General features: G+C 72.3%; 190 protein-coding genes, 6 tRNA genes, 3 rRNA genes, 1 other RNA gene, 4 pseudogenes and 1 riboswitch (2 of these 205 only partly in view). Of the genes and pseudogenes, 118 read left to right on the plus strand and 86 right to left on the minus strand.

What is annotated here, in order from left to right:
* Both cofD and SCK26_RS22940 read right to left on the minus strand, forming a co-directional pair.
* Positions 1–652: the 5' portion of a 2-phospho-L-lactate transferase gene (gene cofD, locus SCK26_RS22935; protein ID WP_318203202.1), read on the minus strand. 308 nt of this gene lie to the left of the window's left edge; only the first 652 of its 960 coding nucleotides appear in the window; its start codon is at positions 650–652; its stop codon lies beyond the left edge, outside the window.
* Positions 653–686: 34 nt separating this feature from the next.
* A complete protein-coding gene (locus tag SCK26_RS22940; RefSeq protein WP_318203203.1) occupies positions 687–1,181 on the minus strand; it encodes a cysteine dioxygenase family protein in 495 nt (164 codons plus the stop codon).
* Positions 1,182–1,855: 674 nt separating this feature from the next.
* Between SCK26_RS22940 and SCK26_RS22945 the strand changes: the two genes are divergently transcribed.
* The 3 genes from SCK26_RS22945 (at position 1,856) to SCK26_RS22955 (ending at position 7,595) form a co-directional block, all read left to right on the plus strand.
* Positions 1,856–2,119 (plus strand): WhiB family transcriptional regulator, encoded by a 264-nt coding sequence (locus SCK26_RS22945; protein ID WP_003975777.1) that lies wholly within the window; start codon positions 1,856–1,858, stop codon positions 2,117–2,119.
* Between the two features lie 203 nt (positions 2,120–2,322).
* Positions 2,323–6,051, plus strand: a complete 3,729-nt coding sequence (locus SCK26_RS22950; protein WP_318203204.1) for a glycosyltransferase family 2 protein — start codon at positions 2,323–2,325, stop codon at positions 6,049–6,051.
* A complete protein-coding gene (locus SCK26_RS22955; protein ID WP_318203205.1) occupies positions 6,048–7,595 on the plus strand; it encodes a DUF5719 family protein in 1,548 nt (515 codons plus the stop codon). Before SCK26_RS22950 ends, SCK26_RS22955 begins: the two co-directional genes overlap by 4 nt.
* 50 nt (positions 7,596–7,645) lie before the next feature.
* On the opposite strand, the gene SCK26_RS22960 is transcribed toward SCK26_RS22955, so the two are convergent.
* The gene (locus tag SCK26_RS22960) at positions 7,646–8,032 is read right to left on the minus strand and encodes a metallopeptidase family protein (protein ID WP_318203206.1); all 387 of its coding nucleotides are present in this window, start codon (positions 8,030–8,032) and stop codon (positions 7,646–7,648) included.
* Positions 8,033–8,381: 349 nt separating this feature from the next.
* Here SCK26_RS22960 and SCK26_RS22965 point away from each other — a divergent pair, with 349 nt between their 5' ends.
* From SCK26_RS22965 to SCK26_RS22990, 6 genes are all read left to right on the plus strand, one after another.
* The gene (locus SCK26_RS22965; protein ID WP_318203207.1) at positions 8,382–8,807 is read left to right on the plus strand and encodes a DUF3499 domain-containing protein; all 426 of its coding nucleotides are present in this window, start codon (positions 8,382–8,384) and stop codon (positions 8,805–8,807) included.
* A gap of 102 nt (positions 8,808–8,909) precedes the next feature.
* Positions 8,910–10,274 carry a phosphomannomutase/phosphoglucomutase gene (locus SCK26_RS22970; RefSeq protein WP_318203208.1) on the plus strand — a complete coding sequence of 455 codons (1,365 nt, stop codon included), beginning with the start codon at positions 8,910–8,912 and terminating at the stop codon, positions 10,272–10,274.
* 71 nt (positions 10,275–10,345) lie between these two features.
* Entirely contained in the window at positions 10,346–10,516 is a 171-nt protein-coding gene (locus tag SCK26_RS22975; RefSeq protein WP_318203209.1) for a Trm112 family protein, read from the plus strand.
* A gap of 97 nt (positions 10,517–10,613) precedes the next feature.
* On the plus strand, positions 10,614–11,741 hold the full coding sequence (locus tag SCK26_RS22980) for an SIS domain-containing protein (RefSeq protein WP_318203210.1): 1,128 nt from the start codon (positions 10,614–10,616) through the stop codon (positions 11,739–11,741).
* 136 nt (positions 11,742–11,877) lie between these two features.
* On the plus strand, positions 11,878–13,029 hold the full coding sequence (manA, locus tag SCK26_RS22985) for a mannose-6-phosphate isomerase, class I (RefSeq protein ID WP_318203211.1): 1,152 nt from the start codon (positions 11,878–11,880) through the stop codon (positions 13,027–13,029).
* A 168-nt stretch (positions 13,030–13,197) separates the two neighbouring features.
* A complete protein-coding gene (locus SCK26_RS22990; protein WP_318203212.1) occupies positions 13,198–14,178 on the plus strand; it encodes a cation diffusion facilitator family transporter in 981 nt (326 codons plus the stop codon).
* Between the two features lie 21 nt (positions 14,179–14,199).
* Here the strand turns inward: SCK26_RS22990 and lepB are convergent, their stop codons facing one another.
* The gene (gene lepB, locus SCK26_RS22995) at positions 14,200–14,877 is read right to left on the minus strand and encodes a signal peptidase I (RefSeq protein ID WP_318203213.1); all 678 of its coding nucleotides are present in this window, start codon (positions 14,875–14,877) and stop codon (positions 14,200–14,202) included.
* A 145-nt stretch (positions 14,878–15,022) separates the two neighbouring features.
* Positions 15,023–15,752 (minus strand): annotated as a pseudogene (locus tag SCK26_RS23000) (PTS sugar transporter subunit IIA); the annotation flags it as partial.
* A 354-nt stretch (positions 15,753–16,106) separates the two neighbouring features.
* On the opposite strand from SCK26_RS23000, the gene ahcY reads away from it, so the two are divergent.
* Positions 16,107–17,564, plus strand: a complete 1,458-nt coding sequence (gene ahcY, locus SCK26_RS23005; protein WP_318203214.1) for an adenosylhomocysteinase — start codon at positions 16,107–16,109, stop codon at positions 17,562–17,564.
* A gap of 171 nt (positions 17,565–17,735) precedes the next feature.
* A complete protein-coding gene (locus SCK26_RS23010) occupies positions 17,736–18,350 on the plus strand; it encodes a hypothetical protein (protein WP_318203215.1) in 615 nt (204 codons plus the stop codon).
* A 44-nt stretch (positions 18,351–18,394) separates the two neighbouring features.
* Here SCK26_RS23010 and SCK26_RS23015 read toward each other — a convergent pair whose 3' ends face one another.
* Entirely contained in the window at positions 18,395–19,423 is a 1,029-nt protein-coding gene (locus SCK26_RS23015) for an RDD family protein (RefSeq protein WP_318203216.1), read from the minus strand.
* Positions 19,424–19,566: 143 nt separating this feature from the next.
* On the opposite strand from SCK26_RS23015, the gene SCK26_RS23020 reads away from it, so the two are divergent.
* The 4 genes from SCK26_RS23020 (at position 19,567) to rrf (ending at position 26,303) form a co-directional block, all read left to right on the plus strand.
* Complete coding sequence (locus tag SCK26_RS23020) at positions 19,567–20,574, plus strand: stage II sporulation protein M (RefSeq protein WP_318203217.1); 1,008 nt, start codon at positions 19,567–19,569, stop codon at positions 20,572–20,574.
* 573 nt (positions 20,575–21,147) lie between these two features.
* Positions 21,148–22,674: ribosomal RNA gene (locus SCK26_RS23025) — 16S ribosomal RNA — on the plus strand.
* 304 nt (positions 22,675–22,978) lie between these two features.
* Positions 22,979–26,100: ribosomal RNA gene (locus SCK26_RS23030) — 23S ribosomal RNA — on the plus strand.
* Positions 26,101–26,185: 85 nt separating this feature from the next.
* Positions 26,186–26,303 (plus strand): 5S ribosomal RNA (gene rrf, locus SCK26_RS23035).
* Together the 16S, 23S and 5S rRNA genes form the textbook arrangement of a ribosomal RNA operon.
* Before the next feature lie 93 nt (positions 26,304–26,396).
* Here the strand turns inward: rrf and SCK26_RS23040 are convergent.
* Genes SCK26_RS23040 through SCK26_RS23060 form a run of 5 tightly spaced genes read right to left on the minus strand, consistent with a single transcriptional unit; the run spans position 26,397 to position 32,016 of the window.
* On the minus strand, positions 26,397–27,707 hold the full coding sequence (locus SCK26_RS23040) for a DUF58 domain-containing protein (protein ID WP_318203218.1): 1,311 nt from the start codon (positions 27,705–27,707) through the stop codon (positions 26,397–26,399).
* Positions 27,707–28,699, minus strand: a complete 993-nt coding sequence (locus SCK26_RS23045; protein ID WP_318203219.1) for a MoxR family ATPase — start codon at positions 28,697–28,699, stop codon at positions 27,707–27,709. The genes SCK26_RS23040 and SCK26_RS23045 overlap by 1 nt, the downstream gene beginning before the upstream one ends.
* The gene (locus SCK26_RS23050; protein WP_318203220.1) at positions 28,696–29,892 is read right to left on the minus strand and encodes a DUF4350 domain-containing protein; all 1,197 of its coding nucleotides are present in this window, start codon (positions 29,890–29,892) and stop codon (positions 28,696–28,698) included. The genes SCK26_RS23045 and SCK26_RS23050 overlap by 4 nt, the downstream gene beginning before the upstream one ends.
* Complete coding sequence (locus SCK26_RS23055) at positions 29,889–30,605, minus strand: DUF4129 domain-containing protein (protein WP_318203221.1); 717 nt, start codon at positions 30,603–30,605, stop codon at positions 29,889–29,891. Before SCK26_RS23055 ends, SCK26_RS23050 begins: the two co-directional genes overlap by 4 nt.
* A gap of 4 nt (positions 30,606–30,609) precedes the next feature.
* Positions 30,610–32,016, minus strand: coding sequence for a glycerophosphoryl diester phosphodiesterase membrane domain-containing protein (locus SCK26_RS23060; RefSeq protein WP_318203222.1), 1,407 nt, complete (start codon positions 32,014–32,016; stop codon positions 30,610–30,612).
* Positions 32,017–32,156: 140 nt separating this feature from the next.
* Here SCK26_RS23060 and mtnA point away from each other — a divergent pair, with 140 nt between their 5' ends.
* Positions 32,157–33,302: an S-methyl-5-thioribose-1-phosphate isomerase gene (gene mtnA, locus SCK26_RS23065; protein WP_318203223.1), complete on the plus strand. Its 1,146-nt coding sequence runs from the start codon at positions 32,157–32,159 to the stop codon at positions 33,300–33,302.
* Positions 33,303–33,494: 192 nt separating this feature from the next.
* Here mtnA and SCK26_RS23070 read toward each other — a convergent pair whose 3' ends face one another.
* The 4 genes and pseudogenes from SCK26_RS23070 to SCK26_RS38015 form a co-directional block, all read right to left on the minus strand.
* On the minus strand, positions 33,495–33,824 hold the full coding sequence (locus SCK26_RS23070; RefSeq protein WP_318203224.1) for a tyrosine-type recombinase/integrase: 330 nt from the start codon (positions 33,822–33,824) through the stop codon (positions 33,495–33,497).
* Between the two features lie 15 nt (positions 33,825–33,839).
* A complete protein-coding gene (locus SCK26_RS23075) occupies positions 33,840–34,703 on the minus strand; it encodes a site-specific integrase (RefSeq protein WP_318203225.1) in 864 nt (287 codons plus the stop codon).
* Positions 34,703–34,915, minus strand: coding sequence for a helix-turn-helix domain-containing protein (locus SCK26_RS23080; protein WP_318206072.1), 213 nt, complete (start codon positions 34,913–34,915; stop codon positions 34,703–34,705). The genes SCK26_RS23075 and SCK26_RS23080 overlap by 1 nt, the downstream gene beginning before the upstream one ends.
* Positions 34,916–34,946: 31 nt before the next feature.
* Positions 34,947–35,111 (minus strand): annotated as a pseudogene (locus tag SCK26_RS38015) (replication initiator); the annotation flags it as partial.
* Here SCK26_RS38015 and SCK26_RS23090 point away from each other — a divergent pair.
* Complete coding sequence (locus SCK26_RS23090) at positions 35,048–35,803, plus strand: GntR family transcriptional regulator (protein ID WP_412080772.1); 756 nt, start codon at positions 35,048–35,050, stop codon at positions 35,801–35,803. The pseudogene SCK26_RS38015 and the gene SCK26_RS23090 overlap by 64 nt on opposite strands.
* Here the strand turns inward: SCK26_RS23090 and SCK26_RS23095 are convergent, their stop codons facing one another.
* Complete coding sequence (locus SCK26_RS23095; protein WP_318203226.1) at positions 35,804–36,421, minus strand: nuclease-related domain-containing protein; 618 nt, start codon at positions 36,419–36,421, stop codon at positions 35,804–35,806.
* Between the two features lie 670 nt (positions 36,422–37,091).
* Here SCK26_RS23095 and SCK26_RS23100 point away from each other — a divergent pair.
* Complete coding sequence (locus SCK26_RS23100) at positions 37,092–37,571, plus strand: hypothetical protein (RefSeq protein WP_318203227.1); 480 nt, start codon at positions 37,092–37,094, stop codon at positions 37,569–37,571.
* 745 nt (positions 37,572–38,316) lie between these two features.
* Here SCK26_RS23100 and SCK26_RS23105 read toward each other — a convergent pair.
* The gene (locus SCK26_RS23105) at positions 38,317–38,733 is read right to left on the minus strand and encodes a hypothetical protein (protein ID WP_318203228.1); all 417 of its coding nucleotides are present in this window, start codon (positions 38,731–38,733) and stop codon (positions 38,317–38,319) included.
* A 177-nt stretch (positions 38,734–38,910) separates the two neighbouring features.
* On the opposite strand from SCK26_RS23105, the gene mtrA reads away from it, so the two are divergent.
* The 6 genes from mtrA to SCK26_RS23135 all read left to right on the plus strand — a co-directional run bounded on the left by mtrA (position 38,911) and on the right by SCK26_RS23135 (position 46,541).
* Positions 38,911–39,600 carry a two-component system response regulator MtrA gene (mtrA, locus tag SCK26_RS23110; protein ID WP_187279108.1) on the plus strand — a complete coding sequence of 230 codons (690 nt, stop codon included), beginning with the start codon at positions 38,911–38,913 and terminating at the stop codon, positions 39,598–39,600.
* Position 39,601: 1 nt separating this feature from the next.
* On the plus strand, positions 39,602–41,701 hold the full coding sequence (mtrB, locus tag SCK26_RS23115; RefSeq protein ID WP_318203229.1) for an MtrAB system histidine kinase MtrB: 2,100 nt from the start codon (positions 39,602–39,604) through the stop codon (positions 41,699–41,701).
* Positions 41,691–43,523 carry an LpqB family beta-propeller domain-containing protein gene (locus SCK26_RS23120; protein ID WP_318203230.1) on the plus strand — a complete coding sequence of 611 codons (1,833 nt, stop codon included), beginning with the start codon at positions 41,691–41,693 and terminating at the stop codon, positions 43,521–43,523. The genes mtrB and SCK26_RS23120 overlap by 11 nt, the downstream gene beginning before the upstream one ends.
* A 90-nt stretch (positions 43,524–43,613) precedes the next feature.
* Entirely contained in the window at positions 43,614–44,585 is a 972-nt protein-coding gene (locus SCK26_RS23125; RefSeq protein ID WP_318203231.1) for a ComF family protein, read from the plus strand.
* 313 nt (positions 44,586–44,898) lie between these two features.
* Positions 44,899–45,591: a ribosome hibernation-promoting factor, HPF/YfiA family gene (gene hpf / locus SCK26_RS23130; RefSeq protein ID WP_412080862.1), complete on the plus strand. Its 693-nt coding sequence runs from the start codon at positions 44,899–44,901 to the stop codon at positions 45,589–45,591.
* 203 nt (positions 45,592–45,794) lie between these two features.
* Positions 45,795–46,541, plus strand: coding sequence for a response regulator transcription factor (locus SCK26_RS23135; RefSeq protein ID WP_318203233.1), 747 nt, complete (start codon positions 45,795–45,797; stop codon positions 46,539–46,541).
* A gap of 14 nt (positions 46,542–46,555) precedes the next feature.
* Here SCK26_RS23135 and SCK26_RS23140 read toward each other — a convergent pair whose 3' ends face one another.
* Together SCK26_RS23140 and SCK26_RS23145 are read right to left on the minus strand one after the other, a co-directional pair.
* On the minus strand, positions 46,556–47,734 hold the full coding sequence (locus SCK26_RS23140; protein WP_318203234.1) for a winged helix-turn-helix domain-containing protein: 1,179 nt from the start codon (positions 47,732–47,734) through the stop codon (positions 46,556–46,558).
* A gap of 87 nt (positions 47,735–47,821) precedes the next feature.
* Positions 47,822–48,391 carry a GNAT family N-acetyltransferase gene (locus tag SCK26_RS23145; protein WP_318203235.1) on the minus strand — a complete coding sequence of 190 codons (570 nt, stop codon included), beginning with the start codon at positions 48,389–48,391 and terminating at the stop codon, positions 47,822–47,824.
* Between the two features lie 252 nt (positions 48,392–48,643).
* Here SCK26_RS23145 and secA point away from each other — a divergent pair, with 252 nt between their 5' ends.
* Positions 48,644–51,451 carry a preprotein translocase subunit SecA gene (secA, locus tag SCK26_RS23150; protein ID WP_318203236.1) on the plus strand — a complete coding sequence of 936 codons (2,808 nt, stop codon included), beginning with the start codon at positions 48,644–48,646 and terminating at the stop codon, positions 51,449–51,451.
* Between the two features lie 102 nt (positions 51,452–51,553).
* Here secA and SCK26_RS23155 read toward each other — a convergent pair whose 3' ends face one another.
* Positions 51,554–52,033, minus strand: a complete 480-nt coding sequence (locus SCK26_RS23155) for an Rv3235 family protein (RefSeq protein ID WP_318203237.1) — start codon at positions 52,031–52,033, stop codon at positions 51,554–51,556.
* Positions 52,034–52,361: 328 nt separating this feature from the next.
* Here SCK26_RS23155 and SCK26_RS23160 point away from each other — a divergent pair, with 328 nt between their 5' ends.
* Both SCK26_RS23160 and SCK26_RS23165 read left to right on the plus strand, forming a co-directional pair.
* Positions 52,362–52,874: a DUF6912 family protein gene (locus SCK26_RS23160; RefSeq protein WP_318203238.1), complete on the plus strand. Its 513-nt coding sequence runs from the start codon at positions 52,362–52,364 to the stop codon at positions 52,872–52,874.
* 48 nt (positions 52,875–52,922) lie between these two features.
* Complete coding sequence (locus SCK26_RS23165; RefSeq protein ID WP_318203239.1) at positions 52,923–53,588, plus strand: HAD family hydrolase; 666 nt, start codon at positions 52,923–52,925, stop codon at positions 53,586–53,588.
* Between the two features lie 610 nt (positions 53,589–54,198).
* On the opposite strand, the gene SCK26_RS23170 is transcribed toward SCK26_RS23165, so the two are convergent.
* Positions 54,199–54,765 (minus strand): DJ-1/PfpI family protein, encoded by a 567-nt coding sequence (locus SCK26_RS23170; protein WP_318203240.1) that lies wholly within the window; start codon positions 54,763–54,765, stop codon positions 54,199–54,201.
* A 649-nt stretch (positions 54,766–55,414) separates the two neighbouring features.
* Here SCK26_RS23170 and SCK26_RS23175 point away from each other — a divergent pair.
* On the plus strand, positions 55,415–60,361 hold the full coding sequence (locus tag SCK26_RS23175; RefSeq protein WP_318203241.1) for an NAD-glutamate dehydrogenase: 4,947 nt from the start codon (positions 55,415–55,417) through the stop codon (positions 60,359–60,361).
* An 89-nt stretch (positions 60,362–60,450) separates the two neighbouring features.
* On the plus strand, positions 60,451–61,962 hold the full coding sequence (locus SCK26_RS23180; protein WP_318203242.1) for a hypothetical protein: 1,512 nt from the start codon (positions 60,451–60,453) through the stop codon (positions 61,960–61,962).
* Between the two features lie 70 nt (positions 61,963–62,032).
* On the opposite strand, the gene SCK26_RS23185 is transcribed toward SCK26_RS23180, so the two are convergent.
* From SCK26_RS23185 to SCK26_RS23200, 4 genes are all read right to left on the minus strand, one after another.
* Positions 62,033–63,679 (minus strand): glycosyltransferase family 2 protein, encoded by a 1,647-nt coding sequence (locus tag SCK26_RS23185; RefSeq protein ID WP_318203243.1) that lies wholly within the window; start codon positions 63,677–63,679, stop codon positions 62,033–62,035.
* A complete protein-coding gene (locus SCK26_RS23190) occupies positions 63,676–65,886 on the minus strand; it encodes a CDP-glycerol glycerophosphotransferase family protein (protein WP_318203244.1) in 2,211 nt (736 codons plus the stop codon). The genes SCK26_RS23185 and SCK26_RS23190 overlap by 4 nt, the downstream gene beginning before the upstream one ends.
* Before the next feature lie 83 nt (positions 65,887–65,969).
* A complete protein-coding gene (locus SCK26_RS23195; RefSeq protein ID WP_318203245.1) occupies positions 65,970–66,779 on the minus strand; it encodes an ABC transporter ATP-binding protein in 810 nt (269 codons plus the stop codon).
* Positions 66,772–67,686, minus strand: coding sequence for an ABC transporter permease (locus SCK26_RS23200; RefSeq protein WP_318203246.1), 915 nt, complete (start codon positions 67,684–67,686; stop codon positions 66,772–66,774). The genes SCK26_RS23195 and SCK26_RS23200 overlap by 8 nt, the downstream gene beginning before the upstream one ends.
* Before the next feature lie 203 nt (positions 67,687–67,889).
* On the opposite strand from SCK26_RS23200, the gene SCK26_RS23205 reads away from it, so the two are divergent.
* Positions 67,890–68,528 (plus strand): TetR/AcrR family transcriptional regulator, encoded by a 639-nt coding sequence (locus SCK26_RS23205; RefSeq protein WP_318203247.1) that lies wholly within the window; start codon positions 67,890–67,892, stop codon positions 68,526–68,528.
* A 6-nt stretch (positions 68,529–68,534) separates the two neighbouring features.
* Here SCK26_RS23205 and galE read toward each other — a convergent pair whose 3' ends face one another.
* Genes galE through SCK26_RS23220 form a run of 3 tightly spaced genes read right to left on the minus strand, consistent with a single transcriptional unit; the run spans position 68,535 to position 72,513 of the window.
* Entirely contained in the window at positions 68,535–69,515 is a 981-nt protein-coding gene (galE, locus tag SCK26_RS23210) for a UDP-glucose 4-epimerase GalE (protein ID WP_318203248.1), read from the minus strand.
* A 52-nt stretch (positions 69,516–69,567) separates the two neighbouring features.
* Positions 69,568–71,193 (minus strand): glycosyltransferase family 2 protein, encoded by a 1,626-nt coding sequence (locus SCK26_RS23215; protein WP_318203249.1) that lies wholly within the window; start codon positions 71,191–71,193, stop codon positions 69,568–69,570.
* 48 nt (positions 71,194–71,241) lie between these two features.
* Complete coding sequence (locus tag SCK26_RS23220; RefSeq protein WP_318203250.1) at positions 71,242–72,513, minus strand: glycosyltransferase family 87 protein; 1,272 nt, start codon at positions 72,511–72,513, stop codon at positions 71,242–71,244.
* 147 nt (positions 72,514–72,660) lie between these two features.
* On the opposite strand from SCK26_RS23220, the gene SCK26_RS23225 reads away from it, so the two are divergent.
* Positions 72,661–74,229 (plus strand): glycosyltransferase family 39 protein, encoded by a 1,569-nt coding sequence (locus tag SCK26_RS23225; protein ID WP_318203251.1) that lies wholly within the window; start codon positions 72,661–72,663, stop codon positions 74,227–74,229.
* Here the strand turns inward: SCK26_RS23225 and SCK26_RS23230 are convergent.
* Entirely contained in the window at positions 74,183–74,668 is a 486-nt protein-coding gene (locus SCK26_RS23230; protein ID WP_412080773.1) for a MarR family winged helix-turn-helix transcriptional regulator, read from the minus strand. The genes SCK26_RS23225 and SCK26_RS23230 overlap by 47 nt on opposite strands.
* Positions 74,669–74,742: 74 nt before the next feature.
* Here SCK26_RS23230 and SCK26_RS23235 point away from each other — a divergent pair, with 74 nt between their 5' ends.
* Complete coding sequence (locus tag SCK26_RS23235; protein WP_318203253.1) at positions 74,743–75,156, plus strand: organic hydroperoxide resistance protein; 414 nt, start codon at positions 74,743–74,745, stop codon at positions 75,154–75,156.
* Between the two features lie 6 nt (positions 75,157–75,162).
* Here SCK26_RS23235 and SCK26_RS23240 read toward each other — a convergent pair whose 3' ends face one another.
* From SCK26_RS23240 to SCK26_RS23270, 7 genes are all read right to left on the minus strand, one after another.
* Entirely contained in the window at positions 75,163–77,361 is a 2,199-nt protein-coding gene (locus SCK26_RS23240) for a CDP-glycerol glycerophosphotransferase family protein (RefSeq protein WP_318203254.1), read from the minus strand.
* Positions 77,362–77,367: 6 nt separating this feature from the next.
* Complete coding sequence (locus SCK26_RS23245) at positions 77,368–79,569, minus strand: CDP-glycerol glycerophosphotransferase family protein (RefSeq protein WP_318203255.1); 2,202 nt, start codon at positions 79,567–79,569, stop codon at positions 77,368–77,370.
* 125 nt (positions 79,570–79,694) lie between these two features.
* Positions 79,695–81,917 carry a CDP-glycerol glycerophosphotransferase family protein gene (locus SCK26_RS23250; RefSeq protein WP_318203256.1) on the minus strand — a complete coding sequence of 741 codons (2,223 nt, stop codon included), beginning with the start codon at positions 81,915–81,917 and terminating at the stop codon, positions 79,695–79,697.
* Positions 81,918–82,067: 150 nt separating this feature from the next.
* Positions 82,068–82,976, minus strand: coding sequence for a carbohydrate ABC transporter permease (locus SCK26_RS23255; protein WP_318203257.1), 909 nt, complete (start codon positions 82,974–82,976; stop codon positions 82,068–82,070).
* A complete protein-coding gene (locus SCK26_RS23260; RefSeq protein ID WP_412080774.1) occupies positions 82,973–84,316 on the minus strand; it encodes a carbohydrate ABC transporter permease in 1,344 nt (447 codons plus the stop codon). The genes SCK26_RS23255 and SCK26_RS23260 overlap by 4 nt, the downstream gene beginning before the upstream one ends.
* 7 nt (positions 84,317–84,323) lie before the next feature.
* The gene (locus tag SCK26_RS23265; protein WP_318203259.1) at positions 84,324–85,703 is read right to left on the minus strand and encodes an ABC transporter substrate-binding protein; all 1,380 of its coding nucleotides are present in this window, start codon (positions 85,701–85,703) and stop codon (positions 84,324–84,326) included.
* Between the two features lie 179 nt (positions 85,704–85,882).
* Complete coding sequence (locus SCK26_RS23270; RefSeq protein ID WP_318203260.1) at positions 85,883–89,578, minus strand: FtsK/SpoIIIE domain-containing protein; 3,696 nt, start codon at positions 89,576–89,578, stop codon at positions 85,883–85,885.
* A gap of 415 nt (positions 89,579–89,993) precedes the next feature.
* Between SCK26_RS23270 and SCK26_RS23275 the strand changes: the two genes are divergently transcribed.
* From SCK26_RS23275 to SCK26_RS23290, 4 genes are all read left to right on the plus strand, one after another.
* The gene (locus tag SCK26_RS23275) at positions 89,994–91,727 is read left to right on the plus strand and encodes a serine/threonine-protein kinase (protein WP_318203261.1); all 1,734 of its coding nucleotides are present in this window, start codon (positions 89,994–89,996) and stop codon (positions 91,725–91,727) included.
* A gap of 111 nt (positions 91,728–91,838) precedes the next feature.
* On the plus strand, positions 91,839–93,071 hold the full coding sequence (locus tag SCK26_RS23280; RefSeq protein WP_318203262.1) for a serine/threonine-protein kinase: 1,233 nt from the start codon (positions 91,839–91,841) through the stop codon (positions 93,069–93,071).
* 60 nt (positions 93,072–93,131) lie between these two features.
* On the plus strand, positions 93,132–94,238 hold the full coding sequence (prfB, locus tag SCK26_RS23285; RefSeq protein WP_318203263.1) for a peptide chain release factor 2: 1,107 nt from the start codon (positions 93,132–93,134) through the stop codon (positions 94,236–94,238).
* A 299-nt stretch (positions 94,239–94,537) separates the two neighbouring features.
* Positions 94,538–95,521, plus strand: a complete 984-nt coding sequence (locus tag SCK26_RS23290; protein ID WP_318203264.1) for a hypothetical protein — start codon at positions 94,538–94,540, stop codon at positions 95,519–95,521.
* Between the two features lie 101 nt (positions 95,522–95,622).
* Here SCK26_RS23290 and SCK26_RS23295 read toward each other — a convergent pair whose 3' ends face one another.
* Positions 95,623–95,823, minus strand: coding sequence for a hypothetical protein (locus SCK26_RS23295; RefSeq protein ID WP_318203265.1), 201 nt, complete (start codon positions 95,821–95,823; stop codon positions 95,623–95,625).
* A 263-nt stretch (positions 95,824–96,086) separates the two neighbouring features.
* Between SCK26_RS23295 and ftsE the strand changes: the two genes are divergently transcribed.
* The 5 genes from ftsE to ssrA all read left to right on the plus strand — a co-directional run bounded on the left by ftsE (position 96,087) and on the right by ssrA (position 100,093).
* Positions 96,087–96,776 (plus strand): cell division ATP-binding protein FtsE, encoded by a 690-nt coding sequence (gene ftsE / locus SCK26_RS23300; protein ID WP_030610589.1) that lies wholly within the window; start codon positions 96,087–96,089, stop codon positions 96,774–96,776.
* A gap of 36 nt (positions 96,777–96,812) precedes the next feature.
* Positions 96,813–97,730, plus strand: a complete 918-nt coding sequence (gene ftsX / locus SCK26_RS23305; RefSeq protein WP_318203266.1) for a permease-like cell division protein FtsX — start codon at positions 96,813–96,815, stop codon at positions 97,728–97,730.
* A 68-nt stretch (positions 97,731–97,798) separates the two neighbouring features.
* Positions 97,799–98,986 (plus strand): S41 family peptidase, encoded by a 1,188-nt coding sequence (locus SCK26_RS23310; protein ID WP_318203267.1) that lies wholly within the window; start codon positions 97,799–97,801, stop codon positions 98,984–98,986.
* An 81-nt stretch (positions 98,987–99,067) separates the two neighbouring features.
* Positions 99,068–99,610, plus strand: coding sequence for an SsrA-binding protein SmpB (smpB, locus tag SCK26_RS23315; protein WP_318206073.1), 543 nt, complete (start codon positions 99,068–99,070; stop codon positions 99,608–99,610).
* 113 nt (positions 99,611–99,723) lie between these two features.
* Positions 99,724–100,093, plus strand: a transfer-messenger RNA (tmRNA) gene (gene ssrA, locus SCK26_RS23320).
* 64 nt (positions 100,094–100,157) lie between these two features.
* Here the strand turns inward: ssrA and SCK26_RS23325 are convergent.
* Positions 100,158–101,375 carry an MFS transporter gene (locus SCK26_RS23325; protein ID WP_318203268.1) on the minus strand — a complete coding sequence of 406 codons (1,218 nt, stop codon included), beginning with the start codon at positions 101,373–101,375 and terminating at the stop codon, positions 100,158–100,160.
* An 84-nt stretch (positions 101,376–101,459) separates the two neighbouring features.
* Between SCK26_RS23325 and SCK26_RS23330 the strand changes: the two genes are divergently transcribed.
* Entirely contained in the window at positions 101,460–102,512 is a 1,053-nt protein-coding gene (locus SCK26_RS23330; RefSeq protein ID WP_318203269.1) for a LysR family transcriptional regulator, read from the plus strand.
* Here the strand turns inward: SCK26_RS23330 and SCK26_RS23335 are convergent.
* Positions 102,427–102,762 (minus strand): hypothetical protein, encoded by a 336-nt coding sequence (locus SCK26_RS23335; RefSeq protein WP_318203270.1) that lies wholly within the window; start codon positions 102,760–102,762, stop codon positions 102,427–102,429. The two genes, SCK26_RS23330 and SCK26_RS23335, sit on opposite strands and share 86 nt — an antisense overlap.
* A gap of 173 nt (positions 102,763–102,935) precedes the next feature.
* Between SCK26_RS23335 and SCK26_RS23340 the strand changes: the two genes are divergently transcribed.
* The 9 genes from SCK26_RS23340 to SCK26_RS23380 all read left to right on the plus strand — a co-directional run bounded on the left by SCK26_RS23340 (position 102,936) and on the right by SCK26_RS23380 (position 113,882).
* Complete coding sequence (locus SCK26_RS23340) at positions 102,936–103,727, plus strand: hypothetical protein (RefSeq protein WP_318203271.1); 792 nt, start codon at positions 102,936–102,938, stop codon at positions 103,725–103,727.
* Positions 103,728–103,961: 234 nt separating this feature from the next.
* The gene (locus SCK26_RS23345; protein ID WP_318203272.1) at positions 103,962–105,332 is read left to right on the plus strand and encodes a nitrate/nitrite transporter; all 1,371 of its coding nucleotides are present in this window, start codon (positions 103,962–103,964) and stop codon (positions 105,330–105,332) included.
* 86 nt (positions 105,333–105,418) lie between these two features.
* Complete coding sequence (locus SCK26_RS23350; protein ID WP_318203273.1) at positions 105,419–106,570, plus strand: uroporphyrinogen-III synthase; 1,152 nt, start codon at positions 105,419–105,421, stop codon at positions 106,568–106,570.
* A 248-nt stretch (positions 106,571–106,818) separates the two neighbouring features.
* A complete protein-coding gene (locus SCK26_RS23355; RefSeq protein ID WP_318203274.1) occupies positions 106,819–107,412 on the plus strand; it encodes a CGNR zinc finger domain-containing protein in 594 nt (197 codons plus the stop codon).
* A gap of 179 nt (positions 107,413–107,591) precedes the next feature.
* Positions 107,592–108,203 (plus strand): sigma-70 family RNA polymerase sigma factor, encoded by a 612-nt coding sequence (locus tag SCK26_RS23360; RefSeq protein ID WP_318203275.1) that lies wholly within the window; start codon positions 107,592–107,594, stop codon positions 108,201–108,203.
* A gap of 62 nt (positions 108,204–108,265) precedes the next feature.
* Complete coding sequence (locus SCK26_RS23365) at positions 108,266–109,033, plus strand: zf-HC2 domain-containing protein (RefSeq protein ID WP_318203276.1); 768 nt, start codon at positions 108,266–108,268, stop codon at positions 109,031–109,033.
* Positions 109,034–109,124: 91 nt separating this feature from the next.
* Positions 109,125–111,476 (plus strand): HelD family protein, encoded by a 2,352-nt coding sequence (locus SCK26_RS23370; RefSeq protein ID WP_318203277.1) that lies wholly within the window; start codon positions 109,125–109,127, stop codon positions 111,474–111,476.
* Positions 111,477–111,863: 387 nt separating this feature from the next.
* Positions 111,864–113,279, plus strand: coding sequence for an NAD-dependent malic enzyme (locus tag SCK26_RS23375; protein WP_318203278.1), 1,416 nt, complete (start codon positions 111,864–111,866; stop codon positions 113,277–113,279).
* A gap of 321 nt (positions 113,280–113,600) precedes the next feature.
* Positions 113,601–113,882, plus strand: coding sequence for an HU family DNA-binding protein (locus tag SCK26_RS23380; RefSeq protein ID WP_023550134.1), 282 nt, complete (start codon positions 113,601–113,603; stop codon positions 113,880–113,882).
* A 181-nt stretch (positions 113,883–114,063) separates the two neighbouring features.
* Here SCK26_RS23380 and murA read toward each other — a convergent pair whose 3' ends face one another.
* A complete protein-coding gene (gene murA, locus SCK26_RS23385) occupies positions 114,064–115,404 on the minus strand; it encodes a UDP-N-acetylglucosamine 1-carboxyvinyltransferase (RefSeq protein WP_318203279.1) in 1,341 nt (446 codons plus the stop codon).
* Between the two features lie 274 nt (positions 115,405–115,678).
* Here murA and SCK26_RS23390 point away from each other — a divergent pair, with 274 nt between their 5' ends.
* The 7 genes from SCK26_RS23390 to SCK26_RS23420 all read left to right on the plus strand — a co-directional run bounded on the left by SCK26_RS23390 (position 115,679) and on the right by SCK26_RS23420 (position 125,738).
* Positions 115,679–116,251: a YqgE/AlgH family protein gene (locus SCK26_RS23390; protein ID WP_030610520.1), complete on the plus strand. Its 573-nt coding sequence runs from the start codon at positions 115,679–115,681 to the stop codon at positions 116,249–116,251.
* Between the two features lie 29 nt (positions 116,252–116,280).
* On the plus strand, positions 116,281–116,571 hold the full coding sequence (locus tag SCK26_RS23395) for a DUF3039 domain-containing protein (RefSeq protein ID WP_093696521.1): 291 nt from the start codon (positions 116,281–116,283) through the stop codon (positions 116,569–116,571).
* Positions 116,572–116,763: 192 nt separating this feature from the next.
* Positions 116,764–118,401: a beta-N-acetylhexosaminidase gene (locus tag SCK26_RS23400; RefSeq protein ID WP_318203280.1), complete on the plus strand. Its 1,638-nt coding sequence runs from the start codon at positions 116,764–116,766 to the stop codon at positions 118,399–118,401.
* Between the two features lie 271 nt (positions 118,402–118,672).
* Entirely contained in the window at positions 118,673–119,566 is an 894-nt protein-coding gene (locus SCK26_RS23405) for an FAD binding domain-containing protein (protein ID WP_318203281.1), read from the plus strand.
* Positions 119,563–121,950 (plus strand): 2Fe-2S iron-sulfur cluster-binding protein, encoded by a 2,388-nt coding sequence (locus tag SCK26_RS23410; RefSeq protein ID WP_318203282.1) that lies wholly within the window; start codon positions 119,563–119,565, stop codon positions 121,948–121,950. The genes SCK26_RS23405 and SCK26_RS23410 overlap by 4 nt, the downstream gene beginning before the upstream one ends.
* Complete coding sequence (locus SCK26_RS23415; protein WP_318203283.1) at positions 121,947–124,256, plus strand: xanthine dehydrogenase family protein molybdopterin-binding subunit; 2,310 nt, start codon at positions 121,947–121,949, stop codon at positions 124,254–124,256. The genes SCK26_RS23410 and SCK26_RS23415 overlap by 4 nt, the downstream gene beginning before the upstream one ends.
* A gap of 324 nt (positions 124,257–124,580) precedes the next feature.
* Positions 124,581–125,738 (plus strand): SUKH-4 family immunity protein, encoded by a 1,158-nt coding sequence (locus SCK26_RS23420; RefSeq protein WP_318203284.1) that lies wholly within the window; start codon positions 124,581–124,583, stop codon positions 125,736–125,738.
* A gap of 182 nt (positions 125,739–125,920) precedes the next feature.
* Here SCK26_RS23420 and SCK26_RS23425 read toward each other — a convergent pair.
* Positions 125,921–125,992 (minus strand) — tRNA-Cys (locus tag SCK26_RS23425).
* Positions 125,993–126,010: 18 nt separating this feature from the next.
* Positions 126,011–126,108 (minus strand) — tRNA-OTHER (locus tag SCK26_RS23430).
* 176 nt (positions 126,109–126,284) lie between these two features.
* On the opposite strand from SCK26_RS23430, the gene SCK26_RS23435 reads away from it, so the two are divergent.
* From SCK26_RS23435 to SCK26_RS23450, 4 genes are all read left to right on the plus strand, one after another.
* Positions 126,285–127,727: an MFS transporter gene (locus tag SCK26_RS23435; RefSeq protein WP_318203285.1), complete on the plus strand. Its 1,443-nt coding sequence runs from the start codon at positions 126,285–126,287 to the stop codon at positions 127,725–127,727.
* A gap of 144 nt (positions 127,728–127,871) precedes the next feature.
* Positions 127,872–129,671: a DEAD/DEAH box helicase gene (locus tag SCK26_RS23440; RefSeq protein ID WP_318203286.1), complete on the plus strand. Its 1,800-nt coding sequence runs from the start codon at positions 127,872–127,874 to the stop codon at positions 129,669–129,671.
* 385 nt (positions 129,672–130,056) lie between these two features.
* The gene (locus SCK26_RS23445) at positions 130,057–130,698 is read left to right on the plus strand and encodes an IclR family transcriptional regulator (RefSeq protein WP_318203287.1); all 642 of its coding nucleotides are present in this window, start codon (positions 130,057–130,059) and stop codon (positions 130,696–130,698) included.
* A 151-nt stretch (positions 130,699–130,849) separates the two neighbouring features.
* On the plus strand, positions 130,850–131,641 hold the full coding sequence (locus SCK26_RS23450) for a S16 family serine protease (RefSeq protein WP_318203288.1): 792 nt from the start codon (positions 130,850–130,852) through the stop codon (positions 131,639–131,641).
* A 12-nt stretch (positions 131,642–131,653) separates the two neighbouring features.
* Here SCK26_RS23450 and SCK26_RS23455 read toward each other — a convergent pair whose 3' ends face one another.
* The gene (locus SCK26_RS23455; RefSeq protein WP_181794477.1) at positions 131,654–132,127 is read right to left on the minus strand and encodes an Lrp/AsnC family transcriptional regulator; all 474 of its coding nucleotides are present in this window, start codon (positions 132,125–132,127) and stop codon (positions 131,654–131,656) included.
* 122 nt (positions 132,128–132,249) lie between these two features.
* On the opposite strand from SCK26_RS23455, the gene hppD reads away from it, so the two are divergent.
* Positions 132,250–133,398, plus strand: a complete 1,149-nt coding sequence (hppD, locus tag SCK26_RS23460) for a 4-hydroxyphenylpyruvate dioxygenase (RefSeq protein ID WP_318203289.1) — start codon at positions 132,250–132,252, stop codon at positions 133,396–133,398.
* Between the two features lie 9 nt (positions 133,399–133,407).
* On the opposite strand, the gene SCK26_RS23465 is transcribed toward hppD, so the two are convergent.
* Complete coding sequence (locus tag SCK26_RS23465; RefSeq protein WP_318203290.1) at positions 133,408–134,874, minus strand: tetratricopeptide repeat protein; 1,467 nt, start codon at positions 134,872–134,874, stop codon at positions 133,408–133,410.
* Between the two features lie 92 nt (positions 134,875–134,966).
* Between SCK26_RS23465 and SCK26_RS23470 the strand changes: the two genes are divergently transcribed.
* On the plus strand, positions 134,967–136,373 hold the full coding sequence (locus SCK26_RS23470) for an FAD-binding oxidoreductase (RefSeq protein WP_318206074.1): 1,407 nt from the start codon (positions 134,967–134,969) through the stop codon (positions 136,371–136,373).
* 23 nt (positions 136,374–136,396) lie between these two features.
* Here SCK26_RS23470 and SCK26_RS23475 read toward each other — a convergent pair whose 3' ends face one another.
* Positions 136,397–136,810, minus strand: coding sequence for an SsgA family sporulation/cell division regulator (locus SCK26_RS23475; protein WP_318203291.1), 414 nt, complete (start codon positions 136,808–136,810; stop codon positions 136,397–136,399).
* Positions 136,811–137,043: 233 nt separating this feature from the next.
* Between SCK26_RS23475 and SCK26_RS23480 the strand changes: the two genes are divergently transcribed.
* Both SCK26_RS23480 and SCK26_RS23485 read left to right on the plus strand, forming a co-directional pair.
* On the plus strand, positions 137,044–138,864 hold the full coding sequence (locus tag SCK26_RS23480) for an RDD family protein (protein ID WP_318203292.1): 1,821 nt from the start codon (positions 137,044–137,046) through the stop codon (positions 138,862–138,864).
* A 74-nt stretch (positions 138,865–138,938) separates the two neighbouring features.
* Positions 138,939–139,622, plus strand: a complete 684-nt coding sequence (locus SCK26_RS23485) for an RDD family protein (RefSeq protein WP_318203293.1) — start codon at positions 138,939–138,941, stop codon at positions 139,620–139,622.
* Positions 139,623–139,637: 15 nt separating this feature from the next.
* Here SCK26_RS23485 and SCK26_RS23490 read toward each other — a convergent pair whose 3' ends face one another.
* Complete coding sequence (locus SCK26_RS23490; protein WP_318203294.1) at positions 139,638–139,874, minus strand: hypothetical protein; 237 nt, start codon at positions 139,872–139,874, stop codon at positions 139,638–139,640.
* A 368-nt stretch (positions 139,875–140,242) separates the two neighbouring features.
* Here SCK26_RS23490 and SCK26_RS23495 point away from each other — a divergent pair, with 368 nt between their 5' ends.
* A complete protein-coding gene (locus SCK26_RS23495; RefSeq protein WP_318203295.1) occupies positions 140,243–142,600 on the plus strand; it encodes an immune inhibitor A domain-containing protein in 2,358 nt (785 codons plus the stop codon).
* A gap of 120 nt (positions 142,601–142,720) precedes the next feature.
* The gene (locus SCK26_RS23500; RefSeq protein ID WP_318203296.1) at positions 142,721–143,041 is read left to right on the plus strand and encodes a hypothetical protein; all 321 of its coding nucleotides are present in this window, start codon (positions 142,721–142,723) and stop codon (positions 143,039–143,041) included.
* Positions 143,042–143,089: 48 nt separating this feature from the next.
* On the opposite strand, the gene SCK26_RS23505 is transcribed toward SCK26_RS23500, so the two are convergent.
* The gene (locus SCK26_RS23505; protein ID WP_318203297.1) at positions 143,090–143,683 is read right to left on the minus strand and encodes an isochorismatase family protein; all 594 of its coding nucleotides are present in this window, start codon (positions 143,681–143,683) and stop codon (positions 143,090–143,092) included.
* Positions 143,684–143,777: 94 nt separating this feature from the next.
* On the minus strand, positions 143,778–145,124 hold the full coding sequence (locus SCK26_RS23510) for a nicotinate phosphoribosyltransferase (RefSeq protein ID WP_318203298.1): 1,347 nt from the start codon (positions 145,122–145,124) through the stop codon (positions 143,778–143,780).
* Positions 145,125–145,181: 57 nt separating this feature from the next.
* Between SCK26_RS23510 and clpS the strand changes: the two genes are divergently transcribed.
* From clpS to SCK26_RS23550, 8 genes are all read left to right on the plus strand, one after another.
* Positions 145,182–145,499, plus strand: a complete 318-nt coding sequence (clpS, locus tag SCK26_RS23515) for an ATP-dependent Clp protease adapter ClpS (protein ID WP_318203299.1) — start codon at positions 145,182–145,184, stop codon at positions 145,497–145,499.
* A 9-nt stretch (positions 145,500–145,508) separates the two neighbouring features.
* Positions 145,509–146,114: a DUF2017 domain-containing protein gene (locus tag SCK26_RS23520; protein WP_318203300.1), complete on the plus strand. Its 606-nt coding sequence runs from the start codon at positions 145,509–145,511 to the stop codon at positions 146,112–146,114.
* A gap of 327 nt (positions 146,115–146,441) precedes the next feature.
* Positions 146,442–147,878: an amino acid permease gene (locus tag SCK26_RS23525; RefSeq protein ID WP_318203301.1), complete on the plus strand. Its 1,437-nt coding sequence runs from the start codon at positions 146,442–146,444 to the stop codon at positions 147,876–147,878.
* A gap of 148 nt (positions 147,879–148,026) precedes the next feature.
* A complete protein-coding gene (locus tag SCK26_RS23530; protein WP_318203302.1) occupies positions 148,027–148,449 on the plus strand; it encodes a M67 family metallopeptidase in 423 nt (140 codons plus the stop codon).
* A 79-nt stretch (positions 148,450–148,528) separates the two neighbouring features.
* The gene (locus tag SCK26_RS23535; RefSeq protein ID WP_318203303.1) at positions 148,529–148,624 is read left to right on the plus strand and encodes a putative leader peptide; all 96 of its coding nucleotides are present in this window, start codon (positions 148,529–148,531) and stop codon (positions 148,622–148,624) included.
* A 93-nt stretch (positions 148,625–148,717) separates the two neighbouring features.
* On the plus strand, positions 148,718–148,996 hold the full coding sequence (locus tag SCK26_RS23540) for a MoaD/ThiS family protein (RefSeq protein ID WP_318203304.1): 279 nt from the start codon (positions 148,718–148,720) through the stop codon (positions 148,994–148,996).
* A gap of 17 nt (positions 148,997–149,013) precedes the next feature.
* The gene (locus SCK26_RS23545) at positions 149,014–149,964 is read left to right on the plus strand and encodes a cysteine synthase (protein ID WP_318203305.1); all 951 of its coding nucleotides are present in this window, start codon (positions 149,014–149,016) and stop codon (positions 149,962–149,964) included.
* Between the two features lie 67 nt (positions 149,965–150,031).
* Complete coding sequence (locus SCK26_RS23550; protein WP_318203306.1) at positions 150,032–150,487, plus strand: hypothetical protein; 456 nt, start codon at positions 150,032–150,034, stop codon at positions 150,485–150,487.
* Here SCK26_RS23550 and SCK26_RS23555 read toward each other — a convergent pair.
* Positions 150,484–150,942, minus strand: a complete 459-nt coding sequence (locus SCK26_RS23555) for a type II toxin-antitoxin system PemK/MazF family toxin (RefSeq protein ID WP_318203307.1) — start codon at positions 150,940–150,942, stop codon at positions 150,484–150,486. The two genes, SCK26_RS23550 and SCK26_RS23555, sit on opposite strands and share 4 nt — an antisense overlap.
* 240 nt (positions 150,943–151,182) lie before the next feature.
* Here SCK26_RS23555 and SCK26_RS23560 point away from each other — a divergent pair, with 240 nt between their 5' ends.
* Entirely contained in the window at positions 151,183–151,935 is a 753-nt protein-coding gene (locus SCK26_RS23560; protein ID WP_318203308.1) for an MBL fold metallo-hydrolase, read from the plus strand.
* Positions 151,936–152,005: 70 nt separating this feature from the next.
* On the opposite strand, the gene SCK26_RS23565 is transcribed toward SCK26_RS23560, so the two are convergent.
* Complete coding sequence (locus tag SCK26_RS23565) at positions 152,006–153,268, minus strand: PTS transporter subunit EIIC (protein WP_318203309.1); 1,263 nt, start codon at positions 153,266–153,268, stop codon at positions 152,006–152,008.
* 177 nt (positions 153,269–153,445) lie between these two features.
* Complete coding sequence (locus tag SCK26_RS23570; protein WP_318203310.1) at positions 153,446–154,732, minus strand: PTS transporter subunit EIIC; 1,287 nt, start codon at positions 154,730–154,732, stop codon at positions 153,446–153,448.
* Positions 154,733–154,887: 155 nt separating this feature from the next.
* On the opposite strand from SCK26_RS23570, the gene SCK26_RS23575 reads away from it, so the two are divergent.
* The 3 genes from SCK26_RS23575 (at position 154,888) to SCK26_RS23585 (ending at position 156,461) form a co-directional block, all read left to right on the plus strand.
* Positions 154,888–155,121, plus strand: a complete 234-nt coding sequence (locus tag SCK26_RS23575; protein WP_030610403.1) for a glucose PTS transporter subunit EIIB — start codon at positions 154,888–154,890, stop codon at positions 155,119–155,121.
* A 78-nt stretch (positions 155,122–155,199) separates the two neighbouring features.
* Complete coding sequence (rph, locus tag SCK26_RS23580) at positions 155,200–155,934, plus strand: ribonuclease PH (RefSeq protein WP_318203311.1); 735 nt, start codon at positions 155,200–155,202, stop codon at positions 155,932–155,934.
* Positions 155,935–156,053: 119 nt separating this feature from the next.
* Positions 156,054–156,461, plus strand: coding sequence for a hypothetical protein (locus SCK26_RS23585; RefSeq protein ID WP_318203312.1), 408 nt, complete (start codon positions 156,054–156,056; stop codon positions 156,459–156,461).
* A gap of 70 nt (positions 156,462–156,531) precedes the next feature.
* On the opposite strand, the gene SCK26_RS23590 is transcribed toward SCK26_RS23585, so the two are convergent.
* From SCK26_RS23590 to SCK26_RS23600, 3 genes are read right to left on the minus strand one after another with little or no spacing between them, the layout of a single operon-like run.
* Entirely contained in the window at positions 156,532–157,494 is a 963-nt protein-coding gene (locus SCK26_RS23590; protein WP_318203313.1) for an ATP-binding cassette domain-containing protein, read from the minus strand.
* 1 nt (position 157,495) lies between these two features.
* Positions 157,496–158,260, minus strand: coding sequence for an ABC transporter permease (locus SCK26_RS23595; RefSeq protein ID WP_318206075.1), 765 nt, complete (start codon positions 158,258–158,260; stop codon positions 157,496–157,498).
* 55 nt (positions 158,261–158,315) lie between these two features.
* Positions 158,316–159,116, minus strand: a complete 801-nt coding sequence (locus SCK26_RS23600) for an ABC transporter permease (protein ID WP_318203314.1) — start codon at positions 159,114–159,116, stop codon at positions 158,316–158,318.
* Positions 159,117–160,425: 1,309 nt separating this feature from the next.
* Between SCK26_RS23600 and SCK26_RS23605 the strand changes: the two genes are divergently transcribed.
* Positions 160,426–163,239 carry a transglycosylase domain-containing protein gene (locus tag SCK26_RS23605; protein WP_412080863.1) on the plus strand — a complete coding sequence of 938 codons (2,814 nt, stop codon included), beginning with the start codon at positions 160,426–160,428 and terminating at the stop codon, positions 163,237–163,239.
* A 19-nt stretch (positions 163,240–163,258) separates the two neighbouring features.
* Here the strand turns inward: SCK26_RS23605 and sugE are convergent, their stop codons facing one another.
* The 3 genes from sugE to SCK26_RS23620 all read right to left on the minus strand — a co-directional run bounded on the left by sugE (position 163,259) and on the right by SCK26_RS23620 (position 164,447).
* Positions 163,259–163,579 (minus strand): quaternary ammonium compound efflux SMR transporter SugE, encoded by a 321-nt coding sequence (sugE, locus tag SCK26_RS23610; protein WP_030610391.1) that lies wholly within the window; start codon positions 163,577–163,579, stop codon positions 163,259–163,261.
* A gap of 35 nt (positions 163,580–163,614) precedes the next feature.
* Positions 163,615–163,685: riboswitch (guanidine-III (ykkC-III) riboswitch) on the minus strand.
* Positions 163,686–163,734: 49 nt separating this feature from the next.
* Positions 163,735–164,094: a GroES family chaperonin gene (locus tag SCK26_RS23615; protein ID WP_014672972.1), complete on the minus strand. Its 360-nt coding sequence runs from the start codon at positions 164,092–164,094 to the stop codon at positions 163,735–163,737.
* 23 nt (positions 164,095–164,117) lie between these two features.
* Positions 164,118–164,447 (minus strand): DUF3618 domain-containing protein, encoded by a 330-nt coding sequence (locus SCK26_RS23620; protein WP_318203316.1) that lies wholly within the window; start codon positions 164,445–164,447, stop codon positions 164,118–164,120.
* A 102-nt stretch (positions 164,448–164,549) separates the two neighbouring features.
* On the opposite strand from SCK26_RS23620, the gene bcp reads away from it, so the two are divergent.
* Positions 164,550–165,017, plus strand: coding sequence for a thioredoxin-dependent thiol peroxidase (gene bcp, locus SCK26_RS23625; RefSeq protein WP_318203317.1), 468 nt, complete (start codon positions 164,550–164,552; stop codon positions 165,015–165,017).
* Positions 165,018–165,063: 46 nt separating this feature from the next.
* Positions 165,064–165,150: transfer RNA gene (locus tag SCK26_RS23630), tRNA-Leu, on the plus strand.
* Between the two features lie 4 nt (positions 165,151–165,154).
* Here SCK26_RS23630 and rdgB read toward each other — a convergent pair.
* Entirely contained in the window at positions 165,155–165,757 is a 603-nt protein-coding gene (rdgB, locus tag SCK26_RS23635; protein WP_318203318.1) for an RdgB/HAM1 family non-canonical purine NTP pyrophosphatase, read from the minus strand.
* A 26-nt stretch (positions 165,758–165,783) separates the two neighbouring features.
* Entirely contained in the window at positions 165,784–167,148 is a 1,365-nt protein-coding gene (locus SCK26_RS23640) for an SGNH/GDSL hydrolase family protein (protein WP_318203319.1), read from the minus strand.
* Between the two features lie 193 nt (positions 167,149–167,341).
* On the opposite strand from SCK26_RS23640, the gene SCK26_RS23645 reads away from it, so the two are divergent.
* Positions 167,342–168,655: a DUF445 domain-containing protein gene (locus SCK26_RS23645; RefSeq protein ID WP_318203320.1), complete on the plus strand. Its 1,314-nt coding sequence runs from the start codon at positions 167,342–167,344 to the stop codon at positions 168,653–168,655.
* Positions 168,656–168,716: 61 nt separating this feature from the next.
* Complete coding sequence (locus tag SCK26_RS23650; protein ID WP_318203321.1) at positions 168,717–170,270, plus strand: MFS transporter; 1,554 nt, start codon at positions 168,717–168,719, stop codon at positions 170,268–170,270.
* 3 nt (positions 170,271–170,273) lie between these two features.
* Here the strand turns inward: SCK26_RS23650 and SCK26_RS23655 are convergent, their stop codons facing one another.
* Positions 170,274–170,786 carry a hypothetical protein gene (locus SCK26_RS23655; RefSeq protein WP_318203322.1) on the minus strand — a complete coding sequence of 171 codons (513 nt, stop codon included), beginning with the start codon at positions 170,784–170,786 and terminating at the stop codon, positions 170,274–170,276.
* Between the two features lie 153 nt (positions 170,787–170,939).
* On the opposite strand from SCK26_RS23655, the gene SCK26_RS23660 reads away from it, so the two are divergent.
* Positions 170,940–171,896: a GlxA family transcriptional regulator gene (locus tag SCK26_RS23660; protein WP_318203323.1), complete on the plus strand. Its 957-nt coding sequence runs from the start codon at positions 170,940–170,942 to the stop codon at positions 171,894–171,896.
* 66 nt (positions 171,897–171,962) lie between these two features.
* Here SCK26_RS23660 and SCK26_RS23665 read toward each other — a convergent pair whose 3' ends face one another.
* The gene (locus tag SCK26_RS23665) at positions 171,963–172,265 is read right to left on the minus strand and encodes a hypothetical protein (RefSeq protein WP_318203324.1); all 303 of its coding nucleotides are present in this window, start codon (positions 172,263–172,265) and stop codon (positions 171,963–171,965) included.
* Between the two features lie 195 nt (positions 172,266–172,460).
* Here SCK26_RS23665 and SCK26_RS23670 point away from each other — a divergent pair.
* From SCK26_RS23670 to SCK26_RS23700, 7 genes and pseudogenes are all read left to right on the plus strand, one after another.
* Positions 172,461–172,888 (plus strand): annotated as a pseudogene (locus tag SCK26_RS23670) (Hsp20/alpha crystallin family protein).
* 471 nt (positions 172,889–173,359) lie between these two features.
* Entirely contained in the window at positions 173,360–173,845 is a 486-nt protein-coding gene (locus tag SCK26_RS23675) for a DUF2267 domain-containing protein (RefSeq protein ID WP_318203325.1), read from the plus strand.
* Positions 173,846–174,074: 229 nt separating this feature from the next.
* Entirely contained in the window at positions 174,075–175,601 is a 1,527-nt protein-coding gene (locus SCK26_RS23680) for an ATP-binding protein (protein WP_318203326.1), read from the plus strand.
* Positions 175,601–176,629: a PD-(D/E)XK motif protein gene (locus SCK26_RS23685; RefSeq protein ID WP_318203327.1), complete on the plus strand. Its 1,029-nt coding sequence runs from the start codon at positions 175,601–175,603 to the stop codon at positions 176,627–176,629. Before SCK26_RS23680 ends, SCK26_RS23685 begins: the two co-directional genes overlap by 1 nt.
* 37 nt (positions 176,630–176,666) lie before the next feature.
* A complete protein-coding gene (locus tag SCK26_RS23690; RefSeq protein ID WP_318203328.1) occupies positions 176,667–179,645 on the plus strand; it encodes a Z1 domain-containing protein in 2,979 nt (992 codons plus the stop codon).
* Between the two features lie 124 nt (positions 179,646–179,769).
* The gene (locus tag SCK26_RS23695) at positions 179,770–180,807 is read left to right on the plus strand and encodes a DNA cytosine methyltransferase (protein WP_318203329.1); all 1,038 of its coding nucleotides are present in this window, start codon (positions 179,770–179,772) and stop codon (positions 180,805–180,807) included.
* A 64-nt stretch (positions 180,808–180,871) separates the two neighbouring features.
* Complete coding sequence (locus tag SCK26_RS23700; RefSeq protein ID WP_318203330.1) at positions 180,872–182,092, plus strand: DNA cytosine methyltransferase; 1,221 nt, start codon at positions 180,872–180,874, stop codon at positions 182,090–182,092.
* A 13-nt stretch (positions 182,093–182,105) separates the two neighbouring features.
* On the opposite strand, the gene SCK26_RS23705 is transcribed toward SCK26_RS23700, so the two are convergent.
* The 7 genes from SCK26_RS23705 to SCK26_RS23735 form a co-directional block, all read right to left on the minus strand.
* Entirely contained in the window at positions 182,106–183,062 is a 957-nt protein-coding gene (locus SCK26_RS23705) for a DUF6339 family protein (RefSeq protein ID WP_318203331.1), read from the minus strand.
* The gene (locus SCK26_RS23710; RefSeq protein WP_318203332.1) at positions 183,062–184,039 is read right to left on the minus strand and encodes a hypothetical protein; all 978 of its coding nucleotides are present in this window, start codon (positions 184,037–184,039) and stop codon (positions 183,062–183,064) included. The genes SCK26_RS23705 and SCK26_RS23710 overlap by 1 nt, the downstream gene beginning before the upstream one ends.
* Positions 184,036–186,150 carry a helix-turn-helix transcriptional regulator gene (locus SCK26_RS23715; RefSeq protein ID WP_318203333.1) on the minus strand — a complete coding sequence of 705 codons (2,115 nt, stop codon included), beginning with the start codon at positions 186,148–186,150 and terminating at the stop codon, positions 184,036–184,038. The genes SCK26_RS23710 and SCK26_RS23715 overlap by 4 nt, the downstream gene beginning before the upstream one ends.
* 154 nt (positions 186,151–186,304) lie before the next feature.
* Positions 186,305–186,781: a very short patch repair endonuclease gene (locus SCK26_RS23720; protein WP_318203334.1), complete on the minus strand. Its 477-nt coding sequence runs from the start codon at positions 186,779–186,781 to the stop codon at positions 186,305–186,307.
* Positions 186,782–186,796: 15 nt separating this feature from the next.
* The gene (locus SCK26_RS23725; RefSeq protein ID WP_318203335.1) at positions 186,797–187,810 is read right to left on the minus strand and encodes a hypothetical protein; all 1,014 of its coding nucleotides are present in this window, start codon (positions 187,808–187,810) and stop codon (positions 186,797–186,799) included.
* 352 nt (positions 187,811–188,162) lie between these two features.
* Positions 188,163–189,635 (minus strand): glycoside hydrolase, encoded by a 1,473-nt coding sequence (locus SCK26_RS23730; RefSeq protein ID WP_318203336.1) that lies wholly within the window; start codon positions 189,633–189,635, stop codon positions 188,163–188,165.
* A 327-nt stretch (positions 189,636–189,962) separates the two neighbouring features.
* A complete protein-coding gene (locus SCK26_RS23735; protein ID WP_318203337.1) occupies positions 189,963–191,351 on the minus strand; it encodes an MFS transporter in 1,389 nt (462 codons plus the stop codon).
* Positions 191,352–191,503: 152 nt separating this feature from the next.
* On the opposite strand from SCK26_RS23735, the gene SCK26_RS23740 reads away from it, so the two are divergent.
* From SCK26_RS23740 to SCK26_RS23755, 4 genes are all read left to right on the plus strand, one after another.
* Entirely contained in the window at positions 191,504–192,052 is a 549-nt protein-coding gene (locus SCK26_RS23740; RefSeq protein ID WP_318203338.1) for a helix-turn-helix domain-containing protein, read from the plus strand.
* Positions 192,053–192,084: 32 nt separating this feature from the next.
* On the plus strand, positions 192,085–192,408 hold the full coding sequence (locus SCK26_RS23745; RefSeq protein WP_318203339.1) for a DUF6412 domain-containing protein: 324 nt from the start codon (positions 192,085–192,087) through the stop codon (positions 192,406–192,408).
* 165 nt (positions 192,409–192,573) lie between these two features.
* On the plus strand, positions 192,574–193,284 hold the full coding sequence (locus tag SCK26_RS23750) for a YidC/Oxa1 family membrane protein insertase (protein WP_318203340.1): 711 nt from the start codon (positions 192,574–192,576) through the stop codon (positions 193,282–193,284).
* Positions 193,285–193,427: 143 nt separating this feature from the next.
* Positions 193,428–194,285 (plus strand): fumarylacetoacetate hydrolase family protein, encoded by an 858-nt coding sequence (locus tag SCK26_RS23755; RefSeq protein WP_318203341.1) that lies wholly within the window; start codon positions 193,428–193,430, stop codon positions 194,283–194,285.
* Positions 194,286–194,384: 99 nt separating this feature from the next.
* Here the strand turns inward: SCK26_RS23755 and SCK26_RS23760 are convergent, their stop codons facing one another.
* From SCK26_RS23760 to SCK26_RS23770, 3 genes are all read right to left on the minus strand, one after another.
* Positions 194,385–195,251, minus strand: coding sequence for an LLM class F420-dependent oxidoreductase (locus SCK26_RS23760; RefSeq protein ID WP_318203342.1), 867 nt, complete (start codon positions 195,249–195,251; stop codon positions 194,385–194,387).
* Positions 195,252–195,346: 95 nt separating this feature from the next.
* Positions 195,347–195,826 (minus strand): heme-degrading domain-containing protein, encoded by a 480-nt coding sequence (locus SCK26_RS23765; RefSeq protein ID WP_318203343.1) that lies wholly within the window; start codon positions 195,824–195,826, stop codon positions 195,347–195,349.
* Positions 195,826–196,899, minus strand: a complete 1,074-nt coding sequence (locus SCK26_RS23770; RefSeq protein WP_318203344.1) for a Gfo/Idh/MocA family oxidoreductase — start codon at positions 196,897–196,899, stop codon at positions 195,826–195,828. Before SCK26_RS23770 ends, SCK26_RS23765 begins: the two co-directional genes overlap by 1 nt.
* A gap of 48 nt (positions 196,900–196,947) precedes the next feature.
* On the opposite strand from SCK26_RS23770, the gene SCK26_RS23775 reads away from it, so the two are divergent.
* From SCK26_RS23775 to SCK26_RS23835, 13 genes are all read left to right on the plus strand, one after another.
* Positions 196,948–198,084, plus strand: coding sequence for an ROK family transcriptional regulator (locus tag SCK26_RS23775; RefSeq protein ID WP_318203345.1), 1,137 nt, complete (start codon positions 196,948–196,950; stop codon positions 198,082–198,084).
* Between the two features lie 291 nt (positions 198,085–198,375).
* Positions 198,376–199,257 (plus strand): hypothetical protein, encoded by an 882-nt coding sequence (locus SCK26_RS23780; protein ID WP_318203346.1) that lies wholly within the window; start codon positions 198,376–198,378, stop codon positions 199,255–199,257.
* 54 nt (positions 199,258–199,311) lie between these two features.
* Entirely contained in the window at positions 199,312–200,067 is a 756-nt protein-coding gene (locus SCK26_RS23785; protein ID WP_318203347.1) for a GntR family transcriptional regulator, read from the plus strand.
* A gap of 132 nt (positions 200,068–200,199) precedes the next feature.
* Complete coding sequence (locus SCK26_RS23790; RefSeq protein WP_318203348.1) at positions 200,200–201,324, plus strand: TIGR03364 family FAD-dependent oxidoreductase; 1,125 nt, start codon at positions 200,200–200,202, stop codon at positions 201,322–201,324.
* Between the two features lie 8 nt (positions 201,325–201,332).
* A complete protein-coding gene (locus SCK26_RS23795; RefSeq protein ID WP_318206076.1) occupies positions 201,333–202,058 on the plus strand; it encodes an HAD family hydrolase in 726 nt (241 codons plus the stop codon).
* Between the two features lies 1 nt (position 202,059).
* Positions 202,060–203,112: an ABC transporter ATP-binding protein gene (locus SCK26_RS23800; protein WP_318203349.1), complete on the plus strand. Its 1,053-nt coding sequence runs from the start codon at positions 202,060–202,062 to the stop codon at positions 203,110–203,112.
* A complete protein-coding gene (locus SCK26_RS23805) occupies positions 203,102–203,950 on the plus strand; it encodes a 2-aminoethylphosphonate ABC transporter permease subunit (RefSeq protein ID WP_318203350.1) in 849 nt (282 codons plus the stop codon). The genes SCK26_RS23800 and SCK26_RS23805 overlap by 11 nt, the downstream gene beginning before the upstream one ends.
* Positions 203,937–204,734: an ABC transporter permease gene (locus SCK26_RS23810; RefSeq protein WP_318203351.1), complete on the plus strand. Its 798-nt coding sequence runs from the start codon at positions 203,937–203,939 to the stop codon at positions 204,732–204,734. Before SCK26_RS23805 ends, SCK26_RS23810 begins: the two co-directional genes overlap by 14 nt.
* A gap of 46 nt (positions 204,735–204,780) precedes the next feature.
* On the plus strand, positions 204,781–205,833 hold the full coding sequence (locus SCK26_RS23815; RefSeq protein WP_318203352.1) for a 2-aminoethylphosphonate ABC transporter substrate-binding protein: 1,053 nt from the start codon (positions 204,781–204,783) through the stop codon (positions 205,831–205,833).
* A 74-nt stretch (positions 205,834–205,907) separates the two neighbouring features.
* Positions 205,908–207,437: an alkaline phosphatase family protein gene (locus SCK26_RS23820; protein ID WP_318203353.1), complete on the plus strand. Its 1,530-nt coding sequence runs from the start codon at positions 205,908–205,910 to the stop codon at positions 207,435–207,437.
* 76 nt (positions 207,438–207,513) lie between these two features.
* On the plus strand, positions 207,514–208,293 hold the full coding sequence (locus SCK26_RS23825) for an HAD-IIA family hydrolase (protein WP_318203354.1): 780 nt from the start codon (positions 207,514–207,516) through the stop codon (positions 208,291–208,293).
* 99 nt (positions 208,294–208,392) lie between these two features.
* Positions 208,393–208,950 carry a hypothetical protein gene (locus tag SCK26_RS23830; RefSeq protein WP_318203355.1) on the plus strand — a complete coding sequence of 186 codons (558 nt, stop codon included), beginning with the start codon at positions 208,393–208,395 and terminating at the stop codon, positions 208,948–208,950.
* A 6-nt stretch (positions 208,951–208,956) separates the two neighbouring features.
* Positions 208,957–209,616 (plus strand): class F sortase, encoded by a 660-nt coding sequence (locus SCK26_RS23835; protein WP_318203356.1) that lies wholly within the window; start codon positions 208,957–208,959, stop codon positions 209,614–209,616.
* A 4-nt stretch (positions 209,617–209,620) separates the two neighbouring features.
* Here SCK26_RS23835 and SCK26_RS23840 read toward each other — a convergent pair whose 3' ends face one another.
* Together SCK26_RS23840 and SCK26_RS23845 are read right to left on the minus strand one after the other, a co-directional pair.
* The gene (locus tag SCK26_RS23840; protein WP_318203357.1) at positions 209,621–210,310 is read right to left on the minus strand and encodes a FadR/GntR family transcriptional regulator; all 690 of its coding nucleotides are present in this window, start codon (positions 210,308–210,310) and stop codon (positions 209,621–209,623) included.
* A 77-nt stretch (positions 210,311–210,387) separates the two neighbouring features.
* Positions 210,388–210,461, minus strand: a tRNA-Lys gene (locus tag SCK26_RS23845).
* Between the two features lie 186 nt (positions 210,462–210,647).
* Between SCK26_RS23845 and SCK26_RS23850 the strand changes: the two genes are divergently transcribed.
* The 3 genes and pseudogenes from SCK26_RS23850 (at position 210,648) to SCK26_RS23860 (ending at position 213,866) form a co-directional block, all read left to right on the plus strand.
* A complete protein-coding gene (locus SCK26_RS23850; protein WP_318203358.1) occupies positions 210,648–211,919 on the plus strand; it encodes a peptidoglycan-binding protein in 1,272 nt (423 codons plus the stop codon).
* A 92-nt stretch (positions 211,920–212,011) separates the two neighbouring features.
* Positions 212,012–213,138: pseudogene (locus tag SCK26_RS23855) on the plus strand (SPFH domain-containing protein).
* Positions 213,139–213,260: 122 nt separating this feature from the next.
* Complete coding sequence (locus tag SCK26_RS23860; RefSeq protein ID WP_318203359.1) at positions 213,261–213,866, plus strand: lytic polysaccharide monooxygenase; 606 nt, start codon at positions 213,261–213,263, stop codon at positions 213,864–213,866.
* Between the two features lie 46 nt (positions 213,867–213,912).
* Here the strand turns inward: SCK26_RS23860 and SCK26_RS23865 are convergent.
* The 7 genes from SCK26_RS23865 to SCK26_RS23895 form a co-directional block, all read right to left on the minus strand.
* Positions 213,913–213,986, minus strand: a tRNA-Lys gene (locus SCK26_RS23865).
* Positions 213,987–214,081: 95 nt separating this feature from the next.
* Complete coding sequence (locus tag SCK26_RS23870) at positions 214,082–214,834, minus strand: IclR family transcriptional regulator (RefSeq protein ID WP_318203360.1); 753 nt, start codon at positions 214,832–214,834, stop codon at positions 214,082–214,084.
* A gap of 190 nt (positions 214,835–215,024) precedes the next feature.
* Positions 215,025–215,807, minus strand: a complete 783-nt coding sequence (gene ehuA / locus SCK26_RS23875) for an ectoine/hydroxyectoine ABC transporter ATP-binding protein EhuA (RefSeq protein WP_318203361.1) — start codon at positions 215,805–215,807, stop codon at positions 215,025–215,027.
* The gene (gene ehuD, locus SCK26_RS23880) at positions 215,797–216,447 is read right to left on the minus strand and encodes an ectoine/hydroxyectoine ABC transporter permease subunit EhuD (protein ID WP_318203362.1); all 651 of its coding nucleotides are present in this window, start codon (positions 216,445–216,447) and stop codon (positions 215,797–215,799) included. The genes ehuA and ehuD overlap by 11 nt, the downstream gene beginning before the upstream one ends.
* Positions 216,444–217,091 carry an ectoine/hydroxyectoine ABC transporter permease subunit EhuC gene (gene ehuC, locus SCK26_RS23885; protein ID WP_318203363.1) on the minus strand — a complete coding sequence of 216 codons (648 nt, stop codon included), beginning with the start codon at positions 217,089–217,091 and terminating at the stop codon, positions 216,444–216,446. Before ehuC ends, ehuD begins: the two co-directional genes overlap by 4 nt.
* The gene (gene ehuB, locus SCK26_RS23890; protein WP_318203364.1) at positions 217,088–218,005 is read right to left on the minus strand and encodes an ectoine/hydroxyectoine ABC transporter substrate-binding protein EhuB; all 918 of its coding nucleotides are present in this window, start codon (positions 218,003–218,005) and stop codon (positions 217,088–217,090) included. The genes ehuC and ehuB overlap by 4 nt, the downstream gene beginning before the upstream one ends.
* Before the next feature lie 213 nt (positions 218,006–218,218).
* Positions 218,219–219,172: a D-2-hydroxyacid dehydrogenase gene (locus SCK26_RS23895; RefSeq protein WP_318203365.1), complete on the minus strand. Its 954-nt coding sequence runs from the start codon at positions 219,170–219,172 to the stop codon at positions 218,219–218,221.
* Between the two features lie 202 nt (positions 219,173–219,374).
* On the opposite strand from SCK26_RS23895, the gene SCK26_RS23900 reads away from it, so the two are divergent.
* From SCK26_RS23900 to SCK26_RS23915, 4 genes are all read left to right on the plus strand, one after another.
* On the plus strand, positions 219,375–220,103 hold the full coding sequence (locus SCK26_RS23900; protein WP_318203366.1) for a decarboxylase: 729 nt from the start codon (positions 219,375–219,377) through the stop codon (positions 220,101–220,103).
* Positions 220,104–220,211: 108 nt separating this feature from the next.
* Complete coding sequence (locus SCK26_RS23905; RefSeq protein WP_318203367.1) at positions 220,212–220,580, plus strand: hypothetical protein; 369 nt, start codon at positions 220,212–220,214, stop codon at positions 220,578–220,580.
* A 122-nt stretch (positions 220,581–220,702) separates the two neighbouring features.
* The gene (locus SCK26_RS23910) at positions 220,703–221,284 is read left to right on the plus strand and encodes a bifunctional DNA primase/polymerase (protein WP_318203368.1); all 582 of its coding nucleotides are present in this window, start codon (positions 220,703–220,705) and stop codon (positions 221,282–221,284) included.
* Positions 221,275–221,348, plus strand: a tRNA-Lys gene (locus SCK26_RS23915). Before SCK26_RS23910 ends, SCK26_RS23915 begins: the two co-directional genes overlap by 10 nt.
* Before the next feature lie 76 nt (positions 221,349–221,424).
* Here SCK26_RS23915 and SCK26_RS23920 read toward each other — a convergent pair.
* On the minus strand, positions 221,425–222,666 hold the full coding sequence (locus SCK26_RS23920; RefSeq protein WP_318203369.1) for a M6 family metalloprotease domain-containing protein: 1,242 nt from the start codon (positions 222,664–222,666) through the stop codon (positions 221,425–221,427).
* A gap of 321 nt (positions 222,667–222,987) precedes the next feature.
* On the opposite strand from SCK26_RS23920, the gene SCK26_RS23925 reads away from it, so the two are divergent.
* A complete protein-coding gene (locus SCK26_RS23925; RefSeq protein WP_318203370.1) occupies positions 222,988–224,793 on the plus strand; it encodes a bifunctional diguanylate cyclase/phosphodiesterase in 1,806 nt (601 codons plus the stop codon).
* On the opposite strand, the gene SCK26_RS23930 is transcribed toward SCK26_RS23925, so the two are convergent.
* From SCK26_RS23930 to SCK26_RS23950, 5 genes are all read right to left on the minus strand, one after another.
* The gene (locus SCK26_RS23930) at positions 224,772–225,869 is read right to left on the minus strand and encodes an LLM class flavin-dependent oxidoreductase (protein ID WP_318203371.1); all 1,098 of its coding nucleotides are present in this window, start codon (positions 225,867–225,869) and stop codon (positions 224,772–224,774) included. The two genes, SCK26_RS23925 and SCK26_RS23930, sit on opposite strands and share 22 nt — an antisense overlap.
* 89 nt (positions 225,870–225,958) lie before the next feature.
* The gene (locus tag SCK26_RS23935) at positions 225,959–227,296 is read right to left on the minus strand and encodes an AAA domain-containing protein (RefSeq protein WP_318203372.1); all 1,338 of its coding nucleotides are present in this window, start codon (positions 227,294–227,296) and stop codon (positions 225,959–225,961) included.
* On the minus strand, positions 227,293–228,882 hold the full coding sequence (locus tag SCK26_RS23940; protein WP_318203373.1) for a hypothetical protein: 1,590 nt from the start codon (positions 228,880–228,882) through the stop codon (positions 227,293–227,295). Before SCK26_RS23940 ends, SCK26_RS23935 begins: the two co-directional genes overlap by 4 nt.
* On the minus strand, positions 228,873–230,123 hold the full coding sequence (locus SCK26_RS23945) for a hypothetical protein (protein ID WP_412080775.1): 1,251 nt from the start codon (positions 230,121–230,123) through the stop codon (positions 228,873–228,875). The genes SCK26_RS23940 and SCK26_RS23945 overlap by 10 nt, the downstream gene beginning before the upstream one ends.
* On the minus strand, positions 230,020–230,686 hold the 3' portion of the coding sequence (locus tag SCK26_RS23950) for a phosphatase PAP2 family protein (RefSeq protein ID WP_318203374.1). The gene runs 278 nt beyond the window's last position; the window shows 667 of its 945 coding nt (coding positions 279–945); the start codon falls outside the window, past its right edge; its stop codon occupies positions 230,020–230,022. The genes SCK26_RS23945 and SCK26_RS23950 overlap by 104 nt, the downstream gene beginning before the upstream one ends.

Here is a 230,686-nt window from a genome sequence, read left to right on the forward strand (position 1 = left end):
TGGCCTCGCGGATGCCGGGCACGGCGAGGATCGTGCCGATGGACACCACCGGGTTGGACGGCGGGAAGAGGATCACGTCCGCCTGGGCGATGGCCTCCAGGACGCCCGGGGCCGGCTTGGCCTGCTCGGCGCCGACCGGGACGACCGCCTGGGCCGGGACGGAGGCGCGCAGCTTCACCCAGTACTCCTGGAAGTGGACCGCCTTGCGCTCGCCGTCCAGCTCGACGGCCACATGCGTCTCCACGCGGTCGTCGGTCATCGGGATCAGCTTCACGCCCGGCTGCCAGCGGTCGCACAGCGCCTCGGTGACCGCGCTGAGCGGGTAACCGGCGCCGAGCATCTGCGTCCGCACGATGTGTGTGGCGAAGTCCCGGTCGCCGAGCCCGAACCACTCCGGCCCGACGCCGTAGGCCGCCAGTTCCTCCTTGACGCGGAAGCTCTCGTCGGTCCGCCCCCAGCCCTGTTCCTCGTTGATGCCGCCGCCCAGCGTGTACATCACCGTGTCCAGGTCCGGGCAGACCTTCAGACCGAAGAGATGGATGTCGTCGCCGGTGTTGCCGATGACCGTGATGTCCGCGTCCGGCGCGGCCCGCTTCAGACCACGCAGGAAACGGGCACCGCCGATGCCGCCTGCCAGAACCACAATGCGCATGGGAGCAAGTCTTGCAGGCGGATACGACAACGCGTCAGGCGGTCACCGTGCGCGCCGCGCAGTTCGGGGAGGCGTGCATGGGCATCTCGGTCAGGCCCGGGTGGTACACGTGCAGACTGACCGCCGGCTCCAGCGCGTCGTTGACGACCTCGTGGACGTAGCCCGGCGCGAACACCCTCTGGCCACCCGCCGCAAGCGCGCGCGTGCCGCGCACGGTGTGCTCCGTGAGCGTGCCCTCCAGAACGGTGAGCACCCCCGAGGAGCGGCCGTGGTCGTGCCGTCCGCTGCCCTGTCCGGGCAGCCAGGACAGCAGCCAGACCTCGTAGCCGGGACCGGTGCGCAGCCGGTGGTACCAGCGGGTGGTGGCGTCGAAGCGGACCAGGTGCGCCCACTGGTCCCGGTCGGCGGCGATCGAGCGGGCGAGTCCGGCGAACTCGGCGACGGTGGCCGGGTGTTCGCGTGGCGGCTGGAGCAGGTGCGGGACTTCGAGGATGTCGCCGGCGATCTGGAGGTCGTTGTCGCTGTTCATGGGGGTGCGGTGGTCCTCGGCGGAAGAAGGGGGGCCGGAGCTGGGGTGACGCGTCGGTCCGCCCGGGTCGCGGGCGGGCGGGATGTCCCGGATGAGGGGATCGGAAGAGGCGGAACGCGGCCGAGCCGGGATGGACTCGGAAACAGCCGGAGCGGGCTTGGCTCAACAGCTGGGACAGCAGCAACAGCTACAGCGCGCGCGGGCGGCACCGAGGGACCCGCGGGTGCGGGTCGAGGTGGGTGCCAAGTTCGCGAGCATGCCCACTAGGACATCGGTTCACACGCGCAGTGTCAACTGGACGCCCGTTATGTGGGACATGTTTCACCTCATCCGGTTTATTTCGCAGGCGAAAGGTTTGCTCATCGGGGTCGCGGGACACATGGGGCACATCCGAGCGCTCGAGCCTCGCGGAACGGCATCGAACACGGAGGCGTCCTTCTCCGTACAGAGGACCTGTGCGGAGAAGGACGCCTCCGTGGGTCCGGCTGCGTGTCAAGGTTTATGGCGATTTGAACACTTTCCGCATGGCCTTGGTTCCGCAGAGTGAATAACGGGCCCAATAGCAGATCTCGGCTTGACTCGCCCGGAGCAGCACACTTGTAATTTCACTCGTGTCGTTCAGCCGAAATCGGTAACGGCTACGCACGGGGACGCGAGACAGACGAGGGGCGCATATGACCGAGCTGGTGCAGCAACTGCTGGTCGACGACGCGGACGAGGAACTCGGCTGGCAGGAGCGCGCACTCTGCGCCCAGACCGACCCCGAGTCCTTCTTCCCGGAGAAGGGCGGCTCCACCAGAGAGGCCAAGAAGGTCTGCCTCGCCTGCGAGGTCCGCTCCGAATGCCTCGAATACGCCCTCGCCAACGACGAGCGCTTCGGCATCTGGGGCGGCCTGTCCGAACGTGAGCGCCGCCGGCTGAAGAAGGCCGCCGTGTGACCGTACGCGCGACCCCCGAGGGACCGGACGCGCGAGCGCGAAGGGCACGAACGGCCTGTCGCACGTGGGTTGTCCACAGGCGGCGGGCCGCCGTCGTGCCCAGCCGATAGTGTGGGCGCTCGTCCGAGACGCCCCGCTGTCCCTCGGCCCACGAGAGAACACGGGCGTCCACCGCAGTCCATCGAACCGGGGCCCGTACCTCGATGTCCGTGCACAGCCATGCGGCAGCCCAACACCGCGCCGCCCCCACCGGGTCCGACCCGTCCCGCCCGGCGGAGTTCGACCCGTCCCGCCCGGCGCAGCCCGACCCGTCCCGCCCGGCGCAGCCCGACCCGTCCCGCCCACCCGAGTTCCCGCGCCATGTGGTGACCGCGGTCCTCGTCGCCCACGACGGCGCCCGCTGGCTGCCCGACGCGCTCGCCGGGCTGCTCGGCCAGGAGCGTCCCGTCCAGTGCGCGGTGGCCGCCGACACCGGCAGCGCGGACGACTCCGCCCGGCTGCTCACCGACGCCCTCGGCGAGGCCGGCGTGCTGCACCTGGCCCGCCGCACCGGCTTCGGACAGGCCGTGGAGGAGGCGAGCCGCACCGCGCCCGTCCTCACCCCCGAGGACCTCCCGTACCTCAAGCGCCCCAGCGGCTGGGACCCCGTCACCCGCACCTGGCGCGACGACGCGTACGACCTGCCGGAACTGCCGCACGGCGAACCCGTCCAGTGGCTGTGGCTGCTGCACGACGACTGCGCCCCCGAACCCGACGCCCTGGCCCAGCTGCTGCGGGTCGTCGACAACGAACTCGAACTCGGCCGGGACGACGTCGCGGTCGTCGGCCCCAAGCTGCGCGGCTGGTACGACCGCCGCCAACTGCTGGAGGTCGGCGTCTCCATCGCCAACTCCGGCCGCCGCTGGACCGGTCTGGACCGCCGCGAACAGGACCAGGGCCAGCACGACCACGTCCGCGACGTGCTGTCCGTGTCCACCGCCGGCATGCTCGTCCGCCGCGACGTCTTCGAACAGCTCGGCGGCTTCGACCGCCGGCTGCCCCTCATGCGCGACGACGTCGACCTGTGCTGGCGCGCCCACACCGCCGGCCACCGCGTCCTGATCGCCCCCGACGCCGTCGTCCGGCACGCCGAGGCCGCCTCCCGCGAGCGCCGCGCCGTCGACTGCGCCGGCCGCGCCACCGCCTCCCCGCACAAGGTCGACAAGGCCGGCGCCGTCTACACCCTGCTCGTCAACGCCCGTACGGCCGCGCTGCCCTGGGTGCTGTTCCGACTCGTCCTCGGCACCGTCCTGCGCACCCTCGCCTACCTCGTCGGCAAGGTCCCCGGCCAGGCCCTCGACGAGATCCGCGGCCTGCTGAGCACCCTGCTGCGTCCCGAGCGGATCATCGCCGCCCGGCGCCGCCGCGGCCCTTCCCGCATCGACAAGGGCGAACTGCGCCGGCTGTTCCCGCCGCCCGGTGCCACCGTCCGGGCCACCGTGGAGCAGCTCGCCGGCAACCTCACCGGCGGCTCCGACACCGACACCTCCTCGGCCGGCCGGCACGGCGCCGTGGAGTCCGGGCCCGGCGGCGACGACGCCGACTTCCTGGAGGTCGAGCAGTTCGCCCGGCTCAAGCGGATCGCCCGCCGGCCCGCCCCCGTCCTCTTCCTCGCCCTGCTGCTCGTCTCCCTCGCCGCCTGCCGCGCCCTGCTCGGCGGCGGCGCCCTCGCCGGCGGCGCCCTGCTGCCCGTCCCGGCCGGAGCGAGCGACCTGTGGTCGCGCTACCTGGACGCCTGGCACCCGACGGGCACCGGCGGCACTCCGGCCGCACCGCCCTACCTGGCCCTCGTCGCCACCCTCGGCTCACTCCTGTTCGGCTCCACCGGCCTCGCCGTCACCGTGCTGCTGGTCTGCTCGGTGCCGCTCGCCGGATGCACCGCCTACCTCGCCTCCCGGCCCCTGGTCCCCTCCCGGCTGCTGCGCGCCTGGGCCGCCGTCGCCTACGCCTTCCTGCCCGCCACCACCGGCGCCCTGGCCGGCGGCCGTGTCGGCACCGCCGTCCTCGCCGTGCTGCTGCCGCTCATCGCGCGCGCGGGCGTCGCCGCGAGCGGCCTGGCCGGCCGCGCCGGCACCCGCGGCAGCTGGCGCGCCACCTGGGCGTACGCGCTGCTGCTGACCATCGCCACCGCCTTCACGCCGATCGTCTGGCCGCTCGCGCTGCTGCTCGGCCTCGGCGTCCTGGTGCTGCGCCGCCGCGACCTGCTCGGCTACGGACCGCGCCTGCTCGCCCAGCTCGGCACCCCGCTGCTGGTCCTCGCCCCCTGGTCGCTGACCCTGCTCCCCACCGGCTTCTTCCACGAGGCCGGCCTGGCCTACGGCGCCTCGGCCGCCTCGGCGTCCGACCTGCTCGGCGCCGCCCCCGGCGGCCCCGGCACCATGAACGGCCTGCTGCTCATCGGCATCGTCCTCGCCGCGCTCGCCGCCCTGCTGCGCTCCGAACGGCAGCTCGGCATCCGTACCGCCTGGGCCGTCGCCCTGGCCGGCCTCGTCTTCGCGGTGCTGTCCAACCGGTCCGCCTGGGCCGGACCGGCCACCCTCGTCTACGGCATCGCCCTGCTGGCCGCCGCCGTCCTCGGCGCCGACGGCGCCCGCGCGCGCGTGGCCGAGCAGAGCTTCGGCTGGCGCCAGCCCGTCGCCGCCCTGATCGCCCTCGCCTCGGCCGCCGGCCCGCTGCTCGTCGCCGCGGGCTGGATGATCCGCGGCGCCGACGGCCCCCTGGAGCGCCGCGACCCGGCCCAGGTGCCCGCGTTCGTCGCCGAGGACTCCACCGGCGGCGACCAGGCCCGCACCCTGATCCTGGACAGCGCCTCTCCCGCGCGCGTGCGCTACAGCCTGGTCCGCGGCTCCGGCGCCCGCATGGGAGACGCCGAGTTCACCGCCGCCGACGGCGCGAACACCCGCCTGGACCAGACCGTCGCCCACCTGGTGGCCGGCTCCGGCGCCGACCAGGCCACCGAACTCGGCGGCTTCGCCGTGCGCTACGTCCTCGTCCACCAGGGCGCGCCGCGCGAGATCACCCGCGTCCTCGACGCCACTCCCGGCCTGACCCGGCTCAGCCAGCAGAACGGCGGCGCCCTGTGGCGCGTCGACCAGGAGGTCTCCCGCGCGGCCATCGTGCCCGCCGGCGGCTCCGGCAAGGCCCGGCCGGTCACCGCGGGCCCGGTGGAGATCCACACCACCGTGCCCGCCGGTCCCGACGGCCGTGTCCTGCGCCTGGCCGACGGCGCCGCCGACGGCTGGACGGCCACTCTCGACGGCAAGCCGCTCACCCGCACCACGGTCGACGGCTGGGCCCAGGGCTTCCGGCTCCCCGCACAGGGCGGCCGGCTCGACGTCACCTACGACACCCCGCTCGGCCACACCGCCTGGCTGTGGGCGCAGGGCCTGCTCGCCGTCGTCCTGGTCGTCCTCGCCCTGCCCGGCCGCCGCCGCGACGTCGACGACGACCTGCCCGAGGAGCAGCCGCCGCCCGCCCAGGCCACCGCCGGCGAGGGCCGCCGCGCCCGCCGCCTGCGCGCCCAGGCCGAGGAACCGCCCGCCGCCGACCAGCCCGGCACCCCGCCGCCCCCGGCCGCCGTACCCCCGCAGCAGCCGTACGAGGAGTACGACCCGGCGGCGTACGCGAACACCGGATACGCCGGCTACGGCACGGACCCGTACCCGGCCGCGACCGGCTACGACCAGCAGCCGTACCCGCAGCCCGACCCCTACCGGACGGCCCCCTACGACCCGTACGGCTACGGCGGCACCGAGGACCAGCCGTCCTACGACCCGACGGCCTACCGCCACCAGGGCTACGACCCGGCGTACGACCCCGCCCCGCAGGGCTACGACCCGTCCCAGCACCCCCACGGCACCGGCAGCCAGCGTCCCGACGGGAGCCAGCAGTGAACCGCACCACCCTGTCCCTGATCGCCGGCACGGCCGCGCTGGCCGCCGTCACCGCGTTCGCCGCGGTCGACTCGCCGTCCGCGTCCGGCGCCGCCGCGGCCGGGACCGCCGCCCGGCTGCCCGTGGAGCGCACCAGCCTGGTGTGCCCGGCGCCCAGCACCTCGGACCTCGCCGAGACGACGTACACCTCGTTCACGCCCGTCACCAAGGGCGCCGCGCGCGGCGGCGCGGCCCGGCTCCGGGCGGCCGGCGAGCAGTCGGCGGACGGCGGCTCAGGCAAGGACGGCAAGGACGGCAAGGGAGACAAGGGAGACACGGGGGAGAAGGGCGGCGGGAAGAAGGCCGGGCAGCCGGTGCTCACGCCGAAGGCGCCGGGCACGCCGGCCACCGGCGACACCTCCGGCGGCGACGCCCCCGCGCTCCTCGGCACCGCGGACGGCGCCTTCGCGCCCGGCTGGACCCTCCAGGAGACCACCGAGGTCGCCGCCGGCACCGGCCGCGGCCTCCTCGGCGTCACCTGCGCCGGCGCGGACACCGAGTTCTGGTTCCCGGGCGCGAGCACGGCCGCCGGCCGCACCGACTACGTCCACCTGACCAACCCCGACGACTCCGCCGCCGTGGTCGACATCGAGCTGTACGGCAAGGACGGCGCGATCAAGGCCCCGCTGGGCGAGAACCTCACCGTCGGCCCGGGAGCGAGCGACGCGGTCCTGCTGCCCACGCTCACCGGGGAACGGCAGACCGACCTGACCGTGCACGTCAGCGTGCGCAGCGGCCGGGTCGGCGCGGCCGTGCGGGCCCTGGACGACAAGGCGGGCGGCGACTGGCTGGCCCCGGCCGCCGACCCGGCCGCCGATCTGGTCCTACCCGGCATCCCGAAGGACGCCACCGACGTCCGCCTGATCGCCTTCACCCCGGGCGACGACGACGCCGACCTGAAGATCCGGCTGGCCTCGCCCGACGGCCTGATCACTCCGGCCGGGCACGAGAGCGCGCACGTCAAGTCCGGCATGACGGCGGCGGTCGACCTCGGCGACGTCACCCGCGGCGAGGCCGGCTCGCTGGTCCTCACCCCGACCGGCCAGGCGGAGGCGGTCCCGGTCGTCGCCGCGCTCCAGGTGGTGCGCGGAAAGGGCGACCAGCGGGAGACGGCGTTCATCCCGGCCACCGCCGCCGTCGGCACGCGCGCGACCTCGGCCGGCAACAGCGCGAAGGGCACGACCCTCGCCCTGGCGGCACCCGAGGGCACGGCCACGGTCAAGGTCACCGCCTCGGCGGGCAGCGAGGGCGGCACCCCCGCGGCCAAGACGTACACGATCAAGTCGGGCACCACGCAGAACGTGGACGCCCCGGTCCCGACGGGCCTGAAGGGCACCTACGCCCTCACCCTGGAACCCGTCTCCGGCGGCCCCCTCTACGCCTCCCGCACCCTCGGCGCCACCACCCGCTCCACCCCCGCCTTCACCATCCAGACCCTCCCGACCGACCACGGCCTGGTATCGGTCCCGGAGACGGAAGAGGACTTGTCGATCCTGCAGAAGTAGCGGGCCGGGGAGGCCGGGCGAGACCCACGGCAGACGCGTGCCGCGCCGTCCTAGTCCTCCCCGTACCGGGGGTCCACGGTCTCCGGAGTCAGCCCCAGCAGCTCCGCCACCTGCTCCACGACCACCTCGTGCACCAGCGCGGCCCGCTCGTCGCGGCCCTTGGTCCGGATCTCCACCGGCCGCCGGTACACGACCACCCGGGCCCGCCGCCCGTCCCGCGCCGGCACGACCCCGCCGAGCGGTACGGCCTCGTCCTCCCACACCGGGCCGTCGCCCCGCCCGTCCAGCCGGGGCACCTCCAGCACGAGGAAGTCGATGTCGGCCAGCTGCGGCCAGCGCCGCTCGAGACGGTCCACGGAGTCCTGCACCAGATCCGCGAACACCTCGGCCCGGCTGGCGGCCAACGGCACCTGCGGCGGCGCGACCGGCCCCCGCATGCCCCGTCCGTGACGATCACGGCGACGGGGCCCGGGGCCGCTGGCACGGGGCGGTACACGGTTGTCCATCACCGGTGAAGCGTAGTCCCCGCACCCTCCGGGCGTCCGGCTCCACACGGCAACCGGCCCCCGCCGCCCCTGTCACAGGATGACCATTCAGGCCAACGTCCGGCTCGTTTCCGTAACTTTCCAAGACCGCCGGACTCAAGGCAATTGACGGTGTTTGTGCCGACTCCTGACCGGACGTTCCTCCCGCGGACCTCCGCCGTGACCCCGTCCACGCAGGTCAACCGGGTCCCTCGAAGGGGTGTGTGGGGCGTTTCACAGCACGACACGGTGGAGTGACCTGGTGGAGAGTCGTCGCGGCCCGCTCAAGAGTGCGGTACCGTCCAACATCGTGAGCCCTGTACGTCGCTGTTCGCGCACCGCCTGCGGCCGACCCGCCGTCGCGACGCTGACGTACGTCTACGCCGACTCGACCGCGGTCCTCGGCCCGCTCGCCACCTACGCCGAACCCCACTGCTACGACCTGTGCGCCGAACACTCCGAGCGCCTCACCGCGCCGCGCGGCTGGGAGGTCGTACGACTCCTCGACGGCTCCGCGCCCGCGCGGCCCAGCGGTGACGACCTGGAAGCCCTCGCCAACGCCGTGCGCGAGGCGGCCCGCCCGCAGCAGCGCGCGGCCGAGGCGGGTGGCGGCGGAGCCCGCGCCGTGGACCCCATGGAGGTCGCCCGCCGCGGCCACCTGAGGGTCCTGCGTTCCCCGGACAACTGACCGGCCGGGCGCGTTCGGGGACCTCCGCCCGGTGTCCGCACGCCTCCCTCCGTCCCCCGACGGGTAGTTTTGTGCACTCACAAGACTTTCAGGAGGTTGGCCGTGACTGCTGATCTGTCACAGATCGTGAAGGCGTACGACGTGCGCGGAGTGGTCCCGGACCAGTGGGACGAGGCACTGGCCCAACTCCTCGGCGCCGCCTTCGCGGACGTGACAGCGGCGGCGGCCGTCGTCGTCGGCCACGACATGCGCCCCTCGTCCCCCGGCCTCTCCCGCGCCTTCGCGCGCGGCGCGGCGGACCGCGGCGCGGACGTCGTGGAGATCGGCTTGTGCTCCACCGACCAGCTGTACTACGCCTCGGGCGCGCTGAACCTCCCGGGCGCCATGTTCACGGCCTCCCACAACCCGGCGCAGTACAACGGCATCAAGATGTGCCGCGCGGGCGCCGCTCCCGTCGGCCAGGACACCGGCCTCGCCCAGATCCGCGAGCTGGTCGAGCACTGGCTCGCCGAAGGCGCCCCGAAGCCCGCCGGCCGGCCCGGAACCCTCTCCCGTCGAGAGACGCTCCAGGAGTACGCGGCGCACCTGCGCTCCCTGGTCGACCTCGCCTCCGTCCGCCCCCTGAAGGTCGTGGTCGACGCCGGCAACGGCATGGGCGGCCACACGGTCCCCACCGTCCTCGCCGGCCTGCCCGTGACCGTCGTCCCGATGTACTTCGAACTGGACGGCACCTTCCCGAACCACGAGGCCAACCCGCTCGACCCGGCCAACCTCGTGGACCTGCGAAAGCGGGTCCCGGCGGAGGGCGCCGACCTCGGCATCGCCTTCGACGGCGACGCCGACCGCTGCTTCGTCGTGGACGAGAACGGCGACCCCGTCTCCCCGTCCGCGATCACCGCGCTGGTCGCCGCCCGCGAACTGGCCCGCAACGGCGGCAAGGGCACCGTCATCCACAATCTGATCACCTCCCGCACGGTCCCGGAGGTCGTGCGGGAGAACGGCGGCACCCCGGCCCGCACCCGGGTCGGCCACTCCTTCATCAAGGCCGAGATGGCCCGTACCGGCGCCATCTTCGGCGGCGAGCACTCGGCGCACTACTACTTCAAGGACTTCTGGAACGCCGACACCGGCATGCTGGCCGCCCTGCACGTCCTCGCGGCCCTCGGCGGCCAGGACGGCCCGCTGTCCGCCCTGGTCGCGCAGTACGACCGCTACCGCGGCTCCGGCGAGATCAACTCCACCGTCGCCGACCAGTCCGCGCGCCTCGCCGCGATCCGCGCCGCGTACGAGGGCCGCGCCGACGTCACCCTCGACGACCTCGACGGCCTCACGGTCGCCGCCGCCGACTGGTGGTTCAACGTCCGCCCCTCCAACACCGAGCCGCTGCTCCGCCTGAACGCCGAGGCGAAGGACGAGGCGACGATGACCAAGATCCGCGACGAGGCCCTGGCGATCATCAGGGGCTGAGCGGTCCGCCCGACGGCGGTACGCTGACCGCGCATATCCACCGACACACACCCGCCCCGAAGGGACACCCCATGGCGCTCGAAGCCGGCCTCCTGGAGATCCTCGCCTGCCCGGCCTGCCACGCCCCCCTGAAGGAACAGGACGCCGAGCTGATCTGCACCGGACCGGACTGCGGCCTCGCCTACCCGGTCCGCGACGGCATCCCCGTCCTGCTGGTCGACGAGGCCCGCCGCCCCGCCTGACGAGGCACGTCACCGCCGGTCCGACCACCGGCCCCGCGTGACGGCGCCCGTCACCTCGTAGCACCCCAGGATCCCCGGCGACCGGAGGCTGCCGCCCATGCTGGACGAATCGCTGCTCGACACCCCGCAGGGCCTCGCCGAGGCCGATCACCGGGGTCTGCTGCGCGGCGCGGCGGAGGCCGGCGCCCGCGTCCGCACCGCCGCCCGGAACGCCGCCGAAGCCGGTATCGGCGGCCTGAAACCCGACGGCCGTCCCCGCGCGGTCCTCATCGCGGGCCCCGGTGCCGCCGCCACCCACACCGCCGACCTGCTCGGCACGCTGGCCGGCCCCGGCAGCCCCGTCGTCCGGCTCGCCCCGGCCGGCGTCGCCCCGGCCGCGGGCGCCCTGCGCTGGGAGCTGCCGGGCTGGGCCGGCTCCGTGGACCTGCTGCTGATCGCCACTCCGGACGGCACCGAACCGAGCCTGTCCCTCCTCGCCGAACAGGCCTACCGCCGCGGCTGCTCGGTCGTCGGCGTCGCCCCGCCCCAGACCCCGCTCGCCGAGGCGATCGCCGGGGCGCACGGCCTGTTCCTGCCGATGGAGACGGCCCCGTACGACCGGGAGGAACCGCTCGCCGCGTCCTCGCCCGGAGTGCTCTGGGCGCTGCTGACCCCGCTGCTGGCGCTCCTGGACCGGGTCGGCCTGATCGACGCCCCGCCCGAGGCCCTGGAGAAGGTCGCCGACCGCCTGGACCACATCGCCGAGCGCTGCGGACCCGCCATCGCCACCTACAGCAACCCGGCCAAGACGCTCGCCGCCGAGCTGGCCGACGCGCTGCCCGTGGTGTGGACGGAGGGCACCTCGGCCGGTCCGGCGGGCCGCCGGTTCGCCGCCGCACTCGCCGAACTCGCCGGCCGCCCGGCCCTGGTCGCCGAACTGCCCGAGGCGCTCGCCGCGCACAGTGCCCTGCTGGCCGGCCCGCTCGCCGCCAGCGCCGACCCGGACGACTTCTTCCGCGACCGCGTGGCGGAGCCGCCCGCGCTGCACGCGCGCGTGGTGCTGCTGCGCGACCGCCCGATCGGCGGCCTCACCGCCGCCCCCGCCGCCCGTGACGTGGCCCTCGACCACGACACGCCGATCAGCGAACTCGAACCGGAGGAGGGCGGCGAACTGGAGACCCTCGCGGAACTGATCGCCGTCACGGATTTCGCCGCCGTTTACCTGGCGCTCGCTTCGGGGGCCTGATCTGGCATCCGGCCCACCGCCCACGCCCACCGACCGCCCGCACACGTCCGCCGGCGGCGCGGGCAGACCCGGCGGCGCCCGGCGCGGGAGCGACGGCGCCGTCCGGGCAGCGCACGTACGGAGACAGAGAAGACACATGGACCGCCTCGACAACACCATCCGCCCCTACGCCTGGGGTTCTGCCACCGCCATCCCGCAGCTGCTGGGCGTCGAACCGACCGGCGAACCCCAGGCGGAGATGTGGATGGGCGCGCACCCCGGCGCCCCGTCGCGCACCCCGCGCGGCACCCTCGCCGAGGTCGTCGAGGCCGACCCGGAGCGGGAACTCGGCGCCGGCGCGGTCGCCAGGTTCGGCCCCCGGCTGCCGTTCCTGCTCAAGATCCTCGCCGCCGGCGCGCCGCTGTCCCTCCAGGTGCACCCGGACCTGGAACAGGCCAGGGAGGGGTACGCGGAGGAGGAGCGGCGTGGTGTCCCGGTCGACGCTCCGCACCGCAACTACAAGGACGCCAACCACAAGCCCGAGCTGATCTGCGCCCTCACCGAGTTCGACGGCCTGTGCGGCTTCCGCGCCCCCGTCGAGGCCGCCGGTCTGCTCGACGGGCTCGGCGTCGACTCCCTCAAGCCGTACGTCGACCTGCTGCACGCCCATCCCGAGGACGCGGCCCTGCGCGAGGTCCTCACCGCGGTCCTCACCGCCGACCCGCGGGAGACGGCCCGGACGGTCGCCGAGGCCACCGCCGCCTGCGTCCGCCTCGGCGACGCCTACGCCCCCTACGCCGACATCGCCCACCACTACCCCGGCGACCCCGGCGTGATCGCGGCCATGCTCCTCAACCACATCCGGCTGCAGCCGGGCGAGGCCCTGTACCTCGGCGCCGGCGTCCCGCACGCCTACCTCGGCGGCCTCGGAGTGGAGATCATGGCCAACTCCGACAACGTCCTGCGCTGCGGTCTGACCCCCAAGCACGTCGACGTCCCCGAGCTGCTGCGGATCGTCCGCTTCGAGCCGAGCGACCCGGGTGTGCTGCGCCCCGAGGCGTCCCCGGACGGCGAGGAGGTCTACGAGACGCCGATCGACGAGTTCCGGCTCTCGCGCTACGTCCTGCCCGAGGCCGGCACCGCCCACGACCTCACCCGCGACACCCCGCAGATCCTGCTCTGCACGGCCGGCACCGTCCGGGCCGGCGAGTACGAGCTGCGTCCCGGCCGGTCGGTCTTCGTCCCGGCCGGAGAGAAGGCGGAGGTCTCGGGCGCGGGCACGGTCTTCCGCGCCACGGTGATCGTATGACCGGAGTGGTGGGTAGACGGTCGATCATCTGACCGGGGCTGTGGATACCTGACACGGCGGTGCCCGGCCGGGCTGTAAGAATGGCCCACCGGCAAAGGCCGGGCAAAGCCGGGCATCCGTCCGGACGGACCCACGAGGCCGACAGAGGCGAAGGGACAACGCGAACACATGAGCGCGTCAGGCGGTACGAAGGCGATCGTGGCGGCACTCGGCGCCAATCTCGCGATCGCGGCATCGAAGTTCGTGGCGTTCGCGTTCAGCGGCTCCTCCTCCATGCTCGCCGAGGGTGTCCACTCGCTCGCCGACTCCGGCAACCAGTTCCTGCTGCTCGTCGGCGGCAAGAAGGCACAGCGCCAGGCCACCCCGCAGCACCCCTTCGGCTACGGCCGCGAGCGGTTCATCTACGCCTTCCTGGTCTCGATCGTCCTCTTCTCCATCGGCGGCATGTTCGCCGTCTACGAGGGTTACGAGAAGATCCGCCACCCGCACGACCTGGAGAACTGGTACTGGCCGGTCGGCGTCCTGGTCTTCGCGATCCTCGCCGAGGGCTTCTCCTTCCGCACGGCCATCAAGGAGTCCAACGAATCGCGCGGCAAGCTCTCCTGGAAGGAGTTCATCCGCCGCGCCAAGGCACCCGAGCTGCCCGTCGTCCTCCTGGAGGACTTCGGTGCGCTCATCGGTCTGGTCCTCGCCCTCGGCGGCGTCGGTCTCTCCCTGCTCACCGGCGACGGCGTCTGGGACGGCGTCGGCACCCTCTGCATCGGCATCCTGCTCGTCCTGATCGCCCTGGTCCTCGCCGCCGAGACCAAGTCGCTGCTGCTCGGCGAGGCCGCGGGCGCCGAGGACGTCAGGAAGATCGAGGGCGCGATCGTCGACGGCGACACGGTCACCCGCATCATCCACATGCGCACGCTGCACCTCGGTCCCGAAGAGCTGCTGGTCGCCGCCAAGATCGCGGTCCGGCACGACGACACGGCCACCGAGATCGCCACCGCCATAGACGCCGCCGAGGCCCGCATCCGCGCCGCCGTCCCCATCGCCCGCGTCATCTACCTCGAACCGGACATCTACAGCGAGGCCGAGGCCGCCAAGGGCCCGGACCCGGAAGCCACCCCGGGTGGCCCGAACCCGCGTCCCGCCGGCCACTGACACCCGGTACGGCGGCCGGCCTCAGCGTTGCCGCACCGGCCAGGCCACCGACGGCACCGCCGCCGCCCGCCGCCGCACCACCAGGAAGCCGATCCCCAGCCCGCCGCCGACGAGCACCAGCGCCCCGCCGGCCAGCAGGCCCGTCCCCAGCAGCGCCGGGCCCCTGCGGCCATCCGTCACCCGTCCCCGCACGGCGTCCACGGGAACGGTCCCGTCGTGGTCCGAGGCGAAGAAACGGGAATCCCGCGCGTTGGAGCGGTGGTCGCCCAGGAGGAAGAGCCGGCCCTCGGGCACCTTCACGTCGTACGGCCGGTTCACACCGTCGGCGTCGCCCTCCTCCACATACGGTTCGGTGACCGGCCTGCCGTTCACGGTGATCCGCACCTCGGTGCCGGCGGTCGTGCAGCACGCCACGCGGTCGCCGCCCACACCGATCACCCGTTGCATGACGACACCACTGCTCCCGTAGCGCCCGGGCATCGAGAGCATCACGACGTCACCGCGCCGCACCTCGCTCCCGTCCACCCGCTCCCAGACGATCCGGTCACCCCGGTGGTACGTCGGCTCCATGCTCGAACTCGACAGGGTGCCCGTGCCGTACGCGCCGCGCCCGTACAGCCAGGCACCGCCGGCCAGCACCACGCCCAGCAGCCCCACCACGAGCGCCGCGATCCCCAGTCCCCGCCCTCTGCCCGCCATCTCCCGCCCTCCCCACGCGGCCCGTCCGCGGCGCGGAGCATAGCGGCCTTCCGCGAACGGCCTGTACGTCGGCCCGAGCGGGACGGCCCGGCTCCGGACAGGGCGGCCGGAGCCGGCGCCGCCGGCCGCTCCCGGCGGCGCCGGCTCAGCCCACCTCCGCCGGCATTTCCAGCACCCCCCGCTCGTCCGGTGCCGCGAGCAGTCGCTCCCGGCACGCGCCGTCCATCGGCTTGCGGGACAGCGAAGCCCGCGACGGCCTCCGGTACGGCGATCATGAAGATCAGCCGGGCCTTCGTACCGTCCGGCGACCCCCACTCCACCCCCTCCGCCGACCGCGCGAACCCGACGACCGGCGCCGTCACCGCGTCCGTCTTGGCATGCGGGATCGCGATCTCCTCACCGAGCCCGGTGGTCCCCTGCTCCTCGCGCCGCAGCGCGGCCGCCACCAGCTCCGCCACATCGGCCACCCGGCCACTGCGCGCCGGCAGCTCGGCCATCTCCCGGATCGCGGCCTCCTTCTCCGCCGCCCCGAGCGCCTCCCGCACCGTCCGCCCGCTCAGATACCCGGACAGCACCTCGGGCCCGCCGCCCGCCTCCGCCGCCGTCCCGTGCGGCGCGCCCGCACGGACACCCGCCCGCCCCACGGCGGTGTCCGCCACCGTGACCTCCAAGGCGACCGGGCCACCGGCCCCGGCGGTCTCCGTACGCCTCCGGCGCCCGCTCGCATCCACCAGGGCCACCGTCGCCAGCGCCGTCACCACCGTGTCGGCCGCCACGGCCACGAAGAACACCGGCACCCCGCTCACCGCGCCCAGCACCGCCACGACCGGCCCACCGTGCGGCGCCGCGTCCTCCACACCGACCGCGCCCCGAAGGCGCGTACATCCCGGTTCGCGCCGGTCTGTCGGCCCCGGCTCCACGGTTTCCACACACCCGCCCATGCCTCCATGCGCCTGCGGAACCGCACCCGGCCGACCTCGGGAAGACGCGACGAATCCGAACGCGGACTGGGGACGACCCGGTCGTCCGGTGTAGCTTGGGACGGAGCCAGACGTCGCTGCTGATGGCGGTCGGGCGGCCCGCACGGGCCGGCCGAGGGAGAGAGGGCCTCCGACGGACTGCGCTGCGCGCACGCGGGCATGCCTGTGCCCTTTCTCGGGCACTCCTGTGTCCGCCGCCGCGCAGACCAGCCGTACCCACCTCGCCCCAACCCCGAGGAGCAGCTCGTAATGACGACTGTCGACAACCGACAGGACTTCAAGGTCGCCGATCTTTCGCTGGCCGAGTTCGGCCGTAAGGAGATCAGCCTCGCCGAGCATGAGATGCCCGGTCTGATGGCGATCCGCAGGGAGTATGCCGAGGCGCAGCCGCTGGCCGGTGCGCGGATCACGGGTTCGCTGCACATGACGGTGCAGACGGCCGTGCTGATCGAGACCCTGGTCGCTCTGGGCGCGCGGGTGCGCTGGGCGTCCTGCAACATCTTCTCCACCCAGGACCACGCGGCGGCCGCGATCGCGGTGGGGCCCGAGGGCACGCCGGACGATCCGCGGGGTGTGCCGGTGTTCGCCTGGAAGGGCGAGACGCTGGAGGAGTACTGGTGGTGCACGGAGCAGGCGCTGACCTGGCCGGACAGCCCCACGGGTGGTCCGAACATGATTCTGGACGACGGTGGTGACGCCACGCTGCTGGTGCACAAGGGTGTGGAGTACGAGAAGGCCGGTGAGGTTCCCGCGCTGGAGAGTGCGGAGTCCGACGAGCACCGGGTGATCCTTCAGCTGCTGCACCGCACGATCTCGGGCGGTTCGCAGAAGTGGACGCAGCTGGCGTCGGAGATCCGCGGGGTGACCGAGGAGACCACGACGGGTGTGCACCGCCTGTACGAGATGCAGCGTGAGGGTTCGCTGCTCTTCCCGGCGATCAACGTCAACGACGCCGTGACGAAGTCGAAGTTCGACAACAAGTACGGCTGCCGTCACTCGCTGGTCGACGGTATCAACCGTGCCACCGATGTGCTGATCGGCGGCAAGACGGCCGTGGTGTGCGGTTACGGTGATGTGGGCAAGGGCTGTGCGGAGTCGCTGCGCGGGCAGGGTGCGCGGGTGATCGTGACCGAGATCGACCCGATCTGCGCGTTGCAGGCGGCGATGGACGGTTACCAGGTGACGACGCTGGAGGAGGTCGTGGAGACGGCCGACATCTTCATCACCACGACCGGGAACAAGGACATCATCATGGCCTCGGACATGGCCAGGATGAAGCACCAGGCGATCGTGGGGAACATCGGCCACTTCGACAACGAGATCGACATGGCGGGTCTGGCCCGGGTGCCCGGCATCGTCAAGGACGAGGTCAAGCCGCAGGTCCACACCTGGACCTTCCCGGACGGCAAGAAGATCATCGTGCTGTCCGAGGGCCGTCTGCTGAACCTGGGCAACGCCACCGGTCATCCGTCGTTCGTGATGTCCAACTCCTTCGCGGACCAGACCCTGGCCCAGATCGAGCTGTTCACCAAGCCCGACGCGTACCCGATCGGCGTGTACACGCTGCCCAAGCACCTCGACGAGAAGGTCGCCCGCCTCCACCTCGACGCCCTCGGCGTCAAGCTGACCACGCTGCGCCCGGAGCAGGCGGCGTACATCGGTGTGGACGTCGACGGCCCGTACAAGCCGGACCACTACCGCTACTGAGCCGTAGATCCCCTGGTCCCGACCGCCGGGGGAGTGCGCCGGCGCACCGGCGCACCCCCCCGGCAGCAGGTACTCCGAGGCAGGCCCCCGCACCCCCGTGCCGGGGGCCTGCCCCTTTGGCCCCGGCCCATGACCTCCGGCCGGACCCGCCCGTCAAGACCCAGGACCCCCATGCCCCGCGGCCGTTATTCGCTCCACGATCCGCACGATCACACCCCCCTCGCAGAAGAGCACTTCCAATGCGCCCCCGGCCCCTCCGGCTGGCGCTATGTATCCCGGCTGACCGGTCCCGCCGGCGAGCACCGCGGCTCGGTCGACCTCGCGCTGGACGACCTCGGCCGTCCCCTCCGCCTCGAACTGCACGCCGGTGACTGGCAGGTGCGCGGTGCGGCCCTCGACGGCGTCACCTGGGTCCGCACCGACCCCACCGGCCTCCATGCCACCGAAGGCAATGTGCGGGCCCACGCCTTCACCGGCACCTCCCCCGCGTTCCTCGTCGCCATCGCCCGGCTCCTGCGCCTCACCCCCCCGTCCGCCGCGACCCGCGTACGCCTCGTGGCCTTCACCGACCCCGTGCTCGCCCCCCGCACCGTGGACCAGTCCTGGGCCCTGGTGAACAGCGAAGCACACGCCACTGACAACGGCCCCCTGACCGTGGACGAATACCAGGTCACAGCCCTGGACACCGGCGAACAGCACACCGTCCACCTCGCCGGCGACGTCGTCCTGGCCGCGCCCGGCATCGAGCTGGAAGACCTTCAGTCACCGCCGTCGCGCTTCGACTGACACACCCGCCGCGGGCCCGGCGGGCACCACGGGCCGCGGCCCGCCTATACGGGCGGCACGAACCCGGTGCCCGGCCGGCCGGCCGGCGGCTCGTCGCGGCGCGGCGCCGGAGGGGCATCCGGCGCGGGCGAGAAGGACCCGGACCGATACGAGCCGTCGGGCCGCACCGACCCCTGGACCTGCTCCGGGCCCTCGTACGGTGAGAGCCGAGCCTGCCGGTCCTCCTGCGAGAGCGGAGGTCGATGAGCGGTCGGCGCTCCCGGCTGTCCCGCCGGCGACGCGAACCCGCCGGCGACCGGACCACCGCCACCGGCCGCCGGGCCACGGCCGGCGAACACCCGCCGGGCCTCACGGGACTGCCGCTCGTGCAGCACGGCCGCGAGGAAGGCGGCCGGAGGCAGATCCGGCGGCACCGGAGCACCCGTACGCCCCGCCAGGTCGGCCGCCAGCCGCTGCGCCATGTCCGCCGACACCCGCGGATCGAGCTGCGGCATCCGGGTCAGGTACTGCCGGACGGCAAGCCACAGCCCGTCCGGCACCGCCGACAGGTCCAGCCCGGCGAACCGCCCCGCGAGCCACGGAGGCGGCGGCGGCACGAACCCGGCCCGCCCGGCGGGTATCCGCTCGCGTACGACCAGCGTCCCCGCGAACACATCGCCGAGCCGCCGTCCCCGCGCCGACACCAGCGAGGCGATGCAGGCCACCACGCCGAGTGTCATCAGGATCTCGACCACCCCGATCGCGCCCCGCACCAAAGCGTGCCGGAACCGGATCGGACCGCCGTCGTCCCGGACCACCCGCAGCCCGAACGCCAGCTTCCCCAGCGAACGCCCATGGCTGAGCGTCTCGACGGCTATCGGCCCGCCGACCAGCACCAGCAGGAACGACGCGATCGACAGCGCCACCTGCGCGGCCTCGTCCAGTGACGCCGTCGACGCCACCAGCACCACCACCACGACGACATACGCGACCATCGCCACCGCCAGGTCGAGCAAGACGGCGAGCGCCCTGCTCGGCAGCTTCGCGGGCCGCAGTTCGAGCGCCACCGCCTCGCCGGTCACCAGCTCACTCACGCCCGCCGTCCTTCCCTGGTCCGCCCCCTGATCCGCAAGTCTGCCAAGCTGAGGGCGGATCGCGCCGCAGTACGACAAGCTGACAGGAAGCATGAGCATCCACGACGAGCCGTGGACGACCAGCCGAGGAGCAGGCAGACCCGATGGACCTGGACGTCTTCGTCTCCGTACACCGAGCCGAATGGGACCGGCTCGACGAGCTGCTGCGCCGCCGGCGCCGGCTCACCGGCGTCGAGGCGGACGAACTCGTCGCCCTCTACCAGCGCACCGCCACGCACCTCTCCCTCATCCAGTCCAGCGCTCCCGACCCGCAGCTGACCGGCCGGCTGAGCCGGCTCGTGGCACGCGCGCGCAGCGCCGTCGCCGGCACCCGCCGGGCCTCGTGGCGGGACGTCACGCACTTCCTGGGCCGCGGCTTCCCGGCCGCCGTCTACCGGGCCCGCCACTGGTGGGTGCCCACGGCGCTCGTGTCTACCGCCGTCGCGGTCCTCCTCGGCTGGTGGATCGGCGCCCATCCCGAGGTGCAGTCGTCCATCGCGGCCCCCGGCCGGCTGCGCGACCTGACCCGCCCGGGCGGCGAGTACGAGACCTACTACTCCAGCCATCCCGCGACCGCCTTCGCCGCCCAGGTGTGGACGAACAACGCCCAAGCCGCGGCGATGTGCCTGGTCCTGGGCGTCTTCCTGGGTCTGCCCGTCCTCTGGATCCTCTTCCAGAACATGCTGAACCTGGGCGTGGGCTTCGGCCTCATGTCCTCGGCGGGCCGCCTGGACACCTTCCTCGGCCTGGTCCTTCCGCACGGTCTGCTCGAACTGACCGCCGTCTTCGTCGCCGCGGGCACGGGGCTGCGCCTGGGCTGGACGCTGATCGATCCCGGCCCGCGCACTCGGCGGGCGGCGCTCGCGGAGGAGGGACGGGCGGCCATCGGCATGGCGATCGGCCTCGCGCTGATCCTGTTCGTCTCCGGTGCCATCGAAGGCTTCGTCACCCCCTCCGGCCTGCCCACCTGGGCCCGCATCGGCATCGGAGTCGCGGCCGAGCTGGCATTCCTCGCGTACGTCTATGTCCTCGGCGCTCGCGCGACACGCGCCGGTGAGACGGGCGATCTCGGGACGACGGAGCGCAGCGCCTCCGTGCCCACGGCCGCCTGAACCCGCCGGATGTGCATCCACCGCCTCTGAGCTGCTAGTCTCCTCTTCGCCCCGCAAGAGCCGTTGACACGGAGGGAGTGGGGAGGTAGATTCAATGAGTTGTCTGGAACTGGACATGTGGCCAGACAGTTGCTAGAATCTACTTGATGCCTCAGAGAGTCGTGAGTGGCACTCAAGAGAACATCCTCCGATTACTCAGAAATGAGCGGCCGGTCAGACCGGCCAAGAACTTCTGATAAAGTCGGAAACGCCGGAAAGGGAAACGCGAGAGCGGGAACCTGGAAAGCGCCGAGGAAATCGGATCGAGAAAAGATCTGATAGAGTCGGAAACGCAAGACCGAAGGGAAGCGCCCGGAGGAAAGCCCGAGAGGGTGAGTACAAAGGAAGCGACCGTTCCTTGAGAACTCAACAGCGTGCCAAAAGTCAACGCCAGATATGTTGATACCCCGTCTCCGGTCATCATGACCGGGACGAGGTTCCTTTGAAAAAACACAGCGAGGACGCTGTGTGCGAGAGGACTATTCCTCCTCTCGCACCGCTCTCGTGATGTGTCATCCCGATTACGGGAAAACATTCACGGAGAGTTTGATCCTGGCTCAGGACGAACGCTGGCGGCGTGCTTAACACATGCAAGTCGAACGATGAACCTCCTTCGGGAGGGGATTAGTGGCGAACGGGTGAGTAACACGTGGGCAATCTGCCCTGCACTCTGGGACAAGCCCTGGAAACGGGGTCTAATACCGGATATGAGCTTCCATCGCATGGTGGAGGCTGTAAAGCTCCGGCGGTGCAGGATGAGCCCGCGGCCTATCAGCTTGTTGGTGAGGTAACGGCTCACCAAGGCGACGACGGGTAGCCGGCCTGAGAGGGCGACCGGCCACACTGGGACTGAGACACGGCCCAGACTCCTACGGGAGGCAGCAGTGGGGAATATTGCACAATGGGCGAAAGCCTGATGCAGCGACGCCGCGTGAGGGATGACGGCCTTCGGGTTGTAAACCTCTTTCAGCAGGGAAGAAGCGAAAGTGACGGTACCTGCAGAAGAAGCGCCGGCTAACTACGTGCCAGCAGCCGCGGTAATACGTAGGGCGCAAGCGTTGTCCGGAATTATTGGGCGTAAAGAGCTCGTAGGCGGCTTGTCACGTCGGTTGTGAAAGCCCGGGGCTTAACCCCGGGTCTGCAGTCGATACGGGCAGGCTAGAGTTCGGTAGGGGAGATCGGAATTCCTGGTGTAGCGGTGAAATGCGCAGATATCAGGAGGAACACCGGTGGCGAAGGCGGATCTCTGGGCCGATACTGACGCTGAGGAGCGAAAGCGTGGGGAGCGAACAGGATTAGATACCCTGGTAGTCCACGCCGTAAACGGTGGGCACTAGGTGTGGGCAACATTCCACGTTGTCCGTGCCGCAGCTAACGCATTAAGTGCCCCGCCTGGGGAGTACGGCCGCAAGGCTAAAACTCAAAGGAATTGACGGGGGCCCGCACAAGCGGCGGAGCATGTGGCTTAATTCGACGCAACGCGAAGAACCTTACCAAGGCTTGACATACACCGGAAAGCATTAGAGATAGTGCCCCCCTTGTGGTCGGTGTACAGGTGGTGCATGGCTGTCGTCAGCTCGTGTCGTGAGATGTTGGGTTAAGTCCCGCAACGAGCGCAACCCTTGTCCCGTGTTGCCAGCAGGCCCTTGTGGTGCTGGGGACTCACGGGAGACCGCCGGGGTCAACTCGGAGGAAGGTGGGGACGACGTCAAGTCATCATGCCCCTTATGTCTTGGGCTGCACACGTGCTACAATGGCCGGTACAATGAGCTGCGATACCGTGAGGTGGAGCGAATCTCAAAAAGCCGGTCTCAGTTCGGATTGGGGTCTGCAACTCGACCCCATGAAGTCGGAGTCGCTAGTAATCGCAGATCAGCATTGCTGCGGTGAATACGTTCCCGGGCCTTGTACACACCGCCCGTCACGTCACGAAAGTCGGTAACACCCGAAGCCGGTGGCCCAACCCCTTGTGGGAGGGAGCTGTCGAAGGTGGGACTGGCGATTGGGACGAAGTCGTAACAAGGTAGCCGTACCGGAAGGTGCGGCTGGATCACCTCCTTTCTAAGGAGCACTTCTTACCGGGCTTGCCTGGTCAGAGGCCAGTACATCAGCGAATGTCTGATGCTGGTTGCTCATGGGTGGAACGTTGACTACTCGGTCGGATGTTTCGGGCCGGTGGCTGCTAGTACTGCTCTTCGGGGCGTGGAACGCATGATCACCGGACGAGGTCTGGTCGGGCACGCTGTTGGGTGTCTGAGGGAGCGAACTTCCTCAGTTGCCGGCCCCAGTGCACTCGGACCTTTGGTCTGGGGTGATGGGTGGCTGGTCGTTGTTTGAGAACTACACAGTGAACGCGAGCATCTGTGGCCAAGTTTTTAAGGGCGCACGGTGGATGCCTTGGCACCAGGAACCGATGAAGGACGTGGGAGGCCGCGATAGTCCCCGGGGAGTCGTCAACCAGGCTTTGATCCGGGGGTTTCCGAATGGGGAAACCCGGCAGTCGTCATGGGCTGTCACCCGCTGCTGAACACATAGGCAGTGTGGAGGGAACGAGGGGAAGTGAAACATCTCAGTACCCTCAGGAAGAGAAAACAACCGTGATTCCGGGAGTAGTGGCGAGCGAAACCGGATGAGGCCAAACCGTATGCGTGTGAGACCCGGCAGGGGTTGCGTATACGGGGTTGTGGGATTTCTCTTGATCAGTCTGCCGGCTGGTCGACGAGTCAGAAACCGTTGATGTAGGCGAAGGACATGCGAAAGGTCCGGCGTAGAGGGTAAGACCCCCGTAGTCGAAACATCAGCGGCTCGTTTGAGAAACACCCAAGTAGCACGGGGCCCGAGAAATCCCGTGTGAATCTGGCGGGACCACCCGCTAAGCCTAAATATTCCCTGGTGACCGATAGCGGATAGTACCGTGAGGGAATGGTGAAAAGTACCGCGGGAGCGGAGTGAAATAGTACCTGAAACCGTGTGCCTACAAGCCGTGGGAGCGTCGGAACGAGGCTTGCCTTGTTCTCGTGACTGCGTGCCTTTTGAAGAATGAGCCTGCGAGTTTGCGGTGTGTTGCGAGGTTAACCCGGGTGGGGAAGCCGTAGCGAAAGCGAGTCCGAATAGGGCGTTTTAGTAGCACGCTCAAGACCCGAAGCGGAGTGATCTAGCCATGGGCAGGTTGAAGCGGAGGTAAGACTTCGTGGAGGACCGAACCCACCAGGGTTGAAAACCTGGGGGATGACCTGTGGTTAGGGGTGAAAGGCCAATCAAACTCCGTGATAGCTGGTTCTCCCCGAAATGCATTTAGGTGCAGCGTCGTGTGTTTCTTGCCGGAGGTAGAGCACTGGATAGGCGATGGGCCCTACCGGGTTACTGACCTTAGCCAAACTCCGAATGCCGGTAAGTGAGAGCGCGGCAGTGAGACTGTGGGGGATAAGCTCCATGGTCGAGAGGGAAACAGCCCAGAGCATCGACTAAGGCCCCTAAGCGTACGCTAAGTGGGAAAGGATGTGGAGTCGCACAGACAACCAGGAGGTTGGCTTAGAAGCAGCCACCCTTGAAAGAGTGCGTAATAGCTCACTGGTCTAGTGATTCCGCGCCGACAATGTAGCGGGGCTCAAGCGTACCGCCGAAGTCGTGTCATTGCAGCAATAAGCCCCAACGGGTGCTGTGATGGGTAGGGGAGCGTCGTCTGCCGGGTGAAGCGGCACTGGAAGGTAGTCGTGGACGGTTGACGAGTGAGAATGCAGGCATGAGTAGCGATACAAACGTGAGAAACGTTTGCGCCGATTGACTAAGGGTTCCTGGGTCAAGCTGATCTGCCCAGGGTAAGTCGGGACCTAAGGCGAGGCCGACAGGCGTAGTCGATGGATAACCGGTTGATATTCCGGTACCCGCTGTGAAGCGTCAAACATCGAGCATCGTGATGCTAAGGCCGTGAAGCCGTTCCGGACCCTTCGGGGAATGGAAAGTGGTGGAGCCGCCGGACCAAGCGGTTAGTAGGTGAGTGATGGGGTGACGCAGGAAGGTAGTCCATCCCGGGCGGTGGTTGTCCCGGGGTAAGGGTGTAGCCCGAGTGGTAGGCAAATCCGCCACTCTTGCAGGGTGAGACCTGATGCCGAGCCGATTGTGGTGAAGTGGATGATCCTATGCTGTCGAGAAAAGCCTCTAGCGAGTTTCATGGCGGCCCGTACCCTAAACCGACTCAGGTGGTCAGGTAGAGAATACCGAGGCGTTCGGGTGAACTATGGTTAAGGAACTCGGCAAAATGCCCCCGTAACTTCGGGAGAAGGGGGGCCACACCTGGTGATGAGCTTTGCGCTCTGAGCTGGGGGTGGCCGCAGAGACCAGCGAGAAGCGACTGTTTACTAAAAACACAGGTCCGTGCGAAGCCGTAAGGCGATGTATACGGACTGACGCCTGCCCGGTGCTGGAACGTTAAGGGGACCGGTTAGTCACATTTCGGTGTGGCGAAGCTGAGAACTTAAGCGCCAGTAAACGGCGGTGGTAACTATAACCATCCTAAGGTAGCGAAATTCCTTGTCGGGTAAGTTCCGACCTGCACGAATGGCGTAACGACTTCTCGACTGTCTCAACCATAGGCCCGGTGAAATTGCACTACGAGTAAAGATGCTCGTTTCGCGCAGCAGGACGGAAAGACCCCGGGACCTTTACTACAGTTTGATATTGGTGTTCGGTTCGGCTTGTGTAGGATAGCTGGGAGACTGTGAAGCTCGCACGCCAGTGTGGGTGGAGTCGTCGTTGAAATACCAGTCTGGTCGTGCTGGATGTCTAACCTGGGTCCGTGATCCGGATCAGGGACAGTGTCTGATGGGTAGTTTAACTGGGGCGGTTGCCTCCTAAAGGGTAACGGAGGCGCCCAAAGGTTCCCTCAGCCTGGTTGGCAATCAGGTGTTGAGTGTAAGTGCACAAGGGAGCTTGACTGTGAGACCGACGGGTCGAGCAGGGACGAAAGTCGGGACTAGTGATCCGGCGGTGGCTTGTGGAAGCGCCGTCGCTCAACGGATAAAAGGTACCCCGGGGATAACAGGCTGATCTTCCCCAAGAGTCCATATCGACGGGATGGTTTGGCACCTCGATGTCGGCTCGTCGCATCCTGGGGCTGGAGTCGGTCCCAAGGGTTGGGCTGTTCGCCCATTAAAGCGGTACGCGAGCTGGGTTTAGAACGTCGTGAGACAGTTCGGTCCCTATCCGCTGTGCGCGTAGGAGTCTTGAGAAGGGCTGTCCCTAGTACGAGAGGACCGGGACGGACGAACCTCTGGTGTGCCAGTTGTTCTGCCAAGGGCATGGCTGGTTGGCTACGTTCGGGAGGGATAACCGCTGAAAGCATCTAAGCGGGAAGCCTGCTTCGAGATGAGGACTCCCACCCACTTGATGGGGTAAGGCTCCCAGTAGACGACTGGGTTGATAGGCCAGATATGGAAGCCTGGTAACGGGTGGAGTTGACTGGTACTAATAGGCCGAGGGCTTGTCCATTGATGCTCGCGTTCACTGTGTTGGTTCTGAAACCACGACCATGTCGCCCCCTTGGGGGGCGTTCCGGTTGATTGTTTCATAGTGTTTCGGTGGTCATAGCGTGAGGGAAACGCCCGGTTTACATACCGAACCCGGAAGCTAAGCCTCACAGCGCCGATGGTACTGCAGGGGGGACCCTGTGGGAGAGTAGGACACCGCCGAACAATTTTTGGGAAAACCCCCGCACCGTATGGTGCGGGGGTTTTCTGCGTTATGGATTCCGGGCAGCCTCTGAAAGACCGCGGCGGGAAAAGCTTTCAGAGCCGACCCGCCGCTTTCAGCGACAGATACGCGTCCGCGAGCGCCGGCGCCAGGTCGTCCGGAGTCGCGTCCACCACCGTCACCCCATGACGACGGAGCTGTTCCGCGGTGCGCCGGCGCTCGTCCTGCGCACGAGCCGCTGCCGCCGCCTCGTACACGGCGTCCACGTTCCCCCGTGCCCGCGCCATGCGGGCAATGTGCGGATCCGCCACCGACGCGACCAGCACGGTATGGCGTTGAGTGAGCTGGGGAAGCACGGGCAGCAAGCCCTGCTCCACCGGTGCCGCGTCCAACGACGTGAGAAGCACGATCAGGGACCGGCGGGGCGCGGCGCGCAGAGCGGTGGCACTGAGACCACGCGCATCGGTCTCCACGAGCTGCGGCTCGACCGTGGCCATCGCGTTGACCAGAGAAGGCAGAACATCACCGGCCGCACGGCCCTGGACCAGAGCGCGCACCCGGCGGTCGTAGGCCAGCAACGCCACCCGGTCGCCCGCGCGCGAGGCGAGGGCCGCCAGCAGCAAGGCCGCGTCCATGGAGGCGTCCAGGCGCGGGACGTCGCCCACGCGGCCGGCCGAGGTACGGCCGGTGTCCAGGACCAGCAGGATGTGCCGGTCGCGTTCGGGACGCCAGGTGCGGACGGCGACGGCGGACTGCCGGGCCGTGGCGCGCCAGTCGATGGACCGGGTGTCGTCCCCGGGGACGTACTCGCGCAAGCTGTCGAACTCCGTTCCCTCCCCTCGTGTCAGCACGCTGGTCCTGCCGTCGAGTTCACGCAATCGGGCGAGTTTCGACGGGAGGTGCTTGCGGCTGGTGAACGGGGGCAGGACTCGTACGGTCCAGGGCACGTGGTGGGCGCCCTGGCGGGTGAACAGCCCGAGGGGACCGTAGGAGCGGATGGTCACACGGTCGGCTTGGCGGTCGCCGCGGCGGGCGGGACGCAGTGTGGTCGTCACGCGGCGGCGCTCGCCCGGGGGCACGGTCAGGCGGTGCCGGGATGCCTCGGTCTCGGTGCCCGGCTGCCAGGCGCTCGGCGGCCAGGCGTCGCGGAGCCGGGCTCGCAGGGGCCGGCGGCTCGGGTTGGTGACCGTCAGCGTGACGTCAGCGGGATCACCGAGGCGGACGGCGGTGTCGCCGGAGCGGGACAGGCGCAGGCTGCGCACCGGCGCGGCCAGTGCGTAGTCGCAGACGCAGGCCAGTGCGAGGGGCCCGTTGACCGCGAGGATGCCCGTCCAGCTCGGTTCCAGGATGCCGACGGGGACCGAGCCGAGGGCCGCGAGGAGGGCGGCGCGTCCGGTGAGTGCCATCAGCGGGGGACCGGGACGTGGGCGAGGACGGCGTTGATGACCGAGTCGGCGCTCACGCCCTCCATCTCGGCCTCGGGCCGCAGTTGGACGCGGTGCCGCAAGGTCGGCAGGGCCAGGGCCTTCACATCGTCGGGGATGACGTAGTCGCGGCCGGTCAGCCAGGCCCAGGCACGTGAGGTGGCGAGCAGGGCGGTGGCGCCGCGCGGGGAGACGCCCAGGGTGAGCGACGGCGACTCGCGGGTGGCGCGGCAGATGTCCACGACGTAGGCGGTGATCTCCGGCGACACGGTCGTCCCGGCGACCGCGGCGCGGGCCGCGGCCAGATCGGCGGGGCCGGCGACCGGTCGTACACCGGCGGCGCGCAGGTCGCGCGGGTCGAAGCCCGAGGCGTGCCGGGTCAGGACGTCGATCTCGTCCTGGCGTGAGGGCAGGGGGATCGTCAGTTTCAGCAGGAAGCGGTCCAGCTGGGCTTCCGGGAGCGGGTAGGTGCCCTCGTACTCCACCGGGTTCTGGGTCGCGGCGACCAGGAACGGCTCGGGGAGCGGGCGCGGGGTGCCGTCGACCGTGACCTGGCGTTCCTCCATGGCCTCCAGCAGCGAGGACTGGGTCTTGGGCGGCGTGCGGTTGATTTCGTCCGCGAGGAGGAGGTTGGTGAAGACCGGGCCGGGCTGGAAGGAGAACTCGGCGGTGCGGGTGTCGTAGACGAGGGAGCCGGTGACGTCGCTCGGCATCAGGTCGGGGGTGAACTGGACGCGCTTGGTGTCGAGTTCCAATGCGGATGCGAGGGCGCGGACGAGCAACGTTTTGGCGACCCCGGGGACTCCTTCTAGTAGTACGTGTCCGCGGCAGAGGAGGGCGACGACGAGGCCGGTCACGGCGGGGTCCTGGCCGACCACGGCTTTGGCGATCTCGGCGCGCAGGGCTTCCAGCGCGGCGCGGGCGGTGGCCGCGTCCCCGCTCTGCCCGGCGGTGTCGGTGGTCGGTTCCGTCATGAACGGCGTACCTCTCTTTCGAGGGTGTCGAGTTGGTCGGTGAGTGCGATGAGGGCCGCGTCGTCGCCGGGCGGCGGTCCGAAGAGGAGGGGGTGCAGGGTCTGCCCGTCGCCGGTGAGGCGGGCGGAGAGAGCGGGAAGCAGGGCCTCGGGCGTGTGGGCCTGGGCGGCGGGGATGCCGAGGAGGGGCGCGAGGCGGGTGCGGGTGGCAGAGCGCAGAGCGTCTGCCGCGCGGTCGCGGGCGTTCGCCTTGCGGTAGAGGCGGGCCCGGCCTTCGGTGGTCTCTGAGGCGCGGATCGCGACGGGGAGTTTCTCGGCCACGAGAGGGCCGAAGCGGCGGGCCCGCCAGAAGGCGGCGAGGGCCGCCGCGACGAAGAGTTGCACGGTGGCCCAGAGCCACCCCGAGGGGAGCAGGTCGAAGAAGTCCTTCTGGTCGCCCGTCCGGGCACCGGAGGCGTCGGACAGCGAGGGGAGGTACCAGACCAGATGGGGACGGGAGCCGAGGAGTTGAAGGGCGAGCGAGGCGTTGCCCTGTTCGTCGAGGCGTTCGTTGTAGAGGATGTCGGGCGCGCCGAGCACGACGGTGTCGCCGTCCCCGGAGGCCGCGGGGATGCGCAGCAGGGTGGCGAGGCGCTCGCTGGGGTAGCAGGAGTCGGCGTCGAGGTGGGTGGTGGTGTAGCGGACGCCGCCGGTGTCGGCGGTGCCCGCGCGCCGGGCCTCGGGCAGCGCGCAGTGCGGGGCGAGCGTGGAGTCGCCGCTGACGGCGGGGTCCGCGGTGACCCCGGGGGCCAGTCGCTCGACGGACCAGCTGCCGGCCGCGACCAGGACGGTACGCCCGCCGGAGGCCGCCGTCGCCGTGCGCAGGTGCGTCTGTTGACGGTGGGTCAGCCGGTCGGGGACGGCGACCAGCAGGGTGGTGTCGGGGCCGGCGGCGGAACGCGCCGCGTCGAGGGTGGTCACCACGCGTGTCGAGACGCCTCGCTGGCCGAGGAGTTCGGCGACGGCCCGGCTGCCGTAGGGGTCGGCGGAGCGTGGGTCCAGTTCGCCGTGACGGGCGGTGGAGCGTACGGCGGCCATGGCGACGGCCGCGGCCAGGATCAGGACGGCGGCGAGCGCGAGGCCGCGCGTGCGGGTCCACACCTGGCGGCCGGTCGGTGCGGTGGAGGTGGTGGCCGGAGGGGCCCCGGTGGTCACTCGGCTGCCCCCTGGCGGGTGCTGTGGGCCGTGCTGGTGGCGCTGTCGGCGAGGGCCGGCCTGGTGTTCTCCAGGTCGTGGTCGAGGACGGCGAGGCGGTGGTACGACTGCTCATCGGCGTTGCGCCCGCCGTATGTGACGTCGTCGAACCCGCGGGCCGCGGCGCGGAGCCGGTCCGTGTGCGCGGGCAGGGCGCGACCGGCCTCGGCGGCGGCTTCGTCGGCGGTGCGGCCGGGGCGTACGTCGAGCAGGGCGCGTTCCTCCAGGGAGCGGACCACGGCTCGCATGCGTTCCTGGACGGCCTGGTTCCAGTGGCCCTGGGCCGCGTGTGCCTCGGCGGCCGCGCGGTGTTCGGCGGCGCTGCGGACGCGCTCGTCGAACAGGACCGCGGCGGTGGCGAGGTGGCGGCGGGGGGTGCCGAGCCGCCACCAGAGGGCGGCCAGGACGGCGACGACGAACAGGATGACGACGACCAGGCCGACCGCACCGCCCGGGGTGGCGGAGGCGGCCGTGCCGAACAGCCGGCCGAGCCAGTCCCAGAACGCGTCCAGGGCGCGCTGGAAGAGGCTGGGATCGTTCTCGTGGTACATCCCCTTGGACAGCTCGCGCCGGGCCGCCTCCCGCGCCGGATCACGCGGGACGGTCACCGGCGGCTCGTCGCCCGAGCCGCCGGCCGCCAGGAGCGCCGCCGTGAGAACTCCCCCCGTGACCACCGCATCAGCTCCCGGGGACGGGGCCGGGGGCGCCGTGGCCGTAGTCCTGGACACCGGCGGCGCGGGCCAGCTCGAGGTCGAGGGCCTCGCGGCGGATGCGCTGGTCGATGTAGAGGAGCGCGGTGACGCCGGCGCTGATCGGGAGGGTGAGGGTGGTGCCGACCAGGGAGCCGATGCCCCGGATGATCAGGAACGCCCAGCCGACGCCGCCGCTGTTGGTAGTGAGGAAATCGGCCATGCCGTCGCCGCTCGCCGCCGCGCCGAGGACGGCGAAGGGGATGGTCACGATCGCCGAGACGATGTTCGTGATCAGGGCGGCGAGCAACTGGATGCCGAAGATGCGCCACCAGGAGCCCCGTACCAGCTTGACGGAGCGGCTCATGGACTTCTTGATGCCCTGCCGTTCCAGCATCAGCGCGGGCGCGGCCAGGTAGAAGCGGACGCTCAGCCATACCGCGACGACGATGGCGGCGAGGACGCCCAGGACCAGCAGCGCGGCCCCCGCGGCATCGCTGGCGCCGCCGGCCAGGACCAGGATGCCGGGCAGTGCCCCGACGGCGAGGACGCCGAAGACGATCAGACCGAGCAGGACGAGCAGACCGCACAGCCTGAGGAGCTGCGGGCGGGCCTCACGCCAGGCCTCGCCGGTGCTGACCGGCTTGCCGAGTACGGCACGGCTGGTGATGGTCGTGAGCAGGGCGGTCGCGACGATGATGGCCGCCGCGGAGATAACCGTGAGGAGTCCGGTGCCGACCATGGTGTCGCGCAGGCTGCGGAGCACCTCGCCGGGAGTGGCGGTCCGGCTGTCGAGCGTGGTGTCGGTGAGGGCGTTGTTCAGGACGAAGCCCTGAAGCAGGACCAGGCCGGCCTCGGTGAGCAGGGCGACCGCCAGCGAGATGCCGAGGACCGAGCGCCAGTAGGTGCGCATGGTGGAGACGGCGCCGTCGAGGATTTCGCCGACGCCGAGCGGGCGCAGCGGGATGACGCCGGGCTTGGCGGCAGGGGGCGGTCCGCCCCAGCCGCCGCCCCAGGCCGGGTAGCCGCCGTAGCCGCCTGGCGGGCCCGGGTAGCCGCCGCCCTGGCCGCCGTAGCCGCCGGGGCCCGGACCGCCGGGGCCCGGACCGCCGGGGCCCGGACCGCCGGGGGGCGGTCCGCCCCAGCCGGGGCCGGGCGGCGGGGGCGGTGGTGCCTGGTGCGGGCCTGGGGCACCGGTGGGCGTCGACCACTGGCCGGGTGGCGGCTGCTCCTTGGACCATGTGCCGCCCGGGCTCTGCGGGTCCGGGCCCGGCTGCGGCGCGGGCTCGGCGGGGCCGGGACGGTCGGCGGGTTCGGCGGGGCCGGACGCACCGGGTTCCCGCCCCTCGGGCGACGGGGCGGATCCGGGCGAGGCCCAGCCCGGAGTGTCTGTCATCGAAGCTCCTTCTCGGTGCCCGTCCGCGGTCGCGGCGGCGGGTTGGCAGCCATCGTGCCATGGGCCGGTCATCGCGGTACGGGCCGCGGTGGGGGCGGGACTTCTTCAATTGTCCGCCGGATCCGGGGCAGACTGACGGCATGGCTGATCAGCAGGCGCGAACCGGCGTGGACAAGCGGCCGACGGGGATACCGGCGATCCGATGGGAGGAACCACCAGAGGGTCCCGTACTGGTCCTTCTCGATCAGACGAGGCTCCCGGCCGAAGAGGTCGAATTGGTGTGCACGGACGCATCGACGCTGGTGGAGGCGATACGCTCCCTCGCCGTGCGCGGGGCGCCGTTGCTCGGTATCGCGGGTGCGTACGGTGTCGCGCTCGCCGCCGCGCGCGGCTTCGACGTGCCCGAGGCGGCCCGGGCGCTGGAAGGGGCCAGGCCCACCGCGGTGAACCTGTCCGTCGGTGTGCGCCGGGCCGAGACCGCGTACCAGGCGGCGCTGGCCCGAACCGGTGACCCCACCGCGGCGGCCGTGGCGGCACTGGCGGCGGCGCGGGCGCTGCACCGGGAGGACGCCGAGGCCAGCGCCCGGATGGCGGCTCACGGGCTGGCGCTGCTGGACGAACTGCTGCCGGCCGGCGGGCACCGGATCCTGACCCACTGCAACACCGGCTCGCTGGTGTCGGGCGGGGAGGGCACGGCCTTCGCGGTGGCGCTCGGCGCGCACCGGGCGGGGCGGCTGCGGCGACTGTGGGTGGACGAGACACGGCCGCTGTTGCAGGGCGCGCGCCTGACGGCGTACGAGGCGGCCCGCAGCGGCATGGCGTACACCCTGCTCACCGACAACGCGGCGGGCTCGCTGTTCGCGGCGGGCGAGGTGGACGCGGTGCTGATCGGCGCGGACCGGATCGCGGCCGACGGATCGGTGGCGAACAAGGTCGGCAGCTATCCGCTGGCCGTGCTCGCCCGCTACCACCATGTGCCGTTCATCGTGGTGGCGCCGGTGACGACGATCGACCCGGACACCCCCGACGGCGCCTCCATCGAGGTCGAGCAGCGCCCCGGCTTCGAGGTGACCGAGGTCGTGGCACCCCAGGTGGCGACGGCCGGGGCGGCGAGCGGGATCGCGGTGGCGCCGCTCGGGACACAGGCGTACAACCCGGCGTTCGACGTGACGCCCCCCGAACTGGTGACGGCCATCGTCACCGAGGAAGGGGTCGTCTCCCCGGTGACCGCCGAGTCCCTTGCCGAGGTCTGCGCCCGTTCACGCCGCACCGCGGACCCCGCATGAGCAGGCCGCTTCCGGCGGCCGGGGGCAGACAGTGACGGCCCTGTACGACTAGAGTCACCGGCCAGTGACCTGCCTCACCAGGGCGCCTGTCGCTGTTATGAGGAATGGGATGCTCTCGCCCTTGGTGACGGAAACGGCCCCTCTACCTGCGACGATGCGCGAGGAGAGGGGCCGTGACATCCAACGGCTACATCAAGCGGCGGATTCCAGATCCGATCGAGCGGCTTCCAGCTCCCGGATGCGGGCCGGCTGGCGGAGCAGCCGATCGAGCTGTGCCACCGCCTCCACGACATCCGGGTCCAGAGCCTCGGCGTAGATGTCCATCGTCGTGGTGATCCGGCTGTGCCGCAGGATCGCCTTCACGATCCGCGGGTGCACCCGGAGATGGACGAGCAGGGTGCCGCAGGACTTGCGCAGTCCCTTCGGGTTCATCTTGCCCAGTCCCTCCTTCTTGATGATCCGTTGCAGGACCAGGTAGAGGTGGACCGGTGAGAGTGGACGGCCGGTCCGAGTCACGAACACGTGCCCGTCGGGATCTTAGAACCAGGGGCGCCCCCGGCTGATGGCGCGCTCGCGCAGCATGGCCGTCCGTATGCGTGCCCAGCGGAGAGGAGCGATGCACTGGGCGGGCAGTGGCAAGGGTGCTTTCGACGTCTCGGTCTTGAGTTCCGTGTCGACCGTGCCCGCGCTGGCCCGCTGTCGCTGCTTCTCGACCCAGATGATGCGGTTGTCCAGGTCGATGCTCTCCCAGCGCAGCCCGCACACCTCGGCACGTCGCAGGCCGAGGAGACAGAGCAGGAGGAAGGCCGGGTAGTACGGAGTCAGGCGACGAGCAGCAGCCAGGAAGCGCAGCACCGTCACGGCATCCCAGCTCTTGCCGCTGTCGGTGGTCGCGCGGACGTGCACGAGCTTGGCCACGTTGCGAGTCAGGCCGATGTCTTCCACCATCGCGGCCGTGAGCGCGGCTGAGAGAACGCGTAAAGACCGCTTGGCTGTCTTGGCCCCTTGATCCTCTGCGAGTGCCTGTACGGCCCCTCGTAGCTCCGTGACGCCCAGCTTGACCATGACCTTGGACCCGAGGCGGGGCCTGAGATGGTGTCGCACGGCTGTTTCGTACGCGCGGTAGCTGTTGGGCGCCAGGTTGGGCTTCACCACGACCTGGAGCCAGTAGTCGAACCACTGCCCCAGCGTCATGTCGCGGGTTGGCGTAGGGATGCCGCCGGCAGCGCGGTCCAGGAGTTCCCGGCGCTTCCGGTCGCACTCGTCGTAGGTCTTGCCGTAGGCGAACTTGCGTTTGGTCGTTCCATCCGGCTGCGGGACGTACACCGCCGCTTGGTACCGGCCGTCAGCGCGCCTCGTGACGGTGCCGGAACCGTTGGGGTTGCGCTTGCGCGGAGGCATCAGGAAGCCTCCTCAAGCCGTGTGCGGATGTACTCCTGGACGGCACTTTCGGGGATGCGCCGGCACCGGCCTTCCGTGAACGACGCCAGACGTTTCGAGCGGATCAGGTCGTACACCTTCGAGCGGCTGTACTTGAGCGGGTAGTTCCTCCCGGGCGATCTCGCGGCTGTGCTGGATGTCGCGGCGGATGTTGGCGGCGAGCCAGGACTCACCGGGGGTGTGGCCGTGGCCGGCGTAGGTCCAGTGGGCGAGGGTGAGCGTGGTCGCTTCCTCGTCGTCGGGGTCGGGCAGGCCGAAGGCGGCGCGTTGCTGGGCGGCGCGGTAGTCGGCGCGGGTCTGGCGGAGTGCGCCGAGGGTGGTGGAGTAGCGGCGGGACTTGGTGGAGAAGTGGCCGCGGAAGCCGAGCATGTGCGCCCAGTCGCGGAGCTTGCGGTCCGGGTAGAGCGGATGCAGGTCCAGGCATGCCCACCCACGGCGTGGCTCGTATGACCGCACGCCAAGCGCTCGGCGTACTCCAGAACGAAGGTCTTGCGGAGTCTCGCAAGGGCGCCGGCGTGTTCGTGCGCGCCTTCAAGCCGCTCAGGCGGCGAGGCATCCAGCGGCTATCCCGCGACCAGTGGGGCTCGGGCCGTTCCATCTGGTCGGCGGACATCGAGGACCGCACCCTTGTGGTCGACCAGGTGCAGGTCTACGAGGCGACTGCACCCGAACGGATCAGTCAGGTGCTGGACATGGAGACCGGAGCGCCGACATGCGTGCGCAGCCGCCGTTTCGTCCTGGACGACAAGCCTGTTCTTCTGTCTACCTCATACCTTCCCGCGGACCTGGTGGCAGGGTCGGCGATCACCCAGGAAGACACCGGCCCCGGTGGCACGTACGCCCGGCTGGCCGAGTTGGGCCACAAGCCCGTGCACTTCCGTGAGGAGATCCGTTCCCGGATGCCGTCGCAGGAGGAGGCGAACCGCCTTCAGCTCTCTATGGGCACTCCAGTGATCATGGTGTGCCGCACGGCATTCGCCGACGAGGGGCGTCCCGTTGAGGTGAACGAGATGATCCTCGACTCGGCCGCGTACGTGTTGGAGTACGACTTCGACGCCTGATCAGCCGACCCAGGTACCCGCGTCTCGCGCCACGCCGTAGATGTGGGCAACCTGGTCGGAGGAGAGCGCCGGTGACAGGCCCGACAGAACTTGGTCGAGGTGTTCCACTTCCAGGACGAGGACTGGCGGGTTGGCGTTTTTGACCTTCAGTTTCGCCGCGTGGACGACCGAGATCACGGGGCGGACGGGAATCTCCATGCCGCCCCGTCGCGTCAGGGCACGAGACACCCGGCGTGCTTCGGACTGGCTGATCGCGATGTGGCGCTGCACGGCCCCGTTCACGGTGATGGCAGCGTCGCCGTACCAGACGGACTTACCCCGGTGCCGCTTGGAATTGATGGAGAAGACGCCGGCCGGACCAATGGCGAGGTGGTCGATGTCGGCGCCGCTGGCCCACTGAATGGCGTGGAAGATGTACCAACCGCGTCTGCGGAGCCTGTCCAGCCGTCGACCAGTGACACGCTCCCCCACGAGCCCATCCGACCAGCTACGAATCTCCGACCGAGGCGACCAGCGCTCAGCCAGTCTCAGCAGCGGGTTCGGCTGTAGTTCCCGGATCTTGCGTCGCACCGCGTCGCCCGGACGGTTCCTCGCCAAGTCGCCTGCCAGCAGTTGCACCCTGCCCCCTCGTGTGCGCGTCGATGCCAGACCACCACGGAGGCTTACCGAGTCAAAGAGCCATATCGGCCAGGAGCTGTTACAGGTTTCTCTACCTCATCAAGCCCCGGCTGCGCTCCGCTCCGCCGGGTGCGCTTCCCGGCTGCGCCGCGGGCGATGCTCCTGCCTCCGGCCCGCTCCGCCCGCGCTGCGCCGACGCGCGCCCGCACGTGGATATGGCCGGCAGCCATGAGTCGAGCACCGCACATCGCTCACCTGACGGTCAGGACAGTGCCTTCGGCGGGGGATCGGCCGGCACCGGGATGGCGGGGGCGCCGTCGCCGGCCGCGGGCGTGTAGTGGCGTGCGCGGGGTGCTCCCATCCCGTCCACCGTCGCCCCAGGCAGAGCCGAGCAGACGCGGCCCATGGCGTCCAGGTCGTTCGTACAGTGGTGCGCTCCACCTGGACGCCATGAACCACGCCCGCTCCACGGTGTGTGGGTCGACGGCGGACGGGATGGGAGCTGGGGTGAGTGGTGGCTTAAGGAGAGATAGTGCCGCATGGCACAAGAATTGAGACACCCTCTCAGCGATCTCCGGTAAGGCGCCCCGAAGTAGCTCCAGTCCAGAACCGTTCTGTGGACCTCTCCTTGATCACAGGCGTACGGTGGGGCCAGTATCAAGGAGTGCTGATGCGTGTTGAAACCGTAACGGCGTTGGTCACTGCGGCAGGTGCACTGATCGTGGGATCGGCAACAGCCTGGGCTGCGCTTAGATCTGCAAATTTGGCACAGGCCGACAAGCTGTTGCAGGCCATGAAAGACGAAGCCGCCCTGCTTGCCGAACTACCTGAGGGCTCGGAGGCGCGGCGTGACCTTCAAGCGCATCTGGAGTGGATGACTAAGCGGTATGTGCCTGAGCGTGCAGTACAGGTACAGGTCAAGGTCGACAAATCATATATGATCCTCGGTCTGTTGCTTGGAACGGCGTGTGTCGCCCTCATCTACTGGATGGTCCGACTCGGAGGCTGGGCTCTGTGGGCGCTCGTGCTGCTCGTGCCGCTGTTTCTAGTGTCCTTGTACGGCTTCGTTTTCGAGGCTTCCGGTGGCGACAGCCGAGAGCGGCTCATGAGCGAGGCAGCCGCTGCCGACGGTAAAGATGGAGCCGAGTAAATGGTTCCGGGGGATTTGTCAAGAGTTGCTGTTCCCCTTGACACCAACTACTCAACAACAGCGGTGGATGAAGGCGGACGGGGTGGATGTTGGCGACCACTTCGACGCCGAACCATCAAGGTACTGCAGCGCTTAGAGAACGGCATGATCGACCTGATGAGGATGAGGGTCGAAACCTGTTCCAGGCGGGGTGCCGTTCAATCGATGGGCGGCGCCCCGTCAGCTTGACTCGGCCATTGAGACTCCGCCTGCTGCGCGAAAAAACGTGGGCTGTTGGGTCATCAACGACTCAACAGCCCACGTCTGCCCGCTACCGGCGCAGAAGGACGCGAAGGACTTCAGTGATGTCCTTGCGGTTACAGCACAGGAGAGCCAGAACCCCGAAGGTCAGGAAGACCACCAGGCTGAGCGCGATGAGTGCGACCGTGATTTCGTTTTCGAGCATGCGAATCTATGCCTCTCTTACAGGCATAGAACGGCATGGTTCACCAGGCGAGCCCGCTGCGGCTCTTCACACCAGCGCAATCTACGTGTGGATGGTTGAGGTACTGCTTCAGAAGTAAGCGGATCTCAATTGTACGGCACCAGTGCGGTACAGCAGCGGAGTACAGCAACCCTGGTGATCCCTGGCGGCCCTACTGAACCGCAGGGGCCCACATGAGCAGGTCGGACGATGTCGGATGACCTCAGCGACCGCCCCGCCCGTAGTTCGCATCGAGGGGCACGTAGGGCGAGGGACTGTGGCTCAAGCCGTGATCCGACGGTCGTTGCCCCAGTACACGAGGAGGGTTCGCCGGCGGGCCCTCTTCAGCTGGCCCAGCAGGCGGGCGTAGTCCTCGTCAGGTGTCTGCCAGCGGGAGTCATCCCAGTCCAGGGCCAGGTATGGTTCCACCGCTGCTAGCGCTGCCCGCATCTCCTGGGTTGCTTCGTAGTAGCGCTCGAAGCCCCTGAGCGGTAGTTCCAGCTGGTAGCGCAGTGCCTCGTCACTGACGCCGATCTCGCTCTGGCGCACTTGCCTCGGGTAGGTTGCAGCCAGCTCGGCCCGGCGCACACATGCGATCGCGCGATCGATGGCCTCGCGACGAGACGTCTGCCAGCCGAAACGCGTGGCCGCCAACGGAGCGAACAGCGCCCCTACCAGGACGCCGGCCAGCGCGAGCACGGGGCCAAGCCAAGTCATACCCTCTGATCCCCCTCCAAGTCTGTGGTCGACCGGGCTGACATCCGTCGCTGACATCAACGTCCCCGGACAGGGGCAGACAGTGACGGTTCGGTACGACTATCGTCACCGGCCAGTGAGCCTGCTCACCTGCGCCTCTGTCGTCGTTACAAGAATGGGATGATGTCGTTTATGAAGGGACGAGTCCTTGTCGTCGACGACGACACCGCACTGGCCGAGATGCTCGGCATCGTGCTGCGTGGTGAAGGTTTTGAGCCGTCTTTCGTAGCCGACGGCGACAAGGCGCTGGCCGCTTTCCGTGAGAGCAAGCCCGATCTTGTGCTGCTCGACCTGATGCTGCCCGGCCGGGACGGCATCGAGGTGTGCCGGCTGATCCGGGCGGAGTCCGGGGTGCCGATCGTGATGCTCACGGCCAAGAGCGACACCGTGGATGTGGTGGTGGGCCTGGAGTCGGGGGCCGACGACTACATCGTCAAGCCGTTCAAGCCGAAGGAGCTGGTGGCCCGGATCCGGGCCAGGCTGCGCAGGTCGGAGGAGCCGGCGCCGGAGCAGCTCACCATCGGTGACCTGGTCATCGATGTCGCCGGACACTCGGTGAAGCGGGACGGGCAGTCGATCGCGCTGACCCCGCTGGAGTTCGACCTGCTGGTCGCGCTCGCGCGCAAGCCGTGGCAGGTGTTCACGCGTGAGGTGCTGCTGGAGCAGGTGTGGGGCTACCGGCACGCGGCCGACACGCGGCTTGTCAACGTGCACGTCCAGCGGCTGCGTTCCAAGGTCGAGAAGGACCCGGAGCGGCCGGAGATCGTGGTGACCGTCCGTGGTGTCGGTTACAAGGCCGGGCCGAGCTGACATGTCCGGGGACAGTGCCGCTTCGGCTTCCGGCGGGCCCGGGAACCGTCCGGGGCGGCCTGTCGGCCGGACGGCGGTGGGCGCGCGCCTGAGGAGGCTGTTCGAGCGCGGGCTGGTGCGGGGCGGGGTGCAGGGCAGCCCGGTCCTGCGGCTGTTCCTGCGCTGGGTGCGCCGTCCGCTGCTGCCCGTGATGCGGTTGTGGCGGCGCAACATCCAGCTCCGGGTCGTCGCGACGACCCTGGTGATGTCGCTGGGCGTCGTTCTGCTGCTCGGCTTCGTTGTCATCGGGCAGGTCCGCAACGGCCTGCTGGACGCGAAGGTGAAGGCGTCGCAGAGCCAGGCCACGGGCGGGTTCGCGGTGGCCAGGCAGAAGGCCGACGAGGCGGCGAGCGGCACGGGCGCCGGCGGTGCGGCCGGTACCGGTGACGGCACGGCGACCGCGGACGGACGGCAGTCGCAGAACGTCATCCAGTGGATGAGCGACCTCGTGGAGTCGCTGTCCAGCGGCGGCGCGGGAGCGTTCGACGTGGTGACGCTGCCCGTCGGCGACGACAGCGGCGGCGGACGCAGCCCGCGCGGCTCCGGGAACGTCAATCCGACGTCCAGCGTGCCCGCCGAGCTGCGCGAGCGGGTCAACAGCGGCACGACGGCCGTGCAGAGCAACACGCGGATCGTCTACTCCGGCGGCAAGGAGTCGCAGCCGGGCCTGGCCATCGGCAAGCAGGTCAACGACCCCAACGGCCGCCCGTACGAGCTGTACTACCTCTTCCCGCTCACGCAGGAGGAGAAGTCCCTCAGCCTGGTCAAGGGCACCCTCGCCACGGCGGGGCTGTTCGTCGTCGTCCTGCTCGGCGCCATCGCCTGGCTGGTGGTGCGGCAGGTCGTCACGCCGGTGCGGATGGCGGCCGGGATCGCGGAGCGGCTGTCCGCCGGGCGCCTGCAGGAGCGGATGAAGGTCACCGGCGAGGACGACATCGCGCGCCTGGGCGAGGCCTTCAACAAGATGGCGCAGAACCTCCAGGTCAAGATCCAGCAGCTGGAGGATCTGTCGCGGATGCAGCGGCGGTTCGTCTCCGACGTCTCGCACGAGCTGCGCACCCCGCTGACCACCGTCCGCATGGCCGCGGACGTCATCCATGAGGCGCGCGAGGACTTCGACCCGGTGACGGCGCGGTCCGCCGAACTGCTCGCCGACCAGCTGGACCGGTTCGAGTCGCTGCTCGCGGACCTGCTGGAGATCAGCCGGTTCGACGCCGGCGCCGCCGCGCTGGAGGCCGAGCCGATAGACCTCAGGGAGGTCGTGCGGCGGGTGGTGAGCGGCGCCGAGCCGCTCGCCGAGCGCAAGGGCACACGCGTACGGGTGGTCGGCGACCAGCAGCCCGTCGTCGCCGAGGCGGACGCCCGGCGCGTGGAGCGCGTCCTGCGCAACCTCGTCGTCAACGCGGTCGAGCACGGCGAGGGCAAGGACGTCGTCGTCAAGCTCGCCGCCGCGGGCGGGGCGGTGGCCGTCGCCGTACGCGACTACGGCGTGGGCCTGAAGCCGGGCGAGGCGACCCGGGTCTTCAGCCGCTTCTGGCGGGCCGACCCGGCACGCGCGCGGACCACCGGAGGCACGGGTCTCGGGCTGTCCATCGCGCTCGAGGACGCGCGGCTGCACGGCGGCTGGCTGCAGGCCTGGGGCGAGCCCGGCGGCGGCTCCCAGTTCCGGCTGACGCTGCCGAGGACCGCGGACGAGCCGCTGCGGGGCTCGCCGATACCGCTGGAGCCGAAGGACTCGCGGCGCAACCGCGGCCTCGACGAGGCCGGCCGGACGCGCGGGAACGAGGAGAAGCGGGCGACCGTCCCGGTGCAGCAGGCCGGCGCGTCGGCGTCCGCGCTGCCGCCGAGGGAGCCGATCGCGCCGCGGCTGGCCGGCGCCCCGGCCGCCGACCCGACTGCCCTGCCCGGCAACGGAGCGCGCGTGGTGCCCCGGCCCACCGGCGGCGTACGGCGTCCCGGTGACGGCCCGGCCACCCGTCCGGCGCCCGACGAGGGACGGGCCCGGCCGGACGCCGCGCCGCAGGACTCGACCGAGCCAGGGGAGGCATTTCGTGGCCGCTGACCGCGAGGGGGGCGCACGGCGGCGGCCGGTGCGCGCGGTGGCGTACGCCGCCTTGGGCGTCGTCCTGCTGGCCGGTTGCGCCTCGATGCCCGACAGCGGGGACCTGCGGGATGTGGAGTCCACGCCGCGTCAGGACACCGGGGTGCGGGTGTTCGCCGTGCCGCCGGCCGACGGTGCCGGTCCCGGCGAGATCATGCAGGGCTTCCTGGAGGCGCTGACCAGCGACGACCCGGAGTACGACACGGCGCGCAAGTACCTGACGACCGACACGGCGGGCAGCTGGCGGCCGGAGCAGTCGACCACCGTCCTGGCGAACGGGCCGAGCATCGAGACCGACTGCAGCCCGGGCGGCCGGGAGGAGACCAACAGCGTCACCTGCGTGCTGACCGGCACCCGGGTGGCCACGGTCGACGCCCAGCAGGCCTACCAGCCCGCCGGCGGTCCCTACCGCACGAAGCTGCACCTGACGAGGGATTCCAAGAGCCGGCAGTGGCGCATCGACGGGCTGCCCGACGGCGTCGTCATGGGCAAGTCGGACTTCCAGCGCAACTACACGTCCGTCGACAAGTACTACTTCGCCTCCCACACGTCGGTCGGGGCGGGCGGGCAGCCGGTGGCGGTCGCCGATCCGGTGTTCGTACGCAGCAAGGTGGACCCGATGACGCAGATGGTCCGGTCGCTGCTGAACGGGCCCACCACCTGGCTCGGGCCGGTGGTCAGGTCCAGCTTCCCGACCGGTACGCAGCTGCGGAAGGGCGTGTCCGGGCTGGCACCGGACGACCAGAACAGGCTGACCGTGCCGCTGAACCTCAAGGCGTCCCGGGTCGCGTCCGGCAAGTGCGCCGAGATGGCGACACAGGTGCTGTTCACCCTGCGGAACCTGGCGCCGACGCTGGAGTCCGTCGAGCTGCGCGGTACCGGCGGCGACCGGCTGTGCGAACTGACCAAGGAACGCGCCGAGTCCGCCGCCTGGCACGGGCCGTCCAAGCGCCCCGAGTACGTGTACTTCGTCGACGGCAGGCACCGGGTGGTGCGGATGCCGACCGGGAGCACCGGCACGGGTTCCGTCCCGGTGCCGGGTCCGCTCGGCGAGGGCGGCAAGGAGCTGCGGTCGGTGGCCGTGTCGCGGGACGAGCACACCGCGGCCGGGGTCGCCGACGAGGGCGGGTCGCTGTACGTGGCCTCGCTGGCGTCGGGCGGTTCGCTCGGCGCGGCGCTGGTCACCAGCGACGGCGCCACCCCCGACGAGCGGCTGACCACTCCCAGCTGGGACGCCCGGGGTGACCTGTGGGTGGCCGACCGCGACCACCGCCGGCCCGGCCTGTACGTCCTGGAAGAGGGCGAGAAGGACGTGGTGCGCGTCGCCGTCCCCGACCTTCCGGGCCGGATCACGGACGCCCGGGTGGCCGCCGACGGGGCACGGATCGCGCTGGTCGTGGACAGAGGCGGCAAGCAGTCCCTGTACATCGGCCGGATCCAGCGCGACGACGGCACCGGACAGGGCATCTCGGTGGACGGGCTGCGTTCGGCGACCCCGGACCTGGAGCAGGTCAGCGCCATGTCCTGGGCCGGGGACAGCAGGCTGCTCGTCGTCGGCCAGGAGCAGGGGGGCGTGCAGCAGATGCGGTACGTCAAGGTCGACGGGTCCACGCTGGACGGCCCGGCCCCGGGCGCGCTCACCAGCGTCAAGGCGATCGCCGCGTCCGAGGACGAGCGGGTGCCGCTGGTGGCGTACTCGGAGGACGGGATCGTGCGGCTGCCCTCCGGGGCGCAGTGGCAGAAGGTCGACAAGGACGGGTCGGCACCGGTCTACCCGGGCTGACACCTGCGCGGACCTGCCCTTTCCCGGTTATCCACAGGCGGTTTTCCACAGGGGTGGCGGGCCGGTGGCGGCGCGGGCACAGTGGTGGTCATGCGGGGCTGGTGGCAGGACCTCACCGACCTGGTGCTTCCGGCCGACTGCGCGGGCTGCGGGGCACCTCGTACGGCGCTGTGTCCGCGGTGCCGGGCCGCGCTGGAGGGGGGTATGGCGCGACGGGCGCGGCCGGATCCGGAGCCGGCCGGGCTGCCGGTGGTGCACGCGGTGGCTCCCTACGCGGCGGAGGTGCGCGCGCTGCTTCTCTCCCACAAGGAGCGTGGCGCGCTGGCCCTCGCGGCAACGCTCGGCGCGGCGCTGGCACGGGCCGTGCGGGCGGGCCTCGGTGCGGACGGTGCGGAGACCCGCGGCGCGCGCGGTCCCGGCCCGGGCGGCGACGGGACAGGCCGCCTCGGTCCCGGTGGCATGAACGCCGGCACCGCTGCCGGTGCCGACGCCGGTGGCGGGTCGGCGGGGCCCTCCTGGCGGGAGCCCGTGCTGCTGGTCCCGGTGCCCTCCGCCCGGTGGGCCGTGCGGGCGCGGGGACACGATCCGGTGCGGCGGATGGCGCTCGCGGCGGCGCGGGAGCTGCGGCGCACCGGGACGCCGGCCCGGGTGGCGGCCGTGCTGCGGCAGCGGCGGGCCGTGGCCGACCAGGCGGGGCTGGACGCGCCGCGGCGGCTGGCCAATCTCGCCGGGGCTCTGGAGGTGACCGCGGACGGTGGCCGGCTGCTCGGCGGCGGACGGCGCGTCGTGCTCGTCGACGACCTCATGACGACGGGCGCGAGTCTCGCGGAGGCGGCGCGTGCCCTGCGGGAGACCCCGGTGTCCCGCGCCAATGGCGGAACGGCCGTGTATCGGGCCATAACCCGGGAAGGTAGGGAGGAACGACGGATCGGTGTACGACAGGAGAGGACGGAGTCGGTGCACGGTGCAGCGGAAAAAGCGGTGCCGAACGCCCTCGGGCGCATGCTGCGCGCCGCCGTGATCGCCGCTCCCGCCGATTCCTTCGAAATAAACAGGAACTGATCGTCAACGTGCATCGTTGCAGGTAGTGAGAGCCTCAATTCAGCTGGACGGAGGTGTGACGTCAGAGAGGGTGACGCCATCGCTCCGGGCGAGATATGTTCGGTTGTGAGGAAAGGCGCAGGCCACGCCTCGCATATCCGAATGCCGCGCCGCGGGTTTTCCGCAATCACCCGCGGCGGTGGGGTGGAGATCCCGCCCGCGGGGGAGGAGGAGGTGGAAGTCACCGAGTCCGAAGGTCCGGTGATCACCGGACCTGGTGCGAAAGGGAGACGCTCCGCCGATGCAGCGGAGCGATCCGGGAACGGAGTTCTGCGTGGACATCGTCGTCAAAGGCCGCAAGACCGAGGTGCCCGACCGGTTCCGCAAGCACGTGGCCGAGAAGCTGAAGCTGGAGAAGATCCAGAGGCTCGATGCCAAGGTGATCAGCCTCGACGTCGAGGTGTCCAAGGAGCCCAACCCCCGGCAGGCCGACCGCTGTGACCGAGTGGAGATCACGCTCCGCTCCCGCGGTCCGGTGATCCGGGCGGAGGCAGCGGCCAGCGACCCGTACGCCGCACTCGACCTGGCGGCCGAGAAGCTGGACGCGCGGCTGCGCAAGCAGCACGACAAGCGTTTCTCGCGCCGAGGCGCGCGCCGGATCTCGGCGGCCGAGGTCCCCGACCACGTGCCGGGTGCGGCGACCCTCGACGGCAACGGCTTCGCCACCTCGGAGGAGGAGTCCGACGGAGTGCCGACCAAGAAGATCGGCCCTCTGGAGGTCAAGGGTGACGGCCCCCTCGTCGTCCGCGAGAAGACCCACGTCGCCGCCCCGATGACCCTCGACCAGGCCCTCTACGAGATGGAGCTGGTCGGCCATGACTTCTACCTGTTCGTCGACTCCGAGACGAAGGAACCGAGCGTCGTCTACCGGCGGCACGCCTACGACTACGGCGTGATCCACCTCAGCACGGACCCGATGGTCGCCGAGGCGCAGACGTCCACCGCGGGGGGCACGCTGGGCGGCTGACCCACCCGGCTGAAGCTGATCCGGTGCCCCTGGACCGCGTGTGCGCCCCCAGGGGCACCGGCGTGCGACCAGTTCGCGCCCCGGACGTCACCTCGGTGTCGTCCGGGCATGAAATCATGGCCGCACCGGCCCAACCGGTGGGCCGTTGCCTTGGGTTGGCGATGGCACAGGACCACAGGCCACAGCCTTCAGGGGGAGGAACGATGGCGGACACCTTCGGACCGATGCGGGACGGGGACGCCGACGACGCTGTCATCGGCAGGGACCCGGGCGCGGACGCGGCGCGCAAGGAGCCGATCAGAGTCCTGGTCGTGGACGACCACGCCCTCTTCCGGCGCGGCCTGGAGATCGTGCTCGCGGCCGAGGAGGACATCCAGGTCGTCGGCGAGGCGGGCGACGGGGCCGAGGCCGTCGACAAGGCCGCCGATCTGCTGCCCGACATCGTGCTGATGGACGTCCGCATGCCCAAGCGCGGCGGAATCGAGGCCTGCACCTCCATCAAGGAGGTCGCCCCCAGCGCCAAGATCATCATGCTGACGATCAGCGACGAGGAGGCCGACCTCTACGACGCGATCAAGGCGGGCGCGACCGGATATCTCCTCAAGGAGATCTCCACCGACGAGGTGGCCACCGCCATTCGCGCGGTGGCCGACGGGCAGTCGCAGATCAGCCCGTCGATGGCGTCGAAACTCCTCACCGAGTTCAAGTCGATGATCCAGCGCACCGACGAGCGCCGGCTGGTGCCCGCGCCCCGGCTCACCGACCGGGAACTGGAAGTCCTCAAACTCGTCGCCACGGGCATGAACAACCGGGACATCGCCAAGGAGTTGTTCATCTCCGAGAACACCGTGAAGAACCACGTCCGCAACATCCTGGAGAAGCTCCAGCTGCACTCCAGGATGGAGGCCGTGGTCTACGCGATGCGGGAGAAGATCCTGGAGATCCGCTAGCGGCTGAAGAGCGCCTAACCGAGCAGGGCGGCGAGTTCCCTGGTGAGGGGCTCGCGCAGCTCCGGCCGGTCGGTGCGCTCGACGCGGACGTCGGTGCAGTCCACCCACGAGGCCGCCTCGGCCAGGGCCCGGGCCACCGCCGGGACCGCCTTGGGGCCGTCCAGCGTGACCTGCTTGGCCACCAGCGTGCGCCCCTGCCGCGCCGGGTCGACCCGCCCGACCAGCCGGCCGCCGGCCAGCACCGGCATCGCGAAGTACCCGTGCACCCGCTTGGGTTTCGGGACGTACGCCTCCAGCCGGTGGGTGAAGCCGAAGATCCGCTCCGTGCGCGCCCGCTCCCAGATCAGCGAGTCGAACGGCGAGAGCAGCGTGGTGCGGTGCCGGCCGCGCGGCGGCGTCGCCAGGGCCGCCGGATCGGCCCACGCCGGCCGGGCCCAGCCCTCCACCTCGACCGGCACCAGACCCGAGTCCGCGATCACCGAGTCGACCTGCTCGCCCTTGAGCCGGTGGTAGTCGGCGATGTCCGCGCGCGTGCCCACGCCGAGCGCCTCGCCCGCCAGCCGCACCAGACGCCGCAGGCACTCGGCGTCGCTCAGCTCGTCGTGCAGCAGGGCGGCCGGGACCGCGCGCTCGGCGAGGTCGTACACCCGCTTCCAGCCGCGCCGCTCGACGCACACCACCTCGCCGTACATCAGCGCCCGCTCCACGGCGACCTTCGTGCCCGACCAGTCCCACCAGTCGTTCGTCTTCTTCGCGCCGCCCAGTTCCGTGGCGGTCAGCGGGCCCTCGGCGCGCAGCTGCTTGACGACCTGGTCGTAGACGCCGTCGGGGAGGTCGTGGTGCCAGTGCGGCCGGGCGCGGTAGGCGCGGCGGCGGAAGGCGAAGTGGGGCCACTCCTCGATGGGCAGCAGGCAGGCGGCGTGCGACCAGTACTCGAACGCGTGCGTGTCCGTCCAGTACGCGTCCTCCACCGTCTTGCGGCCGACCGCGCCCAGCCGGGCGTACGGCACGAGTTCATGGGAACGGGCCAGGACCGAGATCGTGTCGAGCTGGACCGCGCCGAGACGGCGCAGCACCCCGCGGACTCCCGCGCGCCGGTCGGGCGCGCCGAGCAGGCCCTGGGCCCGCAGGACTATCCGGCGGGCGTCGTCCGCGGAGAGGGTGGCGATGGGACGCGTCGGAAGGGTCGTCATGCCCCGGACGATAGAGGGTGGCACCGACAGTCCGCAGAGGGTGGCACCGGCAGTCCGCGACGAACAGTGCGTCCGCCTCCGACCGGCTCAGGGACGCGCGGGCAGGTACGGGGCCGTGGACGGCAGACCGAGGTCCGAGGGGAGCAGCGAGCCGACCCAGCAGTCCCGGCGCACCCCTTTGTTGACGACGCCGGAGCGCAGGACGCCCTCGACGGTGAAGCCCGCGCGTTCGGCCACCGCGCGGGAGGCGTCGTTGCCGACCTCGGCGCGCCACTCGACCCGGTCCACGCCGGCCTCGGCGAAGACCCATCGGCAGGCGGTGCGCGCGGCCTCCACCACATAGCCCCGGCCGCGGTGCTCCCTGGCCGCCCAGAAGCCGATCTCGGCCGTGCCCGGCGAGCGCGTCGTCAGGGCGAGCATGCCGGCCAGCTCCCCGCCGGTGAGGAACACGCCGAAGGTGAACATCGTGCCCTGCGCCCAGCCGTCGGGGACGATCTGTTCCGTGAAGCCGACCGCGTGCTCGCGCAGGTAGGGCGAGGGAACCGTGGTCCAGCGCTGGATGTCGGGGTCCTGCGCGGCCGCGTACACCGCCTCGGTGTCCTTAGGGCCGACCGGGCGCAGCGACAGGCGGTCCGTGGTGAGCGTGACATGGTCCATCGCCCGATTCTGCGCAGGACACCCGGCCGCGGCCACGATTTCCGCGCTGCGTGAGCACGTGATCACAATTCGCGTAATTCCCGGCACCGGTGCGGCACCATCCGCACGCCCCGTCCGTTGTCCTTGATGAAGCGGCCACCGGGGCGCCAGGCCTCCCGGCGTGGCCGGGTCCTCGCATACGATGGCCGTTGCTCAGTACGTCAGAAGGAAAACCGACCGTCCCAGGCCCGACCGGCAAGGAGACCAGCCCCCGTGTCCGTCCTCTCGAAGATCATGCGTGCAGGCGAAGGCAAGATCCTGCGCAAGCTGCACCGCATCGCGGACCAGGTCAACTCCATCGAAGAGGACTTCGTCGACCTCTCCGACGCCGAGCTGCGGGCCCTCACCGAGGAGTACAAGCAGCGGTACGCCGACGGTGAGACCCTGGACGACCTGCTCCCCGAGGCGTTCGCCACGGTCCGCGAGGCCGCCAAGCGCGTCCTCGGCCAGCGTCACTACGACGTGCAGATGATGGGCGGCGCCGCGCTCCACCTCGGCTATGTGGCCGAGATGAAGACCGGTGAGGGCAAGACCCTCGTCGGCACCCTGCCCGCGTATCTGAACGCCCTGTCCGGGGACGGCGTCCACCTCATCACGGTCAACGACTACCTGGCCGAGCGCGACTCCGAGATGATGGGCCGCGTCCACAAGTTCCTGGGCCTGAGCGTCGGCTGCATCCTCGCCAACATGACGCCGGCACAGCGCCGCGAGCAGTACGCGTGCGACATCACCTACGGCACGAACAACGAGTTCGGCTTCGACTACCTGCGCGACAACATGGCGTGGTCGAAGGACGAGCTGGTGCAGCGCGGCCACAACTTCGCCATCGTGGACGAGGTCGACTCCATCCTCATCGACGAGGCCCGCACCCCGCTCATCATCTCCGGCCCGGCCGACCAGGCCACCAAGTGGTACGGCGACTTCGCCAAACTGGTCACCCGCCTCAAGCGCGGCGAGGCCGGCAACCCGCTCAAGGGCATGGAGGAGACCGGCGACTACGACGTCGACGAGAAGAAGCGCACGGTCGCCATCCACGAGTCCGGCGTCAGCAAGGTCGAGGACTGGCTGGGCATCGACAACCTCTACGAGTCGGTGAACACCCCGCTCGTGGGTTACCTGAACAACGCCATCAAGGCCAAGGAACTGTTCAAGCGCGACAAGGACTACGTCGTCATCGACGGCGAAGTCATGATCGTCGACGAGCACACCGGCCGTATCCTCGCCGGCCGCCGCTACAACGAGGGCATGCACCAGGCGATCGAGGCGAAGGAAGGGGTGGAGATCAAGGACGAGAACCAGACGCTCGCCACGATCACCCTGCAGAACTTCTTCCGTCTCTACAAGAAGCTGTCCGGCATGACCGGTACGGCGATGACCGAGGCCGCCGAGTTCCACCAGATCTACAAGCTCGGTGTGGTCCCGATCCCGACCAACAAGCCGATGGTCCGCAAGGACCAGTCGGACCTGATCTACCGCACCGAGGTGGCCAAGTTCGAGGCGGTCGTCGACGACATCGCCGAGAAGAACGAGAAGGGCCAGCCGATCCTCGTCGGCACGACCTCCGTCGAGAAGTCGGAGTACCTCTCGCAGCAGCTCAGCAAGCGCGGCATCCAGCACGAGGTGCTGAACGCCAAGCACCACGAGCGCGAGGCGCAGATTGTGGCCCAGGCGGGCCGCAAGGGCGCGGTGACGGTGGCCACCAACATGGCCGGCCGTGGTACGGACATCAAGCTCGGCGGCAACCCCGAGGACCTCGCCGAGGCGGAGCTGCGCCAGCGCGGCCTCGATCCCGAGGAGCACATCGAGGAGTGGGCCGCGGCCCTGCCCGCCGCCCTGAAGAAGGCCGAGCAGGCCGTCAAGGCGGAGAAGGAGGAGGTCGAGGCGCTCGGCGGCCTCTACGTCCTCGGTACCGAGCGGCACGAGTCGCGGCGCATCGACAACCAGCTGCGCGGCCGTTCCGGCCGTCAGGGCGACCCGGGCGAGTCCCGCTTCTACCTCTCGCTGGGCGACGACCTGATGCGCCTGTTCAAGGCCCAGATGGTCGAGCGCGTGATGTCCATGGCGAACGTGCCGGACGACGTGCCGATCGAGAACAAGATGGTCACCCGCGCGATCGCGTCCGCTCAGGCCCAGGTCGAGACGCAGAACTTCGAGACCCGCAAGAACGTCCTGAAGTACGACGAGGTGCTCAACCGGCAGCGCGAGGTCATCTACGGCGAGCGCCGCCGCGTCCTGGAGGGCGAGGACCTGCACGAGCAGATCCGCCACTTCATGGACGACACGATCGAGGCGTACGTCCACGCGGAGACCTCCGAGGGCTTCCCCGAGGACTGGGACCTGGACCGGCTGTGGGGCGCGTTCCGGCAGCTGTACCCGGTGAAGGTCACCGTCGAGGAGCTGGAGGAGGCGGCCGGCGACCGCGCCGGTCTGACCGCCGAGTTCATCACCGAGTCCATCAAGGAAGACATCCACGAGCAGTACGAGGCCCGCGAGGCGCAGCTCGGCTCCGAGATCATGCGGGAGCTGGAGCGCCGGGTCGTGCTGTCGGTCCTGGACCGCAAGTGGCGCGAGCACCTCTACGAGATGGACTACCTCCAGGAGGGCATCGGTCTGCGCGCGATGGCGCAGAAGGACCCGCTGGTCGAGTACCAGCGCGAGGGCTTCGACATGTTCACCGCGATGATGGACGGCATCAAGGAGGAGTCCGTCGGCTACCTGTTCAACCTGGAGGTCCAGGTCGAGCAGCAGGTCGAGGAGGTCCCGGTCGAGGCGCAGCCGGCCGGTGAGGGCGTGCAGGACACGGTGCCGGCGCAGGCGGGCGGGCGTCCGGAGATCCGCGCCAAGGGGCTGGACGTCCCGCAGCGCCGGGAACTGCACTTCTCCGCGCCGACGGTCGACGGCGAGGGCGGCATCGTCGAGCGGGACCTGGAGGACGAGGAGCCGGTGCGCTCGGAGTCGGACGGGCTGACCCGGGCGGAGCGGCGGCGGCAGGCCAAAGGCGGCCGGCGTCGCAAGAAGTAGCGCCGGGGCCTGAGAAGGGCCGGCGTTGTCGGAAGGGTCGGGTTTCCGTTTCCGGAGCCCGGCCCTTTTCGGTGTCCGGGGGCGGTGGGCTCGCCGGGGGCGTCACGCGGGGCCTGTTTCCACCGCCGTGCAGCGCCAGCGCAGGTCCCGGCCTCGTTCCAGGCGGAAGGCCATGGCGCGCAGGCGTTCGCCGGTGGCGATGCGGGCGAAGACCTCCAGGGTGCCCTCGCCGGCGACGTAGTAGCCGATGTCGTGGACGACCGGGCGGGCGCCGCGGGTGCGCAGGGGGCTGCGTTCGGCGAGGCGGGCCAGATCGTCGTAGGCGTGGCCCGCCGTGTGGCGGAGCATCCAGTGGACGGGCCGCTGGCCGCTGAGGACGGCGAGCAGGCGGTCGGCGAAGAGGTCGGTGGGGCGGGGCTGCCGTGGGGCCGTCTCCGGCGCCGTACGGGGCCTGTCGGCGCGCGTGGCCGCCGGGCGGCTCGGCATGCGGGGCGGGGCGCCGCCGGGACGGCGGGTGTCCCGGCGGGTCGGCGGACGGTGGCGCGGGCGGGGCTGGACGGCACGGCTCATGACCTTGTTCATGGGGGACCCCGTTCGGCGGGCCCGGGGGATACCGGGCGGTAACCAAGTGGTGGGGATCTTGTACGGGGTGCGGGAGACGCGGGCAAGCCGGGCGCGACCGGCGGACGAGGCCGGAAAAGTTCACCTATCAGGGTGAGGCGAGGAGCCCGGAGCCCGTGGACAGGCGGGTGGAGAGGGTGAATCGAGGGCCTGGAGCTGACGGTTCGGCGGGGGTGGGGAGGGGCTCGAAAGGGGACGGGCGCACGTATCCTGAAGGCCCTCCGGGAGACGCGCCCGCCGCTCTCCCCGGGGCCCCAGCGGAGCCTTTGACCAGGAAAGAGCGGCCAGCATGCGCGTCTACGTCCCCCTGACCCTCCCCGCTCTCGCCGAGGCGCACAGGACGGGCGGGCTGGGGAACGCCCCCTTCGTCGCGTACGCCGTCACGCCCGCCCTGCGCGAGTGGTACCTCTCCGAGGACATCGAGGAACTGGAGTACGCGGCGCTCGGCCGGGCCGCGCTGGCCTCCCTGCGGCTGCTGGCGGCGGACCCGGAGGCGGTACGGCGCCGGGTCGTGGTCGCGGTGGACGTGCCCGACGGTGCCGCGAGCGCCGACCCGGACCGCGGGCTGGAACCGGCAGCCCTCGGCGAGGTGACCGTGCGGGTCTCGGTGCCGCTGGCCAAGGCGGCCTCCGTGCACGTCGACGCCGAGGACGCGGAGCCGGACGTGGCCGCGGCGGCGCAGGCGCTGAAGGCGGCGGACGGCGGGGACGACGACGCCCGGTTCGTCGTGGACGGCGCGGACGACCACGAGCTGCTGTGGTACGCCACGCAGGAGATCCCCAACCTGGTCGGACAGGGCTGACCTGGACCGATGCCGTGATTGTCGGTGGCGGCGGGTACGGTCTTGGACATGGGGACGCACGCTGTGCACATCGTCTGGGACTGGAACGGAACCCTCTTCCACGACATCGACGCGGTCATCGGGGCGACGAACGCCGCCTTCGCCGAGCTGGGGCTCGCGCCGATCACACTGGAGCAGTACCGCTCGCTGTACTGCGTGCCGGTGCCGAAGTTCTACGAGCGGCTGCTCGGCCGGCTGCCGAGCGACGCCGAGTGGGAGCTGATGGACGGCACCTTCCACCGGCACTACACCGAGCACCGGGTGCGGTGCGGGCTGACCGAGGGGGCCAGGGAGCTGCTCTCCGGGTGGCGGTCGGACGGACACAGCCAGTCGCTGCTGAGCATGTACGGGCACGAGGAGCTGCTGCCGCTGGTGCGGGGCTTCGGCATCGAGGCGCACTTCCTGCGGGTCGACGGGCGCACCGGGCCGTCCGGCGGCAGCAAGGCCGAGCACATGGTGCGGCATCTGCAGGCGCTGGCGGGGGTGGCGGAGCCGGAGCGGACCGTGGTGATCGGGGACGCGGTGGACGACGCGCTCGCGGCACGGCACGTGGGGGCGCGGGCCGTGCTGTACAGCGGCGGATCGCACAGCCGGGCCAGTCTGGAAGGGGCCGGGGTGCCGGTGGTGGACACACTGGCCGAGGCGGTCGCGGAGGCGCGGAGGACAGCGGCCTGACCGCACGGCGAGGCGTGCCCGGCACGGACGCGGGAAGCCCCGCGGACGCCCGCCGCCCCGCGCCGTACCGTCCGCCTCACCGGCCCAGACGCGGCCCGGGCTCCGCGCGGCGTGCCCACCGCCCCGGACGCTGCCCGGGTCCGCGGCGTGCCCACCGCCCCGGACGCTGCCCGGGTCCGCGACGCGTCCGCCGCCTCACCGCTTCAGACGCCGCTGAGCCCCGGCGACGCGGCCCGGACTCCGTGACGCGTGACGCCGCCCCGCGACGTGCCCGCTGCCTCACCGGCCCAGGCGCCGCCCGGGCCCGCGACGCGGCCCGGCCCCGCGCGGCGTGCCCGCCGTCCCGGACGCTGCCCGGGTCCGCGACGCGTCCTCCGCCCGACCGGCCCAGACGCCGCCGAGCCCCGGCGACGAGGACTCCGTGACGTGTGACGCCGCGCCCGCGACGTGCCGTCCGCCCACCGCCCCGGACGCCGCCCGGTTCCCGCGGCGCGTCCGCCGCTCCGCGAAGCGATCACCGCCCCACCGCCGCAGACGCCGCCAAGGCCCCGTCACGCGGCCACCACCCCGTGACGCGGCCCGGTTTCGCCGTGAGGCCGGTTGCGCGGTCTCAGTTTGCCGGTGCGGTCGCCCGCAGTACCTTCAGGAACTCCCGCATCCACGCCGGGTGGTCCGGCCAGGCGCGGGAGGAGACCAGGGTGCCGTCGACGACCGCCTCGGTGTCCTGGAAGTCCGCGCCGGCCGCCTGCATGTCGGGTTCCAGCGCCGGGTAGGCCGTCACCCGGCGGCCCCGCAGGGAGTCGACCGCGGCGGTGAGCAGCGGGCCGTGGCAGATCTGGGCGACGGGCTTGTCCGCGTCGAAGAACGCCTTGAGGATCTTGCGCAGTTCCGCGTCGTTGCGCAGATACTCGGGCGCCCGCCCGCCGGGGATCACCAGGGCCGCGTAGGCACCTGGGTCGACCTCGGCGAACGCCAGGTCGGCCGGCCAGGTGTAGCCGGGCTTCTCGGTGTACGTGTCGTAGCCGGGTTCGAAGTCGTGGACGACGAAGCGGAGCGTCTTGCGGGTGGGGGCCGCGATGTGGACCTCGTAGCCTTCCTCGCGCAGCCGCTGGTAGGGGTAGAACACCTCCAGGGACTCCGCCGCGTCTCCGGTGACGATGAGGATCTTCGTGGGCATGTCGGCTCCTCGCAGACTCCGTGCATGAGGGTGGAACTCCGGCCTCCGCGGTGGGACGCTGGACTCCGGCACCGTGCCCCCGCCGGGCGCGCTTGCCAAGAGGGCCCGGTGCTTTTCAGAGTGCGGCGGCGGACGCGGGGACGCGACCGGATGACCCGGGAGCCCGGCCCGGACGGCCGGCCCCACCGGATGGCCGGATACGTCACCCGCCCTCACACCGCCGCTGTGCAGAACGTCAAACTTCACCGCTCGGTTTTGTACACATGCGGCTCATGACGCGCCCCGGGGCAAGAGCGATAGCCTTGTGGCGTGATCAGCGCGATATCCCGCGGGGGCGATCATGCTCCCGCCCTGCGCCCGGGTTGCACGGCTTATCTCCGTGACCGGGCGGCGGTCGCTGGTCTTCGCGGGCGGGACGGGGGCGCCGATGCCCCCGGGGCGCCGAGAACGGTCCGGATCACGACGCTGCCGAGAGCAGCGTCACACCCGGCCGGCGTCATGAAATTGGCCGAATCATCCCCGCTCATCTCACCTCGCGGCATACCGTCGGAAGCGACCGGACACCCCGGGACGTGGCGTTGTGTCGCAAGGGAAGAGACAGAACTTCCTTCTACGTCACGCAACGGCGCGCGACAGGAGCCAGAGGACAATGCAGACCAAGCTGGACGAAGCCAAGGCCGAGCTGCTCGAAAGGGCCGCACGGGTAGCTGAGAACAGCCCGGTCGGGGGGCACCTACCGACCGGGACGACGAGCGAGGGCACCCCCGGCACCCCGGACAGCGAATCCGTGCTCGCGTTCCTCCAGCGCTACTACCTGCACACCGCGCCGGAAGACCTCGCCGACCGCGACCCGGTCGACGTCTTCGGCGCCGCGGTCTCGCACTACCGGCTCGCCGAGACCCGCCCGCAGGGCACCGCGAACGTACGGGTGTACACCCCGACCGTGGAAGAGAACGGCTGGACGTGCAGCCACACGGTCGTGGAGGTCGTCACCGACGACATGCCCTTCCTCGTGGACTCGGTCACCAACGAGCTGACGCGGCAGGGGCGTGGCATCCACGTCGTCATCCACCCGCAGTTCGTGGTCCGCCGCGACCTGACCGGCAAGCTGCTGGAGGTGCTGCCGACCCCGCCCGTCGGCGAGGAGCTGCCGCACGACGCGCACATCGAGTCCTGGATCCACGTCGAGATCGACCGGGAGACCGACCGCGCCGACCTGAAGCAGATCGCCGCCGACCTGCTGCGCGTGCTGTCCGACGTGCGCGAGGCCGTCGAGGACTGGCAGAAGATGCGGGACGCGGCGACCCGGATCGCCGACGGCCTGGGCAGCGAGCCCGTCCCCGCCGACCTGCCCCGCCCCGAGGTCGGGGAGGCCCGCGAGCTGCTGCACTGGCTGTCCGCTGACCACTTCACCTTCCTCGGCTACCGCGAGTACCGGCTGCGCGACGACGACACGCTCGCCGCCGTGCCCGGCACCGGTCTCGGCATACTGCGCTCGGACCCGCACCACGCCAAGGAGGACCAGCACCCGGTCAGCCCCTCCTTCGAGCGCCTCCCGGCCGACGCCCGCGCCAAGGCCCGCGAGCACAAGCTGCTGGTGCTGACCAAGGCCAACAGCCGGGCCACCGTGCACCGGCCGTCGTACCTGGACTACATCGGCGTCAAGAAGTTCGACGCGGACGGCAACGTCGTCGGCGAGCGCCGCTTCCTCGGCCTGTTCTCCTCCGCCGCGTACACCGAGTCCGTGCGCCGGGTGCCGGTGATCCGCCGCAAGGTGGACGAGGTCCTGGCCCGGGCCGGCTTCTCGCCGCACAGCCACGACGGCCGCGACCTGCTCCAGATCATGGAGACCTACCCGCGCGACGAGCTGTTCCAGACGCCGGTCGCCGAACTCCAGTCCATCGTCACCAGCGTGCTCTACCTCCAGGAGCGCCGCCGGCTGCGGCTGTACCTGCGCCAGGACGAGTACGGCCGCTACTACTCGGCCCTCGTCTACCTCCCGCGCGACCGCTACACCACCGGCGTGCGCCTGCGGATCATCGACATCCTGAAGGAGGAGCTGGGCGGTACCAGCGTCGACTTCACCGCCTGGAACACCGAGTCGATCCTCTCCCGGCTGCACTTCGTGGTCCGCGTCCCGCAGGGCACCGAGCTGTCCGAGCTGTCGGACGCCGACAAGGAGCGCATCGAGGCCCGCCTGGTCGAGGCGGCCCGCTCCTGGGCCGACGCGTTCGCCGAGGCGCTGACCGCCGAGTGCGGCGAGGAGCGCGCGGCCGAGGTGCTGCGCCGCTACCACCACGCCTTCCCCGAGGGCTACAAGGCCGACCACAGCCCGCGCGCCGCCGTCGCCGACCTGGTCCACCTGGAGCAGCTCAGCGAGGACAAGGCCTTCTCGCTGAGCCTGTACGAGCCGGTGGGCGCCGCGCCGGACGAGCGCCGCTTCAAGATCTACCAGAAGGGCGGCACGGTCTCGCTGTCCAAGGTGCTGCCGGTGCTGAGCCGGCTCGGCGTCGAGGTCACCGACGAGCGGCCGTACGAGCTGCGCTGCGCCGACCGCACCACCGCCTGGATCTACGACTTCGGCCTGCGCATGCCGAAGTCGCTCGGCGGCGGCAACGGCGACTACCTGGGCGACGACGGCCGCGAGCGGTTCCAGGACGCGTTCGCCGCGACCTGGACCGGCAAGGCCGAGAACGACGGCTTCAACGCCCTCGTGCTGAGCGCCGGGCTGACCTGGCGGCAGGCGATGGTGCTGCGCGCCTACGCCAAGTACCTGCGGCAGGCCGGCTCGACCTTCTCGCAGGACTATATGGAGGACACCCTCCGCAACAACGTCCACACCACCCGGCTCCTGGTCTCCCTGTTCGAGGCCCGGATGTCCCCGGAGCGGCAGCAGGCCGGCGTGGAGATCACCGACGCCCTGCTGGAGGAGCTGGACGCGGCCCTGGAGCAGGTGGCCAGCCTGGACGAGGACCGCATCCTGCGCTCGTTCCTGACCGTCATCAAGGCGACCCTGCGCACGAACTTCTTCCAGGAGGGACCGGGCGGCGAGCCGCACGACTACGTCTCCATGAAGTTCGACCCGCAGGCCATCCCCGACCTGCCCGCGCCGCGCCCGGCGTTCGAGATCTGGGTGTACTCGCCGCGCGTGGAGGGCGTGCACCTGCGCTTCGGCAAGGTCGCGCGCGGCGGCCTGCGCTGGTCGGACCGGCGTGAGGACTTCCGCACGGAGATCCTCGGCCTGGTCAAGGCGCAGATGGTGAAGAACACCGTCATCGTGCCGGTCGGCGCCAAGGGCGGCTTCGTCGCCAAGCAGCTGCCCGACCCGGCCGTGGACCGCGACGCCTGGCTGGCCGAGGGCATCGCCAGCTACAAGACGTTCATCTCGGCGCTGCTCGACATCACCGACAACATGGTGGCCGGCGAGGTCGTGCCGCCGCGGGACGTGGTCCGGCACGACGGCGACGACACCTACCTGGTGGTCGCCGCCGACAAGGGCACCGCGACGTTCTCGGACATCGCCAACGGGGTCGCCGGACAGTACGACTTCTGGCTGGGCGACGCCTTCGCCTCCGGCGGCTCGGCGGGCTACGACCACAAGGGCATGGGCATCACCGCGCGCGGCGCCTGGGAGTCCGTCAAGCGGCACTTCCGCGAGCTGGGCGTGGACACGCAGAGCCAGGACTTCACGGTCGTCGGCATCGGCGACATGTCCGGCGACGTGTTCGGCAACGGCATGCTGCTGTCGGAGCACATCCGCCTGGTCGCCGCCTTCGACCACCGGCACATCTTCATCGACCCCACCCCGGACGCGGCCACCTCCTACGCCGAGCGCCGCCGCCTGTTCGAGCTGCCCCGCTCCAGCTGGGCCGACTACGACACCTCGCTGCTGTCGGCGGGCGGCGGGATCTTCCCGCGCACCGCCAAGTCGATCCCGCTCAACAGCCACATCCGCGAGGCCCTCGGCATCGACGGCAAGGTCGCCAAGATGACCCCGGCCGACCTGATGCGGACCATCCTCAGCGCGCCGGTGGACCTGCTGTGGAACGGCGGCATCGGCACGTACGTCAAGGCGTCGACGGAGTCCAACGCCGACGTCGGCGACAAGGCCAACGACGCCATCCGCGTCGACGGCAAGGACCTGCGGGCCAAGGTCGTCGGCGAGGGCGGCAACCTGGGCCTGACCCAGCTCGGCCGGATCGAGTTCGCCCTGCACGGCGGCAAGATCAACACCGATGCGATCGACAACAGCGCCGGCGTGGACACCTCCGACCACGAGGTGAACATCAAGATCCTGCTGAACGGCCTGGTCGCGGACGGCGACATGACCGTCAAGCAGCGCAACAAGCTGCTCGCCGAGATGACCGACGAGGTCGGCGCGCTGGTCCTGCGCAACAACTACGCGCAGAACACCGCCCTGGCCAACGCCCTGTTCCAGGCCAAGGACATGCTCCACGCCCAGCAGCGGTTCATCCGCCACCTGGTGCGCGAGGGCCACCTGGACCGGGCGCTGGAGTTCCTGCCGACCGACCGGCAGATCCGCGAGCGCCTGGCCCAGAACCAGGGCCTGACCAGCCCGGAGACGGCCGTCGTCCTGGCGTACACGAAGATCACGGTGGCCGAGGAGCTGCTGCACACCTCGCTGCCGGACGACCCGTACCTGCGCGGTCTGCTGCACGCCTACTTCCCGACGGCGCTGCGCGAGCGGTTCGCCGACGCCATCGACAACCACCCGCTGCGCCGCGAGATCACCACCACCGTGCTGGTCAACGACACGGTCAACACGGGCGGTACGACGTATCTGCACCGGCTGCGCGAGGAGACCGGCGCCTCCCTGGAGGAGATCGTCCGCGCCCAGACCGCGGCCCGCGCGATCTTCGGCTCGGCCTCGGTGTGGGACGCCGTGGAGGCCCTGGACAACAAGGTCGACGCGGCCGTGCAGACCCGCATCCGGCTGCACTCGCGCCGCCTGGTCGAGCGCGGCACGCGCTGGCTGCTGAACAACCGGCCGCAGCCGCTCCAGCTCGCCGAGACGGTGGATTTCTTCGCCGAGCGGGTCGAACGGGTCTGGCAGGAGCTGCCGAAGCTGCTGCGCGGCGCGGACCTGGAGTGGTACCAGCACGTGTACGACGAGCTGTCCGCGGCCGGCGTCCCGGACGAGGTGGCCACCCGCGTGGCCGGCTTCTCCTCCGCCTTCCCGACGCTCGACATCGTGTCGGTGGCCGACCGCATGGGCAAGGAGCCGCTGGACGTCGCCGAGGTGTACTACGACCTCGCCGACCGCCTGGACATCACCCAGCTCATGGACCGCATCATCGAGCTGCCGCGCACCGACCGCTGGCAGTCGATGGCCCGCGCCTCCATCCGTGAGGACCTGTACGCGGCGCACGCGGCCCTCACCGCGGACGTCCTCGCGGTGGGCAACGGCACCTCGACGCCGGAGCAGCGGTTCGAGGCGTGGGAGCAGAAGAACGCGCCGATCCTGGGCCGGGCCCGCACCACGCTGGAGGAGATCCGCAGCTCGGACTCCTTCGACCTCGCCAACCTGTCGGTGGCGATGCGCACGATGCGGACGCTGCTGCGCACGCACTCGTAGCCGTACGGCGTGAAAGGCGCCCCGGGCCCGCAGCGGCCCGGGGCGCCTTTCGCGTGTGCGGGCGGTGGGCGGCGTAGGGTCGGTGGATCATGCACACCGCGCCGTCCGACACCGAACGGGAGCGCCGTACGGCGCCGGCGCGCGGCCCGGTGGCCCGCGCCGGCCGGGTCTCGGCGTGGGCCGTCGCCGCGCTGGTCGCGGCGGTGCTGCTCCTCGTCGTCGTCCGGCTGCCGTGGGCCGGTGACCTGGGCATGCACGCGGCCACTCTCCAGCGGCTGCGGCACAGCCCGCTGCATCCCGGCAATCCGCTGGTCGACGCCGACACGCCGAGCCCGTACTACTCGCCGTGGACGCTGCTGCTCGGCCTCGTCGCCAGGCCGACCGGGCTGTCCGTCTTCGTCGTGCTGCGCCTGGCCGCGCTCGCCGGACTCGCCTTGCTGGTGACCGGTGTGCGGAGCTACGTCCGCACCCTCACCGCCGACCGCGCCGCCCCCGCACTGGCCCTGCTCGGCCTGCTGTTCCTGTGGGGCCCGGCGCGGTTCGCCTGGAGCGGCTTCCTCGGCCTGAACTCCCTGGCGCTGACGATGGCGTACCCCAGCGTGTGCGCCCTCGGCCTCGCCTTCCACTTCTGGGCGTGGCTGACCCGGGCGGCGCGCGGCGCGGCCGGACGGGGGACGGGGCTCGGGCTGGGGCTGCTGTGGGCGCTGATCCTGCTGTGCCACCAGTTCACCGGCGTGGTGGCGACGCTGGGCGGGCTGGCCGTGGTGATCGCGGCCCGTCCGGCCCGCGCGACCCTGCTCCGCCTCGCCGCCGGACCGCCGCTCGGGCTGCTGGTGCTGTGGCTCTGGCCGTACTACGACTTCTTCGCGCTGTTCTCGGCGGGCGCGGACCTGGAGGCCGTCCACCGGTCGCTGTACCGGGACCCGGCCGGCCGGTTCGGCTACGCGCTCCCCGGCGTGGTCGCGCTGGGGTGCCGCCTGCGCCGCGACCGCCGGGACCCGCTGGTCCTGTTCTTCCTTCTCGGCGTCCTGACGGTGGCGGCGGGCGGCCTGACCGGCCACTGGTCCTGGGGCCGCGCCCTGCCCGCCGCGCTGATCCCGGCCCAGCTCGCCGCCGCGCTGGAGGTGGTGTCGGCGGGACGGCGCGCGGTGCGGCGGGGGTGGGCGTGCGTGCTGCTCGGCGCGCTGGCGGCGGGGGCGTGGGCGCAGGCCGGGACGCTCGGGTACGTGGTGCGGCGGGACGCGCTGCCCGGGGTGGTCGCGGCGAAGTACCGGGCGCCGTGGACGGGCTACCAGTGGGCGGTGCGGGCGGGGGTGCGGTACGGGGACGTGGTGATGGCGCGCACGTTCGCGGCCCGGCAGATCCCGGCGTACGGGGCGTACACCGTGGCGCCCGGGTATCCGGACGTGTTCCTGCGGGACGCGGGGCGCAGAGAGGCGGCGGTGGAGCGGTACTTCTCGGCGGGGACGGGACGGGAGGAACGGCGGGGGATCCTGCGGGAGTACGGGGTGCGGTGGGTCGTGGGCGGTGGTCCGGCACCGTGGCTGCGGGAGGCGGCCGTGGGGCCAGGGCACCAGATCCTGTACCGGGTGGTGCCCTGAGCCGGTGCCGGCCGGAGCCGTTCGGAGCGAGGACGGCTCCCCGCAGGGGCGGCGCCCGGTGTCCGCCGCCTCACCTCAGCGCACTCGCCACCAGCCGCGCGGCGTTCCGCACGCGTGGACGGGCGGCGCGGCGGGCCACCGGACGCAGGACGCGGGCCGTCAGCCCCACCGGGCGCCAGCGGAGCTGGAGGCGGCCGGGGACGCGGGGCTCGGGTTCGGTGGTGACCTCGTGGTGGTGGACGCGCAGCGTGTGGCGCGGGAAGTCCGGCGGCGCGAGGAGCGGTGCGGAGTTGGACAGGCCCTGCTGGTCCAGGCGGAGCACCGGGTGGCGGACGCCGTCGAAGCCCTGGACCGGGAGCGAGGCCGCGGCGAGGTCCAGGCGGACCGTGCCGGCGAAGACACCGGGGCGTACCGGGTCCAGGCGGAACGGGACCGTCATGCGGCGCCGGCCGGGGGTCAGCAGGAGGGACGCGCGCTGGGGGCCGACGGGCAGGCGCAGGCCGGGGTCGTAGGTGCGGACCGCCAGGGTGAGGACCGTACCGGGGCCGTGCGTCAGCTCCGTGATCTCGTGGCGGAACTGCGCCGTGGGGAAGGGCCGGGTGTCCAGCTCCAGTTCGGACAGGTCCAGTTCCCGGCGGGCGCGCTCCGCCGCCGGCGGGATGTCGCCCCAGTACGGCACGCCCGTGCCGTCGGTCGTCACCCGCCGCGGCGCCACCCCGTGCCCCAGCCCGCGCGCCGCCACCCGGACGTCGTCCGTGCGCCCCTGCCGCAGCAGTTCCAGCACCACCCGCTCGGCCCGCGGCAGCCTGCCGTACGCGCCGGGGGACAGCGTGTCCAGGTACGGGTTCACGATCCCGGCGAAGGACGCGAGCCACTCCTCGTCCCGGTAGGGCAGATCGCCGGCGTACATGCGGAAGTCGTGCTTGAGGAACTTGTAGTCCTTGTCCTCCCGCAGCCCGGCGTGCCCGCTGCTGAGCAGGAACTCGTCGATCAGCCGCTGGACGCGCACCCGGTCGCGGACGTTGGAGAGCCGGTGCCGCTGGTTGGAGATGGAGGCGGAGTCCGCCGCGGCGAACGGCTCGATGTACCAGACGTACACCGGGTCCGGCACGATCGTGAACGCCTTCGCCAGGCAGTACGCCTGCGCGGAGAAGAGCTGGTCCTCGTAGTGGATGCCCTCGGGGAAGCGCAGCCGGTGGCGGTCCAGGAAGGCGCGCGCGTACATCTTGCTCGTCGCCAGGTGCTCGAAGAGCAGCCGGGGGTCCTCCTCGATGCCCTCCAGGGTGCGGTGCTCGGTGACCAGGTGCGGCATCCAGGTGGAGCGGCGCCCGTTGTCGGCCCGGACCCGGCGCACCGCGCCCATGGCGAAGTCCACCTCGCGTTCCCGGTGTGCGGCGAGCAGCACCTCCACGGCGCGCGGCGGGAGTTCGTCGTCGCTGTCCAGGAACATCAGGTACGGCGCCCGGGCGATCTCGATGGCCCGGTTGCGCGGGGCGCTGCACCCGCCGCTGTTCTCCGGCAGCCGGATGACGCGGACGCGGTGGTCCTGGGCCGCGAGCCGCCGGGCCACCGCCGGTGTGTCGTCCGTGGAGTGGTCGTCGCTGATGACGATCTCGATGTTCGCGTGGGTCTGCGCGCGCACGGAGTCGACCGCGCGGGGCAGGCGGGCCGCGTCGTCGTGGACGATGACCGTGACCGTGACGTCGGGGCGGGTCATGCCGTGGCCTCCTCGGGGGGCGGGGCGGGGGTGCGGTCCTCGATCGGGAGGATCGGGGGCAGCGCCTCCTCCGGCTCGCCGAGGAACACCCGCCGTACGACCCGTTCGGCGGCGCGCCCGTCGTCGTACTCGCAGAACCGGCGCCGGAACGCGGCCCGCGCCTTGGCCGCGTTCGCGTCGCGCCAGGCGCCGGAGCGGAAGATCTCCGCCAGTTCCTCCTGGGTGCGGGCGACCTGGCCGGGATGGTCGGCCATCAGGTCGAAGTAGACGCCGCGGGTGGTGCGGTAGGTCTCCCAGTCGTCGGCGTGGATCACGATCGGACGGTCCAGGTTGGCGTAGTCGAACATGATCGAGGAGTAGTCCGTGACCAGCGCGTCGGCGGCCAGGCACAGTTCCTCGACGGGGTCGTAGGCGGAGACGTCGACGATCCGGCCGGAGCGGCGCGGACCGTACGGCGGCGAGGCGGCGCCGCCGTAGAAGTAGTGGGCGCGGACGAGGAGGACGGTGTGCTCGCCGAGGCGGTCGGCGAGGGCGGCGAGGTCGAGACGGGGGGTGAAGCCGGCCTCGTAGTCGCGGTGCGTGGGGGCGTACAGCACGGCGGTCTGTCCGGGAGCGATGCCGAGGCGTTCGCGGGCGGCGCGGACGTCGGCGGCTCCGGCCGTGTAGTAGACGTCGTTGCGCGGATAGCCGTAGTCCAGCGACGTGTAGCGGGACGGGTAGGCGCGTTCCCACATGCGGGTGGTGTGGCTGTTGGCGCTGAGGCTGTAGTCCCATTTGTCGACGCGGGCCAGCAGGGCGGCGAAGTCCATGCCCTGGGCGGCGGCCGGGTGGTCGCGCTGGTCCAGTCCCATGCGCTTGAGCGGAGTGCCGTGGTGGGTCTGGAGGTGGACCGCGTCCGGGCGTTTGACCACGGCGTTCGGGAAGTTGACGTTGTTCGTCAGGTACTTGGCGGTGGCCAGGGTCTCCCAGTAGCGGCGGGTGCCGGGGATCACGTGGTCGGTGCCGGGCGGCAGCAGGGCCGCGTTGCGCCGGGTCACCACCCACACGGGGTGGACGCGCGGGGCGAGTTCGGCGAGCTTCGCGGCGATCGCGGCCGGGTTGCAGGCCACCCCGCGGTTCCAGTAGGCCGCGAACACGGCGAGGTCCGGGTCCACCGGGCGGTTCAGCGCGCGCCGGTACTGGTGGTCGCGGACCTTGGCGCCGAGCCGCCGCCTGCGGGCGCGTACGGCGGTCCGGGCGGCGCGGCGGGCGCGGTTGGCGGCTTGCAGCGCGCGGTAGCGGGTGTAGGCGTCCTCCTCCAGCAGCGCGTGCCGTACGCCGTCGAGGCCGGGCGGGCGGCGGTGGCCCTCGGGGCGCCAGCGGACCGCGGCCAGCGAGGCGCGGCGGAAGAACTCGCGGGCCACGTCCTCGGGCAGGTCCTCGCGGGCGAAGGTGGTGACCAGGTCGCGCACCATCAGGTCGTACAGCACCGCGTGGACGGCGCGGCGGTCCCGGGTGAGCGGGAGCAGGGACTCGTAGCGGTCGACGAGGGCGAGACGGTCCCCGGGGGCGCGGGGCGGCAGGCTCTCCGGACGCAGCACGCGGTGGTCGTACGCGGTCTGGTCCAGGCAGGCGATCCGGCCGGCGTGCAGCAGGGCGGCGTGCGCGGCGCGCGGCTCGTCGTCGGTGGCGAGGAGTTCCTCGTGGGCGTGCCAGAAGGCGGCGCGCAGGGCGCGGTTGCCGAGCAGCGGCGCGAGCCGCAGCAGGTCGGCGGCCTCGTCCAGGGGCCGGGCGGCGCGGCCGGCGGCGGCGAGGCGGCGGCCGTCGGGGGAGGGGCGGGCGGCGGCCTGCCAGGTGGTGGTGACGTGGTCGAAGAGGAGGACGTCGACGGGGTCCGGGCCGTCCGTGGTGTCCAGTTCGGCGGTCCGCTCGGCGATCAGCCGGGGCGCGCCGGCCGGCAGGCCGTCCTTGGCGTGGACGAAGTGCAGCCAGCGGCCGGACGCCCGGGCGGCACCGGCCGCGCGGGCCGCCGCGTCACCGGTGCCGTCCGGCAGCGGTACGACGATCGTCTCGGGCGTGTGGCCTTCGGCGGTCTCCCGCGCCCAGTCGCCGACGGCGGCGACGATCACCTCGGCGTCGGGCAGGGGATGGGCCGCCAGGGAGTCCAGCAGCGCGGCCAGGTGCCCCTGCGCGTTCGGCCCGTGGACGATCACGCTGAGCTGGGGCATGGCGGTGGACTCCTTCGGATCGACGTCTCCGGCCGCACCTTTCACCACATGATGTCACCAAGCGCATAAAACGGATAATGCGCTTACGCCTTCGCGGTGGCCGGTTTCTTCTCGCCGGTGAAGGCCTCGTACTCCTTCATGACCTCCTCCGTCGGGCCGTCCATGCGCAGCTCGCCGCGCTCCAGCCAGAGGACCCGCTCGCAGGTGTCGCGGATCGACTTGTTGTTGTGGCTGACCAGGAAGACCGTGCCGGCGTGCTGCCGCAGCTCGCGGATCCGTGCCTCCGAACGCCGCTGGAAGGAGCGGTCGCCGGTGGCCAGCGCCTCGTCGATGAGCAGGACGTCGTGGTCCTTGGCGGCGGCGATGGAGAAGCGCAGCCGGGCGGCCATGCCGGAGGAGTACGTGCGCATCGGCAGGGTGATGAAGTCACCCTTGTCGTTGATGCCGGAGAAGTCGACGATGTCCTGGTAGCGCTGCCTGACCTGCTCCCGGGACATGCCCATGGCCAGCCCGCCGAGGAAGACGTTGCGCTCGCCGGTGAGGTCGTTCATCATCGCCGCGTTCACGCCCAGCAGGGACGGCTGGCCGTCGGTGTAGATGTGGCCGCTCTCCACCGGGAGCAGGCCCGCGACCGCCTTCAGCAGGGTCGACTTGCCCGAGCCGTTGGTGCCGATGAGCCCGATGGCCTCGCCCTTGTAGGCGACGAACGACACCTTCCGCACCGCGTGCACCCGGCGCACACCGGCCGCCTTCTCGGCCTGCCCCCGGCGCAGGATGCGGTTGAGCGCCGCGGTGGCGGAGCCGCGGCCCGCGCCGGTGCCGTTGACCCGGTAGACGATGTCGACGCGGTCGGCGACGACGGTGGGGACCTTCTCTGCGCTGTGCTCAGCCACGGCCGTACGTCTCCTCAGCCTTCCAGAAGTAGATGAAGCCGCCGACGCCGGCGAGCAGGGCCCAGCCGGCCGCCGCCGCCCACACGTGCGGGGGCAGCTGGTGGGCGTGGAAGCTGTCGATCAGCGCGAACCGCATCAGGTCGATGTAGACGGCGGCCGGGTTGATCTGCAGCAGGACGGTGACGAGGTGCGGCAGGTCGTCGTGCTTGGCGATCTTGTCGATGCTCCACATCACGCCGGACACGTACATCCAGGTGCGCAGCACGAACGGCATCAGCTGGGCGATGTCCGGGGTCCTGGCGCCCAGTCGCGCCACGACCATGGACACGCCCGCGTTGAAGGTGAACTGCAGGACGAGCGCGGGGACGGCCAGCAGCCAGGAGGCGGCGACCGGCACGCCGAAGCAGAGCAGGATGACGACCAGCGCGCACATCGAGAACAGCAGCTGCTGGAGCTGCTGGAGCGCGAAGGAGATCGGCAGCGCGGCGCGCGGGAAGTGCAGGGCGCGGACCAGGCCGAGGTTGCCGGAGATGGCCCGGGTGCCGGCCATGATCGAGCTCTGGGTGAACGTCCAGACGAACACGCCCGTGACCAGGAACGGTACGTAGTCGGGCACGTTGGACTTGGTGCCGAGCAGCACGCCGAAGATGAAGTAGTAGACCGCCGCGTTCAGCAGCGGGGTCATGACCTGCCAGACCTGGCCGAGCTTCGCCTGGCTGTACTGCGCGGTGAGCTTGGCGGTGGCGAAGGCGCCGATGAAGTGGCGCCGGGCCCACAGCCGGCGGACGTATTCCGGCAGGGAGGGGCGGGCGCCGCTGACCGACAGGCCGTGCCGGGCCGCGAGCGCCGCGAGGTCGTCGCCGGCCGGGGCCCGGGTGGGGGGCGGTGTGTGGAGGACCTGGCTCACATCCGCTGCTTTCGCTCGGGGGAGGGGGTGCCGCGGCCGACTCTCGCCGGGAGCCGCCGCGTCCGTCCCGTCGTCCGGCGTTTCCTTACGTTTCTCTTCACGTTCTCTTACGACGGGACGGGACCGTATCGTCGTGACGTGAGCGTAGGCCCAACCGACGTCGGAACGCAACCGTTTCGTCGTCGCGGCCTATGCTGTGCGGTATGACGACGAACGCCGCCGCCTCCGCCGACGAGCCGCCGGCGCGTCCGCGCCGCCGGGCGCCCGCCGGGGCGGCCGTGCTCCGGGAGGACGTGACCGAGGCCATCCGGACGGCGGTCTTCGAGGAACTGGCCGCCGTCGGCTACGCCCGCATGTCCATCGAGGGGATCGCGCGCCGGGCCGGCGTCGGCAAGACGGCGGTGTACCGGCGCTGGCGTTCGAAGCTCCACCTGGTCCTGGACGTGGTGTCCGCGCTGGCGGTCACCGGCTTCCCGGCGCCTGACACCGGCTCCCTGGAGGGCGACCTGCGCCTGCTGTACGAGGTCAGCTCGCGCGCCCTGCGCCACCCGGTCGCCTCCCAGATCATCCCCGACCTCCAGGCCGAGGCCGCCCGCAACCCCGACCTCGCCGATGCCTTCCAGAAGGCGCTGCGCGACGGCCAGGAGGGCGTGGCCAGCCGGATCGTGGCGGCGGCGGAGCAGCGGGGCGAGCTGCGCGCCGGGATCGACCCGGACCTGGCCCTGGACCTGATCTCGGGCCCGCTCTACTGGCGCTCGGTGGTGATCCGCGCCCCGAGGCCGCCGAAGGGCTACCTGGAGAAACTGGCGCGGGCCACGGCGGGCGCGCTGAAGGCGTTGTGAGGCGGTCTACGACCGTGCCGCCTCCGGGTGCCGGCGGACCCAGCCCTCCCACGCCGACGTGATCATGTCCTGGACGTCGTACTTGGCCTGCCAGCCCAGTTCCGTGCCGATGCGGGTGGCGGAGGCGACGACCCGGGCGGGGTCGCCGGGACGGCGCGGGGTGACGGTGGGGGGACGGTCGTAGCCGGTGACGGCGTTGACGCGGTCGATCATCTCGCGCACGGAGACGCCCTCGCCGCGCCCGATGTTGAGGGTCAGCCCGGTGCCGGGTGAGGAGCGCAGGGCGCGGGCGACGGTCACATGGGCCTCGGCCAGGTCGACCACGTGGATGTAGTCGCGCACACAGGTGCCGTCCGGCGTCGGGTAGTCGTCCCCGAAGACGCGCGGCGCCGCGCCCTCGGTGAGCCGCTCGAAGACCATCGGGATCAGGTTGGACACACCGGTGTCGGCCAGCTCGGGCGCCGCCGCGCCCGCCACGTTGAAGTAGCGCAGCGACGCCGTGGCGAGACCGGTCGCCCGGGACGTGGCGCGCACCAGCCATTCGCCGGCCAGCTTGGTCTCGCCGTAGGGGGACAGCGGGCGGCAGGGCGTCTCCTCGGTCACCAGGTCGACGTCGGGCATGCCGTAGACGGCCGCCGAGGAGGAGAAGACGAACGCGTCGATCCCGGCCCGCGTCACCGCCTCCAGCAGGACGCGCAGGCCCTCCACGTTCTGCCGGTAGTAGTGCAGCGGACGGTCCACCGACTCGCCGACCTGCTTCTTCGCCGCGAGGTGGACGACTCCGGTGATCTCGTGCCGGGCCAGGGTCTCGGCCAGCAGGTCCGCGTCCAGGACCGAGCCGCGCACCAGCGGGACCTCGGCCGGTACGCGCTCGGCGATGCCGGTGGACAGGTCGTCGTAGACGACCGCGCGCTCCCCCGCCGCGGTCATCGCCCGTACGACGTGCGCCCCGATGTATCCGGCACCGCCGGTGATCAGCCAGGTCATGTGCGACCGTCCCCTCGTCAGCTCGTCTCGGCTCGTCCGTCGGCCCCCGTCGTCACCGACGCCGGCCCGGCCCACAGTCAAGCAGGCGGTTCAGCCGGGCGCGGGCCACCCGGAGCACTCCGCGCGGGCCGGCCGCCACGCGTACGGCCAGGGCACCGGAGTGGGTGGCGTACGGCTGGACCAGGAGCACGCCGTGCACGGCGCTCGGGACGGCGCGCCGGCGCCCCGGCAGGGCGTGCGCCGTGACCTCACGCCGGGCGCCGTCCGCGAAACGGAGGGTCAGGCGCAGATCCCAGGTGCCGGAGCCGAGTTCCGCCAGGTCCACGGGCACCCGCGCCGCCCAGGTGTCCGCGCCGGAGGGCGTGAACGGGACGGTCGTGCGCCCGCGCGTGCGGTCGTCCTCGCGCGCCCGCCACTCCACGTCCGCCACGCAACCGCCCGCCCCGGCCACCCTCCCGTACAGCTCGTGCAGCCGCAGGCGCAGCAGCGAGGCACGCGCGCGGGGACGCAGGCCGGCGTCCACCGTGAGCGGCAGCGCGGAGACGGGCCGGGTCAGCAGCGGTGCCAGGGAGACCTGGGGGAGGTCGGCGGACCAGACCGGGGTGCCGCCGGGGGTGCGGGCGTAGGGCGGGAGGAGGCGGGCCGGGCGGGCGGCCAGCTCGCGCAGCCGGGGCAGGTCGCGCGGTCCGGCGGAGGCCAGCACCACCCGCCCGAGCAGCCGGCCGGGCGCGGCGGGGTCCGGCTCCCAGTCGGCCGCGTCGTAGTCCGCGAGGTGCTCCCGGGTGCGCGCCCACCACGCGCGCCGGTAGTGCGCGTCGCGCAGCGGCAGTTCGCGCGCGTACATCCGCAGCTCGTGGTCGAGGAACTTGGCGCGCGCCGCCCGCGCCAGCTCCTTCTGCCCGGCGCCCAGCAGGATGGCGTACGCCAGCGCGCACGCCTCGACCCGCGCCGCCCAGTTCCCGATGTGCTCCCGGTCCAGCGACAGCGACGGCCGCGCGGCCGACCGGCGCACCTGCCACACGTAGACCCGGTCGGGTACGAGCGCGACGCGCGGGTTCGCGGCCAGTACGCGGGCGGTGAAGACGAAGTCCTCGTAGAGGAAGCGGCCCTCGGGGAAGCGGATGCCGTGCGCGCGCAGGAAGCCGGTGCGGTACAGCTTGTTGACGCACAGCGTGTCGTGGACCAGCCGGGGGCGCCGGGCGGGGCGGGCGAGGACCGCGGGCGCCGCGTAGAGGCCCGGCTGCCACGGCTGTTCGCGCCCCGACGGCAGCTCCCGGCGGACACACAGCCCGCCCGCCACCTCCGCGCGCCCCTCGGCCGCCGCCGTCAGCAGCGCGTCCGCCGCGCCGGGCGGCAGGACGTCGTCGCTGTCCAGGAACATCACGTACGGCGCCGTCGCCGCGTCGATCCCGGTGTTGCGCGGAGTGCCGCAGCCGCCGCTGTTCGCGCTCCGGCGCACCACCCGCAGCCGCGGCTCGCCGGCGGCCAGCCGGGCGAGGAGCCCGTCGCTGCCGTCCGTGGAGCAGTCGTCCACGGCGATCACCTCGGCGACCGCGGGTCCCTGCGCCAGTGCCGAGCGGACCGCGTCGGCGACATGCGCGCGGTCGTTGTAGCCGATGACGACGACGGTGACCCGGGACGCCGGTGTGAGCGCTGGGTCCGGTGGTTCTGGGTGCATGGGTCCACGAAGTGCGTAGAAGTGAGCCGGAAAGGGTGGTTTACCTCGTTAAGAGCCGCTGAGTGCCCGGTCCGGAAGACGGCCGGCACCGGGCCGGGGCCGCGCCGCCGGCGCGCTCGCGCCGGCCGGCGGGCGCGCGGAGCGCCACAGCCGGACGAAGGACAGCACGGCGGCGGCCGCCAGCAGCCCGTTGCGGCCCAGCATCAGCAGGCAGCCCGCCCAGGTGCCGTCCATCACCTCGCGGTAGTACATCGGGAACGCCACCGTGCTCAGCGCGGACGCCGCCAGCACCAGCACCGCCACCGGCCGCTGGCAGGTGTGCCGCGAGGTCAGGCAGACGGCGGCCAGCCCGATGAGCCAGATCATGTACTGCGGGCTGATGACCCGGCTGGTGACCGTGAACAGCAGCACCGCGCTCAGCGCCGCGTCGAACGGCGTGGCCTCGCTCCAGCGCCGCGCCCGCACCCGCCACAGCACCAGCAGGCCCAGGCAGAGCGCCGTCAGCGCCAGGGAGGCGACGGCGACCGCGCGCACGTGCGGGCCGACCAGTTCCACCGCGCCGTACTGGTAACGGGACCGGCCCGGCCAGCCGAGGTGCCGGGCCAGGTTGAGCGCCGTACCGCCGAGCGACTCGATCTGCACGCCCCGGCCGCCCTGCTCCCGCAGGAAGGACAGCGGATGGGTGAAGAACACCGCGAGCACGGCGAGGCATCCGGCCCCGGTCCACGCCGCCGACAGCCACGCCGTGCGCGTCGGCCGGCCGCGGGGCGTGCCGAGCAGCACCAGCGCCGGCCACACCTTCACCAGCGCGCCCAGTGCGCCGAACACGCCGCCCGCGCGCGGCGAGCGCGCGGAGGCCAGCAGGGAGAGCACGGCCAGGGCGGTGACCTGGACGTCGTAGCGGGCGAGCGGCAGGTGCAGCAGCAGCGGCAGGCCGCCCGTCCACACGGCCGCGCCGAGCAGGCTGCGGCCGGGCCGGGTGCCGGCGCGCAGCAGCGCCGCCACGGTCAGCGCGTCCACGGCCAGGGTGAGCAGGACGAACGCCTGGAAGTAGGTCAGGCCCGGCAGCAGGCCCGGGGCCAGCAGCACCGCGCCCGCGCCCGGCGGATACTGCCACAGCGTGTCGTGCACCGGGAAGGAGCCGTGCGCGAGCACGCCGTACCAGTGAAAGTACAGCCGCCACACCTCCCGGGTCACCGCGCCCCCGCCCAGCGGCCAGGAGCCGCTGTGGGCGGTCAGCCACAGCATCAGGGCGCGGGTGGCGAGCCACAGGGCGGTGAGGGTGACGAGCGGTCCGGGGGTGCCACGGAGACGGTTCATCGCATGGGAGCCTAAGCGGTGCGGATGGTGTATTCATGCTGATACGCCGTCAACATACGCAAATGTTGGCTAATCGCAAGAGATCGGGCCAGGGTGAACGTAGGGCTTCCTGCGAGACCGCAGTCGCGCCGAGCGGTCGGTGCGCCCATGGACGCGCCGACCGGTGCAACGAGCCGGCCGCCCGTCCGGGAACGGGTGCGGCGGGCCGCCGTACCGGGCGTGCCCGCGCTGGTGATGCTGGTCCTCGGGCTGTGGCGGCTGGACCGGGACGGCATGTGGCGCGACGAGGCCGTCAGCTTCCAGGTGGGACGGCGCACGGTGCCGCAGATCTGGCGCCTGCTGCACGACGTGGACGCGGTGCACGGCCTGTACTACCTGCTGCTGCACGCCGTCCTCGCCGTCCATCCCGGCGAGGTCGTGCTGCGGCTGCCGTCGGTGTGCGCGGCGGCCGGCACGGCGGCGCTGGTGGCCGAGCTGGGCCGCCGGCTGGTCCGGCCGCGGGTCGGACTGTGGGCCGGTCTGCTCTACGCCGTCACGCCGATGGCCGGGCACTACGCGCAGGAGGGCCGCTCCTACGCCCTGGTCGCGGCCGGTGCCACCGCGGCGACGCTGCTGTTCGTCCGGGCCGTCGCGGGCGGCTCCTGGTGGGCCTACGGCGCGGTCCTCGGACTCACCTGCTGGCTGCACGAGTTCGCCGTGCTGCTGCTGCTCGCCCACGCGGGGTCGCTGGCGCTGGCCCGGGCCGGGGGGCGGGTGTGGCGGGGGTGGGGGTGCGCGGCGGCGGCGGTCGTCGTCGCGCTGCTGCCGATGGTGCTGGTGTCGCGGGGACAGTCGGCGCAGCTCGCGTGGTTGCGGGCGCCCACGGCGGAGACGGCCGGGGGGCTGCTGCGGAAGTTCCTGGGGCCGGCCGACTCGGTGTTCTGGGTGTGCTGCGCCCTGGGATGCCTGGGGCTGCTGCGACTGGTCGGACGGCGGGGGGAGCTGACGGGCGCTGGGGTGGGGCTGCCGGTGATGGTGGTGCCGCCGGCGGTGCTGATGCTGGTGTCCCAGGCGTCACCGCTGTACGTCGACCGCTATGTGCTCTACGCCCTGTCGGGGGCGCCGTTGCTGGTGGCCTGCGGCGCGGAGCGGGTGGCGGAGGCGGCCGGGCGGACACGGCGCGGCGGCGGGCCGCGAAGGCGCCCCCTCCTCAGCCCCTCCCTCACCCTCCTCGGTGTCGCCGCCGTGGCGCTCTCGCTGTGCCACCAGTTCCCCCTCCTGGAGCAGGACCGGGACCCCGGTGGCCGGGCGGACGACCTCGGGGCGGTGTCGCGGGCCGCCGGGCGGGAGCTGGTGGCCGGGGACGCGGTGGTGTACCTGCCCGCCGCCATGCGGAACGTGGCGATCGCCTATCCGCGGCCGTTCCGGGGGACCCGGGACGTGCTGCGGGTGGCGGGGGCCGCGGAGTCCGGAACGCTGTACGGGCGGGAGGCGCCGGTGGCGGAGCTGCGGCGCAGGCTGGCGCGGCTGGACCGGGTGTGGGTCGTCGGGGACCGCCGGGTGCTCGGCGGCCGCTGGGTGCCGCGCGACCCGGTGGAGCGCGCGAAGGTGTCGGTGCTGTGGCAGGAGTTCGCCGGCCGTGAGGAGGCCGTGCGGGGCGTGGCGACCGTACGGCTCTACGTCCGCCCCGTCAGCGCGCGGCCTCCGTCCGCGCCGCCGCGTCCAGCGCGGCGGTGAGCCGGTCGAGCCGCTCGCGCAGCTCGCCGATCTCCGCCGGGTCGAAGCCGGTCGCCGACATGATCCGGCGCGGCACCTCGACGGCCCGCTCGCGCAGCGCCGCGCCCTCGCCGGTGAGCCGGACGAGGACCGACCGCTCGTCCTCGGCGCTGCGCTCACGCCGTACCAGACCGGCCCCTTCCAGCCGCTTGACCAGCGGGGACAGCGTGCCGGAGTCGAGTCGCAGCTGCTCGCCGAGCTTCTTGACGGGCAGGTCGCCCTGTTCCCACAGCACCAGCATCACCAGGTACTGGGGGTAGGTGAGCCCGAGGTCCCCGAGGAGCACGCGGTAGACGCCGTTGAAGGCGCGGGAGGCCGCGTGCAGGGAGAAGCAGATCTGGCGGTCCAGGCGGAGCCACTCCGTGTCGGTCATGCCTCCAGGGTAGCTCTTGCGGGACATTTGATTGTGCACAATTTAATTGTGTGCTCTACTTATGGCCGTAACGAACCCCGCACCCGAGAGGGATGGTCCCCATGGACGCGCTCTACACCGCCGTCGCCACCGCGACCCACGGCCGCGAGGGCCGTGCCGTCTCCTCCGACGGCCGGATCGACCTCGCCCTGGCCATGCCGGTCGAGCTGGGCGGCGACGGCCAGGGCAGCAACCCCGAGCAGCTCTTCGCCGCCGGATACGCCGCCTGCTTCGGCAGCGCCCTCGGCCTGGTCGGCCGGCAGGCGAAGGTCGACGTCAGCGACGCCGCCGTGACCGCCGAGGTGGGCATCGGCAAGCAGGGCGAGGGCTTCGGGCTGAAGGTCACCCTGCGGATAGAGCTGCCCGACACCGTGGACGAGGCGACCGGCCGCAAGCTGGTCGAGACCGCCCACCAGGTCTGCCCCTACTCCAACGCCACCCGCGGCAACATCGAGGTCGACCTCGTCGTCGAGTAGCGGCCGCTACGCCGTCGACAGCGCGTCCCGGGACCCGGACTGGCCCGGGATCCGGGACGCCGGGCCGGGCAGCGGCTCGCCCAGCAGCAGGGTCCGTACCACCCGCTCCGCGGCCCGCCCGTCCTCGAACTCGCAGAACCGGTCGCGGAACGCGGCGCGCCGCCGCGCGGACTCCTCGTCCCGCCAGTCACCGGAGCCGAAGAGCCGGACCAGCTCCGGATAGGCGCGGGCGACCCGGCCCGGCGGCTCGGCGGTGATGTCGAGATAGGCGCCCCGGCTCGCGGTGAACGCGGGCCAGTCGTCGGCGTACACGACGACCGGCCGGTCCAGGACCGCGTAGTCGAACAGCACGGACGAGTAGTCGGTGACCAGCGCGTCCGCCGCCAGCAGGACCTCCGCCAGGTGCGGTTCGCCGGTCGCGTCGACCACGATCCGGCGCCGGGCCAGCTCCGCCAGGCCCATGCCCCGCGCGGGCCCGTTCGCCAGCGACGGGTGCAGCCGGACGACGAGCGTGTGCCCCTCGCCGAGGTCGGCGGCGAACCGGGCGAGGTCGATCCGGTCCACATGGCCGCCGCGGCGGTAGTCCCGGCGGGTCGGCGCGTACAGCACCACCGTGTGGTCCGCCGGGATGCCGTGCCGCTCCCGGAAACCGCCGGGCCCGCCGTTCACCAGCACGTCGTTGCGCGGGCTGCCGGTGCGCACCGAGGTGAAGTGACAGGGGTAGGCCCGCTCCCACACCAGCTCGGCGTGGCGGCAGGCGACCAGGCTGTAGTCCCAGCGGTCGGCCCGGCGCAGCATCTGCGGCACGTCGAAGCCGAGCCGGGCGCCCGGCCTGTCCCGCAGATCGGCGCCCAGGTACTTCAGCGGGGTGCCCTGGTGGGTGTGGATGTGCACGCTGCCGGGCCGCTTGGCCAGGGTGCCGGGCCAGTTGACGTCGTTGACGAAGAACTTCGCCCGCGCGGTGACCTCCAGATAGCGCCGCGAGCCGACGATCACGTGCTCGACCCCGTCCGGCAGCCCCTCGGCCGTCTCCCGGTCCCGCACCACCCACACCCCGCGCAGCCACGGCGCGATCTCCCGGGCCGCGTGGTAGACCGCCGCAGGATCGCCCAGCACGCCCCGGTGCGAGGACGCCGAGTACACCACGAGGTTCTCGTCCAGCGGACGGCGGGCGTGCAGCGCGGCCCAGCCGGTGCGGGCCCGCGCGGCGGCGGCCCGGCGCGCCCGGTCCGCCCGCCGGGCCGCCGCCCGCCCGGCCCGCGCCGTCCGCCGCCGCAGGCGGTACCCGGCCCAGGAACCGGTCAGCACGGCGACCTCGCCGTCCACGCGGCCGTCCTCGGGCCGGTGGGCGCGGAACATCCGGGCCGTGCGCCGGAAGAACTCGGCCTTGTCGGCGGGCGGCAGCCGGTCCGGCTTGGCCAGGATGTCCAGGCAGTGCTCGCCCATCTTGCGGTGCAGATACGGCCGCCAGGACGCCAGCTCCGGCCGCTCGGCCAGATACGCGAAGACCCGCTCGTACTGGTCGTGGATGTCGAAGTGCTTGCGGCTGGTGGTGGACAGGATGTTGCCCTGCCGGCGCTGCCGGTAGTGCAGGCAGATCCGGTCCAGGGCGGCGATCCGGCGGGCGCTGAGCATGACCGGGAACGTCCAGGGCGTGTCCTCGTAGTAGCCCGGCGGGAAGGCGAAGCCGTGCTCCGTGACGAAGTCCCGGCGGTAGGCCTTGTTCCAGACCACCATCAGCAGGTCCAGGATCTGCGGGTACTCCGCGGCGGTGAACACCTCCTCCCGGGCCAGGAGGTGTGCGAGGACGTTGCGCCGGGTGCCGCCCCACCAGTAGGTGCGCGCGTAGTCGAAGACCAGCACGTCCGGGTCGGCGGTCTCCGCGAGCCGGTCGGCCACGGCCCGCAGCGCGCCCGGTGTGAGCGTGTCGTCGCTGTCGAGGAAGAGCAGGTAGTCGCCGGTGGCGTGCGGGAGCCCGGCGTTGCGGGCCATGCCGAGGCCCACGTTCTCCGGCAGGTGCAGCACCTTCACGCGCGAATCCCGGCCGGCGTACTCGTCCAGGATCGCGCCGCAGCCGTCCGGGGAGCGGTCGTCCACGGCGATCAGCTCGAAGTCCCCGAAGGACTGCCCGAGCACCGAGTCCAGGCACTCGCGCAGGAAGCCCTGCACCTTGTAACAGGGCACGATCACACTGAAGCGGGGCACGGCGGGTCAGCTCCTCACGAGGGTCGCGGCGGCGGGTGCGGGAACGCGCTGCGCGAGCGGGAGCACGGGCGGCAGCGCCTTGGGCGGCTCGCCGAGCAGCACCCGCCGCACCACCCGCTCGGCGGCCCGTCCGTCGTCGAACTGGCAGAACCGCTCCCGGAACGCGGCCCGCAGCGCCCGGGCCGCGGGGCCGGCGTACGAGCCGTCGCGGAACACGGCGGCCAGCTCCCCGGGTGTCCGGGCCACCGGTCCGGGCGGCTCGGCCATCAGGTCGAAGTAGACGCCCCGCGTCTCCCGGTACACCTCCCAGTCGTCGGCGTAGATCACGATCGGCCGGTCCAGGTTGGCGTAGTCGAACATGATGGACGAGTAGTCGGTGATCAGCGCGTCCGCCGCCAGGCACACGTCCTCCGTCGAGCGGTGCGCGGTGACGTCGATGATCCGGTCCGAGCCGCGCGAGCCGCCCCGGTCGTAGAAGTAGTGGGCGCGCAGCAGCACGACGACGTCGTCCCCGGCCGCCCGGCAGAACTCCTCCAGGTCCAGGCCGGGCTCGAAACCGGTGTGGTGGTCGCGGTGGGTCGGCGCGTACAGCACGGCCGTCCGGCCCTCCGGGACGCCCAGCTCGCGGCGGACCCGGGCCACGTCACGGGCGGTCGCCGTGTAGTAGACGTCGTTGCGCGGATAGCCGTACTCCAGGTGCTCGTAGGAGCCGGGGAAGGCGCGTTCCCACATCTGGGTGGAGTGGCGGTTGGACGACAGGTTGAAGTCCCAGCGGTCGACCCGGCCCAGCAGCCTGGTGAAGCTCCCGGACCGCGCGGCCACCACCGGGTACGCCGACTGGTCCACGCCCATCGTCTTCAGCGGGGTGCCGTGCTGGGTCTGCACGTGCACGCTGCCCGGCCGTTTGACGACGCCCTCGGCGAAGTTCGCGTTGTTGACCAGGTACGCGGCCCGGGCCAGCACCTCCCAGGAGCGGCGCGAGCCGATCACCGCGTACTCGACGTCGTCCGGCAGCGTGTGTTCCTGGCCGGCCTCGACCAGGAACACCGAGCGCAGGTGCGGGGCCAGTTCGCGGGCCTTGGCGTGGATCGCGGCCGGGTTGCAGGCATAGCCCCGGCCCCAGTAGGCGCAGTACACGACGAGGTTCGGATCGAGCGGGCGGCGCAGGTCGCGGCCGTAGCGCAGCCGGGTGCGGGCCATGCGCGGGCGCGGCAGCCGCGCGACGGCGCCGCCGGCCGCGCGGTTGGCGCCGCGCAGCGCGCGGAACGCGCCGTACGCGCCGAGCGCCAGCAGCCGGTGCTGCACACCGAGCCTGCCGTCCGGCATCCGGTGGCCGGCCGGCCGGTGGAGCCGGTACAGCCGGGCCGCGCGGCGGAAGAACGCCCGGTGCCCGGAGGGCAGCCGCTCCGGCCGGGACGCCGTCTTCAGCACCACGGCGAACACCTGGTCGAACAGCGGCCCGGTCCGCTCGGCCGGCAGCTCCTGCTCGGCCGCCCGGGTCAGCACCCGCTCCACCTGGTCCAGCAGGGTGTGCTGGTGCGGGCCGGGCGATTGGAGCCGGCTGCCCTGACGGCGCGGCCGGTGCCGTACGACGGCCCGGCGCAGCACCGCGATCCGCCCGGCCGCGACGGTCACCAGGCCGCCCCAGCCGAGGTCGGTGAAGTGCCCGTCGGGAAAGGAGAGGTCCCGCTCGGCGAGGAAGGCCCGGCGGTACACGGCACTCCACGCGGGCAGCTGGACGCCGGTCAGCGCGGGCAGTTCGGCGGGAGCGAAGGCGGCGCCCGGGGCCTTCGCCGGCAGCGGTCCGGCCGGGTTCGCCGGTTCGCCCTCCCACCAGGGGGCGCGCTCGTGCTCGCAGTACAGCACATCCACCCCGGCGACCTCCGACAGCCGGGCGTCCACCGCCGCCAGCGCCGTCGGCAGCAGCAGGTCGTCGCCGTCCAGGAACAGCACGTACGCGCCGGTCGCCGCCCGCATCCCGGCGTTGCGCGCCCCGCTCAGCCCGGCGGCGGGCGGCGAGTGGACGATGGTCAGCCGGGAGTCCCGCCCGGCGTACCCGGCGGCGACCTCGGCGGCGAGGGCGTCGGGGCCGTCGCAGACCGGGATCAGCTGGAGGTCGCCGAAGGACTGGCCGAGGACCGAGTCCAGCGCCTGGGACAGCCGGCCGGCGACCCCGTGGGAGGGGACGATGATGCTGAAGCGGGGCATTCTGTTCTTTCTGTCGTCATGCGGGCCCGGCCGGGCCGTCCCGCCGGACGCCGGGTGGACGGCCGGCTCGGGGCGGGCCGCGTCGAGCCGAGGGGCATGGGGACTCCCGGAAGGAACAACGGTGTTCAGCGGCTCCCGGTGACGGGGAGGAGACCGGCGGGTCGCGGCACGGTGACCGGGCCCTGGTGCGCCGGGACGAACGCGTGGGCCGGCGGCGCCGGGGCGCGCGCCCCGGGCGGCACCACCGGCGCCGGCTCCGTCTCGCCCAGCACCACCCGGCGTACCACCCGCTCGGCGGCCCGCCCGTCGTCCCACGGGCCGAACCGCTCCCGGAACGCCGCCCGCAGCCGCGCCGAGCGCGCGCCGCACCAGTCGCCGCCGGTGAAGACGGCGGCCAGTTCCTCCTCGTCGGCCGCGACCGCGCCCGGCGGACAGGCCCGCAGGTCGGCGTAGAGGCCGCGGACCGCCTCGTACACCGCCCGCTCCGCGGTGTGCAGCACGATCGGCCGGTCCAGGTTCGCGTAGTCGCACATCACCGGCGCGTGGTCGGTGAGCAGCGCGTCCGAGGCCAGGCACAGGGCGGCCGGGTCCGGGTGCGCGCGGACGTCGATCACCCCGGCGCCCCGGACCGGCACGTGGGCGCGGGCCAGGATCACGAAGCGCGGGCCCAGCCGGCGCGCCAGCCGCTCCACGTCCAGCGGCGGGTCCTGGGCACGCCGGTGCTCGCGGTGGGCGGGCGCGTACAGGATCGCGACCGCGCCCTCGGGAAGGCCCAGGTCGGCACGCAGCCGGGCCACGTCCGCCGCGGTCGCCCGCTGGAAGACGTCGTTGCGGGGCAGCCCGTACTCCAGCGTGGTGTACCGGCCCGGCAGCACCCGCTCCCAGATCAGAGTGGTGTGCCGGCTGCCGGACAGCACGTAGTCCCACTGGTCGGCGCCCCGCAGCAACTCCGTAGCTCCCAGGCCCCGGGCCGCCGCCGGCCGCTCCAGCAGGTCCAGGCCCGCGTGCCCGAGCGGGGTGCCCTGCCGGGTCTGTACGACGACCTGCCCGGGCCGTTTGCGCAGCCGTCCGCCGAAGTCCGCGTCGGTGACCAGATAGCGGGAGCGGGCCAGCGCCGTGCGGTACGCGGCGGTGCCCGGCGTCAGCGGGCGGGGACCGGGCGGCGCCGTGTGCTCCTGCCCGGGCCGGACGACCCACGCCGTCCTCAGCCACGGGGCGTGCGCCCGGAACGCCTCCTCCAGCGCGGCCGGATCACCGCGTCCCTCCTCGGCCTCGAACACCGCGGTGTCGGTCAGCGGCAGCCACGACTGCACCCGGTGGTGCAGGCCCAGTACGCCGGTGCGCACGGCGCGCGCGAGGCCCGCGGCGGACTTCTGTGCGCGCCGGCGCACGGCCGCGGCCGCCTGGAGGGCCCGGAACGTGCGGTGCAGTCCGAAGCGGACCAGCGCGTGCCGCGGCGGCACCGGCACGCCCGGCACGCGGTAACGGCGGTAGTGGGCGCGGGCCCGGCGCAGGAACGCGCCGTGGGTGCCGCGCGGCAGCCGGTCCCGCCGGGTGAACACCGTCACATAGTGGTCGATCATCCGCACGAACAGCTCCGGGCGCCAGCGGTGCAGCTCCGGCCGCTCCTCGACGAACGCGAACACCCGCTCGTACTGCTCGAACAGGTCGAAGTGCCGGTGGCTGACGGTGCCGAGGATGCTGCCCCGCCGGCGCTGCCGGTAGTGCACGCACACCCGGTCCAGGGTGGCGATCGACCCGGCCGTCAGCAGTACCGGGAAGGTCCAGGCGGTGTCCTCGTAGTAGCCCGGCGGGAACGCGAAGCCGTGCTCCGCGACGAACTCCCGCCGGTAGGCCTTGTTCCAGGCCACCATCAGCACCCGCAGCAGCCCCGGCCGGTCCGCCAGGCGGAACGGCGCCGGGCCCTCCTCGGCGAGCCGGTCGGCGAGCCGGTTGCGCACCAGCCGGCCGTCCCAGTGGGCGCGCGCGTAGTCGAAGACCAGGACGTCCGGGTCGCCGGTCGCCCCGATCCGGTCGGCGACCGCCCGCAGCGCGCCCGGCGTGAGCGTGTCGTCGCCGTCCAGGAAGACCAGGTAGTCGCCCGTCGCCTCGGCCGTCCCGGCGTTCCGGGCGCGGCCCAGCCCCTGGTTCCCGGCGAGGTGGACGGCCTTCACCCGCGGGTCCCGGGCCGCGTACTCGTCGATGATCGCGCCGCAGGCGTCGGGCGAGCGGTCGTCCACGGCGATCAGTTCCAGGTCGGCGTACGACTGCGAGAGCACCGAGTCCAGGCAGGCGGGCAGATACGCCTGGACCCGGTACGCGGGGACGATGACACTGAACCGGGGCACGGGACATCCATGGGTCGCTCGGCACGGGCGTGGTGGTCCGTGGAACGGCCGGCGCAGCGCATTGGTTACGGCGGGTACGGCATTCGGGCTACCCGACGCCAGGGGCGGGCCCTCGCGGACCCGCCCCGGTGAAATACCGCCGGTGCACCACTACTTGACGGCGCCCGCCATCACACCGGTCACGAACTGCCGCTGGAACGCGAAGAACACGGCCAGCGGGATCACCATGGAGAGGAACGCGCCGGGCGCCAGCACGTCGATGTTGTTGCCGAACTGCCGTACCTGTGTCTGCAGGGCGACCGTGATCGGCTGGGTGCCCGACTTGGTGAACACCAGCGCGACCAGCATGTCGTTCCACACCCACAGGAACTGGAAGATGCCGAGGCTCGCGATCGCCGGCCCGCCCAGCGGCATCACCACCCGTGCGAACAGCCGGAGTTCGCCGGCGCCGTCCAGGCGGGCCGCCTCCAGCAGTTCACGCGGGATCTCCGCGAAGAAGTTCCGCAGCAGGAACACCGCGAACGGCAGCCCGAACCCGGTGTGGAACAGGATCACCCCGAGGATCGACCCGAACAACCCGATCTTGCCGAAGAGTTCGGCGATCGGGATCAGCGCCACCTGCACGGGCACCACCAGCAGGCTCACCACGCCCAGGAACCACCAGTCCCGGCCCGGGAACTCCATCCACGCGAACGCGTATCCGGCCAGCGCCCCGACCACCACGACCAGCAGCGTCGCCGGGACCGTGATGAGCACGGTGTTCACCAGCGAGTCGGTGATGTCGGAGTTCTCCAGCAGCTTCTGGTAGCTGTCCACGGTGAGCTGGGACGGCTCGGTGAACACCGTCCACCAGCCGCTCGCGCTCATGTCCTGCGGCGAGCGCAGCGAGGAGACGAACAGGCCGATGGTGGGCACCAGCCAGAACAGGCCCACGACGATCAGCACCACGCGGACCAGTCCGCCGCTCAGCTTTTCCGCGATCCGGGAGCCGACCGACCGTCGGCCGGGCACCGCCCGGACCGGCTCCGTCTTCCGGACGCTCGTGGCGGTCACCGTCATCGCCGCACCTCCCGCCTGAGCCGACGAATGTTGAACAGCATCACCGGGATCACCAGCAGCAGGAGGAACACCGAGATCGCGCTCGCGACGCCCGGCCGGCCCTCCGAGAAGCCCTTGCGGTACAGCTCCAGCGCCAGCACGTTCGCGTCGTCCTGGGAGGAGCCGGGCGCGATGATGAACACCAGGTCGAACACCTTCAGCACATTGATCATCAGTGTGACGACGACGACCGCCAGCACCGGTGCCAGCAGCGGCACGGTGACCTTGCGGAACACCTGCCACTCGGAGGCGCCGTCCACCCGCGCCGCCTCCAGCAACTCCCGGGGCACGCCGGCGAGTCCGGCCGCGATCAGCACCATCGCGAAGCCCGCCCACATCCACACGTACGACCCGATGATCGCCGGGGTGACGAGCGCCGGGCCGAGCCAGCCGACCCCGTTGTACGCCTCCCGGAAGTTGTCCGCCGGCAGCCGGAGCCGGGCCCCGTCGGCGGCGGCGGGCAGGGTGAAGGTGCCGTCACCGGACGCCTTGGCCGAGGCCACCACCTTGCCGTCCTTCACCGCCTCGATCCGCATCCCGGCGTACCCCACCTCCGACGGATCGGGCGCGCCGAGCCTGCCGACGCCCTTGCCGCGGGTGAAGTCCTGCCAGGTGGTGCCGGTGACCTTGCCGGGCTCCGGCCGCGCGGCGACGGCCTTCCGCACGCCGTCCGGCAGCTGGTCGGGAGCCACGCCGACCAGCGGCAGGGCGACCGGCTGCCCGGCGCGCACGGCGTCCTTGGTGAGGAAGCCCCCGCCGTCCGCCACGAGCGGCGACTCGCGGCCCGGATGCGCCTTGGGAAACGCAGACGACTGCGCGAACGTGTCGTGCACGCCCACCCACACCGCGTTGGCGACCCCCTTGTCCGGGTCCTGGTCGTACACCAGCCGGAAGATGATCCCGGCGGCCAGCATCGAGATCGCCATCGGCATGAAGACGACCAGTTTGAACGCCGTTCCCCAGCGCACCCGTTCGGTCAGCACCGCGAAGACCAGGCCGAGCGCGGTGGCGACCGTCGGTGCGAACACCACCCAGATGACGTTGTTCTTCAGCGCGGTCCGGATGCCGTCGTCGGTGAACAGCGTCTTGTAGTTGTCGAAGCCGACGAAGCCCTCGCCGGAGGAGCCCGAGAAACTGCGGACGATCGAGTACCCGATCGGGTAGACCACGAGCGCGCCGAGCAGCACCAGCGCGGGCAGCAGGAACAGCGCTGCCACGGTCTTGCGGGTGCCGGTCACGCTCTTGCGACCGCGAGGCGCGGCGGGGCCTGGTGCGGCCCCGGCCGCCGCTGCCGACGCCATGCGCGGATCAGCCCCCGTTCCCGTAGGCCGCCGCCGCGTCCCGCTCCAGCCTCGCCTGGGCGCCCGCGACGTCTCCCGGGTTCTTCAGGAAGTCCTGGAGGTCCTTCCACTCGCCCTTGCCGGGCGTTCCGCCGAAGGCCTGCGGGGCCTGGTCGGACATGTCGAAGCGGAAGTCGTCGCCGGCCTCGACCAGCGCCTTGGCGATCTTTCGCTGCACCGCGTTCGGGTACGCGGAAGACGGCACGTTCTTGTTCGGCGAGAGGTAACCGCCGAGCCGTGCCTGGATGGTGGCCGCGTCCGGGGAGGCGAGGAAGGTGACCAGGGCCTGTGCGGCCTTGGAGTCCTTCAGGATCACCGCCGCGTCACCGCCGGAGACCACCGGCGCGCTGTCGCCGACCGCCGGGAAGGGGAACACCTTCGCGTCCGTGCCCACCTTCGCCTTGGTCTCGCCGATGTTCACCTGCACGAAGTCGCCCTCGTAGACCATCGCGGACTTCGGCTGGTCGCCGCCGGTGAAGGTCTGGGTGACCGACTGCGGGAACTCGGTCTGGAGCGCGCCGTTCTGACCGCCCGCCAGGTACTCCTTCTTGCCCCAGAGCTGGGCCAGGGTGGTCAGCGCCCGCTTCACCGAGGGATCGGTCCACTTGATCTTGTGCTGGGCCAGCTGGTCGTACTTCTCCGGCCCGGCCTGGGACAGATAGATGTTCTCGAACCAGTCGGTCAGCGGCCAGCCGTCGGCGCCGGCCACGGAGAACGGCGTGACCCCGGAGTCGTACACGGCACGCGAGGCGGTCAGCAGGTCCTGCCAGGTCGCCGGTTCCTTCGCGCCCGCGTTCTCGAAGACCTGGGAGTTGTACCAGATCAGCGACTTGTTGGCGGCCTTGTAGTAGACGCCGTACTGCTTGCCGTCGACCTTGCCGATGTCCTGCCAGCCCTGGGAGTAGTTCTCCGCCAGCTCCTTCTGCGCCTCCGCGCCCAGCGGCTTGGCCCAGCCCTTCTGCACGGCCTGCTTGATGGCGCCGGGCTGCGGCAGCAGCGCGACGTCCGGCGGCTGACCGCCCGCGATCTTCGAACCGAGGAAGTTGATGATCGGGTCCTGCGCGGGCACGAAGGTGACCGACGCGCCGGTCCGCTTCTCGAACTCGGCCAGGACCTTCTTGAAGTTGGCCTGCTCGCCGCCCGTCCAGACGGCGGACACCTCCAGCTTGGCACCGTCCAGCTTCGGCAGGCCGACGGTGGAACCGGTGGCCGCGCCGGGCTTCTCCCCGGTGTCCTTCTTCTCGTCGTCACCGCTGGAGCACGCGGAGAGCGCCAGGGCCCCCGCGAGCAGGGCGGCGAGCGCGGTGACGGCCCTGTGGGCCCGGAATGTGCTGCTCTTGCTGTGCATCACTTCCCCGTTCGTCGTTCTTCGTTGAACGCTCGTTGAACGTAAGAACTCTGTCCCGTGCGGTCCGGTGTACGCCGGGCCGCTCCGCACGGGCAAGAGCACCCGGGGCACGGACCGGCGTATCGTGATCGGCTCGTGACCGGGGCCGTATGCCAGGGAGTCGGGGAGCGGGGACGCGGCTAGAGGAGCGAGGGGACCTCGGCCGCCGCGACCTCGCGGGCCGCCCGCTCCACCGCGCTCGCCAGCAGCGCCAGGTCGGTCGGGCCGTTGCCCAGCTCCCGCACCGGCCGGCGGGCCGGCGGATCGCCCATGCGCTGCCAGTCCAGCGGGACCACCGTGGGCCGCTGGGTCGCGGTCCGCGGGATACGGCCGGTCACCCGGCCGCCCTGGAAGGCCACGGCCGGCCCGTCCGCGTGCGCCAGCCGGCCCCGTCCCGGCGCCGGCTGCTCCGGTCCCGGCTGCGGCGCGTCCAGCACGACCCGCAGGGCCGCCCGGCGGGCCGGCTCCGACTCCGCCGTACGGCCGTCGGTCCCGGCCGCCGCCACCAGGTGCACCCCGAGCCGGTCGCCGTCGCGGGCCACCGCCTCCAGCGCCCGTATCACCGAGCCGGCGGCGGGCCGGCCCGGCGAACCGAGCGCCGGGGAGACCAGGGCGTCCAGGTCGTCCACGACCACCACCAGGCGGGGCAACGGCGGTGCGGCGGCGGCGCGCCGGCGGGCCGCCGCGCCCGGCCGCAGCCGGATGGTGGAGCTGGGCGGCGTCTCTATGTCACCGGAGGCGGAGCCCGGAGCGTGGCTGCGCTGGGCCACCAGCCGGCCGGACACCTCCCGTCCCGCGTGCCACCGGGCGAAGTCCGTCCGGCCCAGCAGCTCCGCGCGGCGCTTCAGTTCGGCGCTCAGCGCCTGGGCGAACTCCCGCATGCGCACCGGGTCGCCCGCGATCAGGTGGGTGGTCACGTGCGGGATGTCCGTGCACGCCCGCAGACCCTCGCCGCGCCCGGCGCCGGTGCCGACGCCGTCCCGGCCGTCGAGCAGCACCACGGACAGCCGGTCCGGCCGCTCGGCGGCGGCCAGCGAGGCGACCACGGTCCGCAGCAGCTCGGTGCGGCCGCTGCCGGGCGGGCCCTCGACGAGCAGATGCGGCCCGTCCGCCACCAGGTCGGCGGTGACCGGGCCGCGCGGCCCCGCGCCGAGCACCGCCCGGGCCCGGCCGCCCGGCGACTCGGTGTCGTCCGCCGCGTCCGCCCAGCGCGCCATCAGCGACGCCGGGGTGGCGCGGGCCAGCCCCAGCTCGTCCAGGAGCCGGGCCGACCGGGGCAGCGGCGCGGACACGCGCGCGTGCGGCTCGTCGTCCGGGCCGTCCGGGCGCAGCGGTGCCAGGGCCCGCGCGAACCGTTCCGCCCAGGCGGCGGAGACGGCGTCCACGGTGGCGTGCGTACCGGGCCCGACCGGGCCGCCCGGACCGACCCGCAGCAGTTGCAGCGCGGTGGCGACGTCGCCGCTGAGCAGCGCGACGGCACCGCAGTGCCGGAAGGCGGGCGTCACGGCGCACGCGGTGTCGTACGTCCGCGCCACGGGGGAGACGGGCGAGGCGGGCTCGGTCTCGGCGAGACACACCAGATGGATGCCGGCTCCGGGCCCGGCCACGGCCAGCCGGGCGAGGGCGTCGCGCAGTGCGGCGCCGCCCGGGTCTCCGTCCACGACGACGAGGGTGAACGGGCCGTGGGGACCGGCGGTGGAGAGGCCGGAGGGCGCGCCCGGGACGGGAGCGGAGGCGGGAGCGGGTACGGATATGCCGGCCGGGTCCGTCGCGGCGTCAGGGGCCCGGGACGGACCGGAGCCACCGGCCGCCGCCTCGTGGTCCTCCAGCCGGCGCAGCAGTTCCTCCGTGCGGGCCGCGGCCTGCTCGCGGTCGTAGGCCAGCAGCAGGCGGCAGTCCTGGCCGTGGCCCGGCCGGACGTGCGGCAGCCAGCCCAGCCAGGCCCACTCCGCCGTACGGTCCGCCACCGGCCGGGAGTGGTCCGCGCTGATCAGCACGATCTCCAGCAGACCCGGGGAGTGCAGCGCGGCGAGCTGGGCCAGCACGGCGCGGGCCAGCCCGGACAGCCGGGGACGCGGACCGGCGAGGCCGAGCGCTCCGGCCTCGCGCAGCGCGGCGGTCACGGGTACGGCGGGCAGCAGGCCCGAGCCGTCCGGCGCGCTCCGGTCGGCCGTACCGAGCCGCACGGTCAGCGCCTCCGGGTGGCCCGGTCCGCGCTCCCACAGCCGGGGCCCGGGACCCAGCGCCGTCAGCAGCAGCGCGGCCGGGTCCGGCCAGGTGTCCGGCCGGCCTGCGGCATCGGGCACCGGGGCGGCGGGCTCGGGAGTGCCGTCGTACGCGCCGGCGCCGGCGGCCTGCTCCCCGCGCCCGCCGGCCAGCCGCCGCGCCCAGGCCCCGAACCCCCGACGCCGGACCCCGTGCGCGGCGGCGACCGGCTCGGCACGGGTGCCCTGCGGGGCGTCGCCGGGCACCGGGTACGCGCCTTGCGGCCCGGCGGCGGCCGCGGGACCGGTGGCGTAGGAGGGGTCGGTGTATCCGGGGTGGGTGGTGTGAGCGGGGTCGGCGGAGCCGGGGCGGGCGGCTCGGGGGCCGTCGGAGTATGCCGGGCGGCCGCTCTGCGAGGCGTCGGCGGATGCGGGGCCGGTGGCGTACGAGGGGTCGGCGTTTGCGAGGTGGCCGCCGTACCGGGCGTCGGCGGACCCGGCGTGGGTTGCCTGTGCCGGGCGTGGGGTGTCCGTGCCTCTGACCGGGGTGTCCTTGCGCCCGCCGGGACGTGGGCCCCGGTCCGCGCGCGCGTCCTCGATGCAAGGCACCCCGGCGTACGCCGTTCCCGGCATCCCGCCGGTCACGCCGAAACGTCCCGCGTGGGTGGTGTCCCGGCCGGACGTCCCGCCCGGTCCACCCGGGCCCGCGCCCCGGTTCTCCACGCCCGGCGCCCCGGCCTGCCCCGGCACCACCGGCGACGGCCCGCGCCGGTGCTCCTGCGCCTCGGCCCCGGCGCCCCAGGAGCCGTAGCCGTAAGAGTGGTGCGCCTCCCCGGCGGGGGAGGCGGTCCTGCCACCGGCGTCCGCCGCTTCACCGCGATGCCCCGCGCCCGGCGGCGAGAGCCGCACGGGCGGTGCCACCGGGAAGGCCGCGTCCGGAGCCGGGGAGGACCCGGCCCCGCCCACGGCGACCCGTACACACCCCTCACCGTCCGGCACCGTCCGCACCCGTATCCCCGCCCCGCCCGACGGAGTCACCCGCAGGGCGGACTCGCCGATCCGCAGCAGACCGCCCGCGGGGACCCGAACCGGTCGGTCGGTCACCCGCGTGCCGTCCAGGGACGTACCGTTCGTGGAGCCGAGGTCGGCGACCGAGACGCGGCCGTCCGCGCCGACGGTGACCGCGCAGTGCAGCCGGGAGACGTCGGGGTCGTCCAGTGGCACGTCCGCGTCGGCGGAGCGGCCCACGGTGATCCGTCCGCCGTGCAGCAGATGCACCCCGCCCGCGTCCGGCCCCGCCACCACGTGCAGCTGCGTCGGCGCGTCGTCCAGCTCGGGCCGCGGCTCGGGCGCCGCCGGCCCGCCGAGGGACAGCACGGCACCGTCGACCAGCGGCGGCTCGCCGAGCGTGCACCGGCGCGGATCGAGCCGCTCCTCGCCCGCGAACAGCACTACGGAAGCGCCGGCCTCCCGCCCCGCGCCCCCCTCGCCCGCGACCGCCCCGGCCAGCGCCGACGCCACCGCGCCCAGCTCCGTTCCCACGGGCGCCGTGACCAGCACGTCGCGGCACACGGCGCGGCCCCGCTGCGGGGGCGGACCGAGCGGGTCTACGACGGTCAGCCGGATCTGCATCGGCGTCAGCGGTCCCTTCTGCGCGGGTCTGCGCGGGCGCGGACTTCCCCCCACCCCACACGAACACGTCGGCCAGCAGCCGCCGTCACCGTCCCGGCGCACTGCTGGAGGCATCCTCGCACCTGCCGTCGGCCACGCGCCCGGAACCCGGTGGCAAGTGATCTTGATTGGTCGGCTCTGCCCCCAAAAGTGCCGGACACGGAACCCGTCGGCGATCAGTTGAGATCGGTCACGTCCGGCCCCGGGCAACCGGACGACCGCGACCCGCGTCTTTCCGTCGAACCCCGCTCCGTAGGCCCGCGGGATGCCCGGGAACGCGTACGCGGTGGCCCGTAGCACGGCACTACAGTGGGGCGGAACACCGGGGCACCGGGCCCGGGAAGCAAGCGACAGCAACCAGCAGGGAGCGCGTGACGTGCGGCCAGTCGGCAGCAAGTACCTGCTTGAGGAGCCGCTCGGACGCGGCGCCACAGGCACTGTTTGGCGTGCCCGCCAGCGCGAGACGGCGGGCGCCGAGGCCGCCGTGCCCGGCCAGCCGGGGGAAACGGTCGCGATCAAGGTCCTCAAGGAGGAGCTGGCGAGCGACCCGGACATCGTGATGCGCTTCCTGCGCGAGCGCTCCGTGCTGCTCCGGCTCACCCACCCGAACATCGTCCGGGTCCGTGACCTGGTCGTCGAGGGCGATCTGCTGGCCCTGGTCATGGACCTCGTCGACGGCCCCGACCTGCACCGCTACCTGCGCGAGAACGGCCCCCTCACCCCGGTCGCCGCCGCCCTGCTGACCGCCCAGATCGCCGACGCCCTCGCCGCGAGCCACGCCGACGGCGTCGTCCACCGCGACCTGAAGCCCGCCAACGTGCTGCTCCGGCAGCAAGGCGGCGAGATGCACCCGATGCTGACCGACTTCGGCATCGCCCGTCTCGCCGACTCCCCGGGCCTGACCCGGACCCACGAGTTCGTCGGCACGCCCGCCTACGTCGCCCCGGAGTCCGCCGAGGGCCGCCCGCAGACCTCCGCCGTCGACATCTACGGCGCCGGCATCCTGCTGTACGAGCTGGTCACCGGCCGCCCGCCGTTCGCCGGCAGCACGGCCCTGGAGGTGCTGCACCAGCACCTGAGCGCCGAGCCGCGCCGTCCCTCCACCGTCCCGGACCCGCTGTGGACCGTCATAGAGCGCTGTCTGCGCAAGAACCCGGACGAGCGGCCCGGCGCCGAGAACCTCGCGCGGGCCCTGCGGGTCGTCGCCGAGGGCGTCGGCGTGCACGCGAACGCCGCGCGGATCGCCGCCGCCGACGGCGTCGGCGCGCTCCTCGCGCCCGACCCGGCCCCGACCGCCGTCCCGGACGCGCCCGGCGCCGCCGACCCCACCCAGGTGCTGCCGGCGAACGCGCCGCAGGGCGCGTACGACCCGAACTCCGCGACCAGCGTGCTGCCGCACACCGGCGGCCCGGCCGGCGCCGCCGACCCCACCGCCGTGCTGCCCCACACGGGCGCCGCGGACCCCACGGCCGTCCTGCCGCCCGTACCGCCGGACCAGCAGGGACGGCAAGGGCAGCAGGGACGGCACGGCGAGCAGGGGCAGCAGCCCGAGCAGCCGCACCCCTGGCAGACGCAGCTGCGCGCCGCCCGGGACCGCAACGACCAGACGCAGATCCAGTACCTCGACCCGGACGAGGACCCGCTGCGCCGCCGCCCCCAGCGGCAGGTCGCCCCCCGGCCCCAGCAGCAGCCGCGCCCGGCCCCCCAGCCCCGCCCGCAGCAGCCCCAGCCGCGCGGCCGGCAGCGCCCGCAGCAGGCCCCCGGCTACGGCTATCCGCCCCAGCAGCCCCAGCGCTACTCCACGCCGCAGCCGCCCCAGCAGCCGCAGCGGTACGCGCCGCCCGCCCCGCCCGAGCCGCAGCGGCCCGCGCGCGAGCCCCGGGCGCCGCGGCAGCGCGGCGCCAACCCGATGAAGATCCCCGGGCTGGGCTGCCTGAAGGGCTGCCTGTTCACGATCGTCATCCTGGTCGTCGTCAGCTGGCTGATCTGGGAGCTGACCCCGTTGCAGGACTGGATCGGCACCGGCAAGGGCTACTGGGACCAGCTGACCGACTGGGCCGGCACGGTGGGCGGCTGGGTCAAGGACCTGAGCGGCTCCTCCGGGAACTGACCGCGAGGTTGGAGATTTGTCGACACCTGCCGGGTGATTTCCGCCTCGGCGGAGAAGGTCGGCTCGTCGGACGCGTACTTTTAACGACAACACGCGTCTGTAGGAGCAGTCTTGGCACGGAAGATCGGCAGCCGGTACACCGCGAACCAGATCCTGGGGCGGGGGAGCGCCGGGACGGTGTGGCTGGGCGAGGGACCGGAGGGCCCCGTCGCCATCAAGCTGCTGCGTGAGGACCTCGCCTCGGACCAGGAACTCGTCGGACGCTTCGTGCAGGAGCGCACCGCGCTGCTCGGCCTGGAACACCCGCGCATCGTCACCGTGCGCGACCTGGTGGTCGACGGCAACGACCTGGCCCTGGTCATGGACCTCGTCCGCGGCACCGACCTGCGCACCCGGCTGGAACGGGAGCGGCGGCTCGCCCCGGAGGCGGCCGTCGCGATCGTCGCCGACGTCGCCGACGCGCTGGCCGCGGCCCACGCGGCCGGCGTCGTCCACCGGGACGTCAAGCCCGAGAACATCCTGCTGGACATGCGGGGCCCGCTCGGACCGGGCGGCGCGCACCCGGCGCTGCTCACCGACTTCGGCGTCGCCAAACTGATCGACTCGCCCCGGCGGACCCGCGCCACGAAGATCATCGGCACCCCGGACTACCTGGCCCCGGAGATCGTGGAGGGCCTGCCGCCGCGGGCCGCCGTGGACATCTACGCGCTGGCCACCGTCCTGTACGAGCTGCTGGCCGGCTTCACGCCCTTCGGCGGCGGACACCCCGGCGCGGTGCTGCGCCGGCACGTCACCGAGACCGTCGTACCGCTGCCCGGCATCCCCGAGGAGCTGTGGCAGCTGCTGGTGCAGTGCCTGGCCAAGGCGCCCGCCTCCCGGCTGCGCGCCTCCGAGCTGGCGGCGCGGCTGCGCGAGCAGCTGCCCACGCTGGCCGGGCTGCCGCCGCTGGAGGTGGACGAGCCCGGGCCCGCCGAGGAGGAGGCCGAGGAAGCCGCTCCGGCGGCCGCTCCCGAGGGCGAGCCGGTACGGCGGCGCGGCGCGGTGTCGCTGGTCCCCGGCGCCAAGCCGGACTCCAACCGGGACACGCACACGTCGATGCGGGTGCCCGCGCCGGACGAGCTGGCCGGCGGCGCCCACGGGACCGCCCGCGCGCCCCGGGCCGCCGGCGCGCCCCGCCCGGGCTCGGCCCGCCACAGGGCCGCGGTGCGCCGGCGCCGGGTGACCCTCGGGGTGGCCGGAGTGGTGGTGGCGGCCGCGGTGGGCGTCGGCGCGTGGCTCGCCTCCTCCGACGGCGACGGGGAGGACCAGGCGCCGCGGGACACCCACAGCACGTCGGCCCCCTGAGTCCCGGTACCTGACGCCGTACGGCCGAGGACGCTTGCCACAGCCGTTACGCTGGAAGGCGTGGCAGTCGTCGATGTATCCGAAGAGCTGAAGTCCCTCTCCTCGACCATGGAGTCGATCGAGGCCGTCCTGGACCTCGGGAAGATGAGGGCAGATATCGCCGCGCTCGAGGAGCAGGCGGCGGCCCCGTCCCTGTGGGACAACCCGGACGAGGCGCAGAAGATCACCAGCAAGCTCTCCCACCTCCAGGCCGAGGTCAGGAAGGCGGAGGCGCTGCGCGGCCGGATCGACGACCTCGCGGTGCTGTTCGAGATGGCCGAGGAGGAGGACGACCCGGACACCCGCGCGGAGGCCGAGTCGGAGCTGACCTCGGTGAAGAAGGCGCTGGACGAGATGGAGGTCCGCACCCTCCTGTCCGGCGAGTACGACTCCCGTGAGGCGCTCGTCAACATCCGCGCCGAGGCCGGTGGCGTCGACGCCGCCGACTTCGCCGAGAAGCTCCAGCGCATGTACCTGCGCTGGGCCGAGCAGCGCGGCTACAAGACGGAGCTGATCGAGACGTCGTACGCCGAAGAGGCCGGCATCAAGTCGACCACCTTCGCCGTGCACTCGCCGTACGCCTACGGCACCCTCTCCGTCGAGCAGGGCACGCACCGCCTTGTGCGCATCTCGCCCTTCGACAACCAGGGCCGCCGCCAGACCTCCTTCGCGGGCGTCGAGGTGCTGCCGGTCGTCGAGCAGTCCGACCACGTCGAGATCGACGAGTCCGAGCTGCGGATCGACGTCTACCGCTCCTCCGGTCCCGGCGGCCAGGGCGTCAACACGACCGACTCCGCGGTCCGCATCACCCACCTGCCCACCGGCATCGTGGTCTCCTGCCAGAACGAGCGGTCGCAGATCCAGAACAAGGCCACCGCGATGAACGTCCTCCAGGCCAAGCTGCTGGAGCGGCGCCGGCAGGAGGAGCAGGCCAAGATGGACGCCCTCAAGGGCGACGGCGGCAACTCCTGGGGCAACCAGATGCGTTCCTACGTCCTGCACCCGTACCAGATGGTCAAGGACCTGCGCACCGACCACGAGGTGGGCAACCCGGAGGCCGTGTTCAACGGCGAGATCGACGGGTTCCTGGAGGCCGGAATTCGCTGGCGCAAGCAGCAGGAGAAGTAACTTTGTCGACATGACAACTGCCGTCCGATGGGCGGCAGTTGCTCTTTTGTCTGGGTTTTACGTCACACTCACAGGTTTCGATTCCCCGTAAACGCCACCCCGCCGGACATTGCGCCCGCAACGCCCTTGACGTTGCTTTGAAAAATCGGAAGGGTGAGGCGGCGGCATGCGTACTCGCGGGGGCGCATGTGAACCGGGGGATCGAGTTGACGCACTCTTCGTCACCAGCTGCCTCCGTCGATCACGGCACGCCCCATGAGCCGCCTCCTTGACGAACAGCTACTGGGGGTAGCAACCATATGACGAAGAAGACGCGGATCCGGGTCGCGCGGATAGCCGCCGGCGCCGTGATCGCGGCCGGTGCGTCGCTGACCGCGGCGGGCGCGGCTTCCGCCCTGGACCTCAATGTCCAGGCGGGGCCCATCAAGGTCGGTGTGACCACGGATGGCCCGGACGACTGCAACCCCGTCGGGGTCTGCGACACCGGTGGCAACGAGTCTGGTGGGAACCAGACTGGCGGTAACGAGACCGGTGGCAACGAGTCTGGTGGGAACCAGACCGGCGGTAACGAGACCGGTGGCAACGAGTCTGGTGGGAACCAGACCGGTGGCAATGAGACCGGCGGTAACGAGACTGGTGGCAACCAGACCGGTGGCAACGAGACCGGTGGCAACCAGACCGGCGGGAACGAGACCGGCGGGAACCAGACCGGCGGGAACCAGACCGGTGGCAACGAGACCGGCGGGAACCAGACCGGTGGTAACGAGACCGGCGGGAACCAGACCGGTGGGAACCAGACCGGTGGCAATGAGACCGGCGGGAACCAGACCGGTGGCAACGACACCACCGGCGGCAACCAGACCGGTGGCAACGACACCACCGGCGGCAACCAGACCGGTGGCAACGACACCACCGGCGGCAACCAGACCGGCGGCAACGACACCACCGGCGGCGGCTCCGGCACCGGCGGCGGCTCCGGCACCGGCGGCGGCTCCGGCACCGGCGGTACCGACACCACCGGTGGCAGCGACACCACCACCGGCGGCAACAACAACACGCCCGACGGCGGCGGCAACAACAGCGTCCCGCAGGACGCCGGGTCCTCGGCGCTGACCGACACCGGCTCCGACACCGTGGCCCAGGGCGGCGACAAGCAGCTCGCCGAGACCGGTGCCGGCCAGACCGCGTTCCTGCTCGTCGGCGCCGCCACCATGATCGCCGGCGGCATCGGCTTCCGCGTGCTGCCGCGCCTGGTCAGCGGCCGGAGCGGCGCCGCGGCCTGAGCGTAGCCCCGCGCTCACGCACCGCACGGGGGCGCATGTGCAAGGGCCCGGAGCTTCGCGCTCCGGGCCCTTGCGACGTTTCGGCGGGCTCTCTCAACCGGTCACACGGTCTGGTGCGCCAGCAGCGCCACCGTGGCGATCAGCACCGCCAGCAGCGCGATCAGCGCCATCGGGTTCAGCCCGTTCAGGCCTCCGAAGAAGCCCTCCTGCTGCAGTCGCTCGCGGTTGGCACGGCACACCGGGCACCGGCCCTCACTCACGGGCGCCGCGCAGTTCGCGCACACCAACCGGTCGTACGTCATGCGCTCGCCCTCCTTGCACCGGCCATCACATGTCCAACGCTCGCGGGAACGGGAACGTTCCCCGGCCTTCCCGCCGTCCTTCGTCTTCCTTCCACTGTGCCAGGTTCCCGCGGAGCCTGCGCGGGGCCTGCGTGGGAGGCGGTCCGGACAGCGGGCGGTACAAAAACGTACAAGTCTTGCCCAACCTCAACCTGCGCCTGCGCTCGCACACCCGGTTCGCGTATGGTCACGCTCATCTACCCCCGGCGACCCGTGGTGCATCCGTGATCCGATTCGACAACGTCTCCAAGGTCTACCCCAAGCAGACCCGCCCCGCACTCAGGGATGTCTCCCTGGAGGTGGAGAAGGGCGAGTTCGTCTTCCTCGTGGGGTCCTCCGGCTCCGGAAAGTCCACCTTCCTGCGGCTCATCCTCCGCGAGGAGCGGTGCAGCCACGGCCAGGTGCACGTGCTCGGCAAGGACCTCGCGCGCCTGTCCAACTGGAAGGTGCCGCAGATGCGCCGCCAGCTGGGCACCGTCTTCCAGGACTTCCGGCTGCTGCCGAACAAGACGGTCGCGGAGAACGTGGCCTTCGCCCAGGAAGTGATCGGCAAGTCCCGCGGCGAGATCCGCAAATCCGTGCCGCAGGTGCTCGACCTCGTCGGACTCGGCGGCAAGGAGGACCGCAGGCCCGGCGAGCTGTCCGGCGGTGAACAGCAGCGCGTCGCCATCGCGCGGGCGTTCGTCAACCGGCCCAAGCTGCTCATCGCCGACGAGCCCACCGGCAACCTCGACCCGCAGACCTCCGTCGGCATCATGAAGCTGCTCGACCGGATCAACCGGACCGGCACCACCGTCATCATGGCGACGCACGACCAGAACATCGTGGACCAGATGCGCAAGCGCGTCATCGAGCTGGAGAAGGGCCGCCTCGTCCGCGACCAGGCCCGCGGCGTCTACGGCTACCAGCACTGACCGCACCCAGCTCCCGAAAGGCCTGAAGAAGTAGCCATGCGCGCCCAGTTCGTCCTGTCGGAGATCGGCGTCGGTCTCCGCCGCAACCTGACGATGACCTTCGCCGTCATCGTCTCCGTCGCCCTGTCCCTGGCCCTGTTCGGCGGTTCGCTGCTGATGAGCGACCAGGTGAGCACCATGAAGGGCTACTGGTACGACAAGGTCAACGTCTCGATCTTCCTGTGCAACAAGCACGACGCGGAGAACGACGTCCACTGCGCCAAGGGCGCGGTCACCGAGGACCAGAAGAAGCAGATCTCCGCGGACCTGAAGAAGATGCCGGTCGTCGAGCAGGTGACCTACGAGTCCCAGGACGAGGCGTACAAGCACTACAAGGAGCAGTTCGGCAACTCCCCGCTGGCCGGCTCGCTGACGCCGGACCAGATGCAGGAGTCGTACCGGATCAAGCTCAAGGACCCGCAGAAGTACCAGGTGATCGCGACCGCGTTCAACGGGCGGGACGGCGTGCAGTCGGTGCAGGACCAGAAGGGCATCCTGGACAACCTCTTCCAGCTGCTGAACCTGATGAACCGCGGCGCGCTCGGCGTGATGGCGATGATGCTGATCGTCGCCCTGCTGCTGATCGTCAACACCGTGCGCGTCTCGGCGTTCAGCCGCCGGCGTGAGACCGGCATCATGCGCCTGGTCGGCGCCTCCGGCTTCTACATCCAGGCGCCGTTCATCGCCGAGGCCGCGGTCGCCGGGCTCATCGGCGGTGGCCTGGCCTGCGTCGCGCTCGTGCTCGGCCGGTACTTCACCATCGACCACGGCATGGACCTCTCCCACAAGCTCACGCTCATCAACTTCGTCGGCTGGGACGCGGTGTTGACGAAGCTGCCGCTGATCCTCGCGACCAGCGTCCTGATGCCGTCCCTGGCGGCGTTCTTCGCACTGCGCAAGTACTTGAAGGTGTGACGCACACCAAGAAGGGCCGTACGGGCAACATTCCGTACGGCCCTTCGCGTTGTCCTAGACTCACCGCCATGTCAGGCCGTGACCCTCTGTGTAGTTCGCGCCGCGTCCGCCGCGGCGCCGCCCTGACACTGGTCTTCGCCGGCGTGCTGGCGACCGGCGCCGTCACCGGCGCCTTCCCGGGACCCGGCGCCCCCCAGCGCCGGGCCGCCGCCACACCCGCGGACCCGGCCGCCCGGCACGAGGCCGTGCGCCGGGCCGCCGCCGAGGCGCTGGCCGACGGCAAGTCCCCCATGGAGGCCGCCGAGCGGGCCGTCAGCCGCAGCGGCGACCGCTGGGCCGCCGTCTACTCCGAGGGCGAGTACGAGGAGTTCCAGGACGCCCTCGACGGCCGCTACACCGGCGTCGGCCTGTGGGCGCGGCAGGAGGCGGACGGCGGGATCGAGGTCACCCGCGTGCGGAGCGGTTCGCCCGCCGCCGAGGCCGGGATCCGCGCCGGCGACCGGCTGCGCAGCGTCGACGGCCGGGAGACCGACGGCCGGCCGGTCACCGAGGTGATCGCCCTGCTGCGCGGCGACGCGCCCGGCGACGGCGCGGCGGACGCCCCGGCCGGCACCACCGTCACGCTCGGTCTCGCGCGCGGCCGGCGCACCTGGACGAAGACCCTGCACCGGGCCCGGCTGTCCACCGACCCGGTCACCGTGCGTCGGCTGCCCGGCGGGGTGAGCGTGCTGAAGGTCTCCGCGTTCACCAAGGGCTCCGCCGGCGCCGTCCGCGCGGCCCTGCGCGCCGCTCCGGCCGGCGGCCGTACCGTCCTGGACCTGCGCGGGAACTCCGGCGGACTGGTCACCGAGGCCCGGGCCACCGCCTCCGCCTTCCTGGACGGCGGCCTGGTCGCCACCTACGACGTCGACGGCGTCCAGCGCGCCCTGCACGCCGACCCCGGCGGCGACACCACCCGGCCCCTGGTCGTCCTCGTCGACGGCGGCACCATGAGCGCGGCCGAGCTGCTCACCGGCGCCCTCCAGGACCGCGGCCGCGCGGTGGTGATCGGCTCGCGCACCTTCGGCAAGGGCTCCGTCCAGATGCCGACGAAACTGCCCGACGGCTCGGTGGCCGAGCTGACCGTCGGCCACTACCGCACCCCGTCCGGCCGCGCGGTCGACGGCCGGGGCATCACCCCGGACCTGGAGGCGGGACCGGAGCAGGCCCTGCCACGGGCGGAGACGGTGCTCACCGGGCTGGGCGACCCGTCGTAGCCGTGCCGCGCGGTCCCGCGTAATCGGCTGTACTCACACCCCCCGTGTGGTGCGAAAATGGTCGGCACTATGAGCAAGGGAATGTACGTACCGAAGGAGTCCCAGCCCAAGCAGGGCGGCGGGGCCGCCAAGGCCAGGGACGGCGAGAAGGGCGGCAAGCGCAAGATCGTCGCCCAGAACAAGAAGGCCCGGCACGACTACGCGATCATCGACACCTACGAGGCCGGGCTCGTGCTCATGGGCACGGAGGTCAAGTCGCTGCGCGAGGGACGCACCTCGCTGACCGACGGCTTCGTCCACATCGACCAGGGCGAGGCGTGGCTGCACAACGCCCACATCCCGGAGTACCACCAGGGCAGCTGGACCAACCACTCCGCGCGCCGCAAGCGCAAGCTGCTCCTGCACCGCGAGGAGATCGCCAAGCTGGAGGCGAAGTCCCAGGAGACGGGACACACGATCGTGCCCCTCGCCATCTACTTCAAGGACGGCCGGGCCAAGGCCGAGATCGCGCTCGCGCGCGGCAAGAAGGAGTACGACAAGCGGCAGACGCTGCGGGAGCAGCAGGACCGGCGGGAGGCGGCCCGGGCGATCGCGGCGGCGAAGCGCAGGCAGCGCGGCGGCTAGCCGGCCGGCCGACGGGAATAGGCTGGCATCGTCGGGCGTTGGTCACGTACGATGGCACTGCATCCCACAGAGGATGCGCCAACCCTCCACGGAGGGGATTGAAAAAACAACATGGGGATGATCGGTTTCGACAGCGGCTGTCGAAGCAGGGGAAGCGTGTCGAGGAAGCGGCAATGATCTCGTAAACCATATGTCGCAAAAAATAATCGCCAACACCAAGCGCGATTCCTTCGCCCTCGCTGCCTGATCAGCGACTTGCGAAGTGTCAGCCCGGGGCTGTTCCCGACCCGGATCCTGGCATCAGCTAGGGAACTAAACCTCTAGACCCGGTCACGGGGTACAGAGGGAAATCAAACAGTGACTGAGCCCGTCGGAGACTTGTCCGCGTGATCTCCGGGGCCGAGAAAATCGCAGCGGACTGCACACGGAGAAGCCCTGATTCCGCACCGTTGGACGCGGGTTCGATTCCCGCCATCTCCACGAGACCCCTCCGGGGGTCGACCCCATGTGGGCGAAGGCCCCGCCGCTTCGTGCGGCGGGGCCTTCGTCATGCCCGCCGTCCGCCCGCCAGGCCGACGAGCAGGGCCAGCGAGGCCGCCGCGGCCGGTACGGCGAAGGCGGCGACGGGGGAGAGGCGCTCGCTCGCCCAGCCGCCCGTCGCCGAGCCGCAGGCGATCCCGGCGAGCAGCCCGGTCACCATCAGGCTCATGCCCTCGTTCAGCCGGTCCGCCGGCGTGCGCCGCTGCACCAGGGCCATCGCCGTCACCATGGTCGGCGCGGTCGCCATGCCCGCGACCAGCAGCGCGCCGGCGAGCACCACGAGCGAGCCGGTGCCGGCCGCCGCCCAGGGCAGCGCCATGAGCACGGCCATCGCCGCCAGACACCGGGTGAGCCGGGGACCGGCCGGGCCTCGCGCCCCGTACGCCAGTCCCGCCGCGCACGAGCCCGCCGCCTGGAGCGCGAGCACCAGACCGGCCGCCGCGCGCTGTCCCCGCGCGTCGGCGTAGGCGATCGTGACGACCTCCATCGAGCCGAACACCGCTCCGGTCGCGAGGAAACAGGCCAGCAGCGGCGGTATGCCCGGGCTGCGCAGCGGCGAAGGTGCCTGGGAGCGGGCCGCCGGCGGCGGCTCGGTCGCCCGCTGGGCGGTGAACAGCAGCATCCCGGCGAGCAGCAGCACCGCGCCCGCGAGCGTGCCCGCCTCCGGGAAGAACGTCCCGGTCAGGAAGGAGGCGAGCACGGGCCCGAGCATGAAGCACAGCTCGTCCGCCGCCTGCTCGAACGCGTTCGCCGCGTGCAGCGCGCCGGGCTCGTCCCGCAGCAGATGGGCCCAGCGGGCACGGGAGAGGCCGCCGATGTTCGGGGTGGCCGCGGTGCCGGCGTAGGCCGCGAACAGGGTCCAGTCCGGCGCGTCGTAGCGGACGCACAGCAGCAGCGCGAGGCTGCCGAGCACCGCGACGGCCGTGGCCGGGAGCGCGATCACGGCCTGCCCGTGCCGGTCCACCAGCCGGGCGACCCAGGGCCCGGCCACCGCGGTCGCCGCGAGCCCGGTCGCGGTGACGGCCCCGGCGAGGGCGTACGAGCCCCGGGAACCGGCGATCATCACGACCGCGCTCACGCTGAACATGCCCATGGGAAGCCGGGCGAGAAGGTTGCCGGTGGTGAAGGCGCGGGCACCGGGAAGGGCGAACAGGCGTCGGTAACCGGTGAGTCGAGCGGTGCGCGAGCGGAGGCGGCCGTCTCGGCCGGTGGTCTGTTGCGGCATGGCCCCACGGTCACCCGGAGCGGATCACGGGGTCCAACACCTGCCGGGCGTCGATTGACGCGCCCGCGTTGTAAATTCGCCACCGTGCCCGCTTCCCTGGACCCGCGCCTGCTGCGCGCCTTCGTGGCCGTGGCGGAGGACCTGCACTTCACCCGGGCCGCCGCCCGGCTCTACGTCGCCCAGCAGGCGCTGAGCCGCGATGTACGGCGCCTGGAACGCGAGTTGGGTGCCGAGCTGTTCGTACGCACCACCCGGCAGGTCACCCTCACGCCCGACGGGGAACGCCTGCTGCCGCACGCGCGCCGGGTCCTCGCCGCCCAGGACGACCTGCTCGCCGCGTTCGCGGCCGGCCAGGACCGTCCGCTGCTGGTCGACCTGAACTCGCCGGGCCTGGCCACCGGCCGCCGGGTGCTGTACCGGGCCCGCGAACTCGCTCCCGACTGCGAGCTGATGGCCCGCTACGAGAGCGGTCTGACCAAAGCCGCCGCCGACCTGCTGGCCGGCCGCCTGGACGCCTCCTTCGGCCGGTTCGCCGGACTCGACCCGGCGCTCCGTCCCGGCCTCGCGCAGCAGCCGGTGCGGTACGAGCCGATGGCCGTCGTGCTGCCCGGGGACCATCCGCTGGCGTCCTCGCCCGAGGTGCCGGTGTCCGCGCTGGCCGGGGAGACGGTGTACGCCGGCGCGGGCAACCCGCGCACCCGGGAGTGGACCGACCTGGCCCGGCGCCTGTTCGAGGACCGGGGCGTCCGGCTCGCCCCGCCGCTGCCGATGGCCGTCGGCGACGAGGAGTTCGCCCGGGTCATGGCGAAGACCGGGAACCCGGTGCTGGCGGTGGTGGACTTCCCGCCCATGCCCGGCACGGTCCTGCGCCCGCTCGTCGCCCCCGTCCCGCTGTCACCCGTCTCCCTGGTGTGGCGCAAGGGCCTGGTCCACCCCGGCCTGACGGCGCTGAGACGGGCGGCGGCGGAGACGGCCCGGACGGAGGGCTGGCTGCGCCGCCCGGCCGACGGCTGGATCCCGGCGGCGGACGAGGAGACCATGGCGGCCGGTCCTACGCCGGGTGGGCGACCGCGTCCCGCTGCAACTGGACGGCGGCCAGCAGACCCAGATCCGGCTCCGCCTGGCGCAGCGCCTTGATCGCGGCGACGGAGTCGATGTCCCCGGCGAACCCGACCCCGGCGAGCCGCTCGCGCACCCACGCGGCCCGCAGCGGCCCCTCGTCCGCCGCCGCGACACCGGCGGCCACCGCGACGGCCCGCTCCAGCCCGGCCCGCTCCTGCTCCGGGGCCCCGTCCAGAGCCGCCCGCAACGCCTCCAGGACGACCTCCGCGTCCCGGATGACGAGCACACAGTCCTGCTTCCTGCCGAATCCCGCGAGTCCCTTCATATGGATCATGGTGGCCGCGACGGGCGGCACCCGCCACACCACTTGAGCACTTCCAGAGGGTTGGTCCGGCCGTCTTGCGCCCGAGTGACCCGGATCACTGGCCGGTCGCCGCATCTCTTTGCGCGGCCGCCGAGTCACATCAGCGGACCGGGAATTCAAAGGAGATGCAAAAGGTGACCAAAAGTACTCTTCTGGCTGCGGCGGCCCTGTGCGCGACGGCGGCTCTGACGCTCACCGCGTGCGGGGGTGACGACGAGAAGGCCGGCGGCAAGGAGAACGGCACCTCCGCGTCCGCCTCCGCTTCCGCGAAGCCCTCGCCCGGGAAGGCGTTCGAGGGGCTGACCGGGGACCAGATCTCCGAGAAGGCCCGCGTGGCCATGACCAAGCTGAAGTCGTTCAAGGTCAAGGGCGACATGACCATCGACGGCGCGGACATGAGCTTCGACTTCGCCGTCGCCGCCAAGGGTGACTGCCAGGGAACCTTCACCCGCGCCGGCGGGTCCGCCGAGATCCGCAAGGCCGGCGGCGTGATGTACATGAAGGGCGACGAGAAGTTCTGGCAGCAGTCGGGCAAGGAGGACGGCTCGTCGCCCGACGAGACGAACGCCTTCACCCAGCTCGTCAAGGGACGCTGGTTCAAGCTGGGTGCGGACGCGAAGGCGGACGAGGAGTTCCCCTTCTGCGACGCCGGCGTGATGTTCGAGAAGGACGAGGACGAGCCGCGTCTCGCCCGGGGCCCGGAAACCGAGGTCGGCGGCACGCGCGCCCTGACGCTCACCGGCAAGGACGGCGCCGAGCGGCAGACGCTCCTCGTGGCCGTCGAGGGAGAGCCCTACGCGCTGAAGATGACGACCGAGGGCGGCAAGGAGCCGGGCTCGCTGGAGTACTCGGCGTTCAACAAGCCCGTGACCGTCGCGGCTCCGCCGGCCGGCGAGGTCATCGACGCGAACGAACTCAAGGGCTGACACCGGCCCCGCTGCCGTCGACAGGACCCCGGCCGCCGCCACGGCACGGGGTCTTGGCGTCGCGGACGCGGACCGCGCCGGCCGGCCGGGTGCCCTCACCGCCCGCTCCCCGCCCGAGTGAGAGCAACGTTCCCTTCCGGTCACCCGGTGGCACAGGGCGGAAACGCGCCCTTTCTACCTTCGGGCTGAGTCAGTGGTCGGCAGACCGAGCAGCCGGAGCACCGTGGAGGCGTGATGACAGCCCCAGTCCCAACCCGTCGTGGCCGCTGGATCGAGCGCTGGGATCCGGAGGACGAGGCGTTCTGGAACGCGACCGGGGAGCGGATCGCCCGCCGGAACCTGTGGTTCTCCGTGCTCTCGGAGCACATCGGGTTCTCCGTGTGGACCCTGTGGTCCGTGCTGGTGCTGTTCATGGGCCCCGAGTACGGGCTGACCCCCGCCGACAAGTTCCTGCTCACCTCGGTGGTCACGCTGGTCGGCGCGGTCGTCCGGGTGCCGTACACCTTCGCCGTGGCCCTCTTCGGCGGCCGGAACTGGACGGTCGTCTCGGCGAGTCTGCTGCTCGTCCCGACCATCGCCGCGTTCACCGTGATGAAGCCGGGGACGTCCTTCTCCACCTTCCTCCTCGTGGGCCTGCTGGCCGGCATCGGCGGCGGCAACTTCGCCTCCTCCATGACCAACATCAACGCCTTCTTCCCGCTGCGGAAGAAGGGCTGGGCGCTCGGCCTGAACGCGGGCGGCGGCAACATCGGCGTCCCCGTCATCCAGCTCATCGCGCTCGCCATCATCGGCGCGAGCGGCGGCCCCCGCGTGCTGCTCGGCATCTACATCCCGCTGATCGTCGTGGCCGCCGTACTCGCCGCGGTGTTCATGGACAACCTGGCCTCCGTCACGAACGACACCGGCGCGGCCAAGGACGCGGCCCGGGACGGCCACACCTGGATCATGGCCTTCCTCTACGTCGGCACCTTCGGCTCCTTCATCGGCTACAGCTTCGCCTTCGGCCAGGTGCTGACCAACCAGTTCGGCCGGACCCCGCTCCAGGCGGCCTACCTCACCTTCATCGGCCCGCTGCTCGGCTCCCTGATCCGCCCCGTCGGCGGCTGGCTCGCCGACCGCTACGGCGGCGCCCGCATCACCCTGTGGAACTACGTCGGCATGGCCGCCGCCACCGCCGTGCTGATCGGGGCCGGGATGCGGAAGTCGCTGCCGCTGTTCGTGTCCGTCTTCGTCGTGCTGTTCGTGCTCAGCGGCCTCGGCAACGGCTCGACGTACAAGATGATCCCCGGCATCTTCCAGGCCAAGGCCCTGGCCCGGGGACTGGCGGGCGAGGCGGCCGTCGCGCACGGCCGGCGGCTGTCCGGCGCGGCCATGGGGCTGATCGGCGCGGTCGGCGCGCTCGGCGGGGTCGGCATCAACCTCGCCTTCCGGCAGTCCTTCCTCTCGTACGGCTCCGGGACCGGCGCGTTCGTCGCGTTCCTCGCCTTCTACGCTGTCTGCTTCGTGGTCACCTGGGCCGTATACCTTCGCCGCCCGGCCGGGAGGATTTCGGACACGGCGTCCGCGTCGGAGGAGAAGGCCCAGCTCAGTTATGCCGAGGTGTGACGTAACACCGGTGTCATCGAGCCGAACCGAGCCTGTCACGCGGAGTTGACAGGCTCGCTCGGCGCGCCGGTCAGCTAGGAGAGCCCATGTACGACGAAGAGCAGCAACCCGAGCACGGACCCCTCGCCGGATTCACCGTGGGCGTCACCGCCGCGCGCCGGGCCGAGGAGCTGGGCGCCCTGCTCCAGCGGCGCGGCGCCACCGTCCTGCACGCTCCCGCGCTGCGGATCGTGCCGCTCGCCGACGACAGCGAACTGCTCGCCGCCACGAAGGAGATCATCGACCACGTACCGGACGTCGTCGTGGCCACCACCGCGATCGGCTTCCGCGGCTGGGTCGAGGCCGCCGACGGCTGGGGCCTCGGCGAACAGCTGGTGGGCCGGCTGCGCGGGGCACGGCTGCTGGCCCGCGGCCCGAAGGTCAAGGGCGCGATCCGGGCGGCGGGCCTCACCGAGGAGTGGTCGCCCTCCTCCGAGTCCCTGGCCGAGGTGCTCGACCGGCTCCTGGAGGAGGGCGTCGACGGCAGCCGCGTCGCCGTCCAGCTGCACGGCGAACCCCTTCCCGGCTTCGTCGAGTCGCTGCGGGCCGCCGGGGCGGAGGTGCTCGCGGTGCCGGTCTACCGCTGGATGCCCCCGGAGGACACCGGCCCGCTGGACCGCCTGCTGGACACGGCCGTAGGACGCGGCCTGGACGCCCTGACCTTCACCAGCGCCCCCGCCGCCGCCTCCCTGCTCTCCCGCGCGCGGGACCGCGGCCTGCTGGACGAGCTGCTGTCGGCACTGGGCCGCGACGTCCTGCCCGTCTGCGTCGGCCCGGTCACCGCGCTGCCGCTCCAGGCGTACGGGGTGGACACCATCCAGCCGGAACGGTTCCGCCTGGGCCCGCTGGTGCAATTGCTGTGCCAGGAACTCCCGGCCCGCGCCCGTGCGCTGCCCGTCGCCGGGCACCGGGTGGAGATCCGCGGCCACGCGGTCGTGGTCGACGGCGAACTCAAGCCGGTCCCGCCCGCCGGCATGTCCCTGCTGCGGGCCCTGGCCCGCCGCCCCGGCTGGGTGGTCTCCCGCGCGGACCTGCTCAAGGCCCTGCCCGGCGCGGGCCGCGACGAGCACGCCGTGGAAACGGCCATGGCCCGTCTGCGCACGTCCCTCGGCGCGCCGAAGCTGATCCAGACGGTGGTGAAACGGGGATACCGGCTGGCACTGGACCCGGCGGCGGACACGAAGTACGCGGACACGTAGGACGGACGCCGGCCACAGCCCCGTACGCCGTCCCGCGGGACCGCGGCCCGGCGGAAGACGACGCGTCATCGCGCCATGGTCGTGCGCGTCCCCGGACCGTGCCGCCCGGCCCGTTCCCCGCGCGAGGGCTTCCCCGCCCGACCCACCGCCGGGCACTGTGGAGGAGGCGGGGCGCGGTGGCCCCGTATGCCGTCCGCGCGAGGGGCCGTACGTCCCGGCGCGGTTTCTGCCTAGGCGGTGACTGGCACATGGCACTCGGCGCAGACCCGTCCGCGTACCCGCTGCGGTTCGATGCCGGACGGGTGTGTCTGGACCTGCTCGCCACCCGGCATCCGCACGAACACCTGGACGGTGTGGGCGCGTTGTGCGCGTGGATCGCCGGCGCCGGGCTGGTGCCGGCCGGCACTCCGCTCGGGCACGCGGACGCCTCCTGGCCGGCCGCCTTCCGGGAACTGCGCGACGACGTCGGGCACTTGGTGCGAGGACTGCTGGGCGGGGAGGAGACCGCGTACGGGGACGTGCTCGGGCGGGTCAACCAGGCGGCCCGGCCGGCGCCGCCCGTGCCCGTCGCCGTACCCGGCGAAGACGGCCTCCTGGTACGAGAGTTGGCGGACGCGCCCGGGTGCGCCGCGCTGCTCGCCGTCGTCGCCCGGGACGCCGTGGACCTGCTCACCGATCCCGTCGCCCGCGCCTCGCTGCGGCGGTGTGCCGGGGACGCCTGTCCCCTGGTGTACCTCGACACCTCCCGGGGGCGGCGCCGCCGCTGGTGCTCCAGCGAGGTGTGCGGCAACCGGGAACGGGTCGCCCGGCACCGGCGGCGGGCCGCGCTCGCCCGCGCCTGACGCGGCGGCGCCGGGCACGGCCGTGTCGCCCGGGTGAAGATTCCGGGGCGGAACTGCGCGGGTATGTCCCGCTCTTCGCGGCGACCCGGGGAAATCCGCGCCTCCGGTTTGAACACCGCGCCGTCCCGCTGCGTACGGGTGGACGAGCGACCGACTGGGGGAACCCCCGGACACCGGAGGTGGGCGTGCGCAAGGATGCGGCCGTGGCCAAGGACCGTGGAACGAGGGCCCGACATCGCATGTCCTCACAGCCCTCGGAACCGCGCGTGCCCGCACCGTCCGCGGAGCCGGACGAGGAGCTGATGCGCGCGCTGTACCGGGAGCACGCCGGACCTCTGCTCGCCTACGTCCTCAGGCTGGTCGCCGGTGACCGGCAGCGTGCCGAGGACGTCGTGCAGGAAACGCTCATCCGTGCCTGGAAGAACGCCGGTCAGCTCAATCGGGCGACCGGTTCGGTACGCCCCTGGCTGGTGACGGTCGCACGCCGCATCGTCATCGACGGCCACCGCAGCCGGCAGGCCCGGCCGCAGGAGGTCGATCCGTCGCCGCTGGAGGTCATCCCCGCGGAGGACGAGATCGACAAGGCGCTGTGGCTGATGACGTTGTCGGACGCGCTCGACGACCTGACCCCGGCCCACCGGGAGGTGCTCGTCGAGACGTATTTCAAGGGGCGTACCGTCAATGAGGCGGCCGAAACACTGGGCATACCCAGCGGTACCGTCCGCTCCCGGGTGTTCTACGCCCTGCGGTCGATGAAGCTGGCGCTGGAGGAGCGGGGGGTGACGGCGTGATGAGCAACGGGTACGGGGGAGTGCAGGGATTCGGACCGGGTGGTCCGGGTATGTCTGGGCCCATGAACCCCAGCCAGGGATCTTCGGTGCCGAGCGAACACGAGACCGTGGGCGCCTACGCCCTCGGGATCCTCGACGACGCCGAGGCAACCGCTTTCGAGACGCACCTCGCCGGCTGCGACTGGTGCGCCCGGCAGCTGGACGAGCTGGCCGGCATGGAGCCGATGCTCGCCGCGCTGGCCGACCTGCCGGGCTCCGGCGGCACCCCCGCGATCGGCGAGTCGCTGGCCGCCAGGCCCGGCCCGCGGCTGGCGGAGAAGCTGGTGGACGAGGTCGCCGAGCAGCGCGCCCGCAAGCGCCGGCGCGGCTTCTACATGATCGCCGCCGCGGCGGCGCTGGTCATCGCGGGCCCGCTGGCCGCGGTGGCGGCCGGCGGCGGCTCGGACGGGAGCGGCCAGGCCGCCGCGGCACCGGCCCAGTCCGCGTTCCGCACCATGTCCGACCGCAAGTCCGCCACGGACGCCTCGACGCATGTCAGCGCCACCGTCGCGCTGGCGGGCAAGGACTGGGGCACCCAGGCGGTGCTGGAGCTGAAGAACGTCAAGGGCCCGCTGAAGTGCTCCCTGGTGCTCGTCGCCAAGAACGGCCAGCGCGTGACCATGTCGTCGTGGTCGGTGCCCGACTGGGGATACGGCATCCCGGACGCCCAAGCCGAGAACGCGCGCAAACCGCTCTACATCGGCGGGGCCGCCGCCTTCCGGCCCGACGAGATCGACCACTTCGAGGTGGTGACGTTCGAGGGGAGGAAGCTGGTGGAGGTCGACGCGTAGCGCGGGCGCGCCCCGGGTGACCGCCCCGTAGCTTTGTCGGGCCCCCTTCGCGTACGGTTGACGGCTGCCCAGCACGTCAGAAGGGGGCCCGGTGGCCGCTCAGCTTCAGCAGTCCGCGGTCGACTCGGTACACGAGACACACGATTCCGTCCGTGACCGGGAGATCAGCGTCGAACAGGAACACCTGGACCGGGTGTACCGGCGGCTCGAGGAGAAGATCCACGAGGCCGAGTTCCTGATGCGGGACGCGGCCCAGCGCGGCCAGGTCGGCACCCCGGGCGCGCTCGCCGAACGGGACGCGCAGGTGTTCCGGGCCGGCGTCCATCTGAACCGGCTGAACAACGAGTTCGAGGACTTCCTCTTCGGACGGATCGACCTGCTGCCCGGCAAGGACGGCAAGAAGGGCCCCGACGGCGCCTACACGGCCGTCGAGCCCGCCGAGGGAGCGGTGCGCGACGACCACACCGCCGACATCGCCGAAACGCTGCACATCGGCCGGATCGGAGTCCTCGACGAGGACTACTCCCCGCTGGTCATCGACTGGCGGGCGCCCGCCGCCGCGCCCTTCTACCGGGCCACGCCCGTGGAGCCGGGACGGGTGGTGCGGCGCCGGGTCATCCGGTCCAAGGGGCGCCGGGTGCTCGGCGTCGAGGACGACCTGATGCGGCCGGAGCTGACGGCCTTCCTGGACGGCCGCGAACTGGCCGTCATCGGCGACGGCGCCCTGATGGCGGCCCTCGGCCAGGCCCGCGGGCACACCATGCGGGACATCGTCTCCTCCATCCAGGCCGAACAGGACCTGGTCATCCGGGCCCCCGCCGCCTCCGTCACCTACGTGGAGGGCGGGCCGGGCACCGGCAAGACCGCCGTGGCCCTGCACCGCGCCGCCTACCTGCTCTACCAGGACCGCAGACGTTATGCGGGCGGCATCCTCATCGTCTCGCCGACGCCGCTGCTGGTCGCCTACACCGAGGGCGTGCTGCCCTCGCTCGGCGAGGAGGGCCAGGTCGCCATCCGCGCCATCGGCTCGCTGGTCGACGGCGCGGAGGCCACCGTCTACGACTCCCCGGCCGTGGCCCGCGCCAAGGGCTCCTCGCGGATGCTGAAGGTGCTGCGCAAGGCCGCCCGGGGCGCCCTGGAGCTGGGCCCGGCCGTCCCGGCCGGCACCGGGGACGGCGAGCGCCCGCCCCACGACGGCCCGCCCTCCCGGCTGCGCGTCGTGGCCTTCGGGCGCCGGCTGGAACTGGAGGCCGACGAGCTGGAACAAATCCGCCGCACCGCGCTCGGCGGCACCGCGCCGGTCAACCTGCTGCGCCCGCGCGCCCGCAAGCTGCTGCTGGACGCCCTGTGGGCCCGGTCGGGCGCCGCCGGCCGGCACACCGACCCGGAGCTGGCCGCCGAGCTGCGCTCCTCCTTCGACGAGGACATCACGAGCGAGGACTCCTTCCTGGCGTTCCTCGACGCCTGGTGGCCCGAACTGACCCCGAAGGCCGTGCTCGCCGCCATGGCCGACGAGAAGCGGCTCGGCCGCTGGGCCCGGCGCGTGCTCAACCCCGGCGAGGTCCGCAAGGTCGCCCGCTCGCTGCGCCGGGACGGCCACTCCGTGCACGACATCGCCCTGCTCGACGAGCTCCAGGCGATCCTCGGCGCCCCGGCCCGGCCCCGCAAGAAGCGCGAACTGGACCCGCTGGACCAGCTCACCGGCCTGGAGGAGCTGATGCCGGTGCGCGAGGAGACCCAGCGCGAGCGGGCCGAGCGGCTGGCGCAGGAGCGCACCGAGTACGCGCACGTCATCGTGGACGAGGCGCAGGACCTGACGCCGATGCAGTGGCGCATGGTCGGCCGCCGCGGCCGGCACGCCACCTGGACGGTCGTCGGTGACCCGGCGCAGTCCTCCTGGTCCGACCCGGACGAGGCGGCCGAGGCCCGCGACGAGGCGCTCGGCACCCGGCCCAGGCGCCGCTTCCAGCTCACCGTGAACTACCGCAACCCGGCCGAGATCGCCGAGCTGGCCGCGAGGGTGCTCGCGCTCGCCATGCCCGGCGCCGAGTCGCCGGTCGCCGTGCGGTCCACCGGGATCGAGCCGCGCTTCACCGTCGTGGCGGACTCGCTGGGACGGACGGTGCGCGCGGAGGCCGAGCGGCTGCTCGGCCTGGTGGACGGCACGGTCGGCGTGGTGGTGGCGATGGGCCGGCGCGAGGAGGCCCGGCGCTGGCTGGCCGGGCTGGGCGACCGGGTGGTGGCCCTGGGCAGCCTGGAGGCCAAGGGCCTGGAGTACGACGCGACGGTCGTCGTGTCGCCCGCGGAGATCGCCGACGAGTCGCCGGCCGGACTGCGCGTGCTGTACGTGGCGCTGACCAGGGCCACGCAGCAGCTGACGGTGGTCTCGGCGGAGCGGGACGAGCCGGACGCGGCGGGGGTTCCGGACCTGCTCAGGGACTGATTTCCCGGCAATCCCGCGCACCGGGAATGGCCTTGCGCCAGGGTTTGTTAGCCTTGACGTGGCACCGGCCCGATCCAAGCCCCCGGGCCCAACCTTCGTCGCCACGAGCGACCACTTGCCGCGAGGCGAGCATGGCGGGTCGGTGTCGTAAACGTGGGAGGCCCACGTCACGGATGTGACGTGGGCCTCTTTCTTTGCTCCCGACGCCTCTTTCCTCCCCCGATCGTTTCTCGTATGGTGGAAGTGGTTTTCCGAAACCACGCACCCCATAGGGAACGTCGCGTGAACAAAACGTCCGTAACCCAGGGCGACTACCACGTACTGAGCGGTAGGTGCGACGATCGGACGGCACAACTCGCGACACGGTGAAAGCAGAGGAAGTCGGCCATGGCAACGGCGCCCAGCGTCTCCTACTCGATGACGATCCGGCTGGAGGTGCCCGCGAGCGGAACGGCCGTATCGCAGCTCACCACCGCCGTGGAGTCCTCCGGAGGCTCGGTGACCGGCCTCGACGTCACCGCGTCCGGCCACGAGAAGCTCCGTATCGACGTCACCATCGCGGCCACCTCCACGGCCCACGCCGAGGAGATCGTCGAGAAGCTGCGCGGCATCGAGGGTGTCACGCTCGGCAAGGTCTCCGACCGTACGTTCCTGATGCACCTCGGCGGCAAGATCGAGATGGCGTCGAAGCACCCCATCCGCAACCGTGACGACCTGTCCATGGTCTACACGCCCGGTGTGGCCCGCGTCTGCATGGCCATCGCCGAGAACCCCGAGGACGCCCGCCGCCTCACCATCAAGCGCAACTCCGTCGCGGTCGTGACCGACGGTTCCGCCGTGCTGGGCCTCGGCAACATCGGCCCCAAGGCCGCGCTGCCCGTCATGGAGGGCAAGGCGGCCCTCTTCAAGCGCTTCGCCGGCATCGACGCCTGGCCGATCTGCCTGGACACCCAGGACAGCGACGCCATCGTGGAGATCGTCAAGGCGATCGCCCCGGGCTTCGCCGGCATCAACCTGGAGGACATCTCCGCGCCGCGCTGCTTCGAGATCGAGGCCCGGCTGCGCGAGGCCCTGGACATCCCGGTCTTCCACGACGACCAGCACGGCACCGCCATCGTCGTGCTCGCCGCCCTGACCAACGCCCTGCGCGTGACGGACAAGCCCATCCAGAACATCCGGGTCGTCATGTCCGGCGCCGGCGCGGCCGGTACGGCCATCCTGAAGCTGCTGCTGGCGGCCGGTGTGAAGAACGCCGTCGTCGCCGACATCCACGGCGTCGTGCACGCCGGCCGCGAAGACCTGGTGAACGCCCCGGCCGACTCGCCGCTGCGCTGGATCGCCGACAACACCAACCACGAGGGCCTGACCGGCACCCTGAAGGAGGCCGTGCGCGGCGCCGACGTCTTCATCGGCGTCTCCGCCCCGAACGTCCTGGACGGCGCCGACGTGGCCGCCATGGCCGAGGGCGCCATCGTGTTCGCGCTCGCGAACCCCGACCCCGAGGTGGACCCGGCGATCGCCCGGCAGACGGCCGCCGTCGTGGCCACCGGCCGCTCCGACTTCCCGAACCAGATCAACAACGTGCTGGTCTTCCCGGGTGTCTTCCGCGGCCTGCTGGACGCCCAGTCCCGCACGGTCAACACCGAGATGATGCTCGCGGCCGCGAAGGCCCTCGCCGACGTCGTCAGCGAGGACGAGCTGAACCCGAACTACATCGTCCCCAGCGTCTTCAACGACAAGGTCGCGGGCGCGGTGGCCGGAGCGGTCCGGGAGGCCGCCAAGGCGGCCGGCGCGACGGCCTGAGCACGGCGTGCCGTACGGTGCGGAGGGCTGTGAGCATCGCCACGCGCCCCACCGCACCGGCGCGTCGTGGAACCACCGGATGCCGGGCGCACTCTAGGGTGACGGCCGAGCAGGCGCTTTTCGTGTGACTCCCCAGGGTGTTCTCACGACTCCTACGGGTGCCGGATTGGCTTTCCCGCCGCAGGTAGGGGCAGGATGCTCCTCCGGGGATCACATCCCCGGGGGCGACCCCAAGGGCGCGAGCGCATCGGCATCGCAGTGCCTCGGGCGGCACCGCCGCGTGGCACACCCCAACGGCAAGAAAAACACGGGAGTAACAACATGAACCGCAGTGAGCTGGTGGCCGCGCTGGCCGACCGCGCCGAGGTGACCCGCAAGGACGCCGACGCCGTGCTGGCCGCGTTCGCCGAGACCGTCGGCGAGATCGTCGCCAAGGGCGACGAGAAGGTCACCATCCCTGGCTTCCTGACCTTCGAGCGCACCCACCGTGCCGCTCGCACCGCGCGCAACCCGCAGACCGGCGAGCCCATCAACATCCCGGCCGGCTACAGCGTGAAGGTCACCGCCGGCAGCAAGCTCAAGGAAGCCGCCAAGGGCAAGTAAGCGCTCCCTTTCGAGCGCCGGCCCGCTGAGGCGCCGTTCGACGGAGCGCCGTGGGTGACTGCGGAGCCGCATCCGCTGGCCGCGCAGTTCCCCGGGCCCCTTCGGGCGCATCAGCAAAGGACACCGCAAAGGGCGGCCCCCCTTCCGCCGAGGGGGGCCGCCCTTTGGTGTACCCGGACCGCTAGCCGAGCGCCTTGCCCGGCAGTTCGACCTTCGCGCCGAGTTCCACGAGCTTGTCCATGAAGTTCTCGTAGCCGCGGTTGATCAGGTCGATGCCGTGGACGCGGGACGTGCCCTCGGCGGCGAGGGCCGCGATGAGGTACGAGAAGCCGCCGCGCAGGTCAGGGATGACCAGATCGGCGCCCTGGAGCCTGGTGGGGCCGGAGACGACCGCGGAGTGCAGGAAGTTGCGCGCGCCGAAGCGGCAGGCGGAGCCGCCCAGGCACTCGCGGTAGAGCTGGATGTGCGCGCCCATCTGGTTCAGCGCGGAGGTGAAGCCGAGCCGGGACTCGTACACCGTCTCGTGGATGATGGACAGGCCCGTGGCCTGGGTCAGGGCCACCACCAGCGGCTGCTGCCAGTCCGTCTGGAAACCGGGGTGCACGTCCGTCTCCAGGGCGATGGACTTCAACTGCCCGCCCGGGTGCCAGAAACGGATGCCCTCGTCGTCGATCCGGAAGGCGCCGCCCACCTTGCGGTAGGTGTTCAGGAACGTCATCATCGAGCGCTGCTGGGCGCCGCGGACGTAGATGTCGCCGTTGGTCGCGAGCGCGGCGGAGGCCCAGGAGGCGGCCTCCAGACGGTCCGGCAGGGCGCGGTGGGTGTAGCCGGAGAGCTTGTCCACACCGGTGATGCGGATCGTGCGGTCGGTGTCCATCGCGATGATCGCGCCCATCTTCTGCAGCACGCAGATGAGGTCCTCGATCTCCGGCTCGACGGCCGCGTTGGACAACTCCGTGACGCCCTCGGCCAGTACGGCCGTCAGCAGCACCTGCTCGGTCGCGCCGACGGACGGGTAGGGCAGCCGGATCTTCGTGCCGCGCAGCCGCTGCGGAGCCTCCAGGTACTGCCCGTCGGCCCGCTTCTCGATCGTCGCGCCGAACTGCCGCAGCACGTCGAAGTGGAAGTCGATGGGCCGGCCGCCGATGTCACAGCCGCCGAGACCGGGGATGAACGCGTGGCCGAGACGGTGCAGGAGGGGGCCGCAGAAGAGGATCGGGATGCGGCTGGAACCCGCGTGGGCATCGATGTCGGCGACGTTGGCGCTCTCGACGTGCGTCGGGTCCATCACCAGTTCGCCGGGCTCCTCGCCCGGACGGACCGTCACCCCGTGCAGCTGGAGCAGGCCGCGGACGACCCGCACGTCACGGATGTCCGGAACGTTGCGCAGTCGGCTCGGCTCGCTGCCCAGCAGGGCGGCGACCATGGCCTTCGGTACGAGGTTCTTCGCACCGCGGACACGGATCTCGCCCTCCAGCGGGGTTCCGCCGTGGACAAGCAGGACATCGTCGTTGACGGTCATGAATCTCGCGTTCCGATGAGTTGGTCAGGGGCCGGCCGATCACTGTGCGCAGGGGCCGGGAAGACAGGGTAATCGCCGATTACCCCCCTCCCGTAAGCCCAGTACCCGGCCAGTCGGTCATAGCTGTGTCACAACACGAACCGTTCCCTTTCGGGCACATGGGGTCACCGGCGCCCCGGTGTGCGCCGGGGTGGTGTCCGCCCCCGGGCCGCCTTCACTCCCGTGCCCCCGATTGGGTCCCCACGGCCGGGGAAGATGCGGGATCATGTCTGGCATGACCGAGGTGTCCTCGCTCACAGGGCGGCTGCTCGTGGCCACTCCCGCCCTGGCGGACCCGAACTTCGACCGTGCGGTGGTGCTCCTCCTCGACCACGACGAGGAGGGTTCCCTCGGTGTCGTCCTGAACCGGCCCACCCCGGTGGTCGTCGGAGACATCCTGGAGGGCTGGGCCGACCTCGCCGGCGAGCCCGGTGTGGTCTTCCAGGGCGGCCCGGTGTCGCTGGACTCGGCGCTGGGCGTGGCGGTCATCCCGGGCGGCGCCGACGGCGACCGGGCGCCGCTCGGCTGGCGGCGGGTCTACGGCGCGATCGGCCTGGTGGACCTGGAGGCCCCGCCGGAGCTGCTCGCCTCGGCCGTGGGCAGCCTGCGCATCTTCGCCGGGTACGCCGGCTGGGGCCCCGGCCAGCTGGAGGACGAGCTGGTGGAGGGCGCCTGGTACGTCGTGGAGTCCGAGCCCGGCGACGTGTCCTCGCCGGCCCCGGAACGGCTGTGGCGCGAGGTGCTGCGCCGCCAGCGCAGCGAACTGGCGATGGTGGCCACGTATCCGGACGACCCTTCGCTCAACTGATGCCTGTGAGCTTCAGTACCCTGGCTGTTATGAGCACTCTCGAGCCCGAGCGCGGGACTGGTACGGGGACCCTCGTAGAGCCGACGCCGCAGGTGTCCCACGGCGACGGCGATCACGAGCGCTTCGCCCACTACGTCCAGAAGGACAAGATCATGGCGAGCGCCCTCGACGGCACCCCCGTCGTGGCGCTGTGCGGCAAGGTCTGGGTGCCGGGCCGCGACCCGAAGAAGTACCCCGTCTGCCCGATGTGCAAGGAGATCTACGAATCCATGGGCAGCGGCGGCGACGACAAGGGCAAGGGCAAGGGCGGCGACAAGTAGGTCCCCGGCCCGGCCGGAGGCGGTGAGGTCCCCGGGGCGCGCGCGGCGCGTCCCGGGGACCTTCGTGTTTTCCGGCCGCCGACTGGTCCAGACCTCTTGTGGGGGCCGGGCGCAGTGCCTAGCCTTCGAGGTGTCGCTTTGTGCAACGACCGTTGCGCATATTGCAACAACCTGTCTCAGGGGGCTGAGGACGTGGAACTGATTCCGGCGCCGCGCGCCGTCGAGGAGCCGACCGGACCGGGCGTGCCGCTCGGCCCGGACACCACGCTGTGGGCCGGCCCGGGCACCGAACGCACCGAACGCTGGCTGCGCGCCACCCTCGGTGCGGCCCTGGACCTGCCGCTGCGCCCCGGGCCCGGGGACGCCCGCGACGGCGTACGGCTGCTGCTGGACGACACCCTGGCCCCCGAGGCGTACCGGCTCACCGCCGCCGCCGGCGACGGGGTGGAGATCCGCGGCGGCGGGCCGGCGGGCGTGTTCTGGGGCGCCCAGACCCTGCGCCAGCTGCTCGGCGCCGACGCCTTCCGCCGCGCCCCCGTGCGCCCCGGCACCGCCCGTTCCGTGCCCCCGCTGACCGTCGAGGACGCTCCCCGGTTCCGCTGGCGCGGTCTGCTCCTCGACGTCGCCCGGCACTTCATGCCCAAGGAGGGCGTGCTGCGCTATCTGGACCTGATGGCCGCGCACAAACTCAACGTGCTGCACCTGCACCTGACGGACGACCAGGGCTGGCGGATCGAGATCAAGCGGTATCCGAAACTGACCGAAACCGGCTCCTGGCGCGCGCGGACCAAATTCGGCCACCGGGCCTCACCGCTGTGGGACGAGAAACCGCACGGCGGGTACTACACCCAGGACGACATCCGGGAGATCGTCGCCTACGCCGCCGAGCGGCACATCAGCGTCGTTCCCGAGATCGACGTACCGGGCCACTCGCAGGCCGCCATCGCCGCGTACCCGGAACTCGGCAACACCGACGTCGTCGACACCGCCGCCCTGTCCGTCTGGGACACCTGGGGCATCTCGTCCAACGTCCTCGCCCCCACCGACACCACGCTGCGCTTCTACGAAGGCGTGTTCGAGGAGGTCCTGGAGCTCTTCCCCGCCGACGCGGCCGGGTTCTCCGCGTTCGTGCACGTCGGCGGCGACGAGTGCCGCAAGGAGCAGTGGACCGAGTCCGTCACCGCAAAGACCCGCATCGCCGACCTCGGCCTCACCGACGAGGACGCGCTCCAGTCCTGGTTCATCGGGCACTTCGACGCCTGGCTGGCCGCGCGCGGGCGCCGCCTCATCGGCTGGGACGAGATCCTGGAGGGCGGGCTCGCGCCGGGCGCGGCCGTCGCCTCCTGGCGGGGCTACGCGGGCGGCATCGCCGCCGCCCGGGCCGGACACGACGTGGTCATGTGCCCCGAGCAGTACGTCTACCTGGACCACCGGCAGGCCCCCGGCGACGACGAACCGGTGCCGATCGGCTTCGTGCGCACCTTGGAGGACGTCTACCGGTTCGAACCCGTCCCGGCCGGGCTCACCGAGGAGGAGGCCCGGCATGTGCTGGGCACCCAGGCCAACGTGTGGACCGAGGTGCTGGAGGACTCCGCGCGCGTGGACTACCAGGCCTTCCCCCGCCTCGCCGCCCTCGCCGAGGTCGCCTGGAGCCCGCTGCCCGCCCCCGCCGACCGGGACTACCCCGACTTCGAACGCCGGATGACCGCCCACTACCGGCGACTTGACGCCCTCGGCGTCGCCTACCGGCCACCCGCCGGACCCCGGCCGTGGCAGCGCCGCCCGGGCGTGCCCGGCCGCCCGATCGAGGGACCGCCCCCGAACCGCTGACCGCACGGCCCCGCCCCGTCCCGCACCGCTCCACCCCGAACAAGTGCCGGAAAAACCCCGGCAGTATCACCGAAGAGTGGCAATCCGTACGCACCGGCGATGCCGTGCGAAACCGGATCATCCCCCCGGTGAGGTGGGCGAAAGCCTCCTAGCGGACCCCCGCGTTCGGGCGTTGCGAAGATGTGCCAGAGTTGCGTCGTCCGCCCTGTCAGCACGTACCGTACGGCAACACAGGCGGGACCAGGTGGGGCAGCGGGAAGGGGCAGCCGGTTTGACCACGCACGCACCGCAGACGGCGCAGGCCGTCACGTTGCCCACGACGCTGGACGAGGCGGTGGCGGCCCTCGCGGCCCTGCCCACCGCCGTCCCCGTGGCGGGCGGCACCGACCTGATGGCCGCCGTCAACTCCGGTCAGCTCAGGCCGGCCGCGCTGGTGGGACTGGGCCGCATCAGCGAGATCCGCGGCTGGCAGTACCAGGACGGCCACGCGCTGCTCGGCGCGGGCCTCACCCACGCGCGCATGGGCCGCCCCGACTTCGCGGCCCTCATCCCGGCACTCGCCGCCGCCGCGCGCGCCGCCGGCCCGCCGCACATCCGCAACGCGGGCACCCTGGGCGGCAACATCGCCTCCGCCGCGCCCACCGGTGACGCGCTGCCGGTGCTGGCCGCCCTGGAGGCGACGCTGATCATCGCGGGCCCGGGCGGAGCCCGCCGGGAGATCCCGGTGTCGCACCTGCTGGCCGGCGTGGAGATGCTCGGCGGCGGCGAACTCATCGGCTACGTCCGCGTACCGCTGCTGCACGCCCCGCAGGTCTTCCTGAAAGCCACCGGACGCACCGGCCCGGGCCGCGCGCTGGCCTCCGTGGCCCTCGTCCTCGACCCCGCCCGGCGCGGCGTGCGCTGCGCCGTCGGCGCCATAGCGCCGATGCCGCTGAGGCCCCTGGAGGCCGAGCAGTGGATCGCGGGACTCATCGACTGGGACAACGACCGCGCCCTCGTCCCGGAGGCCCTGCACGCCTTCGGCGAGTACGTCGCCGCGGCCTGCATCCCCGACCCGGCCCCCGAGGCCGACGGCACGGTGGTCCCGCTTCCGCCCGCCGTACTGCACCTGCGGCGCACCGTCGCCGCGCTGGCCCGACGAGCACTGGGGAGGGCGCTGTCGTGACCGACGACCAGCACGGAGAGGGCACACCCCAGGGCGGCGGGCGCTGGAACCCGCTGCCCCAGGGCGACTACGACGACGGCGCCACCGCCTTCGTCCAGCTTCCCGAGGGAGGCATCGACGCGCTGCTGGCCGGCGACAGCCCGCTGGCCGCGCCGGGCCACGGCTATGTGCCGCCGCCGATCACGGCCACGCACACCGACGCCGCGCCCGCCTGGCCGGTGCCCGAGGGCGGCCAGTGGCCCGACCCGAACGCCGTGCCGGCGCCGTCGCACGACGACCGGTTCACCTACGAGCCCGGTGCCACGCAGCAGTGGACCTTCGAGGAGCCCGCGGCCCCGGCCGCCCCGGGACACGACGTCACCGGGCAGTGGTCCATCCCCGTCGCCGGAGGCGATCTTCCGGACGAGTCCGGCGAGTACACCACGTCCTCGCTGGTCGAACAGTGGGGCGGCACGCCCCCGGCCACCCTGCCCGGCGGCGCCCCGGCCCCCTGGGCGGCACCGGACACCCCCCGCCCCTGGGACACCCCCCTCCCCGACCACACCACCTCCCACCCGTCGGGCCCCGCCCCGGATGCCTACACCTCCGACCCGGGGTACGGCCCCGGCACGGAGTACGGCCACGGAACCGGTTACGCGGACCCGGGCCACACCGACGCGCGGCGGACCGAGGACGGTTACCCGGGTGCGGGATACGCCGAGGACGGTCACGAGGCCGGCGCGTACGCCGAGGACGGTCACGGGGACGGCGCGTACGCCGAGGACGGTCACGGAGACGGCGCGTACGCCGAAGACGGTCACCTCGGGGCCGGTTCCGTCGGGATCGAGGCGGGGCACGCCGAGGACGCTTACCCGGAGGCCGGACACGCCGAGAGCGGTCACGGGGACGCGGGACACGCCGACGCCCTGCCGGACGCCGGGCACGCCGGGCACGCCGACGACGGTCACGTGAGTGCCGGTCACGTCGAGGCCGGGCACGCCGAGGACGGCTACCCGGAGGCCGGGCACGGGCACGCCGGGCCCGACGATGCCGCCGACGGCGACACGCCCGCCGGTACGGTCACGTCCGCCGCGCCCGGCGAACCGGTCGTCCCGGCACACCGGCCGGCCGGGCCCGACGCGGCTCCGGAAACCGACGCCCACGGCCTCGCCGAAGCCTCCGAGCGCCCCGCGGAGCCCCTCGCGGGCCACGAGCAGCCCACCGACCCGGCTCCCGCGTCCGAGCCCGCCACAGCGGCGGACACGGCCGCGCCGGAGGCCACCGCGGACCCGGCGCCGGCGGCCCCGCCGGAGACGGCTCCGGCCGACACGCCCGACGACGCCGCGACGGCCGCCGAGCGGTCCGCCGAGCGGTCCGCCGAGCCGTCGGCCCCGCGGCCCGCAGCCGAGCCGGCCGCCGATGCGGCCGTCGTCGAGCAGCCCGCCGCTCACCCGGCGGCAGCCGGCGACGCAGCAGACGGCGCGACCGACGACACGCCCGCCGCCGACCCCGGCGCGACCGGTGAGCCGGCCGTGACCGACGTACCCGAGGCCGCCGCGCACCCGGCCACGGCGGAGCCCGCCGCGCCGGTGCCGTCCGAGGACGACGGCGCCGCCGAGGACGTCCTCCCGGCCGACGAGGACCAGGAAGCCCGGGAACCCGCGCCCGACGGCGCCGAGGAGCCCTCCGCCGCGCCCCTGCCGCCGCACGACGACCACCCCCTCGCCTCCTTCGTCCTGCGGGTCAACGGCGCCGACCGGCCGGTCACCGACGCCTGGATCGGCGAGTCGCTGCTCTACGTGCTGCGCGAACGGCTCGGCCTCGCGGGCGCCAAGGACGGCTGCTCGCAGGGCGAGTGCGGCGCCTGCAACGTCCAGGTCGACGGCCGGCTGGTGGCGTCCTGCCTGGTCCCCGCGGTCACCACGGCCGGCAGCGAGATCCGTACGGTCGAGGGCCTGGCCGTGGACGGGCAGCCCTCCGACGTCCAGCGCGCGCTGGCCCGCTGCGGCGCCGTGCAGTGCGGCTTCTGCGTGCCCGGTATGGCGATGACCGTGCACGACCTGCTGGAGGGCAACCCGGCGCCGACCGAGCTGGAGGCCCGGCAGGCGCTGTGCGGCAACCTGTGCCGGTGCTCGGGCTACCGGGGCGTCCTGGAGGCCGTCAAGGAAGTCGTCGCCGAGCGCGAGGCCGCCCACGCGGGCCCCGGGACGGACCCGGACGAGGCCCGCATCCCGCACCAGGCGGCCCCCGGCTCCGGCGGCGTCCACCACTCGGCCTTCGAGGCGCCGGGCGCGTTCGCCGTCCCCCGGTCGCCGGAGCAGTACGACACGCCGGACCCGTACGGCACCACGCCCCCGGGACCGCAGGACCAGCAGCACTACGGCCAGGACGGAGGCCAGGCGTGAGCAACGAAGCCGGCATCGCGACCACCGCCGCGGAACCCGCCCCCGCGGCCGAGCCGTCGCCGCACGGCCTCGGCGTCTCCCTGCCGCACGCCGACGCCCGCGCCAAGACCGAGGGCACCTTCCCGTACGCCGCCGACCTCTGGGCCGAAGGCCTGCTGTGGGCGGCCGTCCTGCGCTCCCCGCACGCGCACGCGCGCATCGTCTCCATCGACACCACCCACGCGCGCGAGATGCCCGGCGTCCGTGCCGTCATCACCCACGAGGACGTCCCCGGCACGCCCCGCCACGGCCGCGGCACACCCGACCGGCCGGTGTTCGCCTCCGACGTCGTACGCCACCACGGCGAGCCCATCGCGGCCGTGGCCGCCGACCATCCGGACACCGCGCGGATGGCCGCCGCCGCCGTCATCGTCGAGTACGAGGTCCTCGACCCGGTCACCGACCCGGAACACGCCTTCGAGGCCGAGCCGTTGCACCCCGACGGCAACCTGATCCGGCACATCCCGCTGCGCCACGGCGACCCGGAGGCGGCCGGCGAGGTCGTGGTCGAGGGCCTGTACCGCATCGGCCGCCAGGACCCCGCACCCATCGGCGCCGAAGCCGGTCTCGCCGTACCGCGCCCGGACGGCGGGGTGGAGCTGTACCTCGCGTCCACCGACCCGCACACCGACCGCAACACGGCCGCCGCCTGCTACGGCCTGTCCCCCGATCGGGTGAAGATCGTCGTCACCGGGGTGCCCGGCGCCACGGCGGACCGCGAGGACCAGGGCTTCCAGATCCCGCTCGGCCTGCTCGCGCTGAGGACCGGCTGCCCGGTGAAGCTGACGGCGACCCGCGAGGAGTCCTTCCTCGGCCACGTCCACCGCCACCCCACCCTGCTGCGCTACCGCCACCACGCCGACGGCGAGGGCAGGCTGGTCAAGGTCGAGGCGCAGATCCTGCTGGACGCGGGCGCCTACGCCGACACCTCCGCCGACGCCCTGGCGGCCGCCGTCTCCTTCGCGTGCGGCCCGTACGTCGTCCCGAACGCCTTCATCGAGGGCTGGGCCGTGCGCACCAACAACCCGCCCTCCGGCCACGTACGCGGCGAGGGCGCCATGCAGGTGTGTGCCGCCTACGAGGCGCAGATGGACAAGCTGGCGCGGAAACTGGGCCTGGACCCGGCGGAGCTGCGCCTGCGCAACGTCCTGGCGACCGGGGACGTCCTCCCGATCGGCCAGACGGTGACCTGCCCGGCACCGGTCGCCGAACTCCTCCAGGCGGTACGGGACTTCCCGCTGCCCGCGCTGCCGAAGGACACACCCGAGGAGGAGTGGCTGCTGCCCGGCGGCCTGGAGGGCGCGGGCGAGCCGGGCGCGGTGCGCCGGGGCGTCGGCTACGGCCTGGGCATGGTGCACATGCTGGGCGCGGAGGGTGCCGACGAGGTGTCCACGGCCACGGTCAAGGTCCACGACGGCGTGGCCACCGTGCTGTGCGCCGCCGTGGAGACCGGCCAGGGCTTCACCACGCTGGCCCGGCAGATCGTCCAGGAGACCCTCGGCATCGAGGAGGTCCACGTCGCGCCCGTCGACACCGACCAGCCGCCGGCCGGCGCGGGCTGCCGGGGCCGGCACACCTGGGTGTCGGGCGGCGCGGTGGAGCGCGCGGCGAAGATGGTCCGCGCCCAGCTCCTCCAGCCGCTCGCGCACAAGTTCGGCATGTCGACGGAGTTGCTCCAGATCACCGACGGCAAGATCACCTCGTACGACGGAGTGCTGTCGACCACCGTCATGGAGGCGCTGGAGGGCAAGGAGCTGTGGGCCACGGCCCAGTGCCGCCCGCATCCGACCGAGCCGCTGAACGCCGCCGGGCAGGGCGACGCCTTCGTGGGCCTCGCGTTCTGCGCGATCCGCGCGGTGGTGGACGTGGACGTCGAGCTGGGCTCGGTGCGGGTGGTGGAGCTGGCGGTCGCCCAGGACGTCGGCCGGGTCCTCAACCCGGCCCAGCTGGCCGCCCGGATCGAGGCGGGCGTCACCCAGGGCGTGGGCATCGCCCTCACCGAGAACCTGCGCACGCCCCGCGGCCTGGTCCGCCACCCCGACCTCACCGGCTACGCCCTCCCGACCGCCCTCGACGCCCCCGACATCCGGATCGTCAAACTGGTCGAGGAACGGGACGTGGTGGCGCCCTTCGGCGCCAAGTCGGTCAGCGCGGTCCCGGTGGTGACGGCCCCGGCGGCGATCGCCTCCGCGGTACGCGCCGCCACCGGCCGCCCGGTCAACCGCCTCCCGATCCGCCCCCAGGCGGCGGTGGCCGCGGACCGGTGAGCACACCGCCGGACGACCCGGGCGCGCAGCGTCGCGAATCCCCTCGCGCACCGGGCCGGGCGGTCCCGCGGATCCCGCTGTTCGCCGTGGCGGCACCGGCCGTTGTCCTCGGTGGGGTCTACTTCGCCTGAGCCGGACGGCGTGCGGAGCCCGGACGCCGGTCCGGCCGGGCGGGCAACGTGCCCGGCCCGCCCGACGTCTTGCCTGCCGAGGGCCGTTGTCAGTGGGGCGGCGTAGGGTGCGAAGCGGTGAGGGCACCTGCCCGGGGCCGCGTACGACGGTGTGCGCGGGCCCGTCACGCACGGGGAAGATCGCGGGGGAGCGATGAGCACGACCGACGCCGGGGTTCCGGCGATCACGCTGACCGAGGCGGAGCTGGACCGCTACGTCACCCACGCGCCGACGCGCGGCCTGCTCGCCGGCACCGGCCTGCCCGCGGTGACCGACCTGCTGACCTTCTCCCCGCTGCGCACGCACGGCCTGCGCACCCTCGCCGACGCCGCCGACGGCCCCCTGCGCCTGGCCGAGGAGCTGCGCGGCCGGCTGGTCATAGGCGAACTGCTCACCACGGCCGGCCGGGAGCGCGAGTCGATCCTGCTGGACGGCGCCACGGGCGAGCTGACCACGGCGTACCTGTGCGACCCGTACGACGCGCGCCCGTTGGCGTCCTCCCTGCACACGCTCCTGCGGTTCGCCGCGGTGACCGAGGAACTGACGGGCCTGCGCGGCCGGTTCGCGTCCCTGGCGGGACAGTACGGCCCTCAGGTGGTGACCGAGGCCTCCCGCCGCCTCCTCACCCTCTTCCAGGAGGGTTCGGACGGCGTGGTCCCGCCGTACTGGAAGGCGGCGGCCCTGATCCGTCCCCTCGCGCTGGTCGCCGGCCCCGGTACGGCCTCGGGGCTCGCCCTGGACGTCCCCGCGCGCGTCCTGGACCAGGAGTTCGGGCACGGCAGGGTGACCCGTTCAGAGGAGGTCGACTTCCCGCCGACGCTCACCCACGAGCCGACGCGCCGCTTCCTGCGCGAGACGGGACTGCCGGAGTCGGCGGTCTTCTTCCACGCCGACACGGACGTCCCGCTGCGCACGCTCCGGGAGTACTTCACCGAGGAACGCCCCGGCTACCCCGTCACCGACCTCCCGGCCCACTGCGACCATCTGATCCGCCTCGGCCGCCTGAGGGACGAGACCAGCCTGGTGGTGGACGGCAGAACGGGCGCGGTGCTGACGTTCAGCGAGCCGGACGCCACGCTCCACGCCCTCAACACCGACGTCTCCACCCTGGCGTTCACCCTGTGGCTCATCCACCACGAGCGCACGATCGACGCCCACCTGGGCCACGAACTGGCCACCCGCGCCTACGACCACCTGGTCACCCTCATGCTCCACACCCTGGACTCCATCGACCCCACAGCCACCCTCCCGGAAACAACCTGGCACTACTGGACCCACCTGCTCCAGGACGAGACGGACGGGGTGCTCTGACACCGGGTCAGGACCAGTATCCGGACGTGAGCACAGCCGACTGATCGATGCTGTGAGTGAGTCATTGCGGGGCCATGGCACCGTCCCACGACCCAGCTGAGACGGAAACGAGACGAACGGCCGAAAGGACGGCCCCCTGCATGAGGGTGCCGCCCTTTCGTTTCGCCTGGTCAAGGCACTTGAGGCCGTGGCGGGAATCGAACCCGCGTAACTCGCTTTGCAGGCGAGTCCCTGAACCACTCGGGCACACGGCCGTGTTGTGTTGTTGTTCTCGGCCGTGGTGGGAATCGAACCCGCGTAACTCCCCGCGGGCGGAGCCCGCTGTTGGATGCAGCGCAGGCGAGTCCCTGAACCACTCGGGCACACGGCCGTGTTGGTGAGATGAATCTATGGGGGGTGAGGGCGGGGCTCAAGGGGTTCTGCGGGGCCGCAATGCGACTGCCACACGCCGTTCATGAAGCGGTGCCGGACGTACGACCAAGGGACGAGGCGAGGTGGGGCTCCTGACAGGAGTCAGTGTCGGTTGTGCGCCTTACCCTGACGGACATGAGCGCCCTCGAATCCCGTGACCCCGCTGTCCTCGATCCCCCGGCCGACCAGGCGTCCGGCGTGCTGAGCCGGGCCTACCGGGCGCTCAGTGTCGGGATCGTGTCCGTCGTCGTGCTGATCGCGTTCGAGGCGACCGCCGTGGGAACGGCGATGCCGGTCGCCGCCCGGGAACTGGACGGCGTGGCGCTGTACGCGTTCGCCTTCTCCGGGTACTTCACGACCAGCCTCTTCGGCATGGTGCTCGCCGGGCAGTGGTCCGACCGGCGCGGCCCGTTCTCCGCGCTGACCTGCGGCATCGCGGCCTTCGCCGCCGGACTCGTCGTCGCCGGGACCGCGCAGGCCATGTGGGTGTTCATCCTCGGCCGGGCCGTGCAGGGCCTGGGCGGCGGGCTGGTCATCGTCGCGCTGTACGTCGTCGTCGGCCGGGCCTATCCCGAGCGGCTGCGGCCCGCGATCATGGCCGCGTTCGCCGCCGGGTGGGTCGTACCGTCCATCGTCGGCCCCCTCGCCTCCGGCGCCGTCACCGAGCAGCTCGGCTGGCGCTGGGTCTTCCTCGGCATCCCCGTCCTCGTGGTGTTCCCGCTCGCCCTCGCCCTGCCCCAGATACGCCGGCGGGCCTCGGGCCCGGTGGACGAGCGGGCCGCCGCCGGCGCCTTCGACCGGCGCCGCATCCGCCTCGCCCTCGGGATCTCCCTCGGCGCCGGCCTCCTCCAGTACGCCGCCCAGGACCTGCGTCCCCTCTCCCTGCTCCCGGGGCTGGCCGGGGCCGCGCTGCTGGTGCCCGCCGTTCTCGGCCTGCTGCCCCGCGGCACCTACCGGGCCGCCCGCGGCCTGCCCTCCGTCGTGCTGCTGCGCGGCGTGGCGGCCGGGTCCTTCATCACCGCCGAGTCCTTCGTACCGCTGATGCTGGTCACCCAGCGCGGTCTGTCGCCCACGCTCGCCGGGTTCTCGCTCGCGGCCGGCGGCGGGACCTGGGCGCTGGGCTCGTTCGCGCAGTCCCGGCCGCGCCTGGCGCCGTACCGGGAGCGGCTGATGACCCTGGGCATGGTGCTGGTCGCCGCCGCGGTCCTGACCGCGCCCAGCGTGCTGATCCACTCCGTGCCCGTGTGGACCGTCGCCGTCGCCTGGGCCGTCGGCTGTTTCGGGATGGGGCTGGTGATCTCCTCCACCAGCGTGCTGCTGCTGAAGCTGTCCGCCCCCGAGGAGGCCGGCGCCAACTCCGCCGCGCTCCAGATCTCCGACGCCCTGTCCAACGTCGTCCTGCTCGCGGCCACCGGCGCGGCCTTCGCGGCCCTGGGCGGCGGCAGCACCGCCGCCACCACCGCGGGCGACGGCGGCCACCCCGCTGCCTTCGCCGCCGTCTTCCTGCCGATGGCCGCGGTGGCGCTGGCGGGCTCCTGGGTGACGACGCGGCTACGCGAACGCACCCCCGCGAGCTGAGTGACGGCGGGCGCTCGCGGGGCCGCTGTGATGTCGCTCCCACCCGGGGGCGACTGCGGCTCGTTCGCGCCGTGCGCGGCGGGCGGCGCCGGTAGGGTGGCCCGGTTGTCGTACGTAGCCGCCCGACCCTGATCCACGGAGACCGTGACTACCACCGCCGCATCCTCCGCCTCCTCCCATCACCTCTCGCCCGCCTTCCCGGGCCGGGCTCCCTGGGGTACCGCCAGCAAGCTGCGAGCCTGGCAGCAGGGGGCGATGGAGAAGTACATCCAGGAGCAGCCGCGCGACTTCCTCGCCGTCGCCACGCCCGGAGCCGGCAAGACCACCTTCGCGCTGACCCTGGCCTCCTGGCTGCTGCACCACCACGTCGTGCAGCAGGTCACGGTGGTCGCGCCCACCGAGCACCTGAAGAAGCAGTGGGCCGAGGCCGCGGGCCGGATCGGGATCAGGCTCGACCCCGAGTACAGCGCGGGCCCGCTCGGCAGGGAGTACGACGGCGTCGCCGTGACGTACGCCGGTGTGGGCGTGCGCCCGATGCTGCACCGCAACCGGGTCGAGCAGCGCAAGACCCTGGTGATCCTGGACGAGATCCACCACGCCGGCGACTCCAAGTCCTGGGGCGAGGCGTGCCTGGAGGCGTTCGAGCCGGCCACCCGGCGCCTCGCGCTGACCGGTACGCCGTTCCGCTCCGACACCAACCCGATCCCCTTCGTGACGTACGAGGAGGGGGCGGACGGGATCCGGCGGTCGGCCGCCGACTACACGTACGGGTACGGGTCGGCGCTGTCGGACGGCGTCGTCCGGCCGGTGATCTTCCTTTCCTACAGCGGCAACATGCGCTGGCGCACCAAGGCCGGCGACGAGGTCGCCGCGCGGCTCGGCGAGCCGATGACCAAGGACGCGGTCAGCCAGGCCTGGCGTACGGCCCTCGACCCGCGCGGCGACTGGATGCCGAGCGTGCTGCGCGCCGCCGACCAGCGGCTGACCGAGGTCCGCAAGGCCATCCCGGACGCGGGCGCGCTCGTCATCGCCTCCGACCAGGACTCCGCGCGCGCGTACGCCAAGCTGATCCGGGAGATCACGGGGACGAAGGCGACGCTCGTCCTGTCGGACGACACCGGCGCCTCGAAGCGGATCGACGAGTTCAGCGCGAGCGACGACCGGTGGATGGTCGCCGTACGCATGGTGTCCGAGGGCGTCGACGTGCCGCGGCTGGCGGTCGGCGTGTACGCCACGACGATCTCGACGCCGCTGTTCTTCGCGCAGGCCGTCGGGCGTTTCGTACGGTCCCGGCGGCGTGGCGAGACCGCGTCCGTGTTCCTGCCGACCGTGCCCGACCTGCTGACCTTCGCCAACGAGATGGAGAAGGAACGGGACCACGCCCTCGACAAGCCGAAGAAGGAGGGTGAGGAGGACCCGTACGCCGAATCCGAGAAGGAGATGGAGGAGGCGAACAAGCAGCAGGACGAGGACACCGGCGAGCAGGACATGCTGCCGTTCGAGGCGCTGGAGTCGGACGCGGTGTTCGACCGGGTGCTCTACGACGGCGCCGAGTTCGGCATGCAGGCGCACCCCGGGAGCGAGGAGGAGCAGGACTACCTGGGGATTCCGGGGCTGCTGGAGCCGGATCAGGTGCAGTTGCTGCTGCAGAAGCGGCAGGCCCGGCAGATCGCGCACAGCCGGAAGAAGCCGGACACGGAGGCCGACCTGCTGGAGCTGCCGGCGGAGCGGCGGCCGGTGGTGTCGCACAAGGAGCTGATGGAGCTGCGGAAGCGGCTGAACACGATGGTCAGCGCGTACGTGCACCAGAGCGGGAAGCCGCACGGGGTGATCCATACCGAGCTGCGGCGGGTGTGCGGCGGGCCACCGAGCGCGGAGGCCACGGCGGGCCAGCTGCGCCAGCGGATCGCCAAGGTCCAGGAGTGGGCGACGCGCATGAAGTGACGGCCGCCCCACCCGGAGTGAGGCCGCGCCGTCCCGGGCCCCGGTGGGTCGGGTCTCCGGCCCGGGGTGAACCCACAGCGTTCTGTTCGAGTCCGTTTCGGCGCCCTCACGGTGTGCGTATCCGGACGAATGCAGGCAGGCCGGATCTGGCCTTGCCCGGATTCTGGACTGAGACTTCCGCTCAGCGAACCGGCTTCGCTACTGTCCGGCTACGCATACGCCCCGTGGCAGCGCCGCCGCGGAGCGCAGCCGTGAAGCGACTTCGGCTCGGAGCTGCCGGGCCGTCCTGCCGATCGGCGGCCTCTGAAGCGCGTCGCCGACGGGACTCGGTGACGCATCCGCCGCTCAGGGACCCGCCGACCTCACCGCCGAAGGAGTGGGCGTCGTGACCGCGGAGACCTCTCAGACGCTCGACCGGGGACTGCGCGTCCTCAAGCTGCTGGCCGACACCGACCACGGGCTGACCGTCACCGAGTTGTCCACGAAACTGGGCGTGAACCGGACCGTCGTCTACCGGTTGCTCGCCACGCTCGAACAACACGCCCTGGTACGACGGGACTTGGGCGGCCGGGCCCGGGTCGGCCTCGGGGTGCTGCGGCTCGGCCGGCAGGTGCACCCGCTGGTACGCGAGGCCGCGCTGCCCGCCCTGCGGTCCCTCGCCGAGGACATCGGGGCCACCGCGCACCTGACACTGGTCGACGGCACGGAGGCGCTCGCCGTCGCCGTGGTCGAACCGACCTGGACCGACTACCACGTGGCCTACCGGGCCGGTTTCCGGCACCCTCTCGACCGGGGGGCCGCGGGCCGGGCCATCCTCGCCGCCCGCCAGTCGCCGTCCGCCGACCCCGGCTACACCCTCACCCACGGCGAACTGGAGGCCGGCGCGAGCGGTGCCGCCGCCCCGCTGGTCGGGGTCACGGGGGTCGAGGGCAGCGTGGGCGTGGTGATGCTGGCGGACGCCGTACCGGAGCGGGTCGGCCCGAGGGTGGTGGAGGCGGCCCGCGAAGTCGCGGAAGCACTGCGCTGACCCTCGCGTGTGCCAGCGGGGGAGGCCCTGCGCTGACGCCCGCCCGTGTCGGTGGGGCGAGGTGCTGCGCCGGCCCCCGCCCGCAGCGGAGCGCGCTGTGCCGATCGCGGTGGCCTCCGGCCCTCGTGTGCCCTCGCGTTAGATTGATCCCGTGCTCTCACGTCTCACACGCCCCCAGGCCCTCGCCGTCTGCGCGCTGCCCGTCGTGGCCCTGCTCGCCACCGCGGCGTTCGCGCCGCTGCCGTTCTCGGTGGCGCAGCCCGGCACGACGGCGAACGTGCTCGGCAAGTACCAGGGCACCCCGGTGATCACCGTCTCCGGCGCGGCGACCCGGAAGACCAGCGGCCAACTGCGGATGACCACCATCGTGGCGACCGGACCGGACGCCCGGATCTCCCTCGGCGACGTGGCCGGCAACTGGTTCCGCACCGACCGGGCCGTCATGCCGCGCGACTCGGTCTACCCGAGCGGGGACACCGTCAAGGAGATCGAGAAGCACAACCTGGCGCAGATGCGGCAGTCCCAGGACTCCGCCACCCAGGCGGCGCTGAAGCACCTCGGGCTCGGCGCGGACCAGGTCAAGGTGAACCTGCGCCTCGCCGACGTGGGCGGACCCAGCGCGGGCCTGCTGTTCAGCCTCGGGATCATCGACAAGCTGGACGGCGACGGCCGCGGCGGCGACCTCACGGGCGGCCGCACCATCGCCGGTACCGGCACGATCGACGCCGCCGGCCGGGTCGGCGCGGTCGGCGGGGTGGCCCTGAAGACACAGGCCGCGCGCCGCGACGGGGCCACCGTCTTCCTGGTGCCGAAGGCGGAGTGCGCCGAGGCCGGGGCCGAGCTGCCCGAGGGACTGCGCCTGGTGCCGGTGACCACGCTCAAGAGCGCCGTCGACTCCCTGGTGGCCCTGGAGAAGGGCAAGGGCCCGGTCCCGAGCTGCTAGACACGCCGACGCCTACCGCCCCTCCCGGGCCGCCTGTTCCACCAGCGGGATCACCCGCAGCGGCACCGGTGTCTCCATCACGATCGTCGTGGAGGCCCGCACGATGCCGTCGAAGCCCACCACCCGGTCGATCACCCGTTGCAGATCCGCGTTCGAGCGGGCCACCAGCCGGCACAGCATGTCCCCGCTGCCGGTGGTGGTCAAAAGCTCCAGCACCTCCGGCACGGTCGCCAGATGCGCGCGGACGTCGGCGCCCTGGCCCTGCCGGATCTGGAGGGTGGCGAACGCGGTGACCGGATAGCCGAGGGCCGCCGGGTCCACCTGCGGGCCGAAGCCGCGGACGACGCCGTTCGACTGGAGCCGGTCCAGCCGCGCCTGCACGGTGCCCCGCGCCACCCCCAGCCGCCGGGACATCTCCAGCACGCCGATGCGCGGTTCCTCCGCCAGCAGCACGATGATCCGCCCGTCCAGATGATCGATCGCCACGGCACCCCCTGAGATGGTCATCCTGTACAGAAAGACCGCCCGAGCGGTCGTACCGCTGAACAGATTGCCCAGCGGATTCGCGAACTATTGCGCACCTTGCAGGGCGGAGCCACCCTTCGGGTATGACGCAGACCACACACCACACTCCCGACACGACCGTACGGCAGGACGACCCCTTCCCGGTCAAGGGAATGGACGCGGTCGTCTTCGCCGTGGGCAACGCCAAGCAGGCGGCGCACTACTACTCCACCGCCTTCGGCATGCGGCTGGTCGCCTACTCCGGACCGGAGAACGGCAGCCGCGAGACCGCCGCCTACGTGCTGGAGAACGGCTCCGCGCGGTTCGTCTTCACCTCGGTGATCAAGCCGGCCGGTCCTTGGGGCCACTTCCTCGCCCGGCACGTGGCCGAGCACGGCGACGGCGTCGTCGACCTGTCCATCGAGGTCCCGGACGCGCGCGCCGCGTACGCCTACGCCGTGGAGAACGGCGCGCGCGGCATCACCGAGCCCTACGAGGTGAAGGACGAGAACGGCACCGTCGTCCTCGCCGTGATCGCCACCTACGGCGAGACCCGCCACACCCTGGTCGACCGCTCCGGCTACGACGGCCCGTACCTGCCCGGTTACGCGGCGGCCGAGCCGATCGTCGCGCCGCCCGCCGTGCGCACCTTCCAGGCCATCGACCACTGCGTCGGCAACGTCGAACTCGGCAGGATGAACGAGTGGGTGGCCTTCTACAACAAGGTCATGGGCTTCACGAACATGAAGGAGTTCGTGGGCGACGACATCGCCACCGAGTACAGCGCGCTGATGTCGAAGGTGGTCGCGGACGGCACCCTCAAGGTCAAGTTCCCGATCAACGAGCCCGCCATCGCCAAGAAGAAGTCCCAGATCGACGAGTACCTGGAGTTCTACGGCGGCGCCGGCGTCCAGCACATCGCGCTCAACACCAACGACATCGTGCAGACCGTCCGCACCATGCGCGCGGCCGGCGTGGAGTTCCTGGACACCCCCGACTCCTACTACGACACCCTCGGCGAGTGGGCCGGCGAGACCCGCGTGCCGGTCGACACCCTGCGCGAACTGAAGATCCTCGTCGACCGCGACGAGGACGGCTACCTGCTGCAGATCTTCACCAAGCCGGTCCAGGACCGGCCGACCGTGTTCTTCGAACTCATCGAGCGGCACGGCTCGATGGGCTTCGGCAAGGGCAACTTCAAGGCCCTGTTCGAGGCGATCGAGCGCGAGCAGGCCAAGCGGGGCAACCTGTAACCGCGGGCCCTACTCGCTGGGCGGCGGCTCGTCGGGCACGTCGCCCAGCTCCCGCAGTGCCTCCTGCGCCATCGGCACCCGCAGCGGCGAGAAGTACGGATTGATCCGGAGCGCCTCCTGAAGGTGCCGCCGCGCGGGGCCGGCCCGGTCCAGCTCCGCCTCGATCACCCCCAGGTGGAAGGCGTACAGCGCGTTGCGCACCCCGCCGCCCTTCGCCTTGTCCGTGGCGACGGCCGCGTACGTCAGCGCCTTGTGGTCCTCGCCGGTCCGGTGCAGCGCCCAGCCCAGCGCGTCGGCCACCTCGATACCCGGCTGCCGCCGCCACTCCTCCTCCAGCCGCTCCACGGCCTCCCACGGGTCACCGTGGTCCGCCTCGAACCGGCCGATCAGCAACTCCTCGTCCACTCCGCCCGCCACCGAGAGCCCCACCGCCTCCCGCATCCGCGCGTAACTCTCCTCGGCGGCGCCCTGCTGCCCCAGCGACTCGTACAGCTCGCCCAGCTCCAGCAGGTCCTCCGGGCGCGGCCGCTTCGCGACGGCGGCCCGGTAGGCGGCCAGCGCCTCCGAGGTGCGGCCCAGCGCGGCCAGCGTCCGCGCCCGCCCGGCCGGCGCGGCCCGCTGGCCGGGGTCGAGCCGCAGCGCGGCCTCGAAGTGGTCCAGCGCGTCCGGCAGGTCCCCGCGCTCCCAGGCCAGCTGCCCCACACCGGCCAGCCAGGCGGCTTGCTCCGCCGGGGTGCGGGCGGCGGCGGCCGCGTCGGTCAGCTGGGCCACCGCGTCCTCGCGCCACCCGCGGTCCCGGTACACCGCCGCCGCCCGCGCCATCACCGCCGGCCGCGCCGTCGCGTCGGTACGCAGCGCCAGCAGCTTGTCCAGGGCGGAACGGGCCTTCTCGTAGTCGCCGAGCCCGGTGTAGGCGTCGATCAGCGCCGGATACGCCGACCACCGCTTCGGCGCCGCCTTCCGGGCCTGCTCGGCGTACTGTTTCGCCGCCGGGAAGTCCCGGCGCGCCAGTGCCAGCGACGCCAGCCCGTCCAGCGCCTCGGTGTTCCGCGTGCCCCGTACCTCCAGGGAGGTCCTCAGCGCCCGTTCGGCCCGCGGATAGTCCGCCGCGTCACCCGTCCGGCGCCCCCGCTCCGCATACGCCGACCCCAGCACCGCCCAGGCCGGCGCGTCCTTCGGGTGCTGCCGCACCCGCTGCTCCTGCCGCCCGATCAGCGCGGTGAGCCCGGGCAGCGCGGCCGGCACGCCGTAGGTCACCACCGCCGGTGCCTGCGCCTGCGGCCGGGACTGCGGGCCGGCGGCGGGCGGCCGGGCCGGTCCGTGCCGCGGCGGCTCCGGCAGCACCACCAGCGCCGCGCCCACGGCGACACTGCCCACGAGCGAGGCGACCAGCACCCACCGCGCCAGCCGCACGGACCGGCGCGGCGCCGGCGGCTCCGGGATCAGGGACGTACCCACGCACTGCCGGTTGTCCATGGCGCTCACTGTGCGTCAATATGACGAGCACATCCGGGTGGCCCAAGGGCGGCGCGGGCGGGGTTCACACCGATGGCCGTGAGTGCCACGCTGTGATCATGAGCCGCATCGAAGCGCCACGCGACGAGCACACCGGCAACCTCACCGCCCGGCTCCTGGCCGGCCTGCCGCCGGAGGCCGTCCTGACCGATCCCGACGTCACGGCCTCCTACGCCCACGACATGGCGAGCTTCTGCCCGGCCGGCCGGCCCGCCGTCGTCGTCCTGCCGCGCACCGTCGAGCAGGTGCAGCACGTGCTGCGCACCGCCACGGAACTGCGCGTCCCCGTCGTCCCGCAGGGCGCCCGCACCGGGCTGTCCGGCGGCGCCAACGCCACCGACGGCTGTATCGCGCTGTCCCTGACCAAGATGGACCGCATCCTGGAGATCAGCCCCGTCGACCGGATCGCCGTGGTGGAACCGGGCGTCATCAACGCGACCCTCTCCCACGCGGTGGAGGAACACGGCCTGTACTACCCGCCGGACCCCTCCAGCTGGGAGATGTGCACGATCGGCGGCAACATCGGCACCGCCTCCGGCGGCCTGTGCTGCGTCAAGTACGGCGTGACGGCCGAGTACGTCCTCGGCCTGGACGTCGTCCTCGCCGACGGCCGCCTGATGTCCACCGGCCGGCGCACCGCCAAGGGTGTCGCGGGCTACGACCTCACCCGGCTCTTCGTCGGCTCCGAGGGCTCGCTCGGCATCGTCGTCCGCGCGGTCCTGGCGCTGAAGCCCAAGCCGCCCCGGCAGCTGGTGCTGGCCGCCGAGTTCGGCTCGGCGAGCGCCGCGTGCGACGCCGTGTGCCGCATCATGGCGGGCGGTCACGTTCCTTCCCTCCTCGAACTGATGGACCGTACGACCGTCAAGGCGGTCAACGACCTCGCTCACATGGGGCTGCCCGAGACCACCGAGGCGCTGCTGCTCGCCGCCTTCGACACGCCGGACCCCGCCGCCGACCTCGCCGCCGTCGCCGCGCTGTGCGAGGCGGCCGGCGCCACGCAGGTCGTGCCCGCCGAGGACGCGGCCGAGTCCGACCTCCTGCTCCAGGCCCGGCGGCTCTCGCTGACCGCGCTGGAGGCGGTCAAGGGCACGACGATGATCGACGACGTGTGCGTGCCCCGCTCCCGGCTCGGCGAGATGCTGGACGGCGTCGAGCGGATCGCCGCCCGCCACGACCTGACGATCGGCGTCTGCGCGCACGCCGGCGACGGCAACACCCATCCCACCGTCTGCTTCGACGCCCGCGACCCCGACGAGTCCCGCCGGGCCCGCGAGTCCTTCGACGAGATCATGGCCCTCGGCCTGGAGCTGGGCGGCACGATCACCGGGGAGCACGGGGTCGGCGTGCTGAAGAAGGAGTGGCTGGCCCGGGAGCTGGGGCCGGTCGGAGTGGAGATGCAGCGGGCCGTGAAGCAGGCCTTCGATCCGCTGGGCATCCTCAATCCCGGCAAGCTGTTCTGACACCTCGTGCCCCGACGCCCGGCTCACCGGGCGAGGAGCTGGTCGAGCGCGTCGTCGAGGCCCGGCTGCCCGCCCTCCGCCCCCGGCGGCACCGCCCGCACCGTCCGCTCCAGCCAGGCCGACACCTGCGCGGCCGGCGCCTGGAGCAGCGCGTCGCCGTCCGGCGCGCTCAGCGCCATCAGGACGACGGCGCGCCCGTCCGCCTTCGCCGGCCACACCCGCACATCCCCGTGCCCGCACGGCCGGAACACCCCCTCCACCAGCAGTTCGCGGGCGAACGTCCAGTGCACGGGCTGCTCGGAGTCGATGTGGAAGGCGATGTGGACGGCGTAGGGGTCGTCGGAGCGGTACGTGAGCCGGGCCGGCACGGGGACGCTGTGTCCCGGCGCCAGGACGAGCCCCAGTTCCAGCTCCCGCTCCACCACGGTGTGCCGCATGACGGTGTTTCCCTTCTGCTCGGGGCCGCTCGGACCGGGCCCGTACCAGGGGAGAGCGGTCGGGGGCGGGACCATTACGCGGGTCGGGGGAAGTTTTTTCCGCGGGCCCGTGGACGCCCGTACGGCGTTGCCCGGAAAGGAGTGGGTCCCGCGGGACTGGCGTTGCGGGGTGCCCCGGTCTGATAGATGTGGAGGCCCCCATCCCACCCCCGAGCAGATACGGGACGACGGACATGAGCGCCCCAACCCCGGCACCCGGCGACGACAGGCCCCGCGAGGGCTACTACCCGGACCCGTCCATCCCCGGCTACGTCCGGTACTGGAACGGCGCCTCCTGGGTGCCCGGCACCAGCCGCCCGGCGCCGAAGGACGGCGAGCCGCTCATCCCGCCCCCCGGCATCCGGCCGGCCGTCCCCTCCGTGGAGGAGACGGGCCCCCACTTCTTCGACGAGGACCCGCCCGCCGCCCTGGCGACGCCCCGCACCGAGCCCGGGCAGACCACCGGCCCCGGGCCACAGGACACGCCCGGCCGTCAGGAGCCCGTCACCCAGTGGGCCCAACCGGCTCGGAGCGGTCCGGCCGGCTCAGCCGACCAGTGGGCCCAGGCCGGTCAGTGGGAGGCCGTGGATCAGGCGGGCCAAAGCGGCCAGGCCGGTCAGTGGCCCCCGGCGGACACGGCGGCCCAAGGCGGTCCGCCCGCCCAGTGGAGCCAGCCGGCCCCGGCACCCCGGCCCGGAACACCCGGCCGGCCGGAAGCCACCGGTCTGCCCGGCGCCGCTGCTCAGTCCGGTGGGCCGGGTCTGCCCGGTGCCCCTGCCCAGGCCGGTGACCCCCGTCTGCCCGGCGCTCCCGGGGTGCCCGGCCAGACCGGTGCCTCCGGCCCGTCCGGTGCCCCCGGGCAGCCCGCCGCTCCCGGGCTTCCCGGGCAGCGGGACCGGTCGGCCGGGTTCGGCGGGGACGCCGGGCGCGGTGGCTGGGGTGCCGATCCGCGGATGCCGGCGGACTCTCCGGCCGGACCCGGCGGTCCGGGTGCCGCGCGTGCCGACGGCACCGCGACCCTTCCTCCGGCGCCCGACGGCGACGCCCCGGACCCCGGGACGTTCGTCTTCCGGCGTCCGGTGCCCGGCCCGGCGGCGGGCCGTACCGACGACGGCACGATGACCATCCGCCCCGTACCCTCCGACCCGCCCGGCCCCGCCGCCTCCGAAGGCACCCCGGCCGGCTTCGGCCCCCAGGGCCCCGTCGGCACCCCCGCCGCCCCCGCCGCCCCCGGCTTCGGCGCCGGAAAGGCCGCCGCCGCCCAAGCCGCCGCCGCGCAGACACCTCCGGCGGCCCAGGCACCCCAGCCGGGCCCCACCTCCCAGCCACCCCGGTCCGCCGTGGCGTCCCCCGTGCCGCAGCAGTCCGCTCCCGCCGTCCCCGTCACCCCGGTGACCACCGGGCCCGGTGGCGGGCAGGCGTCCTGGGCGCAGCAGGTGCACCAGCTGGCCGGTGGCGCGGACGAGGCGTCCGTCGCGCCGTGGAAGCCGCCGGTGGAGGACCTCTTCCAGGCCGCCGCGCGCCGGCAGGCCGCCGCGCGTCCCGCCGGGCTCGGCAGGCGCCTCGCGGCGCGCCTGATCGACCTGGCCGTGATCGGCGCCGTGACGGCCGCCGCGGCGGTGCCGCTCGGCACCCGGGCCGTGGACCACGTGCAGCGGAAGATCGACGCGGCCCGGCTGTCCGGCCGTCAGGTCACCGTGTGGCTGGTCGACGGCACGACCGGCACCAGCCTCGGCATCGTCCTCGCCGTGCTGCTGCTCGCCGGGGTCCTGTACGAGGTGCTGCCCACCGTCCGCTGGGGCCGCACCCTCGGCAAGAAGCTGTGCGGTCTGGAGGTGCGGGACATCGAGGCGCACGAGCCGCCGACGTTCGCCCCGGCGCTGCGCCGCTGGCTGGTGTTCAGCGTGCCGGGCCTGCTCCTCGTCGGTGCCGTCGGCGTGCTGTGGTGTCTGTTCGACCGGCCCTGGCGCCAGTGCTGGCACGACAAGGCGGCGCACACGTTCGTCGCGGGCTGAGGCCGGGGCGGGGACGTACTCCGTACGGCCGTCTGCCGGATGCGCGGCGGCGGCCCACGGGTTCCACTCGGGCCATGAGCAGCGAGACGCCCCCCGGCTCCGGAGAGCAGCCCCCCGAGGACGACCCCTTCAGGAAGCGGCCCCCGTCGGACCAGGGACAGGGCTCGCCGTGCGACACCCCGCCGCCGTACGGCGGCGGCCAGCCCCCGCCCTCCGGCGGCCCCTACGGCGGCGGCCCTTACGGAGGAGGCCCCGGCGGCGGCCCGTACGGGTCCGGGGCCGGTGGCTATCCCGCCGATCCGCTGGCCGGCATGCCCCCGCTCGCGGACAGCGGCAAGCGCACGCTCGCGCGGATCATCGACATGGTCCTCGTCGGCATCGTCGTCTGGCTGCTCACCTCGGTGTTCGGCGTGCGCGAGTACACCGTCGACGGCGACCGGATCGAGGTCGGCCGGTCCATCGCCCAGTCCTTGATCGCGGCCGTGCTCTACATCGCCTACGACACCGTCATGATCGGCAAGTCGGGACAGACCCTCGGCAAGAAGTGGCTCAACCTGCGGGTGGCCAACCTGGAGAACGGCGCCACCCCGTCCATGCCGACGTCGCTGACCCGCGCCCTGGTGCTGTGGGTGCCGTTCGCCTTCTGCTGCGCCTGTGTCTGGACGGCCGTCGCCGGCGGCTGGAGCTTCTTCGACAAGCCGTACAAACAGGGCCTGCACGACAAGGCGGCCAAGACGGTGGTGGTCAGCACCCGTTGAGCGCGCCGCGGCCGGTCACAGGGACGTGGGCACGCGCCGCTCGTCGGCCACGGGCTCGGCGGGCGCCTGCGCTCCGCCCGCCCCCGGTGCGGGGACCGTCCATGCCACCAGCAGGCCCAGCGCGAGGGCCGCGACGGCGATGACGGCGATCCAGGGGCCCGAGGCCGTCTGGGACAGCAGCAGCATGGCGAGCGTCGAGAAGATCACGGTGCAGGAGCCGTAGGCGAACTGTGCGGTGGTCGGACGAGGCATGGCCATCGTGTCCTCGGCAGTCTTCGGGGCGGGAAGCGGGCGTGCCGTTCGATTCTCCTGGCGTCCATGCCCGAGCGGGACGCCCGGTAAGCGTGGCCTAACCTACGGTACCGGTGCACGGGGGGCGCACGGAGTCACCGTCTCGTCGGACGGCGTCGGCGGCACGCCGGTCGACACCTCGGCACCTGTCCGTAAAGCGAACTCCACCTCCGCATAGTGCACTTGTCCTGCTCAAGTCAAGGTCTGTCTTTTCTGCCAAACCTCTAGTCAAATGTCGTCACTTGACTACACGCGTTGATCTTGCGCGCACGGATTCCTCCATGCCCGGAACCCCCTGTCCGTGTGCGCGGCGCGGGGGAGGAACTCAAGTGACCAGCAGATCCTGGACGTTCAGAGCGGCCGCCATCGGCGTGACCCTCGCGGCGGCGTCCGCCTCGTTCGCGACGTTCGCCGTCGCCGAGGCGAACACCCGGCCCCGGCCCGCCGCCGCCGACCGGCACGACCCCGCGCCGGTGAAGCAGCAGAAGCACGACTTGGACGGCCCGCTGAGCAAGACCCAGGACGCCCAGCGCGAAGAGGCCCTGAAGCAGCTCATATCGGGCAAGGCCACCGCGCAGGAGCGCAACGGCTCCAAGGTCGTCAAGCTCAAGAGCCGCAAGGGCAAGAGCAAGTACGTCGAGCTGAGCCGCGAGAAGACCGACAAGATCTTCACGATCCTGGTGGAGTTCGGCGACAAGACCGACCCCAAGTACGGCGGCGCCGCGGGCCCGCTGCACAACCGGATCGCCGCGCCGGACCGCACGAAGGACAACTCCACGGCCTGGCAGAAGGACTACGACCAGAAGCACTACCAGGACCTCTACTTCGGCACCGGCAAGAAGACCGAGTCGCTGAAGAAGTACTACGAGAAGCAGTCCTCGGGCCGCTACTCGGTCTCCGGCGAGGTCACCGACTGGGTCAAGGTCCCGTACAACGAGGCCCGTTACGGCAACAACGCCTGTGGCTCGACCAACTGCCCGAGCGTGTGGAACATCGTCAGCGACGGCCTGGGCGCCTGGGTCGCGCAGCAGAAGGCGGCCGGCCGCAGCGACGCCGACATCAAGAAGGACCTCGCCCAGTACGACCAGTGGGACCGGTACGACTATGACGGCGACGGCGACTTCAACGAGCCGGACGGCTACGTCGACCACTTCCAGATCGTGCACGCCGGCGAGGACGAGTCCGCGGGCGGCGGCGTCCAGGGCACGGACGCGATCTGGGCCCACCGCTGGTACGCCTTCGGCACCGACGCCGGCGCCACCGGCCCGCAGAACAACAAGCTCGGCGGCACCCAGGTCGGCGACACCGGCATCTGGGTCGGCGACTACACCATCCAGCCGGAGAACGGCGGCCTCGGCGTCTACGCCCACGAGTACGGGCACGACCTCGGTCTGCCGGACGAGTACGACACCGCGGGCGGCGACAACTCCACCGGCTTCTGGACCCTGATGTCCTCCGGTTCCTGGCTCGGCCGGGGCGAGGAGTCCATCGGCGACCTGCCCGGCGACATGAACGCCTGGGACAAGCTCCAGCTGGGCTGGCTGAACTTCGACACCGCCACGGCCGGCAAGCAGTCCACGCACAAGCTGGGCCCGGCCGAGTACAACACCTTCGACAAGCAGGCCCTCGTGGTCAACCTGCCCGACAAGGCGGTCACCACCACGATCACCCAGCCCGCCCAGGGCTCCACCCAGTGGTGGAGCGGCAGCGGCAACGACCTGAAGAACACGCTGACCCGGTCCGTGGACCTGTCCGGCAAGACCTCGGCGAGCCTCACCCTGGACGGCTGGTGGGCCACCGAGGACGGCTACGACTACGTCTACACCGAGGTGTCCACCGACGGCGGCGCCAACTGGACCGCGCTGGACGGCACGGCGGACGGCCAGGCCCTGCCGAAGGACGCCAGCGGCAAGCCGGCGCTGAGCGGCTTCTCGCAGACGCACAAGAAGCTGTCGTTCCCGCTGGACGCGTACGCGGGCAAGAAGATCGACCTGCGCTTCCGCTACGCCACCGACGGCGGTGTCGCGGAGAACGGCTTCACCGCCGACGAGATCACCGTGACCGCCGACGGCACCCCGCTGTTCTCCGACGACGCCGAGAAGGCGGACGCCGGCTGGAGCGCGAACGGCTTCTCCCGCATCGGAGCGTCCTTCACCAAGGACTACAAGCAGTACTACATCGCCGAGAACCGGCAGTACGTGTCGTACGACAAGACGCTGAAGACGGGCCCGTACAACTTCGGCTTCGCGTCGCGTCCGGACTGGGTGGAGCACTACCCGTACCAGAACGGCCTGCTGATCTGGAAGTGGGACACCTCCCAGGCCGACAACAACACCAACAGCACCAACGGCCACCCGGGCACCGGTCTGATCCTGCCGGTCGACTCGCACCCGACGGCGCTGAAGTGGGCCGACGGCACGCTGCTGCGCAACCGCGTCCAGGCCTACGACTCGCCGTTCAGCCTGTACGCCACGGACGGCATCACCCTGCACAAGGCCGACGTCGCGCTGAAGATCAAGGGCTCGAAGGGCGTGCCGGTCTTCAACGACCACGCGAGCGCCTACTACGACCCGGCGAACCCGACCGGTGGCGTGAAGGTCACTGACACCAACACCAAGATCGCGATCGTCAAGGAGGCCAAGGACGGCTCGACGATCTCGCTCAAGGTGGGGCCCGCGGTGAAGTAATTCCCGAAACCGCAGGTCAGTAGCGTATCGGCGGCAACCCTCTGGCGGGTTGCCGCCGATCGTGTTTAGGTGCGCCTATGCAGCGCTTATTGACACCGACCGGAACGGGGATGTGACCGCATGGCCGCTGGAGGCTTCTGCAAGCTGCCGAACGGCACGGTGGTGGTGGCACTGAACCTGCCGTACGGCCCCGCCCGCGTGCGGGTCCTGGTGCACGCCGCCAACCGTGCGCGCGCCCTGACCCGGCTGAGGAACCTGGGCCTGCGGGCGGTGTACCTGCGGGGCAACGCCGAGCCTCCGACACCGGACGAGATCACGGCGGTCCTGCACCATCCCGACGGCCTGGTCTGGCGCACGGCCCCCACGGCCGACGGCGTCCCGGCGACCGAGCTGTGGCATCCCATCCGCGCGCTGCTGCGGAGGCCGGCGGCGGTGGGCTGAGGCGGCCCGTGCGGCGCGGCGGCCCGTGGGGTGCGGCGGCCCGCCTTCCTAGCCGCCGACGACCGGCTTGCCCGTCAGCTCGACGCCCGCCGCGCGCAGCTCCTCCAGGGCCCGCTCGGTCGTCTCCGCGGCCACACCGGCCGTGAGGTCCAGCAGGACCTGGGTGCGAAAGCCCTCCCGCGCGGCGTCCAGGGCGGTGGCGCGCACGCAGTGGTCCGTGGCGATGCCCACCACGTCCACCTCCGTGATCTCCCGGGAGCGGAGCCAGGCGGCCAGGGACACGCCGTTCTCGTCCGCGCCCTCGAAGCCGCTGTACGCCGCCGCGTACGCCCCCTTGTCGAACACGGCGTCCACCGCGCCGGAGGCGACCGCCGGAGCGAAGTTCGGGTGGAAGCCCACGCCCTCGGTGCCCGCGACGCAGTGCGCGGGCCAGGAGTGGACGTAGTCGGGGTCGTCCGCGAAGTGGCCGCCGGGCGCGATGTGATGATCGCGGGTGGCCACCACGTGCCGGTAGCCCGTGCCCGCCGCCTCCCCGATCAGCTCGGTCACGGCGGCGGCCACGTCCGCCCCTCCGGCCACCGCGAGGCTGCCCCCCTCGCAGAAGTCGTTCTGCACATCTACGACGATCAAGGCGCGGCGCATGGTGGGTGTCCTTCGACTGAGAGTGAAGTAACCGAGCCTAGAGACTTCCGGGCCCGTGCGGGAGGGGTGAGAGGGGGCGGACGGCGGTCGCGCTTTAGCTACCCGAGCGCCCGTGGACATACTCCGTCGGAATGACGGGTTCCCCGCGCGAGAGCTGTGTGGCGGACAGCGGCAGATTCGCCCGGGCCGCGATGTGCCGGTCCCGGGTCACGTCCAGCGACTCGCGGGCCACCACCGTCCCGCCGCGCACCAGCGGCACCAGCAGCTGCCGGTCGGCCAGCTCGGCCGGCACCGGCCCGGTGCCGACCACCTCGGCCTCGGCGGTCCCGTCCGCGTCCAGCCGGCGCGCCGCCCACTTGCGGCCGCCGACCGACACCTTGCCGCCGCTGGACTTCTTCGCGACCGGCACCAGCGGCGCCTTGGGGTCGGCGGAGTCGGCGCGGGCGACCAGCTTGTAGACCATGGAGCTGGTGGGGTGCCCGGAGCCGGTCACCAGCTGGGTGCCGACGCCGTAGGCGTCCACGGGGGCGGCGGCCAGCGAGGCGATGGCGTACTCGTCCAGGTCCGAGGTCACGATGATCTTCGTGTCCGTCGCGCCCAGCTCGTCCAGCTGCTGCCGCACCCGGTGGGCCACCAGCAGCAGGTCCCCGGAGTCGATGCGGACCGCGCCCAGCTCGGGGCCGGCCACCTCCACCGCCGTACGGACGGCCTCGGTGACGTCGTAGGTGTCCACCAGGAGGGTGGTGCCCCGGCCGAGGGTCTCCACCTGGGCCCGGAAGGCGTCCCGCTCGCGGTCGTGCAGCAGGGTGAAGGCGTGCGCCGAGGTGCCGACGGTGGGGATGCCGTAGCGGAACCCGGCCGCGAGGTCGGAGGTGGTGGCGAAGCCGCCGACGTAGGCGGCGCGGGCGGCGGCCACCGCGGCCAGTTCGTGGGTGCGCCGGGCGCCCATCTCGATCAGCGGCCGGTCACCGGCGGCGGAGGCCATCCGGGAGGCCGCGGCGGCGATCGCGGAGTCGTGGTTGAGGATGGACAGGATCACCGTCTCCAGCAGGACGCACTCGGCGAAGCTGCCCTCGACCCGCAGGATCGGCGAGCCGGGGAAGTACACCTCGCCCTCGGGGTAGCCCCATATGTCGCCGCCGAACCGGTAGCCGGCGAGCCAGGCCAGGGTCTCCTCGTCGACGATCTGACGCTCGCGCAGGAAGGTCAGGACGCCCGCGTCGAAGCGGAAGTTCTCCACCGCGTCCAGGACGCGCCCGGTGCCGGCCACCACGCCGTAGCGGCGCCCGTCCGGCAGCCGCCGGGTGAAGACCTCGAACACGCTCCGCCGTTCGGCCGTACCGGCCTTCAGCGCGGCGCGCAGCATCGTCAGCTCGTACTGGTCCGTGAAGAGCGCCGTCGAGGGAACGTCCACCGGCAGCCCAAGGTCCGCTGTGTTCATGTCGGGGAATCGTACTCCCTTTTCGTCGGTGTGACGATTTATGGAGGCCGTGGCAGCATGGGCTGTGTGACGTCACCCGCGCCCGTAGAGATCGAACGCCCCGCGTCGGCGGAGGAGAGTTCTCCCGTAACCGAGCCTGACGTCCCCTGGGTCACCATCGTGCACAACGACCCGGTCAACCTCATGAGCTATGTGACCTATGTCTTCCAGTCGTACTTCGGCTACTCCAAGGACAAGGCCACCAAGCTCATGCTCGACGTCCACCACAAGGGCCGGGCGGTCGTCTCCAGCGGAAGCCGCGAGGAGATGGAACGCGACGTGCAGGCGATGCACGGCTACGGCCTGTGGGCCACCCTCCAGCAGGACCGGAAGTAAACGCCGCAGATGCCCGGACACTTCGAACCGCTCCCCGGCGGCGGCGCGGCCGTCGCGCTCGACGAGGTCGAGATCTCCATCATCCGGTCGCTGGCCGTCCAGCTCCTGGAACTCATCGGCCCCGGGCCCGGCGCCGACGCCCCGGACGACCCGCTCGCCGAGCTGTTCGCCGACGGCCCGAGCGAGCCGCCCGCCGATCCGGTCCTCAGGAGGCTCTTCCCGGACGCCTACAGCGACCCGGACAAGGCCCCGGCCTCGCCGGCCGAGGCCGAGCAGCGGCGGGCGCACTCCGCCGAGTTCCGCCGCTACACCGAGAACGACCTGCGCGCGGGCAAGCGGGAGAACGCCCTCGGCGTGATCCGCTCCCTGGACGCGCTCGCCGCGGCCGGCGAGGGCGGAGCGGTGCTGAAGCTGACCCGCGAGGAGTCCCGGCAGTGGCTCGGCGCGCTCAACGACCTGCGGCTGGCGATCGGCGCCCGGCTGGAGATCACGGACGAGGACGACACGGATCTGCTCTACCGGCTGCCGGAGGAAGACCCCCGCAAGCCGATGGTGCTGGCCTACCTCTGGCTGGGCGGGCTCCAGGAGACCTTGGTGGCAACCCTGCTGTCGTGACCCGGATTGGCCGGTTCCGTTCGCTGTTCGCTCAGGGAACGCTCAATTCCGAATAACGATCCCATCACCCTCGCGGTCATTTTTAATACTTTCGGACCATCTTTGTCCGCTTTTATCTGTGGCGTGGCTCACACCGCCCCTCTGTGATCAGTATTGCGCGCGTGATAAATCTTCACGACCGCCCGGCGAACACCACCCATGTTCGGCCGGGTGCGCCACCGAGCCGACGACCGTCGGCCAGGCAACAGCTCCATTTATCCGGGGGGATCGAGACCCGATCCGCGGCCGTTGACCGGCCCGGGTCGTTATGGAGAAAGGCGCACCACCATGACCTCAGCGCAGGTCGATCAGCATCACGACGGCAATGAGGCCGTGCGGGGCGAGGGCAGCGAGGGCGGCGAGGGGTATCAGCGCGGGCTCGGAGCCCGGCAGATCCAGATGATCGCCATCGGCGGTGCCATCGGCACCGGCCTGTTCCTCGGCGCGGGCAAGGGCATCTCCAAGGCCGGCCCCAGCCTCATCCTGGCGTACGCCGTCGCGGGCCTTGTCATCTTCCTGATCATGCGGGCACTCGGCGAGCTGCTGATGTACCGCCCGGTGTCGGGTTCGTTCTCCGATTACGCGCGCGAGTTCATCGGCCCGTTCGCCGGTTTCGTGACCGGATGGACGTACTGGCTGTTCTGGGTGGTCACGGGCATCACCGAGGTCACCGCCGCGGCGAAATACATGACGTACTGGTTCGACATCCCGCAGTGGCTGTCGGCCCTGGTCTTCACCGTCGTCCTCTACGGCGCCAACCTGATCTCCGTGAAGCTCTTCGGCGAACTGGAGTTCTGGTTCTCCATGGTCAAGGTCACCGCCATCATCGGCATGATCCTGATCTGCGTCGGCATCCTCACCATCGGCTTCTCCGACGCCGGCGACACCGCCTCCGTCTCCCACCTGTGGAACCAGGGCGGCTTCTTCCCGCACGGCGTCGACGACACGCTGATGACCCTGCAGATGGTGATGTTCGCCTTCCTCGCCGTCGAACTGGTCGGTGTGACCGCGGGCGAGTCCAAGGACCCCAAGACCGTGCTGCCCAAGGCGATCAACACCGTGCCGTGGCGCATCGCCGTCTTCTACGTCGGCGCGCTGATCATGATCCTGTCGGTCGTGCCGTGGACCAGCTTCAGCGCCGGCAACAGCCCCTTCGTGGTCGCCTTCGAGCGGATGGGCCTCCCGGCCGGCGCGGGCATCGTCAACTTCGTCGTGCTCACCGCCGCGCTGTCGTCCTGCAACTCCGGTATGTACTCCACCGGCCGCATGCTGCGCGACCTGGCGCTCAACAGCCAGGGCCCGAAGGCGTTCACCAAGCTGACGTCGAGCGGTACCCCGCTCGTCGGCACCACGTTCTCCGCCGCGCTGATGCTGGTCGGCGTCTGGATCAACTACCAGTGGCCGGGCAAGGCGTTCGACTACGTGGTGTCCTTCGCGACCATCTCCGGCATGTGGGCGTGGATCGTCATCCTGATCTGCCAGCTCCGCTACCGGGCCAAGGCCGACCGCGGCGAACTGCCCCGCTCGGAGTTCCGTGCCCCGGGCGCGCCGTGGACCAGCCTGATCGCGCTCGCCTTCATCGGCATGGTGATCGTGCTGATGGGCATCGACAAGGACGCCCGGGTCTCGCTGTACTGCGCGCCGGTGTGGGGCGCGATCCTCGCCGTCGCCTACCTGGTGCTCAAGCGCCGCGACCCGGAGGCCGCGGCCTTCAACAAGCGCTGACCCCGACCCCGGACCCTTCCGAGAAAGGACGTCCGGCCGCCGGGAGCACTCGTGGCGCCCCCGACGGCCGCCGCTCAGGACGTCCAGCATGTGGGCCGTCCCGTACCACCACCCGGTACAGGACGGCCCTCTGCTTATCCTGGCGTCCATGCTGACCATCACCCAGGCCCTGTACGACCGGATCGTCGCCCACGCGCGCAAGGACCACCCCGACGAGGCGTGCGGCGTGGTGGCGGGCCCGGCGGGCTCGGACCGCCCCGAGCGCTTCATCCCCATGCTGAACGCGGCGATGTCGCCCACCTTCTACGAGTTCGACTCGGGCGATCTGCTGAAGCTCTACCGCGAGATGGACGACCGCGACGAGGAGCCGGTGGTCGTCTACCACTCCCACACCGCCACCGAGGCCTACCCCTCGCGCACCGACATCTCCTACGCCAACGAACCCGGCGCGCACTACGTCCTCGTCTCCACCGCCGACACCGACGGCCTCGGAGACTTCCAGTTCCGGTCCTTCCGGATCGTGGACGGCCAGGTCACCGAGGAGGAGGTCAGGGTCGTGGCGGCCTACTGATCTCGCTCACCGGACGGAATCCGTCCGGCATGCGGAATCACACTCCGGGCCGCGGACCGGGAATCGATACGATGAGCCCATGGTTCTTCTCGACGTGGGCGACAGGGCACCGGGCACGCTGCTCGTGGCGCGGCTGCACGTCGACCTGTGCAGGCTGAACAGCGCCCTCAGTTGATCCACCCGCTGCCGCCGTACGGCCCCGCGCCGCGGCGGGCCGCGCCGCGCGCCTGACCGAACCGACGACACCTTCCGACAGGAGCCCTGAGCCATGGCCATCGAGGTCCGCATCCCGACCATCCTCCGCCAGTACACCGACGGCCAGAAGGCGGTGGAGGGCAGCGGTGACACCCTCGCCGAGCTGTTCGCCGACCTCGAGACCCGGCACGCCGGCATCCAGGCCCGCATCGTGGACGGCGACCAGCTGCGCCGCTTCGTCAACGTGTACCTGAACGACGAGGACGTCCGCTTCCTGGACGGCATCCAGACCAAGCTGTCCGACGGCGACAACGTCACGATCCTGCCGGCCGTGGCCGGCGGCATGCGCTGATCGGCTCCCGAGCAGCGATGCGCTACGACTCCCCGCTGGCCGCGGTGGGCAACACCCCTCTGGTGCGCCTGCCGCGGCTGTCGCCGTCCCCGGACGTGCGGATCTGGGCCAAGCTGGAGGACCGCAACCCCACCGGCTCGGTCAAGGACCGCCCGGCCCTGCACATGGTCGAGCAGGCGGAGAAGGACGGCCGTCTCACCCCCGGCTGCACGATCCTCGAACCCACCTCAGGCAACACCGGCATCTCCCTCGCCATGGCCGCCAAGCTCAAGGGCTACCGGATGGTGTGCGTGATGCCGGAGAACACCTCGCAGGAGCGCCGGGACCTGCTCGGCATGTGGGGCGCCGAGATCATCTCCTCGCCGGCCGCCGGCGGCTCCAACACCGCGGTGCGGGTGGCCAAGGAACTGGCCGCCGAGCACCCCGACTGGGTGATGCTCTACCAGTACGGCAACCCGGACAACGCCGGCGCCCACTACGCGACCACCGGCCCGGAGATCCTCGCCGACCTGCCCTCGGTCACGCACTTCGTGGCGGGCCTCGGCACCACCGGCACGCTGATGGGCGTCGGCCGCTACCTGCGCGAGCACAAGCCGGACGTGCGGATCGTCGCCGCCGAACCGCGCTACGACGACCTGGTCTACGGCCTGCGCAACCTCGACGAGGGCTTCGTCCCCGAGCTGTACGACGCCTCCGTCCTCACCACCCGCTTCTCGGTCGGCTCGGCCGACGCGGTCACCCGCACCCGCGAACTCCTCCAGCAGGAGGGCATCTTCGCGGGCGTCTCCACCGGCGCCGCGCTGCACGCGGCGATCGGGGTCGGGAACAAGGCCGTCAAGGCGGGGGAGAGCGCCGACATCGTCTTCGTCGTGGCCGACGGTGGCTGGAAGTACCTGTCCACGGGTGTCTACACGGCGGCCACCACCGAGGAGGCCATCGCGACCCTCCAGGGACAGCTCTGGGCGTAGCGGGGATCCGCGCGGGCCGGTGGTACGTCACATCCGCACCAGTACTCCTGCGGAAAGGCGGACTCCCATGCGCCGAACGACGCCCCTCGCCCTCGCGGCGGCAGCGCTGCTCCTGGCCGGCTGCGGCTCCCAGCGGGACTCCGGAAGCGACGGCCAGGCGCCGCCGCGCACCGGTTCGCCGGCGGCCGGCCGGTCCGCCGGCGGCTGCTCCGGCCGGGCGGAGCTGACGGCCGCCGATCACGGCCGTACCGTCTGCGTGGCCGAGGGCGGCGAGGTCCGGCTCACGCTGGACGGCACCAGGGCCCGCCCCTGGAAGCCGGTCACCGCGAGCGGCACCGGGCTGGAGGCGGTCAACGCCGGGTTCGTCCTCCAGCCGGGCGACGCCACGGCCGCCTACCGCGCGGTGACCGCCGGCACGGTGCGGCTCGCCTCGTCCCGCCCCCTGTGCCCCGGACCCACCGCGCCGGACCGCGCGTCCTGCGAGGGCACCGAGGAATGGACGGTCACCGTCCGGATCGGCTAGCCCGCGAGGTGCCGTACCTGGTCCCACAGGACCGGGTCGACCACGCCGACCCGGCGGCGGAAGCCGTCCACCGGGACCTCGCGCAGCTCGTCGGTCTCCAGGAAGCTGGGACGGCCCTGCGCGTCGCCGACCGCGCCGGGCGGCAGCGGGATCACCCCGCTGCGCTCGTCGTGGTACTTGCTGGTGATCTTCGCGACGGTGGCCCGGTCGCCGCGCACGGCCAGCACCAGGCACGGCCGGTCCTTGTGCCCCGCCCGGTCCTCGAAGGGGACGTGCGCCCACCAGATGTCCCCGGGGGACGGCCCCGGCGCGTGCCCGGTCCGCGCGCCCGGCCGGCCCGGCGGCCGCAGGCGCCGCCCGGCGGGCCGGCGACCGCGGCCCCAGCCGTCGACGAGCGTGGCGACCAGTGCGAGGAGCACCACCGCCGCGAGCGCCAGCCACCAGGACGTGTCCATACGACGACGTTACCGGCGCGCGCCGCACATCGCGCGCCCTCCGTGGAACCCGGTGCGCCCCCGGTCCAGCCGAACCGGTGACAGCACAGGTGAGTTCGCCCACAACGGCCCCTGGCGGAGGAGCGACCCGCGCCGTCGCGCCTTACGCTCGACAAACCGCACGACCCCCGTCAGCCCCTCGTCCAGAGTGGCTCCACCATCCTGCCCACCGCTTTTCCCGCCAACGGAGGTTTCTGCTTCATGAAGCTCACCGTCGTCGGCTGCTCGGGGTCGTTCCCGTCCGCGGAATCGGCCTGTTCGAGCTACCTCGTCGAGGCCGACGGCTTCCGGCTGCTTCTCGACATGGGCAACGGCGCCCTGGGCGAGCTGCAGCGCCACTGCGGTCTCTACGACCTCGACGCGATCTTCCTCAGCCATCTGCACGCCGATCACTGCATCGACATGTGCGCGTACTTCGTGGCGCGCTACTACCGCCACGAGGGCGGCCGGTGCGCCCCTCTGCCGGTCTACGGCCCCGAGGGCACCGAACACCGCCTGACCACGGCCTACGCGGACACCCCCTCCGCCTCCTCCATGAGCGAGGTCTTCGACTTCCACACGGTGAAGCCCTCCACCTTCGAGGTCGGCCCCTTCACCGTGCACACCGAGCGGGTCCGCCACCCCGTGGAGGCGTACGGCATCCGCGTCGAGCACGGCGGGAAGTCCCTGACGTACTCCGGCGACACGGGCGTCACCGAGGCGCTGGACGAGCTGGCCCGGGACACCGATCTGTTCCTGTGCGAGGCGGCGTTCACGCACGGCAAGGAGAGCATCCCCGACCTGCACCTCAACGGCCGTGAGGCGGGTGAGACGGCGACCCGCGCGGGTGCCCGCCGGCTGCTCCTCACCCACATCCCGCCGTGGACGGACCCCCAGGTCAACCTGCGGCACGCCCGCGAGGCGTTCCCCGGACCGGTGGAGCTGGCCGCTCCGCGGCAGACGTACGAGATCTGACACCGGGCACGCGACAAGGCCCCGGAAGCCATGGGCTTCCGGGGCCTTCGTCATGCCGTGGCGGCCTCGCTCACGCCTTGGTGAGGTCCTCGACCTCCTCCTCGGGCTCGCGGCCCGGGGTCTTCAGGTCGAACTTGAGGATCGCGAACCGGAAGAGCGCGTAGTAGATCGCCGCGAACACCAGGCCGACCGGGATGATCAGCCACGGCTTGGTCGCCAGGTTCCAGTTCAGTATGTAGTCGATCGCGCCGGCCGAGAAGTTGAAGCCCGCGTGGACGCCGAGCCCCCAGGTGACCGCCATGGACACGGCCGTCAGCACCGCGTGGATGACGTAGAGGACCGGGGCGATGAACATGAAGGTGAACTCGATGGGCTCGGTCACACCGGTGACGAAGGACGTCAGCGCGAGGGAGACCATCATGCCCATCACGGCCTTGCGGCGCTCGGGGCGGGCGCAGTGCGCGATGGCGATCGCGGCGGCCGGCAGACCGAACATCATGATCGGGAAGAAGCCGGTCTGGAACAGGCCCGCGGACGAGTCGCCGGCGAGGAACCGGGTGATGTCGCCGTGCACGATGTCGCCGGAGGCGTTCTTGAAGTCGCCGAGCTGGAACCACGCCACCGTGTTCACGAACTGGTGCATGCCGATCGGGATCAGTCCGCGGTTGACCAGGCCGAACAGGGCCGCGCCGGCGGAGCCGAGGCCCGTCATCCACTCGCCGAAGTTGGTGATGCCGTCGCCGATGGGCTCCCAGACGAGGGTGAAGAGGACGCCCACCAGGGCGCCGACGAAGGCCATGAGGATCGGCACCAGCCGGCGGCCGTTGAAGAAGCCGAGCCAGTCCACCAGCTTGGTGCGGTGGAACCGCTGCCACATCACCGCCGCGAGCAGACCCATGATGATGCCGCCGAGCACCCCGGGGTCGTTGTACGTCGCGGCGACTATCTTGCCCTTCTCGATGTGCTCCTCGGTCACCGGGAAGGCCTGGAGCACCTTGCTGTAGACGAGGAAGCCGACCAGCGCGGCGAGCGCGGTCGAGCCGTCCGCCTTCTTGGCGAAGCCGATGGCCACGCCGATGCAGAACAGGATCGGCAGGCTGCCGGTGATGGCGCCGCCGGCGGCGTTGAAGACGGTCGCGACCTTGTCCCAGCCGAGGCCGTCCTTGCCGAAGATGTCGTCCTGGCCGAGCCGGACCATGATGCCCGCGGCCGGCAGGACGGCGATCGGGAGCTGCAGGCTGCGGCCGACCTTCTGCAGGCCCTGGAACAGGCCCGCGCCCCTCTTTTTCGCCGGCTTCGCAGCCGGGGCCGCCGACTCGGTGGCGGTGGTCATACTTCCTCCATCGGGCAGGGCGCCGCCCGGGAACCATGGAAGGGGACGGCAGCGTCTCTGGTCTACACCACCTGTGGTGTAGACCTGTTGTAGCACGATGAAGGCGGCGTAAGGAACCCGTGATTCCGCGACCGCGACGCTACACGCTGTGCGCCTTTGACCTTAGGTGATGCCGCCTCAGACCTTGGTGACGTCCTCCACCTCCTCCGCCGGCTCCCGTCCCGGTGTCCTCAGGTCGAACCGGGTGATCGCGAGCCGGAAGACGACGTAGTACACGGCCGCCAGGCCGAGGCCGATCGGGATGATCGCCCACGGTCTCGTCGCCAGGTTCCAGTTGATCACGTAGTCGATCAGCCCCGCCGAGAAGCTGAACCCGTCGTGCACCCCGAGCGCCCAGGTCACCGCCATCGACACCCCGGTGAGCACGGCGTGCACCGCGTACAGGGCGGGCGCGATGAACAGGAACGAGTACTCCAGCGGCTCGGTGATGCCGGTCACGAACGAGGTGAGCGCCACCGACAGCATCAGGCCGCCGGTCTCCTTGCGCCGCTCCGGCCGCGCGCAGTGCGTGATCGCCAGCGCGGCGGCCGGCAGCGCGAACATCATGACCGGGAAGAAGCCCGAGGTGAACTGGCCGGCGTGCGGATCGCCCTGGAGGAACATGTTGATGTCGCCGTGCACCACCGTGCCGTCGGGCTTGGTGTAGCTGCCGAACTGGAACCAGATCGGCACGTTGAGGAACTGGTGCAGCCCCACCACCAGCAGCGCCCGGTTGGCCACCCCGAAGACGCCCGCGCCCCAGGCGCCCGCGTTCCGCAGCCACCCGCTGAAGCTCTCCAGGGCACCCCCGACGGCCGGCCAGACCAGCAGGCACAGCACGGCGAACACGATCGCGGCGAACGCCATGATGATCGGCACCAGCCGGCGGCCGTTGAAGAAGCCCAGCCAGTCCACCAGGCGCGTGCGGTGGTAGCGGGCCCAGAAAAAGGCCGCCAGCAGGCCCACGACGATGCCGCCGAAGACGCCCGGGTTCTGGTAGGTGAACGCGGACACCGTGCCGCCGGCCGCCTGGCAGCCCGTCGTCACCACCTTCGCGCCCGCCGGGCACGCCTCGGGGAACTGCCGCAGCACGCCGTAGTAGACGAGGAAACCCGTCACCGCCGCGAGCGCCGTCGAGCCGTCCGCCTTCTTCGCCATGCCGATCGCGACGCCCACGCAGAACAGCAGCGGCAGCCCCAGCTGCCCGTCCAGCAGCGCGCCGCCCGCCCCGCTCATCACCTTGGAGACGTTCGTCCAGCCGAGGCCGTCCGCGCCGAACAGATCGGGCTGACCCAGCCGGTTCAGGATGCCCGCCGCCGGCAGCACGGCGATGGGCAGCTGGAGGCTGCGGCCCATCTTCTGCAGGCCCTGGAACAAGCCGTTCCAACGGGCCCGGACGGGACCGGCCGTGCTCTCGGCGCTCATGGGTTTGGCGACCCTCCCCACGGTGGTGTAGACCAGTCGACGGACGGTTCCGCTGTTGTGATCGCCATCATTGGGCACGGACGGCATGACCGCTCGCAAAGATGGGCCAACTGTGGGTTACTGCGACAAAGCGGTTCGGAGCAGGGAGAAGGAACATGGCCAGCAAGGCTGAGAAGATCGTCGCCGGGCTCGGTGGCATCGACAACATCGAGGAGATCGAGGGCTGCATCACCCGGCTGCGCACCGAGGTGTCCGACGCGAGCCTGGTCGACGAGGCCGCCCTGAAGGCCGCCGGCGCCCACGGCGTGGTGAAGATGGGCACCGCCATCCAGGTCGTCATCGGCACCGACGCCGACCCGATCGCCGCGGAGATCGAAGACATGATGTGAACCGGTCCGGTTCACCCCGAAGGGGCTTCTCCCGACGCGGGAGGAGCCCCTTCGTCCGGTACGGCTAGGCTCGGCGGCATGTCTCGCATCGACGGCCGTACGCCCGAACAACTCCGCCCGGTCACCATCGAACGCGGCTGGAGCAAGCACGCCGAGGGCTCCGTCCTCATCTCCTTCGGCGACACCAAGGTCTTCTGCACCGCCTCCGTCACCGAAGGGGTCCCGCGCTGGCGCAAGGGCAGCGGCGAGGGCTGGGTCACCGCGGAGTACTCCATGCTGCCCCGCGCCACCAACACCCGCGGCGACCGCGAGTCCGTCAAGGGCAAGATCGGCGGCCGCACCCACGAGATCTCCCGGCTCATCGGCCGCTCCCTGCGCGCCGTCATCGACTACAAGGCGCTCGGCGAGAACACCGTCGTCCTCGACTGCGACGTCCTCCAGGCCGACGGCGGCACCCGCACGGCGGCCATCACCGGCGCCTACGTCGCCCTGGCCGACGCCGTCGCCTGGGCCCAGGGCAAGAAGCTGGTCAAGGCCGGCCGGCAGCCGCTCACCGGCACCGTCAGCGCCGTCTCCGTCGGCATCGTCGGCGGCGTCCCGCTGCTCGACCTCTGCTACGAGGAGGACGTGCGCGCCGACACCGACATGAACGTCGTCTGCACCGGTGACGGCCGCTTCGTCGAGGTCCAGGGCACCGCCGAGGCCGAGCCCTTCGCCCGCGACGAGCTGAACGCCCTGCTCGACCTCGCCGTCGCCGGCTGCACGGAACTGGCCGCGGTCCAGCGGGCGGCGCTGGAGACGACCCGGGCCTGAACCGGCGTCCGTCCGGGCCCGCCGGCAACCCGCCGGGCCCCGGCGGCGTCCCTGTGGGTACGGGCGCACGGGCTCAGCCCCGCGCGCCCCGCCAGCCGTCCCAGGGGAGGGAACCCGCCATGCCCGTCAGCCGACGCCCACGCCGGGGCCGGGTCACCGCCGTCGCCGCCACGATGGCCGCCGTCGCGCTCACCGCCGGACTGACCACCGGCTGCGACGCCGTGGACAAGGCGCTGGACTGCGTGCAGACCGCCGACGCCATCGCCGACAACGTCACCGACCTCCGGCAGGCCGTGGAGAACGCCGCGAACGACCCCGCCAAGGCCGACGCCTCGCTCGACTCCATCGACAAGAGCCTGCGCGAGATCGGCGGCAAGACCGACGACGCCGACGTCGACAAGGCCGTGGACGACCTCCGCGAGGCCGTGGACAACGTCCGCACGGCGGTCCGCGACGGGGACGACACACCGGACCTGGACCCGGTGACCGAGGCGGCGGGAGAACTGACGAAGGTGTGCACGTCGTAGGGGCGCCGCGCGGGTGAGGTGCGGGGACCGAGGCGTTCCCCGGGCCCCTTCCGGACGCCGGCGCGGGCGGTTACGGAACCGCCTTCTCCGCGTACATCCTGGCGATGACCGCCTCGATGTCCGGCTCCCGCACCGACAGGTCCACCAGCGGATAGCGGGCCGCCAGGTGCGCGACGACCGGCGCCGCCGACTGCCCCGCCGGGAACGCCAGCCACTGCCGCGGCCCCTCCACCCGCACCACCCGGGCCGACGGCACCTCGACCGGCGGGAGCTCCCGCTCCAGGTCCACCACGAGCGTCCGTTCGCTCTCGCCGACCTCGTGCAGCCCCGTCAGCGCGCCGTCGTACATCAGCCGGCCGTGGTCGATCACCATCACCCGGGAGCACAACTGCTCGATGTCCTGGAGGTCGTGCGTGGTCAGCAGCACCGTCGTGCCGCGCTCGGCGTTCACCTCGCGCAGGAACTCCCGCACCCTGGCCTTCGACACGACGTCCAGGCCGATCGTCGGCTCGTCCAGGTACAGCACGTCGGGGTCGTGCAGCAGCGCCGCCGCGATGTCCCCGCGCATCCGCTGCCCGAGCGACAACTGCCGCACCGGCACGTCCAACAGGCCGCCCAGATCCAGCAGTTCCACCATCCGGTCCAGGTTCTGCCGGTAACGGGCGTCCGGGATGCGGTACATGCGGTGCGCCAGCCGGTAGGAGTCGATCAGCGGCAGGTCCCACCACAGCGTGGTCCGCTGCCCGAACACCACCCCGATCCGGTGCGCCAGGCGCGTCCGCTCCCGCGCCGGGTCGATGCCGGCCACCCGCAGCCGCCCGGCGCTCGGCGTGAGGATCCCGGTCAGCATCTTGACGGTGGTCGACTTCCCCGCGCCGTTCGGCCCGATGTACCCGACCATCTCGCCGCGGGCCACACCGAACGACAGCGAGTCCACCGCCCGCACCTCGCGCCGCTCCCGCCACAGGAACCCGGACTTCCGGCGCACCCGGAAGACCTTCTCCACGTTCTCCAGAGTGATGAAGTCGCCCATGTCAGCTCCCTGTGCCGCGATACGAACGAAGTCCCGCCCGCCAGGCCAGCCCCGCGAGCGCACAGCACGCCGCCGCCACCAGCGGGGAGGCGAACGCGGTCCACTCCGGCAGGCCCAGCGGATACGGCCGGCCCAGGACATGAGCGGCGGGCAGCCAGTTGACGAAGGCCAGCGGCAGCACGAACGTCACCCCGCGCACCAGCTCCTTCGCGAACACCGTCGGCGGGTACTGGAGCAGCGTCGTCCCGCCGTAGGTGAAGGCGTTCTGCACCTCCGAGGCGTCCTGCGCCAGGAACTGGAACGCGGCCCCCGCCACGAACACCGCGCAGAAGATCCCGCAGCCGCCGGCCAGCATCACCGGCATCAGCAGCAGCCGGTCCGCCGTCCAGTCGATGTCCACCCGGGTCAGCGACCAGCCCAGCACCAGCGCGCCCTGCGTCACCCGGCCCAGCCGCCGGAGCGCGAACCGGTCCGCCGCCAGCTGCGCCAGCACCGGCGCCGGGCGCACCAGCAGCATGTCGAGCGTGCCGTCCCGCACCCGCCGGCCCAGCCGCTCCATCGAGCCGATCACCAGGTCCGCCAGCCCGAAGGAGGTCGCGGACAGCCCGTACAGGAACGCCACCTCGGGCAGCGCGTAGCCGCCGAGCGCGTCCACCCGGGAGAACATCAGCATGATCGCGACGAAGTCGAGGAAGGTCGCCACGAAGTTCCCGAGCGTGGTCATGGCGAAGGACGCGCGGTAGGCCATCGTGGACCGCACCCACATCCCCGCGATCAGCCGGTACGCCCGGGCGGCCTCCGCCAGCCGCCGGCCCCGCCCCTCAGCCACCCTGCACCACCACCCTGCGCGTCGCCGCCGACTGCAACAGCCGCCCGGCACCCAGCAGGACGGCCGCCCACGCAGCCTGGAACAGATAGGTGGACAGCGGGTCGGCGTGCCCGAGCAGGATGTCCGCCGGGGCCTGGAGCAGCGAGGACCAGGGCAGCACGCGTACGACCTCGCCGAGGGCGCCCGGGAACACGTTGAGCGGCAGCAGCATGCCCGAGCAGAAGTAGCCGAGCAGCCACGCCATCTGGGTCATCCCGGTGCCGTCCAGCAGCCAGAACGCGCTCAGCGCCACCAGGTAGCGGATGCCGAAGCCGACCAGCATCGCGAGGAGGACGGCCACGAGGAACGCCACCCAGGTGCCGGCGTCGGCCGGCAGCGCCAGCGGGAAGCACAGCGCGCCGAACACGAACGGTACGACGCCCCGGCCCAGCAGCTGGAAGAACGCCCGGCCGGCGTCCGCCGCCAGCCACCACAGCTGGAGGTCGGCCGGCCGGTACAGGTCGATCGCCACGTCCCCGGTGCGGATGCGCTCCATCAACTCGTCCTCGAACCCGCCGCCGCCGATCGCCAGCGTCGACAGGAACGCCTGCCCGAGCCAGACGTAGGTCAGCGCCTGCGCCTGGTCGTAGCCGCCGAGATGGGGCCGCTCGTCCCACAACGCCTGGTAGGTGTAGACGAGAATGAGGCCGAAGACGGTGTTCGTGAACACCCCTGCCGCAGTGGCGGCACGGTAGGTCGCGTACCGTCGGAACCCCCCTGCCGCGACCGCCGCGTACAACCGTCCCGCGCCCACCGCAGTCGACCTCCTCGGATCACTCGACACCGAAGCGCAGGAGCTTAGTCCGGAGGCCCGGCGGCCGGCCATGCGTTTTCCGCCGGAAGCGTGCCGGAATCCGGGAACGGAACGCCAGGTGCGAGAGTCTTCAGCAGGGGGAGCGCAGAAGCGTACGAGGCGTACGGGAACGTACGACGCGAAACAGGAGTCCGTGCACGACATGAGCGACGAGCCGCAGCCGCAGCAGCCGAACGAAGGCGTGGCACCGGGAAAGCCGCTGCCGGCTGAAGGGCCCGGGAAGCCGGGGGGCCGCGAGGAGAAGGCCACCGAACACCGCACCACCCGCCCGGGACGCCCTGCCGCGACCCAGGGACCCGCGAGCACGCGGGACCCCGGGACCACCGAGGACACCGGGAACCGGCGAGCCGACCGGGCCGGGGGCGTCCGGGGTGCCGGGGGTGCCGACGGTGTCGGGGGTGTCCGGGGTGCCGGCGACCGGGCCGAGGGTGCCCGGAGGGGTCCGGGCGCGCTGAACCGCGACGCGGACCGGGCCGGCGGGGCCGGCGTCGACCGTTCCGCCGCGAGCCGGTCCGGCCTCGGTCGTCCCGAGGCGGGTCGGTCGGACTCGGGTCGGTCGGGTGTCGGCCGGTCCGGCTCCGGTGAGGAGGATGCCGGCCGGCCGGGCCTTGGCCGTCCCGATGCCGGTCACGTCGGCCGTGCCGTTTCCGAGTCGGGTCGTTCCGACGCAGGCCGGTCGGACTCGGGTCGTTTCGGCTCGGGTCGGTCGGATGCGGGTCGTTCCGAGGCAGGTCGGTCCGACGTGGGCCGTTTCGACGCGGGTCGGTCGGACTCGGGCCGTTCCGACGCAGGACGGCCGGACTCGGGGCGTTCCGGGGCGGGCCGGCCGGACTCGGGGCCGGGTGGTTCCGGGCAGGAGCGCTTCGGGCGGTCGGGTCTCGGCTCTTCCGGTGCCGGCCGCGCCGACCGTGCGCCTTCCGACCCGGACCGGTCCGGCTCCGGTCAGGAGCGCGTCGGCCGGTCGGGGGCGGTGGCCGGTGACGGCTCCGGGGCGGCGGGTGTGCCGCCGCAGCAGCGGACGGCGTCCGTGGCGCGCGCCCGGCAGGCCGCGCAGGGCGCGCGAACCGACAAGGGGGGCGCGGGCTCCGCCGACGGGGCCGAGCACGCCTCGTCGCCCGAGAGCACCCAGATACTGCGGCGCGTCACCCCGCCCAGGTCCGCCGAGGGCCCCGCGTCCACGGAGCGGCCCGGCGGGAAGGCGGGCCCCGGCCCGGCGGCCGGTGCCGGTCAGGCGCCCGAGACCACCCAGGTGCTCCGCCGGGTCGGCGCGTCCGGTCCGAAGACCCCGGCCTCCTCCCCGGCGGAGCCCGGCCCCGCCGACGCCAAGCGTCCCGCCCGGACCCCCGGCGCCCGGGCCTCCGACCCCGCCGGTCCCGCATCCGCCGGTGCCGGTGCCCACGGCGGCGCCCGGCCCGCCGGCCCCGCGGCCGGCACGACGAGCACCACCGGCACCTCCTCCCCGGCCGCCGCGCGCGCCGCCCGCGCCGCCCGCGCGACAGGCACCGCCGGTGCGGCCGGTGCCGTAAGCGCGTCCGCGGCCGGTGCTCCCGGCCCGCAGGCCCGCGGCCCCGAGGCCACCCGGGCCGTACCCGGCCCCCGTGCCGAGTCCGCGTCCCCCGCCGTGGGCGCCCCCGGTGGTCCCGAGGCCGGGACCACCGCCCTCGCGCCCGGCGACGGCGACGGTGACGCGCCCACGGGCAAGAAGGCGAAGAAGAAGGGCAAGCGGCCCAAGCGGACCGGCTGGCGGCGGCTCGTGCCGACCTGGCGCATGGTGCTCGGCACCTGCTTCGTCGGCGTGCTGCTGGTCATCGGCGTGTTCTTCGTCGGCTACTCCCTGGTGAACATCCCGCCGGCCAACGCGTTCGCGACCAAGCAGAGCAACGTCTACCTGTACGCCGACGGCTCCCAGCTGGCCCGCGACGGCGAGGTCAACCGCGAGAACGTCTCCCTCGCGCACGTCTCCAAGGCCGCCCAGCACGCCATCCTCGCCGCCGAGGACCGCGACTTCTACTCCGAGTCCGCCGTAGACCCCAAGGCGATGCTCCGCGCCGCCTGGAACACCGCGACCGGCAAGGGCAAGCAGTCCGGCTCGACGATCACCCAGCAGTACGTGAAGAACTACTACCTGGCCCAGGAGCAGACGGTCACCCGCAAGGCCAAGGAGTTCTTCATCTCGATCAAGCTCGACCAGAACAAGTCCAAGGACGAGATCCTGGAGGGCTACCTCAACACCAGCTACTTCGGTCGCAACGCCTACGGCATCCAGGCCGCCGCCCAGGCCTACTACGGCCGCGACGCCGAGGACCTCGACCCGGCCCGCGCCGCCTACCTCGCCGCGCTCGTCAACGCGCCGAGCGAGTACGACGTCGTGGCCCACCCGGAGAACCGGAAGGCGGCAGTCGCCCGCTGGAACTACGTCCTGGACGGCATGGTCAAGAAGGGCTGGCTGAAGCAGTCCGAGCGCACCGGCATGAAGTTCGCCATGCCGAAGGAGCAGACGGTCTCCACCGGCATGTCCGGCCAGCGCGGCTACCTCGTCGAGGCGGTCAACCAGTACCTGACCAGCAACAACATCATCGACACCGACCATCTGGAGGCCGGTGGCTACCGCATCACCACCACCATCCGGAAGGACCGGCAGGACGCCTTCGTCAAGGCGGTCGACGACCAGCTGATGAGCAAGCTGGACAAGAAGAACCGCAAGGCCGACACCTACGTCCGGGCCGGCGGCGCCTCCGTCGACCCCAAGACCGGTGAGGTCGTCGCGCTGTACGGCGGCATCGACTACGTGAAGCAGTACACCAACGGCGCGACCCGCGGTGACTTCCAGGTCGGTTCGACGTTCAAGCCGTTCGTGTTCACCTCCGCCGTGGAGAACGGGTCGACCACCCAGGACGGCCGGGCCATCACCCCGAACACGGTCTACGACGGCACCAACCAGCGCCCGGTCCAGGGCTGGAGCGGCGGTGCCTACGCGCCCGAGAACGAGGACCAGCGGTCGTACGGCCCGATCACCGTCCGCAAGGCCACCGACCTGTCGGTGAACTCGGTGTACGCGCAGATGGCCACCGACGTCGGCCCCGCCAAGGTCAAGCAGACCGCGGTCGACCTCGGCGTCCCCGCCGACACCCCGGACCTCTACCCGTCCCCGTCCATCGCGCTCGGCACCGCCACCGCCAGCGTCCTGGAGATGACGGAGGCCTACGCCACGCTCGCCAACCACGGCAAGCACGGCACGTACACCCTGGTGGAAGAGGTCACCAAGGACGGCCGGGACGAGATCAGGCTGCCCGGGCAGAAGGTGAAGCAGGCCGTCAGCCGGGAGGCCGCCGACACCACCACCTCGGTGCTGCGGAGCGTGGTCGAGAGCGGCACCGCCACCGCCGCGCAGGCCGCGGGCCGGCCGGCGGCGGGCAAGACCGGTACCGCCGAGAGCGACACCGCCGCCTGGTTCGCCGGCTACACCCCCGACCTGGCCACGGTGGTCGCGGTCATGGGCCAGGACCCGGTGACGGCCAAGCACCAGCCGCTGTACGGCGCGCTCGGCCAGGCCCGTATGAACGGCGGCGGCCCGCCCACCGAGATCTGGGCGCAGTACACGCGGGACGCGCTGAAGGGCAAGCCGGCCAAGGACTTCGACCTGCGGCTCCAGCAGGGCGCCGACCAGATCCAGGAGCCCCCGGCCACCGGCACGCCGGAGCCCGGCACGGACGCCGGCCAGGACGACGGCACCGCCACCACCGACGGCGGCCAGGACACCGGCGGCCCGACCGCCACCCCCACCGACGGCGCCACCACCGGCACGACCGGCGGCGGGACCACGACGACGGGCGGCGGAGCACCCGCGACCGGCGGCACGACCACGGGCGGTACGCCCACCACCGGCGGGCCCACGACGACCGGCGGCGGAGCGACCACGGACGGCGGCGGCACCGCCACCACCGGCGGCGGCGCACCCGGCGGCGGCACGGCCACCGGAGGCGGCACGCCGGGCGGGGGCACCGCCGCGGGCGGCACCACGGCCACGGACGGGGGCGCCGGGGGTGGCCCCGGCGGTCTCTGACCCGGCGGGCCCCGGCGCCTCAGTGGCCGCTGGTCGCCTTCAGGCCCACCACGGCGACCAGCAGCAGGCACACGAAGAAGATCCGGGCGGCGGTGACCGGCTCACCGAGCACCACCATGCCGAGCACCGCCGCCCCGGCCGCGCCGATGCCCACCCACACGCCGTAGGCGGTACCGATGGGCAGGGACTTCGCGGCGTAGGACAGCAGCACCATGCTGGCGACGATGCCGGCGCCGGTGAACAGGCTCGGGACGAGGCGGGTGAAACCCTCGCTGTACTTCATCCCGATCGACCAGGCGACTTCCAGCAGACCGGCGACGACGAGCAGGATCCAGGCCATGACGGCACCTCCGAGACGCGGTGACTCTTCTTGGGGGTGCGTCGTCTTTGCCTTCGACCCGGTACGGCGCGTCTCGTCGGGTTCCTTCCAACGTAGCAAGGGCACGGCAAAGAGGGCCGGTGACGATGGTCACCGGCCCTCTTCGTCCACGCGTGCTACAGATACAGCCCCGTGGAGTCCTCCGAGCCCTCGAACCGGTCCGCGGCGACGGCGTGCAGGTCGCGCTCGCGCATCAGCACGTACGCCACGCCCCGCACCTCCACCTCCGCCCGGTCCTCCGGATCGAACAGGACCCGGTCGCCGGGCTCCACGGTCCGTACGTTCTGGCCGACGGCGACGACCTCGGCCCAGGCCAGCCGCCGCCCGACCGCCGCGGTGGCGGGAATCAGGATGCCGCCCCCCGACCGCCGCTCGCCCTCACCGGTCTCCTGCCGCACGAGAACCCGGTCGTGCAGCATCCGGATGGGCAGCTTGTCGTGGTGGGGAGTGCTGTGCTCGTTTCTGTTGGCGCTCACGCGTCGAACCTACCTGTTCCCGGTCAGTCCCTGCGCCGCCGGGCCCCCAGGGCGAGCAGCCCCACGACCCCCACGACGACCATCGCCACGGGCACGACCCGCTCCAGCCGGGGCGCCCCCTCCTCGTCCGTGAACCGCGCCCGTACCTCGCTCACGACGCGGTTGACCTGAACGTACGCCCGCCCGACCGTGTGGTCGACGTTCGCGACGACCTTCGCCTTCGCGTCCCCGACGATGGTCCTGGGATGCACGCGCACCCCGATCTCGTCGAGTGTCTCGGCCAGCACTTCGCGGCGGCGCCTGATGTCCGCCTCGATCTGCGCCGGGGTTCTGGTGTCCGACGTGTCCGCCACCGTACGGCCTCCGAAGTCTGCCGAAGTCTGCTGCTGCTTTCCGAACAGTCTGTCAGCTCATGGCCGCACCGCACCGCAAGGGCCCCCGGTTACGCTAGTCCGATGAGCGAGCGACTCCAGCCCGGGGACGTTGCCCCCGCCTTCACCCTCCCCGACGCCGACGGCAACGAGGTGTCCCTTTCGGACCACAAGGGCCGCAAGGTCATCGTCTACTTCTACCCGGCCGCCCTGACGCCCGGCTGCACCAAGCAGGCCTGCGACTTCACCGACAACCTGGAGGTCCTGGCCTCCGCCGGCTACGACGTCATCGGCGTCTCGCCGGACAAGCCGGAGAAACTCGCGAAGTTCCGCGAGCAGGAATCCCTGAAGGTCACCCTGCTGGCCGACCCGGACAAGCGGGTGCTGGAGGCGTACGGCGCCTTCGGTGAGAAGAAGCTCTACGGCAAGACGGTCGTCGGCGTCATCCGCTCCACGGTGGTCGTGGACGAGGACGGCAAGGTCGAACGGGCCTTGTACAACGTCAAGGCGACCGGCCACGTAGCCAAGATCATCAAGGATCTGGGCATCTGACGTCCGAGGGCGCTGCCCGGCCGCTAGCATGGCCGGGCAGCACCGGGCGGCCGTGGTGGAATTGGCAGTCACGCTGGGTTTAGGTCCCAGTGGGGTAACTCCCGTGAGGGTTCGAGTCCCTCCGGCCGCACCAGAGATCAGCCGAGCAGTTCCCGGACCACGGGGACGAGGGCGCGGAACGCCTTGCCGCGGTGGCTGATCGCGTTCTTCTCCTCGGGGCTCAGCTCGGCGCAGGTCCGCGTCTCGCCCTCCGGCTGGAGGAGCGGGTCGTAGCCGAAGCCGTTCGTGCCGGCCGGGGCGTGCCGCAGCGTGCCGCGCAGCCGTCCCTCCACCACCCGCTCGGTGCCGTCCGGCAGTGCCAGGGCCGCCGCGCAGGCGAAGTGGGCCGCGCGGTGCTCCTCGGCGATGTCGGACAGCTGGGCGAGCAGCAGCTCCAGGTTGGCCTGGTCGTCGCCGTGCCGGCCGGCCCAGCGGGCGGAGAAGATGCCGGGCGCGCCGCCCAGGACGTCCACGCACAGCCCCGAGTCGTCGGCGACGGCCGGCAGACCGGTGGCCCGGGCGAGGGCGTGCGCCTTGAGCAGGGCGTTCTCGGCGAAGGTGACGCCGGTCTCCTTCACGTCGGGGACCTCGGGAAAGGCGTCGGCGCCGACCAGTTCGTGCGGCAGTCCGGCCTCGGCGAGGATCGCCCTCAGCTCGGTGATCTTTCCGGCGTTGCGGGTGGCGAGGATCAAGCGGGTCATGCCCGACAGTATTCCTCCCCGCGTGGTCACAGCCGCGCCTGCCCCGCGCCCTCCAGTGTCCGCAGGTCGAAGACCTCGGCCATGGTGCGGTAGCCCAGGTCGCTGGGGTGCAGATGGTCGCCGGAGTCGTACTCGGCGCGCAGCCGGCGCGGGTCGTAGGGGTCGCTCAGCGCCCGGTCGAAGTCCACGACGGCGTCGTAGACCCCGCCCGCGCGGATCCGCGCGTTGACCTCCCGCCGCACGGCCTCCCGGGCCGGGGTCCAGCCGCGGTGGCCGCGGAAGGGCATCAGGGTGGCGCCGACGGTCTTCAGCCCGCGGGCGTGCGCCCGGCGGACCAGGGTGCGCAGACCGCCGACGATCCGGTCGGGGTCGGCGAGCCGGCGGTTGCGCAGGATGTCGTTGACGCCGAGGTCGACGACGACGACCTCGGCGCCCGGGCGGGACAGCGCGTCGCGGTCGAAGCGGCCGAGACCGCTCTGGTTCTCGGCGGGCCGGCCGGGGCCGTCGGCGAGGACCTGGTTGCCGCTGATGCCCTCGTTCACGACGCTGTAGCGGGGCAGCGGCTCGCCGTCCGCCAGGGCCGCGCGCAGCCGGCCGGCGAGGATGTCGGGCCAGCGGTGGTCGGCGCCGGTGGTGGAGGTGATGCCGTCGGTTATGGAGTCGCCGAAGGCGACGACGGTCCCGGCGGCCTCCGAGCCGGCGACGTCGAGTGCCGTGAGGTAGCGCCAGGACGTGGTCGTGCCGGTGTACGGCCTGCCGGTGGTGTCCTCGGTGCGGTCGCCGCGGGCCGTGTACGACACCTGCCGGGCGTGCCGGTGGTAGGTGACCGGTCCGGACGGGTCGGGGGAGTAGGTGGTGACCAGCACGTCGGCGCCGGGCGGCAGTGTGACGCGCACGGCGTCGCTGACCACCTGGCCGCCGGCGGGCACGACCACTTGGGTGCCGCCGCCGAAGGTGAGCCGCCGCATCGTCTCGGCGTCGGCCGCCGCGGTGCCGTCGCCCGCGGCCAGGGCGAGCGAGGCGTGGGTCAGGACGAGGTCCGACCGGCCGTAGAGATTGGACAGCGTCACCCGGGCACTCGTACCGCCGGCGCTGGTGTGCACCACGTTGCGGACCGAGTGGCCCGCCAGACCGGCCGCCCGGGTGCCGGGCTCCGCGCCGACCGGGGCGGCGGCCCAGGCGCCGACCCAGGTGCCGGTGGAGGCGGGAGCGGCGTGGGAGCCGCCGTGCGGGCGGCCGTCGGCGAAGGCGTCCCGGCCGGTGCCGGGGTCGGCGGCGACGGTGGCGTAGATGCCGGCGGACAGGGCCACGACCAGCGCGACGAGCGCGCTGAGAACGGCACGGAGTTTCGCGGGAGACGCCCCCGCGACCCCGTCATGACGCTCGGTCACTCTTGTGTTGTTCTCCTCGGGAAGGGAGCCCGAGGCTCCGGTCCTGCTGAGCCCATGATGCGTCACGGGCCGGGGAAGCCTGACAGGACCCTGCCACCGCTCCCGTGGAACAGACGCCGGGAACTCCCGTTCTGTTCCGGGAGCCGGACAGGAAGGGACAATTGTGGGCGGGATCACCGAACGGGTGGAGCTGATGGAACCTACCGAGACGAGCACGGCGGAGCGGGCGGCGTCGTACCGCACCATGACGGCGTTCACCCCGGCCGACGAGGAGCGCCGGCGCGGGGTGCGGCGCATGAAGCTCACGGCGACGGGCATGCTGCTGTTCGTCGCGGTGGTCTACGTCCTGGCCAAGGTCGCCCAGAACGCGGGCGCCGGGACCTGGGCCGGCTATGTGGCGGCGGCGGCCGAGGCCGGCATGGTGGGTGCGCTCGCCGACTGGTTCGCGGTCACCGCCCTGTTCCGGCACCCCCTCGGGCTGCCCATCCCGCACACCGCGATCATCCCCACCAAGAAGGACCAGCTCGGCGTCTCGCTGGGCGAGTTCGTCGGGGAGAACTTCCTCTCTGAGGACGTCGTGCGGCAGCGGCTGCGCGCGGTCGGCATCGGCAGCCGGCTCGGCGCCTGGCTGGCCGAGCCCGAGCACGCCGACCGGGTGACCGCCGAACTGGCCACCGCCCTGCGCGGCGCCCTGACCGTGCTGCGCGACTCGGACGTGCAGGCGGTCGTCGGCGAGGCGGTCACCCGGCGGGCCGACGCCCAGGAGATCGCGCCCGGCATCGGCAAGACGCTGGAGAAGGTCGTCGCCGACGGCGGGCACCGGCGGGTGGTGGACCTGGTGGTCTCCCGCGCCCACGACTGGCTGGAGCTGCACCGGGCCGACGTGATGGTGGCCGTGGAGGGCGGCGCGCCCGGCTGGACCCCGCGGTTCGTGGACCGCAAGGTCGGCGAGCGGGTCTACAAGGAGCTGCTGCGGTTCGTCACCGAGATGCGGGACATGCCCACACACCCGGCGCGCGGCGCGCTGGACCGTTTCCTCACCGACTTCGCCTCCGACCTCCAGTCCGACACCGACACCCGGGCGCGGGTGGAGCGGCTCAAGAGCGAGGTGCTCGGCCGCGGCGAGGTGCAGGACCTGATCACGTCCGCCTGGACGGCCGTACGGTCGATGATCGTGACCGCGGCGGAGGACGAGCGCAGCGAGCTGCGCCGGCGGGTGCGGTCCGCGCTGCTGTCCCTGGGCACGCGGATGGCCACCGAGGCGAAGATGCAGGACAAGGTGGACGCCTGGGTGGAGGGCGCGGCGGTACACGTCGTGACGACCTACCGCAAGGAGATCACCTCCTTGATCACGGACACCGTGGCGGGCTGGGACGCCGAGCACACCACCCGCAAGATCGAGGCCCACATCGGCCGTGACCTGCAATTCATCCGGATCAACGGCACGGTGGTGGGCTCCCTCGCGGGGTTGCTGATCTACGCGCTCTCGCGCGGCCTGGGGGCCTGACCGGACTGTTCCGGCGCGGGCCGGGCACCCGGTTCTCCGTCCTTCGAGGAGGAGGGGTCAGATGAGCGAAGCGGAGACGCCGCCGATGGGGACCGGCCGGACGATCACCACGAACATCCCCGCCCGGCTGGACCGGCTGCCCTGGTCCCGCTGGCACTGGACCGTCGTGATCGGGCTGGGCACCGTATGGATCCTGGACGGCCTGGAGGTCACGGTCGTCGGCAACATCGCCAGCCGGCTGTCGGAGTCCGGCAGCGGCCTGGCGATCTCCTCCGGGCAGGTCACCGGCGTCGCCGCCGCGCTCTACGTCGCGGGCGCCTGTGTCGGAGCGCTGTTCTGGGGCCGCCTGACCGACCGGTTCGGCCGCCGGAACCTCTTCATGATCACCCTGGTGGTGTACCTGGCCGCGACGGCCCTGACCTCGGTCTCCTGGGAAGCCTGGTGGTTCTTCCTGTTCCGCTTCCTGACCGGCTTCGGCATCGGCGGCGAGTACGCGGCGATCAACTCCGCGATCGACGAGCTGATCCCGGCGGCCTACCGCGGCCGGGTCGACCTGATCATCAACGGCAGCTTCTGGCTCGGCGCGGTCGGCGGTTCGCTGCTGTCGATCGTCGCGCTGGACACCGACCTGCTGGCCGCGAACGTCGGCTGGCGGCTGACCTTCGCCCTCGGCGCCGTCCTCGCGCTCGTCATCCTCCTGGTACGACGGCACGTCCCGGAAAGCCCGCGCTGGCTGCTGATCCACGGCCGGGACCGGGAGGCCGAGGAGATCGTCTCCGGCATCGAACGCCGGGTGGAGGCCGAGCGCGGCGAACGGCTGGCCGAGCCCGAGGGCGAACTGGAGATCCACCAGCGCAAGAGCGTCTCCTTCCTGGAGATCGCCCGCACGGTATTCGGCCGCTACCGCAGGCGCGCGGTCCTCGGCTTCTCCCTCTTCATCGGCCAGGCGTTCCTGTACAACGCCATCACCTTCGGCTTCGGCGCCATCCTGACCAAGTTCTACGACGTGCCCTCCGACCGCACCGGCTACTACTTCGCGGTGATCGCGGCCGGCAACTTCTGCGGCCCGCTGCTGCTCGGCAAGCTCTTCGACACGGTCGGCCGGCGCGTGATGATCTCCTCGACCTATCTGCTGTCGGGCCTGCTGCTGTTCGGCACGGCCTGGCTGTTCGACCGGGGCGCGCTGAACGCGGTGGGGCTGACCGCCTGCTGGTGCGCGGTGCTGTTCTTCGCCTCGGCGGGCGCCTCCAGCGCCTATCTGACGGTGTCGGAGATCTTCCCGATGGAGACCCGCGCCATGTCCATCGCCTTCTTCTACGCCCTCGGCACCGCGGCCGGCGGCATCAGCGGCCCGCTCCTCTTCGCCGACCTCACGGGCACCGGCCGGGTCGGCGACACCGTCCTGGCCTTCTGCATCGGCGCCGCGCTGATGTGCGCGGCCGGCCTGGTCGCCGTGTTCCTGGCGGTACGGGCCGAAGGCCGCTCCCTGGAGGACATCGCCCGCCCGCTGACGGCGGTGGCGAGCCGGGCCAAGGCGGCGGCGCGGCCGTCCGGGGGCACGCCGGGTGCGCGCGGCAGCGGTCCCGCGGCACCGCCGGCGGCGAGCAGGCCGTGAGCGTCAGGCGCCGGTGGTGGAGCCCGGCCGGACGATCATCAGGACGGTGACGGCGGCCCACAGCAGGTTGAAGACGCCGGTGGCCATGGCGAGGCGGGCGGCGGTGGCGGAGCGGGTGCCGCCGCCGTCGGCTTCGAGCAGCGCGGCCTGGGCCGGGAGGATCACCGCGGCCAGGACGAGCGCGGCGAGGACGGTCAGCGCGATGGACACGATCAGCCAGGCACTGCCGAGCACACCCATGCGGCTCGCGGTGGCGAAGCCGAAGACGGGGACGACGACGCCGACGACGGCGTAGACCCGGCATATCCGGTGCAGCAGGTGCAGGCTCGCGGTGGCGTCGGTCCCGCTGCCGTCGTCGGTGCCGCTGGTGGTGCCGGTGCCGGTGCCGATTCCGATGCCGTCGGCGGCGGCGGGGACCCGGCGGGCGGCGGGCGGGAACATGCTGGCGGCGACGGCGACGGGCCCGATGGCGAGGATCGCGGCGATGACGTGCACGGCGAGGAGGAACTTGGTCACGGGCCGACGCTAGGACGCGCGGTGATCACGCAGAAGTGGCAGGACTGCCACCTGCCGACGGATTCCCGCCAGCGGTGCGGAAGGCCGCCCGGACCGTCTCTTCCCTCCTTGAACGGCCTTGGCGGGAACCGGTCGACCGACTAGGTTCCTGCCATGCACACCGTGGCCGTACTGGCGCTGGACGGCGTCATCCCGTTCGACCTGTCCGCTCCCATCGACACCTTCGGCTGGGCCCGGCTGCCCGACGGCCGGGAGCCGTACCGGGTGCGGGTGTGCTCGGTACGGGAGGAGGTCGCCTCGGGCGCCTTCACGGTCCGGGCGCCCTACGGCCTCAAGGCGCTCGCGGAGGCCGACACGATCATGCTGCCGGGGGTCGCGGACCCGCCGGAGACGCTGCCGCCCGGGGTCGCGGAGGCGCTGCGCGCGGCGGCGGCGAACGGCACCAGGATCGCGTCGGTGTGCGTGGGCGCGTTCCTCCTCGCGGCGACGGGCCTGCTCGACGGGTTGCGCGCGACGACCCACTGGGCCGCGGCCGGTGACCTGGCGGCGCGGTACCCGCGGGTGACCGTCGACCCGAACGTGCTCTACGTCGACAACGGCCAGTTCCTGACGTCGGCCGGCGCGGCCTCGGCCCTGGACATGTGCCTGCACATGATCCGCAGGGACTTCGGCTCGGCGGTCGCCGCGCACGCGGCCCGGATGTCGGTGATGCCGCTGGAACGGGAGGGCGGGCAGGCGCAGTTCATCGTCCACGACCTGCCTCCGGCACCGGCCGGCGCCACCCTGGAGCCGCTGCTGCTCTGGCTGCAGGACCACTGCGACCGCGATCTGTCGCTGGAGGAGATCGCGGCGAAGGCCGGCATGAGCACCCGTACCCTCAACCGCCGCTTCCGCGACCAGACCGGGACGACACCGCTGCAGTGGCTGCACCGGGCGCGGGTGCGGCGGGCCCAGCACCTGCTGGAGACGACGGACCACCCCGTGGAACGCATCGCGTCCCAGACGGGGTTCGGCTCTCCGACGGCCTTCAGGGAACGCTTCCGGAGGGTGGCGGGGACGAGCCCGCAGGGCTACCGGAAGGCGTTCCGGGCGCGGGAGAAGGTGTCGTAGCCGCTGTTGCTGTTGCTGTTGCTGTTGCTGTTGCTGTCGGTGTCGGTGTCGGTGTCGGTGTGGCCGTCAGGCCTTGCGGTCGGCGACGGCCCAGGAGGCGGCGGCGACGGCACCGGCGACACCGAGGACGGACGGCCAGGCGCCGACCTTCTTGGCGAGCGGGTGGGAGCCGGCGAAGGCGGCGACGTAGGCGGCGGTCAGCGCACCCGCGGCCTTCCCGCCGGCCCGCGCGCGCCACTGCTGCGCGGCGGCGGCCCCGGCGACGGCCAGCACGGCCCCGCCCAGCTGCCGCTTCTTGGTCCAACGGGCGACGCCGTAGCCGCCGACGAGCCCGGTGGCGGCGACGAGCGCGCTGGGAACCCTGGCCATGAGTGCCTCCTGGTAAACCCTCGTTGATCCCTGGTGCTGCCATCTGCTGCTGATCACTGGTACCTGTCCCGAGGTTAACGCGCAGGTCGGAGGGGGGAACGAACCTGAGTCGAGGCTTGTCAAGTTTCCAGCGGAGAGTTATATAAGAAGCCGAAGGGCATCGCACACAGCGCCTGAAGAGAGGAGTGACCTGTGATGCTCATGCGCACGGACCCGTTCCGCGAACTCGACCGGCTCGCGCAGCAGGTGCTCGGCACGAACGCCGTGGGCCCGGCCGCGATGCCGATGGACGCCTACCGGTCCGGGGACGAGTTCCTGGTCCACTTCGACCTGCCCGGCATCGACCCCGGGACGATCGAACTGGACGTCGAGCGCAACGTCCTCAACGTCCGCGCCGAACGACGCGGCCCCGCTCCCGAGGACGCGGAGATCCTGGTCGCCGAGCGGCCGACGGGCACGTTCACCCGCCAGCTGTTCCTGGGCGACACGCTCGACACGGACCGCATCGACGCCTCGTACGAGGCCGGCGTCCTTACCTTGCGCATCCCGGTGGCGAACAGGCCAAGCCCCGCCGCATCCGCATCACCGACGGAGGACCGGGCCGCAGGCAGATCAGCGGCTGAACCAGGCGGCCCGGCCACCGGCCACCGCCGACGAGGACGCGCCTCCGGTCCCGGAACGGAGCCCGGGAATCGCCTCCGGGTCCGGAGGAGCCCCGGGCCGCGGCCCCGGGCCCGGAGCGGGACCCGGGACGCGCCCTCTCCGGACTCAGAGCGGGACCCGGGACGCGCTCCTCGACCCGGAGCGGAGCCCGGGAGGTGCCCCCGGGTCCGGAGGGACTCGGGACGTGCCCCGGGCTCGGAGCGGGGCCCGGGACGCGCCCTCCCCGGACTGGAAACGGACCCCGGGCCGCGTCCGACGGCAGGAGCGCGAGCGGCACCGGCCGTCCGCACACACCACACCCGCATCACGCCACTCACACACTCATGCAGCACCACCGGCCGCACTTTGGCCGAACTCCCGCTCATGCCCACCGCGTTACGGGGTACCGGGATTCCGGTGCCCCGAAGTGTCCCGGAGGAGGAGCCACCACGATGACCGTGACGACCCCGCAGCCCAGAACCACCATCCCCGCCCCGGCCCCGTCCGTACGCCCCCGCACCCGCGACGCGGCCGAGGACACCGGCTGGCTGGAACTGACCGAGGCGGTACGCGAGGCGGGCCAGTACCCGACGAGGACGGAGGCGGAACGCATCACCCGCATCGTCCTGTCGGCCCTGGGCGGCTACGTCACCGGCGACGAACGCGTGGCCCTGGCTCAGGCCCTCCCCCAGGAGGCGGGCCGGATCATCGCCTCCCAGATCCCGGCGACCCACCCCCTGACGGCCCGCGAGTTCGTCGACTCGGTCGCCACCCGCATAGAGGGCGCGACCCCGGCCACGGCCCGCTGGGACGTCAGCTCGGTCCTGAGCACCCTCTCCACCCACGTGGGCGAACCCCTGACCACCCGAGTCCTGTCCCAACTCCCACCGGGCTACGCGCTTCTGTTCGGGCGGGCGGATCTGGCCGCAGCGGCTTAATCCCGAGCCATCCGGGCGCCGCGCAGCACACATGCGGCGCCCGGTTCGCAGAGCGACGACCTCTTCCGGCTTCGCAGGCAAGTGCCGCAAAGCACCGGTGAGCCTGATGCGGCATGGCGTCTCTCTGGGCGCGGAGTTCCCGCCGACGGTCGACTACGGTCGTCTCCTCGTCGCATGATGACGATGTCCGGCTTACGGGCAAGCGGGCACTCATGCGATAAGGCAGGTCATGGTCAGCGAGTGGCAGTTCGAAGTCCCCACGGCCGGCACCAAGCGGCTGCCACCCGACGGGCGCTACATGGAAGCGCTCAGCAGCCAGGGCTACGGCTTCGAAGCCGCCATCGCCGACTTGGTGGACAACTCCATCGACGCGGGCGCGGCGAACGTCGTCATCCACTTCCTGCGTGACGGTGACCAACTGGTCAGCCTGGTACTCGTCGACGACGGCAAGGGGATGAGCGAAGACGAGCTGGACGTGGCCATGACGGTGGGCGGTCGTCGTGGTTACGCCAAGGGATCGCTCGGCATGTTCGGTACCGGTCTGAAGTCCGCGTCGCTCAGCCACGCCGAATCGGTGACGGTGGTGAGTCGCACCAAGCGCACCCGCCCCGTCGGTCGGCGCTGGCTGATGGAGCACGCCAAGAAGAGCTTCGAGTGCGACATCATCGATCCCGACTTCGCCCAGGACTTCGTCGACTTCTACCAGGGACGACCGATCGGATTCCAGGGGACGATCGTCCGATGGGACGGTGTCAAGGACTTCCCCAAGCACGGCGGCGGAGGCCAGACCGACCGTTACCTCCATCGCACGGTCAACAAGTTGGGTCTGCACCTGGGACTGTATCTGCATCGATTCCTTGCCCGGGGCGATTTCCACATCACCATCTCCGTCCAAGACGTTCGGACGGGCATCGAATATGCCAACTACGGTGTCGAGTCGCTGGATCCCTTCGGCTATCCGATGTCGGCAGACATCGGCTACCCGAGCACATTCGTCGTCGAAACGGCTTCCCTCGGCCCCATCGACCTGCGCGCCCATATCTGGCCGCCGCGTTCCTCTCTTGACGAATACAAGGCCTTCGGCGCGGTCGTCGAGCGGGAGGGGTTCTACTTCTACCGCAACGACCGGCTCGTGCAGGCCGGCGGTTGGAACAACTACCGCCAGCCGGAGCAGCACCTAGCCCTTGCCCGAGTGGCGGTGGACCTGCCGGACGATCCCGAAGGGGAAGTCTTCCGGCTGACTGTGAAGAAGGAAGGAGTGCAGGCCTCTCCCGAGTTCACGGCCGCGCTCGACAACGCCAAGGACGATCAAGGGCGTACGTTCGCCGGATACCTCGGGGATGCCGAGCGGGTCTATCGGGAAGCGCGGAAACGGGCCGGTGTCGCACGTAAGGCCGCCGTGCCGCCGGGGCGGGGCATGGATCCACAGGTGCGCCAGGTTATCGAGGAGGAACTGCCCTTGCTCCCCGAGACGCCGTTGCAGTTCCGCTGGCAGAAGCTCCCCAACGACAGGTTTTTCGAGATCGACCAGGAAGCCCAGGTCCTCCTGCTCAACCAGCACTACCGGGCCGCACTGCTCGGTGGCCGCAGCGGTACACTCAACGACGCCCCGGTGGTCAAGGCTCTGATGTACCTACTGATGCAGGATGCCTTTCAGCGTGAACGGCTGGGGAGCCGACTCAAGGACAACATCGAACTCTGGCAGTCCGTTCTCGTCGCCGCCGCACGCACGGAACTGGATCGGGTGGCCGACTGATGGACAGCCGAAGAGGCGAAGTCGAAGACTTTCCAAACGAAACCGACTCCGCCGCGACGCCCTCCACGGTCGAACTGCCCTGGACAACGGTCGAGCACTATCTGGGACGCGGCTTGGGAGCCAGCTACCGACTCTCGGCCGCCGACGAGCCCTTGGTCTCCTACGAGATCGCGGCCGCGGGACGCGGTATCGCCCTGCACGTCGAACTCACGGGACGCCATCATGCTCCAAGCTCACCGCTGGCGGCTGTCCGAATCGACCGGGTCCTCCACGGCGGCCGGCGCCTGGCGCGCGTCACGACCTCGGAACCCGAGCTGCTCCGTGACTTCCACGACCTTCTGCTGGCCGTGGCGGATCGTATCGTCGTCGACGGGCAGGGTCTGGCGAGGGCCTTCGACGAGACGGTGCACGGCTGGAGCGCGCTCCTCGGAAGGCCCCGTGGTCTGTCGAGGGAAAGACGTCTCGGACTCCACGGTGAACTTGCCGTCCTGGCGAGGACGGCCGGAACCATCGGATGGCAGGCGGCACTCGACGCCTGGGTGGGCCCGACCGGTGAGGAGCACGACTTCGCCCTCGAATCGGCGGACCTGGAGGTCAAGACGACCGCCGCGGAGCGCCGTAGACACACCATCCACGGTCTCGGGCAGCTCACGGAGACAACCGGACGGCCACTCTGGTTCGCGTCGTTGCGCCTGACTCGAGGCGGTGCCGGCGGGCGCACCCTCGCGGACTCGGTGAAAGCGGTGCGCGACGCGGCCGCAGCCGAGAACATCGCCTTGGGTCGGCGCCTGGACGGACTGCTGAATGCCGTGGGTTGGGACGCCGAACAGCCGGACGACGAGCGTTGGACACCGCGCGACAGTCCCCTGCTGATCCGGGCGACCGGCATGCCTCGTCTCACGGCGGAAAACCTGCCAGAAGGCGCGGTCGAACGCATCGACACGGTGAACTACGTGGTGGACGTCACGGGATTGTCGTCCGACGGGCAACCGCCGCCTCTCGACCTTTCCGATCTGCCGCTTCCCTGACCGACTCCCGGCGCTTGCCGGCCCCCAGAGGAAACACATGACCAGCAGCCCTGCCGATGCCCTCCTCCTGCGAGTGCTCGATGCCGCCCTCGCGGACATGCGTACCAGCCGCCCCAAAAATCTCGAGCGCGCACTCGGCTACCAGGCGGAGAGCATCTCTCCGGAAGCCGAGGACCTGGCACGTGAGGACATCGTGCGCGCGGCACTGGAAAGATCTCGTCCGACGGACCCGCTGGTCGAGGCGTGGCGCAGGAAACTGACCGACTGGGATTTCCTGCCGGACGCCCCGTGGTCCCACAGCCCGGAGCGGACCCAGCAGCGCCGAGACGATGTCTACGGTCTGCTCGCCTTGTCCGAGCAGACGCGCAAGCTGCTGGACGGCCTCGTCCCTGTGTCTCGGGTCGACGCTCCAGTGGTCATCAGCGACGAGTTCGTCCCGTGGTACGCGCCGCAGTCGATGCAGGGGCGTTCCTGGTATTGGCCGGCCTACCGTTCCTACCTGGAGAGGAAGGGATGGGGGCCCGAGGCCGTGGCCGGACTCGACGTCGCCACCGATTCGGTGGTCGAACGGCTGGCCGACCCGACGCAGCCTACCGCCTATCAGTCGAAGGGGCTGGTCGTCGGCTATGTCCAGTCCGGCAAGACCGCGAACTTCGCCGGGGTGATCGCCAAGGCGGTCGACGCCGGCTACCGCCTGGTCATCGTCCTCGGCGGCACCCTCAACATGCTCCGGGCACAGACTCAACGGCGTCTCGACATGGAGTTGGTCGGGCGCGAGAACATCCTGCGCGGAGCGAGCGAGTACGAATCCGACTACGCCAACGATCCGGCCTGGATCCAGGGCAGGTTCACCAGCTTCGGCGATCTGCCGTCGACTCGAGGCGGGTTCGATATCGTACGGCTCACCACACGGGACGACGACTACAAGAGCCTGTTGCAGGGAATCACGGCGCTGGAATTCGAGAAGCAGGAGCCGGCGCTGCCGCTCTACGATCCACGCAACCTGCACCGGTCGTCGGCGCGCCTCATGGTCGTCAAGAAGCACAAGACGGTCCTGGGTAAGCTCGTGAAGGATCTGAAGAAGATCAAAACGCCGCTCTCCGAGATTCCCGTCCTGATCATCGACGACGAGTCCGACGAGGCGTCGGTCAACACCTCCAACCTCACGAAGCCCGACGCGGAACGCAGCGCCATCAACCTGAAGATCTCGGAACTGCTGCATTTGCTGCCGCGTGCCCAGTATGTCGGATACACGGCCACCCCATATGCCAACGTGTTCGTAGACCCCAGCGACGCCGAGGACATCTTCCCCAAGGACTTCATCGTCTCCCTGCCGCGCCCCGAGGGATACATGGGCGCCCGTGACTTCCACGACCTCGACTCCGAGATCCCGGAGGACGAGCGCGACTTCGCCAACTCGAACGAACTCGCTCACGTGCGCAACATCACCGTGCACGACGAGAGCGGCGATGACGACTTCTGTCTGCAGCAGGCCATGGACATGTTTGTCCTCACGGCTGCCATGAAGCTGTATCGAGAGGACAAGGGAGGACTGGGAGATCGCTACTTCCAGCATCACACGATGCTGATCCACGAATCCGTACGCACCGATGTGCACCGCGAACTCCTGGGCAGGGCAACCGAGATGTGGTGGAACGCGGGGTATATGGGGGAGGCCGGTCGCCTGCGTTTGCGAGAACTCTTCGAGAAGGATCTCGCTCCCGTGTCGGCCGTACGCGCGGACGGTCATGCCGTCCCGCCCTCCTACGAGGCGCTGGCTCCGTATGTGGGACCGGCCGTCGCCCGGATCGGTGGCGACGACCGTCCGATCATCGTCGTCAACGGCGACAAGGACATCGAGACCGGTGAGGCGGACTTCGACAAGCGCTCCATCTGGAAGATTCTCATCGGCGGTCAGAAGCTCGCCCGTGGATTCACCGTCGAAGGACTCACCGTCTCCTACTTCCGTCGCCGTGCGGGCAATGCGTCCACCCTCATGCAGATGGGGCGTTGGTTCGGTTTCCGCGACGGCTACCGGGACCTGGTGCGCCTCTTCCTCGGCCGGGCGGAAACCGTGGGGACCAAGGAGATCGACCTCTACGCCGGCTTCGAGGCGATCTGTCTCGACGAGGAGAACTTCCGCAAGGAATTGAAGCAGTACGCGCAGATGATCGACGGCAAGCCACAGGTCACCCCCGACCAGGTGCCTCCGCTCGTTTCGCAGCATCTGCCCTGGCTCAAGCCGACCAGCCCGAACAAGATGTACAACGCCCGCCTGGTCGAGCTGCGGTCCCCCGGACAGTGGCAGGAGCCCACGGCCTACCCGACCCGGGCGGCCGATCTGCGGCACAACGCGCACCTTTGGCTCCCGGTCCTCGAGTCGTTGTCCACCACGGCCGCGTCGTTCGCCTATCACTTCCCGCCCGAGCCCCACCGCGACGCCGTCACCCACCGGTTCGACGCGTTCGTCGGGACGCTCACACCCGGAGAGTTCCTCGATCTGGTTCGCCAGGTGCGCTGGGAGGCTCCCTCGCAGTTCGCGCCCCATCTCGCGTATCTGTCCGAGATCAACGAGGCTGACTCGTCGGACATCGACGACTGGCTCGTGCTCGCACCGCAGCACGCGAAGCGCGGACAACGCCTGTTGCTCGGCGCCGGCAATCGCTCGTACGCCTGGTTCGGGCGCGAGCGTCGACGGGGTCCGCTCTTCGGCGCCCTGAGCGAGCCCAAGCACCGCGCGGTGCCGCTGCGCATCGCGGGCGGCCTCGCCGACTCGGGGGACCGGAGCACCGAGGCTTTGGTCGCTCCTCGTAGGGGCGTCGTCGTGGTGTATCCGGTGGTGGAGCCGAAGCACCGGGCCGACATCGACGAGGACGGTCGGCTCGCGCCCGAGAAGGTCACCATGGCCTTCTCCTTCGTAGCGCCCGCGTCGGCCCGACGCACCGACGGTCGCGTACTGCGCTTCACGACGATCGACTCGGGCAAGGAAGGACAGGCGATCATCGACGCCCCGTGAACGAAAGACTCCGCGGCACGTCCGGTCGGCCAGTACCCTTGATCAAGGGGTTTTTGGCCGGCCGGCCGGGTCGGCGTGGCCTCGAACGGCCTCCGTTCGAGGACGACGGGAGGACGAGGGCAGCGTGATCGGGGGAGAGGTGCCGCCCGCCGCGGCGCACGGTGACGGAGCTTCGTCGACTCGTCTCACCTCGCTGGAGGTCTGTGCCGGGGCCGGTGGGCTCGCGCGCGGCCTGGAAGAGGCGGGGTTCGACCCGGTGCTGCTGCTCGACAATCGGCCGATCGCCTGCGAGACGCTGCGTACCAATCGGCCCCACTGGGACGTCCGGGAGGTCGATCTCGCCGACTTCGACCCCGTGGACGAGCAGCAGGTATACGACGTCCACCTGCTCTCCGGGGGCCTGCCCCGGGTGAAGTCGCCCGCGGCGGCGAATCGCACCAGAGGAGACGACGCGGAACTCGCGGTACTCATGGCCGCCGTCGACCTGGTCTACGGCGTGCAACCGCGGGCGGTTCTGCTCGAGAATGTGCCCGATCTGGCAAGAAAGGTCGAATACCAGCCGATTAGGGAGTTCGTCGGCGAGGAACTGGATCACCTTGGCTACCGCTTTCGGTGGCACGTGCTCGACGCCAAGGACTACGGGGTGCCACAACACCGCGAGGTCGGCTTCCTCGTCGCCTTCAAGGACGACCTGATCGACCGATTCGAGTGGCCCACGCCACATCCGGGACCGATCCCTACGGTGGGGGAGACGCTGCGCGACTCCATGGGAGCCCGCGGATGGCCCGATGCCGACAAGTGGGCCGACCATGCCGGTGTGCCGGCGCCCACCATCGTCGGCGGCTCTTGGGATCGTGGCGGAGCGGATCTCGGGCCGACCGGCGCCAAGCGCAAGTGGGCGCTGATGGGGGTTGACGGGGCGACCGTCGCCGACGAGGTGCCGGATGCCGATTTTGTCTGGAATCCGGCAGTCGGTCGCAACGGACTCGTCCCGCTCACCGTCGAGCAAGCGGCTCTGCTGCAGGGCTTTCCGCCGGAGTGGCGCATCGCCGGACGGAAGACCGTGCGCTACAGGCAAGTGGGCAATGCCACACCCCCTCCGCTCGCGCGGGCGGTGGGCGAGGCCATCGCCTCTGCTCTGCGCTCCGAAGCCGGGTCCTGACGCCCTTGGGACGGTTGGTGAAGGTGGAGTCGGGCGGGTCGCGCGGCCGATAGACTTTCCCACCATGACCAGCGCACCGCCCGAAGAGGCCCGAGGAAGGCCGTTCCAGATCGTCGATCTCTTCGCGGGGCCCGGTGGGCTGGATCTTGCGGCCGACGTCCTGGGTATTCCGTCGATCGGCATCGAATGGGACGACGACGCCGTGGCCACCCGTCTGGCCGCCGGACTGCCGACGGTCCACGGAGACGTCCGGCTTTTCGGGCCCGATCACCGGGACTTCAAGGCATGCAACGTGTTGGCGGGGGGCCCCCCGTGCCAGACGTTCTCCATCGCCGGAAGCGGCTCGGGTCGCAAAGCGCTCGAAGACGTCACGAAGTTCATCCACCGCATGCACGACTGGTACGAGCGTGAGAAGGCGGGCCGCAAAGGGGAGACCTGGGAGGACATCCAGCGAGAGCTGGAAAAACTCGACGACGAACGCACCGGGTTGGTCCTCCAGCCGCTTCGATGGGTCTTCGAGGCGATGCTTCGTCCGCGTCACGGTGGGACGGAACCCCGGCCCTTCGACGTGATCGTGCTGGAACAGGTTCCCGCGGTCATCGCGGTGTGGCACGAGTACGAGAAGGTGCTGAAAGCCGTGGGGTACCACACCACGGCGAAGGTCTTTCATACCGAACAGTACGGGGTGCCGCAGACGCGTCGTCGTGCCGTGCTCGTCGCTCGGCGTACCGAGTTCCCCAAGCACTTCGTGCCGCCGACGCACCAGCAGTACCGCAAGGGTGTCGTGCCCACCGAGACGCTCTTCGGGCCGCGCGAGTCCTGGGTTTCGATGGAGAGGGCCCTTGAGGAGGTCTACGCGCGCGGCATTGTGGAGAAGGAGGCGCAACGCACCGAGCCGTTCTGTGTCGTCTCCAATTACGGCAGTGGTGGCGATCCCAAGGCACGAGGTCGGCGCGAATCCGACGAACCATCCGCAACGATCACCGGCAAGTGGAAGCGGAACCGGATCGTGAGCCGCGGCGAGCCGGAAAGAGAGCTGAGCCGCCTGAGCAACGAGGAAGCCGGCGTGTTCCAGAGCTTCCCCTATCGGTATCCGTGGCGGGGCAACGACCAGGCTCAGCAGATCGGCAACGCGGTGCCGCCGCGATTCGGGGTGCACGTGTTGAGCGCGGCCCTCGATCTGGGCATTCCGGGCGACGACGTATGGGAACAGCTGCTGCGATGGCCCGCGGAATCGTGGGAACAGGCCACGCCTGACGATGTCGAAGTCGAAGCCCAGGCTTAGGCCGCCACTCGTCTCAGGTCATCCACGGCGGGAGTTCCTTTTCGAGGCTGACACCCCGGCGTTGCGCCGGCACGGTGGTGTGCTCGGCTGCCTCCTCCGGGGCGCGGCCACGACGGCGCAGGGGGGCCTCGGACAGAAGCTTGTCGAACAGCGGGACGAGCGCGTCGACGGAGTCCGGGGGCACCCGACCGTCGTGCGGACCTTCCGGCAGCCGGTCCCAGCGCGCGGGAGGCGCTTCCTCGGATTCGGCGATCCAGTCCTGGAGTTCGTCCACGAACCGCGGGCCGTCCGGAGCAAGGACGTCATAGACGAGTGTGCTGCCGGCGGCGTTCACCGCGGAGGAGAGCGCGTTCACATGGTCGGCGGGGCGTGGAGTACCACTGGAGAGCAGCCTCTCGAAGACGCGCAACAGAGCCTGCGCGGTCGGCCGGTGGTCGATGATGTCCAAGCGGAGCGTCGTGTTGAGGATGTCCTGGAGAGCGAAGGCGGTCTCCACGGGTCGGTAGTCGGGGCCGTTCCGGAACAGTTCGGCAGCCCACCACAGGCGAGAGAAGCACTGGGTGTAGTGGGGCCCGCAGAAGCGCGAACTCTGGGCGATCTCGGCATTGCCACGCCAGCGCCACACCACATAATCGGGCGCCACGAGCATGGCGAAATGGTTCCACAGCCTGCCATCGCCTGCCTCCGCCCGTGTCATGCGAAGGGTGGCGTGAAGCCGGGGCGCGAGCCAGCCGTCCGATGCGCGGCGGTCCTCCGCGAAGCGCGTCATCGCCTGCTCGACGAGTTCCCGGATCGGCGCGGTGCGCCATCGGGCCTCGGTGTCCGAAAGGGACGTGCTCGCCTTGCGCAGGGCCACCTGAGGCGGGTTCTCCTGACCCGACTGTATGCCTCGGCTCAGGTACTTGGCCACGGCCGCGTCGGGCAACAAGCCGAGTACCTGGGGGATGTCGAACGACCCACGGCGCGGCATCAGTCGGCGCTCCTCTCGGCGCGGTCGACAGTGCGCACCGCGTGTGTCAGTTTCTTCGCGACCTGTGCGCGACGTCCGGCCGCGTACTGGATGCCCGTCTGCAACTCGGACCACCCGAACCCCTTCGTACGGCGTTCGTTGATCTCGTACAGGGCATCGGTGAGTTGCCTGCCGGGCAGTACGTCCGGAAGCATGGCGCGCAGTACGGCCTCGCGCCATCCGGTGGGCATCACGGGGGTTCCGTCCTCGTCCTCGTCCAGGTCACCGGCGGCCGTCTGGAACATCGCCGTCCAGGCGTCCTGTGCGATCTGAGAAGCCGCCATCTCCCGTACGACACGCTCCGTCGCGCTGCCACCGCGGCCGTCGAGCACCTCGACAAGACCTTCGACCGCGCTGGTGTTGAGGTAGACGGTGGGCATGTCCCCGGATGTCTCCACGATCCACGGTGCTTCCTTGAAGGGGCGCAACCACGGGTGGGCACCGTCGCGGAAGTCCACCTGCAGGATCTCGATCTCTCGCTGGCGGACCGGTGTGGTCTCCTGGAGATCGATATACCAGTCCTCCTGCGCAGACCCCACGAGGCGGCCGGGGACCCCCTCCACGGTGGCGACGACCAGCAAGGACAGCGTCGCGCGCCGCAGATGATCGGTGCGTGTAAGGGAAATCGAGCCGCTCATGGCACCGTTCGGCTCAGGGCGAAGGCGCGCCGTGATACGCGCGTTGGTGGCCTTTTCGGTCAACACCGCCAGGCAGGTCACGTCCTGCCAGAGGCCTTCCCGCAACTCGGCCTCCGGGAGCGCCACGCGGAGGTCCAGCCTTGCCTCCTCCCACCGTGCGCGTCCGGATTGGTGCAGGGCGACCACACGCTCCGTGGTCGAGACGTTGGTGTAGGGCAGCGACTTGCCGTCCACGGAGACCGACACGATCTGGCAGGTCACGTCGCCGAGGAGCGTCGGGTAGGGAAAGACGGGCTTCATGCCTCACCTCCGCGGGCCTTGGGTACGTCGACCACCAGACGGGCGTAGCCGCCTCTGACCGGATGACTGGCCGGATCGGTGACGCCGCTGAACACCGCCGTGCGGACACCGGGCTCGATAACGATCGTCCCGTTCTCCGCGCGGCACGTTTCGGAGCCGACGAGCAGTTCCCATTCCACGGAGGGGCGACCGCCCGAACGCACGTCGAACTTGGCCACCGGAGCGAGGACCCACGGGTCGTCCGCGTCGGGCAGCTTCAGATGGACAGTGACGTGCCAAGCGCCCCGGTCGTCGAGCCTTGCCTCGATGTTGCGCACCGTCGGGAACGACTGGGCCCGTCGGCCGCCCACGCCCGCCCCGGTGTCCAGTTTCAAAAGCTCACGCAGTACCGCAGGCCCACCGCTGCGCGTGATTTCGCGCTTGCCCAGGAGCGAGCGGACCGTGTGGTCGATCGCCGATCGGAACTCCTTGAGCCTGGCGAGGGCGCCCCTTTGGTACGTCGTGGTCAGTTCCTCGGTCCGGTCCCATCGGTCGTGTTCGGGTGGTTCGGACGCCCTCAGGAAGGCTTCGGCCAGGGCCACGTCCTCCCCGTCTCGTCCGGTCGCGTAGCCGGCGAGCAGGACGGCCTGGAACGGCGGCGCCCCCAAGGGGAGGTCCCGAGGGCGTTGCTCGGTGATGGTCATCCGATTTCCGCGCATGCAGATCACCTGGTTGATGCGCGTGTCGTGATCGTCGGCCGGCGTGAGGAGCAGCACGGCGAGGTGTTCACAGCCCCTGTCGCGCGGTCGACCGTGATCCTTCAGGGGGGTCACGACCAACGGGACGTCGGCGCGCACCACTTGGTCGGCAGCCGTCAGTTTGTCGACGGTATCCCCGTCCAGGTACGCCCGTAGGGCACGACTCAACGCCGGATGATGCTCGTGAGGGTCGACCTGCTGCTCGGGCAGATAGACCTCCCCGTTGCGCAGGGTGGTGACCCGGGCGTCGAGAAGCGGCTCGGCGGACCGACCGCCTATCATCGCGGCCCAGAAATCGTCGGCGAGCGACCGGACGAGCTTGTCGTGCATCTCCTGGAGGGTTTCGGCGGCCCCCGAGGCGTCGTAGGCGCCCACGATGAGGAAGGACGTACCGGGTTCGGTACCGGATCGCCGCAGATGCAGGCGGCGCAGGGTTTCGTCGTCGGCCCACCACGAGCGCGACACTCCGCGATGCTCGGGTTCGGTGTCCGGCTCGCCGAACCATGCGGGACCGGCGAAGGCCTCGCCGTCGACCTCGTGCCAAGGGAGATCCAGGCGTCCGACCACCCGGCCCTCGGTGCGTCCCTCATGGGGCTCGGACAACGTCGAGTTGATCAATACGAGGCCCAAGCGGCTGGTCGCCCAGAGAGTCGCCTTGCCCAGACCGTAGGAGCCGCCGGCCCGACCGGCCGTGATCTTGTGACTGTCGAGCTGACGGCGTACGACCGCGGCGAAGCGGCCGTCGCTGTACTCGGGCCCGGTAAGTCCCGAGGCGTTGTAGTCGTCGATGCGCAGAAGCCGTAGTCGACGCTCCTGCGAGAGATCGGTCAGGGCGGAACGAAGACTGCGCGAGACCTTCTGGTTGCCGCGCGCGGCCTCCTCGTAGTGCGGCAGCAGATCTTTCCAGTGCAGTGCGGAGAGGAAGGCGTCGAGGTGCGCCCCGTCCAACTCGTGGAGCGTGTAGTGGACGCGAACCGGTGAGCGGGAATCACAGCGCTCGTCGAGCGAGTTCTGCGTCGCCTCGCGCGCGAGCACGGACAGGTCTGCGTCGAAGGCGAACGCGGCCGCGTTTCCGTACTCTCGGCCGCCGTCGGTGTGTGCGAGGCGATGGTGCCAGCGAATCGGTCGATCGATGGGTACGTCCGTCGTTCGCGTCACCAGGGACGCCAGGTCGGTGCCCAGGATCTCGGCGATGCGCGCCTTGGTCTCGTCGCGGGGCTCGGCACGGCCGGTGATCCACGCCGAGACGGCCGCGCGCGTCTTGCCGAGCTTGGCCGCGAGGTCCGCCTGCGACATACCGGCCCGAAGCAACTGGCGTCGGAGCCAGGTTCCGAAGGCCTCGCCTTCCACGGCGGATGGTGCCGAATGCGGCATCGTGCGTCATGCCTCCTGTCATGGGCCGGCCCGACGGTGTGTCAGCGCGGACCACACAGTAGCAGTTTTTTGACAGAGGTGAGCATGTCAAAAAATATCTGACGGCGCCGCCGCTGCGGCATGGCTTCGGCGGCCGCTACGGCGCGGCCGCCCGTCAGGTGCGGTCGGTTCTCGTTCGACGAGCCCGGACGAAGGCGACCACGCGTGCCGCGGCCTCGGCCGGGTCCTCGTGCTCCCAGACCCGGACGGCCAGCCAACCGGCCGATGCCAGCCGCTCGTCGGTGTCCATGTCCCGTCGGCGATTGCCCTCGATCTTGGTGCGCCAGAAGTCGGCGTTGGTCTTGGGCCAGGTCGCGTGCTGTGGACAGCCGTGCCAGAAGCAGCCGTCGACGAACACGGCGACCTTCGCCGGGCCGAAGATGACATCGGCTTCGCGGCGCACGCCCTTCAGCGGCTTGCGGTGGACCCGGTATCTCAGCCCCGCCGCATGCAGAGCACGCCGCAGGGCCATCTCGACTTCCGTGTTCCGGCTCTTCTGCCGGCTCATCCGGGCGCGGGTTTCAGGGGTGGTGTCCACGGTTGGTCGTTCTTTCGTTCCTGCCGGGAGCGACGCTGTCGAGTCGGCGGTCACGCTCCTCTTCCCGGTCTATGCCCCGTGACACTCCCCATACCCCGCCCCCGCCCCGCACCAGCACTCCGCCCCCCTCTCCGGTGGCCAGGCCACCGCCCGGCCCCGGGCTGCCAGGGTCGTCGCGTACTGGGGTAGGAGGGTGGGGTCTGTCGGGGGTGTGGCTTCCGAGGCGGCGAAGGCCTCGTAGGACGGGACCGTGCCCGTCACGATGCCGAGGTTGGCCGTGCCGGAGGAGGCGAGTTCTCGGAGTGAGGACTCTATGGTCCTCAGGTGCTCGGCGTGGGACGGGTACTCGGTGGACAGGGTCGGGTACGTCGTGAGGAGTTCCTCCAGCTCCGGGGCCGGCCAGTGCAGGACCGCCACCGGGAACGGGCGGGACAGGGCCGCTCGGTAGGCGCCCAGTTCCGCGCGCAGGCGGGAGATCTCCGCCTCCAGTTCCGCCGGGTTGTCCGAGCCCAGCGACCACACCCGTTTCGGGTCGTGGAGTTCGTCCAGGGAGACCGGGCCCGTGTGCAGGGTGTCCGCCAGCTTGTCCCAGTCGTCGTGCGGCAGGCCCAGCATGCGGCGGACGCGGTGGCGGCCGTAGAGGAGGGGGTGGGTGGCGGGGAGGGGTACTTCCGCCGGGCCGGGGATCAGCAGGCGGGTTCCCTCCGTGAACGTCTCCGCCGCCGCCTCCAGCTCGTCGTGCGACTCCAGTGCCTCCGCCGCGATCACCCATGGGGCAGGGTCCCGGGGGGCCGTCGTGCGGATGCCCTCGATGATCGCCCTCGCCTCGGCCTCATGGCCGTACTCCCACAGGTTCGACGCCTTCAGGGCGCGCACCAGGGCGGGGCTGGCCAGGTTCGCGGCGGACGACAGCAGGCGGTCGTAGAGCGTGGTGGCCGCGGGGCGGTCGCCGGACAGTTCCAGGTGGGCCGCCGCCCGCAGGAGGAGGGTCTCGGCGTCCTCCGGATACAGGCCGGCGGTCCGCTCCAGGCGTGCCGCTTCGGCGGTGTGGTCGACATTCTCGGCAGGCGTGTCGGGGCGCATGGGGGACACCGTACTGCCGGGACGTGACAAAAGTGAGGTGCGGAGGGCCCCGAGGAGAGGGCTGCCCCGCCCGTAGGTGCATCCGGTATCCGGATTTCTCACGCCGGTGCTCTTCCTTGACGACGAGTGCCAGGGGCGGCTCCGTCGATGCCTCGCCGCCTCTGGAACTCCGGATCGCCGGCGCCTTGCCGGTCGCCCGCCGGCACCTGGGGACGGTCACCGGACCCGGCACCCCGGCGGGACGCTCGGCATCGCGTCCCGCCGGTCCCGCCGGTCGCGCCGGACGTCCGTACGGTCACAGGTTCCCGGCCCGCGAAGGGCTGCCGGGACGTCCCGGCCCCGGGCCGGGCCGTCACACGGTGACGCCGTCGATCTGGAGCGTCTGGACCGACTTCGCCGCGAACGGGACCGCCAGCGTCTTGCCGTTCAGGCGGAGGTCCGAGTGGGGCGTGTAGCGGTCGCCGCCCGTCGTGACCGTGTTCCAGCGGGGGACCAGGCCGCCGGAGCCGCCGGTGACGGCGGAGAAGCGGGACAGGTCGAAGGTCAGGGTCTGGGCGGAGGCGGAGGTGTTGGCGGCGACGATCACCAGGCGTTTGGCCGCGCGGTCCAGGGCCGCCGCCGCATAGCTCACCCCGGTGTCCAGGATCGTCATGCCGGGGCGGATGTGCCGGGTGAACTGGGCCAGGACGTAGTACTTCGTCTGCACCGCGCCCGGCTGCCGCGTGGCCGGGTCGTAGGCGATCGCCGCCCAGCCCGCGCTCGGGTCCATCACCTGCCAGTACACCCAGGCCGTGGGGTGCAGCCAGCGGAAGTCGTACAGGAGGTTGCTCGCCGTGGTCAGTCCGGTGGCGTCGCTGTCGCCGGTCTCGGAGTTCCACAGTGCCTTGCGGGCGGTGGTCACCACGTCCGTGTACAGCAGGTCCCTGCGGCCCCCGGAGCCCTGGTAGCCGTGCACGTTGACCCGGTCGACGTACCCCTTGGCCGTGGCGGAGAAGGAGTTCCAGGTGGTGCGGGCCAGGTCGTAGCTCGTCTCGTCGGACGCGGCGATCCGGGTGCCGGTCAGGCCGCGCTTGTCCAGCTCGCCGCGCAGGTACGGCAGTACGGCCGCCTGGGTGGCCGCGTCGATGTGACAGCCCTCCTGCGTGCCGGTCGCGGTCCACCAGGACGAGGAGGGCTCGTTGAAGGGCTCCACCGTCTGGAAGGTCACGCCCCAGTGCTGCCGGGCGTACAGGGCGACGGCGGCGAGGTGGGCGGCGTGCTGGCGGTGGTTCCAGGACTGGAGGTTGTTGCCGCCGTCGGCCGCGCCGGACGGGTTGTGGTTGGCGCACATCCACCACATCGGCGAGTTGGCGAACAGCTCCGAGACCGCGCCGCGCTGGGTCGCCTTCACGAGCATGGCCCGCTGGGCGGCGTCCGCAGTCCACTTCCAGGCCGCGGAGGCCGGGTCCTCGTTCGTCCAGTCCTGCCAGTAGCCCTCGATCTGCTTGAAGGACGGGATGTTCGGCGAGACGGCCATCGACGCGCCGTCCACGCTGTTCCAGCCGCACGCGCCCAGGTTGTAGCGGGCGATGTTCAGCCCGAGGCCGGGCAGCGAGGTGCCGTTGTACGTCGTGTTGCCGGTGGTGAAGAAGATGTCGGCGAAGTCGTCCCGTGTGCCGAAGACGTTCGCCCACCAGGCCAGGGAGGTGCCCCAGCCTTCCCACGTGCCGTACGAGGTCGACGGGTTGACGGATATCGTCGCGTCCGCCCGGGCCGTGCCCGTGGCCAGCGCGCTGCCGAGAAGGCCGCCGCCCGCGGCGGCCAGCAGTGTTCTGCGTCGGATCATGGATGCGTTCGCTGCCTCTCCATGCGGCTGCGGCACCGCGCTCCTGATAGCGGTGCCGACTCGTCCCCCCGGCATGCCAACAGGAAGCATCGGGGCTTCCGGACGGCGTTGTCGAGGGTTGTGACGGCCCTTTCTCAAACCCGTTGAGAAAGCGATCGGGCCGCCATCCGCGGCCGGTGGAGGGCGGTACGAACCAGGTGAAGCCGGTCCGGGCGCGCGCGAGTTGCCGGTACGCCTCGTGTGAAACCGGTCCAGCCGCAGGCGAGTTGCCGGCATGCCCCGGCGGAACCGGTCTCCGCGCCGCCCCGGTCAGCGCCTGCGTGAACGTCACGCGGTCTCCCGCAGCGCCAGCACGCTCGCCGCGCCCGCCACCGCCAGTCCCGCCGACACCATCAGGGCGATGTCCGTGCCGCGGGCCAGGTCGCCGGCCGAGGTGGCGAGGGCGATGGTCAGGGCCACGCCCGCGCAGGAGCCGATGTAGCGGAACGTCTGCTGGGCCCCGGAGCCCATCGCGGCCCGCTCGCGCGGCACCGACTCCACGGCGAGCAGCGGCAGCGCCCCGTTGAGCAGCCCGCTGCCGATCCCGCCGATGACCAGGCCGGGCAGCAGCCGGGGCCAGGAACCGGCGCCCACGGCACCGAGCATGGTCAGCACGGCGACCGTGTGCAGCGCGAAGCCCAGGGCGAGCTGGGTGCGCGGGGCGAGCCGGCCGGCCAGGTGCCGGACCTGGAGGGCGACGGCGAAGCTCAGGCCGGCCCAGAGCAGGAACAGCCAGGCCGTGGTCAGCGGCGCCAGTCCCAGCGTCTGCTGGATCAGCGCCGGCAGATAGCTGAAGACGCCGATCACGGCGAGTCCGGTGAACAGGCCGCCCGCGGAGGAGGCCAGGAAGCGGCGCCGGCGCAGCAGCCCGAGGTCGATCATCGGGGTGGCGGCCCGGCGCTCCACCGCGACGAAGGCGGCGACGAGCAGCACCGCCAGCGCGAGCAGCAGGCCGACCGGGGCGCGCAGCCAGCCGTCCCGGCCCAGGGTGAGGGCCGCGACCAGGGCGGCGAGCGCCACGCCGAAGGTGAGCGCGCCGAGCACGTCCGGCCGGCCGCCGCGCGGGGCGCGGGACTCGGTCAGGGTCCGGCTGCCGAGCGCGGCGACGACGAGGGCGGCGGCGCCCAGCAGGCCGTAGCCGAGCCGCCAGTTCGGCAGCGCGCCCGCGAGCAGCGGGCCCACGGCGATGCCGCCGCTGACGAAGGCGCCCCACACCCCGGTGGCGTGCAGCCGGCCGCGGGGGGTCGGGAAGGCGTGCACGATCAGTCCGAGCGCGCTGGCCAGCAGGGCCGCGCCGGCCGCGCCCTGGGCGACGCGGGCCAGGGTGAACTGCCAGGTCGACGTGGTGAACGCGCCGAGGGCGGTGGTCAGGCCGAGGCCGAGGGTGCCGGCGAGGAAGATCCGGCGACGGCCGTGGTCGTCGGCGAGGCTGCCGGCCACCAGCAGCAGCGCGGCGAGGCCGAGCGGGGTGCCGTTGAGCAGCCAGGCCTGGGCGGAGAGCGGGGTGCCCAGGTCGCTCGCGGTGTCCGGCAGCGTGACCATCGGCGCGGTGTACGCCATGAGGGTCACGGCGGTCGCGGCGCTGGTCAGGGCGAGGGTGGCGCGGGGGCGGGCGGGGGCGCCGCCCGGAGTGGTGCCGGTGGCGGCGGAGGTGGTGGCGGAATCGGGCCGGGCCATGGCCTGTCGTGTCCTTCCGGGGCCCCGCGATCCGGTCCGGTTCGGTCCGGCGGAGCCCGTGTGCCTCGGTTCGGTCATTGAATCGACGTGGTCGCCGTCACCGTAGCACCGTCGGTTCCGTGAATGAACCAATATCCGGTCGCGCGGTTACAGTGGACGGCATGGCACTGGGCAAGGACTACGCGACGCAGGAGTGCTCGATCGCCCGCGCGCTGGAGGTCGTCGGCGAGCGCTGGACGCTGCTCGTCGTCCGCGACGCGATCTACGGCGTCCGGCGCTACAACGACTTCCTCGTCCACCTCGGCATCCCGCGCGCCGTCCTCTCGGACCGGCTGCGGACGCTCACCGCGCAGGGCATCCTCGAAAGGCGCCGGTACCAGGAGAGCCCGCCGCGCGACGAGTACGTCGTCACCGAGCGCGGCACCGCCCTCTGGCCCGCGCTGCGCGCCCTGGGTCAGTGGGGCCGCGAGCACGCCGACGCCGGCCGGCTCAGGTCCTTCCGGCACGCGGACTGCGGCGGGGACGTCGGGCCGTACGGAACGTGCGCCGACTGCGGAACTCCCGTACCGGTCGCCGACGTTGTCATGGTGCCGGGCCCGGAGCTGGACACCGCTCCGCAGGACCCGGTCAGCAGGGCGCTGCTGCGGCCGAAGCGGCTCCTGGAGCCCCTGGAGACCGAACCGGCGCACACGGCACACTGACGGCGGTACGACGGGGAGAGGGGGCAGTCGCGATGCACGGCCGCGCCGCAGCCCCGCGTTCCCTCGTCTTCCCGCTGTTCCTGGCGCAGCTGCTGCTGCACACCGCCCTCCTCGGCAGCGGCGGTCTCACCGCCGCCGTCGCTTTCGCCGCGACCGCCACCGCCGCCGCGGCACTCGCCGTCCGCGCCCTGCCGGCCGCGCGGCGCGTGCCCGCCGTGCCTTCGGCCCGGGTGCGCACGGCGATCCGCGACCGGGCCCGCCGTACGGCCTTCCTGTCCCAGCGCGATCCCGACGCGCCCGGCAGGCGGCGGCCCAGGGCCCCCGGACACGCCGGACCGGCGACGAGCGCCGCGTAGGGCACCTCCGCGCATCCGTCCGCGCGAGTATCCGTACGTCCGCATGCCCGCAGGACCGCGCGTCCGCCGACGCGTGACCCCGCGCGGCTCGTCAGCCGTATCCCCGCCGAATCTCCCTGATTCCCGGCCGTTTCCGGCACGACGAGACCCCCGGAGGGCTCATCCATGTCCGTCTTCGCCCGTCTGGTCGAGCACCTCGCCGACCTGCTGACCCCGCTCTTCCACGCCTCCGCGGCGGCCGCCGCGATCGTCCTGTTCACCGCGCTGGTACGCCTCCTCGTCCACCCGCTGTCCCGGGCCGCCGCCCGCGGCCGGCGCGCCCGCGCCGCGCTCCAGCCGAGGATCGACGCGCTGCGCGTCCGGCACGCCCGCGACCCCGAGCGGCTGCGGCGGGCGGTGCTGGAACTGCACGCCCGGGAAAGGGTCTCCCCGCTCTCCGGCTGCCTGCCCGGCCTGCTCCAGCTGCCCGCCTTCTTCCTCCTCTTCCACCTCTTCTCCAGCGGCACGATCGGCGGCGAGGCCAACTCCCTCCTCGGCCACCGGCTGTTCGCGGCACCGCTCGGCGGCCGCTGGAGCGACGCGCTCGCCGACGGCGGAGTGTTCGGCCCGGCCGGAGTCGTCTACCTCTGCCTGTTCGCCCTCGTCGCGGCCGTCGCCACCGTCAACTACCGGCGCGCCTGCCGCACGACGGCCGGACAGCCGGTCCCGGCGGCCGGCGGTGAGCAGGTGCCCAAACTCGCCGCGGTCGCCCGGCTGACCCCGTTCCTGTCCTTCTTCACCCTCGTCACGGTGGCGGTCGTCCCGCTGGCCGCGGCGCTGTACGTCGTCACCAGTACGGCGTGGAGCGCGGCGGAGCAGTCCCTGCTGTGCCGCTGACCGCTGAGCGGTACCGGGCGTCCCGGTTACGGTCCAGTACCTGAACAAGGTCTTGCGGAGTGGACGGCGGAATTGGAGGATCGGCCAGTCCTCCGATGGCTGCACACATCGGCGGGCGCCCGCGATCGAGGGAGATGGTGACCGTGAAGCTGCTGCGAGTCGGTACGGCCGGGGCCGAACGCCCCGCACTGCTCGACGCCGAGGGGACCCTCCGGGACCTGTCGGGCCTCGTGGACGACATCGACGGCGCGCTCCTCGCCGACGAGGACGCGCTCGGCCGGATCCGCGCGGCGGCCGAGTCCGGCGGCCTGCCCGCGCTGGACGCGGCCGGACTGCGGATCGGGCCCCCGCTCGGCCGGATCGGGAAGGTCGTGTGCATCGGGCTCAACTACCACGACCACGCCCGCGAGACCGGCGCCGAGCCGCCCTCCGAGCCGGTCGTCTTCCTCAAGGCGCCGGACACGGTGGTCGGGCCGGACGACACGGTGCTGGTGCCGCGCGGCTCGGTGAAGACCGACTGGGAGGTCGAGCTGGCGGTCGTCATCGGCCGTACGGCCCGCTACCTGGACTCGGCGGCGGAGGGGCTCGCGCACGTCGCCGGGTACGCGGTGGCGCACGACGTCTCCGAGCGGGAGTTCCAGATCGAGCGGGGCGGGACCTGGGACAAGGGCAAGAACTGCGAGACGTTCAACCCGCTGGGCCCGTGGCTGGTGACGGCCGACGAGATCACCGACCCGCAGGACCTGTCCCTGCGGCTGTGGGTGAACGGCGAGCTGAAGCAGGACGGTACGACGGCCGAGCAGATCTTTCCCGTGGGCGAGGTCGTGCGCTACCTCAGCCGGTTCATGACCCTGTATCCCGGCGACGTCATCAACACCGGCACGCCGGCCGGGGTGGCGATGGGAGCGCCCGAGCCGAAGCCGTACCTGCGCGCCGGGGACGTGGTGGAGCTGGAGATCACCGGGCTCGGTCGGCAGCGGCAGGAGCTGAAGGACGCGTAGACGCTCCGCCGGGAGCGCCGGGAACCGCTCCGGCCTCGTGGCCCGCGCGTGGTTCCCGGGCCGGCCGCGTGGTTCCCGGCGCCCCTCGGGCCGGACCGGCTATCCCAGCAGCGAGGCCAGCCGGCGCCACTCCTGCCTGGGGAGGGTGTCGCCGGTGTCCGCCGTCACCACCTGGAGGGCCACGTGGTCCGCGCCCGCCTCGTGGAAGGCGGTCACGCGCTCGCGGATCCGGTCCTCCTCGCCCCAGGCGAAGACCGCGTCGACGAGCCGGTCGCTGCCGCCTTCGGCGACGTCCGCCTCCGTGAAGCCCAGCCGCAGGAAGTTGTTCGTGTAGTTGGGCAGGCGCAGATAGTTGGCCAGGTAGGCGCGGGCCGTCTCGCGGGCGCGGTCCGGGTCGGACTCCAGGACCACCTTCAGCTCCGGGGCCAGCAGCGGACCCGTGCCCAGGATCTCCCGGGCCTCGGCGGTGTGTTCGGGCGTGGTCAGGTACGGGATCGCGCCGGCCGCGCGGTCGCGGGACAGCTCCAGCATCCGGGGGCCGAGCGCGGCCAGCACCCGGCGTCCGGCGGGCACGCCCGCCCGGTCCAGCTCGTCCAGATAGTCGACCATCGCCCCGTACGGGCGGCGGTAGTCCTTCACCAGCGGACCGTGGCTCACTCCGAGGCCCAGCGCGAACCGGCCGGGGTGGGCCGCCTCCAGCTCGGCGAAGCCGGCCGCGGTGGTGGCGGCCTCCCGCTGCCAGATGTTCAGGATGCTGGTGCCCACGACGATGCCCCGGGTGGCGCCGACGAGCGGGGCCGCGTGGTCCTCGGAGCTGTTGCCGCCCAGCCAGATCGCGCCGTACCCGAGTTCCTCCAGCTCGGCCGCGGCCTCGTCCAGCTCGCGGCGCCGGGCCGGGTCCTCGGAGCGCAGTTCGAAGCTCCAGACGCCGTACCGGCCGACGGTCTCCTTCAGTGCGGTGGTCATCGGATGCGATCCCTCCGGTGGTGGACTGAGGCCATGATCGTGCGGCCTTCCGTCGTGGCAACCGGAGGGCGCCCCGGGTGATTCCCGCTGTTCCCTCAGTCGGCCGAACGGCCGAGGAACTCCTCCAGCGCCTCCACCACCAGCCGGTGGTCCTCCAGCTGGGGCAGACCGGAGACGGTCACCGCGCCGATCACGCCGGCGCCCTCCACCGTCAGCGGGAAGGAGCCGCCGTGCGCCGCGTAGGTGTCCGGGTCGAGGCGGGAGGACTCCTCGAAGGTCGTGCCCTTGGCGCGGAAGCGGGCGCCGACCAGGTAGGACGGGGCGCCGTAGCGCTCCACCACCCGGCGCTTGCGGGCGATCCAGGCGTCGTTGTCCGGGGTGGAGCCGGGCAGGGCGGCGTGGAAGAGCTGCTGGCCGGCGCGGTGGATGTCGACGGCGACCGGCGCCCGGCGCTCCCGGGCCAGGTCGACCAGGAGGCAGCCGAGGGCCCAGGCGTCCTCGTGGGTGAACCGCTTGAGGACCAGGCGCCGCTGCTGCGCCTCCAGTTCCTGGACGGTCGGGGTGTTGTCGGGCATCAGAGGGTCACCGTCACCTTGTCGCGGGCGGACCGGCGGGCCGCCTCCAGTACGTCGAGCGCGGCGGCCGCCTCCAGGGCGGTCACCGGGTTGGGGCCGGCGCCGCGCAGGGCGGCGGCGACGGCCGCGTAGTAGGCGGGGTAGTCGCCCGGCAGGGTCGGTACGGGGGTGCCGCCGCCGGTCAGCGGGGAGTCACCGGAGCCGATGCGGCCCCACAGCGACTCGTCCTCGGCGCCCCAGTCGGCGGTGGTGCCGGGCCGGCCGCCCTCGCGCAGCGCCGCCTCCTGCGGGTCCAGGCCGTACTTCACATAGCCCGCGCGCGAGCCCAGCACCCGGAAGCGGGGGCCGAGCTGGGCGGTCGTCGCGGAGACGTACAGGTGGGAGCGGACGCCGCTCGTGTGGGTGAGCGCGATGAAGGTGTCGTCGTCGGTCTCGGCGCCCGGGCGGCGGATGTCCGTCTCGGCGTAGACCTCGGCGGCCGGGCCGAAGAGGACCAGGGCCTGGTCGACGACGTGGCTGCCGAGGTCGTAGAGCAGACCTCCGATCTCTGCCGGGTCGCCGGACTCGCGCCAGCCGCCCTTGGGCCGCGGACGCCAGCGCTCGAAGCGGGACTCGAACCGCCAGGCGTCGCCGAGCGCGCCGTCCGCCAGCAGTCCGCGCAGGGTCAGGAAGTCGTTGTCCCAGCGGCGGTTCTGGAAGACCGACAGCAGCAGACCGCGCTCCTCGGCGCGGGCGGCCAGCGCGCGGGCCTCGGCCGCGGTGCCGGCGACCGGCTTGTCCACGACCACCGGCAGGCCGGCGTCGAGGGCGGCGGTGGCGAGCGGTACGTGCGTCTTGTTCGGCGAGGCGACGACGACGAGGTCCAGCTCGTCCGCCCGCGCGAACAGTTCCTCGGCGGTGGCGGCGAGCCTGACGTCCGGGAACTCGGCGCGGGCCTGCTGCTGCCGCTCCGGGTTGGTGGTCACCACGGTGTCCAGGGCGAGGCCCTCGGTCGCGGCGATCAGCGGGGCGTGGAAGACCGAGCCGGCGAGGCCGTAGCCGATCAGGCCGACGCGGAGGGGGGTAGCAGTCATGCGTCCCACTTTGGCAACGCTGTTGCGAAAGTGCAAGCGGTGGGGAGAATGGACGACGTGAAGAGCAGTGGTGGGCCGGTGGGGGCGAATCTCGGTGTGGTGCGCAGCCACAACACGGCGTTGGTGCTGGGGCTGCTGCGGGACGCCGGGGCCGAGGGCGTCAGCCGGCTGGAGCTGGCCGAGCGCACCGGGCTGACCCCTCAGGCCGTCAGCAAGATCACCGCGCGGTTGCGGGCGGAGGGGTTCGCGGCGGAGGCCGGGCGGCGGGCGTCGACCGGGGGCAAGCCGCGCACGGTACTGCGGCTGGTGCCGGAGGCGGGGCATGCCGTCGGAGTGCACCTGGACCGCGACGAACTGCGCGCGGTGCTCGTCGACCTGGACGGGGCCGTGGTGGCGGAGCGGCGCGGGGAACTGGACCTCGGGGCGGGGGCCGGGGCCGTGCTCGGCGCGGTCTGCGCGGCGGTCCGCGCGGTGGCCGGACGGCGGCTCGGCGAGGGCCCTGCCGGCGGCGGACCGCTGGTCGGGGTGGGGGTGGCGCTGCCGGGTCCGCTGGACCATGCGGGCGGGGTGCTGCACCGGGTCACCGGGTTCCCCGAGTGGGACGGCTTCCCGCTGCGGGACGCGCTCGCGGAGCGGCTGCGGATGCCGGTGGTGGTGGACAAGGACACCAACGCGGCGGCGCTCGGGCTGGCGGTCGGCGGCGCGCAGGAGGCGGCGGGCCGCTCGTTCGCGTACCTGCACCTCGGTACGGGGCTCGGGGCCGGGCTGGTGATCGACGGCAGCGTGCACCGCGGGGCGCGGACCGGGGCGGGCGAGTTCGGCCACCAGGTGATCCAGCTGGACGGGCCGCGGTGCGAGTGCGGGAACCGCGGCTGCGTGGAGGCGCTGTGCCTCGGCGCGGCGGCGCGCGGGGAGATCGCGGAGGCGGCACGGGTCCTCGGCGTGGCGGCCGGGAACCTGGTCGGCCTGCTGGACATCGACGGGGTCCTGCTCGGGGGACGCACGGTCGCCGGGGCGCCGGAGGTCTATGTACGGGGCGTCACCGAGGTGCTGACGACCCGGGCCCGGCGCCAGGGAGCGACCGGGCCCACGCCGGTGGGGGTCGCTCCGAGGGGTGAGCGCCTGGTGGCCGAGGGAGCGGCACAACTGCTGCTGGCCCCGCTGTTCGGGCGAGGGGACGCGTGAGGGGCTCGGCGGTTCACGACGCCGGGACGGTGCGCTCCGACGACGGCGCACGCGGAACCGCGCGGCCGGCCGTGGCGGGGCCGTAGGGGCTGACGGGGCGGTGGCCCTGCCCGGCGTGTCGGGTGGTGCGGCTGTCACGGCGCGCCGTCTCCAGGGGCGCGTGCGGCCGGCCGTGGTGGGGCCGCGGGCATGCGCGGCCGGTGGGCCCTGTCCGCTGGTAGAGGGGACTTGTCCGGCGCCCCGGCATGGCGGCGCGGTCCGTCCCGCCCCGCCCGGCAGGGTCATGTGTTCATGCGATTGTGCACGTCCCTGTCCCTCTTCCTCACCGCGGCAGCCGCCACCGCCGTCACCTCCACCGCCGTCCCCCTGCCGGCGCGCGCCGCCCAGGCCCCAGCCGCCCAGGCCCCCGCCGCCTCCTCCTGCGCCGGCACCGACGCGCGGACCTTCCCGCTGGCCGCGAGGATCCGGGGCGGCCCGGTGTCGTACGAGGCCGGCGGCGCACCCGGCACCTGGTACCTCGACCTCACCAACACCACCGACCGGACCTGCGCCGGCGTCCACCCGGTCGTGGTCCTCGTGGACGAGAAGCGCGCGCTGCGCCCGGACCAGCCGCGCCTGCACTTCTACGACGGCCCCCGCGCCCGTCCGGTCGCCTTCGAGGCCACCGACGCCGAGGAACTGGTCGGCGTGCTGGACGGCCCCGGCTTCGCCGGGTTCACCGTGCCGGCCGGCCGGACCGTGAGCGTACGCATCCGGTTCTCGCTCGCTCCCGACGCCGTGGCCGACGAGGTCACCGCCAACGCCGCCGTCGTACAGCGGCGGGGCCAGGACGGCGACTGGATCGGGGAGTCCGACGCCTACCGCTTCGGCATCGCCGGGGACACGGAGGCGGACGCCGAAGACGCCGAACATCCTGAGGAGGACCCGGAGGAAGTCGAGGAAGCCCGCGCCGCACCCCCGTCCGGCACCCCGCGTCCCACCCACGACACCGTCCACCCCGTGGCCGTACCCACCACCACCGGCCCCTCCCGCCCCCGGCCCGAGTCCCTCCCCGCGCGGTTGACCCGCATCGCGGCCGGACTCACCCACGCCCCCCTCGCCGTCCTCGTCCCCCTGTTCGTCCTCCTGGCCGCCGTCACCGGCGCCTTCCTCCTCTTCCGTGACCGCCGCTGACCCGGCCCTGTGCCCCCTCCCCACCCGCCGACCCCCATCTGCGACGATCCCCCCGTGGACTACCCCAACGACCAGGCCCCCGGCGCCCCCGTCCGCTCCGGCATCCCCGAGCACGGGCGCATCCCCAAGTACTACGCGGTGAAGGCGCGGATCGCCGCGCTGCTGGAGGAGCTGGGGGAGGACGGCGTCATTCCCACCGAGCGGGATCTCGCCGAGCGCTACGACGTGGCCCGCGAGACCGTGCGGCAGGCCGTGCGGGACCTGGTGCTGGAGGGACGGCTGCGGCGCCGGGGCCGGGGCACGGTGGTCGCCGGACCCAAGCTGGCCCAGCCGCTGTCCCTCGCCAGCTACACCGAGGGCGTACGCCGGCAGGGGCGCACGCCCGGCCGTACCCTCGTCACCCTCGACCGGTTCCCGTGCCCCGACCCGCTGGCCGCCGAGACCGGACTCACCCGCGGCGAACCCGTCTGGCACCTGGAGCGCGTGCTGCTCGCCGACGACGAGCGGGTGGGCCTGGAGAGCACGTACGTCGCCGTCGCGCGGGTACCTCGGCTGGACGCCGACTTCGATCCGGACTCCTCCTTCTACGGCTATCTCGCCGCCCAGGGCATCTCCTTCGGCGACGCCGACGAGCGGATCGAGACCGTCCTCGCCACTCCCCGCGAGGCCCTGCTCATCGGCACCCCGCCCGCCCTGCCCATGCTGCTGATCCACCGGATCTCCCGGGACACCGGCGGTCGCCCGCTGGAACGGGTGCGGTCGCTGTACCGAGGCGACCGCTTCTCCTTCACCACCCACCTCAGAGGCTGAGCACACCGGTCGCCGCACACTCCGCGATGATCACAAATAGATAACGGGTCTAGCCCAAATGTGATGGCTCGTTCACGCTCTCGTTGTCAGCCGGATGTCTCCGGTTCCCGCGTCCCGAGGAGCGTTACCGCCGTGAGAGTCACAGTCGTAGGAGCCGGCGTGGTGGGCACCATGCACGCCTGGCACGCAGTGGAGCGCGGCCACAAGGTCGTCCAGATCGAACGCGAGACCGAGGCGCGCGGCGCCTCGGTGCGCAACTTCGGGCAGATCTGGGTCAGCGGGCGCGCCGGCGGAGAAGAGCTGGAAACCGCCCTGCGGGCGCGGGAGCTGTGGGAGGGGATCGGCGGCCGGGTGCCGGCGCTGGGCTTCCGCCCCAACGGCTCCCTCACACCGGTCCGCGGCCCGCTCGAACTGGCCGTCGCCGAGGCCGCCGTGGCCCGCGCCGACGCCGCCGCCCGCGGTTACAAGCTGCTCACCCCCGGCGAGGCCCGCGCCCTGAACCCCGCCCTGCGCGGCGACTTCACCGCCGCCCTGTACTGCGAGCGCGACGCGGCCGTGGAGCCCCGCACCGCCCAGCTCGCCCTGCGCGCCGAGCTGCTGAAGTCGCCGGACTACACCTTCCTGCCCGGCCGGGAGGTGCGCGAGGTGACCGGCGCCGGCACCGTCCGTGACGACCACGGGGACACGCACCACGCGGATGCCGTCGTGCTGTGCACCGGCGCCTGGCTCGGCGGACTCGTCCGCGAGCTGGCCGGCCCGGACCTCCCGGTGCGCCGCGTCCGCCTCCAGATGATGCAGACCGACCCGCTCGGCGAGCCGCTGACCACCTCCGTCGCCGACGCCGACAGCTTCCGCTACTACCCGGCCTACGCCTCCGGGGCGCTGGACGAGCTGAACGCCCGCCGGCCGCAGCCGCCGACCGCCGCCGCGCACAAGATGCAGCTGCTGATGGTGCAGCGCGCCGACGGCGGCCTGACCATCGGCGACACCCACGAGTACGAGCACCCCTTCGCCTTCGACACCGTCGAGGAGCCCTACGAGCACCTCACCGGCGTCGTGGAGTCCCTCCTCGGCCGGCCGCTGCCGCGCGTGCGGCACCGCTGGGCGGGCGTGTACGCGCAGTGCACCGACCCCGGCAAGGTCGTCCACCGCCGGCAGGTGCGCGAGGGCGTGTGGCTGGTCACCGGGCCCGGCGGGCGCGGCATGACCTGCGCCCCCGCCATAGCCGAGACCACCGCGAACGAACTGGGCTGGTGAGCACCCCCATGACCTCCGTCACCCCGAACACCCCGGACGCCCTTGTCGCGCCCGGCATCCGTCTGGTCGTCCTCGACATGGCCGGCACCACCGTCGCCGACGGCGGCCTGGTCGAGCGCGCCTTCGCCGCCGCCGCCGCCGAGCTGGGCGTCGAGCCCGGCTCCGCCGAGCACGCCGAGCACCTGGCCTACGTCCGCGCCACCATGGGCGAGTCCAAGATCTCCGTCTTCCGCCACCTCTTCGGCGACGAGGACCGCGCCCGGCGCGCCAACACCGCCTTCGAGAAGGCGTACGGCGGCCTGGTCGACCAGGGCCTGATCGCGCCGGTCCCCGGAGCCCGCGAGGCCATCGAGGAACTGACCGCCGGCGGCCGGACCGTCGTCCTCACCACCGGCTTCGCCCGGGTCACCCAGGACGCCGTCCTGGACGCCCTCGGCTGGCGCGGCCTGGTGCCGCTCACCCTGTGCCCGGCCGACGCCGGCGGGCGCGGGCGGCCGTACCCGGACATGGTGCTGGAGGCGTTCGTCCGCACCAAGGCGGCCGAGGACGTCCGGCAGATCGCGGTGGCCGGCGACACGTCGTACGACGTGCTCAGCGGCGTACGCGCCGGGGCCGGTCTGGTCGCCGGCGTGCGCACCGGCGCCCACGGCGACGCCGAGTTCACCGCCGCCGGCGCCACCCACGTCCTCGACTCCGTCGCCGGCCTGCCCGGCCTGCTCGCCGGAGACCGCTGACATGGGCATCCGCTTCGACTCCGTCACGGTCGCCTACGACGGCAACGTCGTCCTCGACTCCCTCGACCTGACCGTCGAGCCGGGAGAGGTCATGGCGCTCCTCGGGCCGTCCGGTTCCGGCAAGACCACCGCCCTGCGGGCGGTCGCCGGGTTCGTGCGGCCCGCGTCCGGGCGGGTGTACCTCGGCGGCGAGGACGTGACGGACCTCCCGCCGTACCGGCGCGGCATCGGCATGGTCGTCCAGAGCTACGCCCTCTTCCCGCACCTGCGCGTCGACGAGAACGTGGCCTTCGGACTCAAGGCCCGCAGGACCCCCAAGGACGAGATCCGGCAGCGGGTCGCCGAGGCGCTGGAGCTGACCGGCATGGCCGGCTACGCCCGCCGCCATCCGCGCGAGCTGTCCGGCGGGCAGCAGCAGCGCGTCGCGATCGCCCGCGCGCTCGCCATCCGGCCGCGCGTGCTGCTCCTGGACGAGCCGCTGTCCGCGCTGGACGCCCGGCTGCGCTCCGGCATGCTCGCCGAACTCGCCCGGCTGCACCGCGAACTGCCCGACGTGTCGATGCTGTACGTCACCCACGACCAGGTCGAGGCGCTGACCCTCGCCGACCGGATCGCGGTGATGGACTCGGCCCGGCTGCGGGCGTGCGGCACGCCGCGGGAGCTGTACCGGGCGCCCGCCGATGCGTTCACCGCGTCCTTCGTGGGCGGCGCGAACCTGGTCCCGGTGACCGTGACCGACCGGGGCGTGTCCTTCGCGGGCACCGAACTGAGGCTCGACACGGCCGGGGCCGCCGCGGGCGCCCGCGCCACCTTGTGCGTACGGCCGCATCTGGTCGGGCTGGGCGAGGGACCCAACCGGCTTCCGGGCACCGTACGGGAGATCCAGTGGCGCGGCGCCACACACCGGCTGTACGTCGAGGTCGGCGGCCACACGATGACGGCGGACGTGCGCGAGCTGAAGGAGCCGCCGGCCCTCGGCGACCCGGTGGCCCTGCACTTCGCGCCCGACGACGGCGTGCTGCTGCCGGCGGGGGTGGCCGGCGATGACCACTGACACCGCGCCGCGGGCCGTAGCCGCTCCTTCCGCCCGGCGCGGCGAGAGCCGGCGGCGGTGGACCCCCCGCCTCCGGGCGCTCCCCCCGGTCGTCCTGCTCGCCGTCTTCTTCCTCTACCCCCTCGTCCTCGTCGTCCGCCAGTCGCTCCGGCCCGACACCGGCGGCACCTCCCTGGAGCCGTACGCCGACGTCTTCGCCTCCGAGGCGTTCCGGCACGCGCTGTGGACCACCGTGTGGCTGGCACTGGCCGCCACCGCCGGCTGCCTGGTCCTGGGATTCCTGCTGGCGCTGGTCATCGCCTTCGTGCCGTTTCCCGGAGCGAAGGCGGTGGCGCGGTTCATCGACGTGTACCTGTCCTTCCCGTCCTTCCTGATCACCTTGGCGCTGCTGTTCCTCTACGGCGGCACGGGCATCGTCGGCTCCTTCCAGTTCCTCACCACGCCCTGGGGCGTGCTGCTGGCGGAGGTCACCTACTTCACGCCGTTCGTGATGCGCCCGCTGCTCGCCGCGTTCGCGCAGCTCGACACCGCGCTGCTGGAGGCGGCCGGTTCGCTGGGCGCGCGGGCGCCGCGCATCGTCCGGCAGGTGATCCTGCCCGAGGTGCTGCCCGCGCTCGCGGCCGGTGGCAGCCTCGTCCTGGTGCTGTGCCTCAACGAGTTCGGCATCGTGCTGTTCACCGGCGCGAAAGGGGTCACCACTTTGCCGATGCTCGTCTACGGCAAGGCGATCCTGGAGTCCGACTACCCGGGCGCCTGCGCGGTCGCCGTCGTCAACGTCCTGATCTCCGTGGGCCTGTACGGCCTGTACCGGGTGGTGAGCCGTCGTGCTGGTGCATAGCCGCAAGGCCAGGTGGGCCGTGTGGGCGGTGTTCACCGTGCTGTTCCTGCCGCTGTTCGCGCTGCCCCTGCTGGTCGTCCTGGGCGCCTCCTTCGCCACCCACTGGTCCGGCGCCCTGCCCTCCGGCCCCACCCTGGACCACTACCGCGCCGCCACCCGCGGCGAGGCCCTCCAGGCGCTCACCACCAGCCTGGTCACGGCCGTCGCCGCCAGCCTGCTCGCGCTGGCCGCCGGCACCTGGGCCGCCCTGGCCGCGGCCGCCCTGGAAAAGCGCCACCGCCGGGTGCTGGACGCCCTGTTCGTGCTGCCGGTCGCCGTGCCGTCGGTGGTGGTGGGCCTCGCGGTGCTGGTGGCGTTCTCCCAGCCGCCGCTGCTGCTCAACGGCACCCGGTGGATCGTGATCATCGCCCACACCGTGCTGGTCACCGCCTTCGCCCACCAGTCGGTCTCGGCCGCCCTCACCCGCCTCGACCCGGCCTATGAACAGGCCGCCGCCTCCCTCGGCGCCCGGCCCGCCCGCGTCCTGTTCCGGGTGCGGCTGCCGCTGCTGCTGCCCTCGCTGGCCGCCGCCGCCGGCCTGTGCTTCGCGCTGTCCATGGGCGAGCTGAGCGCCACGATGATGCTCTACCCGCCGGACTGGACCCCGCTGCCCGTGCTGGTCTACGCGGCCACCGACCGGGGCGCGCTGTTCACCGGGTCCGCCGTCGCCGTGGTCCTGATGGCCGCGACCCTGCTCGTCCTGTTCGCCGTCTCCCGGGTCCGCACCCGGGCGTCGTACCGCTGAACCGACCGCACCTTTCCCGCACTTCACGCCAGGAGTCCGCCTCGCCATGTCCGGAAACCGCCTCCCGCTCGCCGTAGCCCTCGCCCTCCTCGCCGCTCCCACGCTCTCCGCCTGCGGCACCTCCGCCGCCTCCGACGCCAAGGCCGTCACCGTCTACAGCGCCGACGGCCTCAAGGGGGAGAACGGCGACGGCTGGTACGACCGGGTCTTCGAGGACTTCGAGAAGCAGACCGGCATCAAGGTGAAGTACGTCGAGGGCGGCTCCGGCGAGATGGTGCAGCGTGCCGTCCGCGAGCGGAGCAACCCGCAGGCCGACGTGCTGGTCACGCTCCCGCCGTTCATCCAGCAGGCCGCCGCCAAGGGCCTGTTGCAGAAGTACCGTCCGGCCGGCGCCGACCGGGTCGACGGCGCGGGCAAGGCCCCCGACTCCACCTGGACCTCGGTCGTCGACAACTACTTCGGGTTCGTCTACAACAAGAAGGAGCTGAAGCAGCCGCCGAAGACCTGGCAGGAACTGCTCGGCTCCCGCTACAAGAACAAGCTCCAGTACTCCACCCCCGGCGTCGCCGGCGACGGAACCGCCGTGCTCGTCAAGGCGGTCCACGACTTCGGCGGCAAGGAGCGGGCCCTCGCCTACCTGAAGAAGCTCCAGGCCAACAACGTCGGCCCGTCCGCCTCCACCGGCAAGCTCGCCCCCAAGGTGGACAAGGGCGAACTCCTCGTCGCCAACGGCGATGTGCAGATGAATCACGCCCAGTCCAAGACCATGCCGAACCTCGGCATCTGGTTCCCGGCCGGCCCCGACGGCAAGCCCACCACCTTCGCCCTGCCCTACGCGGCCGGCCTGGTCACCAAGGCCCCGCACAGCGCCAACGGCAAGAAGCTGCTGGACTTCATGCTCGCCCGCGAGCAGCAGCGGGAGGTCAGCGCGATCGGCGGCGGCTTCGCCGCCCGCGGCGACGTCGAGGCCACCGACGCCAACGCCGTCGCGCTGGCCCGGCTGATGGACGGCGTCGAGGTCTTCGAGCCCGACTGGAACGACATCGAGAAGAACCTCGGCGCCTACGTCGAGGACTGGAAGTCCGCGACCGGCAGCTGATCCCCGTGGCGCGCGGCCGCGGACGGCCCCGCGCCGCGAGACCGCACGCCCCTGGAACCACCGGGGGCGCCGCCATGCCCGTACGCACGTCCGCCCCTCTTCCTCCGGAGGACCCCGTGCCCCGCCTCTCCCGCCGCTCCCTCCTCCTGTCCGCCGCCGTGGCCGCCACCGCCGGGCCGCTCGCAGCCGTCGCCCGGGCCGCGACCCGCACCCCGAAGGTCCTGGTCATCGGCCTGGACGGCGCACTGCTCAGCCGGATCAAGGACGCCACCGCACCGAACCTCGGCGCACTGATGGCCGCCGGTCTGACCGCGCCCAGCAGCATCTACGCCGACCCGCTCGCCCCGACCCTCTCCGGACCCGGCTGGTCCACGATCATCACCGGGGTCTGGCCCGACAAGCACAACGTCAAGGACAACGCCTTCACCGGCGCCCGGTTCACCCGCTACCCGGACTTCCTCACCCGCGCCGAGACCGCGCGGCCCGCCCTGTCCACGTACGCCGTCGCCTCCTGGACGCCGCTCACCGACACGGTGTTCTCCGCGAAGGTCGACACCCGCGTCTCCACCCCGGGCGCCGAGTACGACACCGGCACCACCTCCCGCGCGGTCGCCCGGCTCAGGGACGGAAACCCGGACGCGGTCTTCGTCCACCTGGACAACATCGACCACGCCGGCCACACCTACGGCGCCGCCTCCCGGCAGTACCTGGACGCCATCGAGGCCGCCGACGCGCAGGTCGGGCAGATCGTGGCCGCGGTCGAGGCCCGGCCGTCGTACGCCGCCGAGGACTGGCTGATCATGGTCACCGCGGACCACGGCCACACCGACGCCGGCGGCCACGGCGGCTCCAGCCTCCAGGAGCGGCAGACGTTCCTCATCGCCACCGGACCGTCGCTCGCGCCCGGATCGGTGCGCCACGACGTGAAGATGCCGGACGTCGCCGCCTCCGCCCTCGCCCACCTCGGCATCCCTCTCGACCCCGCCTGGGAACTGGACGGCCGCCCCGTCCAGCAGCCCGCCCCGGACGACTTCGACGCCCTGCGCGGCTCGCTGGCGACCCGCGTGGACGAGACCGGCATCCCGGCGGCCACCGTGGGCTTCACCCACACCCCGCCGCCCGGCTGGTCCGTCGACAACTCCGCGATGGGCGGCGGCGGGGTCACCGAGTGGCGCGGCTGGTCCTTCACCACCGACGAGTTCTGGACCCAGGCCCAGCGCGACCAGAACCGCGAGGGCAACGTCCGCGCCCGGAACGTGTTCGCGGTGGCCGACGGCGACGAGTGGACCGACAAGTCCGTCACCGGCACCTTCGACTCGACCCTGGTCAGCCCCGCCTACCCGGTCACCGGCGGCGGCCGGGCCGTGCTGACGTACACCACCTACTACCGGCACGAGTCCCCGCAGAAAGGCGAGGTCCTCGTCTCCTACGACGGCGGCACCCCGGTGAGCGTGCGCACGTACACCGCCGACGTGCCCTCGCGCACCGAGACGGTCACCCTCCAGGTGCCGGCGGGCGCCACCAGCGCCCGGGTCCGGTTCCGTTACACCGGCGGCAACAACTGGTACTGGGTGATCGACGGGGTCCGGATCGACCGGTCCTGACTAGGCTGGGGGCGTCGGTACGCCGTGGTTCCGGCGCCCCGTTTTCCGCCCGTACGTACGCCAGGAGACGCAACACATGGCAGACCGCAAGCCCATCGAGTCGTGGCTCACCGACATGGACGGCGTCCTGATCCACGAGGGCGTGCCCATCCCCGGCGCCGACGCCTTCCTGAAGAAGCTCCGCGAGTCCGGCCGGCCCTTCCTGGTGCTCACCAACAACTCCATCTACACCGCCCGCGACCTGCACGCCCGGCTGCGCCGGATGGGCCTGGACGTGCCGGTGGAGAACATCTGGACCTCGGCGCTGGCCACCGCCCAGTTCCTGAACGACCAGCGGCCCGGCGGCAGCGCCTACGTCATCGGCGAGGCCGGCCTGACCACCGCCCTGCACGACATCGGCTACATCCTCACCGACCACGAGCCCGACTTCGTGATCCTCGGCGAGACCCGCACCTACTCCTTCGAGGCGCTGACCAAGGCCGTCCGCCTGATCAACGGCGGTGCCCGGTTCATCGCCACCAACCCCGACAACGTCGGCCCCTCCACCGACGGCGACCTGCCCGCCACCGGCTCGGTCGCCGCGCTGATCACCGCCGCCACCGGCAAGAAGCCGTACTTCGTCGGCAAGCCCAATCCGCTGATGATGCGGGCCGGACTGAACGCGCTCGGCGCGCACTCCGAGAACTCGGCGATGATCGGGGACCGGATGGACACCGACGTCCTCGCGGGCCTGGAGGCCGGGATGCGCACCTTCCTGGTGATGACGGGCGTCACCCGGCCCGCCGACGTCGACCGCTACCCGTTCCGCCCGTCCCAGACCGTCGACTCCATCGCGGACCTCGTCGACCTGGTCTGAGCCGAAACCCCGTATCACCCGTTCAGAGCAGCCGGGCGCCTCCCGAGGATGCGGAGGCGCCCGGTGCGGGGGAGCCTCCTGAGTAACTGGAGGTTCACGATGGGCTCACTACGCCTCACTGTCTGTACCGCAATCCTCGTCGCCGCGGTCACCGCGGCCGCTCCCGCGGCCCACGCGGCGGACGGCGCCGGCTCGGTCGCCGTGACCCCCGCCTCCCCGGCGCCCGGCGCCGACCTCACCGTGCGCACGGAGGGCTGCGCGGGCGAGCAGGGCACCGCCGCCTCGGCCGCCTTCGTCTCCGACGCCCGGCTGACCGGTGCCCAGGGCGCGCTGACCGGCGAGACCCGGGTCCGTTCCGGCCTCGAACCGGGCGCCTACACCGTGAAGGTCGGCTGCGGCGACCGGGTGATCACCGGCAGCCTCACGGTCGGCGGCCCGGACGGCGCCCGGCCCGCCGCGTCCGTCGCCCCGGTCTCCGTCGCCGCCTCGCCCATCGCACCGGTTCCCGCGGGCGGCGGCGGCACCGCGCACTTCGCCACGGTCGCCACCAGCGGCTCCGGGCCCGACACCGGCCAGACGGTGACCGGTCTGGCGCTGGCCGGCCTCGCCGCGCTCGCCGTCGGACTGCGCGCCCGCCGCGCGCGCCGCGCCCGCTGACCGCCCGTGTCCGAGGAGCGGGGGCGCGGCGGCACCGGGCGGCCGGCCGCCGTCCTGGCCTGGGCGCTGCTGCTGTGCGGGCTGTGGCTGTGGGGCCGCGAGGTGAGCGACGGGACGCACGGCACGGACGGCCCCGGCACGGGCGGCGTCGCGGGCGCCGCCGACCCCGCCCGGCTGCCCGGCGCGGCCCGGCCCCTGGGCGACGCGGTGCCCCAGCGCGTCGACATCCCGGCCCTCGACGTGCAGGCCCCGGTGGTGGCCCGCGGCCTGGACGCCCGGGGCGCGATCGACCCGCCGCCCTACGACCAGCCGGGCGTGGTCGGCTGGTACCGCGCCGGTCCCGGGCCCGGCGCCGCCGGAGCGGCCCTGCTGGTGGGCCACGTCGACACCACGACCCGGCCCGCCGTGTTCTACCGGCTCAGCACCCTCAAACCGGGCCACACCGTCCGGGTCGTCCGCGCGGACGGCAAGGTCGCCGAGTTCACCGTCGACGACATCCGCGTCCTGCCCCGAGCCGGCTTCGACGCCCACGCGGCCTACGGACCCCGCCGGCCCGGCCGCGCCGAGCTGCGCCTGATCACCTGCGGGGGGTCCTTCGACCGGGCCGGCGGCAGCTACACGGCGAACGTGGTCGTCTCCTCGTACCTGACCGGCGTGTCCGGGTGAGCGGTCAGGGGGTGACCGTGGGGGTCCGGGCCAGGCGGGCGCGGAGGTTGCCGAAGTGGTCTCTTATGGCCCGCTCCGCCCGCAGGGAGTCCCCGGAACGCACCGCGTCCAGGATCTCCCGGTGCTGCCGGCAGGTGGCCTGGGGATCCCGGGGTGTCGCCGCCAGGTCCCGCTGCACCCGGTGGAAGGCGTCCCAGAAGGCCTCCAGCACCTCGCCGAGCAGCACGTTGTCCAGTCCGCGGTACAGCGTGGCGTGAAAGGCGCGGTCGGTCTCGGCGAGTCCGGTGCCCTCGGCCGCCTCCCGCTCCATCCGGTCCACGAGCGCGTCCAGCTCGTCCAGGTCCGCCTCGGGCAGCCGCCCGGCCAGCCGTGACACCAGTCCCGTCTCCACGGCCTCGCGCAGTTCCAGCAGCTGGAGCAGCGAGTCCTCGCCCCGGTAGTGGCCGGCCACGGTCCGGAAGGCCAGCCCCTCGATCATCGGCGCGAACGACATCGAGCCGACGTACGTCCCGAAGCCGTGCCGGATCTCCACGATGCCCATCGCCTGGAGCGCCTTCAGGGCCTCCCGCACCGAGTTCCGGCTCGCACCGAGCAGCCGCATCAGCTCCGGCTCGGTGGGCAGCGGGGCACCCGAGGGCAGCCGCCGGTCCACGATCAGCTTCTTGATCCGCTCCTGAAGGTCCCGGGCTGCCATGGCCAGAGCGTATCCGGCCATTCGGGTGCCGGGGCAGACGAAAAGCCCCCCGCTCGCGCGAGGGGCTTTCCGGTCGGTGCGCCGCCAGGGACTCGAACCCCGGACCCGCTGATTAAGAGTCAGCTGCTCTAACCAACTGAGCTAGCGGCGCCTGCTGACGAGGAAAACTCTACCCGACCTCCCGGGGTGCTCCGGACCACGCCCGGGTGGCCCGTACGTCGTCCGGCGGCCCCGCGTACATCATTCGGACCGTCAGAATGCGCGATTCCAAGGCGGTTGGGAAACTGATCAACGTGTGCACGCGCGGACACATCACCCCGAATGTGAGGCAGATCGCATGACCGCTCCGATGTTCGAGGAAGTCGGCCCCGCGAGCGACTGTCCCTGCCCCGGCTGCCGCCTCACCCGGCGGCCGTCCCGCCACCCGCACCACTCCGGCCGCGCCCGCCCGGCGGTCCGCGGTGTGGTGGTCGTGGCCGCCGCCTCCGCCGCCCTCGGCGCGGTCCCCCCGGCCGTCGCCGTCGCCGCCCCCGGCCAGGCCCCGCACCGCGAGGCGCTGCCCGACGACGGCGAGCCCGTCACCCCGCAGGGCCCGAGGGGCCCGCTGTACGGCGGGCCGGACGGCCCCGAGAAGACCCCCGCCGAGCCGATCCCGGCCACCACCCGGACCGACATCATCAAGCGGGCCAAGACCTGGGTGACGGCCAAGGTGCCGTACAGCATGACCGCCTACTGGTCCGACGGCTACCGGCAGGACTGCTCGGGCTATGTGTCGATGGCCTGGGGCCTGCCCGGCAACGAGTGGACGGGCAGCCTCGGCCAGTTCGGCGTGAGGATCACCAAGGCGGAGCTGCAACCCGGGGACATCCTGCTGTTCCACAACCCCGACAACCCGGAGAAGGGCTCCCACGTCGTGATCTTCGGCGGCTGGACGGACCACACGCACACGTACTACACGGTCTACGAGCAGACACCCCCGCACGCCCGCAGCCAGGCCACCCCCTATCCCTACTGGAGCAACACCGACAAGTACGTCCCCTACCGCTACAAGGGCCTGCCCCAGAGCGCGGCCGGCGCCGAGTCGGCGGGCCGGACCGCGGTGCCCTATCCGGGCGCGTCCTCCTTCGGGCCGGGTGCCGACAACGCGTATGTGACCCGGCTCGGCGAGATGCTGATCGCCCGCGGCGCAGGCGTCTACTACCCCAAGGGGCCGGGGCCGGTCTGGGGCGAGACCGACCGGCGGGCCACCGAGGCGTTCCAGCGGGCCCAGGGCTGGAGCGGCGCCGACGCCGACGGGCTGCCCGGCCGGCGCACCTGGGAGCTGCTGACCACCGGCCGGGGCCAGGACGTCGGCCCGGTCTCGCACGGCGTGCCCGGCTATCCCGGCCGGGCCTTCTTCCGGCCGGGCGCGGTCAACGACCACGTCACCCGGCTCGGCATCCGGCTGGTGCGCAGGGGCTACGGCCGGTTCTACGCCCACGGTCCGGGTCCGCACTGGGGCGAGGCGGACCGGCGCGCCGTGGAGGCGTTCCAGCGCGCCCAGGGCTGGCGGGGCGGCGCCGCGGACGGTTATCCGGGCCCGGAGACCTGGCGCCGGCTGTTCGCCTGACCCCCGTAGTTCTTCCGGACCGCCGGCCGGCCCGGGCACGTTCTCGTCCACCCCCTGTTCATGACGCGTCTGGCGCGGAGGCTGGAGCACGCATGAGTACGACCACATCCCACACCCCGCCCGAGTCGGAGGGACAGCCGGGGGCCGCCGCCGGTGTCCGGCCGGCCCGGCTGATCCAGAACGAGGCGACCACCGAGATCCCCGTCCACCTGCTCTTCCGGGACGGTCCCGACCCGGTGCGGGTACCGCTCGCACCGGCGGTGGTGACCCGCCGGCAGGGCACCGGCGAGCGGACCCGGCCGGGCCGCCCGGTGCCGGTGCGCCGGCGGCCGCTGCCGGAGACCGACCCGGAGCTGGCGGAGCGTCCGGCGCGGGTGCTGCCCGGGGCGGCCGGGGTGCTCGCCGGCGCCTGCGGGCTCGCCGGCGCGCTGGCCACCACCTGGTGGGCGGGGCTGCTGCCGCGCCGGCGGCCCGGGCGCTCGGGCTCCCGGCGGCCGCGGTCCCCGGTCCCGGCCTGGTCCACTGGGCCGCGTACGCCGGGGCCGGGCTGCTGGGCGCGGCCGGGTTCGGCGGGCTGGCCCGGGGGCGGACCGGGCGGGCCTGGGTGCTGGGCCTGTTCGGGCGGTACCGGGGGACGGTGCGGCGCACCGGGCTGCTGTGGGTGAATCCGCTGCTGCCGCGCCGCCGGGTGGATGTGCGGCTGCGGCACTGGCGCAGCGAGGCGATGCCGGCGGTGGACCCGGACGGGATGGCGCTGCGGGTGGTGGTGCTGGTGGTGTGGCGGGTGCGGGACACCGCGCGGGCCCTGCTCGGCATCGACGACCACGAGACGTACCTGCGCGAGTGCGTGGAGGCGGCGCTGGCCCGGGTGCCGGTGGAGCCGGCGGGCGGGGTGCGGGGCGGGACGACGGCGGCCGGGGACGCGCTGACCCGGCTGGTGGCGGAGGAGACCGCGCCGGTGGGGGTGGAGGTGTTCTCGGTGCAGCCGGTCCGGGTGGACTACGCCCCCGAGGTGGCCGCCGCGGTGCACCGGCGCCGGATCGCCGCGCTGGACGCCCGGCAGCGGGCCGGCCTGCTCACCTCGGTGGTGGACTCGGTGGAGGACACGGTGACCCGGCTGACCACGCGCGGTCTGGTCGAACTGGACGACTACGACCGCAAGGTGCTGGTCCGGGACCTGACGGTGGCGTTCTGCTCGGGGCGCGGGGAGTCGGTGTAGCGGCGAGGCCAACGCCTGTGCGGTTGGTATGGACATGTTCAACTACCGGTCATAATCTGAGACTTGGTCTAGACCTACTTGCACGGCTCACCGAACTCCCCACGTTCCCCAGGAGCGGCAGCATGCGCACCAAGACCAAGTTGTCCGCGGTCGTGCTGGGCGCGGTGACCGCCGGAGCGTTCGCGCTCTCCACCGGCGGTGCCAGCGGCCACGGCTACACCGACCTCCCCATCAGCAGGCAGAAGCTCTGCCAGAACGGCACCGTGACCAACTGCGGCCAGATCCAGTGGGAGCCGCAGAGCGTCGAGGGCCCCAAGGGCTTCCCGGCCGGCGGACCCGCCGACGGCCAGATCTGCAACGCCGGGCTGGGCCAGTTCTCCCAGCTCAGCGCGCCGAGGACGCCGTCCGGCGCGGCCTGGCCCACCACGAAGGTGACGGGTGGCCAGTCGTACGCCTTCCGCTGGCAGTTCACCGCCAGGCACGCCACGACGGACTTCAGGTACTACATCACCAAGCCGGGCTGGAACCAGGACCACAACCTCGCCCGCTCGGACCTCAACCTCACGCCGTTCCTGACGGTGCCCTACGGCGGTCAGCAGCCGCCGTCCACGCTCAGCCACAGCGGCACCCTGCCGTCCGGTCTCAGCGGGCACCACGTCATCGTCTCGGTGTGGACGATCGCCGACACGGGCAACGCGTTCTACGCCTGCTCGGACGTCACCTTCTGAGCGCACGCCGAAGGGCCCCTCGCCGAGGCGAGGGGCCCTTCACAGGTGCGCCGCCAGGGACTCGAACCCCGGACCCGCTGATTAAGAGTCAGCTGCTCTAACCAACTGAGCTAGCGGCGCATGACTCCCGCCCGCCTCGGATTTGTCGTTCCGCGGCCGGCGACGAAGAAAATACTACCTGGTCCCGGAGGGTGGTCGTGACCAGGCGGACGGGCCTAGATCGCCAGCGAGAGCAGGACCGGCGCCGCGTTGCGGTTCAGGGCGTCCGCGGCCCGCTTCAGCCGGTGCGCGTCCCGCACCGGCAGCGACAGGGCCAGACAGCCGACCGTGGAGCCGGCGGTGACCGGCACGGCGGCGCAGACCGTGCCGACCGCGTACTCCTGGAGGTCGAGCACCGGCACCGACGGCGGCTGGGACTCCAGCCGGGACAGCAGCAGCTTGTCGCTGGTGATCGTGCGCGAGGTGAGCCGGGCCATCCTGTGCCGGGAGAGGTGGTCGCGGCGGGCGCCGGGGTCCAGCTGGGTCAGCAGGCTCTTGCCGACGGCCGTGGCGTGCGCGGAGCAGCGGAAGTCCACCCACTCGTTGACCGCCGGGGTGGCCGGGCCGGCGGCGTACTGGGTGACCCGGACCTCGCCGTCCACGTACCGGCTGAGGTAGACGGCCGCGCCGACCGAGTCGCGCAGCCGGTCCAGGTTCTGCTGGATCCTCTCGCGCAGGGCCCGCTCCCGGTCGTGCGCCGAGCCGAGCCGGCGCAGGGTCTCCCCGGTGACGTACGCGCCGCCGGTGATCTCCTGGACGTAGCCCTCGCGGCGCAGCATCCGTAGCAGGCCGGTGAGCCGCCCGGGGTTCAGGCCGGTGCGCCGGGCCAGCTCGGAGCCGGTGACGCCGGCGGGGTGCCGGGAGACGGTCTCCAGGACCCGCAGGGCTTCCTGGGCGCAGTGGTACGGGGCGGTCGGCTTGAAACTCATGGGTCCCCCTCGGCCGCGATCCGGGTCGGATCGTGTCCACGATAGCCGCGGACGGGGCCCGGGGAAGGGGGTGTTGGCGAGATTGCGCCCTCGGTGTGCGCGCTCCCACCGGCCGGAGATCCACCGGCATATGCCGAGGTCATGTTCCGTTTCGGGGACCTCGCCGGTGTCCGCCGGTGGCTCCCGCCGCTCACCGGACCGCGCTGACGAACTCCCGCGTCCGCTCCCGCTCCGGGTCGCCGAAGATCTGCTCCGGCGGGCCGGCCTCGATGACCCGGCCCCCGTCGAACATCAGCACCTGGTCGGAGATGTCCCGGGCGAAGCCCATCTCGTGGGTCACGCACAGCATCGTGATGTCGGTGCTGCGCGCGATGTCCCGCAGCAGGTCCAGCACGCCCGCGACCAGCTCCGGGTCGAGCGCGGAGGTCACCTCGTCCAGCAGCAGCACCTGCGGCCGCATGGCCAGCGCCCGGGCGATCGCCACCCGCTGCTGCTGCCCGCCCGAGAGCCGGGTCGGCTTCGCGTCGCACTTGTCGGCCAGGCCCACCAGGTCCAGCAGCTCCCGCGCCCGCGCCTCGGCCTCGTCCTTCGGCAGCCCGAGCACCCGGACCGGCGCCTCGGTGAGGTTGCGCAGCACCGACATGTTCGGGAACAGGTTGAACTGCTGGAACACCATCCCGATCTTCTTGCGGACCTCCCGGACCTGCTTCTCCGGCGCCGGGAACAGCCGCTGCCCGGCCACGGTGATGGTGCCCTCGTCCGGCTTGGCGAGGGTCATCAGCAGCCTGAGGATCGTGGTCTTGCCGGAACCGGAGGGCCCGATCAGGGTGACGTGCCGGCCGGCGTCCACGGACAGGTCCAGCCCGTCCAGGACGGTGTGCTCGCCGAATCGTTTCGTCACGCCTTCCAGGCGGATCAGCTCGGTCGGGGCGGTGCCGGTCGCGGCCGGCTGCTTGCGGGTCTCAACGGACAAGGCGTCGCTCCAGGGTGCGCAGAAGAAGGGAGGCCAGATACGACACGACGACGAAGGCGACGCCGATCACCGTCAGCGGCTCGGTGAACTGGAAGTGCTGCTGCGAGACGAGCCGCGCCCGGCCCAGCAGCTCCAGCACGCCGATCGTCATCAGCATCGGCGTGTCCTTCAGCATCGCGATGACGTAGTTGCCGAGCGGCGGCACCACCCGGCGCAGCGCCTGCGGCAGCACCACCGCCGTCCAGGTGCGCCGCACCGGCAGGCTCAGCGCGGTCGCGGCCTCCCACTGACCCGCCGGCACCGCCTCGATGCCGGCCCGGTAGACCTGCATCGTGTACGTCGAGTAGTGCAGCCCGAGCCCGAGGACCCCGGTGGTCAGCGGGGACAGGGCCACTCCCGTCTCGGGCAGCACGTAGAACAGGAAGAACAGCTGCACCAGCAGCGGGGTGTCCCGCACGAACTCCGTGAAGACCCCCACCGGCCAGCGCACCCACCGGGTCGGCACCCGCGTCAGCAGGGTCCACACCAGGCCCAGCGCGAACGAGATCAGCGACCCCAGGGCCAGCGCCTCCAAGGTGACGACGAGCCCCTTGCCGAAGTACGGCAGGAAGTCGGCGACGGCTCCCCAGTCCCAGGTCATCGGGCCACCCCCGCCTTCAGCCGGCGCTCCAGGCCGCGCATGCCGCGGGTGAGCAGGAACGCGATCACGAAGTAGATGAGCAGCAGATACCCGTAGATCTGGCCGCTCTGCTGGAGGGCGAGCCGGACCAGGTTGCCGCTGAACGCCAGGTCGCCCATGCCGGTGATGGACACCAGCGCGGTGCCCTTGAGCAGCTCGACCAGCAGATTGGAGAAGGACGGGATCATCTCCGGCACCGCCTGCGGCAGCAGCACCAGCCGCAGCCGCTGCCAGGGCGAGAAGCCGAGCGCGATCCCGCCCTCGCGCTGCGCCGGGTCCACCGCCACCAGCGCGCCGCGCACGATCTCCGCGCCGTACGCGCCGTAGGTCAGGCCCAGCGCGAGCGTGCCCGCCCACATCGGCACCAGCTGCCAGCCGAAGGCGACCGGCAGCACGAAGAACACCCAGAAGATCATCACCAGCGCCGAGATGCCCCGGAACACCTCGGTGTACAGGCCCGCGACGAAGCGGACCAGCCGCGACCGGTGGGTGCGCGCGGCGCCGGCCACGAAGGACACCACGGCGGCCAGCAGCGCGCTGTACACCAGCAACTGGAGGGTGACGCCCACTCCCTGGAGGACGATTTTCCACAGTCCCGCGGTCATCGGCGGCACAGCTCCTTCGCGGTCAGGGTCGTCATCTCCGCCTTGGTGAAGCCGAAGGGCCGCATGATCCGGTACAGCTCCCCGCTCGCGCGCAGCTTGTGCAGCTCGGCGTTGAAGGCGTCCCGCAGCCGGGTCTCGGCCGGCCGGAACGCGAACGCGCCGCCGTCGGCCTTGGGTCTGCCGTCCACGAGCGCGACGAACGGCCTGGTCGACTCGGCCTTGGCGGAGCCCCGCGCGACCAGCCGCGCGGTGACGGCCGTGGCCGCGAACAGGTCGACCCGCCCGGACTCCACCGCGTTCAGCCCGGCCACCTGGTCCGGGACGATGACCAGGTCGCCCTCCTCGAAGCCCGCCTCCACGGCGTGCTGGATCTGCGCGTACCCGGTCCCGGTGGCGATCTTCGCGTGCCGGCGCAGCGCGTCCGCGTAGGTGCGCAGCCCGAGCGGATTGCCCTTGCGGACGACGAAGGCGTCCGGCATCTGGTAATCGGGGTCCGCGAAGATCACCTGCTCGCAGCGGTCCGGGGTGACGTACATCCCGGCGGCCACCACGTCGAACTGCTGCGCGTGCAGTCCCGGGATCAGCGAGCCGAACTCGGTCGGCACCGGCTGCACCCGGTCCACCCCGAGCCGCTTGAAGATCACCTTGGCCAGCTCGGGCGCCTCGCCGGTGAGCTTGCCGTCCCGGTCGATGTACCCGAAGGGGATCTCGCCGGCGATGCCGAGCCGGACGACACCCTGGGCGCGCAGCCGCTGAAGCAGATCGCCGCCGTCCGTGCCGGACGCCGACGCCACCCGCGTACAGCCCGCCGCGCCCAGCGCGCCGAACGCCGCGAGGCCCGCGAGCACGGAGCGCCGGGTGTGCCTGCGTTCCGGCCGTATGGTGTGTGCGTCAATCCCACGTGGTGCAGCCATGGCGGCGCGGCTACCCAGACGCAATCGGGCTATGCACCCCGGTTTTCCCGGCCGGGCGATTCGTCACCGTCTCGCCCGGACCGGGCGATGTGCCGCGCGGGTCACGCCCGTTGGCCCTCGTCCCGCGCCGCCGGCGGGCCCGCCGTGCCCGCTCCCGCGCCTGCCCGCACACCTCCGCCGGGCCGCCCTCCAAAGGTCCGGTGCCGGGGCCCGTCAGTGACCGGGCACGTAACCGCGCGTCTTGTCGACCACGTTCGGCAGGGTCCTGCCCGCCGCCCACCGCTCGTACAACTCCACGAACTGCGCGCTCAGTTCGTCACGCCACCCGAAGGTGTCCCCGCTCATGTGCGGGGACACGATCAGCCCCGGCAGCTCCCACAGCGGGCTGTCCCCGGGCAGCGGTTCGGCGGCGAACCCGTCCAGCGCCGCGCCCGCGATCCAGCGACTGCGGAGCGCCCGGGCGAGGGCCTCCTCGTCCACCAGCGCGCCCCGGCCGACGTTCACGAAGAACGCCGAGGGCTGCATCACTCCGAACCGGCGCGTGTCGAACATGCGGTACGTCCGGTCGGTCAGCGGAGCCGCCGCGATCACCCAGTCCGCGCGGGAGATCAGCCGGTCCAGGTCGTCCGGGCCGTGTATCCCGGTCCGCGGCCTCCGCCCGACCAGCGCCGTCGTCACCCCCAGCGCCTTCAGCGCCCGCACTATGGCCCGCCCGACCGGGCCCGAGCCGACCACGCACGCGTGCGTGCCCGCCACCCGCCGGGTCTCCCGGTGCCGCCAGGTCCGCTCCCGCTGGTCGGCCAGGGTGCGCGGCAGGTCCTTGGCGACCGCCAGCACCAGGGCCGCCACGTACTCGGCCACCGGCTGCTCGAAGATCCCGCGCGCGTTGGTCACCACCGTCCCGGACGCGGTCAGCTCCGGGCACATCAGATGGTCCACGCCGGCGCTCGCCGTGTGCACCCAGCGCGGCCGCGGACCGCCGCCCGGCCATGCCTCGCGCACCGCGTGCGAGGTGAAGTCCCACACCAGCAGCACATCCGCGGCCGGCAGCCGCTGCGCCAGACGCGCCGCGTCCGTGCGCACGATCCGGGCACGTCCGGTGAGCCGGCCGAGCCGGGGCGGCGGATCGGCGTCGAGAACCAGCACGGTGGGCGGCGACGGCGTCATGCGGGGCGGCTCCCGAAGGTCTGACCCGCGCGGACCGGGCACGGACCGACCACGCTCGCACCGGAACCCGGCGCCGTCAACACGGCCGTGCGCGGGTGTGGGCGGCGCCGCGCCGACGGGGTACCCGGAACGGGTGGGCCCCTGCCGGGCACGGCTGCCCGGGGGCGGCCCGCACTGCCGGAAACCATCAGGAAGGCTGGACATGACCGCACTCGGACTCCTCTACCCGGGCCACTCCGCCGAGGACGACTACCCACGCATCGAGCAGCTCCTGGGCAGCGACATCCGGGTGGACCTCGTCCACACCGGCCCCGGCGAGGACACGCACCGGGTGGCCGCGCCGCGCGAGCCGGGCTCCGCCGAGTTGCTCGCCGAGGGAGTCGAGGCGCTGCGGCTGGCCGGGGTCGAGACCGTGGTGTGGGCGGGCACCGGCGGCTTCACGCACGGCTGGGACGGCGCCCAGGAACAGGTGCGGACCCTCGCCCGGCTGGCCGGGATGCCGGCCTCCGCCACCTCCTTCGGCTTCGTCCACGCGGCCCTGGAGATGGGCGTACGCCGGGTCGCCGTCGGCACGGCCTGGCCCGAGGACGTCACCGGGCCGTTCGCGGACTTCCTGCGGGCCGGCGGCCTGGAGGTGACCGGCCTGCGCTCCTCGGGGGCCGCCTCTCCGGCCGAGGTCGCCGCCTGGGACGAGGAGGACGTGCTCACGCTGGCGCGCGCGGCCGACACCCCCGACGCCCAGGCCGTCCTGCTGCCGGACACCGCCCTGCACACCGCCGCCCACCTGGGCCTGCTGGAGAAGGCCCTCTCCAAGCCGGTCCTCACCGCCAGCCAGGTCACGGTCTGGGAAGGGCTCAGGCTGGCGGACCGCCGGGTGAACGCGCCGACCCTGGGCAGCCTGTTCACCCGGGAGCCGCTGGTGCAGGCATAGGGCCTGTCTCCCCGTCGTACGGCGTACGGCCCCTTGCGCGGGCGCGGGACAATGGACGGTGGCCCACCCGAAGGCGGTGCCGTCGAACCGTACGAGGAGGAGACAGACATGGCGGAGCCCACGCCGCGTCGCAACGAACCGCGGCTACGCCCCGCGCCCCTGCTCTTCGAGCCCGCGGAGGCGGCCCGCGACCCCGAGCACTTCTTCGACCTGGAGTCGATCGAGGATCCGCGGGAACTGCTGTCCCGGGCCACGGAGCTGGCCCAGGCGTTCCGCGCGGCGGCCGACCGGGCCGTGGAGTTCCAGGCCGTCGCGGCGGCCCAGCTCGCCGACCCGCGCCGGTTCGACCGGCTGACCCCGGCGGACATCGCCGCACGGGCGGAGTGGACCGAGGACTATGCCAGGAAGATGGTCGAGTTCGGGCGGGACCTGATGCGCGGGGAGGGCGAGGGGCGGACGTCCGCCGAGTCCTTGTAGGGCTCCGCGGGGGAGGCCGGGGGCATATGCCGGGCGGGCAAGATACTCCTTCCCGGTCGTCCTGTCCCGATTTTCCGCAACACAGCGGAACCGCCCACTGACAGGCTGTACACCTGGCTGTCATGACGACCAGTGCCCCGAACGTCACCTGTGTCGGCCCCGGCGCCGTCGCCTGGCTCGCCTCGGCGGGAGCCCATCCGCGCAGCACCCTCGCGCTGTGGCGGGAGCGCCCGGACGCCCCGGTGGTGCTGCCCTGCGGCACCGTCTTCGACGTGGTCAGTGCCCCGGTGGTGTTCGGGCGCCGCATGCTGGACCGGCTGTGGGGCGCGGGGTCGCGGCCGGGTCCGGTCGCGGTGTTCCGGGGCCGGACGCTGCTCTTCGCCGCTCCCGGCACCGCTCAGCGGCTGCCCTCCCTGCTGGCCTGGGAGGAGTGGGGCTCGCGGCGGGCGCGGGCGGTGCCGCCGCTGCTGTGCCACGGCCCGGGCGACGCCGTGACCGTGCCGCCCCTGGCCCCGCCGAGCTGCGACGACACCCCCGGCGCCGCCCGCTGGCTGGTCGCCCCGGACGGCCGGCATCCGTGGCTGCCGGGCCCGGAGGTGCTGCTCTGGGCCGCCGTCGGGGCCGCCCGGTCCGCCGCCCGGCCGTCGATTTCTCCTCATCGCGACCAGGGTGCTAATGTCTACGACGTCAGCAGGCGCCGCTAGCTCAGTTGGTTAGAGCAGCTGACTCTTAATCAGCGGGTCCGGGGTTCGAGTCCCTGGCGGCGCACGCGAAAAAGGCAGCGGGCCGAATTCGAAAGAATTCGGCCCGCTGCCTTCGTATACGATCCCGTGCCGCGCGCTCCTCAGCCGCGCACCCCCGGCGTGATCGTCACTGTCCACGCACCCGACGCCGTCCTCCCCTCCGCCTCCACCCGGACGCCCTCCCCGGGCACGGTGAAGCTCTCGCCGAGGAAGACCGGGGCGTCGGCGAGCGGCGGATAGACCGAGTTCTCCCAGCAGGCCTCGGTGTCCGGGTGGGCGTCCACCACCCGCACCGGGCCGTCGCCGGACGCGGCGCCGCCGCGCACCCGGTAGACCAGGATGCCCTGCCGGCAGGCCGCGCGGTCGGCACCGGCCGGGCCGCGCGCCTCGAAGGCGAGGGCGCTGTCCGGGCCCGTGCGCACCACGGCCAGTTTGACGCCGTGCCCGAGGCCGAAGGCGGCCCCCGCGGGGCCCGGCCCGGCGGACAGCGGCTCCAGGGTGAGCCGGGCCGGCGCGGCACCGCGCACGCACACCACCTGGCGCGGGTCCAGCCAGCCCAGCCGCCACTTGTGCCAGCCGAGCAGATCCGGCGCCAGCCCGAACTGGCTGCCCATCAGGTCCCAGTCGCCGACGTGGGTGTCCCAGTCGCCCTTGCCGTCGGCCGGGCGGTGGTAGAGGTCGGGCAGGTCGAAGACGTGGCCCGTCTCGTGCGCGAGGACCAGTCGGTCCGGCGGGTGGTGCTCGAAGACGGTGACGACCCGGCGGACGTCGGTGCCGTCCGCCCGCAGGGGCGTGTCGAGGTTCACCACCTTCGTGGCGTCCGAGTCGACACCGGGCGCGTCCGGGTCGGCGATCAGATAGACGACCTGGTAGCGCGAGAAGTCGACCTCCCGGTCGGCCACGGCGAACGCGTCGCGCAGATACGCGGCCCGGTCCTCGGCGTCCCAGTCCCGCCGCATGGCGTACGACGTCGACGGGCGCGGCATGCGCAGCCAGCGCTTCAGCGGGTGCGCGCGCAGGGTGGTCTTGCCGTAGGAGGACTGCGCGTAGAAGCGGCTGGTCGCGGGGAAGTGGTCGGCCGTCAGCTCGGCCGGGGTGGTGCGCGGGGCGGAATCGGGGAAGGACAGGAAGACCAGCAGTGCGTCGAGGGTGCCGGCCGGGCGGGGATAGCCGGCGTTCCAGGTGTCCACGCCCTCCGAGTGGTGGGCCTCGGTGCGGTGCAGCGCGCAGGGGGCCGTGGAGAAGGGCTCGGCCGCCGAGGGGCCGGTGAGGATCGAGGTCGCGGCGAGCGCCGACATCGTGGTGAACACGGCCGCGGTGCTGCGCAGCTTGGGCACGGACATGACCTCCGGGTGTGGTTCGCGGGACCCGCACCCAGATTGCTGGTATTCATTGGTTTATGCCCTGTTTGTCTGCACCAGAAGGGTGAGTGCGCCCCCGTTGGGCGCCGGCGCGCACCGGCGCTCGCTATCCCGAAACATTCACGGAACGTCACAACTTGTCGGAGGGCTGAAGAAGCTGCCCAGGTGCGGGCAGAAACGATCTGTCAGAACCTGTGCTCCGTCCGGGACACTGGACATCGGCTGGAAGGGCCCGGGGCCAGCCTCTATGATCGGCACACTTTCCGGCACGGACAGAGATCGAGTGCACTGCGGGAGCGAGCGGTGAGCGGAACGTCCGAAGGGCCGACGCCCGCGGCAGACCTCGACCGGTCAGCCGTCACAGACAGTCACCACACCACCTACCACCGTGTCTTCGCGACCGCCCCGCTCGCCATGGCGGTCGTGGCCCCCGAGGGACGCGTCGTCACCGCCAACACCGCCCTCGGCGAGCTGCTCGGCATCGACGCGGACACGGTCGTCGGGCGGGCCGCCGCCGACCTCGTCGACCTGGCCGCGGACCCCCGCACCCGGCACGCCTACCAGGAGGTGCTGAACGGCCGGCAGACCCGGCTGCGCTGCACCCGCCGGCTCAAGCAGCCCGGCGGGCACTCGGTGTGGGCGCAGATCACCGTGGCCCCGCTGAGCGACGGCGAGCCCGGCGCCCTGCTGTCGGTCACCGACATCAGCGCCCGCCGCGAACTCCAGGCGCAGCTACGGCACTTGCAGATGCACGATCCGGTGACCCGGCTGCCCAACCGCACGCTGTTCTTCGAGCGGCTGACGGCCGCGCTGGAGGCGGAGCCGTACGAACAGGGCGGCACCGGCCGGATCGGCCTGTGCTATCTGGACCTCGACGGCTTCAAGGCGGTCAACGACACCCTCGGCCACCGCGTCGGCGACCGGCTCCTTTCGGCCGTGGCCGAACGCCTGACCCGGATCGCCGACGAGGCCGGCTACGCCCGCACCGCCACCCCCCTGGTGGCCCGGCTCGGCGGTGACGAGTTCGCCCTGCTGGTGGAGGACTCCACCGGCACCGAACAGCTCGCCGACCTCGCCGAGTCCGCGCTGCGCGCCCTGGAGGAACCCTTCGACCTGGCCGGACAGCGGCTGTCGCTGACCGCGTCCATCGGCGTCGTCGAACGGCACGCCGCGGGCACCACGGCCACGGGGCTGATGCAGGCCGCCGATACGACGCTGTACTGGGCGAAGGCCGACGGCAAGGGCCGCTGGACCCTGTTCGACCCCGAGCGAAACGCCCACCGCATGACCCGGCAGGCCCTGTCCTCCACCCTCCGCCCCGCCATCGAACGCGGAGAGTTCGCCCTCGAGTACCAGCCGCTGGTGGCCATGGAGGACGGCCGGCTCAACGGCGTCGAGGCGCTGATCCGCTGGCACCACCCGCAGTTCGGCACGCTCACGCCGAATCGGTTCATCGGACTGGCCGAGGAGGACGGCTCGATCGTGCAGCTCGGCCGCTGGGCGCTGACCACCGCCTGCCGGCAGGCCCGCCGCTGGCAGCTCGACCGTCCCGGCGAACCGCCCATCTTCGTCAGCGTCAACGTGGCCGTGCGGCAGGTGTGGGACTCCGACCTGGTGGCCGACGTCGCCTCGACCCTCGCCGAGACCGGGCTCGCGCCGCACCTGCTCCAGCTGGAGCTGACCGAGTCCGCGGTGATGGGCTCGGCGGGCCGCCCGCTCCAGGCCCTGCAGGCGCTCAGCGACATGGGGGTGCGCATCGCCATCGACGACTTCGGCACCGGCTACTCCAACCTCGCCTACCTGAGCCGTCTTCCGGTCTCCACGCTGAAGCTGGACGGCTCCTTCGTCCGGGGCTTCCAGTACGAGGAGGCCGCCAGGGACGCCATGCCGAACCCGGCCGACGAGGTCGTCGTGGAGGCGATGATCCAGCTCGCCCACCGGCTCGGCCTCACGGTCACCGCGGAGTGCGTGGAGACCTCGGCCCAGGCCAGCCGGCTGCGCCGGATCGGCTGCGACACCGGGCAGGGCTGGCTGTACTCCCGCCCGGTGCCGCCGGATCGTATCTCCGAGCTGCTCGGGGCGCGGACCTACGCGGTCGGCAATCCGTAGGCGTCCGCGATCAGTTCGTAGGAGCGCAGCCGCACCTCGCCGCGGTGCGCGTGCGAGGTGAGCATCAGCTCGTCGGCGCCGGTGCGCTTGCGCAGGCCGTCCAGGCCGACGCGGACCTCGTCCGCCGTGCCGTGCACGACGTTCGCCGTCCAGGAGGTGATGAACTCCTCCTCCATCGCGCCGAGTTCGTACCCCTCGGCCTCCGCCGGGTCGGGGAACAGGCCCGGCCGGCCGGTGCGCAGCCGGAGCATGTTCAGCGCCATCGCCCGGGTCTGCCGGCGGGCCTCGCGCTCGTCGTCCGTGGCGAGCGCGGAGACGCCGATGAGGGCGTACGGCTCGGCCAGGACGGCGGACGGCCTGAAGGTCTCCCGGTACAGGTCCAGCGCCGGGATGGTGTTCTGCGCGGAGAAGTGGTGCGCGAACGCGAACGGCAGACCGAGCAGACCGGCCAGCCGGGCGCTGAACCCGGAGGACCCGAGCAGCCAGACGGGCGGCCGGTGCGGGGACTGCACCCCGCCGGGCGAGGTGCCCTGCACGGGACCCGGGATCGCGTGGATGCGCCGGTACGGGTGCCCGTCCGGGAAATCGTCGTCCAGGAACCGGGTCAGCTCGGCGAGCTGCTGCGGGAAGTCGTCGGCGCCCTCGTTCAGGGTGTCGCTGCGGCGCAGGGCCGCGGCGGTGGCGCCGTCCGTGCCCGGCGCCCGGCCGAGCCCGAGGTCGATCCGGCCCGGCGCGAGCGCCTCCAGCGTGCCGAACTGCTCCGCGATCACCAGCGGGGCGTGGTTGGGCAGCATGACACCGCCCGAGCCGAGCCGGATGCGGTCGGTGTGGGCGGCGAGGTGGGCGAGGATCACGGCGGGGGAGGAGGAGGCCACGCCGGGCATGGAGTGGTGCTCGGCGACCCAGTACCGGTGGAAGCCGCGGGACTCCGTGAGCCGGGCGAGCGCGACACTGGTGCGCAGGGCGTCGGTGGCGGTACTGCCCGCGCCGACCGTCGCCAGGTCCAGCACGGAGAGGGGCACGGGTGCGTCGCCGCGCCTGACACCCCTGATCTCGTCTACCTCGTCTGCCGCCACGGTATGGCCTCCTGTCTCCGAGCGCTGCGCTGTCCTCGGGGCCCTAACAGGAGAAGGTCCCCGTTTATTCCGCCCGGGCACGCCTTCCCTCAGGGCCGCCAGACCACCCGGTGTTCGGCCAGGTGGGACAGCACCGCGTGGTTGGCCTCCCAGCCGTCGGGAAACTTCACCAGCGTGCCCAGCCGGACCGGTTCCGTGGCCGGGTAGTCGTCCAGGAGGGCGGGGACGCCGGCCCGGCAGACCATGATGCAGGCGTGGCGGTGCCGGGAGGCCAGGACGCACAGGCGGCCCGTCTCCAGGTGGAACGCCGTGGCGTCGGGGCGGCCGGAGAGCGGGTGCAGGACGACCGTCACGTCGTACTCCCGGCCCTGGAGCCGGTTCGCGGTGTCGACCGTGACGTCCCGGACGCCCAGCTCGGCCAGGGCCGCCCGGACCGCCGCCGCCTGGTCGCGGTGGGCCGTGCCCACGGCGACGCGGCCGGCGGTCAGCGGCGTGGGGTCCGGGGAGCGTTCCGAGGTCGCCGCGCCGCCCCGGTCCAGGAGGCGGCGGACCACCATCGCCACCGCCCGCACCGCCTCCGGGTCCGTGCGCGGAGTGTGCCGGGCGGGCAGCTCCAGCAGGCCCCAGCCGGACTCCGCGGCCTCGTCGATCACCCGGTCCGGTCCGGAGCCGTCCGAGGGCACGGCGAAGGCGAGCCGGCGGTCGCCGTGGGCCGTGCCGCTGCGGAACGGCGTGTACGGGTAGAACGCGTCCGAGACCAGCGGCGCCGCCGAGGCCGGCAGCCGCCAGGAGACCGGCAGCCGGTGCTGGGGCAGGCCCGGGTTGTGCGCCAGCAGCGTGGTGACCGCCGACGCCGACGGATCGTACGACAGGCCCGCCCACTGCTCACCGGCCACGATGGAGAACGGATCGAGCTGGCCCGGGTCGCCGACGAACAGCGCCCGTTCGAACAGGCCGGCCACGGCGAGCAGGGAGTCGGAGCGCATCTGGTACGCCTCGTCCACGATCGCGTGCCGCCACGGCTCGTCCACCTTCACGTGCGCCCACTTCGCGGCGGTGGACAGCACGACCGGCAGTCCGGTCAGCTCGGCCGCCTTCGCCGACGTACGCACCTGCGGCAGATCGTCCAGCGCCTTGTCGTAGGCGTCGGCGTCGCTGCTGTGCAGCCGTCCGACGGGCAGCTCCGGGTTCTTCTCGGCCAGGCGCAGGACCAGGTCGTCGACCTGGGCGTTCGTCTGCGCCACCACCATCAGCGGGCGGCCCGCCGCGGCGAGTTCCAGGGCCGCGCGGACCACCAGCGTCGACTTGCCGGCGCCCGGCGGGGAGTCCACCACCACACCCCGTTCGGTGCCGTGCAGCGTGTCGTGCAGGATCGCCTCGGTGGCGCGGCCGGCCGCGGTGCCGGGATCGACGTCGACGGTGGTCACAACACGTCCTCCTCGGTGACGGGATCGGGGGCTTCCGGCGCCGCCTCGCCCGGCGGGCCGCCGTGCGTCCACGGGGTCTCCTCCGGGTCGGGCAGCTTCGCGCCGCCGCGCTGCTCGTGCTCGAACAGCGTGAAGCACACCCGGTCGCCCTTCTCCGGCACCGAACCGGGCTCGGGCTCCTTGCCCCGACCCATCCGGTCCAGGACGCGCAGGGTCAGCACGCCGTCGGCCTCGGACCCGACGAACTCCGCCGACTGCGGCCTGCCGTCCAGCGAGCGGTACACCCGCGCCCGCTCCGCCAGGTGCGGCCGGTCGTCCGTGCGGACCGTCACCAGCGGGCGCGGGCTCGGCCGCCTGCCCTCGCCGTACGCCATCACCACATCGGTCACCTCGCCCGCGAACGCCTCTCCGGCCAGCCGCCGCCCGGCCATCACCAGCGGATCGTCCAGCGCCTCCTGCGCCTCCAGCCGGGCCTGCTCCCGCTCCCGCGTGGCCAGCTTGTTCGCCGCCGTCACCGCGTCGTCCCGGCGCGGCTGCGGCGGCTCGCCGGCCCGCACCCGGTCCCGGTGCGCCGTGAACGACCAGCGGTCCCTGAGCCAGCGACCCTCCACGTGCGCGCCCGCCGGCAGCGCCCGCAGCAGGTCCAGGCCCCGCCACACCGCGTCCCAGGTGGGCCGGGTACGGCTCTCCACCAGGTCGCGGATCTCCCGCTCGGTCCGGGTGAGCGCGGCCAGCCGGGCGTCGGCCTCCAGCGGGTCCTCGGCGGCGGCCAGCGCGGTCCGCGCCCGGTCGTAACGCTCGATCGCCGGGGCCAGCAGCCGGTTGTCGAACGCCGGGTCGGTGGCGGGACCGGCCGGCGGGCACAGCAGCTGGCCGTCGGCGTCCCGGGCGAGTTCGGCCCGGCGGGCGGCCTCGGCGCCGGACGCCTCCGCCGGAGGGTCGATCCAGGCGAGCAGCGCGCCCAGGTGCTCGTCCTCCAGCCCGGACTGGCCGGTCGCCCAGTGCCGGGACAGCACCTCGGTCAGGGCCAGCAGCAGCGACGAGCCGGGGACCCGGGACCGCTCGCCGTAATGGGTCAGCCAGCGGCCGAGCAGCGGCACCCGCGGCGGCGCCGGATAGGGCGCGTCCGGGTCCTGGTCGGCGGTGCGCCGGAACCGCATCGAGCGGCCCAGCAGCCGTACGAAGTCCAGGCCGGTGCGGCTCGGCACGATCAGCTGGGGGGCGTCGGCGCACAGTTCGGCCGCCACCTTGACCCGCTTGCCGGTCTCCGGGTCGGTCTCGGTGCGCTCGGCCGCCTCCACGGCGTCCGCGTACGACTCCAGGTACGGCAGCACGATGTCGGCCAGGTCGGCGAGGAACGCGAAGCGCAGATCGCGGTCCCGGGGCTGCGGTACGACCAGCAGCCGGGGCGCGTCCCGGTCGGTGCCGACCAGCGCCCCGAGCGGGGCGCCGGTCTCGCCGGCGGTGGTCAGCGGCACGAACACCAGCGGACGGCCGGACAGGTGCCGGTGCCGGACCGTCGCCACCGGCTGGGCCCGGCCGCTGTCGACGGCCTCCAGCCGGGCGAGGGCGGTGATCAGGGACACGCGGTCACCTCCCCGGCGTTCTCCGGTGACGCGCCGGCCGCCCGGAGCGCCTCCGCCCGCGCCGCCGCCGTCTCGGCGGCCGTCCGCAGGGCCTCCGCGCGCAGGGCCGCCGCGCGCCGCAGGGCCGCCACCGCCGGGTCGGCCGCCTCGCCGCTCGCGCCGCGGGCGGCGGACAGCACCTCCGCCACGGTGGCCAGGCCGCCCAGCTCGGCCCGCAGGGGCCGGCCGAGGCGGGTGACCGCGCCGGTCTCCCGGGCCCGGTCCCGGCAGTGGAAGGCCAGTTCGCAGGTGGACAGGCACTCCGGGGCGTAGGCCGCCGGCACCGCCTCCACGGCCGCCGTCAGCTCCTCGGCGGGCCGGTCGGGCGCGAAGCAGGTGTTCTCGGGCAGCGTCTCGGTGATCTCCTCGATCCGGGTGAGCCGGGCGAGCTGGCGCGCGGTGACCGCACGCTGCCTGCGCACGTCCACGGCGGAGCCCGCGGGCAGGTTGGAGAAGTCCCTCGGGCACACCAGCAGCACCCGGTGGCGCACCTCGGGCACGGGGTCGAGACGGGCGGCGACCTCCTCCAGCGCCAGCACGTACACCGCCGCCTGCCGGGCCGCCGCGCCCACCTTCGCCGGGTCCGCGGCGCCGTCCACCATCGGGAAGGACTTGATCTCCACCACCGACCAGCTGCCGTCCGGGTGCACCACCACCGCGTCCGGCTCCAGGAAGGCGAGCGAACCCGCCACGTCCAGGGCGAGCATCGGATGGTCCAGCAGCGTCCAGCCGCCCGCGCGCGTGGCCTCGCGCAGCGCCAGCGCCGTACGCGCCGTACGCCCCTCGGGGCCGTGCGCGGCCAGGTCGGGCACGGCCGCGCCGGCGGGCGGCTCGGCCCCCGGGTCGAGCCGGGCGTGCGCCAGCCGCAGCAGCTCCGCGCCGCCGTCCGCCTTCACCCGCGCCTCGAACGCGTTGCCTCTGGTCAGCGCGAACTGCGACTGCCCGAAACCGGACGGCGCGCCCAGCGCGGTCGCCAGCCGGGCCTTGTCCACCCCGGCGCCGTCCAGGACCGCCCGCCGGGCACACCCCGGGTTCGCGGCGAGCGCCGCGAGGGCGCGCGCGTCCAGGGCCTTGGCCGGGGTGCCGGGACCGCGCAGCTCAGCGAGCCGGTGCCGGAGTCCCTTCGCCCGCGTCGGCGGCGGGGGCGTCCGGTCCGGCCGCGGGGTCGAGCCGCGACTCGCGCTGCCGTGGAATTCGCTCACCCGCCGAAGTCTGGCATCCGGCACCGACAATCGGGGAGCCCGTGCCCGTCGCGGCCGGTGCGACGGGGCGCGCCGGCCGGGTGCGGACCCGGTCCACGGCCCGCATCAGGGCCGGTGCCAGCAGGAGACCGGCGCCCATCACGGCGACACCGGCGACCGCGTCCAGGAAGTAGTGGTTGGCGGTGCCCATGACCACGATCGCGGTCAGCAGCGGGTAGGCGACCCCGAGGACCTTCGTCAGGCGCGTGCCGCCGTGGCGCCACAGCATCACCCCGCACCACAGCGCCCAGCCCACGTGCAGGCTCGGCATCGCCGCGTACTGGTTGGTCATGCCGCCCATGCCGCGCGGGGCGCTGGCCTCGCCGCCCCACCAGCCGTACGAGCTGTACTGCGCCATGGTGTCCACGAAGCCGTGGCCGGCGTCGAGCAGCCGGGGCGGGCAGGTCGGCAGCAGGGTGAAGCCGATCAGGCCGATGAAGGTGGACGCGAGCAGCCAGGTGCGGGCCGCCCGGTAGTGCGCGGCCCGCGCGCGGAAGAGCCACACCAGGACGGCGGGCGTGACC

The sequence above is a fragment of the Streptomyces sp. SCL15-4 genome (assembly GCF_033366695.1).
Taxonomy (GTDB): Bacteria; Actinomycetota; Actinomycetes; order Streptomycetales; family Streptomycetaceae; genus Streptomyces.

What these genes read in the sequence shown, in the direction of transcription:
- SCK26_RS22940 (WP_318203203.1), bottom strand. Translation starts at nt 1,181, where the DNA reads ATGAACAGCGACAACGACCTCCAGATCGCCGGCGACATCCTCGAAGTC.
- SCK26_RS22945 (WP_003975777.1), top strand. Translation starts at nt 1,856, where the DNA reads ATGACCGAGCTGGTGCAGCAACTGCTGGTCGACGACGCGGACGAGGAA.
- SCK26_RS22950 (WP_318203204.1), top strand. Translation starts at nt 2,323, where the DNA reads ATGTCCGTGCACAGCCATGCGGCAGCCCAACACCGCGCCGCCCCCACC.
- SCK26_RS22960 (WP_318203206.1), bottom strand. Translation starts at nt 8,032, where the DNA reads ATGCGGGGGCCGGTCGCGCCGCCGCAGGTGCCGTTGGCCGCCAGCCGG.
- SCK26_RS22975 (WP_318203209.1), top strand. Translation starts at nt 10,346, where the DNA reads ATGGCGCTCGAAGCCGGCCTCCTGGAGATCCTCGCCTGCCCGGCCTGC.
- SCK26_RS22980 (WP_318203210.1), top strand. Translation starts at nt 10,614, where the DNA reads ATGCTGGACGAATCGCTGCTCGACACCCCGCAGGGCCTCGCCGAGGCC.
- manA (WP_318203211.1), top strand. Translation starts at nt 11,878, where the DNA reads ATGGACCGCCTCGACAACACCATCCGCCCCTACGCCTGGGGTTCTGCC.
- SCK26_RS22990 (WP_318203212.1), top strand. Translation starts at nt 13,198, where the DNA reads ATGAGCGCGTCAGGCGGTACGAAGGCGATCGTGGCGGCACTCGGCGCC.
- lepB (WP_318203213.1), bottom strand. Translation starts at nt 14,877, where the DNA reads ATGGCGGGCAGAGGGCGGGGACTGGGGATCGCGGCGCTCGTGGTGGGG.
- ahcY (WP_318203214.1), top strand. Translation starts at nt 16,107, where the DNA reads ATGACGACTGTCGACAACCGACAGGACTTCAAGGTCGCCGATCTTTCG.
- SCK26_RS23010 (WP_318203215.1), top strand. Translation starts at nt 17,736, where the DNA reads ATGCCCCGCGGCCGTTATTCGCTCCACGATCCGCACGATCACACCCCC.
- SCK26_RS23020 (WP_318203217.1), top strand. Translation starts at nt 19,567, where the DNA reads ATGGACCTGGACGTCTTCGTCTCCGTACACCGAGCCGAATGGGACCGG.
- SCK26_RS23040 (WP_318203218.1), bottom strand. Translation starts at nt 27,707, where the DNA reads ATGGCACTCACCGGACGCGCCGCCCTCCTCGCGGCCCTCGGCTCGGTC.
- SCK26_RS23045 (WP_318203219.1), bottom strand. Translation starts at nt 28,699, where the DNA reads ATGACGGAACCGACCACCGACACCGCCGGGCAGAGCGGGGACGCGGCC.
- SCK26_RS23060 (WP_318203222.1), bottom strand. Translation starts at nt 32,016, where the DNA reads ATGACAGACACTCCGGGCTGGGCCTCGCCCGGATCCGCCCCGTCGCCC.
- mtnA (WP_318203223.1), top strand. Translation starts at nt 32,157, where the DNA reads ATGGCTGATCAGCAGGCGCGAACCGGCGTGGACAAGCGGCCGACGGGG.
- SCK26_RS23075 (WP_318203225.1), bottom strand. Translation starts at nt 34,703, where the DNA reads ATGCCTCCGCGCAAGCGCAACCCCAACGGTTCCGGCACCGTCACGAGG.
- SCK26_RS23100 (WP_318203227.1), top strand. Translation starts at nt 37,092, where the DNA reads ATGCGTGTTGAAACCGTAACGGCGTTGGTCACTGCGGCAGGTGCACTG.
- mtrA (WP_187279108.1), top strand. Translation starts at nt 38,911, where the DNA reads ATGATGTCGTTTATGAAGGGACGAGTCCTTGTCGTCGACGACGACACC.
- mtrB (WP_318203229.1), top strand. Translation starts at nt 39,602, where the DNA reads ATGTCCGGGGACAGTGCCGCTTCGGCTTCCGGCGGGCCCGGGAACCGT.
- SCK26_RS23125 (WP_318203231.1), top strand. Translation starts at nt 43,614, where the DNA reads ATGCGGGGCTGGTGGCAGGACCTCACCGACCTGGTGCTTCCGGCCGAC.
- SCK26_RS23135 (WP_318203233.1), top strand. Translation starts at nt 45,795, where the DNA reads ATGGCGGACACCTTCGGACCGATGCGGGACGGGGACGCCGACGACGCT.
- SCK26_RS23140 (WP_318203234.1), bottom strand. Translation starts at nt 47,734, where the DNA reads ATGACGACCCTTCCGACGCGTCCCATCGCCACCCTCTCCGCGGACGAC.
- SCK26_RS23145 (WP_318203235.1), bottom strand. Translation starts at nt 48,391, where the DNA reads ATGGACCATGTCACGCTCACCACGGACCGCCTGTCGCTGCGCCCGGTC.
- SCK26_RS23155 (WP_318203237.1), bottom strand. Translation starts at nt 52,033, where the DNA reads ATGAACAAGGTCATGAGCCGTGCCGTCCAGCCCCGCCCGCGCCACCGT.
- SCK26_RS23160 (WP_318203238.1), top strand. Translation starts at nt 52,362, where the DNA reads ATGCGCGTCTACGTCCCCCTGACCCTCCCCGCTCTCGCCGAGGCGCAC.
- SCK26_RS23165 (WP_318203239.1), top strand. Translation starts at nt 52,923, where the DNA reads ATGGGGACGCACGCTGTGCACATCGTCTGGGACTGGAACGGAACCCTC.
- SCK26_RS23170 (WP_318203240.1), bottom strand. Translation starts at nt 54,765, where the DNA reads ATGCCCACGAAGATCCTCATCGTCACCGGAGACGCGGCGGAGTCCCTG.
- SCK26_RS23175 (WP_318203241.1), top strand. Translation starts at nt 55,415, where the DNA reads ATGCAGACCAAGCTGGACGAAGCCAAGGCCGAGCTGCTCGAAAGGGCC.
- SCK26_RS23180 (WP_318203242.1), top strand. Translation starts at nt 60,451, where the DNA reads ATGCACACCGCGCCGTCCGACACCGAACGGGAGCGCCGTACGGCGCCG.
- SCK26_RS23185 (WP_318203243.1), bottom strand. Translation starts at nt 63,679, where the DNA reads ATGACCCGCCCCGACGTCACGGTCACGGTCATCGTCCACGACGACGCG.
- SCK26_RS23190 (WP_318203244.1), bottom strand. Translation starts at nt 65,886, where the DNA reads ATGCCCCAGCTCAGCGTGATCGTCCACGGGCCGAACGCGCAGGGGCAC.
- SCK26_RS23205 (WP_318203247.1), top strand. Translation starts at nt 67,890, where the DNA reads ATGACGACGAACGCCGCCGCCTCCGCCGACGAGCCGCCGGCGCGTCCG.
- galE (WP_318203248.1), bottom strand. Translation starts at nt 69,515, where the DNA reads ATGACCTGGCTGATCACCGGCGGTGCCGGATACATCGGGGCGCACGTC.
- SCK26_RS23215 (WP_318203249.1), bottom strand. Translation starts at nt 71,193, where the DNA reads ATGCACCCAGAACCACCGGACCCAGCGCTCACACCGGCGTCCCGGGTC.
- SCK26_RS23220 (WP_318203250.1), bottom strand. Translation starts at nt 72,513, where the DNA reads ATGAACCGTCTCCGTGGCACCCCCGGACCGCTCGTCACCCTCACCGCC.
- SCK26_RS23225 (WP_318203251.1), top strand. Translation starts at nt 72,661, where the DNA reads ATGGACGCGCCGACCGGTGCAACGAGCCGGCCGCCCGTCCGGGAACGG.
- SCK26_RS23230 (WP_412080773.1), bottom strand. Translation starts at nt 74,668, where the DNA reads ATGTCCCGCAAGAGCTACCCTGGAGGCATGACCGACACGGAGTGGCTC.
- SCK26_RS23235 (WP_318203253.1), top strand. Translation starts at nt 74,743, where the DNA reads ATGGACGCGCTCTACACCGCCGTCGCCACCGCGACCCACGGCCGCGAG.
- SCK26_RS23245 (WP_318203255.1), bottom strand. Translation starts at nt 79,569, where the DNA reads ATGCCCCGCTTCAGCATCATCGTCCCCTCCCACGGGGTCGCCGGCCGG.
- SCK26_RS23255 (WP_318203257.1), bottom strand. Translation starts at nt 82,976, where the DNA reads ATGACGGTGACCGCCACGAGCGTCCGGAAGACGGAGCCGGTCCGGGCG.
- SCK26_RS23260 (WP_412080774.1), bottom strand. Translation starts at nt 84,316, where the DNA reads ATGGCGTCGGCAGCGGCGGCCGGGGCCGCACCAGGCCCCGCCGCGCCT.
- SCK26_RS23265 (WP_318203259.1), bottom strand. Translation starts at nt 85,703, where the DNA reads ATGCACAGCAAGAGCAGCACATTCCGGGCCCACAGGGCCGTCACCGCG.
- SCK26_RS23270 (WP_318203260.1), bottom strand. Translation starts at nt 89,578, where the DNA reads ATGCAGATCCGGCTGACCGTCGTAGACCCGCTCGGTCCGCCCCCGCAG.
- SCK26_RS23290 (WP_318203264.1), top strand. Translation starts at nt 94,538, where the DNA reads ATGACGAAGAAGACGCGGATCCGGGTCGCGCGGATAGCCGCCGGCGCC.
- SCK26_RS23295 (WP_318203265.1), bottom strand. Translation starts at nt 95,823, where the DNA reads ATGACGTACGACCGGTTGGTGTGCGCGAACTGCGCGGCGCCCGTGAGT.
- ftsX (WP_318203266.1), top strand. Translation starts at nt 96,813, where the DNA reads ATGCGCGCCCAGTTCGTCCTGTCGGAGATCGGCGTCGGTCTCCGCCGC.
- SCK26_RS23310 (WP_318203267.1), top strand. Translation starts at nt 97,799, where the DNA reads ATGTCAGGCCGTGACCCTCTGTGTAGTTCGCGCCGCGTCCGCCGCGGC.
- smpB (WP_318206073.1), top strand. Translation starts at nt 99,068, where the DNA reads ATGTACGTACCGAAGGAGTCCCAGCCCAAGCAGGGCGGCGGGGCCGCC.
- SCK26_RS23325 (WP_318203268.1), bottom strand. Translation starts at nt 101,375, where the DNA reads ATGCCGCAACAGACCACCGGCCGAGACGGCCGCCTCCGCTCGCGCACC.
- SCK26_RS23335 (WP_318203270.1), bottom strand. Translation starts at nt 102,762, where the DNA reads ATGAAGGGACTCGCGGGATTCGGCAGGAAGCAGGACTGTGTGCTCGTC.
- SCK26_RS23345 (WP_318203272.1), top strand. Translation starts at nt 103,962, where the DNA reads ATGACAGCCCCAGTCCCAACCCGTCGTGGCCGCTGGATCGAGCGCTGG.
- SCK26_RS23350 (WP_318203273.1), top strand. Translation starts at nt 105,419, where the DNA reads ATGTACGACGAAGAGCAGCAACCCGAGCACGGACCCCTCGCCGGATTC.
- SCK26_RS23355 (WP_318203274.1), top strand. Translation starts at nt 106,819, where the DNA reads ATGGCACTCGGCGCAGACCCGTCCGCGTACCCGCTGCGGTTCGATGCC.
- SCK26_RS23365 (WP_318203276.1), top strand. Translation starts at nt 108,266, where the DNA reads ATGAACCCCAGCCAGGGATCTTCGGTGCCGAGCGAACACGAGACCGTG.
- SCK26_RS23375 (WP_318203278.1), top strand. Translation starts at nt 111,864, where the DNA reads ATGGCAACGGCGCCCAGCGTCTCCTACTCGATGACGATCCGGCTGGAG.
- SCK26_RS23380 (WP_023550134.1), top strand. Translation starts at nt 113,601, where the DNA reads ATGAACCGCAGTGAGCTGGTGGCCGCGCTGGCCGACCGCGCCGAGGTG.
- murA (WP_318203279.1), bottom strand. Translation starts at nt 115,404, where the DNA reads ATGACCGTCAACGACGATGTCCTGCTTGTCCACGGCGGAACCCCGCTG.
- SCK26_RS23390 (WP_030610520.1), top strand. Translation starts at nt 115,679, where the DNA reads ATGACCGAGGTGTCCTCGCTCACAGGGCGGCTGCTCGTGGCCACTCCC.
- SCK26_RS23395 (WP_093696521.1), top strand. Translation starts at nt 116,281, where the DNA reads ATGAGCACTCTCGAGCCCGAGCGCGGGACTGGTACGGGGACCCTCGTA.
- SCK26_RS23420 (WP_318203284.1), top strand. Translation starts at nt 124,581, where the DNA reads ATGAGCACGACCGACGCCGGGGTTCCGGCGATCACGCTGACCGAGGCG.
- SCK26_RS23435 (WP_318203285.1), top strand. Translation starts at nt 126,285, where the DNA reads ATGAGCGCCCTCGAATCCCGTGACCCCGCTGTCCTCGATCCCCCGGCC.
- hppD (WP_318203289.1), top strand. Translation starts at nt 132,250, where the DNA reads ATGACGCAGACCACACACCACACTCCCGACACGACCGTACGGCAGGAC.
- SCK26_RS23465 (WP_318203290.1), bottom strand. Translation starts at nt 134,874, where the DNA reads ATGGACAACCGGCAGTGCGTGGGTACGTCCCTGATCCCGGAGCCGCCG.
- SCK26_RS23475 (WP_318203291.1), bottom strand. Translation starts at nt 136,810, where the DNA reads ATGCGGCACACCGTGGTGGAGCGGGAGCTGGAACTGGGGCTCGTCCTG.
- SCK26_RS23480 (WP_318203292.1), top strand. Translation starts at nt 137,044, where the DNA reads ATGAGCGCCCCAACCCCGGCACCCGGCGACGACAGGCCCCGCGAGGGC.
- SCK26_RS23485 (WP_318203293.1), top strand. Translation starts at nt 138,939, where the DNA reads ATGAGCAGCGAGACGCCCCCCGGCTCCGGAGAGCAGCCCCCCGAGGAC.
- SCK26_RS23490 (WP_318203294.1), bottom strand. Translation starts at nt 139,874, where the DNA reads ATGCCTCGTCCGACCACCGCACAGTTCGCCTACGGCTCCTGCACCGTG.
- SCK26_RS23500 (WP_318203296.1), top strand. Translation starts at nt 142,721, where the DNA reads ATGGCCGCTGGAGGCTTCTGCAAGCTGCCGAACGGCACGGTGGTGGTG.
- SCK26_RS23505 (WP_318203297.1), bottom strand. Translation starts at nt 143,683, where the DNA reads ATGCGCCGCGCCTTGATCGTCGTAGATGTGCAGAACGACTTCTGCGAG.
- SCK26_RS23510 (WP_318203298.1), bottom strand. Translation starts at nt 145,124, where the DNA reads ATGAACACAGCGGACCTTGGGCTGCCGGTGGACGTTCCCTCGACGGCG.
- clpS (WP_318203299.1), top strand. Translation starts at nt 145,182, where the DNA reads ATGGGCTGTGTGACGTCACCCGCGCCCGTAGAGATCGAACGCCCCGCG.
- SCK26_RS23520 (WP_318203300.1), top strand. Translation starts at nt 145,509, where the DNA reads ATGCCCGGACACTTCGAACCGCTCCCCGGCGGCGGCGCGGCCGTCGCG.
- SCK26_RS23525 (WP_318203301.1), top strand. Translation starts at nt 146,442, where the DNA reads ATGACCTCAGCGCAGGTCGATCAGCATCACGACGGCAATGAGGCCGTG.
- SCK26_RS23530 (WP_318203302.1), top strand. Translation starts at nt 148,027, where the DNA reads ATGCTGACCATCACCCAGGCCCTGTACGACCGGATCGTCGCCCACGCG.
- SCK26_RS23535 (WP_318203303.1), top strand. Translation starts at nt 148,529, where the DNA reads ATGGTTCTTCTCGACGTGGGCGACAGGGCACCGGGCACGCTGCTCGTG.
- SCK26_RS23540 (WP_318203304.1), top strand. Translation starts at nt 148,718, where the DNA reads ATGGCCATCGAGGTCCGCATCCCGACCATCCTCCGCCAGTACACCGAC.
- SCK26_RS23545 (WP_318203305.1), top strand. Translation starts at nt 149,014, where the DNA reads ATGCGCTACGACTCCCCGCTGGCCGCGGTGGGCAACACCCCTCTGGTG.
- SCK26_RS23550 (WP_318203306.1), top strand. Translation starts at nt 150,032, where the DNA reads ATGCGCCGAACGACGCCCCTCGCCCTCGCGGCGGCAGCGCTGCTCCTG.
- SCK26_RS23555 (WP_318203307.1), bottom strand. Translation starts at nt 150,942, where the DNA reads ATGGACACGTCCTGGTGGCTGGCGCTCGCGGCGGTGGTGCTCCTCGCA.
- SCK26_RS23560 (WP_318203308.1), top strand. Translation starts at nt 151,183, where the DNA reads ATGAAGCTCACCGTCGTCGGCTGCTCGGGGTCGTTCCCGTCCGCGGAA.
- SCK26_RS23565 (WP_318203309.1), bottom strand. Translation starts at nt 153,268, where the DNA reads ATGACCACCGCCACCGAGTCGGCGGCCCCGGCTGCGAAGCCGGCGAAA.
- SCK26_RS23570 (WP_318203310.1), bottom strand. Translation starts at nt 154,732, where the DNA reads ATGAGCGCCGAGAGCACGGCCGGTCCCGTCCGGGCCCGTTGGAACGGC.
- SCK26_RS23575 (WP_030610403.1), top strand. Translation starts at nt 154,888, where the DNA reads ATGGCCAGCAAGGCTGAGAAGATCGTCGCCGGGCTCGGTGGCATCGAC.
- rph (WP_318203311.1), top strand. Translation starts at nt 155,200, where the DNA reads ATGTCTCGCATCGACGGCCGTACGCCCGAACAACTCCGCCCGGTCACC.
- SCK26_RS23585 (WP_318203312.1), top strand. Translation starts at nt 156,054, where the DNA reads ATGCCCGTCAGCCGACGCCCACGCCGGGGCCGGGTCACCGCCGTCGCC.
- SCK26_RS23590 (WP_318203313.1), bottom strand. Translation starts at nt 157,494, where the DNA reads ATGGGCGACTTCATCACTCTGGAGAACGTGGAGAAGGTCTTCCGGGTG.
- SCK26_RS23595 (WP_318206075.1), bottom strand. Translation starts at nt 158,260, where the DNA reads ATGTGGGTGCGGTCCACGATGGCCTACCGCGCGTCCTTCGCCATGACC.
- sugE (WP_030610391.1), bottom strand. Translation starts at nt 163,579, where the DNA reads ATGGCCTGGATCCTGCTCGTCGTCGCCGGTCTGCTGGAAGTCGCCTGG.
- bcp (WP_318203317.1), top strand. Translation starts at nt 164,550, where the DNA reads ATGAGCGAGCGACTCCAGCCCGGGGACGTTGCCCCCGCCTTCACCCTC.
- rdgB (WP_318203318.1), bottom strand. Translation starts at nt 165,757, where the DNA reads ATGACCCGCTTGATCCTCGCCACCCGCAACGCCGGAAAGATCACCGAG.
- SCK26_RS23645 (WP_318203320.1), top strand. Translation starts at nt 167,342, where the DNA reads ATGGAACCTACCGAGACGAGCACGGCGGAGCGGGCGGCGTCGTACCGC.
- SCK26_RS23650 (WP_318203321.1), top strand. Translation starts at nt 168,717, where the DNA reads ATGAGCGAAGCGGAGACGCCGCCGATGGGGACCGGCCGGACGATCACC.
- SCK26_RS23660 (WP_318203323.1), top strand. Translation starts at nt 170,940, where the DNA reads ATGCACACCGTGGCCGTACTGGCGCTGGACGGCGTCATCCCGTTCGAC.
- SCK26_RS23665 (WP_318203324.1), bottom strand. Translation starts at nt 172,265, where the DNA reads ATGGCCAGGGTTCCCAGCGCGCTCGTCGCCGCCACCGGGCTCGTCGGC.
- SCK26_RS23675 (WP_318203325.1), top strand. Translation starts at nt 173,360, where the DNA reads ATGACCGTGACGACCCCGCAGCCCAGAACCACCATCCCCGCCCCGGCC.
- SCK26_RS23680 (WP_318203326.1), top strand. Translation starts at nt 174,075, where the DNA reads ATGGTCAGCGAGTGGCAGTTCGAAGTCCCCACGGCCGGCACCAAGCGG.
- SCK26_RS23685 (WP_318203327.1), top strand. Translation starts at nt 175,601, where the DNA reads ATGGACAGCCGAAGAGGCGAAGTCGAAGACTTTCCAAACGAAACCGAC.
- SCK26_RS23690 (WP_318203328.1), top strand. Translation starts at nt 176,667, where the DNA reads ATGACCAGCAGCCCTGCCGATGCCCTCCTCCTGCGAGTGCTCGATGCC.
- SCK26_RS23700 (WP_318203330.1), top strand. Translation starts at nt 180,872, where the DNA reads ATGACCAGCGCACCGCCCGAAGAGGCCCGAGGAAGGCCGTTCCAGATC.
- SCK26_RS23705 (WP_318203331.1), bottom strand. Translation starts at nt 183,062, where the DNA reads ATGCCGCGCCGTGGGTCGTTCGACATCCCCCAGGTACTCGGCTTGTTG.
- SCK26_RS23710 (WP_318203332.1), bottom strand. Translation starts at nt 184,039, where the DNA reads ATGAAGCCCGTCTTTCCCTACCCGACGCTCCTCGGCGACGTGACCTGC.
- SCK26_RS23715 (WP_318203333.1), bottom strand. Translation starts at nt 186,150, where the DNA reads ATGCCGCATTCGGCACCATCCGCCGTGGAAGGCGAGGCCTTCGGAACC.
- SCK26_RS23725 (WP_318203335.1), bottom strand. Translation starts at nt 187,810, where the DNA reads ATGCGCCCCGACACGCCTGCCGAGAATGTCGACCACACCGCCGAAGCG.
- SCK26_RS23730 (WP_318203336.1), bottom strand. Translation starts at nt 189,635, where the DNA reads ATGATCCGACGCAGAACACTGCTGGCCGCCGCGGGCGGCGGCCTTCTC.
- SCK26_RS23735 (WP_318203337.1), bottom strand. Translation starts at nt 191,351, where the DNA reads ATGGCCCGGCCCGATTCCGCCACCACCTCCGCCGCCACCGGCACCACT.
- SCK26_RS23745 (WP_318203339.1), top strand. Translation starts at nt 192,085, where the DNA reads ATGCACGGCCGCGCCGCAGCCCCGCGTTCCCTCGTCTTCCCGCTGTTC.
- SCK26_RS23750 (WP_318203340.1), top strand. Translation starts at nt 192,574, where the DNA reads ATGTCCGTCTTCGCCCGTCTGGTCGAGCACCTCGCCGACCTGCTGACC.
- SCK26_RS23760 (WP_318203342.1), bottom strand. Translation starts at nt 195,251, where the DNA reads ATGACCACCGCACTGAAGGAGACCGTCGGCCGGTACGGCGTCTGGAGC.
- SCK26_RS23765 (WP_318203343.1), bottom strand. Translation starts at nt 195,826, where the DNA reads ATGCCCGACAACACCCCGACCGTCCAGGAACTGGAGGCGCAGCAGCGG.
- SCK26_RS23770 (WP_318203344.1), bottom strand. Translation starts at nt 196,899, where the DNA reads ATGACTGCTACCCCCCTCCGCGTCGGCCTGATCGGCTACGGCCTCGCC.
- SCK26_RS23775 (WP_318203345.1), top strand. Translation starts at nt 196,948, where the DNA reads ATGGACGACGTGAAGAGCAGTGGTGGGCCGGTGGGGGCGAATCTCGGT.
- SCK26_RS23780 (WP_318203346.1), top strand. Translation starts at nt 198,376, where the DNA reads ATGCGATTGTGCACGTCCCTGTCCCTCTTCCTCACCGCGGCAGCCGCC.
- SCK26_RS23795 (WP_318206076.1), top strand. Translation starts at nt 201,333, where the DNA reads ATGACCTCCGTCACCCCGAACACCCCGGACGCCCTTGTCGCGCCCGGC.
- SCK26_RS23800 (WP_318203349.1), top strand. Translation starts at nt 202,060, where the DNA reads ATGGGCATCCGCTTCGACTCCGTCACGGTCGCCTACGACGGCAACGTC.
- SCK26_RS23805 (WP_318203350.1), top strand. Translation starts at nt 203,102, where the DNA reads ATGACCACTGACACCGCGCCGCGGGCCGTAGCCGCTCCTTCCGCCCGG.
- SCK26_RS23815 (WP_318203352.1), top strand. Translation starts at nt 204,781, where the DNA reads ATGTCCGGAAACCGCCTCCCGCTCGCCGTAGCCCTCGCCCTCCTCGCC.
- SCK26_RS23820 (WP_318203353.1), top strand. Translation starts at nt 205,908, where the DNA reads ATGCCCGTACGCACGTCCGCCCCTCTTCCTCCGGAGGACCCCGTGCCC.
- SCK26_RS23825 (WP_318203354.1), top strand. Translation starts at nt 207,514, where the DNA reads ATGGCAGACCGCAAGCCCATCGAGTCGTGGCTCACCGACATGGACGGC.
- SCK26_RS23830 (WP_318203355.1), top strand. Translation starts at nt 208,393, where the DNA reads ATGGGCTCACTACGCCTCACTGTCTGTACCGCAATCCTCGTCGCCGCG.
- SCK26_RS23840 (WP_318203357.1), bottom strand. Translation starts at nt 210,310, where the DNA reads ATGGCAGCCCGGGACCTTCAGGAGCGGATCAAGAAGCTGATCGTGGAC.
- SCK26_RS23850 (WP_318203358.1), top strand. Translation starts at nt 210,648, where the DNA reads ATGACCGCTCCGATGTTCGAGGAAGTCGGCCCCGCGAGCGACTGTCCC.
- SCK26_RS23860 (WP_318203359.1), top strand. Translation starts at nt 213,261, where the DNA reads ATGCGCACCAAGACCAAGTTGTCCGCGGTCGTGCTGGGCGCGGTGACC.
- SCK26_RS23870 (WP_318203360.1), bottom strand. Translation starts at nt 214,834, where the DNA reads ATGAGTTTCAAGCCGACCGCCCCGTACCACTGCGCCCAGGAAGCCCTG.
- ehuD (WP_318203362.1), bottom strand. Translation starts at nt 216,447, where the DNA reads ATGACCTGGGACTGGGGAGCCGTCGCCGACTTCCTGCCGTACTTCGGC.
- ehuC (WP_318203363.1), bottom strand. Translation starts at nt 217,091, where the DNA reads ATGACCGCGGGACTGTGGAAAATCGTCCTCCAGGGAGTGGGCGTCACC.
- ehuB (WP_318203364.1), bottom strand. Translation starts at nt 218,005, where the DNA reads ATGGCTGCACCACGTGGGATTGACGCACACACCATACGGCCGGAACGC.
- SCK26_RS23895 (WP_318203365.1), bottom strand. Translation starts at nt 219,172, where the DNA reads ATGACGCCGTCGCCGCCCACCGTGCTGGTTCTCGACGCCGATCCGCCG.
- SCK26_RS23900 (WP_318203366.1), top strand. Translation starts at nt 219,375, where the DNA reads ATGACCGCACTCGGACTCCTCTACCCGGGCCACTCCGCCGAGGACGAC.
- SCK26_RS23905 (WP_318203367.1), top strand. Translation starts at nt 220,212, where the DNA reads ATGGCGGAGCCCACGCCGCGTCGCAACGAACCGCGGCTACGCCCCGCG.
- SCK26_RS23910 (WP_318203368.1), top strand. Translation starts at nt 220,703, where the DNA reads ATGACGACCAGTGCCCCGAACGTCACCTGTGTCGGCCCCGGCGCCGTC.
- SCK26_RS23920 (WP_318203369.1), bottom strand. Translation starts at nt 222,666, where the DNA reads ATGTCCGTGCCCAAGCTGCGCAGCACCGCGGCCGTGTTCACCACGATG.